The following is a 226091-nucleotide window of genomic DNA, read 5'->3' on the forward strand; positions in this document are numbered from 1 at the left end:
TCGAGTTGAAAACGCCGAAAATACTGGATGCATATACAGCCTATTGCGACAACGCCCACCTGACGCATGGCTAAAGGCCTACACGCCGGCACAGCAAAAACCTGCAATCACCCCTCACTCCAGTTGTGCCTGGTACTCCTTTTCGTACTGACCGGCGAGCTGTTCCTTTTGCTTGTCGTCGAGCAACTTGCCGGCCATCTGGAAGAACTTCTGCTCTTCTTCCTTGAGATGGTGATGGACCTTGTCCGAGAGCTTCTTCGCCGTTGCCAGCCACGCCGGGCTGGACATCTCGGTTTCGTCCAGTTCTTCCATCATCTCGTCCATTTCATGGTGCTCGGAGATGGCATGGCGACTGAGGTCGACACCATTGTCGAACTCCATCAGCGGGATGTAGAAGTGGCGCTCTTCAGCGGTTTCGTGGGCCTGCAGCTCGGCTTTCAGCTGTTTGTAGGCCTCAACCCGCTCCGGGGTGTCGCCGCTGGTTTCAACCAGGGCTTTGGCGTAATTGCGCTGGCGGTCGTGGCTTTCGCGAAGGGCTTCGAAAATATTCATGGGGGATCCTCATCAACCGCGTTCGGAATGACGCTGTAAAAGCTAGACCCCGGCGCGACAGCGGCGGTTCCGAAGGGATGAGGAAGGACTTGGAAGACGCTCCCCGCGCAGGATAGGCTGGCGGTTCATCTCACAAGGAAGTTGCACATGACGTTGCGAATCGAGCTGTCGCAGAACCCTACGGAAGAACAGCGCAAAGCCATTCTCGAGCCTTTGATTGCGTATAACGACGCCCGGACCGGTGGTTCCACATCTGAACCTTTCGCCCTGCTGGTACGCGATGAACACGACGCGATTCTCGGCGGTTTGTACGGCCGGGTGATCTTCCAGTGGATGTACATCGAGTTGCTGTGCGTCCCGGAACAGGGTCGCGGGCAACGCATCGGCTCGGAACTGATGGCCATGGCGGAAAATCTGGCCAAGGAGAAGAACTGCCTGGGCATCTGGCTGGACACCTTCGATTTTCAGGCGCCAGCGTTCTACAAGAAGCTGGGATTCAGCCAGTTTGGCGAGATCGTTGATTACCCGCCGGGGCATAGCCGGCATTATTTCCAGAAGCGCTTGAAGGGTTGAACCTCAAGGGCCCTTCGCGCGCAGGCTCGCTCCCACAATGGAATGCATATCAAAAGTGGGAGCGAGCCTGCTCGCGAAGACGGCAGCCGCCTCAACGCATGATCAGAGACAGGTCGCCAACGCCGCCAATCGGCGCTTGGCGACAAAATCATCCTTCTGCGCGTAGTAGTTGAGCACGGTTCCCGAAGCATCGCTGGTCACGTCGACAAACGACTCTGCGGAACGGGTGTACACCGTCGAGCCGCCCTTCTTGCCCGGTTGCAGATACGCGCCGGCGTCCACGCCAAACACTGCTTCGTCCTGCCAGCCGAACTGTACGCACTGAGCGACAACTTTCTCCGGCTTGTCCGAGGTCAGAACCTTGTACGGGGCTTTGGTGCGAGAATCGTCCATCACCGAACCCGCGCAGCCAGCCAACACCGTCGCGGCCAGCACTACCATCAGAATTCGCATTGCATTCGCTCATTCAGAAAAAAGCGGACTGTATCACCGCAACAGGCAAAATCGTTCTGCTTTACTGCATTTATAGCGCGACATGCGGCAGCCGCTCCGGCACCCTAGGGTCATCAGCCTCACAAGGAACACACATGGCGCCCACCGACCAGCGACATGAACAAGCCCTGAAACTGTTTCTCGACGCGCGCCCCGAACTGCGCGAATCCCTCGATCATCTCAATCCTCTGCTGGCCCAGGCCAAAGGCGAAACCCCGGCGCAGTATCGTGAAGAACGCCTGCACGAAGCCTTCGAGGCCGAGGCGGAAAATCAGGGGCTGTTCGCCTGGGAGTTGACCTTGCTGCTGACGGCGGCAACGCCCGAGGACTATCAGGCCCAGCGCATGGAGGTGCATCGCGAGGTAGCGGAAATGGCCCACATGAGCTGGAAGGATTACTGCGATCTGTATGGGCTGGAACCGTAAACGCCGCTGAAGGATATCGTCGCCGATGCTGCCGTCCACTTCGACTCACCGCGCCACCTCCGGGCATCTGCACCGGCAGAAATGGCGTGGCCGCATCGGTCTGGCGCTGGTGGCCAGCCTGTCAGTGCTGGCGGGCATGACCGACGCGATCGGCTTCATGGCCAGCGGCGATTTCGTTTCGTTCATGAGCGGCAACACCACGCGGCTGGCAGTGGCGATCAGTGACGGCGACCTCGGACTGACCTTGCGCCTGATCATCCTCGTCGTCACCTTCGTGATCGGTAATGCCTTGGGGATCGTGATCGGGCGCCTCGGCGGCCGACGCACGCTGCCCTTGTTGCTGTGCATCGCCACTCTGCTCTGCCTGGCGGCGGCCTGGCCGTATGACACGCAACTGCCGGCGCTGCTGGCGGCGATCATCGCGATGGGCATGCTCAACGCGGCGGTCGAGGAAGTGAACGGTCTGCCGGTGGGCCTGACTTACGTGACCGGAGCGCTGTCGCGGTTCGGCCGTGGACTGGGGCGCTGGATGCTCGGCGAACGCCGTAACGGCTGGCGGGTGCAACTGGTGCCGTGGAGCGGGATGTTCATTGGCGCGATTCTCGGCGCGGTGCTGGAACAGCATTTCGGGCTTCGCGCATTGTTCGCCAGCGGCTTGCTGGCGGCGGCGCTGGGCGTGCTGTCCTTGAGCATTCCGCGGCGCTGGCAACTCGGCTATATGCCCCGTTGATCGAAACCTCAGTCAAATCCCCTGTAGGAGCTGTCGAGTGAAACGAGGCTGCGATCTCTTGATCTTGCTTGTAAAGATCAAGAGATCGCAGCGTGCCGCAGCTCCTACATGGATTCGCAGCATGACCGATAGCAGCAGAAATCGGTGTGTGCAACTTGGGTTTCGCGGCAGCCTCGATAAAGCTTTATCATGGCCGCAGTTTTGCTGATCGAGTTCGTCATGAAGTTCGCCATCGCGCTGTTTTCCGCCGCCCATGCGCCCTCCTCGCGCCGTGCCCTGCTGTTTGCGCAGGCTGCGCTGGCCGGCGGGCATGAGATTGTCCGGCTGTTTTTTTATCAGGACGGCGTCTACAACGCCTCCGACGCGGTGGTCACCCCGCAGGACGAGCTGGACCTGCCCAAACAGTGGCGCGCGTTCATCAGCGAACAGCAACTGGACGGTGTGGTGTGTATCGCCGCCGCTCTGCGCCGTGGCGTGCTGAATGACGAAGAAGCCAAACGCTACCAGCGTGATGCCGTCGCGGTCAGCGCGCCGTGGGAATTGTCCGGCCTCGGCCAGTTGCACGACGCGGTGCAGGACGCCGATCGACTGATCTGTTTCGGAGGTGCGTGAGATGGCCAAATCCCTGTTGATCATCAGCCGCCAGTCGCCATGGTCCGGCCCCGGCGCCCGCGAAGCGCTGGACATCGTCCTGGCCGGCGGCGCGTTCGATCTGCCGATCGGCCTGCTGTTTCTCGACGATGGCGTGTTGCAACTGGCCGCCGGGCAGAACGCCAAGGCCCTGCAACAGAAAGATCTCAGCGCCAATCTGCAGGCGCTGCCGATGTTCGGTGTAGAAGAACTGTTCTACTGCACCGACAGCGCCAGCGCCCGTGGCCTGAGCACGCTGTCGCTGGACGAAGCACAGCCGCTCGGCGCCAGCGAAATCACCGCCCTTATTGACCGTTACGACCAGGTGATCACCCTCTGATGTCGACTTTGCATGTGTTGTCTCATTCCCCCTTCGGCGATGATCGCCTGAGCAGTTGCCTGCGCGTGATTGGCGCTGCCGACGCCTTGCTGCTATCCGGCGATGCCGTTTACGCGCTGCAATCTGGCACCGCGCAGTTCAACACGTTGAACGAGCGCCGGGTCAAGCTGTTCGCCCTCGCCGAAGACCTGCAGGCCCGTGCCATCGTTGCTCCCGACTGGGCCGAGGCCATCGACTATCCGGCGTTCGTCGAACTGTCGATCCACCACGACAAGGTCAACAGTTGGCTATGAACTCGATGACTGTCGGCGCCCGCGCCATCGAACTGGACAAGGACGGCTTTCTGGTCGACCTCGACGACTGGTCCCATGACGTTGCCGGCGCCCTCGCCGCCGCTGAAGACATCGAACTGACTCCCGAACACTGGGAAGTCCTCGAACTGCTGCGCAGCTTCTATGCAGAATTCCAGCTGTCGCCGGCTACTCGCCCGCTGATCAAGTACACCGCACTCAAACTCGGCCCGGACAAAGGCAACAGCCTGCACCTGAACCGACTGTTCAAAGGCACCCCTGCCAAACTCGCCGCGAAACTGGCGGGCCTGCCCAAACCGACGAATTGCTTATGACCGACTTTCCAGCGCTGACCCTCGAAACGCCCGCCGAGCACCCGTTCGCACAATTCGTGCGGATCCTCGGCAAAGGCAAACGCGGCGCCCGCGACCTGACCCGTGAAGAAGCGCGGGAAGCCATGGGCATGGTGCTCGATGACAAAGTCGAAGACACCCAACTCGGGGCCTTTCTGATGCTGCTGCGGCACAAGGAAGAAAGCGCCGAGGAAATGGCCGGCTTCACCGAAGCCTTGCGCGAGCGCTTGCAGGCACCGGTGCTGAACGTCGATCTGGACTGGCCGACCTACGCCGGCAAGAAACGCCATCTGCCGTGGTACCTGCTGTCGGCCAAGTGCCTGGCGCAAAACGGCGTGCGGATTTTCATGCACGGCGGCGGCGCGCATACCGCCGGACGCCTGTACACCGAACAATTGCTTGGCGAGCTGAACATCCCGCTGTGCCGAACCTGGCAGCAGGTCGGCAGCGCGCTGGACCAAGGCGGTCTGGCGTTCATGCCGCTGATCGACTGGGCGCCGCAGTTGCAGAAGATGATCGACCTGCGCAACACCATGGGCCTGCGCTCGCCGATTCACTCGCTGGCACGCATCCTCAATCCACTGCGCGCCCGTTGTGGTCTGCAAAGTATTTTCCACCCGGGCTATCAAGCGGTGCATCGCGAGGCCAGCGGTTTGCTCGGCGACACGGCGATCGTGGTCAAGGGCGACGGCGGCGAGATCGAGATCAACCCGGATGCCGACAGCCATCTCTATGGCACACGCGGTGGGGAGAGCTGGGACGAGGAATGGCCGCAACTGTCCAGTCAGCGCCACGTCAAACCGGCCTCGCTGGACGTCGAACATCTCAAGGCTGTGTGGCGCGGCGAGGTGGCCGACAGCTATCCGCAAATGGCCCTGATCTCGACCATGGCCTTGGCCCTGCGTGGCCTCGGGCAAAGCCGCGAGCAAGCGTTCGCAACCGCCGAGCAATACTGGGCGGCGCGCGACAAATCGATTTAACCGATCATAGGCGCCCGATCTTTGCGCTTTTTGTTCGAACTCATCGGAATAGACTCGGCTCCAACGCTTATTGGAATCAGGAGTCTTGATCATGGGTTTACTCGTCGATGGCCACTGGCAGGACAAGTGGTACGAAAGCAGCAAAGACGGCGCGTTCCAGCGCGAACAGGCGCAACGGCGCAATTGGGTCACCACTGACGGCCAGCCCGGGCCGAGCGGTGAAGGCGGTTTCGCCGCCGAAGCCGGGCGCTATCACCTGTATGTGTCCCTCGCCTGCCCGTGGGCACACCGCACGCTGATCCTGCGCAAGCTCAAAGGCCTGGAAAACCTGATCGACGTGTCCGTGGTCAGCTGGCTGATGCTGGAAAACGGCTGGACCTTCGACAAGGCGCTTGGCTCGACCGGCGACAAGCTCGACCACTTCGACTTCATGCACCAGCGCTACACCGCCGACACGCCGGACTACACCGGCCGCGTCACTGTGCCGGTACTCTGGGACAAAAAGCTCAAGCGCATCGTCAGCAATGAATCGGCGGAAATCATCCGTATGTTCAACAGCGCCTTCGATGGCCTGACCGGTAACGAACTGGACTTCTACCCAGCGCCATTACACGGCGAGATCGATGCACTGAACGAACGGATCTATCCGGCGGTGAACAACGGCGTGTATCGCGCCGGGTTCGCCACCTCGCAACACGCCTATGAAGAGGCGTTCGATGAAGTGTTTGCCGAGCTGGATCATCTGGAGCGAGTACTGGGCGCCAACCGCTATCTGACGGGCGAATACCTGACTGAAGCAGACGTGCGTTTGTTCACCACGCTGATTCGTTTCGATGCGGTGTACCACGGGCACTTCAAGTGTAATTTGCGGAGAATTGCCGATTATCCGAACCTGTCGAACTGGCTGCGTGAGTTGTATCAGTGGCCGGGGATTGGCGAGACGGTGGATTTTCAGCACATCAAGCATCACTACTACGGTAGCCACAAGACCATTAATCCGACGGGGATTGTACCGAAGGGGCCGGCGCAAGATTTCAGTGTGGCGCATGATCGGGCACGGCTGAACGGCAAAGGGGTTTGGTTGAAGGGCTAACAGCAAAAGCAAAAGCAAAAGCAAAAGCAAAAGCAAAAGATCGCAGCCTGCGGCAGCTCCTACAGGGAACGCATTCACATGTAGGAGCTGCCGCAGGCTGCGATCTTTTTGTTTGGATTCAGACCTGCGCCTGAGCCCCTTCGAACCACGCCAGTTTCTCGCGCAGCTGCACCACTTCCCCCACGATCACCAGCGTCGGCGCATGCACTTCATGCTCCGCTACCAGACGTGGCAGGTCGGCCAGCGTGCCAGTAAAGACCCGCTGATTGACCGTGGTGCCCTGCTGGATCAACGCCGCCGGGGTATCGGCCGAGCGACCGTGCTTGATCAATTGCTCGCAGATCACCGGCAAGCCCACCAGGCCCATGTAGAACACCAGCGTCTGCGCCGGGGCGACGAGGTCGGCCCACGGCAGATCGGTGGAACCGTCCTTCAGGTGACCGGTGACGAAGCGCACCGACTGCGCATAATCGCGATGGGTCAGCGGAATCCCGGCATACGCCGCGCAACCGCTGGCCGCCGTGATCCCCGGCACCACCTGGAACGGAATCCCGTGGGCCGCCAGCTCTTCGATCTCTTCACCGCCGCGACCGAAGATGAACGGGTCGCCGCCCTTCAAGCGCACCACGCGTTTGCCGGCCTTGGCCAGATCCACCAGTTGCTGGTTGATCTGATCCTGCGGCACAGCGTGATCAGAGCGACGCTTGCCGACGTAGACACGCTCGGCATCGCGACGGCACAGCTCAAGAATCGCCGGAGCGACCAAACGGTCGTACAGCACCACGTCGGCTTGCTGCATCAGACGCAAGGCGCGGAAAGTCAGCAGATCCGGATCACCCGGCCCTGCCCCCACCAGATACACCTCACCGGTGGTAACGGTCGCTTCGCCATCGATCTTGGCCTGCAACAGCCGCTCGGCTTCAGTACCCTGCCCGGCCAGTTGCCGGTCGGCAATCGGGCCTTGAAACACGTCTTCCCAGAAACCACGACGCTGCTGCACATCCGGAAACAGGTTTTTTACCTGATTGCGGAAACGCGCGGCAAGGCCGGCCAGTTGGCCATAGGTGGAGGGAATCCAGGTTTCGATCTTGGCGCGAATCAGCCGCGCCAGCACTGGCGCATCGCCGCCGCTGGACACCGCGATGATCAGTGGCGAGCGATCGACGATCGCCGGGAAGATCACGCTGCACAGCTGCGGCGCGTCGACCACGTTGACCGGCACGCAACGCCGATGCGCATCGCTGGAGACCTGCGCATTCAGCGTTTCATCGTCGGTGGCGGCAATGATCAGCACGCAACCGTCCAGATCCGCTTCCAGGTAACCACGCAGCAGACATTCGCCACCGCTGGCGCTGACCAGTTCGCGCAATTGCGCTTCGATTTCAGGTGCGACCACCCGCAGCAGCGCACCGGCATCGGCCAGCAGGCGGGATTTGCGCAAGGCAATTTCCCCCCCACCGACCACCAACACACGACTGCCGCGCAGGTTGTGAAACAGCGGCAGATATTTCATTTAGCCGATGACCTCAAGGCCACCCATGTACGGCTTCAGTACGTCCGGCACGCGGATCGAACCGTCGGCCTGCTGGTAGTTTTCCAGCACGGCAACCAAGGTACGACCGACCGCCAGGCCGGAACCGTTGAGGGTGTGCACCAGCTCAGGCTTACCGGTTTCCGGGTTGCGGAAACGCGCCTGCATACGGCGAGCCTGGAAGTCGCCGCAGTTGGAGCACGAGGAAATTTCGCGGTACTTGTCCTGGCTCGGAATCCACACTTCGAGGTCGTAGGTCTTCACGGCGCTGAAGCCCATGTCGCCGGTGCACAGCGCCAGGGTGCGGTAAGGCAGACCCAGCAGTTGCAGGACTTTTTCGGCGTTGGCGGTCAGGCCTTCCAGCGCCTCCATCGAAGTCGACGGCTCGACGATCTGGACCATTTCAACCTTGTCGAACTGGTGCTGGCGGATCATGCCGCGGGTGTCGCGACCCGACGCACCGGCTTCGCTGCGGAAGCACGGAGTGTGGGCGACGAACTTGATCGGCAGTTGTTTCGAGTCGACAATTTCACCGGCGACGATGTTGGTCAGCGACACTTCGGCAGTCGGGATCAGGTACAAATCGGCTTCGCCTTCGCGAGCGATCTTGAACAGGTCTTCTTCGAACTTCGGCAACTGGCCGGTGCCTTGCAGCGCCGGGGCCTGAACCAGGTAAGGCGTGTAGGCCTCTTCGTAGCCGTGCTCGTTGACGTGCAGGTTGATCATGAACTGCGCCAGGGCGCGGTGCAGACGGGCGATCGGGCCGCGCAGCAGAGCGAAACGGGCGCCGGACAGCTTGGCCGCGGTTTCAAAGTCCAGCCAGCCGAACTTCTCGCCCAGTGCAACGTGGTCTTTCACTTCGAAATCGAACTGCGTCGGCGTGCCCCAGCGGCGCACTTCGACGTTGTCGTCTTCGTCTTTGCCGACCGGTACCGATTCGTGCGGCAGGTTGGGGATACCCAGCAGGATCGAGTCCAGCTCGGTCTGGATCGCGTCCAGCTCGACTTTACCGGCACTCAGCTCGCCCGCCATGCGCTCGACATCCGCCATCAGCGGCGCGATGTCTTCGCCGCGCTGCTTGGCCTGACCGATGGATTTGGAACGCGCGTTACGCTCAGCCTGCAGTGCTTCGGTGCGGGTCTGGACGGTCTTGCGCTGTTCTTCCAGCGCTTCGATGCGCGCAACATCCAGGGCAAAGCCACGGGAAGCCAGGCGGTCCGCTACGTCCTGAAGGTTGCTACGTAACAGTTTGGAATCGAGCATGTCGGTTTCTCGTTATCAAAGTTTGGTCAGGGACAGGCCGGCCCACGTCGCGAGCAGCCCGCCGAATACGCTGATCGCCGCATAGCCCAAGGCCAGCGGCACTTGCCCGCTTTCCAGCAAGCGCACCGTATCCAGTGAAAAGGATGAAAAAGTCGTCAGCCCCCCGAGGAAGCCGACCATCAACCCGGCGCGCACCTCGATCGGCACCTCCGGGCGTATCAAAAACAGGCCGTACAACACGCCAATCAGCAGACAGCCCACGATATTAACGGCCAGCGTCGCGGTATAGAAGTGCCGCGGCCAATTGGCGTTGACCCAATTGCCGGTGGCGAAGCGCAACAGCGTGCCGGCAATCCCGCCGACGGAGACCGCAACGATCAATGGAAGCACTATTTCCTCCGCTGTCTTGGGCTTAAACGGTCGAGCTGGGCGAGGTGGTTGAGCTTCTCGCCGATCTTCAATTCCAGGCCACGAGGCACCGGTTGATAGAACGGAATCGGCTCAAGCTCTTCCGGGAAATAATCTTCGCCGGCGGCATAAGCGTCCGGTTCGTCGTGGGCGTAACGGTATTCGTCGCCATAGCCCAGTTGCTTCATCAGCTTGGTCGGCGCATTGCGCAAGTGCAGCGGCACTTCCAGCGAACCATACTCGGCAGCGGCGCGCAGCGCGGTCTTGAAGCCCATGTACACCGCGTTGCTTTTCGGCGCACAGGCGAGATAAGTGATGGCCTGGGCCACCGCCAGCTCGCCTTCGGGGCTGCCAAGGCGCTCCTGCACTTCCCACGCCGCCAGGCACAGGCTCAGGGCGCGCGGGTCGGCGTTGCCAATGTCTTCGCTGGCCATGCGCACCACGCGCCGCGCCAGGTACAACGGATCGCAGCCGCCATCGATCATCCGAGCAAACCAGTACAGCGCGCCATCGGGGTTGGAACCGCGTACCGATTTGTGCAGCGCGGAGATCTGGTCGTAGAACGCTTCGCCGCCCTTGTCGAAGCGCCGTCGGGTATCGCCGAGCAGGCTTTGCAGCAACTCGGTGCCCATCTCGCTGTTGTCTTCGGCCAGATCCGAGGCGTTCTCCAGCAGATTGAGCAGGCGCCGGCCATCGCCATCGGCGGCCGACAACAGCATCTGGAAGCCTTCATCGCTGAGGGTCAGGTTGCGCTTGCCCAACCCGCGTTCCTCGGTAAGCGCGCGATGCACCAGTTTGCGCAGCGCCGTCTCGTCGAGGCTTTTCAGCACATAGACGCGGGCCCGCGACAACAGCGCGTTGTTCAATTCAAACGAAGGGTTTTCGGTGGTGGCGCCGATGAAAATCAGCGTGCCGTCCTCGACGTACGGCAGGAACGCATCCTGCTGCGATTTGTTGAAGCGGTGCACTTCATCGACGAACAGGATCGTGCGCTTGCCGTACTGGCCGGCCTGCTGTTTGGCGATTTCAACGGCCTGACGGATCTCCTTGACCCCGGCGAGTACCGCCGAGACCGTTTCGAAGTGCGCATCCGAGACCTCCGCGAGCAGCCGCGCCAGGGTGGTCTTGCCCACGCCCGGCGGCCCCCAGAAGATCATCGAATGCAGGGCACCCTGCTCCAGCGCCTCACGCAGAGGCTTGCCGCGAGCGAGCACGTGCTCCTGACCGACGTACTCATCCAGATTGGTCGCACGCAAACGCGCGGCCAGTGGCTGGGCAATCGGTGCACTGCGAAACAGATCCATCACGTAGCGTTGAAACCTCTATTTGATCAGGTCGATCACTTGCCCTTGTGGGAGCGAGCCTGCTCGCGAATGCGGTGCACCAGTCACCGTCAATGTTGTGTGAACCATTGCATTCGCGAGCAGGCTCGCTCCCACAGGGTTTTGGGTTTATTCCTGGATGACGTCAGCACCCTTCGGGATGTCGAACTTGAACTTCGACGCCGACACCGCTTCGTTGGCTTTGACCCCGGTGAACAGGATGTTGGTGCGCTGACCAACGCTGTCGATCAGTTGCATGTCATTGACCAGGCCGTTGCGGAACGACAGGCGCAGGCTGTCGAACAGGGTGTCCTTGGTCTTCGGCTTGAGAGTGAAGTCGATCACGCCGCCCGCCTCTTTCGCGCTGATCTCAAAGCTCTGGCTGATCTTCGACACGTCACCGGACAGCAGCAGCGCCGGGGTCTGGGTCAGACGCTCGTCGAGCTTCTTGATGGTGGCTTGTTCCAGGTCCGGGTCCCACAGGGTGACTTTCTTGCCGTCGGAGACCATGGTCTGCTCGTTTGGCGCTTCGGTGTGCCAGTAGAACAGGCCCGGGCGCTGCAGGACCATATCACCGCGAGTTTCCTGCAACTGCGTGCCGCTGCCGTCGAGGGTCAGCTGCGAGAAGTTTGCGGTCAGGGTTTTCGATGTTTCCAGCAATTGGGTCAGACGCGCCACATCCTTGTCATCGGCGTGGGCCGTGAACGTGGTCAGCGCCAGTACTGGCAACAGCATGCGGATAAGACGCATGGGAGTCCTCTTGAATACTCGTTGGGAGAGCGGCGGCACATCATTGTCCCGCCTTTTGCTTTTGCAGTCAGTCGCGAACCGGGCCCGGGGCCAGAACTTCACGCGAACCGTTGGTGTTCATCGAGGTGACGACCCCGGCCATTTCCATGGCTTCGATCATGCGCGCAGCGCGGTTGTAACCGATCTTCAGCTTGCGCTGTACCGCGGAAATCGACGCCCGGCGGCTTTCCAGGACGAACTGTACGGCTTCGTCATACAGCGCGTCGGTCTCCGGATCATCGCCGTCGCCGCCACCGCTGCTGCCTTCAAAACCGCTGCCCGCCTCTTCGACACCATTAAGGATGTCATCGTTGTATTCCGGTGCACCACGCAGCTTCCAGGCTTCCACCACGCGGTGTACTTCATCGTCGGAAACGAACGCGCCGTGAACCCGGATCGGCAGGCTGGTGCCCGGCGGCATGTAGAGCATGTCACCGTGACCGAGCAGTTGCTCGGCACCACCCTGATCGATGATGGTCCGCGAGTCGATCTTGCTCGATACCTGGAACGCCATACGCGTCGGAATGTTGGCCTTGATCAGACCGGTGATCACGTCCACCGATGGCCGCTGGGTCGCGAGGATCAGGTGAATACCGGCGGCACGCGCCTTCTGCGCGATACGGGCGATCAGTTCTTCAACTTTCTTGCCGACGATCATCATCATGTCGGCGAATTCGTCGACCACCACGACGATGGTCGGCAGCTTCTGCAGCAGCGGCGCTTCGTCGTGAATGCTTTCGCGCTTGTACAGCGGATCGCTCAACGGCTCGCCAGCGTCCTGGGCTTCCTTGACCTTGGCGTTGAAGCCGGACAGGTTACGCACGCCCATCTTCGCCATCAGCTTGTAGCGGCGTTCCATCTCGGCAACGCTCCAGCGCAGGGCGTTGGCCGCGTCCTTCATGTCAGTCACGACCGGGCACAGCAGGTGCGGAATGCCTTCATAGATCGACAGCTCGAGCATTTTCGGGTCGATCATGATCAGTTTGGCGTCGTCCGGGCCGGATTTGAACAGGATCGACAGGATCATCGCGTTCACGCCCACCGATTTACCGGAACCGGTGGTACCGGCAACCAGCAGGTGCGGCATCTTCGCCAGGTCGGTGATGACCGGTTTGCCACCAATGTCGTGACCCAGGGCCAGGGTGACCGGCGATTTGAAGTTGTCGTACTCGGGAGTCGACAGCACTTCGGAGAAACGCACGATCTGCCGGTCTTCGTTGGGGATCTCGATACCGACCGTGGTCTTGCCCGGAATCACCTCGACCACCCGCACACTGGTCACGGCCAGCGAACGTGCAAGGTCTTTCGCCAGGTTGGCGATGCGGCTGACTTTGACGCCGGCGGCAGGCTGGATTTCGTAACGGGTAATCACCGGGCCCGGGTGGATCGAGTCCACGGTGACTTCGACGCCGAATTCCTTGAGTTTGATCTCCAGCAAGTGGCCGACCGCAGCCAGGGATTCCGGCGAATAATTGAGTTGTTTCTTTTCCGCAGGATCGAGGATCGAGATCGGCGGCAAGGTGCCTTCCACAGCGCTGTCGACGAACAACGGCGCCTGCTTCTCTTTCTGCACGCGCTTGCTTGGTTCGGGCGCCTTGGCCGGGGCCGGGGCGATAACCGGCGGCACCTGCTTCTCGCGATCGGACATGTGCTTGCTCAGGGCCTGCTCACGCTCGATCAGGCGCTCCTTGACCTTGGCCTGTTCACGCTTGTCGGTGACGGTCGGCGCGACCACGTCGTGGACGCGGTCATCAACTTCACGCAGTTGCGCAACCAGTTGCTTGCGCTCGGTACGCGCCGACCACCAGCGGTTGACCGCGCCCTGGAACAATTCGAACAGGTCCAGGGTGATCTTGCCGGTGACGTCCATCACCTTGAACCACGACAGGTCGGTGAACACGGTCAGGCCGAACAGGAACAGCGCAATGAACAACAGCGTGCTGCCCTGGATATTCAGCGCGTTGCGCGCCAGATCGCCGAGACTTTCGCCCAGCGCCCCACCCGCACCCGCCGGCAACCCGGTGGCCGCATGGAAATGGATATGTGCCAGCGCGGCGCCCGACAGCACCAGGAACACCAGACCGATCAGACGCCAGGAGAACAGCCAGCCGCTCCACTGCCACGGCTCGTGACGTTGCCGGAAGATCTGATACGCCTTGACCGCCAGCAGCAACGGGAAGATGTACGCGAAGTAACCCAGCACCATGAACAGGATGTCGGCGCTGTAGGAACCGGCCGGGCCGCCGAAGTTCTGCACGTCGTCGATCTTGCTGTTGTGGCTCCAGCCCGGATCGTCCTTGCCGTAGGTCAGCAAGGCCATCATCAGGAACAGGCACAAGGCACCGATGGCGATCAATGCACCTTCCTTGAGCCGGTAGTGCAATTGCTGGCGCCAGAGCGGAACGACTGTTTTTGGTGCTGCGGTGGATTTCTTCAAAACGCTTCTTTTCCTGCGCCCGGGGCGCGTCCATCTATTGAATGACGATAAAAACTGCCCAATCCAGGCAGGTAAAAAAGTGAACCGGCGCAACTGAGACTACTTTTAACACTGTGCCGCAGCTTTTATAAACACAGCTATAAACACAGCGCTCTACAAATATTCTGTAACAGCCCGGCATTGTACGGGTTTGTGCGGCTGATGCCATGCCTCAGAACCCATAGCAGAGCATAGCCATTGCCACAAATCCTGCGGTTCAATTTGAGCATGCATTGTCTTTGGTGACAAAGGCTTATGAGGTGTATTTGATGAACGCAGCGAAGCATTCACGCCTGATCATTCTCGGCTCCGGCCCTGCCGGTTACAGCGCCGCCGTGTACGCCGCCCGTGCCAACCTCAAACCGGTGGTGATTACCGGGCTGCAGGCCGGTGGTCAGCTCACCACCACCGTCGAAGTCGACAACTGGCCCGGCGACGTCGAAGGCCTGACCGGCCCGGTACTGATGGAGCGCATGCAAAAACACGCCGAGCGCTTTGCCACAGAGATCGTTTACGACCACATCCACACCGCCAAGTTGCAGCAGCGCCCGTTCGAGCTCATCGGCGACAGCGGCATTTATACCTGCGACGCACTGATCATCGCCACCGGCGCTTCGGCGCAGTATCTGGGCCTGCCCTCGGAAGAAGTCTTCGCCGGCAAAGGGGTTTCGGCCTGCGCGACCTGTGACGGCTTCTTCTATCGCAATCAGGTAGTCGCCGTGGTGGGCGGCGGAAATACCGCTGTCGAGGAGGCGCTGTACCTGTCGAACATCGCCAAAGAGGTGCATTTGATCCATCGCCGCGACAAATTACGCTCGGAGAAAATCCTTCAGGACAAACTGTTCGAAAAAGCCGCCAATGGCAACGTTCGCCTGCACTGGAACCAGAATCTGGACGAAGTGCTGGGCGACGCCAGCGGTGTGACCGGCGCGCGCCTGCGTGACAGCCACACTGGGCAGACCCGCGAACTGACACTGGCCGGCGTATTCATCGCCATCGGCCACAAACCCAACACCGACCTGTTTCAGGGCCAATTGCCAATGCGCGATGGCTACCTGCTGATCAAGGGCGGCAGCGACGGCGACGCCACCTCCACCGAGATCCCCGGCGTCTTCGCTGCCGGCGATGTAGCCGACCATGTCTACCGCCAGGCCGTGACCTCGGCTGGCGCCGGCTGCATGGCGGCACTGGACGCGGAGAAGTATCTGGACGACATTCCTGTCATTTAACGGCACACTTTAGTGCGGGCCTCGCGCCCGCACCGCCCTCCCCTTCTGCAAGCCTGGACGCCATGCTGACTTGGTTACAACGCAATTCCCTGACTTTCCCGCCCCTGGAAAAGGCCATGCGCGATCCCAATGGATTGCTGGCTGCCGGTGGCGATCTGTCCGCCGATCGCCTGGTGCAGGCTTACCGGCACGGCTGTTTTCCGTGGTTTTCCGAAGGTCAACCGATCCTCTGGTGGTCGCCGGACCCGCGCACCGTGCTGTTTCCCGACGAACTGCATGTCTCGCGCAGCCTCGGCAAACTGCTGCGCAAGCAACGCTACCAGGTGACCTTCGATCAGGATTTCGACGCTGTCATTCGTGCCTGCGCCGCGCCACGGGACTACGCCGACGGCACGTGGATCACCGAAGCCATGCAGGACGCCTACCTCGAACTGCACCGCCGCGGCTTCGCCCACTCGGTCGAGGTCTGGGATCAGGGCCAACTGGTCGGCGGCCTGTATGGCTTGGCAATGGGTCAGCTGTTTTTCGGCGAATCGATGTTCAGCCGCGCCGACAATGCTTCCAAATTTGGCTTTGCCACACTGGTGCAGCATTTGAAAGACGCCGGATTCGTCCTGATTGACTGCCAGATGCCGACCGATCATCTGCACAGCCTCGGCGCCCGGGCGATCCCCCGCCAGGAATTCGCCGACTATCTGACTCGCCATCTGGATCAACCCAGTCGTGCCACTTGGGTTTGCTGAGCGACTTTTGCGCGCGTGGCTTACACTTAATTCACCAGCTTATCCCGAGGGTTGATCATGACCGAGTTGGCGCGCTTGAAGTTCTATGCCACTCAGCCTCATTCCTGCAGTTATCTGCCCGAGGAGCAGGCGACGACGCTGTTTCTCGACCCGAGTCAGCCCATGGATGTGCACGTCTACGCAGACCTGTCGGAAATGGGTTTCCGTCGCAGCGGCGATCATCTGTATCGGCCCCATTGCCAGAATTGCAATGCCTGCGTGCCTGCGCGCATCCCGGTGTCGCAGTTCAACCCCAATCGCCAGCAGAAACGCATTTTCAAACGCAATGCCGATCTGCAGGTGCGCCCGGTAAAACCGCACTTCAGCGAAGAATATTTCGATCTGTACCAGCGCTATATCGAGCAGCGCCATGCCGACGGCGACATGTACCCGCCGAGCCGCGATCAGTTCTCGACCTTTCTGGTACGTGACCTGCCCTTTTCGCGCTTCTATGAATTTCGTCTCGACGAACGGTTACTCGCCGTCGCCGTGACCGATCTGCTGCCCAACGGCTTGTCGGCGGTCTATACCTTCTACGAACCTGACGAAGAGCGCCGCAGCCTGGGGCGTTTCGCAATCTTGTGGCAAATCACCGAAAGCCAGCGCCTGGGGCTAGAGGCGGTGTATCTCGGTTACTGGATCAAGAACTGCAAAAAGATGAACTACAAGACCCAGTATCGCCCCATCGAATTGCTGATTAATCAGCGCTGGGTGATTCTTAACTGATCGCAAGCCGTAAACCCCTTGGCTTAAACCCCCTTTTTCGGGCACAATGCACGCCGCTTTTGCCTGGCGCAGTTGCACCGGGCCATTCATTGGATACCGAGGGCTTTACTGCATGTCGAAAGAAGACAGCTTCGAAATGGAAGGCACTGTCGTCGACACCCTGCCCAACACCATGTTTCGTGTGGAGTTGGAAAATGGGCACGTCGTAACCGCGCATATTTCCGGCAAGATGCGCAAGAACTACATTCGTATTCTTACCGGTGACAAAGTGCGCGTCGAGCTGACGCCCTATGACTTGAGCAAAGGGCGCATTACTTACCGCGCTCGTTAATCAAGTCAATACAAGACGCCCGGTTTATGCCGGGCGTTTTTGTTTGTCTGCGATTTGGGTTTGGTTTGGGTTTGGGCCTGGGTTTTGGGTGTATATCCGTTGCCGCGGTAACGGCCTCCTATGGTTTCGCTCTTACAGCGAGTCACCTTTTCCAAACGCCGAAAAGGTAACCCAAAAGGCTTTGCCCCGGCGTACGGCACTTCGCTGAGGCTCAGTGTTCCCTCGCTACGGTGCCCATCAGGGGGCATCGCCTCCGGTTTGCTTCGCTGCACCTCCTCTCGATGTATGCGGCTTCGCCGCATGGCGCTGCGCGCCTACCCCCCTGATGGACACCTACGCTCGGCCTGCCGAAGGGGCTGCAGATCAAAAGCCACATCAAGAGCCAGAGCCAAAGCCAAAGCCAAAGCAGATCAAAAGATCACAGCCTTCGGCAGTTCCTACAGGGGATTGGGTTTATTCAGTTTGGGATTTGGTCGGCTGTCAGGCCGCCTTCGCGAGCAAGCTCGCTCCCACAGAGGGATGGGGTGTGGTCAGTTAGAGACTGGTCGGCTCGTAGGCCGCCATCGCCAGCAGGCTGGCTCCTACAATTTAGAGAGCGTGCACCCCATGCGGCGAAGCCGCCCCACTCAACACGATGAGCGTTAGCTCGAGTAAAGCTTTTGATCTCAGGGCCCGTCGGCAGGCTGAGTGGAGGGATTGATCCGGGGGTGGGAGCGCAGCGACCGTTTGGCGCAGCCAAACACAGCGAGAGGAGGTGCAGCGAAGCAAACCGTAGGCGCTGCCCCCCGGATGAATCCCGGAGCGAAGGAACCCGAGCCTAAGCGAGGGCCGAACGTCAGGGTAAAGCCTTTTTGGTTACTTTTGGGGCGTTTGCCAAAAGTGACCCGCCGTAAGGGCGGAACCTTAGCCAGCCATCACCCAAAAAATGGATATACACCCAAAAGCAAAAAGGCGCCCGAAGGCGCCTTCCCAATCAACATCAAGCCGTCAGGCCATCTCCGCCGTAGTCTCGAAGTCAAACGTCAACTCACCATCCTTGATGTCGATGTGCACCACACCGCCATGCTCGGCCAGCTCGCCAAACAGAATCTCCTCCGCCAGCGGACGTTTGATCTTGTCCTGGATCAGACGCGCCATCGGCCGTGCGCCCATCGCCGAGTCATACCCACCGGCCGCCAGCCAACTGCGCGCCGCATCGGTAACCTCCAGCAACACACGCTTGTCTTCCAGCTGCGCCTGCAGTTCGGTAAGGAACTTGTCCACCACGCTTTTGATGACCTCATGACTGAGGCGACCAAACTGGATAATGGTGTCCAGACGGTTACGGAACTCCGGCGTGAAGCTCTTCTTGATCACTTCCATCGCATCAGACGAGTGGTCCTGATGGGTGAAACCGATCGAAGCACGCGCCGCGGTTTCGGCACCGGCGTTGGTAGTCATGATCACGATGACGTTGCGGAAGTCCGCCTTGCGCCCGTTGTTGTCGGTGAGCGTGCCGTGGTCCATCACCTGCAGCAGCAGGTTGAAGACTTCCGGATGCGCCTTCTCGATTTCATCGAGCAGCAATACGCAGTGCGGTTGCTTGGTGATCGCTTCGGTCAACAGACCGCCCTGATCAAAGCCGACATAGCCCGGAGGCGCACCGATCAGACGCGATACGGTGTGGCGCTCCATGTACTCGGACATGTCGAAGCGCACCAGCTCGATGCCCAACGCCTTGGCCAGTTGCCGCGCGGCCTCGGTTTTACCGACACCGGTTGGACCTGCGAACAGGAACGAACCGACTGGCTTGTCAGGCGACTTGAGCCCGGCGCGGGACAGCTTGATCGCGGTCGACAGCGAATCGATCGCCGCATCCTGACCAAACACCGTCAGCTTCAGGTCGCGCTCCAGGTTACGCAGCAGTTCCTTGTCGGAGCTGGTGACGTGTTTCGGCGGAATCCGCGCGATCTTCGCCACAATGTCTTCAACCTGCGGCACTTCGATGCGTTTGACGCGCATCTCGACCGGCTGCAGGCGCTGATAGGCACCTGCCTCGTCGATCACGTCGATGGCCTTGTCCGGCATATGCCGGTCATTGATGTAGCGCGATGCCAGCTCGGCAGCGGCGCGCAACGACTCATCGCTGTATTCGATGTTGTGATGCTGTTCGAAACGCCCTTTCAGGCCGCGCAGGATACCGATGGTGTCTTCCACCGACGGTTCGACGACATCGACCTTCTGGAAGCGACGCGCCAGCGCACGATCCTTCTCGAAGATGCCACGGAATTCCTGGAACGTGGTCGAGCCGATGCAGCGAATGTCGCCAGACGACAGCAGCGGCTTGAGCAGGTTCGAGGCATCCATCACGCCACCGGACGCAGCGCCCGCCCCGATGATGGTGTGGATCTCGTCGATGAACAGGATCGCCTGCGGACGTTTTTTCAGTTCATTGAGCAGCGCCTTGAAGCGCTTCTCGAAATCACCGCGATACTTGGTGCCTGCGAGCAGCGCACCGAGATCGAGCGAATAGACGACGCTGTTGGCCAGCAGATCCGGCACCTGGTTGTCGACAATCCGCTTGGCCAGACCTTCGGCAATCGCGGTTTTACCCACACCAGCCTCGCCGACCAGCAACGGATTGTTTTTGCGCCGACGCGCGAGAATCTGCGCGACACGCTCGACTTCCGATTCGCGGCCGACCAGCGGATCAATGCGACCCTGGCGCGCGAGTTCGTTGAGATTGCTGGCATAAGCATCCAGCGGATTGCCTGAAGAAGAAGACTCACCGCCCTCGTCGTCCTGCATATCTTGTTCACCTTCAGAGTGATCGCCGTGCCCTGGCACTTTGGAAATGCCGTGGGCGATGTAGTTGACGACATCAATGCGCGCAACGCTCTGCTGTTTCAGCAGGAATACGGCCTGACTCTCTTGCTCACTGAAGATTGCAACCAGCACGTTGGCGCCGGTTACTTCGCGTTTGCCCGAGCTCTGCACATGAAAGACAGCACGTTGCAGTACACGCTGGAAGCCCAGAGTTGGCTGGGTCTCGCGATCTTCGTCATGGACGGGGATCAGTGGCGTGGTGGAGTCGATGAACTCCTGCAGGTCGTGCTTGAGTTTGTCGAGGTTTGCGCCGCAGGCACGCAATACGGTGGCGGCAGCCTCATTGTCCAATAGGGCCAGCAGCAGGTGTTCGACGGTCATGAATTCATGACGCTTCGAACGAGCCTCCTTGAAGGCAAGATTGAGGGTGACTTCGAGCTCGCGGTTTAACATAGCTTCACCTCATACCCAAGTGGTCGGCGATTAACCGTCCTTCTCGATTTCACAGAGTAGCGGATGCTGGCTTTCCCTGGCGTACTGGTTGACCTGCATGGCCTTTGTCTCGGCGATGTCGCGGGTAAACACTCCACATACTGCCCGTCCTTCTGTGTGAACGGCCAGCATGACCTTGGTCGCCAGCTCGCGATTCAGGTTAAAAAACACCTCGAGCACTTCGACGACGAAATCCATCGGTGTGTAGTCATCGTTGAACAAAACCACCTTGTACATCGGCGGCGCCTGTAACGCAGGCTTTGCTTCCTGAACAGCAACGCCTGCCGAATCGTCGTCGTGCTCCTCTGGATGATCCTTTTGGAGAAGCGGGCGATCCTGATTGAATGTTAGTCGAATCTGGCTGATTGCATGCATGGAAAGAAAGGTTCGTCAGTTGTGCAAATACAGTGGTGGGGGCGGCTGTACACCTTTTCAACTCCGACTGCCCGGTCACCTTGACTATCGGGAAAACGGTGTTACAACCAATAGAGCCCACAGTGGGTAAAAAAGATCCGCGGAGTCAATCCTTTTAACGGATTAGATTGCGGATGTCCTGGATGATACTCCAGCGATGGAGTCTGTTGCAGAGGGATTTGAGCATGGCTGTCGGCAAGGTCAAGTGGTTCAACAATGCCAAGGGATTCGGCTTCATCAACACCGACGCCCGGGAAGGACGTGACGAGGACGGCAAAGAGGTCGATTTCTTTGCCCACTACTCGGCCATTGAGATGGACGGGTATAAAACTCTCAAGGCCGGGCAGATCGTCAGTTTCGACATCGTCCAGGGGCCCAAAGGCCTGCACGCGGTAAAGATCAAAGCGGCAACCGTGGCAGGCGAAGCGGCTACGCATGCCCCTCATACAGAAACGGTGTCGGGCTGACACAACCGTCACCCAGTCATGAAAAAACCGCCCGAAGGCGGTTTTTTTGTACCTGCACGATTTACATGTGCTTGATGATCGCCTCACCGAAGCCCGAAGAAGACACCAGCGTGGCGCCTTCCATCAGACGTTCGAAGTCATAGGTCACAGTCTTGGCCTTGATGGCGCCGTTAGTGCCCTTGATGATCAGGTCAGCCGCTTCGGTCCAGCCCAGATGACGCAACATCATCTCGGCCGACAGAATTACCGAACCCGGGTTGACCTGGTCCTTGCCGGCGTACTTCGGCGCGGTACCGTGGGTCGCCTCGAACATGGCCACGGTGTCGGACAGGTTGGCGCCCGGCGCGATACCGATACCGCCCACTTCCGCCGCCAGGGCGTCGGAGAGGTAGTCACCGTTAAGGTTCAGCGTGGCGATCACGTCGTACTCGGCCGGACGCAGCAGTATCTGCTGGAGCATGGCGTCGGCGATGGCATCCTTGACGATGACTTCACGGCCGGTTTTCGGGTTCTTGAATTTCATCCATGGTCCGCCATCGAGCAGCTCGGCGCCGAACTCTTCCTTCGCCACCTCGTAGCCCCAGTCCTTGAAGGCACCTTCGGTGAATTTCATGATATTGCCCTTGTGCACGATGGTCAGCGACTTGCGGTCGTTGTCCACCACGTATTGCAAGGCCTTGCGCACCAGACGCTTGGTGCCCTCCTTGGAAACAGGCTTGATGCCGATACCGCAATCCTGGTCGAAACGGATCTTGGTGACGCCCATTTCTTCTTTCAGAAACTTGATGACCTTGGTGGCCTCAGGGGAGCCGGCCTTCCATTCGATACCGGCATAAATGTCTTCGGAGTTCTCGCGGAAGATCACCATGTCGACGTCGCCAGGCTTTTTCACCGGGCTCGGCACACCTTCGAACCACACCACGGGGCGCAGGCAGACATAAAGATCGAGTTGTTGGCGCAGGGCAACGTTGAGGGAGCGGATGCCACCACCGACCGGGGTGGTCAGCGGGCCTTTGATAGAAACCACGTAATCTTTGACGGCGTCCAGGGTTTCCTGGGGCAGCCAGGTGTCCTGGTCATAGACCTGAGTCGCTTTTTCGCCAGCGTAAACCTCCATCCAGGAAATCTTGCGCTTGCCCCCGTAGGCCTTGGCCACGGCAGCATCAACCACTTTGATCATCACCGGGCTGACGTCGACGCCAATGCCGTCACCTTCGATGAAGGGGATGATCGGGTTATCAGGAACATTGAGAGAATGGTCTGCATTGACGGTGATTTTGTCGCCGACGGCTGGAACCTGAATCTTCTTGTAACCCATGCTGAACTCCATTGTTTGGATTGAACATCTGGCTTGGTTCGAGCGTAACCCAGTTAAATCAACACGCAAACCCTCTGTTCACGGCGCGGGCACATCTGGTTTCGTACAAGCCTGAAAGCAAAGGGAAAAGCGCCAAACTCAAGCATTCGCAGCGACTCTACGCCCCACCCGCCCCTGCGACCTTTAGACCAATGGACGAGACTGGTTGCATATGAACCATCGGCAGATTGCCAGCTACCTATGTATAATGCCGCCCGCTGACCAAAGGGTCACGACGGCTGGCCTCTCTAGAACGAGACTTTCCGCCTGATTGGTCGGGTTGTTACCGCAGCCTGACTGCTTGACGCTCTACTGATGCACCCAACATCACCGCGAAGAATCTCGACATTCGGTTCATGGATGACTTTGAACGAACGCGCTTACCCGGCGCCCCTCGAGTTTCTGCGCACGCTTTAGCAAAGAAGAGAGAGTTAATCCGAATATGCCCACCCGCTCGAAGATCATCTATACCTTCACCGACGAAGCTCCAGCCCTCGCCACCTATTCCCTGCTGCCGATCATCGAGGCTTACACCGCCTCGGCCGATATCGCCGTGGAAACCCGCGATATCTCTCTTGCAGCGCGCATTCTGGCCAGCTTCCCCGAGCAACTGGGCGACAAAGCCGTAGCCGACCACCTCGCCGAACTGGGCGACCTGGCCGTTACGCCTGAAGCCAACATCATCAAGCTGCCGAACATCAGTGCTTCGGTGCCTCAGCTGCAAGCGGCGATCAAAGAGCTGCAAGCCCAGGGTTACAACCTGCCGGACTACCCGGAAACCGTGACCAACGACGCCGAAAAAGAAGCCAAGGCGCGTTACGACAAGGTCAAGGGCAGCGCCGTGAACCCGGTTCTGCGTGAAGGCAACTCCGACCGCCGCGCTCCGCTGTCGGTAAAAAACTACGCTCGCAAGCACCCGCACAAAATGGGCGCCTGGGCCAAAGATTCCAAATCCCACGTCGCTCACATGAGCACCGGCGATTTCTACGGCAGCGAAAAAGCTGCCCTGATCGACGCCGCTGACGCTGTGAAAATCGAGCTGATCGCCAAAGACGGCACCGCGACCGTCCTGAAAGAAAAAACCAGCGTTCAGGCTGGCGAGATCCTCGACTGCGCCGTGATGAGCAAAAACGCCCTGCGCGCGTTCATCGCCGCTGAAATCGAAAGCGCCAAGGCCCAGGGCGTGCTGCTTTCGGTTCACCTGAAAGCAACCATGATGAAGGTCTCCGACCCGATCATGTTCGGCCAGATCGTTGCCGAGTTCTATAAAGATGCCCTGACCAAGCACGCTGACGTGCTGGCCCAGATCGGCTTCAACCTGAACAACGGCATCGGCGACCTGTACGCGCGCATCAAGGCCCTGCCGGCCGAGCAGCAAGCACAGATCGAAGCTGACATCGCAGCGGTCTACGCCGCGCGTCCGTCGCTGGCGATGGTCAACTCCGACAAGGGCATCACCAACCTGCACGTGCCGAGCGACGTCATTGTCGACGCCTCGATGCCAGCGATGATCCGTGACTCCGGCAAGATGTGGGGCACCGACGGTCAGCTGCACGACACCAAGGCGGTGATCCCGGATCGTTGCTACGCGACCATCTACCAGGCCGTGATCGAAGATTGCAAAGCCAATGGCGCGTTTGATCCGACCACCATGGGCAGCGTGCCGAACGTTGGCCTGATGGCGAAGAAAGCCGAAGAGTACGGCTCGCACGACAAGACTTTCCAGATCAAGGCTGACGGCGTGGTTCGCGTTACCGACAGCAAGGGCAAGCTGCTGATGGAACAGGCTGTTGAAGCCGGCGACATCTTCCGCATGTGCCAGACCAAAGACGCGCCAATCCAGGACTGGGTCAAACTGGCCGTCAACCGTGCTCGCGCCAGCAGCACTCCGGCGATCTTCTGGCTGGACCCGATGCGCGCCCACGACGGCGTAGTGATCGAGAAGGTTCAGGCTTACCTGAAGGATCACGACACCAGCGGTCTGGACATCCAGATCATGGCGCCGGTCGATGCCATGAAGTACACCCTGCAGCGCACCCGCGAAGGCAAGGACACCATTTCGGTGACCGGCAACGTACTGCGCGACTACCTGACCGACCTGTTCCCGATCATGGAACTGGGCACCAGCGCCAAGATGCTGTCGATCGTGCCGCTGATGAACGGCGGTGGTCTGTTCGAAACCGGCGCCGGCGGTTCGGCGCCGAAACACGTGCAGCAACTGGTTGAAGAGAACTTCCTGCGTTGGGATTCGCTGGGCGAATTCCTCGCGCTGGCAGCGTCCCTCGAACATTTGGGTGTGAACTACAACAACCCGAAAGCGCTGGTTCTGTCGAAAACCCTGGACCAGGCCACCGGTCAGTTCCTCGACAACAACAAGTCGCCATCGCGCAAAGTCGGCAACATCGACAACCGCGGCAGCCACTTCTACCTGGCGCTGTACTGGGCTCAGGCCCTGGCCGCCCAGACCGAAGACGCTGCACTGCAAGCGCAGTTCGCGACCCTGGCCAAAACCCTGACCGAGAACGAGGCGACCATCGTTGCCGAGCTCAACGCCGTGCAGGGCAAGCCAGTCGACATCGGCGGTTACTACCACGCCGACGCCGAGCTGATCAGCAAGGCCATGCGCCCAAGCGCAACCTTCAACGCGGCGATTGCTGCGCTGGTTTAAGGTTGTAAAGGGAACATCACAAACCCCGGCCGTGTGCCGGGGTTTGTGTTTCGGAATTCACATAAATCCCATGTGGGAGCGAGCCTGCTCGCGAATGCGGTTTATCATTCACCACCTTCGTTGACTGACCCACCGCTTTCGCGAGCAGGCTCGCTCCCACAGTTGACTGCGCTACCGTCGAGGAAACCTTATGGAATGGCTCCCCCACATCACCGTCGCCACCATCGTCGAAGACAACGGCCGTTTCCTGATGGTCGAAGAGCACAAGGCCGGGCGTAATGTGCTCAACCAGCCCGCCGGTCACCTGGATCCGGACGAAACCCTGATCGAAGCCGCCATCCGCGAAACCCTCGAAGAAACCGGCTGGGACGTCGAACCCACCGGGGTGGTCGGAATTTACCTGTACACCGCGCCGAGCAACGGTGTGACTTATCAACGCGTGTGCTTCAGCGCCAAAGCGGTGAAACACCATCCGGACTATCAACTCGACGACGGCATCGTCGGCGCCAAGTGGTTGACCCGTAGCGAATTAATCGCTCAGCGCGACAACTGGCGCAGCGAGCTGATCATCCGCTGCATCGACGACTATCTGGCCGGTCATCACTTCAGTCTCGAACTGATCCGCCCTTCTCTTTAGCCTTGAGGCCGTGAGCCTGCTAGAATCGCGTCCTTTTTCAAGACACTCATTGAATCCCTATGCGTGATCCAGCCCCTTCTGACACATCCAAGAAGCGCGTCATTGTCGGCATGTCCGGCGGCGTGGACTCTTCCGTTTCCGCTCTCCTGCTGATCGAGCAGGGCTTTGAAGTGGAAGGCCTGTTCATGAAGAACTGGGAAGAAGACGACGGAACGGAATACTGCACCGCCATGGACGACCTGGCGGATGCCCAGGCCGTGTGCGACAAGATCGGTATCAAGCTGCACACCGCCAACTTCGCCGCCGAGTACTGGGACAACGTGTTCGAGCACTTCCTCGCCGAATACAAGGCCGGTCGCACGCCGAACCCGGACATCCTGTGCAACCGCGAGATCAAGTTCAAGGCGTTCCTCGACTACGCCATGATGCTTGGCGCCGACCTGATCGCCACCGGCCACTATGTGCGCCGTCGCGACATCGATGGTCGCACCGAACTGCTCAAGGGCCTCGATCCGAACAAGGATCAGAGCTACTTCCTGCACGCCGTTGGCGGCGAACAGATCGCCAAGACCTTGTTCCCGGTCGGTGAACTGGAAAAGCCGGAAGTTCGCGCCATTGCCGAGAAATACGAGCTGGCGACCGCCAAGAAGAAGGATTCCACCGGGATCTGCTTCATCGGCGAGCGACGTTTCAGTGACTTCCTCAAGCAATACCTGCCGGCGCAACCGGGCGAAATCAAAACCACCGAAGACGAAGTCATCGGCCGTCACCACGGCTTGATGTACCACACCATCGGTCAGCGTCAGGGCCTGGGCATCGGCGGCCTGAAAGATGCGGGCGACGAGCCGTGGTACGTGCTGCGCAAGGATCTGGACACCAACGAGCTGATCGTCGGTCAGGGCAACAACCATCCGTGGCTGTTCTCCAGTGCCCTGCTCGCTTCGGAAATCTACTGGGTCAATCCGATCGACCTGAGCCAGCCGCTGCGCCTCACCGCCAAAGTGCGTTATCGCCAGAGCGATCAGGCCTGCACCCTGGAAAAAACCGCCAGCGGCTACCGCGCCGTGTTCGACGAACCGCAGCGCGCGGTGACCCCGGGCCAGTCCGTGGTGTTCTACGACGGTGAAATCTGCCTCGGTGGCGGCGTGATCGAAGTGGCCGAGCCGTGGAGCGGCCAGGCATGAGCCCGACTCAGGAGCAACTGACGGCGCTGGGCGGCGTGTTTCTCGCCGCCGTGCTGGTCGACCGGATCGCCAAGACCGGGCAGACCAGCGAGGCCGGCCTGAGCTGCATGCTCGGCAGCCTGCTGGTACGCGACCCGAAGGACACACTGGATGTGTACGGCGGCGACGACCTCAATCTGCGCGAGGGTTATCGCGCATTGATCGGCGCTCTGGAGCGCGACCCGAGCACCCTGCAGCGCGAGCCGCTGCGCTACGCCCTGTCGATGCTCGGTCTCGAACGGCAACTGGCCAAACGTGACGACATGCTCGACACCATTGGCAAGCGCCTGCCGCAGATCCAGTCGCAGGTCGAACACTTCGGCCCGGCTCACGAAAACGTGATCGCCGCCTGCGGTGCGCTGTATCAGGACACCCTGAGCACCCTGCGCCAGCGGATTCAGGTGCATGGCGACATGCGCAACCTGCAGCAGCCGAGCAACGCCTCGAAGATTCGCGCTCTGCTGCTGGCCGGCATCCGTTCGGCACGCCTGTGGCGACAGCTCGGCGGCCACCGCTGGCAGTTGGTGATCAGCCGGCGCAAGCTGCTCAAAGAGCTGTATCCATTGATGCGCAGCGAGTAAATCGTCGCGCAATAAAAGCTTTGTAGTCTGTAGCGCGTAATACGCCGGTCAGTTGGCAACGGACCGGCGGATTTTTTCATGTATGATACGCGCCCCATTTCGTTGCCCGACTGTCCGAGAACACCCCATGCAGCTCTCTTCGCTCACTGCGGTTTCCCCTGTTGACGGCCGCTACGCCGGCAAAACCCAGGCCCTGCGCCCGATTTTCAGCGAGTACGGCCTGATCCGTGCCCGCGTCCTGGTTGAAGTGCGCTGGCTCCAGCGCCTGGCCGCCCACGCCGGCATCCCGGAAGTGCCCGCCTTCTCCGCCGAGGCCAACGCCGTTCTCAATGAACTGGCTGAAAACTTCTCGCTGGAGCACGCTGAGCGCGTCAAAGAGATCGAGCGCACCACCAACCACGACGTCAAGGCGATCGAATACCTGCTCAAGGAGCAGGCGGCCAAGCTGCCGGAGCTGGCCAAGGTCAGCGAGTTCATCCACTTTGCCTGTACCAGTGAAGACATCAACAACCTGTCCCACGCCCTGATGCTGCGCGAAGGCCGTGACGACGTGATGTTGCCGCTGATGCGCCAGACCGCCAACGCCATCCGCGAACTGGCGATCCGTTTCGCCGACGTGCCGATGCTGTCGCGCACCCACGGCCAACCGGCCTCCCCGACTACTTTGGGTAAAGAGCTGGCGAACGTGGTTTACCGTCTCGAGCGCCAGATCGCTCAGGTCGCTGCCGTGCCGCTGCTGGGCAAGATCAACGGCGCCGTGGGCAACTACAATGCGCACCTGTCGGCCTACCCACAGATCGACTGGGAAGCCAACGCCCGCGCCTTCATCGAAGACGAGCTGGGTCTGGGCTTCAACCCGTACACCACGCAGATCGAACCGCACGACTACATCGCCGAGCTGTTCGACGCAATCGCACGCTTCAACACCATCCTGATCGACTTCGACCGTGACATCTGGGGCTACATCTCCCTGGGTTATTTCAAACAGCGCACCATCGCCGGCGAAATCGGTTCGTCGACCATGCCGCACAAGGTCAACCCGATCGACTTCGAAAACTCCGAAGGCAACCTGGGCATCGCCAACGCACTGTTCCAGCACCTGGCGAGCAAGCTGCCGATCTCCCGCTGGCAGCGCGACCTGACCGACTCCACCGTACTGCGCAACCTCGGCGTGGGCTTCGCTCACAGCGTGATCGCCTACGAAGCCAGCCTCAAAGGCATCAGCAAACTGGAGCTCAACGAGCAGAAGATTGCCGCTGACCTCGACGCTTGCTGGGAAGTGCTGGCCGAGCCGATCCAGACCGTGATGCGCCGCTACAACATCGAAAACCCGTACGAAAAGCTCAAAGAACTGACTCGCGGCAAGGGCATCAGCCCGGAAGCGCTGCAGACTTTCATCGACGGCCTGGACATGCCAGCCGAAGCGAAAGCCGAGCTGAAACAGCTGACCCCGGCCAACTACATCGGCAACGCTGTAGCGCAAGCCAGACGCATCTGATTCACCGCTTGACCCGTTTGAGACGCCCGGCCGCGCCGGGCGTTTTTATTCCCGTCTGAAAAATGCTTTTTTTCAATAGGTTACACATGAATCCTGATACTCCTCTTCAACTTCTGGGCGGTCTCACGGCGCGCGAATTCATGCGCGATTACTGGCAGAAAAAGCCGCTGCTGATCCGTCAGGCCATCCCTGACTTCGAAAGCCCGATCGACGCCGACGAGCTGGCCGGCCTGGCCCTGGAAGAAGAGGTCGAGTCGCGCCTGGTGATCGAGCACGGCGAGCGTCCGTGGGAGCTGCGTCGCGGCCCGTTCGCCGAAGACGAATTCAGCAAACTGCCGGAAAAAGAGTGGACTTTGCTCGTTCAGGCCGTTGACCAATTTGTCCCGGAAGTCAGCGAGCTGCTGGAAAACTTCCGCTTCCTGCCGAGCTGGCGCGTCGATGATGTGATGATCAGCTTCGCCGCCCCGGGTGGCAGCGTCGGTCCGCACTTCGACAACTATGACGTGTTCCTGCTGCAAGGCCACGGCCAGCGCAACTGGAAAATCGGCCAGATGTGCGACTCCGAAAGCCCGCTGCTGCAGCACGCGGATCTGCGCATCCTCGCCGAATTCCACGAGACCGAAGAATGGGTGCTGGAACCGGGCGACATGCTCTACCTGCCACCGCGCCTGGCCCACTGCGGTGTCGCCGTCGACAATTGCATGACCTACTCGGTCGGTTTCCGCGCCCCAAGCGCCTCGGAAGTGCTGACCCACTTCACCGACTTCCTCAGCCAGTTCCTGACTGATGAAGAACGCTACACCGACGCCGATGCGAAACCGGTCAGCGATGATCCGCATCAGATCCAGCACGACGCGCTCGGCCGCCTGAAAAGCCTGCTCGCCGAGCACATGAGCGACGAGCGCCTGCTGCTGACCTGGTTCGGCCAGTACATGACCGAACCGCGCTACCCGGAACTGGTGGTCGGCCCGGAAGACGTTGAAGAAGACGACTTCCTCAACGCTCTGCAGGACGGCGCCGTGCTGATCCGCAACCCGAGCGCGCGCCTGGCCTGGTCGGAAGTCGATGACGACCTGCTGCTGTTCGCCAGCGGCCAGAGCCGTTACCTGCCGGGCAAGCTGCGCGAGCTGCTGAAGATGATCTGCGCCGCCGATGCGCTGCACGTCGACAATCTCGGCGAGTGGCTGAACGACGAAGACGGTCGCGGCCTGCTGTGCGAACTGGTCAAACAGGGCAGCCTGGGATTTGCCGATGAATAAGATTCGCGTACGTGTCGCAGACTGGCAAAAGGACAACGCCGAGATCCGGCGCATTCGTGAAACGGTGTTCATCGCCGAACAATCGGTGCCACCCGAGCTTGAATGGGACGCCGATGACGCGACCGCCGTGCATTTTCTGGCGTTCGAAGGCGACTTTCCGATCGGCACCGCCCGCCTGCTGCCCGACGGGCACATTGGCCGGGTTTCGGTACTGAAGGACTGGCGCGGGATGAAGGTGGGCGACGCGCTGATGCAAGCGGTCATCGCCGAAGCCGAAGCCCGCGGCCTGCAGCAGCAGATGCTCAGCGCCCAGGTACAGGCCACAGCGTTCTATGAGCGCCTGGGCTTCAGCCTGGTCAGCGAGGAATTCCTCGAAGCCGGGATTCCGCATGTCGATATGGTTCGGCATTCGGCTTGATCAGTAGAGATCCCATACCTGTGAAACCCTGTGGCGAGGGAGCTTGCTCCCGCTGGGGCGCGAAGCGGCCCTGAAAATCCGGGGTCTGCTACGCAGCCCAGCGGGAGCAAGCTCCCTCGCCACAAAAAGCGGTATGTGAGCACCCTAAAAACGCCCCGCCATTTTCGGATGCCGGGGCGTTTTGCTGTCTACGATTCAACTTGCCCCACCCCGGGCCGACAAACTGGCAATATCAAGCCTTTCGAAAGCGGAGATAACGGACATGTCCCTACGCACCCTGCTCACCACCCTGCTGCTCGCTTGCAGTTTTTCGGTGATGGCAGCCACAGAAATCGTGCCCCTCAAGTACCGCACCAGCGCCGACATGCTGCCGATGGCGCAAGACTTCATCGGCAAGGATGGCCAGGTCAGCGCTTATGGCAATCAACTGATCATCAAGGCCGAGCCGGACAAGATTCAGGAAGTCAAAGCACTGATCACCCAGCTCGATACTGCGCCCAAGCGCCTGCTGATCACCGTCGACACCAACGAAAACAACCAGCAGAACACCGGCGACCAACAAACCCGGATCATCAATTACAGCACCGCCAGCCGTGACGGCGGCACCCAGCAGATTCAGGCCAGTGAAGGCGCGCCGGCGCTGATCCAGGTCGGCCAGAGCGTGCCGATCACCAGCAGCCAGACCAACTCCTACGGCGACTACAGTAGCCAGACCCAATACCGCAACGTCACTCAAGGCTTCTACGTCACCGCCAGCGTCACCGGCGACATCGTTCACCTGGCAATCAGTACCAACCGTGACCGCATGAGCCAGGAACGCCCAGATGTAGTGAACGTGCAAAGTACCGACACAACAGTCAGCGGACGCCTCGGTGAATGGATCACCCTTGCCGGCGTAAACCGTGAAACCCAGGCCGACAAACAGAGCCAGAGCCGCAGCTACTCGACTCAAGGCCGGGATGACATGACTTTACGGGTGAAAGTCGACGCCCTGGACTAAAGCACCGAAAACTGACTGATTAGTCGTATTAGACGAAAGATGTAGTGCTTGAAAAAAAGCACTACAAAACGTTTGACGAGCCAAAAAAGCGAAGGCATGATGGCCTCGCTCCCGCTAATCAGAGGCCCTGGCAAGGGCCTTCGAAGCGACGTTCGCACCTACCCCGCGAACCGCTTCGTGTCTGTACCGCCCACAAGGTGTGTTTGACGAGGTTGCCGACTGGAACGAAGTTGTCCCGAGGGACGGAAGCGTAATTAGGTAACCCGGCTTCACGCTGTAGTTCGTATAAAGGCCCACGACGCCCGCATGCGCCCGCAGTCCGCCACTACCTGCTCACTTCCCCTCGAGCCCATCGTTCATCCCGTCGCCTCCCCCGCCGAACCCGACTTGACCACCTAAGCTTCTGGTCAGCGAGCGCAGGAATTTTCCACCGCAGAACAACTTTTCATAAAGACGCGACGAGGTTTATCTCCATGGCACTGACACGCGAACAGCAAATTGCAGCCCTTGAAAAAGACTGGGCTGAAAACCCGCGCTGGAAAGGCGTGACTCGCACTTACTCCGCTGCTGACGTCGTCCGTCTGCGTGGCTCGGTTCAACCTGAGCACACCTTTGCGAAAATGGGCGCCGAGAAGCTGTGGAACCTGGTGACCCAGGGTGCCAAGCCGTCCTTCCGCCCAGAGAAAGATTTCGTCAACTGCATGGGTGCCCTGACCGGCGGCCAGGCTGTTCAGCAGGTCAAGGCCGGTATCCAGGCGATCTACCTGTCGGGCTGGCAAGTGGCTGCGGACAACAACTCCGCCGAATCGATGTACCCGGACCAGTCGCTGTACCCGGTGGACTCGGTGCCAACCGTGGTCAAGCGCATCAACAACTCGTTCCGTCGTGCTGACCAGATCCAGTGGAAAGCCGGCAAGAACCCGGGCGACGAAGGCTACATCGACTACTTCGCGCCAATCGTGGCTGACGCTGAAGCCGGTTTCGGCGGCGTGCTGAACGCCTACGAGCTGATGAAGAGCATGATCGAAGCAGGCGCCGCCGGCGTGCACTTCGAAGACCAACTGGCTTCCGTGAAGAAATGCGGTCACATGGGCGGCAAGGTACTGGTTCCAACTCAGGAAGCGGTACAGAAGCTGACCGCTGCTCGCTTGGCTGCAGACGTTGCCGGTACGCCGACCATCATCCTGGCCCGCACCGACGCCAACGCCGCTGACCTGCTGACTTCGGACTGCGACCCGTACGACCAGCCGTTCGTGACTGGCGAACGTACTCAGGAAGGTTTCTACAAAGTACGTGCCGGTCTGGACCAGGCGATTGCCCGTGGCCTGGCTTACGCGCCTTACGCTGACCTGATCTGGTGCGAAACCGCCAAGCCGGATCTGGAAGAAGCCCGTCGCTTCGCCGAAGCGATCAAGAAGGAATACCCGGACCAACTGCTGTCGTACAACTGCTCGCCTTCCTTCAACTGGAAGAAAAACCTGGACGACGCGACCATCGCCAAGTTCCAGCGCGAACTGTCCGCCATGGGCTACAAGCACCAGTTCATCACCTTGGCTGGCATTCACAACATGTGGCACAGCATGTTCAACCTGGCGCACGACTACGCCCGCAACGACATGACTGCCTACGTGAAGCTGCAGGAGCAGGAATTCGCTGACGCCGCCAAGGGTTACACCTTCGTGGCTCACCAGCAGGAAGTGGGCACCGGCTACTTCGACGACATGACCACCGTGATCCAGGGCGGCTCGTCGTCGGTAACCGCGCTGACCGGTTCGACCGAAGAAGAACAGTTCCACTGATTCGGCTTCGCTGAGCAAACGGCCTTTGCGGATCGGATGAAAAGCTAACCGCAAAGCCGCAAGACTGACGCCCCGACTGGTTCGGGGCGTTTTTTTTGCCCGCCGAATTCCCCAAACACCACAAAACCCCTGTAGGAGCTGCCGAAGGCTGCGATCTTTTGATCTTGTTTTTAAAAAAGCAAAATCAAAAGATCGCAGCCTTCGGCAGCTCCTACAGCGGGCATGTGTTGGGCTATAGAACTCCCAAGCGCCACGAAACCTTGCGGGAGCGAGCCTGCTCGCGAAGGCGCTTTGTCAGCTTGCACATGCGGCGACTGACTCACCGCATTCGCGAGCAGGCTCGCTCCCACAGGTTTCGTCTTCAGCCTGCGAGACAAAACATTGATCCAGAGCGGTACACACGTCAGAAAAATCAGCTAAAACTGGCGCCACCGCTACTTGCAGTAACGGGCATATAAGACAACTTCCTGATTACTGCACCGCCAAACAGTTACAAAACCACTCCAAACGATATCAATTATCATTTAGCAGCAACTATGTTCGTTACATTTCCTACAAAACATAATTCACCGAAACCCGGCTAATGCCCGCCACGCACGGGCTACAGGGCATTGGAGGTGTGCTATGTCCTTATTCCAATAAATAATTTCGCTATAGGAATTTTACTTGCCGGGTGTTTAGCCATAAAATCAGCGCGATTGATTGCTGCGACATATCGTCACTGCCTATTTCTTTATCAAGCTCAGAGACCTTTGCTCTCTGTTAAGGATTACCAGCATGCCCGAAGCGACAGGACTCATGGCCCACAACTGGGGCTTTGCCATTTTCCTTCTGGGTGTCGTCGGCCTGTGTGCCTTCATGCTTGGCGTCTCCAGCCTCCTCGGGTCAAAAGCCTGGGGCCGCAGCAAAAACGAACCGTTCGAGTCCGGCATGTTACCTACAGGTGGCGCCCGCTTGCGGCTCTCAGCCAAATTCTATCTGGTCGCGATGCTGTTCGTGATCTTCGATATCGAAGCCCTCTTTCTCTTTGCATGGTCTGTGTCCGTCCGCGAAAGCGGCTGGACCGGATTCGTCGAAGCTCTCGTTTTCATAGCAATTCTGTTGGCAGGTCTTGTCTACCTGTTCCGAGTGGGCGCCCTTGACTGGGCTCCGGAAGCTCGTCGCAAGCGGCAGGCGAAGCTGAAACAATGAGGCTTTGGCAATGCAATACAATCTCACCAGAATCGACCCCGATGCTCCTAACGAGCAGTATCCGATCGGCGAACGGGAAACCGTTTCCGATCCGTTAGAGGATCAAGTCCACAAAAACATTTTCATGGGCAAGCTCGAAGACGTGCTGAGTGGCGCGGTCAACTGGGGGCGTAAAAACTCCCTGTGGCCGTACAACTTCGGCCTTTCGTGCTGCTATGTGGAAATGACCACCGCCTTCACGGCGCCCCACGACATCGCGCGCTTTGGCGCCGAAGTTATCCGGGCATCACCGCGTCAGGCCGACTTCATGGTTATCGCCGGTACCTGCTTCATCAAGATGGCGCCGATCATTCAGCGTCTCTACGAGCAGATGCTCGAGCCGAAGTGGGTTATCTCCATGGGTTCGTGCGCCAACTCCGGTGGCATGTACGACATCTACTCCGTGGTTCAAGGGGTGGACAAGTTCCTGCCCGTGGACGTCTACGTACCTGGCTGCCCGCCTCGTCCGGAAGCATTCCTGCAAGGCTTGATGCTGTTGCAGGAATCGATCGGACAGGAGCGTCGTCCGCTTTCCTGGGTCGTTGGCGACCAAGGCGTTTATCGCGCCGACATGCCTTCGCAAAAGGAACAGCGCCGCGAACAGCGAATCGCAGTCACCAACCTGCGCAGCCCTGACGAAGTCTGATCCAGTCTGTTTCAAAGAAACGAGAAGCTGGCTTCATTCTTTACGTTGACCGAAAGCGAAAAAATAACCATGACTACAGGCAGCGCTCTGTACATCCCGCCTTATAAGGCAGACGACCAGGATGTGGTCGTCGAATTGAACAACCGTTTTGGCGCCGAAGCGTTCACCGCTCAGTCGACCCGCACCGGCATGCCGGTGCTGTGGGTGGCCCGCGCCAGACTCGTCGAAGTCCTGACCTTCCTGCGTAACCTGCCCAAGCCGTACGTCATGCTCTATGACCTGCACGGCGTGGACGAGCGTCTGCGCACCAAGCGCCAAGGGCTGCCATCGGGCGCCGACTTCACCGTGTTCTATCACCTCATGTCGCTTGAGCGTAATAGTGACGTGATGATCAAAGTCGCCTTGTCCGAAAGCGACCTGAGCTTGCCGACCGTCACCAGCATCTGGCCGAACGCCAACTGGTACGAGCGTGAAGTCTGGGACATGTTCGGCATCGACTTCAAAGGCCACCCGCACCTGTCGCGCATCATGATGCCGCCGACCTGGGAAGGTCACCCGCTGCGCAAGGACTTCCCGGCGCGCGCCACCGAATTCGATCCGTTCAGCCTCAACCTCGCCAAGCAGCAGCTTGAGGAAGAAGCTGCGCGCTTCCGTCCTGAAGACTGGGGCATGAAGCGTTCCGGTGCCAACGAGGACTACATGTTCCTCAACCTGGGCCCGAACCACCCTTCGGCGCACGGTGCGTTCCGCATCATTCTGCAGCTGGACGGTGAAGAGATCGTCGACTGCGTTCCGGACATCGGTTACCACCACCGTGGTGCCGAAAAAATGGCCGAGCGTCAGTCCTGGCACAGTTTCATCCCGTACACCGACCGTATCGACTACCTCGGCGGCGTGATGAACAACCTGCCGTACGTGCTCTCGGTCGAGAAGCTGGCCGGCATCAAGGTACCCGAGAAGGTCGACGTCATCCGCATCATGATGGCCGAGTTCTTCCGGATCACCAGCCACCTGCTGTTCCTGGGGACCTACATCCAGGACGTCGGCGCCATGACCCCGGTGTTCTTCACCTTCACCGACCGCCAGAAGGCGTACACGGTGATCGAAGCCATCACCGGTTTCCGCCTGCACCCGGCCTGGTACCGCATCGGTGGCGTTGCCCACGACTTGCCGCGCGGCTGGGACAAACTGGTGAAAGACTTCGTTGAGTGGCTGCCGAAGCGCCTCGACGAGTACACCAAGGCTGCCCTGCAGAACAGCATCCTCAAGGGTCGGACCATCGGCGTTGCCCAGTACAACACCAAAGAAGCCCTGGAATGGGGCGTCACCGGTGCCGGCCTGCGTTCGACCGGTTGCGACTTCGACCTGCGTAAAGCGCGTCCATACTCCGGCTACGAGAACTTCGAATTCGAAGTACCGCTGGCCGCCAATGGCGATGCCTACGATCGCTGCATGGTCCGCGTCGAAGAGATGCGCCAGAGCATCAAGATCATCGACCAGTGCATGCGCAACATGCCGGAAGGCCCGTACAAGGCGGATCACCCGCTGACCACGCCGCCGCCGAAAGAGCGCACGCTGCAGCACATCGAAACCCTGATCACGCACTTCCTGCAAGTTTCGTGGGGCCCTGTCATGCCGGCCAACGAATCCTTCCAGATGATCGAAGCGACCAAGGGCATCAACAGTTATTACCTGACGAGCGACGGCGGCACCATGAGCTACCGTACCCGGATCCGTACTCCGAGCTTCCCGCACCTGCAACAGATCCCTTCGGTGATCAAAGGCAGCATGGTCGCGGACTTGATTGCGTACCTGGGTAGTATCGACTTCGTTATGGCCGACGTGGACCGCTAAGCATGAACAGCACGCTTATCCAGACAGACCGTTTCACTTTGAGTGAAACCGAGCGCTCGGCCATCGAGCACGAGCTGCATCACTACGAAGACCCGCGCGCGGCGTCGATCGAAGCCCTGAAGATCGTTCAGAAGGAACGCGGCTGGGTGCCGGATGGCGCCCTGTACGCGATCGGCGAGATCCTCGGCATCCCGGCCAGCGACGTTGAAGGCGTGGCGACGTTCTATAGCCAGATCTTCCGTCAGCCGGTCGGCCGTCACATCATCCGCGTCTGCGACAGCATGGTCTGCTACATCGGCGGCCACGAGTCGGTGGTCAGCGAAATCCAGAACAATCTGGGCATCGGCCTGGGTCAGACCACCGCCGACGGTCGTTTCACCCTGCTGCCTGTCTGCTGCCTCGGCAACTGCGACAAGGCACCGGCGCTGATGATCGACGACGACACCTTTGGCGACGTGCAGCCTGCCGGCGTGGCCAAACTGCTCGAGGGCTACGTATGACCCTGACATCTTTCGGTCCTGCCAACCGCATCAAGCGTTCGGCCGAGACTCACCCGCTGACCTGGCGTCTGCGTGACGACGGCGAAGCCGTGTGGCTCGACGAATACCAGGCCAAGAACGGTTACGCCGCTGCGCGCAAAGCCTTCGCCGACATGGCTCAGGACGACATCGTCCAGACCGTGAAAGACGCCGGCCTCAAAGGTCGCGGCGGTGCAGGCTTCCCCACTGGCGTGAAGTGGGGCCTGATGCCCAAGGACGAATCCATCAACATCCGCTACCTGCTGTGCAACGCGGATGAAATGGAGCCGAACACCTGGAAAGACCGCATGCTGATGGAGCAACTGCCCCATCTGCTGATCGAAGGCATGCTGATCAGTGCCCGCGCACTGAAAACCTACCGTGGCTACATCTTCCTGCGTGGCGAGTACACCACCGCCGCCAAGCACCTCAACCGTGCCGTGGAAGAAGCCAAGGCGGCAGGTCTGCTGGGCAAGAACATTCTGGGCAGCGGCTTCGATTTCGAGCTGTTCGTCCACACCGGCGCCGGGCGTTACATCTGCGGTGAAGAAACCGCGCTGATCAACTCCCTCGAAGGCCGCCGCGCCAACCCGCGCTCCAAGCCGCCCTTCCCTGCCGCCGTTGGCGTGTGGGGCAAGCCGACCTGCGTGAACAACGTCGAAACCCTGTGCAACGTGCCGGCGATCATTGCCGACGGCGTTGACTGGTACAAATCGTTGGCCCGCGAAGGCAGCGAAGACATGGGCACCAAGCTCATGGGCTTCTCCGGCAAGGTCAAGAACCCTGGCCTGTGGGAGCTGCCATTCGGCGTCACCGGTCGCGAACTGTTCGAAGACTACGCCGGCGGCATGCGCGACGGTTACAAGCTCAAGGCCTGGCAGCCAGGTGGCGCCGGTACCGGTTTCCTGTTGCCGGAACACCTCGACGCACAGATGTATGCCGGCGGCATCGCCAAAGTGGGCACCCGGATGGGTACCGGCCTGGCGATGGCAGTGGACGACAGCGTCAACATGGTCTCCTTGCTGCGCAACATGGAGCAGTTCTTCGCTCGCGAATCCTGCGGCTTCTGCACCCCGTGCCGTGATGGCCTGCCATGGAGCGTCAAGCTCTTGATGGCCATCGAAGAAGGCCGCGGTCAGCCAGGCGACATCGAGACCCTGCTGGGTCTGGTCGGTTTCCTCGGCCCAGGCAAGACCTTCTGTGCTCACGCACCGGGTGCCGTGGAGCCGTTGGGCAGCGCCATCAAATACTTCCGTCCAGAGTTCGAAGCCGGTATCGCGCCTGCAAGCGCCGCCGTCCCGCCTCTGGCAAGGCCGATCGTAATCGGCGCGTAAACGCTTAAAAAGGCGAAGGGTCCGTGCCCTTCGCCTTTCGTCCGATGACGCCTTTCGGGGCTGACTGGATTCGGACGGATAACAAGATTCCATTAGCCACGCCCGCTGACACCGGGCCAACGAAGACCTTTGAACCATGGCCACTATCCACGTAGACGGCAAAGCGCTCGAAGTCGACGGGGCAGACAACCTGTTACAGGCATGTCTGTCGCTGGGCCTCGACATCCCTTATTTCTGCTGGCACCCCGCGCTTGGTAGCGTCGGGGCCTGCCGCCAGTGCGCGGTCAAGCAGTACACCGACGAGAACGACACCCGTGGTCGCATCGTCATGTCCTGCATGACCCCTGCCACCGACAACACCTGGATCTCCATCGACGATGAAGAATCCAAGGCGTTCCGCGCCAGTGTTGTCGAATGGCTGATGACCAACCACCCGCACGACTGCCCGGTGTGCGAAGAAGGCGGTCACTGCCACCTGCAAGACATGACGGTGATGACCGGCCACAACGAGCGCCGTTATCGCTTCACCAAACGCACCCACCAGAACCAGCAACTCGGCCCGTTCATTTCCCACGAAATGAACCGCTGCATCGCCTGCTACCGTTGCGTGCGTTTCTACAAGGATTATGCCGGCGGCACCGACCTCGGTGTGTTCGGCGCCCACGACAACGTGTACTTCGGTCGCGTTGAAGACGGCACCCTCGAAAGCGAGTTCTCCGGCAACCTCACCGAGGTCTGCCCGACCGGTGTGTTCACCGACAAGACTCACTCCGAGCGCTACAACCGCAAATGGGACATGCAGTTCTCGCCGAGCATCTGCCATGGCTGCTCCAGCGGTTGCAACATCTCCCCGGGCGAACGTTACGGCGAACTGCGTCGCATCGAAAACCGTTTCAACGGTTCGGTGAACCAGTACTTCCTGTGCGACCGTGGCCGTTTCGGTTATGGCTACGTCAACCGCACCGACCGTCCACGTCAGCCACTGCTGGCCGACGGCAGCAAGCTGAGCGTCGACGCTGCGCTGGATAAAGCCGCTGATCTGCTGCGCGGTCGCAACATCGTCGGCATCGGTTCGCCACGCGCCAGCCTCGAAAGCAACTACGCGTTGCGCGAACTGGTCGGCGCCGAGCACTTCTACTCCGGTATCGAAGCCTCCGAACTGGAGCGCATCCGTCTGGTCCTGCAAGTGCTCAAAGACAGCCCGTTGCCCGTGCCGAACATGCGCGACATCGAAGACCACGACGCGATCTTCGTCCTCGGTGAAGACCTGACCCAGACCGCCGCCCGTATGGCGCTGTCCCTGCGTCAGTCGGTCAAAGGCAAAGCTGAAGACATGGCCGAAGCCATGCGCGTTCAGCCGTGGCTCGACGCTGCGGTGAAGAACATCGGTCAGCACGAACTGAACCCGCTGTTCATCGCCAGCCTGGCCGAAACCAAGCTCGACGACATCGCCGAAGAGTGCGTACACGCAGCCCCGGACGATCTGGCGCGCATCGGTTTCGCCGTGGCTCACGCGCTGGACGCCAGCGCCCCTGCCGTTGAAGGTCTGGACGCGGAAGCTCTGGAACTGGCCAAGCGCATCGCCGACGCCCTGCTCGCGGCCAAACGTCCGCTGATCATCGCCGGTACTTCGCTGGGTTCCAAAGCCTTGATCGAAGCGGCGGCGAACATCGCCAAAGCCCTGAAGCTGCGCGAGAAGAACGGTTCGATCAGCCTGATCGTGCCGGAAGCCAACAGCCTTGGCCTGGCCATGCTCGGGGGCGAATCGGTCGACGCGGCGCTGCAAGCCGTGATCGACGGCAAGGCCGACGCCATCGTCGTGCTGGAAAACGATCTGTACACCCGTACTTCGAAAGCCAAGGTCGATGCCGCGCTGAACGCTGCGAAAGTAGTGATCGTTGCCGACCACCAGAAGACCGCCACCACCGACCGCGCGCAACTGGTGCTGCCAGCGGCGAGCTTCGCTGAAGGCGACGGTACGCTGGTCAGCCAGGAAGGTCGCGCCCAGCGCTTCTTCCAGGTTTTCGATCCGCAATACATGGATGCGAGCATCCTGGTTCATGAAGGCTGGCGCTGGCTGCACGCCCTGCGCTCGACCCTGCTGAACCAGCCGATCGACTGGACGCAACTCGACCACGTCACCGCTGCTGTGGCATCGAGCACCGAGCAACTGGCGCGTATCGTTGATGCCGCGCCGTCTGCCGCGTTCCGCATCAAGGGTCTGAAACTGGCGCGTGAGCCGCTGCGTTATTCCGGTCGCACCGCGATGCGCGCCGACATCAGCGTTCACGAACCGCGTACCCCGCAAGACAAAGACACCGCGTTCGCCTTCTCCATGGAAGGTTACTCGGGTTCGGCCGAACCGCGTCAGCAAGTGCCGTTCGCCTGGTCGCCGGGCTGGAACTCGCCGCAAGCCTGGAACAAGTTCCAGGACGAAGTCGGTGGTCACCTGCGTGCTGGCGACCCGGGAACCCGCCTGATCGAAAGCACCGGTGATTCGCTGAACTGGTTCGCTGCTGCTCCGCGTGCGTTCAACCCGGCACCGGGTACCTGGCAGGCCGTGCCGTTCTACCACCTGTTCGGCAGCGACGAAAACTCGTCGAAAGCCGCACCGGTACAGGAACGCATCCCGGCTCCGTACGTGGCGCTGGCCAAATCCGAAGCGGATCGCCTGGGCGTCAACGACGGTGCTCTGCTGAGCCTGAACGTGGCCGGCCAGACCCTGCGTCTGCCGCTGCGCATCAATGAAGAACTGGGCGCTGGTCTGGTGGCCTTGCCTGCGGGCATCGCCGGCATTCCACCGGCATTCGCCGGCCTGTCCGTCGACGGTCTGCAGGAGGCAGCGCAATGACCTGGTTCACCCCTGAAGTGATCGATGTGATCCTGACGGTCATCAAAGCCATCGTGATCCTGCTGGCCGTTGTGGTCGCAGGCGCGTTGCTCAGCTTTGTCGAACGTCGCCTGCTGGGCTGGTGGCAGGACCGTTACGGTCCGAACCGCGTTGGCCCGTTCGGCATGTTCCAGATCGCCGCCGACATGCTGAAGATGTTCTTCAAGGAAGACTGGACCCCGCCGTTTGCCGACAAGGTGATCTTCACCCTGGCACCGGTGGTCGCCATGTCCGCCCTGCTGATCGCCTTCGCGATCATCCCGATCACCCCGACCTGGGGCGTGGCGGATCTGAACATCGGCCTGCTGTTCTTCTTCGCCATGGCCGGTCTGTCGGTCTACGCGGTGCTGTTCGCCGGCTGGTCGAGCAACAACAAGTTCGCTCTGCTCGGCAGCTTGCGTGCTTCGGCGCAGACCGTGTCCTACGAAGTGTTCATGGGCCTGGCCCTGATGGGCATCGTGGTGCAGGTCGGCTCGTTCAACATGCGCGACATCGTCGAGTACCAGGCGCAGAACCTGTGGTTCATCATTCCGCAGTTCTTCGGCTTCTGTACCTTCTTCATCGCTGGCGTCGCCGTGACTCACCGTCACCCGTTCGACCAGCCGGAAGCGGAACAGGAACTGGCCGACGGTTACCACATTGAATACGCCGGTATGAAATGGGGCATGTTCTTCGTCGGTGAATACATCGGCATCATCCTGATCTCGGCGCTGCTGGTCACCCTGTTCTTCGGTGGCTGGCACGGTCCGTTCGGCATCCTGCCGCAACTGTCCTTCGTCTGGTTCGCACTGAAGACCGCGTTCTTCATCATGCTGTTCATCCTGCTGCGCGCTTCCATCCCGCGTCCGCGTTATGACCAGGTGATGGATTTCAGCTGGAAATTCTGCCTGCCACTGACCCTGATCAATTTGCTGATAACCGCTGCGGTTGTGTTGTGGAACACACCTGCGGTTGCGGTTCAGTGAGGATTTGACCCATGTTCAAATATATTGGCGACATCGTTAAGGGTACCGGTACCCAGTTGCGCAGCCTGGTCATGGTCTTCGGCCATGGCTTCCGCAAGCGCGACACCCTGCAATACCCGGAAGAGCCAGTCTACCTGCCGCCACGCTACCGTGGTCGCATCGTCCTGACCCGTGACCCCGATGGCGAAGAGCGTTGCGTAGCCTGCAACCTGTGCGCCGTGGCTTGCCCGGTAGGTTGCATCTCGCTGCAGAAAGCTGAAACCGAAGACGGTCGCTGGTACCCGGACTTCTTCCGTATCAACTTCTCGCGCTGCATTTTCTGCGGTCTCTGCGAGGAAGCCTGTCCGACCACCGCAATCCAGCTGACTCCGGATTTCGAGATGGCCGAGTTCAAACGTCAGGACCTGGTGTACGAGAAAGAAGATCTTTTGATCTCCGGCCCCGGCAAAAACCCTGATTACAACTTCTATCGTGTTGCGGGTATGGCAATCGCTGGCAAGCCGAAAGGCTCTGCGCAGAACGAAGCCGAACCGATCAACGTGAAGAGCTTGCTGCCTTAAGGAAGAACGATGGAATTCGCTTTCTATTTCGCATCGGGTATCGCGGTTGTGTCCACGCTACGTGTGGTCACCAACACCAACCCTGTGCACGCCCTGCTCTACCTGATCATCTCGTTGATCGCCGTGGCCATGACCTTCTTCGCACTCGGCGCGCCGTTCGCCGGTGTGCTGGAAGTGATCGCCTACGCCGGCGCCATCATGGTGCTGTTCGTGTTCGTGGTGATGATGCTGAACCTGGGCCCGGCCTCGGTTCAACAGGAACGCACCTGGCTCAAGCCCGGCATCTGGGCAGGGCCGGTGATTCTCGCCGCCCTGCTGCTGGCCGAACTGCTGTATGTGCTGTTCGCTCACCAGAGCGGTCAGGCCATCGGCCACACCACCGTCGATGCAAAAGCCGTGGGCGTCAGCCTGTTCGGTCCGTATCTGCTGGTGGTCGAACTCGCCTCGATGCTGCTGCTCGCCGCAGCCGTCACGGCGTTCCATTTGGGCCGTAACGAGGCGAAGGAGTAAGACATGCCTGCTATCCCTCTCGAGCATGGATTGGCCGTTGCCGGCATCCTGTTCTGCCTTGGTCTGGTCGGCCTGATGGTCCGCCGCAACATTTTGTTCGTGTTGATGAGTCTGGAAGTGATGATGAACGCCTCTGCCCTGGCCTTCATCGTTGCGGGCGCCCGCTGGGCGCAACCGGATGGACAGATCATGTTCATCCTGGTGATCAGCCTGGCAGCCGCCGAGGCCAGTATTGGCCTGGCGATCCTGCTGCAACTGTATCGCCGCTTCCACACGCTCGATATCGACGCTGCCAGTGAGATGCGCGGATGAACCTAATCTTTCTGACTTTTGTATTCCCTCTGATCGGTTTCCTGCTGCTGTCGTTCTCCCGTGGACGCTGGTCGGAAAACCTCTCGGCGCTGATCGGCGTGGGTTCCATTGGCTTGTCGGCGATTGTCGCCGCCTACGTCATCTGGCAATTCAACGTCGCGCCTCCCGAGGGCGGTCACTACACCCTGGTGCTGTGGAAGTGGATGGCGGTCGAAGGCTTCAAGCCTGACTTCGCCCTCTACATCGATGGCCTGTCGATCACCATGCTTGGCGTGGTGGTGGGTGTCGGTTTCCTGATCCACCTGTTCGCGTCCTGGTACATGCGCGGCGAAGCGGGTTACTCGCGCTTCTTCTCGTACACCAACCTGTTTATCGCCAGCATGCTGTTCCTGGTACTCGGCGATAACCTGTTGTTCCTGTACTTCGGCTGGGAAGGCGTGGGCCTGTGCTCGTACCTGTTGATCGGTTTCTACTACAGCAACCGCAACAACGGTAACGCCGCACTCAAGGCCTTCATCGTGACCCGGATCGGCGACGTGTTCATGGCCATCGGCCTGTTCATTCTGTTCCAGCAAGTGGGCACGCTGAACATCCAGGAACTGCTGGTGCTGGCACCGCAGAAATTCCAGGTCGGCGACTTCTGGATCACCCTGGCGACCCTGATGCTGCTGGGTGGTGCGGTCGGTAAATCGGCGCAACTGCCGCTGCAAACCTGGCTCGCGGACGCGATGGCTGGCCCGACCCCGGTGTCGGCACTGATCCACGCTGCAACCATGGTAACTGCCGGTGTCTACCTGATCGCCCGTACCCACGGTCTGTTCACCCTGGCGCCGGAAATCCTGCACCTGGTCGGCATCGTCGGTGGTGTGACGCTGGTTCTCGCAGGTTTCGCCGCACTGGTGCAGACCGACATCAAACGTATCCTCGCCTACTCGACCATGAGCCAGATCGGCTACATGTTCCTGGCGCTGGGCGTTGGTGCCTGGGATGGCGCGATTTTCCACCTGATGACCCACGCCTTCTTCAAGGCCCTGCTGTTCCTTGCTTCCGGTGCGGTGATCGTTGCCTGCCACCACGAGCAGAACATCTTCAAGATGGGCGGTCTGTGGAAAAAGCTGCCACTGGCCTACGCCAGCTTCATCGTCGGTGGTGCTGCACTGGCCGCCCTGCCATTGGTCACCGCAGGCTTCTACTCCAAGGACGAAATCCTTTGGGAAGCGTTCGCCAGCGGCAACCACGGTCTGCTTTACGCCGGTCTGGTCGGCGCGTTCATGACTTCGCTGTACACCTTCCGCCTGATCTTCATCACGTTCCACGGTGAAGCCAAGACCGAAGCCCACGCCGGCCACGGCATCTCGCACTGGCTGCCTCTGTCGGTACTGATCGTGCTGTCGACTTTCGTCGGCGCCATGATCGTGCCGCCACTGCATGGCGTACTGCCTGAAAGCGTTGGCCATGCCGGTGGCGAAGCCAAGCACAGTCTGGAAATCGCCTCGGGCGCCATCGCTCTGGCCGGTATCCTGCTGGCGGCCCTGCTGTTCCTCGGCAAGCGTCGCTTCGTGACGGCGATCGCCAACAGCGGCATCGGCCGTTTCCTTTCGGCCTGGTGGTTCGCTGCCTGGGGCTTCGACTGGATCTACGACAAACTGTTCGTCAAGCCGTACCTTGCGATCAGCCATGTACTGCGCAGAGACCCGCTCGACCAGACCATCGGTCTGATCCCGCGTATGGCCAAAGGCGGTCACACCGCCCTGAGCCGCACCGAGACCGGTCAACTGCGTTGGTATGCCGCCTCGATGGCTGCTGGTGCCGTGCTGGTAATCGGCGCCATCGTGCTGGTAGCGGTCTGATATGAACCTTGCGAATTTGCGAAAGGAAACGAGCCCGTCATGATTCTGCCTTGGCTAATCCTGATCCCCTTCATCGGCGGCCTGCTGTGCTGGATGGGTGAGCGCTTCGGCGCTACCCTCCCCCGCTGGATTGCGCTGTTGACCATGACCCTGGAACTCGCCCTCGGCCTCTGGCTGTGGGCCCACGGTGACTATTCATTTGCTCCGGCGCCTGGCGCCGATCCGACTTGGGCGCTTGAGTTCAAGCACGTCTGGATCCAGCGCTTCGGCATCAACGTGCACCTGGCCCTCGACGGCCTGTCGCTGTTGATGATCCTGCTGACCGGCCTGCTGGGTATCCTCTCGGTACTCTGCTCGTGGAAAGAGATTCAACGTCACGTTGGCTTCTTCCACCTGAACCTGATGTGGATCCTGGGCGGCGTTGTCGGCGTGTTCCTCGCCCTCGACCTGTTCATGTTCTTCTTCTTCTGGGAAATGATGCTGGTGCCGATGTACTTCCTCATCGCGCTCTGGGGTCACAGTTCTTCGGACGGCAAGAAAACCCGGATCTACGCGGCGACCAAGTTCTTCATCTTCACTCAGGCTTCCGGCCTGATCATGCTGGTGGCGATCCTCGGTCTGGTGCTGGTCAACTTCAACAACACCGGCGTGATTACCTTCAACTACGCCGACCTGTTGAAGACCAAGATGTCGATGACCACCGAGTACATTCTGATGCTCGGCTTCTTCATCGCCTTCGCGGTCAAGCTGCCCGTGGTGCCGTTCCACTCGTGGCTGCCTGATGCCCACGCCCAGGCGCCGACTGCCGGTTCCGTCGACCTCGCCGGTATCCTGCTGAAAACCGCGGCCTACGGTCTGCTGCGTTTCGCCCTGCCGCTGTTCCCGAATGCTTCGGCCGAGTTCGCGCCGATCGCCATGACCCTCGGTCTGATCGGGATCTTCTACGGTGCGTTCCTCGCGTTCGCGCAAACCGACATCAAGCGTCTGATCGCCTTCTCGTCCGTTTCCCACATGGGCTTCGTGTTGATCGGCATCTACTCCGGCAGCCAACTGGCGCTGCAAGGTGCAGTGATCCAGATGCTGGCGCACGGTCTGTCGGCCGCGGCACTGTTTATCCTCAGCGGTCAGCTGTACGAGCGTCTGCACACCCGTGACATGCGTGAGATGGGCGGTCTGTGGTCGCGTATCGCTTACCTGCCGGCGATCAGCCTGTTCTTCGCCGCCGCTTCGCTGGGTCTGCCGGGTACCGGTAACTTCGTCGGCGAGTTCCTGATCCTGATCGGTACGTTCGCCAGTGCGCCATGGATCACCGCGATTGCCACTTCCGGTCTGGTGTTCGGTTCGGTCTACTCGCTGATCATGATCCACCGTGCCTACTTCGGTCCGTCGAAATCGGATTCGATCCTGCACGGCATGGACGGTCGCGAACTGACCATGGTGCTGGGCCTTGCGGCGCTGCTGATTTACCTCGGCGTCTACCCGCAACCGTTCCTCGACACTTCCGCCGCCACGATGCATGGCGTGCAGCAGTGGCTCGGCACCGCCTTCACTCAACTCGCTTCGGCCCGGTAAGAGCGCTATGGAATTCACGATTCAACACTTTATTGCGCTTGCGCCACTGTTGATCACCAGCCTCACCATTATCGTGGTGATGCTGGCAATCGCCTGGCGCCGCAACCACTCGCAGACCTTCCTGATCTCGGTCGCCGGTCTGAACCTGGCCTTGCTGTCGATCCTGCCAGCCCTGAAAGTCGCGCCTCTGGCCGTGACCCCGTTGCTGCAAGTCGACACCTTCGCCTGCCTGTACATGGCGCTGATCCTGGTCGCCACCCTCGCCTGTGTGACCCTCGCCCACGCCTACCTCGGCGATGGCGGTTCGGGTTACCCGGGCAACCGTGAAGAACTGTACCTGCTGATCCTGATGGCCGCCGCCGGCGGTCTGGTTCTGGTCAGCGCGCAGCACCTGGCCGGCTTGTTCATCGGTCTGGAACTGCTATCGGTGCCGGTCTACGGTCTGGTGGCTTATGCCTTTTTCAACAAGCGTTCGCTGGAAGCCGGTATCAAGTACATGGTGCTGTCGGCCGCCGGTTCCGCGTTCCTGTTGTTCGGTATGGCCCTGCTCTACGCTGACGCCGGCACCCTGAGCTTCAACGGTATCGGTCAGGCACTGGCTACCACCAACCTGCCGAGCTCGCTGGCTCAATTGGGTCTGGGCATGATGCTGATCGGTCTGGCATTCAAGCTGTCGCTGGTACCGTTCCACCTGTGGACGCCGGACGTGTACGAAGGTGCTCCGGCGCCGGTCGCCGCGTTCCTCGCCACGGCGTCGAAGGTTGCGGTGTTCGCGGTGATGGTGCGTCTGTTCCAGATCTCCCCTGCCGCGAGCAGTGGCGTGCTGAGCGACGTACTGAGCGTGATCGCCGTCGCCTCGATCCTGTTCGGTAACCTGCTGGCCCTGACCCAGAGCAACCTCAAGCGTCTGCTCGGTTACTCGTCCATCGCGCACTTCGGCTACCTGCTGATCGCTTTGGTGGCGAGCAAGGGTCTGGCGGTGGAAGCCATCGGCGTGTACCTGGTCACCTACGTGATCACCAGCCTTGGCGCCTTCGGCGTGATCACCCTGATGTCCTCGCCGTACAACGGCCGTGACGCCGACGCGCTGTACGAGTACCGCGGCCTGTTCTGGCGCCGTCCGTACCTGACCGCGGTACTGACCGTGATGATGCTGTCCCTGGCCGGTATCCCGCTGACTGCCGGCTTCATCGGCAAGTTCTACATCATCGCCACCGGTGTCGAGTCGCACCAATGGTGGTTGGTCGGTTCGCTGGTACTGGGTAGCGCCATCGGCGTCTTCTACTACCTGCGCGTGATGGTCACCCTGTACCTGATCGAACCGAACCTGCGTCGCCACGACGCCCAGCTGCACTGGGAACAGAAGGCAGGCGGCGTGATGCTGCTGGCCATCGCCGTGGTCGCGTTCTTCCTCGGTGTGTACCCGCAGCCACTGCTGACGCTGGTTCAGCAGGCGGGTCTGGCGGGCTGATTGCTTCGGCTGGCTGGAAACGGAAACGGCACCTTCGGGTGCCGTTTTTGTTTTTGTGGGAATTAACGTCAAAAGATCGCAGCCTGCGGCAGCTCCTACAGGGGAATTGTGTAGGAGCTGCCGAAGGCTGCGATCTTTTGATCTTTACAACCTCTTCACCATCGGCACGCACGCCAGTTGCAGACCCGAAGGTGATTGATAAACCGCACTCCCCTCCCCGACATAACCACAGCGCCGATAAAAGTCGACCGCATTCAACGTCGCGTCCAGACACACCTCGGTCAGCCCGAGATCGCGCGCCAAATCTTCGAGAAAGAACAGAACACGCTTGCCCAGCCCACGCAGCATGAAGTCCGGGCGAATGAAGATCGCGCCGATTTCACGGTAATCCAGATCAAGCATGCCGGTCGCTACAGCCTCACCCTCAATGCAGCCCAGATAAAAGTGTTTTGCCATCAGCGTGTCGTAGCCGTCTTCGGCCGCGCCTTTGGTCCAGTCGAGCATTTGCTGCTGGCTGTAAGCACCGACGCATTGATGCCGGATGGCCAATCGCCGAATGTCGAACGCGATCTGCGCATCGTCCGGGGTGGCTCTTCTGATGTCGAACATTTCTCTCTCCATGAGGTATGTGCGGACGGAGCATGAAAAAGCCCCGTCCATGGCTGGCGGGGCTTGGGGTAACACGTCAAATGACAAACACGTATGACCTCATGGCCCGCCGGAAACGGTCATGGAGGAGCACATCATGGTCATTCGAAGTCGGGCATTCATGGGGGGATAGTGCTGTGGATTGTTCCGACACGTCAATTGTGAAGTCTCCTCTCTACTCAATCGAACGTTCTCACCACACTCGCCGATTCGTCCTACAGGTGTTTTTACGACCGGAGTCTACCGTTCAAAAAGGGACGAAAAGGAGGGCTTGGAGGCCTTGACCGATTCGATTATCGAGACAACACTATACGTAGGTAACGTACAGAACATGGATGCTCTTTTTGTCGAATTACGTATGTTTCAGAAATACCGAGACGATTATCTGGACGACGATCTATTTCGGAGCTTTCAACTGGAGTTGCTGAAAAACCCCGAAGCGGGCGATCTGATCGAGGGTACAGGTGGGCTGCGCAAGATTCGCTTCTGTGATCAGCGACGAGGCAAGGGCAAGCGAAGCGGATTACGGGTGATTTACTACGGGTGGTCAGGTTTCAACCAATTCTGGCTGTTCACTGTGTACGGCAAAGACGAGTACACCGATCTCTCGCCGGCTCAGAAAAAGCTGTTCAAACAAACTCTGGATAAAGAAATCAACACGAGATCCCACTATGAACGTGACATTTTTTCCGAATTGATGGATGGCCTCGAAGCTCTGGCAGAAGAGCGCCAAGGCAAAATCACGCTGCGCACACACAAGGTTCAGTTACCGAAACTGATGCCCATCACAGCCGAGGAAGTGGTAGCCATCCGCCAACAGCTCAACCTCTCGAGGTCAGTGTTCGCCATGTACCTGCGCACCAACACGCGAACGCTCGAAAACTGGGAGCAAGGACGAGCAATGCCCAATGCTCAGGCCACGACCCTGATCCGTCTGGTCGAGCGATTTCCACAAACCATCGAACAACTCGCAGCCTTGAACTGAACCCACTTGGCACAAACCATTACATGACGAAATTGTAATTCCCCCATCACCTTGGCGTTATCCGCAGCTTGCAACGATGTGACCCGGCGACCAATGCCGACGGGCCCTGCCCCGCCGAACAATAAAACCAAGCCGACGCACGTTCCCGTTCTGCCGAACCCAAGGAGTGTTTGATGGTTAACAATACAAAAATGTCGATGGCCGCTTTAGCGGTGGTGGTCGGCTCAGGGCCGTCCATGGTGTTTGCAGAAGACAAGCCTGAGGGCTTTGTCGAAGGCAGTAGCCTGACGGTGCTCAACCGCAACTTCTACTTCAATCGTGATCATCGCAACGGCCAGTCCAGCCCCACCGGCAACGGTTATTCCGAAGCCTGGGCGCATGCAGTGATCAGCAAGTTCGAATCCGGTTTCACTCAAGGCACCGTTGGGGTCGGTGTCGATGCGTTTGCCCTGCTCGGCTTGAAACTCGACACCGGTGACGGACGCAACGGCGGGCGCAGTTCGTTCGATGTGCTGCCGGTCAACCGTGACGGCCAGGCGCGGGATGAATACACCAAGATCGGTGGCGCCGCAAAAGTGCAGGCCTTCGATACGGTGGTCAAGGTCGGTGATGTGTTCCCGGCCAACCCGGTGGTGGCGGCCGGTGATTCGCGCTTGTTGCCGGAGAGCTTTCGCGGCGTGACGGCGACCAACACCAGCATCGACGGCCTGTCGATTCAGGGCGGACGCCTGCATGCGATGAGCCAGCCGGTGTCCAGCGACATGCGCGAAAATTTCGCCACGTTCTACGCAGGTCCAGTCTATTCGCCGTGGATCGCTTATGGCGGCGGCGATTATGTGCTGAATAAAAACCTCAGTTTCAGCCTGTATTCCAGTCGCCTCAAGGACGCCTGGAACCAGTATTACGCCGGCACCGCCTGGACCTATCCACTGTCGGACGAGCTGTCGCTGTTCGGGGGTCTGAACTATTACAAGGCCGTCGACGAAGGCAAACAACTGCTTGGCCAATTCGACAACAATATCTGGAGCGGCCGCGTCGGCGTGAAGCTCGGCGCGCACTCCGTTGCCCTCTCCCACCAGCGCAACAACGGCAACGACGACTTCGATTACCTGCGCCAGTCGGACTCGATCTTCCTCGACAACTCGATCCAGTACAGCGACTTCAACTCGCCGAAAGAACGTTCGTGGATGGTGCGTTACGACCTCGACATGACCCCTTACGGTGTGCCGGGCCTGTCATTCATGACCCGTTACGCGCGCGGCACTGACGCCGACTATTCCAACGCCAACGCCGTGTATATGCGCCGCGATGCCGAGGGCAATCCACTGACCGACCAGAAGCGCTGGGAGCGTGACATCGAAGCCAAATACGTGGTGCAGAGCGGCTCGATGAAAGACCTGTCGCTGCGCTTGCGCCAGGCCACCACCCGCGCCACGGCGTTCGAGTCCGACCTGGATGAAGTGCGGGTGATCGTCGAATACCCGCTGGCGATTCTCTGAGTTTCCCGAGCAATACCGTTCACCTTTAGAAGCTCCTTGCTCCTTTGGTCAGAGGTGAATTTTTTGGCGTCCCCCGGGACGCCTTTTTTATTTCTGCCGATATCACGCCGTTGCCACAGGTTTGATCAACGTTTCGAGAATGGTGGGCAAAAAAAAACCGGAGCCAAGGCTCCGGTTTTTCAGGTCAGTGGGTCCTCATTCCCGCTGCATACATCGCCAGTTTCAGCACACTCGCCACCACTCCGAGCGATACCACGCTGCCGAACCAGATCAGCAACAACCAGCCCAGACGCTTGTACCAGCAGGAGGATTTGACCTCACGCGAATCAATGGTAGCCATCGCCAATCCTCACTTTTCCGCGGAATACGTAGTAGCTCCAAAAGGTGTACATCAGGATCACCGGCAGGATGAACAGTGCGCCGATCAAAGCGAACAACTGGCTCGAGGGCGGGGACGCCGCCGCCCACAGGCTCACCGATGGCGGGATGATGTTTGGCCAGATGCTCAGCGCCAGACCGATGTAACCGAGCAGCATCAACACCAGAGTGAACACGAACGGCCAGTGGGTATGACGCTGACGCAAGGTGCGCAACAGCCCGAACAACGCCAGCAGCGCCAGCGCCATCAACCCGACAAATACCATCAGGTGTCCGCTGGTCGACCAGCGAGTGCCCAATTCGGGGTGCAACTTCAGTGTCCACGTGCCAATCACCACCACCATCGCCGTCAGCAACCACGCCAGCGGCCGGGTGAACAGACGCATCCGCGACTCGAGCATGCCTTCGGTCTTGACCAGCAGCCAGGTGCTGCCCAGCAGCGCATACGCCACCACCAGACCGACGCCACACACCAGCGGGAACGGCGCCAGCCAGTCCAGGCCGCCACCGGCAAACTGCCGATTCACCACGGGAATTCCTGACACATACGCGCCAATCACCACACCCTGGGAAAACGTCGCCAGCAGCGAACCACCGATAAACGCCTTGTCCCACCAATGACGCTTTTGCGGCGACGACTTGAAGCGAAACTCGAACGCCACGCCACGGAAAATCAGCCCGCAGAGCATCAGGATCAGCGGCAGGTACAACGCCTCCAGGATCACCCCGTAGGCCAGTGGAAACGCGCCATACAACGCCGCACCACCGAGCACCAGCCAGGTTTCGTTGCCGTCCCACACCGGGGCGACAGTATTCATCATCACGTCGCGCTCCTGCTCATCGGGGATCAGCGGAAACAGGATCCCCAGGCCCAGATCGAAGCCGTCCATGATCACGTACATCATCACTCCGAAGGCGATGATCACACCCCAGATCAACGAGAGATCGATACCTTGAATTCCCATGACTCAATGCTCCTTCATCGGGGCGGTAGCCGCCGAAATGGGCCGGCGCGGGGTCTGCAACTGATCGCCCTCCGGCGGATGTTCGTGATGCGGCTGCGGGCCCTTGCGCACCAGTTTCATCATGTAGCCGATGCCCACGGTGAACACCGAGCAGTAGATCACCACGAACAGCAGCAGCGAGGTGCTCATCTGCGCCACCGAGTGGTGCGACGCGGCGTCATGGGTGCGCATCAAACCGTAAACCACCCACGGCTGACGCCCGACTTCGGTGGTGATCCAGCCGGCCAGTAACGCGATCAACCCGCTCGGCCCCATCAGCAACACCAGACGCTGGAAGCCGCGATGCTGATAGAGCTTGCCGCCACGGCGCAGGGCCAGACCGAGCACACCGACGAGGATCATCAACATGCCCAGCCCGGCCATCACGCGGAAGCTCCAGAAGATGATGGTCGAGTTCGGCCGGTCCTCTTTCGGGAAGCTCTTGAGCGCCGGGATCTGCTTGTCGAGGCTGTGGGTCAGGATCAGGCTGCCGAGGTACGGGATTTCCAGCGCGTACTTGGTCTTCTCCGCCTGCATGTCGGGGATGCCGAACAGCACCAGCGGCGTCGGGCCGTTGTCGGCGTTTTCCCAGTGGCCTTCGATGGCGGCGATTTTTGCCGGTTGATGCTCCAGGGTGTTCAAGCCATGGGCGTCACCGACCACCGCCTGAATCGGCGCCACGATCAGCGCCATCCACAACGCCATGGAAAACATCCTGCGCACCGGCGCGGTATTGTTGCCGCGCAGCAAATGCCACGCCGCCGACGAGCCAACGAAGAAGGCCGTGGCGACGAACGCGGCGATCGCCATGTGCGCCAGACGGAACGGGAACGACGGGTTGAACACGATCGCCAGCCAGTCCAGCGGCATCACCCGCCCGTCGACGATTTCAAAGCCCTGCGGCGTCTGCATCCAGCTGTTGGACGCGAGAATCCAGAACGTTGAAATCAACGTGCCGATGGCAACCATCACCGTGGCAAAGAAGTGCAAGCCACGGCCGACGCGGTTCCAGCCGAACAGCATGACCCCGAGGAAACCCGCCTCAAGGAAGAACGCCGTCAGCACCTCATAGGTCAGCAACGGCCCGGTGATGCTCCCGGCGAAGTCGGAAAACCCGCTCCAGTTAGTGCCGAACTGGTACGCCATGACCAGCCCCGAGACCACGCCCATGCCGAAATTGACAGCAAAGATCTTCGACCAGAAGTGGTAGAGATCGCGGTAAGTGTCGTCACGGGTTTTCAGCCACAGGCCTTCGAGTACCGCGAGGAAACTCGCCAGGCCGATGGTGATCGCCGGGAAGATAATGTGGAACGAAACCGTGAACGCGAATTGAATTCGCGCCAGGTCCAGTGCCTCCAGGTTGAGCATGATGATGTCCTCATCCAGGCTGAACAGCGGCAGCACGTCGCCGGGCCACCGCCAGGCGCGAACGCCTGCAGCCAGTCAAATTGCCAGTATTTTTATAAGTAGCGGGTCAGGCCACCGACGACGGGATCAGGTTGCTGACCTTGGCCGCTTCGAGGCGGATCGCGACGAATTTCGAGGTCGGCGTGTAGGTCCGGTCGCCGTAGCTTTCCAGCGGTACCAGCGGGTTGGTTTCCGGGTAGTACGCCGCTGCCTGACCGGGCGGAATGTCGTAGGCGATCAGGGTGAAACCGCTGACCCGACGTTCGCGCTCGTCATCCCACAGCGCCACCAGATCGACCTTCTGCCCCGGTTCGAAACCAAGTCGCTGGATGTCCTGTTCGTTGGCGAAGATCACGTCACGCATGCCGTAGACCCCGCGATAACGGTCGTCGAGGCCGTACAGCGTGGTGTTGTACTGATCGTGGGAACGCATGGTCTGCAGGATCAGATCCGGCTTGACCGGCAAGTTGCGCACACCTTCGCTGATCAGGTGTTCCGGCAGCACGCACGGGGTGAACTGGGCTTTGCCCGACTCAGTGTTCCAGACCCGGTCCGAGGCGTCGTTGCCGAGGTGGAAGCCACCCGGGGTCAGCAGTTTTTCGTTGAAGTTCTCGAAGCCCGGAATCACGTCGCCGATCAGGTTGCGAATGCGCCCGTAGTCGCCCACCGCCCACTCCCAATCGATTGGATGTTTGCCTAACGTGGCGGCGGCGATTCCGGCAATGATTGCCGGCTCGGATTTCAAGTGCGCCGACTTCGGCTTCAGTTGACCGAACGACAAATGCACCATGCTGAAGGTGTCTTCCACGGTCACGCCTTGCGGGCCTTCGGCCTGGATGTCGATGTCGGTGCGACCGAGGCACGGCAGGATCAATGCGTCGCGTCCGGTGACCAGATGGCTGCGGTTGAGCTTGGTCGAAATGTGCACGGTCAGGTCGAGTTTGCGCATCGCTTCGTGGGTGCGCGGGGTGTCCGGCGTGGCTTGGGCAAAGTTGCCGCCCAGACCGATAAACACCTTGGCCTCGCCCCGCTCCATCGCGCCGATCGCCATCACCGTGTTGTGCCCGTGCATACGCGGCACTTTGAAGTTGAAGCGTTTTTCCAGCGCATCCATCAACTCCTTCGGCGCCAGTTCATTGATGCCCATGGTGCGGTCGCCCTGCACGTTGCTGTGACCGCGCACCGGCGACAGGCCGGCGCCCGGCCGGCCAACGTTGCCGCGCAGCAGTTGCAGGTTGATGACTTCCTGCAGGGTCGGCACCGAGTGCACGTGTTGGGTCAGGCCCATGGCCCAGCACATGATCACGCTTTTGGCGCGGCCATACATGCGCGCGGCCAGTTCGATGTCGTGCAGCGGCACGCCGGATTGCTCGAGAATGTGCTCCCAAGTCGTGGCGTCGACTTCTGCCAGGTAACTGTCCAGACCCGAGGTGTGCTCGGCGATAAACGCATGGTCGAACACCGGTTCGCCACCGCTGGCCTGGGCTTCACGCTCCCACTGCAGAAGGAATTTGACCATGCCGCGGATCATCGCCATGTCGCCACCCAGCGCCGGGCGGAAGTACGCGGTGTTGGTCGCTTCCCAGCCGTTGCTGAGCATTTCGATCGGGTTCTGCGGGTTCTGGAAACGTTCCAGGCCACGCTCTTTCAGCGGGTTGATGCACACCACTTTCGCGCCGCGTTTCACCGCTTCGCGCAGTGGTTCGAGCATGCGTGGATGGTTGGTGCCGGGGTTCTGGCCGATGACGAAAATCGCGTCGGCGTGGTGCAGATCCTCATAAACCACGGTGCCTTTGCCCACGCCCAGTGTCTCGCCCATGCTCACCGCACTGGCTTCGTGGCACATGTTTGAGCAGTCGGGGAAGTTGTTGGTGCCGAAGGCCCGGACGAACAACTGATAGAGAAACGCCGCTTCGTTGCTGGCCCGGCCCGAGGTATAGAACTCGGCCTCGTGCGGCGATTTCAGGCCCTTGAGGTGTTCGGCGATCAGCGCGAACGCGTCTTCCCAGGTGGTTTCCACATAGCGGTCGACCCGCGCGTCGTAACGCATCGGGTGGGTCAGGCGACCCTGATATTCCAGCCAGTAGTCGCTCTGTTCGGCCAGGCTCGACACCGTGTACTTGTTGAAGAACGCCGGATCGACCAAGCGCCCGGTAGCCTCCCAGTTCACCGCTTTGGCGCCGTTCTCGCAGAACTTGAGCATGCTCGCACCGGGCGCTTCACCCCACGCACAGCCCGGGCAGTCGAAGCCGCCGTTCTGGTTGGTCTTGAGCATGGCGCGGATGTTTTTCAGGGCGTTTTCACTGCCCAGCCAGCTTTTGGTCAGGCTGATCACAGCCCCCCAACCGGCAGCGGCTCCCTTGTAAGGTTTGTAACGGTCGACTTGTGACATGGGACATCTCCATGACGATGCACACAGGCATGAACCTGATCTTGGTTAAACAGCGACGGCCGACTTTGCACAGCAATAAAGTGGTCGTTTCAGTTACCGGAGCAAGGATATGAACCGTTACAAAACATTGTCTAATCGCTATTTATGACCACATTATCGAAACCCTCTATCACGGCGAAAAACCCTTTATTTACGAGGCGTTGCGAAACTAAAACGGTAACTTCCGAGAGAAAATAATTGATCATCGACGCGCTCAATCAAGCGGTCATAAACAGTGATTGGACGAGATCTGAAGTTGCCCATAATCTGCGCTAACCAGTTCCGTCACTGCGGACTTCCCACTTCTGCGAGGCTGTCATGTCAGAGCGTGTCCTGATCGATGGTTACAACCGCCGCGTCGACTATCTGCGCATGTCGGTCACCGACCGCTGCGACTTCCGCTGCGTGTATTGCATGGCCGAGGACATGCAGTTCCTGCCGCGCCAGCAAGTGCTGACGCTGGAGGAGATCTATCAACTGGCGCAGAGCTTTGTGGCACTGGGCACGCGCAAGATTCGCCTGACCGGCGGCGAGCCGCTGATTCGTCCGGGCGTGGTCAAGCTGTGCGAGCAGATCGCCGCCCTGCCCGGCCTGCGTGAATTGTGCATGACCACCAATGGCTCGCAGCTGGGCAAACTCGCCGCGCCGCTGTTCGACGCCGGGGTCAAGCGCCTGAACATCAGCCTCGACAGCCTCGACCCGGAGCGCTTCAGGCAAATGACCCGCACCGGTGATCTGGCGCAGGTGATCAACGGCATCGATGCGGCGCGCAAGGCCGGTTTCACCCGAACCAAACTCAACGTGGTGGTGATGCAGGGGCGCAACGACCAGGAGATCAACGATCTGGTGAGCTTCGCCATCGACCGCCAGCTCGACGTCTCCTTCATCGAGGAAATGCCGCTGGGGATCATCAGCGAACACAGCCGCGCCGAGTCGTTTTTCTCCAGTGCCCAGGTGCGCGAAAAAATCGCCGAGCGCTACACCCTGATCGATTCCGCCGAATCGACCCAAGGCCCGTCGCGCTACTGGCGGCTGGCCGAGGCGCCGGACATTCGTCTGGGCTTTATCTCGCCGCACAGCCACAATTTCTGCGGTACTTGCAACCGGGTGCGGCTGACTGTCGAGGGGCGCCTGCTACTGTGTCTGGGTAACGAGCATTCGGTGGATCTCAAAGCCGTGCTGCGCGCTCATCCGGGGCAACCAGAGCGGCTTGAGAAGGCCATTATCGAGGCGATGAAGCTCAAGCCGTATCGACACAATTTCGAAGTGAACGACGACGTTCAGGTCGTGCGCTTCATGAACATGACCGGCGGCTGAGCCGCCCTCACCCTGCGTAACCGGGATCGCCCAGCATGATCATCAGACCCAAGGTCAACCAATTCGCCATCCTCTTCACCCTCAAGGGGTCGATTGCCAAACGCATCGCCCTGCGCACCCTGATGGTCACCCTGCTGGCTTCTGCCATCGTGCTGATTGAAATGCTCCATCCGAGCAACTTCACCAAGGTCAACGCCACGCCGTTCACTCTGCTTGGGCTGTCACTGTCGATCTTCATGAATTTTCGCAACAACGCCTGCTACGACCGCTGGTACGAAGCGCGCAAGGCCTGGGGGGATGTGCTGGTGCACATTCGTTCGGTGATTCGCGAAACCCATGTCATCCGCGAATCGGCGCAGCGCAAGCCGTTACTGCTCAACCTCTGCGGGTTTGCTCATGCGCTGAATGCGCGGTTGCGCCGGGAAAGCGAAGCGGCGGCCAGCAGCAAGTGGATTACCCCGCAACACGATGCGCAGGTGCCGGACTACAGCGGAAGGATTCTGCAGCAGGTCGGCCAGCAGTGTTCCGACCTGCACCAGAATGGCGAACTGAGCGAGTGGCGCTACATGCTACTGGCCAATCACCTGACCAGCCTGACTCAGGCACAAGCGGTGTGCGAACGGATCAAGAACACCCCGCTGCCCTTCCCCTACACCTTGCTGCTGCACCGCACGATCTACCTGTTCTGCATCCTGCTGCCGTTCGCCATGGCCGAACCGCTGGGCTGGCTGACCCCGCTGTTCACGGCGATTGTCAGCTACACGTTCTTTGGTCTGGATGCGATTGCCGACGAACTGGAAGACCCGTTCGGCCGCGACGAAAACGATTTGGCGACTGACTCGCTGGTGCGCACCATCGAGCGCGACATCCTCTCCGAGCTGGGGGAGACAGACCTGCCGCCGATGCTGCTGCCGGTGGACTATGTGCTGAGCTGATACTACGTTTTCCAGCTCCCACAGGGTTGCATTACAAAAAAGATCGCAGCCTTCGGCAGCTCCTACAGTGGAATGCGTTTCCTGTAGGAGCTGCCGAAGGCTGCGATCTTTTGATCTTCGCTTTAAAACAGTTCGCTGAAGGGAATGAAACGCAGCGGATCGCCAATGCCGTGGGTGCTGTTTTCCGGCACCTCCACCAGCCCATCGGCCCAGGTCGCTCCGAGCAAAACGCCGGAACTCTGGTTCGGATACAACACCGCGCGCCCCGCGTCCAGCCGCACCCGCAGATACTCTCGACGGCTGCCAGCCTTGTTCCAGGCGAACCCGGCATTCACAGTGAAGCTCAACGGCATGACCTCCTCCACGCCTTGAATGCGCAGCAGATACGGCCGCGCCAGCAGACCGAAGGTCACCAGCGCCGAGGTCGGATTGCCCGGCAGGCCAATCACCGGCACCGTGCCGAAATGGCCCACGGTCAGCGGTTTGCCAGGCTTGATCGCCAGCTTCCACAGCAGCGGTTTGCCGTCCTCGCGCAGCACCTGCCCGAGGCAATCGGCATCGCCGGCAGACACACCGCCGGTGGTGAGAATCAAATCAGCCGCCACTTGCAATTGCTCAAGTTTGAGCCGCGTCTGTGCCGGGCGATCCGGGAGGATCCCGGCGTCGATCACCTCGCAGCCCAGTTCCTTCAACCAGTGGCCGAGCAGCACACGATTGCTGTTGTAGATGCTGCCGGGACGCAGCGGCAGGCCCGGCTCGACCAGTTCGTCACCGGTGGACAGCAGCGCCACACGCGGGCGACGCACCACGTGCAACTGCGCCAGCCCCTGCCCGGCGGCAACCGCCAGTTCGAACGGCCCGAGGCGTTTGCCGGCGCGCAGCAGGATGTCGCCGATGCGGTTTTCCTGCCCCTGCGCACGAATGTTCTGCCCCGCTTTCAGCGGCTGCAAAAAACGCACGCGACCGTCCTCCAGCACTTCGACGTTCTCCTGCATCTCGACGCAGGTGCCGCCCGGCGGCAGTGGCGCGCCGGTAAAGATCCGCGCACAGGTACCGGGCAATAGCGCGTCCGGCGCCTGGCCGGCGTAGACCTTCTGCGACACCTTCAACGGCTGGCGATGCAGATCGGCCAGGTTCAAGGCATAACCGTCCATGGCACTGTTCGGCCATGGCGGCAGGTCGAGCGAGGCGACCAGATCACTGGCCAGCACCCGCCCACGTGCCTGGTCGAGCGGCAGTATTTCGCTGTCGGCCAGACGTTGCTCATTGGCCATGCCAAGCAACTGGTCGAGGGCGTCCTCGACCGGCATCAACCCTGCCTTGCTCATCCGCGCGGCCCACAGGCGGCGACTGATTTGAGGTGCGGCACAAAGTTGCACGGGCGATGGCGGTTATCCAGTTGCTCGGCCAGGATGCCTTCCCACGCGGTGCGGCAGGCACCGGTCGAACCCGGCAGGCAGCACACCAGCGTGCCGTTGGACAGCCCGGCCAGCGCGCGGCTTTGAACGGTCGAGGTGCCGATGTCGAGAATCGAAATGGCGCGGAACAACTCGCCAAACCCGTCGATCTGCTTGTCGAGCAGACAGGCCACCGCTTCCGGCGTGCTGTCGCGGCCGGTGAAGCCGGTGCCGCCGGTGATCAGTACCACCTGAATGCTGTCGTCGGCAATCCAGTGCGCGACCTGGGCGCGAATCTTGTACAGGTCATCCTTGAGCAGGTTGCGCTCGCTCAGGGTATGACCGGCCTCCAGCAAGCGGCTGACCAGCAATTGGCCGGACGTGTCGCTCGCGTAATCGCGAGTATCGCTGACGGTCAGTACGGCAATGTTCAGGGGAACAAACAGGGCATCCGCTTTCGCACTCATGAGAATCTCCGGCAGTAGTCGATCAGATTGCCGAGCAGCCTAAGTGCCACTTATGAGTACTGTCTAATCACTCTGGCCAACCACATTATCGACCTGCTCTATCGGTGCCGTTGACCTTGGCCAAAGCCTTTGAAACCATGGGCGATAGAGCCGATCGATAGACTTTTCAACTCTTCCGATTGGACGCAAACACGGTCAGATGAGATCGTCGCACCTCGCGTTTTTCGTGCGCTGTGCGCTTCTGCGTCAATACTCAATCCAATTTCTCAACGAACAGGTGCCTGCGTGGACATCAAACAACTCAAGTTCCTGATCGCACTGGACGAAACCCGACACTTCGGCCAGGCTGCCGCACGCTGCCACATCACCCAGCCGACCCTGTCGATGCGCCTGCGCAATCTGGAAGATGAGCTGGATCTGGTGCTGGTCAATCGCGGTCAGCGCTTTGAAGGTTTCACTCAGGCCGGCGAACGGGTACTGGCCTGGGCGCGCACGCTGCTGGCCGCGCATGACGGTCTGTTCGCCGAAGCGGCGGCGTGCCGCGGGCAACTGGTCGGTAGCTTGCGCCTGGGTCTGGTGCCGCTGAGCAATTTCAACCCGGTCAATTACATTCAGAGTTTGTCCGGGACCTATCCCGAGCTGAAATTCAGTCTGTCGTCGGGGAGTTCCGACGAGATCATCGCCGGCCTTGGCAACAACCAACTGGACCTGGGCGTGTGCTACCTGGACCACGTCAACTCGAACTATTTCGATTTTTTCGAGATCGGCGAAACCCGCGTCGGGCTGCTTTATGACAACCGCCACTTCCATTTCGAAGGCTCGGAAATGAGCTGGGAAGACGCCGCCGAACTGCCGCTGGGGATGATCACCACCGGCATGCATTACCGCAAATCCATCGACCTGAGCTTCCGCAGTCGCGGGCTCAATCCGCAGCCGATCATGGAAAGTGATTCGACCTATCAGCTGCTACAGGCGATCCACCAGGGTTTCTGCTGCTCGATCATGCCGCTGGACAGCGGGCTGGAAGAGCCGATCGAACACCTGTCGTTCATGCAACTGCCGGACGCCAGCGTGCTCGCGCCACTGGGGCTGATCATGCGCAAGACCGAACCGCGCTCGGCGATTGCCGAGAAGTGTTTTGCCGAGGCGCGGAAGATGTTTGGAGTCGAGGCAATTTAATCCGGACACAAACCCATGTAGGAGCTGCCGAAGGCTGCGATCTCTTGATCTTGATCTTGATCTTGATCTTGAAAACAAAAATCAAGATCAAAAGATCGCAGCCTTCGGCAGCTCCTACACGGGAGGCTGTGGTGATAGATCCGCCCGATCACCGCATCAGAACAAGCGATTGGACGCACTTTTGACTCCCCCGTAGCCTGAACTCACTTCAGCGCTTCGGGACTTTTCAAGATGCTCTGCCACGTCGAAACCACCACCGAACCCAACACCGAACCCAACGCCCCCGCGCCCCCACCATCACAGGTGGCGTTTCGCGAATACCTGCCGCACGCCCCGCTCTCGCACGCTGCCCTGGCTGCGGAAATTGCCCTGGCGATCACCTTCAATGGCCTGAGCCAGGCGGTGATGATGGTCTCGCCCGGCAACCTCGAAGACTTCATCCGGGGCTTCGCCCTGAGCAACGCGATCATCGACAGCGTCGACGAGATTTACGACATTCGCCTGAGCCATTTCGATCAGGCCTGTCAGGCTGACGTGCAGATTTCCAGCCGCGCGTTCTGGGCACTGAAAGATCATCGCCGACAAATGGCCGGCACCAGCGGTTGCGGCATTTGCGGCGTCGAAGCGCTGGAGCAGGCGTTGCCGCAACTGGACATTCTGCAACCCTGCGCCCTGCCACCGGCCGCGCATTTCGACGGTATCCGCCAACGCATCGAACAGGCTCAGCAACTGGCCCGCAGCAGCGGCGCCCTGCACGCGGCGCTGTACTTCGCTGCCAGTGGTGAGGCGCTGCTGTGCCGCGAAGACATTGGCCGGCACAACGCCCTCGACAAGCTGATCGGTGCGATGCACAGCGCAGACGTCGATGTGCGCCAGGGCTTCGTGGTGGTCACCAGCCGTTGCAGCCTGGAGCTGATCCACAAAGCCGTGCGCGCCCGTCTCGGCACCCTCGTCAGCCTGTCCGCCCCCACCGCGTTGACCGTGCGCTGGGCGCTCAAACATCACCTGAATCTGATCCACGTGCCGCACCGCAACGCCCCCCGAATCTACAGCCCGATCCAGGAGCTTTCCCCATGAGCAACACCCTCACCCACCTCGACGATCAGGGCCGCGCCAACATGGTCGATGTCAGCGACAAAGCCGCGAGCCGCCGCGAAGCCACGGCGCAAGCCTGGGTGCAGATGCAACCGCAAACGCTGCAGATGATCCAGGCCAACGGTCACCCCAAGGGCGACGTTTTCGCCGTGGCGCGCATCGCCGGGATTCAGGCGGCCAAGCGCACCCACGAATTGATCCCGCTGTGCCATGCGCTGCTGCTCAGCTCGATTCACGTTGAAATCACGGCCTGCGAACCGGACCGCGTGCAGATCACCAGCACCTGCCGCTTAACCGGCCAGACCGGCGTCGAACTCGAAGCCCTGACTGCCGCCAGCGTCGCGGCGCTGACCATTTACGACATGTGCAAAGCCGTGGACCGGGCCATGGTCATCAGCGACATCCGCCTGCTCAGCAAACAGGGCGGCCGCTCCGGACACTTTCAATGGGAGGACGCGCAATGATCCTGATCAACTACTTCGCCAGCTACCGTGATCGCCTCAATCTGGGCGGGGAAAAAATCCCCCTGAGCGACAACCTGACCTGCATCGAGGACGTGCGGCAGATGCTCATGGCGCGTGGTGAGGAATGGCGCGAAGTGCTCGGCGCCGGCAACTTGATGTGCGCGTTGAATCAGGAGCTGTGCCAACCGAGCGCGGCGATCGAAGACTTCGACGAGATCGCGTTTTTCCCACCGGTCACCGGGGGCTAAGCATGACGGTTCGAGTCCAGTACAAAAGCTTCGACGTCGGCCAGTTGACCGCCGACCTGCATGCGCGCAATCCACGGGTCGGCGCGGTGGTGAATTTCATCGGCTATGTGCGCGATCTGAACATTGGCCAGAGCGTGAATGAGCTGTTCCTCGAACACTATCCGGGCATGACGGAAAAGGCTCTCGAACAGATCGCCGACGAGGCGCGCGAGCGCTGGCCGCTGCTGGGAGTGGAGATTGTGCATCGGGTCGGCGCATTGTCGGTGTGCGAGCCGATCGTGTTCGTCGGTGTCAGCAGCAAGCACCGGCACATGGCGTTCGAAGCCTGCGCATTCATCATGGATGTGCTCAAGACCCGTGCGCCGTTCTGGAAGCGCGAGAGCACGGCGCAAGGTTCGCATTGGGTCGAGGCGCGGGAGAGCGACCAGAATGCGACGCTGCGCTGGAGTCTGGCGCATACCTGAAGAGCAAAAGCCCCTCACCCTAGCCCTCTCCCCGAGGGAGAGGGGACTGGTTGGGGGATATTGAAGAAATTCACCGAATTGAAAGATTGGCTCTGAATCCATAATCGACTCGATCTTTCAGGTCGATGGATAACGCCAGACACCTCGGTCGGCCCCCTCTCCCTCTGGGAGAGGGCTGGGGTGAGGGTTGAAAGTCTGATTAGATAGCCACTCCGCCAGAATTAAACTCCGGAGTCTCGTTTGAGCACAGCGCCCAACAACCTGCCCCGCCCCGCTCCCGTCACGCTGCGCCAGGCCTGGCGCTTCTGGCTGAAACTCGGCTGCATCGGTTTCGGTGGCCCGGCCGGGCAGATCGCGATCATGCATCAGGAACTGGTCGAGCGCCGGCGCTGGATCTCCGAGCGGCGCTTTCTGCACGCCCTCAATTACTGCATGTTGCTGCCCGGCCCCGAAGCCCAGCAACTGGCGACGTACATTGGCTGGCTGTTGCATCGCACCTGGGGCGGGGTGATTGCCGGGGCGCTGTTCGTGCTGCCGTCGCTGGTCATCCTGATTGCGCTGTCGTGGGTGTACATCGCGTTTGGCGATATGCCGGTGGTGGCCGGGATCTTCTACGGGATCAAACCGGCGGTGACCGCGATTGTCTTGCACGCGGCACATCGCATCGGTTCTCGAGCGCTGAAAAACGGTTGGCTGTGGGCGATCGCCGGGGCGTCATTCGTGGCGATTTTTGCCTTCAATCTACCGTTCCCGCTGATTGTGCTCGGTGCCGCGTTGATCGGCTATGCCGGCGGGCGACTGGCACCGCAGCGCTTCGACAATCGCGGGCAGCGCGGCAGCGGCAAATCCTTCGGCCCGGCGCTGATCGATGACGACACACCAACACCTGAACATGCGCGCTTCAGCCTGCCGAAACTGTGGCGTCTGCTGCTGGTTGGCGTGGCACTGTGGTGTTTACCGATGGCGCTGCTGACCGCGCTGTTCGGCTGGGACGGTACGTTGACGCAAATGGGCTGGTTCTTCACCAAGGCTGCGCTGCTGACCTTCGGTGGCGCTTACGCGGTGTTGCCCTATGTCTATCAGGGCGCGGTCGGGCATTACGGCTGGCTGACGCCGACGCAGATGATCGACGGCCTCGCCCTCGGCGAAACCACGCCCGGGCCGCTGATCATGGTGGTGGCGTTTGTCGGTTTCATCGGCGGTTACGTGCAACCGGCATTCGGCGCGCAACATGCGTTCGCCGCCGGCGCACTGGCGGCGACGCTGGTGACCTGGTTCACCTTCCTGCCCTCGTTCCTGTTCATCCTCGCCGGCGGGCCACTGGTGGAATCAACGCACAACGAATTGAAATTCACTGCACCGCTGACCGCGATCACCGCTGCGGTGGTCGGGGTGATTCTCAACCTGGCGTGTTTCTTCGCTTACCACGTGTTCTGGCCGAGCGGTTTTGCCGGGCATGCGGATCTGTTTTCGATCGGGCTGGCGCTGCTGGCGGCACTGGCGCTGTTCATTTTCAAGCGCGGGGTGATCGAAGTGTTGATCGTTTGCGCCCTCGCCGGGCTGGGTTTTCATCTGATGCGCTGAACCCTGGCCTGCGAATCTCCCGTTTACACGCGCGCGAATTCCCCCTTACTATCCGGGCACACCGGTGGACGGGGCCAGCCCGCCACCGACGTTTTCCGCCAACGGAAACACGCGTTATGAGCACGTCACCACAACAACCAGAAAGGTTGAACGTCTCCGCTGTGTGCGCCCTCTGTCACAGGGGCCGCGCATGAATCGCATCGTCAATCTCCCCATGGCCCTGCGCCGTTCCAAGCTGCGTCACTCCGCACGCCCGCCGGATATCGCCTGCTGACTCCGACAGTCAGAAAAGATCCATTTGTGGCGAGGGAGCTTGCTCCCGCTGGACTGCGTAGCAGTCCCCCTGCCTCTGAATCAAAAAGCGAGAGCCGCTTCGCGACTCAGCGGGAGCAAGCTCCCTCGCCACAGGTTCTGTGTCACGTCTGACTGATCTCCATTTTATTCCTGCCAGGACGCCCATAGCTGCGTCCGGCCCGATTCTGCGCGCCCATGCGGCGCCATCGTGAGTGATTGACCATGAAATTCGCAGCCATCGAAGACGCCCGCCTGTTCCTTGAACAGAACCCCGATATCGACATGATCGAGCTGTTCATCCTCGACGCCAACGGCGTGCCGCGCGGCAAGTTGTTGCACCGCGAAGAACTGCTCGCTGTCTATGAAAGCGGTCGTCCGCTGCCCAGCACCATCCTCGGTCTGACCGTGCAGGGCGAAGACGTGGAAAACTCCGGGCTGGTGTGGGACGTCGGCGACATCGACTGCCGCGCCTACCCGCTCGAAGGCAGTCTGGTGCGCCTGCCGTGGCGGCAGATTCCGACCGCTGCAGTGCAGGTCAGCATGCACCCGACCGAGGGAATGCCGGCGAGCATCGCCGACCCGCGTCATCTGCTGATCAAGGTGATCGACGGTCTCAAAGCCGAGGGTTATCACCCGGTGATGGCCTGCGAACTGGAGTTCTATCTGCTCGACGCCAGACGCGACCACAACGGTCGTCCGCAACCGGCGCTGGATGCCGACGGAGGCCGACCGCGACACACGCAGGTCTACGGTTTGCGCGAACTGGAGCAGATCGAACCGTTCCTCGCCGACCTCTACAGCGCCTGCAAACTGCACGGCATTCCAGCGCGCACGGCGATCTCGGAATACGCCCCGGGCCAGGTGGAAATCACCCTCGAACACGGCGACGCATTGCTCGCGATGGATCAGGCGGTGCGCTACAAACGCCTGGTCAAAGCCGTGGCACACAAGCACGGCATGCAGGCGACATTCATGGCCAAACCGTTCGATGATCTGGCTGGCACCGGGATGCACATGCACGTCAGCCTTGCTGATGGCGAGGGGCGCAATCTGTTCGCCGCCGAGGATCCGGCCGGCACTCCGCTGCTGCGTACGGCGATTGGCGGCATGCTCGCCTCGCTGCTCGATACGCTGCTGCTGTTCTGCCCCAACGCCAACTCCTACCGCCGCTTTCAGGCCAACAGCTACGCGCCATTGGCGCCGACCTGGGGTGTCGACAACCGTACCGTCAGCCTGCGCGTACCGGGCGGCCCGGCCAACACCCGGCACATCGAACACCGCATCTGCGGCGCCGATGCCAACCCGTATCTCGCAGCAGCCGCGATCCTCGCCGGCATCCATCGTGGCATCCGCGAGAACCTGGATCCGGGTGCACCGGTCGAGGGCAACGGCTATGCGCAAGCCAAGGAATTGCTGCCGACCGACTGGCTGACGTCGCTGCAAGCACTGGAAAATTCGGTGTGGGCACGGGATGCCCTGGGGCAGGAATTTCTCGGGGTGTACCTGGCGGTGAAGCGTGCCGAGTACCGGCAGTTCATGGCCGAGGTGGGTGAGCAGGATTGGCGTTGGTATCTGACCGAAGCCTGAAGCCTCACCCCTAATCTCCTGTAGGAGCGAGCCTGCTCGCGAAAGCGGTGTGTCAGTCACTTAATAGGTTGAATGTGACGACGCCTTCGCGAGCAGGCTCGCTCCCACAAGTGACAGCGTAAAACCTAAGAATTTGTGTGGACACCGACATGACCCAACGCTGCAATTCCTACTACACCGCCACCCTCAACCAGGACACCGACTACCCGACCCTGCAAGGCCGACATCAAGTCGATGTGGTGATCATCGGCGGCGGTTTCACTGGCGTCGCCACCGCCGTCGAACTCGCCGAAAAAGGCCTGAAAGTCGCCATCGTCGAAAGCCACAAGATCGGCTGGGGCGCCACCGGACGCAATGGCGGACAAGTCACCGGCAGCCTCTCCGGCGACGGTGCGATGCGTAAACAGATGCGCCCGAAACTCGGTGATGAAGTCGACGATTTCATCTGGCACCTGCGCTGGCGCGGGCATCAAATCATCCAGCAGCGGGTCGAGAAGTACGGCATCCAGTGCGACCTCAAACACGGCCATCTGCACGCCGCCTACAAGCCGAGCCATATGGACGGTTTGCGCCAGGATTACGACGAAGCCGTGCGCCGGGGCATGGCCGACGAGGTCAGCCTGCTCGACCGCAGTCAGGTGCGCGACCTGCTGCAAAGCGACCTCTACCACGGCGCGATCAAGAACACCCGCAACATGCACCTGCACCCGCTCAACCTGTGCATCGGCGAAGCGCGGGCGGCGGAAAGTCTCGGCGCCTTGATCTTCGAGAACAGTGAAGTGCTGGAAATCATTCACGGCAAGAGCCCGGGCGTGCGCACCGCCCACGGCCAGATCGATGCCAATCAGGTAATGCTCGCCGGCGACGTCTATCACAAGCTCGAACCGGGCCAGCTCAAGGGCAAGATTTTCCCCGCCATGGGTGGCATCGTCACCACCGCGCCGCTGGGTGATCTGGCGCGGCAGATCAACCCCGAAGACCTCGCGGTGTACGACTGTCGTTTCGTCCTCGACTACTATCGCCTCACGGCCGACGGGCGCCTGCTGTTCGGCGGCGGCGCCAACTACAGCGGCAAGGATTCGCGAGACATCGCCGCCGAGCTGCGCCCGTGCATCGAGCAGACCTTCCCCGCGCTCAAAGGGGTGCAGATCGACTACCAGTGGAGCTGCGCGATGGGCATCGTGATCAACCGCATCCCGCAACTGGGCAAGCTTTCGGATAACGTCTGGTATTGCCAGGGCTACTCGGGACACGGCATCGCGACGACGCACATCATGGGCGAAATCATGAGCCGCGCGATTACCGGGCAGATGGAACAGTTCGACACCTTTGCGCAGTGCCAGCACATTCGCGTGCCGATGGGGGATCTGCTGGGCAATCCGTTGCTGGCGGCGGGGATGTGGTATTACCAGATGCTCGAACGCCTTCGCTGACACCCCCGATCCCTGTAGGAGCTGCCGAAGGCTGCGATCTTTTGATCTTGTTGTTTAAAGGCAAAATCAAAAGATCGCAGTCTTCGGCAGCTCCTACAGAGGGGATTAATCCGCAAGTTGCTCCACCACAATCCCCAACCGCCGATAATCCTCGGCACTCCCCGACGCCAGATGCCGCTCGGTAATCAGCGTATGCAGGCGCGTGCACGAGGCCACCACGAACGGCTCCACTGCCCCCAGCTTGTCCGCCGTGGTCACCGCAATCACTCGCGCCGCGCTGTCGAGCAGCGCCTGTTTCACCGGCACTTCATCGAAATGCAGCGAAGTGACACCCACCTCCGGGTGAATCGCACAGACCCCGGTAAACGCCAGATCCGCCTTGATCCCGGCCAGCATGCGCACCGCCTCGTGCCCACTGGCCGACATCGTGCGCGGGTTCAGTTGCCCCCCGGCCAGAATCACTTTCACGCCCTTGTACTCGGACAAAGCGATGGCCGTCATCGGCGCGGCGGTCACCGCGGTGATCTGGATGTCCGCACGCAACGAGCGCGCCACCTGCAACGCGGTCGAGCCGGAGTCGAACAGCACAATCTGCCCGTCCTCGACCTTTTGCGCCGCCAACTGCGCCAGACGCACCTTCACCTCATCAGTCTCTTCCAGCCGGGTGAAGTAATCCTTGCCGCTGTCCTTGGGCCTTGGCAGTGCCCCGCCATGCACGCGCTGCACCAGCCCGGCGTGGTCCAGTTCAGCGAGGTCGCGGCGGATGGTGTCTTCGGACACAGCGAAATGCTGGCTCAACTCGGAGGCCATGACCTTGCCGTCGCGTTCGAGGATCAGGAGGATTTTCTGCCGGCGCAGAGACGGCAGTTCGGTGAGCGAATGATCGTGCATGTTTTTGCCTGTTTGTGCTTGTAGTTGCAGGTTTCGCAGAGACTAGCGAAAGCCTTGAACAAACACAAACCGGTCGGTATCAATTGTTTCGATCATTGGAATCAACAAGCCGAATTTTTTCTTTGCATTCAGCCTGTTCAGAATGGCCTCACTTTAAAAAGGCTCAGGATGAACAGCTGATGAATCTCAATTTCGCGTTTGCGTGCATGATCGTGGTGTCTTTTGCGATTGCCCTGGGCCACGCCTGATACGTCACACCGACGCCGCCAGATGCTCACGCAACCATTTGTGCGCGGGGTCGCGATGCGCTCGCTCGCCCCAGAACATCGCCATTTTGTAGCCCGGCACCGGCAACGGCGCATCGACTACCTGCAACGCCGGGTTGTCGCGCACCAAGCGTGACGGCAGCATCGCCACCAGATCGGTACTCGCCAGCACCGACATCACCATCAGAAAATGCGGCACCGACAGCACCACTTTGCGCGCCAGGCCGACCTCGGCCAGCGCCTTGTCGGTCACCCCGAAAAAGCCCCCGCCCTCACGCGACACCATCACGTGTTCCAGCGCGCAGAACTGTTCGCGGGTCGGTTTTCGCTTCAACCCCGGATGCCCGACACGCCCGGCCAACACGTAATGCTCGGTGAACAGCACCCGTTGATGCAGATCCAGCGGCGCCTCTTCGGTGATGTGCAGCGCCAGGTCAAACACGCCCTGCTCCGCCTGCCTGGCCAACTGCGCCGGCATCAGATCGAGCACCGCCAGCCGCGTGCCCGGCGCCTGAAGGCGCAAACCGCTGAGCGCTGGCAGCACCACCGTCGATTCACCGTAATCCGTCGCCGCGACTTTCCAGACATGGCGGGCCTGCGCCGGATCGAACGCGCTGGCCGGCGCCACCGCGCGTTCCAGTGCTTCCAGTGCCTCGCGCAACGGCTCGCGCAATTCATCGGCCCGCGCGGTCGGGCGCATGCCCCGTGGCCCGGGCAGCAACAGCGGATCACCGAAGATCTCACGCAGCTTGGCCAGGTGCACGCTCACCGACGGTTGCGACAGGCTCAAGCGCTCTGCGGCGCGGGTTACGTTGTGTTCTGCCAACAACACGTCTAGGGTCAATAGCAAGTTGATATCCAGACGTCGTAAATTATTCATGGCTATACCTGACATATCAGACATTCATTTCCAATATACCGATCAAGGATTGATCCTGCCTGCATTCAACCAAGGAGAGTTGCAACATGAATGTGCTACTGGTCTACGCCCACCCCGAACCCACTTCGCTCAACGGCTCGCTCAGGGACTTCACCGTCCAGCGACTGCAAGCCGCCGGTCACACCGTGCAGGTCTCCGACCTGTATGCGATGAACTGGAAAACCACGATCGACGCCGATGACGCCCCCGGTCGCGATGAAAGCCGGCCATTCCACGCCTCGATCGATTCAAAGCTGGCTTACCAACAGGGCCGGCAGTCCGCCGACATCGCCCGCGAGCAGGAAAAACTGTTGTGGGCCGACGCGCTGATCCTGCAGTTCCCGCTGTGGTGGTTCACCATGCCGGCCATCCTCAAAGGCTGGGTCGAGCGCGTGTACGCCTACGGATTTGCCTACGGTGTCGGCGAACACTCCGATGCGCGCTGGGGTGAGCGTTACGGCGAGGGCAAGATGAAGGGTAAACGCGCGATGCTGCTGGTCACCACCGGGGGCTGGGATTCGCATTACAGCCCGCGGGGGATCAACGGGCCGATTGATGATTTGCTGTTTCCGATTCAGCACGGCGTGCTGTTCTACCCCGGTTTCGACGTGGTGCCGCCCTTCCTGGTGTACCGCGCCAGCCGCATGGATCAAGCGCGGTTTGCCGAGACCTGCGAGGCGCTGGGCACGCGTCTGGATGAATTGTGGAGCACGCGGCCGATAGCGTATCGGCAACAGAATGCCGGCGATTATGAGATTCCGGCGTTGACGCTCAAGGATGATATCGCCCCCGGTGAGGAAGGCTTCGCCGCGCATTTGCGTTGATGCCCGGAAAAGATCGCAGCCTTCGGCAGCTCCTACAGGGAAAACGTAATTCCTGTGTAGGAGCTGCCGAAGGCTGCGATCTTTTGCTTTTAATATGCCGGTCGCGCACCGGCCCGGGGGATCAAGGCGTGATCAGCTTTGCTCCCGCGCCCGCCGCACCTGCACCAGCAACGCCGGTGCAAAGTGCAGCAGCACCATCCGCGCCAGGTGGTGCGTAAGAATAAACACCACATTCAGCCCGCCGGCAAACGCGACAATCGCAATCGTCTCAATCGCCCCCGGCATGTACGCCAGCCACAGCGACAGCGGATCACTGCCCAGCCAGCGCGCCGCCATTTCGGCAAATGCCGCCGCCACCACGATCATCAAGCCAACCGATACCAACGCCGTGCGACCATGCCGCCCCAGCTCCGCAAGGCCAAGCCCCTGAAAGCGCGAGCCAATCCGCACGCCAAGAATCAGCGCCGCCAGATTCAGGCTCCAGTCCGGCATGTGAAAGCCATGCAGCCATCCCGATTTCACAAACACTGCAGTCAGCAGAATCGCCGTCAACATGAACGGCGCCGGCACGCCGACCACCAACAGCAAGCGCCCGATGACGATGCTCGCGCCGATCAGCGCCAGCACGGTCAACGCCATGCCCGTGCTCAACGGAGCGCTTTCAACCACTGCCACCGAGGCCTGTCCGGGAATCAAAAAGCTCACCAGCACCGTGATCAACAGCAAACGCATCAGGTGCACGATGATGACTTTGCTCGAAGCCTTTTCCGACTCCAGCAAATCGAACACCGCCGCCAGTGCGCCGGGGTACACCGCCAACAGCGCATCGGTACGGTTCCAGCCAGCGCCGCGGGTCAGCCACCATCCGGCGAGGGCGATCTGTACCGTCAGGCATATCAGCAGAACGCCGAGGCTTGGCAACATCGCCGAAGCCGTCGCACTGTCCCACGCCTCGAACATCAACCCGGTGGCGATGCCCAGCGTGACCTGGATGTAGCCCAGACCATAAGGGGTTGCGGGGGCGAAACCGCTGCGCGTGGCGACCAGCGCGGTGACGAGGATCGCCCCCAGCAACAGACCATGAGGAACACCGCTGACCTGCAATGCAGCGCCAACAGCGGCCGCGATCAACAAACACAGAATCGATTTCATATTCTTCGCCTTCCTGGCTATTCAACTGACCCGACATCAATCCCCTGTAGGAGCTGCCGAACGCTCGGGCCGCGATCGGACGATCTTTTGATCTTGCCTTTAGAAAATCAAAGTCAAAAGATCGCAGCCTGCGGCAGCTCCTACAGGGGGGTATTCGTTCTTACGTGCGCAAGCGCCCGATCGCGCGGCGGTATTTCTCGACCCGCTCCAGATCCTCCCAACTTGGCGAGGCAATCCGCGACAGGTCGCTGTTCTCTTCCAGATCCGCCAGTTTCACCACCCGGCCAATCGGGTTCTGCGCCGCGCGCTCGACGAAATCCTCGTAGGATTCGCCGGGCATTTTGGTCACTGATTCAATCGCGCTCAGCACGTCTTCGCTGAAGCCTTCCTTGCGCAGGTCATCAAGGCTGATGCCGCAATCCTCAACCACATCGTGCAGCACGGCGACGATGCGTTCTTCCAGCGAATTCATACGCAACATGACTTTCAGCGGATGCAGAATGTACGGCGCACCGCCCTTGTCCACCTGCCCGGTGTGGGCGGTGGCGGCGATGGCGATAGCGCGTTCGAGGGTTTGAGTCATGCGAGTCTCCGTGGTTTAAACGCCGTAACGGCCGCCGACATGAATGTTGCGTTTGAGCCAGTTGCCGATTGTTTTCAAGCGCCCCACAGGCTGGGAATGCTGTTCAAGAATCACGGAAACCAATATCGCCTGATCCGCCCCCGGATGCGCATCGATAACCTGCGCCACCCACGCACAATCGGCTTTCTGCAGATGTTCACGCCACTCGCCGGGCCACGCGTCCAGCGCATCCAGCGCCAGCCACCGCGCCCCGCCCTGATTGGCATGCCCGCCGCCAATCGATTGCTCGAAACAGAACGGCGTCGCCGGTCGGGACAAGTCGATGCTGAAGATGTAGATGTCTTGAGTGAGGTGCTGCGGCGTGGGGGCGTTGTTGCAGCTGCCGATTTCGATCATGCGCGGTTCCGTCCGTGGGTGAGGCGTTACAACTTGTTTCGCAGTCTACGACGTGGTGCCGATGCGTGGAACCATTGGCGATGAGATGTAGACGGACAACTGAAATGGTTCAACCCACCCTCTTTTGTGTAACATTTCCAAACCAACGTATTTACAAGGATGTTCACCGTGTCAGGAAAACCTGCTGCTCGAGTTACTGATCCAACCTCCTGTCCGCTCCCTGGGCATGGAGTCAATCCAATTGCCGTCGGCTCACCCGACGTTTTTATGGATGGCTTACCTGCAGCCCGCCAGAACGATAAGAGCGCTTGTGGCAGCCCAATCGTAGGAGACGTTGCTTCCACCGTGCTAATCAACGGCATGCCTGCTGCAACCGTGGGAAGTGTCGGAGGTCACGGCAATAAGGTAATCGCCGGCTCATCAACTGTAATTATCGGAAATTCGCACACGCCAGCGGAATTCGTCCCTCCATCAGCCATGCCTCTCTGGGCCATGAAATTTGACGAAAAATTTCGCATCGTCGGAAGTGATGGCCAGCCCCTCGCCAATGTGCCATACCACATCAAGGACGAAGCAGGCAGGGTCTATACAGGCTTCTCTGATGAATCTGGTCACACGCCTCGTATTTCAACTAGCAAGCAAGAAACTCTTGAAGTTACAACCGGTGTAGCCGCGCTGGAAAAATGGGAGGAAGCATGACGGAGTTCTCTTGCAAAGTGCCAACAAACAAGCAGGCAAATTCCGTTAGCAACGTACCCGGCTATTTGATGCCGGCGAATATTCATTTATTTGTTGTAGTAGATGAAATCGGCAAGGACGGTTTTTTAGTCAGAAAAATTTATTCTTCGCCCGACAACCCTCATCTGATCGCCAAGAACCTTTCTGAACTTCAGATCAAAAACGAAATCTGGCCAGAAAAGTATGGGATGCGTTCTGTTGCGCCGGATTCTGGCGCCACAGTGGCCCAACATGTTTACAGTAGTCGAAAGTACCCATCAGGCTATATTTCCACGAGCTCTGAATTCCCGAATGGATCACCAAGATTCGAAGGAAAAACTGTTTATATTGATATTGAAAAAGCCAAAGCTGCAGGCGCCAAGCTGGTAACAACTGAAGAAATCCTAAAAGCACTAGAAGACTACAAAAAGCACGCACCAAAAAATGTAGCAAAAATCGATGAAATTGCCGGCTGGGTAAAGAACATCGACAAAGAAGTATTGGTTCAAGCAGATAAAGTACCAGCAAGAGCGATCTTTACACCAACCTCACACCAAGTCACAAGTGCCTTTATAAAAGGAGCAAGAATTGTGCGGGTGTTCGGGATTGCATTTACTGCATACGATCTCAAAGTCGCGACTGAAGAATCAATTAAACAAAACAGTATCAAGCCTATTTCCGTTGAGGTCGTCAAACAGGCGGGAGGCTGGGGCGCGGCGATAGCTGGCGCCAGGATTGGCGTGGTGGCCGGAGCAGCAGTAGGAATCGAGACAGGCCCCGGTGCAATTGTCAGCGGCGCTATCGGAGGCATTATATTTGGCACTGCCGGGTATTTAGGTGCTACTTGGTTAACTGAATATATGCAAGAGTGAGAGCCGCATGAGATTCATCAAAAAAATAATGGCACTGATAAAGCCAGAACCTAGGAAAGAGCAAATAGCCGGATACAGCAAACAGGAGCTTAAAAGCTTGTTTGCTCGACCTCTAGCTCAGACCAACCTACCGGTTCAGCCTCCCACTACTTCATTGGAAAGCGCTGATATCTGCGCATTTTTTTCGCAGTTCCTAATCGACCCTAAAGATTTGGTTGAATTTGAATCACTCGTCGAATCTCACTTCAGAAAAAACACTGAAAGAACCTTCAATGATCTTCCGGTATTTGAATACGAAAGCGCATTGAGCGGAGACCGACTGATATTCTTCGCATCTACTAGAGAATTCAACTCCGTCACGATTCGTTTGATAACTAACAACTTTGAATTTTTAACGATGCTTAGCCGCAAAAAATTTGCGGTTCCTCCACCATGGGTTGCTTTTGAAGGCTACGAGCCTTCTTGGTGGGGGGGGAGCATGCAAGGTGCTCAAGAGTATTACGACAACAATTACTTTTTCAGTTTTTTCACTCAATTGAGTGACATTGAAAAGCAATCTTATTATTCGAGGTTTGGCGCAACTGATGAGTGGATCGAAAGGTTAGAATTAATGTACGACACAGAGTGATTTGAACAGGAGCACCTTCGCGTACTCTCACCGGAATGGTTGATGGAACCTTCCGAGACGAACCTATCTCGAAACCATAAGCGCCCCGCTCACGATCAAACACGGGGCCATGGGAGAGTTCCGCGATGAACATCCGAATGTTGCTCCTGATCGCCACCTTCGCCGTCATCCCCACCTGCGTCATGGCCGAAGGCTGCGATGTCCAGACCCAATCCTCCAGCGCCTCGGTGCCCGCCGTGGAAACCCACAGCTGCTACGAATACGAAGGCATGCCCGTCAGTTCCATCGACTGGTCGTGCAGCAATGAAAGCAAAGACATGCTCAACAGTAAGAAAACCAAGGTCGACCACTGTGCCGACCACTATCAGGCCACGTGTATCGCCACGATCACCCAGGAATCCCTGGCCAACCCGCACTCCACCAGCAAAGACAAAAACGCCAAGGCGCTGAACATCCCCGACAACGCCCAAGTGACCACGTATTACTACGACGCGGAGCATTTGGCCCAGGCGCGAATTGATTGTGAGAATGGTGGCGGGCATTGGAAGGCGAAGTAAGCGTTTGATATCCGTGTTTGCGACAGGCAAAGAAAAGCCCGGCTCTAAAGACCGGGCTTTTTAGTGCGCGATATCCGTTAACCACCGCCGTTACCCCCACTGCTGCTACCGGTCGGTTGACCCGCAGGGCTGGGCTTGGAGGCAGAAGGCACCGGCCCATTGTCGGTCTTGCCGCCATCACCACCCTTGGGCAGCGAATTGGCATCCGGATCGGCATTGGTGGCTGGAGACGCCGGGTCGCGAGTCTGGCTGTTGCCGTCGTTCGCCGTTGGGGTCGGCGTCTCACCGGCCGCGATCGCATACAGCGAACTGCCGGACAGCAACGCCGCGAGGGTAAACACCGCGATTTTATGGTTCAGCATGGTGGCTCTTCCTTTGCGTGGTGAGTTACAGCATTGGAAGAAGGCCTGTGCCGAAGGTGCAGTGTGTCGGACGAATGGTTATCCCCTGAAAGACTCGTGCAGTTTCAATATCTGAAAACATCGTAGGAAAACACTTCATGTGGCGAGGAAGCTTGCTCCCGCTGGGCTGCGAAGCGGCCCCAAAACCGGATAGTCCGTTTCTTCCAGACATACCGCACGCCGCGAATTACGCCGACTGCGTCGCCGAGCGGGAGCAAGCTCCCTCGCCACAGGGTGCAGTTCACGGCCTACAGCTCATCTAGTGGATGGCACTTCAGAGGAATCACTTCATAACTTCCACGCCCCTTGTAAGACACGTCCGAATATCACCAACAGTAAGCGAGTGCCTCACTGCTCCGGCTCTAGTTGACGATTACTCTTAAAACAAGAGTTCTCCATTCGTTAAAACAGAGTTTTTATGGCCAACCACAGTTACATGACTATTACCGGAAACCGACAGGGACTGATCTCCGCTGGTTGCTCCGACACCCATTCAATCGGCAATAAATGCCAACTGGGTCACCTCGACGAAATCATGGTCCTGGCCTACTCCCACAACATGACCACCGGCAATGACGGCGGCGTTACCGCCGACCGGGGCAAACACTTGCCCATCATGATCACCAAGCACATCGACAAATCCTCACCCCTGCTGTCCGCCGCACTTCACGAACGCGAAGTGTTGGAGTGCACAATCTTCTTCTACCGCACCTCCGCCGCTGGCACTCAAGACAAATACTTCAAAATCCACATTACCGGCGCAAAAATAGCCCACATCAATCTCCAGGTCCCCCACGCCATCCATTTGAACGACGCCCAGCCTCAGGAGCTGGTGTCATTCACTTACCGCGAAATCAGCTGGACTCATATTCAGGCGGGCACGTGCGGCTGCAGCACTTGGGGAAATGACGATGAATGAGGATTCGTGTGACATCAACGATGTCACCCGCGCTGCTTCCGATCTGGTCGCATTCGGGTGCCAGATCGGCACGATTCAACTGTATGACAGTTTCAATCAACTTCGATTTGGTGAGATCGTTTCGTCCTATGCGAATGAGGTTATTCGGGCGGTGGATGCAGGTTTCATTAGTGCCAGGCAAGGGCTGCAGGAGCTCAGGGAGGAACACTCTGGCTTATTGAACAAAGTATCGTTCTATGCTCAAAACGGTGTAGGTGTTGCCGCGGGGATGATGCAAATCCAAATCGCCTCAGTACATTTCGCTTCCAGAACACCAAAAAACGCAGTGGCCGGCACCGCCTATTCATTACATGGAGCTAACAATATCTATGAAGGACTAGCAAACATTTACTACGGCCCTGAAAACCCAGCAGTAGTTGGTCCAACCCGCAAACTCTATCAATTCTTAGCGAGTGACTCCTCCCGTGGAAATATTGCCTATTATGGCGTTGACATAGGGCTCTCTACACTCAGCATACTTCAACCAGTTCGAAAACCCGACTCAGTGGAGCTATTCATTCGTGACCCTATGAATTATGAGCGGGCCTATAAGAGAATGGGTAAAATATCGCTTGCTTTTGAGACTTTGATTGACGGCATCACTATTAGAAACCTTGACAACGAAGTCGCACAACAAACCAACAACAAAAATCACCGCTCACCTTTAAATTCTTCCCCAGACATAAAATATCCGTAAAAAGCGAGGAACACCGAGAAACTCAGTAACCTATACAGTATTTCCGAAAAACTCCAAGTATCGCTAATAAAGTAATAAGCGATCTCTTCAAATATAAGTGCGCAACTGCCAGCGATGAAATGCCTTACCCAGGCAGGATAGCGTCTAGACCCGACATACCGACCTCGCAACTCAGTTACCTGATCGGGAAAGCAGTAGAAGAAATTTACATACAGATAAATCAGAAGCATGAAGCCCTCAGCAAATTTCCTGATCAGTCCTTCCAGCGGTAAAATCTGACTCATAAAATTTATTAGAACCATCGCGAAAATATAACTAAATGCGACAGTTAAAAAGAACAGAAGGACAACCTGACACAGAAATCGAATACTCAACTTCACGACACCACCCGCATTAAACCATTAAAAAACAATTAATTGAGCTCAAAAAAAAGTCCTGTTCAACAAAGAAAGAAGCGGACAAATATCAACACCAATGTAAACATGCACGAAAAGTCATAACACCATAAACCTTGTATCATCACGCATTAATTCAGAGCTGTCCTACAAATGAAAACCATCAAACCTACAAACCTTTCCTCGACTCGAAAAAAATCCGACGCCCTTCAACAAGGCGTCGGATTTACTTACAGCGTATGGTTTTTACCTAAAGCATCAATCAGAAGTTAGCCGGCGTATTCGCACTAATAATCTCAGCCTCATCCGCCCCGATATTTCGGAACTTATGTGGCAACGTCGTCGGAAAATAATACCCATCCCCCGCACTCAACACGCTCACCTGTCCATCCACGGTCAACTCCACCGTGCCACGGGTTACCAACCCACACTCCTCGCCCTCAGCGTGAACAATCGGCTCTTCCCCCGAACTCGCGCCCGGGGCGTATTGCTCGCGCAGCAAGCGCATCTGACGGCTCGGAACCGAAGCACCGATCAGCAGCAGGCGCAGGCCGTGGCGACCCAGATCGGGTTGTTCGTTGGCGCGGAAGACGTATTGGTGTTCGCGCGGGGGCTGGTCGAAGGTGAAGAAGTCGGCCAGGGACATCGGGATGCCTTCGAGCAGCTTTTTCAGCGAGCTGACGGAAGGACTGACGCGATTCTGTTCGATCAGGGAGATGGTGGCATTGGTCACGCCGCTACGCCGGGCCAGCTCGCGCTGGGAGAGTTTGTAGCTTTCGCGTACTAGTTTGAGTCGAGAACCCGTATCCATGACAGCCTTATGTGAGAACGACTTAAGGGCGATGGGGGTGGGTGGCGGGTGACGCGCCGAGGGCGCGGATCACGTTGCTCCCGTGTCCCGGAACCGTGAAAGGCGGCTATTAAATCACGTTTGCAGATGTTGCTCAGCAGGTTCGATGGACGGTGGGGCAAAAGTCCCTCTTGCCTTGTTAATACAGTCACTGTGGGAGCGAGCCTGCTCGCGAAAGCGGTGTGTCAGTCGACATGGAGGTTGGCTGATATGGCCTCTTCGCGAGCTGGCTCGCTCCCACAGTTGGATCACTTTTGTGTCAGTTGGCTTTGTGGCGGTTGTCAGGGAGTCATCGCTGGCAAGCCAGCTCCCACAGGTTTTGTGTTGTCTTTGGGATTGAGGGTGCCAGCTCCCACAGTTGGACATTTGCGGTATTGCTCGGAATAAAAACCGGCGGGGTCTTGGGGGCCGCCGCCGGGGAGGTAACCTAGATGCCGAAGCGGTCGCGCAGCGAGTAGTAGACGGCGCCGAGGGCGGTCAATGGGGCGGAGAAGGTGCGGCCGCCGATCATTGGCATGTGCGGCAGCGAGGCGAACGCGTCGAAGCGTTCGGCGTCGCCGCGGATCATTTCCGAGATCAGTTTGCCGGCCAGGTGCGAGCAGGTGACGCCGTGGCCGCTGTAGCCTTGCATGTAGTAGGCGTTTTTCTCGATGCGGCCGAATTGCGGCATGCGTGACATGGTCAGCAGGAAGTTGCCGGTCCAGCGGTAGTCGATTTTCACGTCCTTGAGCTGCGGGAAAGTCTTGAGGATCTTCGGCCGGATCAGTTGTTCGATGTCGTCCGGTTCCCGCGCGCCGTAAACCACGCCGCCGCCGTACAGCAGACGGTTGTCGGCCGTCAGGCGGTAGTAATCCAGCAGGTAGTTGCAGTCTTCGACGCAGTAGTTGTTGGTGATCAGGCTGCGCGCCTGCTTCTCGGTCAGCGGTTCGGTGACGACGATCTGCGAGCCGCAGGGCATGCTTTTCGCGGTCACGCGGTTGTCCAGACCTTGTGGCAGGTAGGCGTTGCCGGCGATCAGCAGGTACTTGGCGCGCACCTGGCCTTTGGCGGTACGCACCACGTTCGGCTCGCCGTACTTGATTTCCACGGCAGCCGATTGCTCGTAGATCTTGCCGCCCAGGCGCACGATGGCCGCGGCTTCACCGAGGGCCAGGTTCAGCGGATGCACGTGGCCGCCCTGCAGGTCCAGCAGGCCGCCAACGTAGGCGTCGGAGCCGATTTCGCGACGGATGTCGGCAGCGTCGAGCATCTTCAGGTTCTTGTTGCCGTAACGTTCCCAACTGCGCTTCTGCTCGGCCAGGCCGTTGAGTTGTTTCTTGTTCATCGCAGCGAAAATGCCGCCCGGGCGGTAGTCGCATTTGATGTCGTATTCCTTGATCCGCGAACGGATGATGTCGGCGCCTTCGAAGATCATGCTGCCGAGGATTTCCGCCGTCTTGTCGCCGTAGCGTTCTTCGATCACATCGACGTCGCGACTGTAGGAGTTGACCAGTTGCCCGCCGTTGCGACCGCTGGCGCCGTAGCCGACTTTCGCCGCTTCCAGCACCGTGACTTTGTAGCCGGCCTCGGTGAGGAACAGCGCCGAGGACAGGCCGGTGTAGCCGGCGCCAATGATGCAGACATCACACTCGACCGACTCTTCAAGGGTCGGGAAGTCGATGACTTCGTTGCGCGTGGCGGCGTAGTAGCTGTTGACGTGTTGTTGCTTCATTTTATTGTTCTCCGAGGGTCGCTCATCAGAAGCGACCACCGCTGTAGAAAATCAGAGCTTGATCCAGGTCGCTTTCAGCTCGGTGTACTTGTCGAACGCGTGCAGCGATTTGTCGCGACCGTTGCCCGACTGTTTGAAGCCGCCAAACGGTGCGGTCATGTCGCCGCCGTCGTACTGGTTGACCCACACGCTACCGGCCCGCAGGCCACGGGCGAAGGTGTGCGCCTTGCTCAGGTTGCTGGTCCACACACCGGCGGCGAGACCGAAGATGCTGTCGTTGGCGATCTGCAGCGCTTCTTCAACGGTGTCGAAGGTGATCAGCGACAGCACCGGGCCGAAAATTTCTTCGCGGGCGATGGTCATCGCATTGGTCACGCCATCGAAGATCGCCGGTTGCACATAGAGGCCACCGGTTTCTTCGAGGGTGCGCTGGCCGCCGGCAATCAGCTCGGCGCCCTGCTCGCGACCAATGCTGATATAGCGCAGCACGTTGTCCAGTTGACGCTGATCGACCACCGCACCGACGGTGGTCGCCGGGTCAAGCGCGTGCCCCGGTTTCCACGCTTGCAGCGCTTCTACCAGCAGCGGAATGAATTGCTCGCGAATCGAACGTTCCACCAGCAGACGCGAACCGGCGGTGCACACTTCGCCCTGGTTGAAGGCGATCGCGCCGGCTGCTGCCTGAGCTGCCGCGCGCAAGTCCGGAGCGTCGGCAAACACCACGTTCGGACTCTTGCCGCCGGCTTCGAGCCAGACGCGCTTCATGTTGCTTTGCCCGGCATAAATCATCAGCTGTTTGGCAATCGCCGTGGAGCCGGTGAAGGCCAGCACGTCGACGTCCATGTGCAGCGCCAGCGCCTTGCCGACGGTGTGGCCGAAGCCCGGCAGGACGTTGAACACCCCTTTCGGAATGCCCGCGTCCAACGCCAGTTGAGCGATGCGGATCGCGGTCAGTGGCGACTTTTCCGAAGGCTTGAGAATGAACGAGTTACCCGCCGCCAGCGCCGGGGCGAACTTCCAACTGGCCATGATCAGCGGGAAGTTCCACGGCACGATCGCGGCGACTACGCCGGATGGCTCGCGGGTCACCAGACCGAGTTGATCGTGCGGGGTGGCGGCGACTTCGTCGTAGATCTTGTCGATTGCTTCGGCGCTCCAGCGGATCGCGTTGGCGGTCGCCGGGATATCGATGCTCATCGAGTCGCTGATCGGTTTACCCATGTCGAGGGTTTCCAGCAGCGCCAGTTCTTCCTGGTGTTGCAGGATCAGATCGGCGAAGCGGATCAGGATGCGTTTGCGCTCAGCCGGGGCCTTGTGCGCCCACACGCCGGAGTTGAACGACTGGCGTGCGACTTCGACGGCGAGGTTGGCGTCGGCTTCATCGGTGCTGGCCACGGAGGCGAGAAAACGGCCGTCGACGGGGCTCAGGCATTCAAAGGTGGCGCCGCCGATTGCCGGGCGATATTCACCGTTGATGAACGCGCGGGATTCGATGGTCAGGGACTGGAAGCGTTGTTCCCAGTCGTTGCGTGTGGTGGTCATGGTTGTGGCTCGACAAGGGGATTGGGGAGAGATCTGGTAATCCGATCCCTGTAGGAGCTGCCGCAGGCTGCGATCTTTTGATCTTGCTTCTAAAAATCAAAGTCAAAAGATCGCAGCCTTCGGCAGCTCCTACAGGGAATGGTGGTGAGTCAGTCACCACCCATTACACCGGATGGTCGTTACACCGTATGCAGATACCAGTTGTACTCAAGGTCGGAGATCGAGTTCTCGAACTCGGCCAGCTCGCTTTCCTTGCAGGCGACGAACACGTCGATGTACATCGGGTCGATGTACCTGGCCATGACTTCGCTGTCGTCCAGCTCACGCAATGCGTCGCGCAGGTTGTTCGGCAGGCTCTGTTCGTTCTGCTCGTAGCTGTTGCCTTCAACCGGCGCGCCCGGCTCGATCTGGTTGGTCAGGCCGTGGTGAATGCCTGCCAGTACCGAAGCCATCAGCAGGTAAGGGTTGGCGTCGGCGCCGGCCACGCGATGCTCGATACGCACGGCGTCAGCCGAACCGGTCGGCACACGGACCGCAACGGTACGGTTGTCTATGCCCCAGCTCGGCGAGTTCGGCACGTAGAACTGCGCGCCGAAGCGGCGGTACGAGTTTACGTTCGGGCAGAGGAACGCCATTTGCGCAGGCAGGGTCTCCAGCACACCGCCGATCGCGTGTCGCAGCGCGGCGTTCTGCTCGGGATCCTCGCTGGCGAAGATGTTGTTGCCTTCTTTGTCCAGAATCGAAATGTGCACGTGCAGACCGTTGCCCGCCTGGCCCGGATACGGCTTGGCCATGAAGGTGGTGTCCATCTCGTGGTCGTAGGCGATGTTCTTCACCAGACGCTTGAGCAGGACCGCGTAGTCGCAAGCCTTGATCGGGTCGGAGACGTGATGCAGGTTGACTTCGAACTGCGCCGGGGCGCTTTCCTTGACGATCGCGTCAGCCGGGATGCCCTGCTCTTTCGCGCCTTCGAGGATGTCTTGCAGGCAGTCGACGTATTCGTCGAGGTCGTCGATCAGGTACACCTGAGTCGACACCGGGCGCTTGCCGGAGACCGGCGAACGTGGCGACTGCGGACGGCCGTTCACGTTGTCCTGGTCGATCAGGTAAAACTCGAGTTCGAACGCGGCGCAGATGGTCAGGCCCAGTTCATCGAACTTGCGCACCACGTTGGCCAGCACTTCACGCGGATCGGCGAAGAACGGCTCGCCTTCGATCTCGTGCATGGTCATCAGCAGTTGTGCGGTTGGGCGCTTCTGCCACGGCTCGATGCTCAGGGTGCCAGGGATCGGGTAGCAGATGCGGTCAGCGTCGCCGATGTCCAGGCCCAGACCGGTGCTTTCCACCGTGGAGCCATTGATGTCGAGGGCGAAGAGCGAGGCCGGCAGGTTGATGCCTTTCTCGTAAACCTTGTGAAGACTGGTGCGCTCGATGCGCTTGCCGCGCACCACACCGTTCATGTCTGCAATCAGAAGGTCGACGTACAAAACCTCAGGATGTTTCTTAAGGAATGCGTTTGCTTCGTTGAGTTGAACGGCACGCAGAGGGACCGACATGATGCACCTATTTAGCTGTTAATTATTATGTTCACCGCTGTTTCGCCGAGCCAGTCAATCCGAAAGGCAAAGTGAAGTCAATAGCGAACACCTGGCCGCTCAGCGTTTATTTTTCAGGCTTTTTTTAACACTCACGTGCCAATGCAGGCGCCGCAAGGCCTGGAATCATGAAGATTGGATGAACGGCGTTTAGAATTTTTTACATGGCAGTTGTTAATTAAAATCAACGAGGCTAAGCTCCGGAAAAGCTCGTTCAAGTGTCAAACTTCGAGGTGAATAAAAATGGCATTCAAGCCATTGATCGGCGTTACTGCGTGCGTCAAACAGATTGGCCTGCACCCCTATCACATCAGCGGCGACAAGTACGTACGTGCTGTCAGCGTTGGCGCTCAGGGTCTTCCAGTGGTCATTCCTTCCCTTGGCAAACTGACTGAAATCGAAGACCTGCTCGGTCAACTCGACGGTCTGTTGCTGACCGGCTCGCCCTCGAACGTGGAGCCCTTCCACTATCAAGGTCCGGCCAGCGAACCCGGTACGGATCACGATCCGGCGCGGGACGCCACCACCCTTCCTTTATTGCGTGCAGCCATTGCGGCGGGCGTTCCGGTGCTCGGCATCTGCCGTGGCTTCCAGGAAATGAACGTGGCGTTCGGTGGCAGCCTGCACCAGAAGGTGCACGAGCTGCCGGGCATGCTTGATCACCGTGAAGCCGACAGCCCGGACGTGGCCGTGCAATACGCACCGGCGCATGCCGTGAGCGTGCTGGCGGGCGGTGTGTTCGAAGCGCTGGCGTTGCCGGGCGAGTTCCAGGTCAACTCGATTCACAGCCAGGGCATCGACCGCCTCGCGCCCGGCCTGCGTGCCGAAGCGGTGGCGCCGGATGGCCTGATCGAGGCGATCTCGGTCGAGCACAGCCCGACTTTCGCCCTCGGCGTGCAATGGCACCCGGAATGGCAGGTGCTGGACAACCCGAACTACCTGAAGATTTTCCAGGCATTCGGCGAGGCTTGCCGGCAACGGGCAGCGCGACGCAACCAGCGCTGACTCATCCCAGGATTTCAAAACTGTTTACTGCCCCCACGGGGTCGGCGGCGGCGCGTGTGCGCATCCGTCATCCGTGAAAACAACAAACCGTAATAACAACAAGTACGACCCAGGCAGCCAGGACGGCGGCGCCGACCAGGTCAGGGTAACCCGCAGCCAATGCGACCCCCTGTAGGAGCTGCCGAAGGCTGCGATCTTTTGATTTTGTTTTTCAGAATCAGGATCAAAAGATCGCAGCCTTCGGCAGCTCCTACAGGGGCCATGTGTGGCGAGGACAGTTTTCCCTGGCTTGCAATCCACTTAAGCCCGGCCACGTTGGCCGAGCGAACGAAACCTGTTGGGAGTTTCACATGGCAAACGCCTCCAGCACTTACCGGAAGGCACTTGAAGGCCACCAGCAACCGAAAAAGGTTCTGGTGAAAGTCGATCGTGTCACCAAGAAGTTCGACGAAACCACGGCCGTGGACGATGTGTCCCTGGAGATCCATCAGGGCGAAATCTTTGCCCTGCTCGGCGGCTCCGGTTCGGGCAAATCGACCCTGCTGCGCATGCTCGCCGGTTTCGAGCGGCCAACTGAAGGGCGGATTCTGCTCGACGGCGTGGACATCACCGACATGCCGCCGTACGAGCGGCCGATCAACATGATGTTCCAGTCCTACGCGCTGTTCCCGCACATGACTGTGGCGCAGAACATTGCCTTTGGCCTCAAGCAGGACCGTTTGCCGGCCAGCGAAATCGACGCCCGCGTCGAAGAGATGCTGCGCCTGGTGCACATGACCCAATACGCCAAACGCAAACCCCATCAGTTGTCCGGCGGTCAGCGCCAGCGCGTCGCCCTCGCCCGCTCCCTGGCGAAACGTCCGAAGCTGTTGCTGCTCGACGAACCGATGGGCGCGCTGGATAAAAAACTGCGTTCGCAGATGCAGCTGGAACTGGTCGAGATCATCGAACGTGTCGGCGTGACCTGCGTGATGGTGACCCACGACCAGGAAGAGGCCATGACCATGGCCGAGCGCATCGCGATCATGCACCTCGGCTGGATCGCCCAGATCGGCAGCCCGGTGGACATCTATGAAGCGCCGGTCAGCCGCATGGTCTGCGAATTCATCGGTAACGTTAACGCCTTCGACGGCACCGTGGTGGAAGACCTTGAAGGTCACGCGATCATCCACAGCCCGGACCTGCAGCAGAAGATCTACGTCGGTCACGGCGTCAGCACGTCGGTGCAGGACAAGTCGATCACCTACGCGATCCGCCCGGAAAAAATGCTCGTCAGCACCATCAAACCCGAAGTCCGCTACAACTGGTCCGAAGGCAAGGTGCATGACATCGCCTACCTCGGCGGCCACTCGGTGTTCTACGTCGAGCTGCCGGGCGGCAAGATCGTCCAGTCGTTCATGGCCAACGCCGAACGCCGTGGCGCGCGGCCGACCTGGGACGACAAGGTCTACGTCTGGTGGGAAGACGACAGCGGCGTGGTGCTGCGCTCATGAGAACCTTCAATCAGCAATTCCTGCGCCTGGTGCCCAGCGGGCGAAAGTTCGTCATCGGCATCCCGTTCATCTGGCTGTTCCTGTTCTTCATGTTGCCGTTCTTCCTGGTGATGAAGATCAGCTTCTCGGAAGCCGCGCTGTCGATCCCGCCGTACTCGGAGATCTACACCTACGCCGAACAGAAATTCCAGCTGATGCTCAACATCGGCAACTACACCATGCTCGGCGAAGACGAGCTGTACCTGTCGGCCTACCTCGGTTCGCTGAAGGTCGCGGCGCTGAGCACGCTGATGTGCCTGGTGATCGGTTTCCCGATGGCCTATGCGATCACCAAGGCGAGCAAGGAAGCGCAAAACGTCCTGCTGCTGTTGATCATGATGCCGACCTGGACCGCGATCCTGATCCGCGTTTACGCGTGGATGGGCATCCTCAGCAACAACGGTCTGCTCAATGCGTTTCTGATGTGGACCGGGCTGACCGATCACCCGATCGAGATCCTCAACACCAACACCGCGGTGTATATCGGCGTGGTCTATGCCTACCTGCCATTCATGGTGTTGCCGCTGTACGCCAACCTGGTCAAGCACGATGGCAGCCTGCTGGAAGCAGCGTCCGATCTAGGTTCGAGCAACTTCAACAACTTCTGGAAAATCACTGTGCCGCTGGCCAAGAACGGCATCATCGCCGGCTGCATGCTGGTGTTCATTCCGGTGGTTGGCGAGTTCGTGATTCCGGAACTGCTGGGTGGCCCGGAGACGCTGATGATCGGTCGCGTGCTGTGGCAAGAGTTCTTCAATAACCGCGACTGGCCGGTGGCGTCAGCGCTGGCGGTGGTGATGCTGTTGATCCTGATTGTGCCGATTCTGCTGTTCAATCGCAGTCAGGCCAAAGAGATGGAGGCACGGGGATGAAACGCTTCGGTTTTTCCAAGTTCATGTTGATCTTCGGCTTGATGTTCATCTATCTGCCGATGCTGATTCTGGTGATCTACTCGTTCAACGCCTCGAAACTGGTGACGGTGTGGGGCGGCTGGTCGGTGAAGTGGTACGTCGGCCTGCTCGACAACACGCAACTGATGGGCTCGGTGGTGCGCTCGCTGGAAATCGCCTGCTACACCGCGATTGCCGCGGTGGCGTTGGGCACCCTCGCCGCCTTCGTCCTGACTCGGGTCACGCGCTTCAAGGGTCGCACGCTGTTTGGTGGTCTGGTGACGGCACCGCTGGTGATGCCTGAGGTGATCACCGGTCTGTCGCTGTTGCTGCTGTTCGTGGCGATGGCGCAGTTGATCGGCTGGCCGCAGGAGCGTGGCATTGTCACCATCTGGATCGCCCACACCACGTTTTGTGCCGCCTATGTGGCGGTGGTAGTCTCCGCCCGCCTGCGTGAACTGGATCTGTCGATCGAAGAAGCCGCGATGGATCTGGGGGCCAAGCCGTTCAAGGTGTTTTTCCTGATCACCATTCCGATGATCGCGCCGTCGCTGGCGGCGGGCGGGATGATGTCGTTCGCTCTGTCGCTGGATGATCTGGTGCTGGCAAGCTTCGTTTCCGGCCCGGGTTCGACCACGCTGCCGATGGAGGTGTTCTCGGCGGTGCGCCTGGGCGTGAAGCCTGAGATCAACGCGGTGGCCAGCCTGATTCTGCTGGCGGTGTCGCTGGTGACCTTCTTCGTCTGGTACTTCGGCCGCAAGGCAGAAGCCAACCGCAAGAAGGCAATTCAGGAAGCGATGGATCAGACAGCGAATGAGGCGTGGCAGCAGCCGCAACGCGCCGCCACTGCCTAAGCAGCACCGATGAACAACTGTGGCGAGGGAGCTTGCTCCCGCTGGGCTGCGCAGCAGACCCAAAAGCTTGTGAGCGCTGCGCACTCAAGCGGGAGCAAGCTCCCTCGCCACAGGTTTTACGTACACCCGGTTTGTGTTTTTGAATAAAAAGAATGGAGTTTCACCGATGAAAATGTTTGGCAGGACTCTGCTGACACTGTCCTTAATGGGCGCAATCGCCACGGGCGTCCAGGCCAACGACAAGGTGCTGCGTGTTTACAACTGGTCCGATTACATCGCGCCGGACACCGTCAAGAAGTTCGAAGACGAGACCGGCATCCAGGTGACCTACGATGTGTTCGACAGCAACGAGACCCTCGAGGCGCGGTTGCTGGCGGGCAAATCCGGTTACGACATTGTCGTGCCGTCCAACAGTTTTCTGGCCAAGCAAATCAAGGCTGGGGTCTATCAGCCGCTGGACAAATCGAAACTGTCGAACTGGAAAAATCTCAACCCGGTGCTGCTGAAAAACGCCTCCGCCAGCGATCCGGACAACGCTCACGCGTTCCCGTACATGTGGGGTTCGATCGGCATCGGCTACAACCCGGACAAGGTCAAGGAAGTGCTCGGCGCCAAGGCCCCGACCAACTCCTGGGACCTGCTGTTCAAGCCGGAAAACGCCGAGAAGCTGAAGGCGTGCGGCATCAGTTTCCTCGACTCGCCGACCGAAATGATCCCGGCCGCCCTGCACTATCTGGGCTATCCGGTGAACGACAAGGACAAGGCGCACATCCTCGAAGCCGAAGCGCTGTTCATGAAGATCCGCCCGTACGTGGCGTACTTCCATTCCTCGAAGTACATCTCGGACCTGGCCAACGGCAACATCTGCGTGGCGGTCGGTTACTCCGGTGACGTGCTGCAGGCCAAGGCCCGTGCGGTGGAAGCCGGTAACAAGGTGCAGATCGATTACAGCATTCCGAAGGAAGGCGCCGGCAGCTTCTACGACATGGTCGCCATCCCGCGCGATGCGGCGAACGTCGAGAACGCCTACCTGTTCATGAACTTCCTGATGCGCCCGGACATCATCGCCGAGATCACCAACAGCAACGGCTACAGCAACGCCAACGCGGCCGCCACGCCGCTGGTGGACGAAGCGATCCGCAACGATCCGGGTTCGTATCCGTCGCAGGCGGTAATGGCGACGTTGTATGCGGTGCCGGATCAGCCGATTGCCACCCAGCGGATCATGACCCGCGGCTGGACCCGGGTGAAGCTCGGTAAATAACTGACACCGCCCCCTGTAGGAGCTGCCGAAGGCTGCGATATTTTGATCTTGCGTCTAAAAAACAAAGTCAAAAGATCGCAGCCTGCGGCAGCTCCTACACAGGGATGTGGCGTAGCTTTTCCGTTCACGCAGCGCCTTACCACCGCTGCACCCTGCAATGAACGGCCTCACCTGGCTCCCTCGGCTCAGGTGAATTTCAGGCGCCCTCGGGCGCCTTTTTTTCTGCGCTCAATTCAATCGCCAATCCTGCAGAATCCGGTAGCGGCCCTTGTGTGATTCAAACAGGGCAAAACGCTCGGCGCGCAGGAAAAACTCCGGCGGCGTGGCGGCTTCCGGCTCCGTTGCACGGTAGTCTCGGGCGAGGGTCAGGTGCGGGCGAAACTCGCGTGGTGATTCTTCGAAACCGAACGGCAGCATCGCCTGCTCCAGCGCATACACTAGGCGCAACAAGGCCGGCGGGGCCTGCTCCGGCGCCAGAGATAGAATCCCGGCCCGATGCCAGACCTGCAGCCGATCCAACGCAATCCGCAACGGCTCACCCGGCGTGCGCACCTTGCCGGCGGCCTCGCAAACTTCATGGATCTGCGCCAGCGGTACGGCACCGAGGAACAGCAGCGTCAGGTGAAAGTTATCCGCCGGCACCGCTTTGCCGGTGCGCAACCCCAAGTCGCCGCGCCACTGGGCAATGGCCTTGCGCTGCGCCGGTGGGCAGTCGAGGGCAAAAAACAGTCGCTTGAACGGTTCATCCCTGCGCGCATCATCGGTCATGGGCCAGCTCCTTCGCTCGTCGATCGGCCGATTCTACACAGCCTCCACTGACGACTGGCGACACCCGGCTATAGTTCAAGGATTGCCATCTAACCGGAGGTCGCCATGCGCGAGATCCTCAGCAAAGAACCGTGGTGGGCCCGGCCACCCAGCCCCGGGCAGGATGAGACCGAGCTGGAATGGGGCTGGCTGGTGCATTACAGCGAAGGTGAACCGCGTTTCGAATTCGTCCGCGAACGGCCCACGGACGAGCAGATTCGCAACCGCAAAGGCTGCCGGATCACCCCCTCTCCAGAGTGACCACCACCCCATATGGGAGCGAGCCTGCTCGCGAAAGCGGTGGGCCAGCAATGGAGATATTGGCTGTGCTGACGCCCTCGCGAGCAAGTTCACTCCTACACGGATCTGGTGAGTTTCAGGATTCAAGAATGTTCTTGAAGCCCCCAAAGATCATCCGCTGTCCATCAAACCCCATGGGATTGACGTCCGGTTGCATGCGCGGGTCTTCCATCATTTTCGCCATGCCGGCATCGCGGGTGGCCTTGTCGGGCCAGATCAGCCAGCCGGACGACACCGTCTCGCCTTCCTTGAGTTTTACCGCCATCGGGAATGACGTGACTTTGCCGTCCGGCACGTCATCCCCCCAGCACTGAACCACTTCCTTCGCTCCGTATTCCTTGAACAGTTTCTCAGCGATCTCACAATGTTTTTTGTACTGCTCACGATTGGCATTCGGCACGGGTGCTACAAAAATATCGATGTAAGCCATGATCACTCTCCTTGCACGTTGGGTTCGATCTGCCGGGTAGTCGATTGCGGCGGCTGCCATTCGACACGATTCACGCCCTGCCCGACCGACGGTTGTTCGCCCCCGCCAAGGCTGCCCTCGACCTTCCCGGCGATATGCAGGGTTCCGGCCATGACCCCGGTGGTCGGGTTCTGCAGCAGTTTCGCCCAGGCCTTGTCGAACGTGCTGCCCAGGCTGCTGCGAATCAGCGCTTCGCTGTCGGGCCGGTCGTTGGCCTGGATGATCGCGCGGATGCCCGCCACGCCGATCGAGATCACCCCGCCGACCAACTTGCCCGCCGCAGCCGCCACCGCACTGGCCGCTCCGCGCGGAGCCATTTCCGCCTCCATCCGCTGGCTGGCGCGTTTGGCCACGGGGGCCATGCCGGCGTCGGTCGAAGCGATGCCCTTGCTGCCGCCTTCGGTGTGGATCTTGTCGATCAACGCGGCATACGCCGGCAAGGTGTTCAGCGGCTCGGTGCTGATGATTTGATAGAGCGACGCATCCCGCGCCGGCGGCGGCCCGAGGGCAATCGCCGGGACCTTTTGCAGACGCCCGTTGAGCTGGGCCACCGGCACACCGTAACGCTGGGCGATGAGCGGCATCTGCTGGGCCATCAGTTGCGCGTAGAACGCCGTGGCCTGCCCGAGGATCGCATCAGGATCGATCTCCACCGCCACCGGTGCCAGCACCCTTTCCTGATATTGCTCAAGCAGATAGCTCGCCAGGCGCTTGGCCGAAGCATCCTGTTCGCCGCCGGCACTGATGGTGTACCAACTGACCTTCATCGACAGCCATTCCTGGGTCCAGTAGCTGCTGAACCACGGAATGAAATTTTCTTCAGTTTGCTGATAGACGCGAGTGCGCCAATGTTCCATCGAGCCACGGGCAAATACTTTGACTTGCTTGGTGGATTGCTGCGAGGCGCTGACGATGTCGCGGTCGATCTGCTGCCAGGTGGCGGGCGACACCAACACCGCTCGCGGCGCCACCGGGGCCCGCGCCGAAGAGGCGCAGCCAGCCAGCAGACACAGTGCGGCGAGGCTCAGCGCACGCAGGTTCACGGTGGTGGAGTCCTTGAATGGAGGAAAACAGATTTGAGTATAGGTGCGGGTATTGGGCCATTTGTCGGTTTTGGCCAGGCTGGCCCCATCGCGAGCAGGCTCGCTCCCACAGGGGAACGCATTTCAAGGTGGGAGCAAGCTCACTCCTACTGGGGAGAACATCAACCATCAACGCCGTCGATATTCACCATCGCCACGATTGCCTTCCGCCCGCCGCCCGGCAAAGGCACGATTCACCCATCCGAGACGCAACGAGGAGTACCCATCATGATTCGCACCATCACCCTCTCCGTGAGCTTCCCGGTGTTCGGCAGCAACTACTACGACCAGCAAGTCGTTTCGCGCAAGACCCAGGCGCTGCTGTTCAACGAAGATTTCGACGATGTGCTGATGCCCGCCGCGAGCAATCATTTCAGCAATGAAGTGGTCGGCATCAACGATCAGTTCCGCTTTCTGAGCGACATACTCGCCACCCATCTGCTGGATCTCGAGGCCACCGCGCCTGCGCATTCCAGCGTCCGGGCGAGCGCTCATTTTTAATCGGCGAGGGCGTTCCCGTTGCGGGAACGCCCTTTTGATTTCTACTCAGTCATCGTCGCGATCACGATCGTAACGACGCCCGTCGCGACGACCATCGTCGCGGTCATCCCAACGCCGGTCATGGTCGTAATAGCGACCGTGATCACGGTCGTAATGTCGTCCGTGGCGATGATCATCATCAAAGTCCGCCACACAGCCAGCCAGCAAAACAGCGGCGGATATCGTCAACAGCAAGGTTGTTGCACGCTTCATTCAAACTTCCCTAACACCAAGGTCTTGACCACGGAACGGCTGTCACTGCCCGCGCCTTCAGGACGCAGTGCGCGCAGCCGCTGATACGACCGGACAAAAGGACTTTGATTCACTGCCCGACCACGACCGTTGATCGGCCCGCCGCCGGCATCCGGGCGGCGGCGAAATGCCACCTATACTGCTGCATAGCGACTCCCACGCAACGGATCTGCGCCTCGATAACAACACGCAGAGGTGGATCATGGTCTGGCAGCAAATCTACGACCCGTTCGGCAACCCGTTGATCTCCACGCTCATGGCTGCAGTGCCGGTGGTGGTGATGCTCGCGGCGCTGGCGTTCTTTCACGTCAAGGCGCATCTGGCCGCTCTGTTGGCGTTGGCGTCGGCCCTGCTCATCTCGATCTTCGCCTTCGGCATGCCGGCGAGCATGGCCGGTTCAGCGGCGCTGTTCGGCGCGGCCAATGGTTTGCTGCCGATCGGATGGATCGTGCTCAACATCATCTTTCTGCACCGCCTGACCACCGAGAACGGCTCATTCAAAGTGCTGCAGGATTCCCTGGCGCGGATCACCGATGACCGGCGTTTGCAGTTGCTGCTGATCGCGTTCTGCTTCGGCGCGTTTTTCGAAGGCGCGGCCGGGTTCGGTACGCCGGTGGCAGTGACCGGAGCTATTCTGATCGGCCTCGGTTTTTCGCCCTTGGCCGCATCGGGTCTGGCATTGATTGCCAACACCGCCCCGGTGGCGTTCGGCGCACTCGGCACGCCGATCATCACCCTGGCCAAGGTCACCGGACTGGACGAAATGGAGCTGTCGATGATGGTCGGTCGGCAGCTGCCGTTTTTCTCGGTGCTGGTACCATTCTGGTTGATCTGGGCGTTTGCCGGGTGGCGCAAGATGCTGGAGATCTGGCCGGCAATTCTGGTGGCCGGGGTCAGCTTCGCGGTGCCGCAATTCCTCGTGTCGAACTTCCACGGGCCGATGCTGGTGGACGTGATCGCCGCGCTGATTTCCATGGCCTGCCTGACCCTGTTTCTGCGGGTCTGGAAACCGGCGACGGTGTACACCTCGGCCGCCCTGTCCGGGCGGGTCGACAACTCCAGGGTCGAGGAAGAAAAAGTCACCGCCAGCGCCGCCTTCAGCGATCAGGCGCGCCCGGCAGTGATGCGTGCGTGGATGCCGTGGATCATCCTCACCGTGTTCGTGTTTGCCTGGGGCACCCAGGGCTTCAAGAACATCTTCGATGTGCGCCCGGCGCTGGACCCGATAACCCATTCGGTGAAACTCGATGCGCAAGGCAAACCGCTGAATGAGGCCAATCCGATTTTCTCGCCAGCGCTGACCTTCACCACCCTGCACCTGCAAGTGCAGAAAGTCCCACCGGTGGTGCCGGCGCCGAAAGCCGAGGAAGCGATCTACAAGTTCACCTGGTTCACTGCCACCGGCAGCGGCATCCTGCTGGCGGCGATTGTCGGCGGACTGCTGATGGGCTATTCGATTCCGCAACTGATCAAGCAATACCTGCGCACGTTGTGGGTGGTGCGGTTTTCGCTGATCACCATTGCCGCGATGCTGGCGCTAGGATTTCTCACGCGTTATTCCGGACTGGACGCCACCATGGGTCTGGCGTTTGCCGCGACCGGGGTGTTCTACCCGATGTTCGGCACCCTGCTCGGCTGGCTCGGCGTGGCGTTGACCGGTTCGGACACGGCCTCGAACGTGCTGTTCGGCGGACTGCAACGGGTGACCTCGGAACAGCTGGGCATCAGCCCGGTGCTGATGGCAGCGGCCAACAGCTCCGGCGGGGTGATGGGCAAGATGGTCGATGCGCAATCGATTGTGGTCGCCTCCACCGCGACCCGCTGGTATGGGCATGAGGGCGAGATTCTGCGCTACGTGTTCTTCCACTCGATTGTGCTGGCGGTGCTCGTCGGCGGGCTCGTGACATTGCAGGCGTATGTGGCGCCGTTCACGCATATGGTGGTCGGCGGGCATTAATCACAATCCCTGTGGGAGCGGGCTTGCCCGCGATGGCGGTGAGTCATTTAAGCGAAAGGCTGACTGACACGACCTCATCGCTGGCAAGCCAGCTCCCACAACGTCAAGTGTCGCCCAGCGTATTAATGAATCCTGCGCATAACTCTATAGCGTAAATCCGCAAAAACCTTTTCCCCTTCGCGCAGGTCATTCCAAGAACGAGACCGGTAAACATGCCGGCGCGCCCGTTTGGGCCCTTCAATCCCTGCCGTCCTGATTAAGCCAGAGAGGAATCGAAGCATGACGATTTCCCGACGAAGATTCCTGATCCTCGGCGCGGTGACCGCCACCGCGTTTGCAATGCCCCCCTTCATCAGCCTCAAGGCCTACGCGGCCAGTCTGGAGCAACCCGCCATGGCCAAACTGACGATCAACGTCAACGGTAAACCCCAAGCCCTTGAGGTCGACAACCGCACCACCCTGCTCGACGCCCTGCGCGAGCACCTGCACCTGACCGGCAGCAAAAAAGGCTGCGACCACGGCCAGTGCGGCGCCTGCACCGTCATCGCCGACGGCCGCCGAATCAATGCTTGCCTGACGCTGGCGGTGATGCACGAAGGCAGTGAAATCACCACCATCGAAGGCCTCGGCATGCCCGACAACCTGCACCCAATGCAGGCCGCGTTCATCAAGCACGATGGTTACCAGTGCGGCTATTGCACGCCGGGGCAGATCTGCTCGGCAGTGGCAGTGCTCAAGGAAATTCGCGAGGGCATTCCCAGCCACGTCAGCCCGAGCCTGACCGAAGCCCCGCAACTGATTGCCAGTGAATTCCAGGAACGCATGAGCGGCAACATCTGCCGCTGCGGCGCCTACTCGAACATCATCGAAGCCATCACTGAAGTCGCGCAGGTGCCAGCATGAGAGCGTTCAATTACAGCCGCGCCGACTCCCCCGCCGCAGCCGCAGCGCTGGCGGCACAGGTCGAAGGCGCGAAGTTCATCGCCGGTGGCACCAACCTGCTGGACCTGATGAAACTCGACATCGAAACCCCGCTGCACCTGATCGACGTCAACCACTTGGGCCTCGATCAGATCGAAGCCACGCCTGAAGGCGGATTGCGCATCGGCGCACTGGTGCGCAACACCGATCTGGCCGCCGACAGCCGCGTGCGCAAGGATTACGCTTTGCTCTCCCGCGCCCTGCTCGCCGGGGCCTCGGGCCAGTTGCGCAACATGGCGAGCACCGCCGGCAACCTGCTGCAACGCACCCGCTGCCCGTACTTCTATGACGTCAATCAGGCCTGCAACAAACGCCATCCCGGCAGTGGCTGCGCGGCGATTGGTGGGGTCAGTCGGCAATTGGGGCTGATCGGCGTCAGCGACGCCTGCATCGCCACCCACCCCAGTGACATGGCAATTGCCATGCGCGCCCTCGACGCGCAGGTTGAAACGGTGAAGCCGGACGGCAGCACGCGCAGCATCGCCATCGCCGATTTCCATCAGTTGCCGGGCAACACACCGAACATCGAAACCAGCCTCACGCCCGGCGAGTTCATCACTTCGGTAACCCTGCCCGCCCCGGTTGGCGGCACGCACATTTACCACAAGGTGCGCGATCGCTCGTCGTATGCCTTCGCGCTGGTGTCGGTCGGTCTGATCCTGCAAAAGGACGGCAGCGGCCGTGTGGCGGTCGGCGGTATTGCGCCGAAACCGTGGCGGGTCGAAGACGCCGACGCGTTGCTGCCCAAAGGCGCAAAAGCCGTCAGCGAACGCTTGCTCGACGGCGCCACGCCGACCCACGACAACCAATTCAAACTGACCCTGGTCGAGCGCACGCTCGGCTCGATGTTGGCGCAAGCGAGGGATGAAGCATGAAGTTCGACACGCCCGCCACCACCAACCCGATTGACCAGCTCAAGGTCGTCGGCAAACCCACCGACCGCATCGAAGGCCCGCTGAAAACCAGCGGTCAGGCGCCATATGCCTATGAGCAGCACGAGGCCGTGGCGAATCAGGCTTACGGTTTCATGGTCGGCTCGGCCATCGCCAAGGGCCGCATCAGCCACATCGATCTCGACGCTGCACAAGCGGCGCCCGGCGTGCTGGCGATTGTCACCGCCGCCAATGCCGGCAAGCTCGGCAAGGGCCAATACAACTCGGCACCGCTGCTGGCCGGGCCCGAGGTGCAGCACTATCACCAGGCCGTGGCGCTGGTGGTCGCCGAAACCTTCGAACAGGCCCGCGCCGCAGCGCAACTGGTCAAGGTCGACTACGTCGCGGCCAAAGGCGAGTTCGAACTGGCCAACGTGCTTGACCAAGGCGTCGAAGACGACGAGTTGCCCGATGTGACCCACGGCGATTTCGACAAGGCCTTCGCCGCTGCTCCGGTGCAGTTCGACCAGACCTACACCACTCCCGATCAGTCCCACGCGATGATGGAGCCGCACGCGACCCTGGCCGCGTGGAAAGGTGATCATCTGACCTTGTGGACCTCCAATCAGATGATCGCCTGGAGTGTCGGCGACGTCGCCACGACGCTTGGCCTGCCCAAGGAAAACGTGCGCCTGATCTCGCCGTACATTGGCGGTGGCTTCGGCGGCAAACTGTTCATTCGTGCCGACGCGATCCTCGCCGCCCTCGGTGCGCGCCTGGCCAATCGCCCGGTGAAAGTCGCCCTCGCCCGCCCGCAAATGGCCAACAACACCACCCACCGCCCGGCCACGATCCAGCGCATTCGGATGGGCGCCACGGCGGACGGCAAGCTCAGCGCCATCGCCCACGAAGGCTGGTCGGGTAACCTCAAGGACGGCAAGGTCGAAGTCGCCGCGCAGCCGAGCCAGTTGCTTTATGCCGGGGAAAACCGCCGGGTGACCATGCGCCGGGCGCCGCTGGATCTGCCCGAAGGCAATTCCATGCGCGCGCCGGGTGAAGCGCCGGGGCTGATGGCGCTGGAGATCGCCATGGACGAAATGGCCGAGCAGCTCAAGCTCGACCCGGTGCAGTTCCGCATCCTTAATGACACCCAGGTTGATCCGGTAAAAACCGAGCGTCCGTTTTCCCAGCGACGCCTGATCGAATGCCTGCAGACCGGGGCCGAGAAATTCGGCTGGAACCAGCGCAATGCTACTCCCGGCAGCCGTCGCGAAGGTCGCTGGCTGATCGGCATGGGCGTCGCCGCCGCGTTTCGCAACAACCTGCTGCTGAAGTCCGGCGCCCGGGTGCGGCTGGAGCGCGACGGCAAGGTCACGGTGGAAACCGACATGACCGACATCGGCACAGGCAGCTACACCATCATCGCCCAGACTGCGGCCGAGATGATGGGCGTGGAACTGGCGGACGTCAGCGTGCATCTGGGGGATTCGACCTTCCCGGTGTCGTCTGGCTCGGGTGGCCAGTTCGGCGGCAATTGCTCGACTGCCGGGGTGTATGCCGCGTGCATGAAACTGCGTGAAGCGGTGGCGACGAAGCTGGGCATGAGCGGTAGTGACGTCGAGTTCGCCGACGGTCAGGTGCGCGCCGGCGGCAAGACCCTGCCGCTGCGTGATGCGGCAAAAGATGGCGTGATCGAGGCCGAGGGCAGCATCGAGTTCGCCGACCTCGCCAAGCAGTATCAGCAATCGACTTTCGGCGCGCATTTCGTGGAGGTTGCGGTGGATGCAGCGACCGGCGAAGTCCGCGTGCGGCGCATGCTCGCCGTCTGCGCGGCGGGACGGATTCTCAACCCGAAAGCCGCGCGTAGCCAGGTGATCGGCGCGATGACCATGGGCGTCGGTGCGGCGTTGATGGAAGAGCTGGCGGTGGACAAACGGCTGGGCTTTTTCGTCAATCATGACCTCGCCGGATACGAGGTGCCAGTGCACGCCGACATTCCGCATCAGGAGGTGATTTTCCTCGACGAAACTGATCCGATTTCATCACCAATGAAAGCCAAGGGTGTGGGTGAACTGGGAATTTGCGGCGTGAGTGCGGCGGTGGCGAATGCGATCTACAACGCCACCGGGGCGCGGGTGCGCGAGTATCCGATCACGCTGGACAAGATCCTCTCCTCCCTGCCGCCGATGATCTGACTTGTCCACCCCTGTAGGAGCTGCCGCAGGCTGCGATCTTTTGCTTGAGAAGCTAAAGTCAAAAGATCGCAGCCTTCGGCAGCTCCTACAGAAGTCAGTGTGGATATTGCTCAGCACTCACCTGCTCCATCCACTCCACCACTTCACCCTCCAGCATCTCGGCAATCGCGATGTGCGTCATCGCCGTGGTCGGCGCGGCGCCATGCCAGTGCTTCACCTGCGGTGCGATCCACACGGTATCGCCGGAGCGGATCTCGCGAACCGGTTGCCCCCACTCCTGCACAAAACCTGAACCGGCGGTGACGATCAGCGTCTGACCCAACGGATGGGTATGCCACGCCGTACGTGCGCCGGGCTCGAAGGTCACCGTGGCGCCACTGACACGCGCGGCATCGCTGCCCTTGAACGGCGCGTCAACGCGCACGGTGCCGGTGAACCAGTCTGCCGGGCCTTGGGCCGAGGGCTGCGAACCATTTGTGGTAACAGTTACCCCCGGGGCGTGCTCAGTATCAGCAATCGAATTCATCGCAAAACTCCAGATTTATACAGAATCTCCCTGTAGGAGCTGCCGCAGGCTGCGATCTTTTGATCTTGATCCTGAAAAACAAAATCAAAAGATCGCAGCCTGCGGCAGCTCCTACAGGGAACTTGCGTCACTTTAGCGAGCCGTACTCTGTAGATAATCGACTAGAATTCGAAAAAACTTATGCAGGACACTCATCAATGCTTCGAGAAAACGCCAGTGACCTGCTCGCCTTCCTCGCTGTGGCCCGCGAGCGCAGCTTCACCAAAGCCGCAGCCAAACTCGGCGTCTCGCAATCGGCGCTCAGCCACACCATCCGCGCCCTCGAAACGCGCCTTGGCCTGCGCCTGCTGACCCGCACCACCCGCAGCGTTTCTCCCACCGAAGCCGGCGAACATCTGCTGCAGACCATCGGCCCGCGTTTCGAAGAGATCGAATTTGAACTGGCGGCCCTGAGCAACCTGCGCGAAACCCCGGCGGGAAAGATCCGCATCAGTGCCACCGACCATTCACTGAACTGGCTGCTGCGCCCGGTGCTCAAAGAGTTCCTGCCCCAATACCCGGACATCGCCGTCGAGGTGATCTGCGATTACGGCTTCGTCGACATCGCCGGACAAGGCTTCGACGCCGGCATTCGGCTGGGCGAAGACGTGGCCCAAGGCATGATCGCCACCCGCATCGGCCCGGACATGCGCATGGCGGTAGTCGGCTCCCCGGCCTATTTCGCCAACCGTACACACCCGCAAACGCCAAGAGATTTGACTGACCACGCCTGCAACAACCTGCGCCTGCCCACCAACGGCGGGCTGTACACCTGGGAATTCGAGAAGGGCGACGAAAGCCTCAAAGTGCGAGTGTCCGGGCAAATCACGCTGAATGGCGTCTACCCACTGCTCGACGCTGCAGTCGACGGTTTCGGCCTCAGCTACATTCCGGAAAATATCGTCGCGCCGTATCTGGCCGACGGGCGTCTGGTGCAAGTGCTGGCAGACTGGTGCCCGACGTTTGCCGGTTACCACCTGTACTACCCGAGCCGACGCCAGGCAGCGCCGGCGTTTGCGCTGTTGGTGGAGGCGTTGCGGTATCGCGGCTGACCACCTACCCCAACAGCGCAATCAACTGATGCCGCTGCGCATCGGTGAGCATCGGCCCTAATCCGGCGCCAGCGTTGTCGGCCATGTAGCGTGGATTGCCGGTGCCGGGAATCACGCAGGTCACCGCCGGGTGCGACAGCAGGAACTTCAGCGCCAGTTGCGGCCAGCTGTTGACCTGAACGTCCGAGACCCAGGCTGGCAACGGCTTGCCCTTGATCCGCGCGAGCAACCCGCCGCCGCCAAAAGGCCGATTGCAGATCACCGCCACCCCGCGTTCACGGCACAGCGGCAGAATGCGTTTCTCCACACCGCGATCATCGAGGGCATAGTTGATTTGCAGGAAGTCGAGTTGTTCGGCCTTGAGCAGCGCTTCGACTTCATCGTAGGCCGAGGGCGTGTAATGGGTGATGCCGATGTAGCGTATGCGCCCCTCGGTTTTCCATTCGCGCAGGGTCGGCAGATGGGTTTGCCAGTCCAGCAGGTTATGGATCTGCATCAGGTCGATGCGTTCTGTGCGCAGCAGACGGAAGGATTGCTCCATCTGCGCGATACCCTCCTTGCGCCCGCGGGTCCAGACCTTGGTCGCCAGAAACGCGGGTGAACGCGGTTCGTGGATCGATAGCAGCTCGCCGGTGGTTTGCTCGGCGCGGCCATACATCGGCGAGCTGTCGATCAGCGTGCCGCCCTTTTTGAACAGCTCGTCGAGCACGGCTGGCAATGACTTGTAAGCCGGATCGCCGGGGGTAACGTCGAAGCCGCGATACGTGCCCAGGCCCACCATTGGCAGAGGCTCGGAGCTGGAAGGGATGGCGCGGGTCTGCATGGTCTGGTCTCCTGCCGTGCTGGGCGAAGTGGCAGTCGGCGTGGTGGCAGTGGCCCACGCCCGGTCAAAGGTCAGGACCGCCGAAACCCCGGCAGCCAGCGTGAGCAAGCGGCGACGGGAGCAACCCTCAGTGTGGCTCATGCGGGTTCCCCTGCTGCGTGAATCTGTTGCACCTTGTGTGCAACGGCGGCCGGCCGGATTCGCTGGACTACACTGCGACTGCGAACACCCGCGCCCCGTTAAAGTTAGCCGAATGTCCAGAAAACTGATGTCACTCGTCGCCTTGCTCATCGCCCTCTACCTGTTGCTGTGTGCAGCGCTGTTCATTTTTCAGCGCTCGCTGATCTACTTTCCCCAATCCGGCAGCGCCGTTACCGCGCCGGAGTCCCGGATGAAACTGGCGATGCCGGATGCTGATGTCTGGGTGACCGTTCGCGAGCATGCCGGGCCGAAAGCGCTGATCTATTTCGGCGGCAATGCCGAAGACGTGTCGCGCAACCTGCCGTCGTTCAGTGAAGCCTTTCCCGATTACGCGGTGTTTTTGCTCAACTACCGGGGGTTCGGCGGCAGCGGTGGCTCCCCCTCCGAAGAAGCGATTGCCGAAGATGCCCTAGCGTTGTTCGATCAGGTGTACGCCAGCCATCCGCAGATCGCCGTGATCGGACGCAGCCTGGGATCGGGGGTGGCGGTGCGATTGGCCAGTCAGCGCCCGGCAACACAGTTGATTCTGGTGACGCCATACAACAGCCTCGAAGAAATCGCCGTCCGCCAATATCCGTGGCTGCCGGTGAAATGGCTGCTCCGGGATCGTTTCGAATCGGGCCGCTATGCCGCGCACATTCGTGTGCCGACGTTGCTGCTGGCCGCCAGCGATGATGAGGTGATCCCTCGGGCCAGCACACAGCGGCTGCTGGAGAGTTTCCCCAAAGGCGTGGCGACCCTGCGGGTGGTGCCGGATTCGGGGCACAACTCGATTTCCGAGCGGGCGCAGTATCTGCGGTGGATGGGGGATGTGCTCAATCGCTGATAGCCGATTATTGCGCTGGCTGAACTGGCCCCTTCGCGAGCAGGCTCGCTCCCACCTTGGCAATGCGTTACCTCTGTGGGAGCGAGCCTGCTCGCGAAGACGCCAGTACGGGCAACACTAAAGCCAGGATTGCCCTCCCCTGAATAAACCCACCAAAAAAGCCAGGTGGCCAGCATGAACCAAGTCTCAAAAGCCCAGTCCTAGTGGCGCCGCATTCCGCGGCTGTCCACTTCAGCACTGTCTTTTTCCCTGAGTCTGCCGTCCCATGCGCCATGTCGTTCGCTCATCACGCTTCGTTTCGCTGTGCCTGCTGATCCTTGCCCCACTGTTCACCGAGACCACCCACGCCAGCGAAGAGCGGCAACTGGTGGCCGCCATCAACGACTACCGCGCCCACCCGCAACGCTGCGACCGCCGACCGGCCCAGCGCCTGGCGCCACTGGCGCTGAAATCGAACCTGGCGTTGCCGATCGGCTATGGCTACGGCGGTGGTTTGCGCGAGACGTTGAAGTCCTCGGGTTATTCGGCTGTGGCGGTGCGCAGTATCCGCATTGTCGGTGCCGGAGATGCCGAGGAAGCCTTTGAGCAGCTGCAAGACAGCCATTGCAGCGCACTGCTCGACGCTCAGTACGCCGACATCGGCGTCAGCCGCTCCCGTGGTGAATGGCAAGTGGTGCTCGACAGTCGTGTCGGCGACAACCGCAGCGTCGGCAAGGCGCTGCTCGCTGAGGTCAATGCTGCCCGGGCACGCCCACGGATGTGCGGGCGCCAGCGCTTCGCCGCCGCCCGCCCCCTGAGCTGGAACCCGGCGCTGGGCGCCGCCGCACAAGGCCACAGCAAAGCCATGGCCTACGGCAACTATTTCGCCCACCGCGACCCGGACGGCGACCTGCCGGCGGATCGCGCCCGGGCGGCGGGTTATCGAGGTCGGCAGGTCGGCGAAAATATCGCCGCCGGCCAGAGTTCACCGGGCAAGGCGATGGCCGGGTGGCTGGCCAGTCCCGGGCATTGCGCCAACCTGATGAACCCGATGTTCACTCAGGTCGGTGCCGGGTTTGCCAGTGAGGCGCGCAGTGATGAGGGGGTTTACTGGACGATTGTGTTTGGCGCGCCTTGATTCGCTTGAGAGATTTCAGTGACGCTACTGGCCTCTTCGCGAGCAAGCCCGCTCCCACACTGGATTTGTGAACAACCCAGATCCAGTGTGGGAGCGAGCTTGCTCGCGAAGAGGCCGGTACAGACACCCTCAATCACTTGCGCCGCCTGCCCGGTTCACTCCAGTTCGGTGTGATACGAGAAATTACAGCATGGTAGAAACAGTTGCACCCTTCGACAAAAAAGGGCGCTGGAGTCTGGAGTAAAACGACCGGGGTTCAGACCGGAGAAATCGTCGCAAGCATTCCGATCAGAATGGTCAATGTCAGAAACCCACCCAGGAAAATCGCCATCTTGTTCATGCTGCTCTCCTCAATACTGAGCTTGCGGTGCACCGGGCGCTTCGGGATGAAGGGCTGCCGCGCGTGACCGGACTGCAGGGCCATTTTGATCGCCTGACTGAACCGGAAACAGAGGCAGATCCAACAGAAAAATACGGATCAGCTGCCAATCTGATCCGCTCCGGCCATGCTCTGGTATTCAGATCGGCACACAACGATTCGTGATCCACCGCTTTGAACTAGAGTGATTGCCGTCGCGCGAAGAACAACAACAATTCCAGGAGTGGTCAATGTCCGAACTGAACCTGCACCCCAACGCCGCCGAATCCCTGAGGCGCTGGCACGAGATGATCCGCACCGGCAACCTCAAGGCCTTGCCTGAACTGCTCGACCCTAACGCGGTATTCCGCTCGCCGATGGCCCACTCGCCCTACCCCGGCGCGCCAGTGGTGACGATGATCCTCAACACCGTGTTCGACGTGTTTGAAGATTTCAAATACCACCGTGAACTGGCGACTGCCGATGGTTTGAATGTGGTTTTGGAGTTCAGCGCCAAGGTCGGGACCAAGGAGTTGAAGGGGATCGACATGATTCGCTTTGATGAGAGCGGGAAGATTGTCGAGTTTGAAGTGATGGTGCGGCCGTTGAGCGGGTTGCAGGCTCTCGGAGAGGAAATGGGACGGCGGCTTGGTGCCTATCTGGCAAACGCAAAACCTGTGTAGGAGCTGCCGCAGGTTCGGGCCGCGATCGGACGATCTTTTGATCTTTTTTTTGAAAATCAAAGTCAAAAGATCGTCCGATCGCGGCCCGAACCTGCGGCAGCTCCTACAGGATTTGGGGCATGAAAAAGCCCACTGACCGTTACCGGCTCAGTGGGCTTTTGTGCGAATGGCGTCTAGTTACAGAGCCATGTCACGTGCAGCATTTTCCTTCGGTGCTTCAGCTTTTTCAGCTGCTGGTGCAGCCGGAGCAGCCTGACCGATGACCGGCGGCGTTGGCAGTTCGAGGATCTTGGCGGTGTACGCCCACTCTTGTGCCACTTTGGCCGGATCGTTGTTCAGCTGAGTGCCGTAGCTTGGCACGATCTGGTGCAGCTTGGCTTGCCATTCAGGGGTGGCGACTTTGTCTTTGAAGACTTTCTGCAGCACGCTCAGCATGATCGGTGCAGCGGTCGACGCGCCTGGCGATGCGCCCAGCAGGCCGGCGATAGAGCCGTCTTGTGCAGCAACGATTTCGGTGCCCAGTTTCAGCACGCCGCCAGCGGCTTCATCACGCTTGATGATTTGCACGCGCTGGCCGGCTTGCCACAGGCGCCAGTCTTCGGCTTTGGCGTTCGGGAAGTATTCCTTCAGCGCGTTCAGACGGTCTTCATCCGACAGCATCAGTTGACCGGCCAGGTACTCGACCAGCGGGTATTCCTTGATGCCGACCTTGGTCATCGGCCAGATGTTGTGGGTGGTGGTGCTGGTCAGCAGGTCCAGGTACGAGCCTTCTTTGAGGAACTTGGTGCTGAAGGTCGCGAATGGGCCAAACAGGATGACGCGCTTGCCGTCCAGAACACGGGTGTCCAGGTGCGGAACCGACATCGGCGGTGCACCAACCGAAGCTTTACCGTAGGCCTTGGCCAGGTGCTGCTCGGCGATGGCCGGGTTATCGGTCACCAGGAACGAGCCGCCGACCGGGAAGCCAGCGTATTCCTTGGCTTCAGGAATGCCCGACTTCTGCAGCAGGTGCAGAGCGCCGCCACCAGCGCCGATGAACACGAACTTGGCGTCGGTTTCGGTCTTGGTGCCGTCTTTCAGGTTTTTGTAGCTGACGCGCCAGGTGCCGTCGGCGTTCTTGGTGATGTCTTCGACTTCACTCGACAGTTTCAGGTCGAAGTTAGGCTTGGTCTGCAGGTAACCGGCGAACTGGCGGGTGATTTCGCCGAAGTTCATGTCGGTACCCAGCGGGCTCCAGGTGGCCGCGATTTTCTGGTTCGGGTCACGCCCTTCCATCATCAGCGGGACCCACTTCTTGATCACAGCCGGGTCTTCGGAGTACTGCATGCCGGCGAACAGCGGGCTCGCTTGCAGGGCTTCGTAGCGCTTTTTCAGGAACTTGATGTTGTCATCGCCCCACACGAAGCTCATGTGCGGCGTGGTGTTGATGAACGAGCGAGGGTTCTTCAGAACGCCTTGCTGAACTTGCCAGGCCCAGAACTGACGGGAGACCTGGAACGCTTCGTTGATCTCGACGGCTTTCGGGATCGTCACGTTGCCCTTGTCGTCTTCCGGGGTGTAGTTCAGCTCAGCCAGGGCAGAGTGACCAGTACCGGCGTTGTTCCAGCCGTTGGAGCTTTCCAGGGCGACGCCATCGAGACGCTCGACCATTTCCATCGACCAGCTCGGTTCCAGCTCATTGATCCACACACCCAGGGTGGTGCTCATGATGCCGCCGCCGATCAGCAGAACGTCGACTTTCTTTGCTTCTGCAGCATTGGCGGACGACATCCCCATCGCCAAAGCCAGCCCGAGCAAGGCTGTGTTCACTTTCTTAAACATCCGTTGCACCTATGATAAAACGCCTTCCGCCCGCCGCTGTTATCAGTATGCGATCCGCTTTGATGACGCTCAGGCTCGCGTCGCAGATTCCGGCACACTTCAATTTTGACGGGTGGGCACACAAGGCCGACGTACCGCATCGACCTCAGTTAATGTCCCTTCTGAACTGACTTCTTATCATTATTGGCTTCAGCTACTTGAGCGACAGGGATTCCGTCAGCCCGCCCAAAAGGCAGGCAAACCGAATAAGGTCAAACCAAGTTGGCGCGAAGAATATCACGTCAGGGCAAACCCGCGCGTCTGTTCCCGACTTGAGAGTCTTTTTCCGCTGTGGGCGTTATCGGCCGGCCTCGGCTGAACATGACCTCAATGAACCTGCTACCTGAAGCCTTTCAACAATCTTGCGTTGTGTCGCGGCCGGATACGGTGTCTGGTATGCCGTTCGCGAGCAGGCTCGCCCCCACCTTGTGAATGTCTTTTCTTCTTTGGGAGCGAGCCTGCTCGCGAAGAGGCCGGATCTGTCCCAACCACGCCCTCACAACCGAAACCGATCCACCGACAACGCCAACGCCCCCGCCAGACTCGACAGTTCATCGGTGGTATTGGCCGTCTGCCCGATCACTTTGCTGTTGCCTTCGGACATCCCGGCGATCATTTCCACCTGATGGGCGATTTCGTTGCTGGCCTGGCTTTGCTCGCCGATGGTGCGGGTGATGTCGTTGACCAGTTGCGTGGTGCTGAGGGTGGCGTCGAGGATTTCGCGTATCGCTCGTTCGACTTCAGCCGTGACCGCCATGCCCTTGTCGACCTGGGCGACGCCGGCCTCCATGCTGCTGACCGCCTCGCGGGTGCTGTTTTGGATGCGTGCGACCATCGCAGCGATTTCCTGGGTTGAGGCGCTGGTGCGCGCCGCCAGGCTGCGCACTTCGTCGGCAACCACGGCAAAGCCCCTGCCCTGCTCGCCGGCCCGCGCCGCCTCGATGGCGGCGTTGAGTGCCAGCAGGTTGGTCTGGTCGGCGATGCTCTTGATCACCTGAATGATGTTGAAGATGCCTTCGGATTCCTGATCCAGCGTACGGATCACCTGCGCCGACTGTTGCGCGGAGCGGGCGATGTCGTCCATGTCGCTGACCACCTGATGGATCACCTGCCCGCCGCTCTTGGCCAGCGATTCGGCCTGATTGGCCATGCCCAGCGCACGTTCGGCGTGACGGGTGATCTCCTCGATGCTGGCGGTCATCTGGCTGGCAGCAGCAGCCATGGTACCGGCGGCGGCGCTTTGCTGCTGACTGCTGTCGGCGACCTGATGGCAGCCGTGGCTCAGTTGCTCACTCATGCCGCTGACCCCATGGGCATTGCGCCGAACGATGTCGATCATGTTGCGCAGGTCGCGCTGCATGGTCGCCAGACTGCGGATCAGCGTGCTGGCCTCGTCCTTGCCGGGCGGTTCGCTGATCGGCTCGCTGAGATTGCCGTGGGCGATGCTCTGCGCGATCTGGTTGGCGGATTTCAGCGGGCCCATGATGCTGCGGGTCACCCAGCGCCCTTGCGCCAACAACAGCAATAGACTGGCCAGTAATACTGCGCCGAGGGCGATGTTGGCGTTGCGAATAGCGCTTTCGGTAGCCTGGCTGGTGTCACGGGTGTTGCTTTCGATCAGTTCGCTGAGGTCCGCCATCTGCTCTTCGAGCTGACTGAAGGCCGCATTGAACGTGCCCAGCTCCCGTTGCGCGCTGTCCGGGTTGTCCAATGCCAGGCCGACAATGCGCTCGGCCGCTGCAATGTAGGTGTCCAGGCTGGGTTTTATGTGTTCCAGCGCAGACTTGATCGTCGGGTTGACCGGCAATTTGAGGTTTTCTTCCAGCACTTCGCGAAAATGCGTGGCGTGCTCGTTGATCGAGTCCTGCACCTCTGCGGCCGTGCCGGTGCTTTTGCCCAAGCCGACCAGCATTGCCGAATACACGTCGGCCCGCAGCGCATCGTGCATCATGTCGGCTTCCATGTGATTGCGCAGCGCGGTCATGCTCACCGCGTTGTCGTTCACCGCTGCGGACATGCGCGTATTCCCCACATAGCTGACCAGACTCACGATCAGCGCCGTCAACAGACTGGTGGCAATCAGCAGCAGCAAACGCAATTTGATCGACACGGTGGGTTCCTCCCCTGAGGCGCGCCGGAATGCGCCCTTCAGGATTTCAGTTAAGCTTATTTGTGCAGATGTGCCGCTTCAGAGCGTTTCAGCAAGTATCGGCGTGTTCGAACGGAACTCCGGCAAAGGTCGCACCTCTGAGATTATGTAGTCCTTCCTTTTTGCTTCGCGCTTGTGGAGGAACATCGTCATGCGCAAGTTAGTGCTCATTTCTTCTCTCCTGCTCTGCCTCCCTGTCGGCTCGGCTCTGGCCCGTGTCGACGCCGGCGATGTCGCCACCTCGGCGGGCGTTTCCGCTTCGCTGTACTCGACCTTCAAGGATCACAAAATGGTGATCCCGGCGCGCGACGACCTGTCAGCGTTCGTCGCCAGCGGCGGGGCCATCCGTGGGGTTTATCTTGAGTCGGTACTGCAACAGGTGCGGCACGACAACCCCGGCCTCAATGCCAGCGATGAAGACCTCGCCAACGCGATTCTGGTGCATTACGAAGGCCTGAATCAGTAGTTGCCAGGGATGCAGCGGCCGATGGACGGCAGCTGAGGGCGCATAGGCAAAACCGTCTGACGGCCTCTATGATGGAGGCCATGACGACTCTTGCGCCTCCTGCGCCTTTGCGCTCACCCTGCCCGCCCGGCGCCTGCGATTGCGGGCGCGACGCGTTGCTGGAAACGCCGGGCACGGATCTGCGCATTCTGCGCCTGACCCGCGAGCAGGAAAAAATCCTCCTCACCCGCCTGGAACAACTCAAAGACCTTGCGGACTTGCGGCATCTGCAACAGCGCATGCACGAGCAGTTGGGCCTGCGCGTGGAAGTCGCTCCGGGGTTTCATGAGGTGCGCAGCATGCTCGGCATCGAGATTCAGATCGAGGCGCTGCCGGGACTGTGCCGCAAGACCCGCAAGTCAATCCCGGCGGCCATTCGTCGGGGCCTGAACAACCACCCCGAAATCGCTTTCGAACTGCTCAACGCCCACGACTTGCTGCGCGACACCTGATCATTTTTTCATGCCAACCCGCTTGCGCATCTCCGCAGTGATGCTCTGGCGGGTTTTCTTCAGGTCGGCCCACGGCTCGTCGCCGACCTCGTTCAGACGCTCATGGACATTGCGGATGTTCCACTGATTGCCGCCCTTGATCTCGGCGACCTCTTCGCGAAACAGCGGTACTGACACTGGCAGTCCCTCACGAGTGCGCGCCGCGTAGGCACAAATGGTGGTGGCGCCCAGGCCGTTGCGCAGGTAGTCGATGAAGATCCGCCCGACACGATTTTTCGGCCCGGACACTGCGGAGAAGCGTTCCGGCAACAGCTTGGCCATGTGACTGACGATCGCATGGCTGAAGTCTTTGACCTCATCCCAACCGTGCTTGCGGGTCAACGGCACCACCAGGTGAATGCCTTTGCCGCCGCTGGTCTTGAGAAAGGCCTTGAGCCCCAGTTCATCCAGTACGGTCAGGGTCAACGCGGTGGCTTCGACCATGCTTTTCCAGGGCAGCGCAGGGTCCGGGTCGAGATCGAGGACGAAGCGGTCCGGTTTTTCCAGATCGACCGTGGTGGCGTTCCAGGTGTGCAGCTCCACGGTGCTCATTTGCACCGCGCCAATCAGCGCTTCGGCGTTGTTGATCAACATCACCGGTTGCCCGGTGACGTCCTTGTCCAGCGTCGTGATGCCGGGAATCGCCAGGCGCTCGGCGTTTTTCTGGAAGAACAGTTCGCCGGCAATGCCGTCCGGCGCCCGTACCAGGGCCACCGGGCGATCCTTGAGTTGCGGCAGAATCCATTCGGCGACACTGGCGTAATACTCGGCCAGTTGCATCTTGGTGGTGCCGCTGACCGCATCGATCACCCGATCGGGGTGGGTGATGCGCACCTTGCCGCTGGCCAGCCCCAGCTGGGACGGCGCCGGTTCAGCTTTCTTCGGCTCAGCAGCTTTCTTTGATTCTGCAGCTTTCTTCGACGAAGCAGTTTTCTTCGACGGGGTGGCTTTCGCTGAAGTCTTCACGGGTTTCGCGCGCTCCTCGGTAATCGCCTTGGCGGGTTTGTCATTGCGTAAACCATGAAACACGGCGTGACGCACTGAGCCGTCCTTGGTCATTTCGGCGAACGCCACTTCCGCCAACAAGCTCGGTTTGAGCCAGTGCACGCCTTTGGCTTCGAAGCCGCTGGGCGGATTGACCACGGCGGACTTCTTCACCTGCAACGGCTTGAGCTGGGCCAGGATGCTTTTCAGTGTGGTTTCGTTGAAACCGGTGCCGACCTTGCCGGCATAGCGCAACTCGCCACTGTCGCGATCGTGCAGGCCCAACAACAACGCGCCGAAGGCACTGCGCGCGCCTTTCGGATCGGTATAGCCGACGACCACGAATTCCTGCCGATGCTTGCACTTGAGCTTGATCCAGTCACTGCTGCGCCGCGACACGTAGGGCGAGCCGAGGCGTTTGCCGATCAGCCCCTCCATCTGCATCTGACAGGCGCTGTTGAGCAGTGCGTCCGCCGTTTCATCGAAGGCTTCGGAGAAGCGCAGCAACGGCTGCTCATGCCCACCGAGTACCGTGGACAGCGCAGCGCGGCGCTCCTCGACCGGCACTTCGCGCAGGTCGACACCGTTGAGGTACGGCATGTCGAACAGGTAGTACATGATGCTGCCGCTGCGCCCGGCTTCGAAGGCGTTTTGCAACGCCTGAAAATCCGGCACACCCTGCTCGTTGGTGACCACCACTTCGCCGTCCAGCCATGCCGATTCAAGCCCCAGCTCAGCGAGGGCTTGCGCCTGTTGCGGCAGTTTGTGCGTCCAGTCGTGACCGTTGCGGGTGAACAGTTGCACCTGATCGTGATCGATGCGCGCCATGATCCGGTAACCGTCGAACTTGATCTCGTAGCTCCACTGCCCTTCGGGTGCGCTGTCGACCAGCGTCGCCAGTTCCGGCTTGAGCTGCGCCGGCAGCTTGGCCTTGCGCGCACCGGTAAGCGTCCCGGATGCCGCTTTGCGCGGTTTCGCCGGGGCCTTTTTCACCGGCTTGACTTGCTCGGCGGCGAGCTTGGGTTTGCTGATCAGGGTGCGTTCGCTGAGCACGCTGTCCGGCTCCGCACTGAGCACATCGTAATCGTCTTGCGGGCGCGCGGCGCTGTCCTGATGTTTGATCAGAAACCAGTTTTCCTTCTTGCCCGGCATGTGCGTGCGCACCAGATTCCATATCCCGGAGAGCTTTTCGCCCTGCAGCTCGAACTTGAGTTTGCCCTTGGCGTAAGCCTTGGCCGGATCCTCCTGCGGAATCCACACGCCACGATCCCAGACGATCACATCGCCGGCGCCGTAATGCCCTTCGGGAATGCTGCCCTCGAACGTCGCGTAATCCAGCGGATGGTCTTCGACGTGCACTGCCAAACGCTTGACCTTGGGATCGAGCGACGGTCCCTTGGGCACCGCCCAGCTCTTCAGCGCACCATCGAGTTCGAGGCGAAAGTCGTAATGCAGGTGCGAAGCGTCGTGCTTCTGGATGCAGAACTGCAGCGCATGCTCAGTGGCCTTGCTGCGGCCACGGCGTTTGACCGCGGCGGGTTCCGACGTCGCGGAAAAGTCGCGCATGCGGTTGTAGTCGTCGAGGTTCCTGGTCATGGCGCACCTGCCTTGTGTCAGCCAATGCGGGTCACGGTCAGCGCGACCACGGCGATCCGGTCCACTCGCTGGTAACCGGGGTTCAACAATTCTTCACCGAACACGTCGGGATCCAGTTCGCGATAGGTCCAGCCGAATCGCGTCGAATCCAGGCGCGGCACCACCGTATCGAAAAACGGATCGCGGCCATCGACCATCGCCACGCCGGTGTAGAGCAGCAATGAACCACCGGGGGCCAGCCGATTGAGCGCCTGCTCAACGATGCGCAGCGACAATCCAGCGCCGAGCGAGCCACCGCCATGCCGATAGGCACGACCGGCCGGATCGGCCATGTACGGCGGGTTGGCGACGATCAGGTCGAAGTTGCCGTCGGTGCCCTGCAGCACGTCACTGGCCAGCACTTCAACATTAGCGACCTCGGCCAATGCCGCATTGATCGCGGTCAGGCGCAGCGCGGCGGGATTGATGTCCACCGCCAGCACTTCGGCTTCACGCCGTGCGCGGGCAATCAGAATCGCGCCGACGCCGGCACCGCAACCGATGTCCACCGCGCGCTGAATCGGCGCAAAGCTTTGTTGCAGATGCGCGTGAATCAGCTGTGCAAACCGGTAAGTGTCCGGGCCGAAAAACACCGAGTCGGCGGCAGCGGTTGGGAAGCCAGAATGCACGAACAGCAAGTCATCCAGGCTCGACCAGCGCACCCGGCTTTTCAGGCGGCCGTCGTAGACGTCAATCACTTGGGCCTCCTGCAATTGCCGCTGTTCATCGGCGGACAGCAACCCCGGTTCAAACGGGCGCGACCAGCCGAACACGTCGCGCAAGGTATCAGCCACCTGCCCTTCGTCACGCTGGTTGACCCTCTGATGGGTCAATGGCGTCGGCGTGATGAACTGGTAGCCGTCGGCCTGCAAGCGCCGGCCGAGTTGCAGCAGCGTGAGGTCATTGGCGGACAGTTGTTCTTCCTGATTCATGGGATTTCCTTAGCGCAGACTGGATTTGAGTTCGATGAAGCGACGTGTCGCCAGCAGTCCCGCCGGGTGGGCATGGCGGGCCGGTGACAACCATGGGATCAGCGTGGCCATTTGCGCGTGTCCGTCCTGACCTTGCAGGGCAGACATCAGGCGCTGCACATCGGGATCGTGTTCGGGCACGGCGGCGTCCGGGGTGGCGACCTGACGACTGCGCCGTGGTGCTTTGCGTTGGTCGAATGGCGTCCAGTCGCCGGCAATCCAGTCGTGCAGCAGCTGCTTTTCATACGGACTGAATACGCCGAACATCGCCGCCCCGTCGCCATCGATCAACTGCCAGAAACGGCTGGCTTGCGGATCTTCATTGCGTTTGATCCAGCCTTTGTCCTGCATTGCCTGCAGGAAACCAGGTAGCTGTTCGGGAGTGGCCAGCCACTGATTGACGGTTTTGCCTTCGAAACGGCAGTAGTCGGAATGCATGTGCTGACCAAACGGGCGCTTGCGTTCGAGCATCGCCAGCACTTCCTGCTCCAGGTCAAAACCCTCGATGATCGCGCGACTGCCCTGCCCCAGGTCGTTGAGTCGATAGCCCAGCGATACCCGGCGCAGGAATTCGCCGCGATCGGCTTCCAGCGGCAACAGGTCGAGCACCGACTGCACGGCTTTTTGCGCATGGCCGGTGCTGGCGTTATCGATGGTCACATGCAGGGTGAAGTAGTACGGATCGATGCCCAGCTCACTGAGTTCATAGGCACTGATCAGCAAGTGCAGCGGCAGTTGTTCGTAGCCGAGGTTGTAGCCGATTACCTCCGGCAGCACGCTTTCGCCGCAGGCACCGAGTGCCAGTTGCAGCGCACCTTGCAGGTAGCGTTCATCGGCAATCGCGCTGGCGTCCTGCAAACCGTGTTCGGCGAGCAGTTTGCGGTAGATCACCACATGGTTTTGCGCAGGATTGCCGTCGCCGAGTTCTTCCAGATAGGTACACAGCAACCCGTCGAAACGCGGGTCGCGCCACTGCGCCAACAAACCGTACAGCCACGCGCCATCCACCAGTTTGGTCGGCGCCACCGCTTGCAGAAAGTACAGCGCGTGAGCCTTGTTGCTGAAGAACTGACGCGGTCCGCCGGCCTGGCGCTGTTGCAGGTAATCGGCGTACTGCCGGGCAACTTCTGTGCAATGTTCGGCGACCCAGCCTTGCCACGCCGACGGATCCTGCGGAAGTTCTTCGGGCAACAGCGCGGCACGCTGCAACTGCTCGGCGAGAAAATCCTGCGCGAGGGTTTCAGGCGCATCCTCAAGCAGCAGTGCCTCATAAATACGCCGCAGATCGCCGTCGGCAGTGATGGGCTGTTGCTGCGCACTCGGCGCCTGCAGAGGGGTCAGGGCAGTCATGTCAGTGTTCTCGTTCGGTTGGCCGGTCAGGGCGTTGTTTCACGCCTCTACATCAGCAGAGCAACCACTACGGAGAAAAATTCAATCGACATGAAAATTGCCCTGACGGACGGCCTGATTAGCGCCAATTCTCTTTCACTTGGCCTCTTGATCACTGGCCTCTTGTCCTCTTGGCTTCTTGATCACTTGATCACTTGATCACTTGATCACTTGATCACTTGATCACTTGATCACTGTAGGAGCTGCCGAAGGCTGCGATCTTTTGATTTTGTCTTTTACGATCAAGATCAAAAGATCGCAGCCTTCGGCAGCTCCTACATTTACATCGTGAAATGGCTTGGGTTCGTGAACTGTCATAGGGCAGCTAGTGTTGAAGGACGATGGTTACGGAGGGCAATGGAATGCCTGAAGCTGCAAAAGCCTGCGGTTTACGCAGGGGACGCTATTCGGAGGTTGAGCGGGTTTATTTGCTGACGGCGGTGGTTAAGGAACGTCGACCGGTGTTTAGCGACTGGAGAATCGGACGACTGTTGGTTGAACAGATGCGCGCGACAGATGAGGCAGGATTGGTCGTGTCTTTGGCTTGGGTGGTCATGCCTGATCACTTGCATTGGCTGATCGAGCTCAAGCGAGGCTCTCTGGCGCAATTAATGTGCCGCGTCAAATCGCGCAGTAGTCGCTCGGTCAACCTGCTGCGAGGCAATTCGGAGCCGCTGTGGCAGCGCGGTTATCACGACCGGGCCTTGCGTCGCGATGAAAATTTGAAAGCGGCCGCCCGCTACATTGTCATGAATCCATTGCGGGCCGGTCTGGTACAGCGCTTGGGTGATTACCCGTTGTGGGACGCAATCTGGCTCTGAAGATCAAAAGATCGCAGCCTTCGGCAGCTCCTACATTGGAATTCGCCTCTGTAGGAGCTGCCGAAGGCTGCGATCTTTTGATTTTGCTTTAAACCGTCCCCTTGGCCTGCTGCTCCAGATGCACCTGCAATTGCGGATCGATCCGCAGCGCCGCCGCCAGTTCATCCAGGTAGTCGCGTTCGGCGCCCTGTTGGTCGCCGACCAGGATCACGCTGACCAGGTACATTTCGGCGGCCGTCGCCGGGTCGCCGTTGGCCGCCTCGGCTACTTCGTTCGCATCCAGCGGTTTGGCAACTTCAGCGTCAAACCATTGCTGCAATTGTGGATCGTCGGTGTGTTTGCCAATCTCTTCATCGATCATCTGCCGTTCCCGGGGGTCGATCTCACCATCCGCCTTGGCCGCCGCGATCAGCGCCCGCAGCACAGCATGCCCGTGTTCCTCGACTTCGGGCCCGGCCAGCAGATTCGCCGTTTGCGGAATCTGTTGTGGCGCCGCCGAAGCCTGACTGCGTTGCCAGGCCTGATACGCCTGGAACGCCATCATCCCCAGCGAGGCCAGCGCTGCATAATTGGTGCCGCTGGAACGGCTTTGCGCCCCGCCGCCGAGCGCGCCACCCAATCCACCGCTGCCGCCACCGCCAAGCAAGCCCCCCAGCAATCCACCCAAACCGCCCAGCCCACCAGACTGCGCGCCACTGGCGCCGGTACTCGCACCGCCGCCCAACAGACCGCCAAGCAAGCCGCCCAACCCACCCAGCCCACCGCCGGCCGATCCAGCACCTTGTTGTCCCGCCGAGGCCTGGCCCCGTAGCAGTTGTTCGAGCAAATCACTGGTGTTCATGATCTCGTCCTCAGCCATTGGCAATAAATGCGTCAGGCAACAATAGACCGCCGATGCCAGCGCGCCAGCACCGTCTGGCTGACGCCGGCTGCCGCTGGCAGATTTCGCCGAGGTATTTTTTGTGCGGGCAGCTAAGATTCAAAGGTGGTGAACCTTATCCCGGCCAAACCGGTCGATAGCTGCAACCCCGACCCGGTTTGCCGGCGCCCTTTGCTCAAGGGTGATACCCGGCATGCTTCATTTTTCTGGAGAACGCCCCTGTGATATCGACCGTACACATCGCCAGGCTCAAAGCATGGGGCGCCCATGGTTTTACCGCGACCGGCGTGGTCACAGCCTTTCTGGCGACCCTCGCCCTGCTGGAGAACCAGCCGACTCACTGCCTGATGTGGCTGGGCGTGGCATTGATTGTCGACGGTCTCGACGGGGCGTTGGCGCGTAAGGTCAATGTGCAATCGGTGCTGCCGAGTTTCGACGGCTCGATCCTCGATCTGGTGATCGATTATCTGACCTACGTGTTCATTCCGGCCCTGTTCATCTATCGCTACATTCCCCTGCCCGACTACACCCTGCTGCTGAGCGTGTCGCTGATTCTGGTGTCGTCGCTGTTCTGTTTCTGCAACGTCAACATGAAGAGCAAGGACAACTACTTCGTCGGTTTCCCCGCCGCATGGAACGTGGTCGCGCTGTGCCTGTACATCATCAATCCGGGGCCGTGGATCACCTTTCTGACCATCATCGGTCTGGCGCTGCTGACCGTGACCCGCATGAAGTTCCTGCACCCGTTCCGCGTACGCAGGTTCATGCCGATCAACATCGCAGTGACGGCGATCTGGCTGTTGTGCAGCCTGTCGCTGGTGCTCAATCACCCGGTGATCAATCCGCTGGTGATGGGTTTGTGGCTGCTGGCGTCGGCGTACTTTCTGGGGATCTGCATCTGGCGTACGGCGCTGGAGTGGTTTGATCGGCCGCCTCTGAAGTAAATCCACCCTATACCCTGTAGGAGCTGCCGCAGGCTCGGGCCGCGTTCGGACGATCTTTTGATCTTCTTTTTAAAACCAAAATCAAAAGATCGCAGCCTGCGGCAGCTCCTACACGGGGTTTTAATTGATGTTTCAGCGTTTGGTGATGACCACCTCCAGATACTCGCTCGGCACCACCAGCGACTTCTCTCCCACCCGGTTCGAGCGGGTCAGCAGATCCGCCAGATCACTCTCCAGCGCTTGCCCGCTTTCCGGAGGCAATGCCGCAAAGGCCTTGTGCACCGGCCCGTACCAGTGGCGGAAAATGTCGATGAAATGCGCCGGCGAGCGATAGCGGAAGTTGAAGGTGCGGCGGGTGACCTGCAGCAGAAACTCGCGCTCATTGAAGTGGCTGTGCAACCACGCTTCAGTGCCCCAGTTCGACGGTGGCTGGGCTATGGGGGGTGGTGGGACGTGGCGACCAAGCACCTTGAACATCTGGCCGACGAAACCTTCCGGCGTCCAGTTTGCCAGACCGATGCGCCCGCCCCTTCGGCAGACCCGCGCCAGTTCCGCCGCCGCAGTCGCCTGATCCGGGGCAAACATCACGCCGAAGGTCGACAGCACCGCGTCGTAACTCTCGTCGGCGAACGGCAACGCTTCGGCATCGGCGACCTGAAAAATCACCTCCAGATGTTCAGCCCGTGCCCGATCCTGTCCCCGCTCCAGCAGCGCCGCGACATAGTCGGTCGAGGTCACCTGACATCCACGCCGCGCCGCTGCCAGAGTGGCGTTGCCGTTGCCGGCGGCGACATCCAGCACCTCTTCATCGCAGTGCAGGTCGCAGGCCTCGGCGAGGTTTTCGCCGACGATCTGCAAGGTGGTACCGATCACCGCGTAATCGCCGCTGGCCCAGGCGACTTTCTGGCGTTCTTTCAGGCCCGTCAGGTCAATGGGAGTACTCATCAATCGTGCTCCGCAGCAGGTTGAAGAACTTCATTCGGCCGTGGTCGGGTCAATGACCGTCATCACCCGCGCCACGCTGTTGGCCGGGAACCCGCCCAGCCTGGCGTGCTCGCGCACCTGTTCTTCGTCAGGGGCGATGTAGACGCAATAGATTTTGTCGGCAGTGACGTAACTCTGCAGCCACTGCACCTGTGGCCCGAGTTCACGCAACACCTGGCAGGAGGTTTGCGATACGGCTTGAAGTTCTTGCGGCGACAGCTTTCCGGCCCCTGGAATCTCGCGTTCAATCACGAATTTCGGCATGGCAACCTCGCGTTCTTTTTATCAGTGACAGGGTCGGCAGTGGCCCTGCTCATCCACTATCGCGCCGAGGGTCGATGGCGTCCCTGCCAATCGTCAGAAGAGCCCGGAAAACCGCGGCCTGGCCGATGAATGGCGGCTTTTTGTAAAGGCCTCGAGACACTTCGAGATTGCCATTGCATGGGGCAATCGGCTTTTATGCCTTCCCGTGTTCCGTGAATGGATTCCATCATGTCCCTGCGTCTTGAATGGCTCGTCGATCACCCGCTGCACAGCGACACTTACGCCGCGTGGATCCACCGCCAGTTCGCCTACGAATATGCCGAGCAACCCTTGACCGATTGGCAACGCGAGTTCGCTGCCGGCCAGAACAATGGCGACTGGTCGTGCCTGATTGCGCTGGACGGCGAGCGCCTGCTCGGCGGTGCGGCGCTGGCCCGGGCGGACCTGGCCCTGCGTCCGGATCTCGGCCCGTGGCTGGCGTGCGTGTTTGTCAGCCCGCAAGCTCGTGGCCAGGGGCTGGCAGAGCGGTTGATCGATGGCGTCAGCCGGGCGGCGAAACAGCGCGGCTTCGCGCGTTTCTATCTGCACACACAGAACAAGCAGGACTATTACGCCAAGCGCGGCTGGACAGTGCTGGAGCGCTTTCGCGCCTGGGACAACGAGCAATGGCTCATGGTGCGCGACCTGTGAGCCAATGATGTGTGCGGCGGTGACTGTCGATGCATCTGAGCACTCAGTTCTGGTTGTTGCAGCCATCGGCGAATTTGCGGTAATCCAGCACCTTGGTTTTTCCGGCCGAATCCAGATACGTCATGCGCGCATCGATAATGCCGCAGGTCACCGCGTTGTCTTCGGTCATCGATAGCACTTTCTGGATGTCCAGGTGCGTGCCGTAGGTGTAGGTGTGCGGGCTGACATCGGCTTCGGCCCGGGCCGACAGGGTGCAGATGTTCAGGGCGGCGAACAGGCAGGCGGCGACAACGGTTTTGTGCGTCATGGTGGTTTCCTCAAGGCTTGTATGGGTTGAGCCGAGGCAAACTGTGTGGGCCTCGATGGAGCCTATTTGAGGCGCGTGAGGTATCGCGTCTGTGTCAGGAAACGGCCGCTATCAATCACTGTGTATCCCCGCCGCCCGGAGATACACAGCGATACAAAACCCTGAAAAAATCGCGTTTTTGCATGTGTGTGTATCCGCCATTACGCCAGATACACTGCAATACAAACCCGGGCAGGCAAGCCGGCGCAGGCTCGATAGACTGCATGGCATTGCCCTTTGATAGAGGTTCTGCACCGATGGAACATGTCGATCACATCCTCATCGTCGACGACGATCGCGAGATCCGCGAGCTGGTCGGCAATTACCTGAAGAAGAACGGCCTGCGCACCACCGTGGTCGCCGATGGCCGGCAGATGCGCAGTTTTCTCGAAGCCAACACCGTCGACCTGATTGTGCTCGATATCATGATGCCCGGCGACGATGGCCTGCAGCTGTGCCGCGAATTGCGCGTGGGCAAACACAAGGCCACGCCGGTGCTGATGCTCACGGCGCGCAACGATGAAACGGACCGCATCATCGGCCTGGAAATGGGCGCCGACGATTACCTGACCAAGCCGTTCGCCGCCCGCGAACTGCTGGCGCGGATCAACGCGGTGCTGCGGCGCACTCGCATGCTGCCACCGAATCTGGTGGTCACCGAAAGCGGTCGCCTGCTGGCCTTCGGCCGTTGGCAACTGGACACCTCGGCCCGGCATCTGCTGGACAATGACGGCACACTGGTCGCCCTCAGTGGCGCCGAATACCGTTTGCTGCGGGTGTTTCTCGATCATCCGCAACGGGTACTCAGCCGTGATCAGTTGCTCAACCTGACCCAGGGCCGCGAGGCCGATCTGTTCGACCGTTCGATTGATCTGCTGGTCAGCCGTTTGCGCCAGCGCCTGCTCGATGATGCGCGTGAACCGGCCTACATCAAGACCGTGCGCAGCGAGGGTTATGTGTTTTCGCTGCCGGTGGAGATCCTCGGAGCCTCGGCATGAGTCTCAAGCTGCATTGGCCACGCACCCTGGCTTCGCGGTTGTCGCTGATCTTTCTGGTCGGGCTGATCCTGGCCCAGACCCTGTCGTTTGGCGCGCAGTATTACGAACGTTTCCAAAGCGCCAGAAGCACCATGCTCAGCAATATGCAAAACGACGTTTCGACGTCGATTGCGATCCTCGACCGCTTGCCCGCGCAGGAACGACCCGCCTGGCTGCCACGACTGGCTCGCACCAATTACGATTATCGGTTGGACAACGGCGACCCCGGCGCCCCGCTCGACGCCGAGGAGGTACCGGTGGCCGCGACCTCGATCAGCAGTGCAATTGGCGGCGCCCATCCGCTGTCCTTCAGCCGTTTTCCCGCGGAGAAAAAACACTTCCAGGCCCATTTGCGCCTCAGCGACGGCAGCCCGTTGACCATCGATGTGCGTCCGGCCATGCCGCCGCTGTCGCCGTGGCTGCCGGGGGTATTGCTCGGCCAACTGGCGCTGCTGATCGCCTGCACCTGGCTGGCGGTGCGCATTGCCATACGCCCCCTCGCCCGCCTCGCCAATGCCGTGGAATCCCTCGACCCCAACGCGCACCCGGTGATGCTCGACGAACACGGCCCGACCGAAGTGGCCTACGCCGCGCGGGCCTTCAACGCGATGCAGGCGCGCATCGCTGCGTATCTGAAGGAGCGCATGCAACTGCTGGCGGCGATTTCCCATGACCTGCAAACCCCGATCACCCGCATGAAGTTGCGCGCAGAGTTCATGGACGACTCGGTCGAGAAAGACAAACTGTGGAATGACCTCGGCGAGATGGAACATCTGGTGCGCGAGGGCGTGGCGTATGCCCGCAGTATCCACGGCTCGACCGAGGAAAGCCGGCGCATCGACCTCGACTCGTTTCTCGACAGCCTGGTGTTCGACTATCAGGACATGGGCCAGGACGTGCAACTGAGCGGCAAGAGCGCGGCGGTGATCGATACCCGTCCCCAGGCCCTGCGCCGGGTGCTGGTGAACCTGACCGACAACGCACTGAAATTCGCCGGTGCCGCGCAGTTGCAGGTGGATATTGGCGACGGTCTTTGCATCCAGATCCTTGATCGCGGACCGGGCATTGCCGAGACGGAGTTGCAGCAGGTCATGCAGCCGTTCTACCGGGTGGAAAACTCGCGCAACCGCAGCACCGGCGGCACAGGCCTGGGCCTGGCGATCGCCCAGCAACTGGCCATGGCCCTCGGTGGCTCGCTGACCCTGAGCAACCGCGAGGGTGGCGGACTGTGCGCGGAGTTGAAACTGCCACTGCGCTGATCCCCACACTGGAATCTGCATGGGACACAAACGCTGCATCTTGTCCCAGCCAGACTAGACTGATTCAGTACCCGGTCGAGGGGAATGCAGGACGACGTCAGCTGTGCCCTGCCCACTTTTGTGACCACCGCCCTGCGGCCCATGCCTCGACAACGTTTTGCCACCGGACGGTGATCCTGTATCAGGAGCACTCGTGATGGACGAAACACGACTCAACGCATTCATGGGCAAACTGGTCAACGACATGGGCGGCGCCGCGATGCTGGCGAACGTCATCGTTGGCGAAGAGCTCGGGCTGTACCGGGCGATGGCCGACAGTCAGCCGATCACCCCGCAAGCCCTCGCCGAAAAAACCACCTGCAACCCGCGTCTGGTGCGCGAATGGCTCAGCGCGCATGTCGCGTCCGGCTACATGGAGCATCACGATGGCCAGTTTCGGTTGCCGGAGGAGCAGGCACTGGCGCTGGCGGTCGAGGATTCGCCGGTGTACGTCGCCGGCGGACTTGGCGTGGTGGCCTCGTTTTTCCATGACAAGGACAAACTGGTCAAAGCCATGCGCGGCAACGGCGCCCTGCCCTGGGGCGATCACCATCCGTGCATGTTCAGCGGTACCGAACGCTTCTTTCGCCCCGGCTATAAAGGTCACTTGATCGCGGAATGGCTGCCGGCGCTGGAAGGTGTGGTCGCCAAACTCGAAGCAGGCGCCAAAGTCGCCGACATCGGCTGCGGCCACGGCGCCTCGACGGTGATCATGGCCCAGGCATTTCCCAACTCGCGCTTCGTCGGTTTCGATTATCACGCGCCGTCAATCACCGTCGCCACCCAGCGCGCAGAAGAAGGCGGCGTCAGCAGCCGGGCAAAATTCTTCCAGAACAACGCCAAAAGCTACCCCGGCGACGACTATGACCTGATCTGCTATTTCGACTGCCTGCACGACATGGGCGACCCGGTCGGCGCGGCCCGGCATGCGTTCGAATCATTGAAGAAGGACGGCACGGTGCTGCTGGTCGAGCCGTTTGCCAACGATAAGCTGGACGACAACATCAACCCGGTCGGACGCCTGTTCTATGCGGCCTCGACCTTTATCTGCACGCCGAATTCGCTGTCCCAGGAAGTTGGCCTGGGGCTGGGTGCGCAGGCCGGTGAAATGCGCTTGCGCAAGGTATTTGTCGAGGCCGGGTTCAAGCACTTTCGCCGGGCGACGCAGACGCCGTTCAATCTGATTCTGGAGGCGCGCAAGTAAATCACCGCTATCACCTGTGGCGAAGGAGCTTGCTCCCGTCGGATTGCGAAACGACCCTGAAAACAGGTCTGCTGCGCAGTCCAGCGGGAGCAAGCTCCCTCGCCACACGGTTAATGCTAACCTGCGGGCATCGTCCTCCCCGGAGTGCTGACCATGCTCGACAGCCCGACCCGCGAACACCTCGACACCTTGCACCAAGCCATGGTCGATGGCGATTTCCTGGTGCTGACCGGCGCGGGCATCAGCACGCCGTCGGGCATCCCGGATTACCGCGACAGTGAGGGCGTACGGCGGGGTCGGCAGCCGATGATGTATCAGGAATTTCTCGCCGCCCCGGAATCCCGTCGCCGCTACTGGGCACGGGCAATGCTCGGCTGGCCACGGGTGCGCCAGGCGCGGCCGAATGCAGCGCATCAAGCACTGGCCGATTTACAGCGCCGGGGTCTGATCAGCGCCTTGATCACGCAGAACGTCGACACCCTGCACGATCAGGCCGGCAGTCACGATGTGATCGAACTGCATGGCAGCCTGCACCGGGTGCTGTGCCTGGATTGCGGCCAGCGCAGCGCGCGTGACGACATTCAGCAGCGGATGGTCGAGCAGAATCCGTATCTGGCCGGGGTCGATGCGGTGCAGGCGCCGGACGGCGATACCCTGCTCGATCCGGCCTTCGAAGCGCGCTTTCAGACTCCACAATGCCCGTATTGCGCGGGCGAACGAATGAAACCGGACGTGGTGTTCTTCGGTGAGAACGTGGCGCAGGCGACGGCAGCACGGGCCATGGCGGCGGCAGAAAATGCTGCGGGGTTGCTGGTGGTGGGCTCGTCGCTGATGGCGTATTCGGCGTTTCGTCTGTGCCGGGTCATCGCCGATCGCGGCAAGCCGTTGCTGGCGATCAATCTGGGCAAGACCCGCGCCGATGATCTGCTGGATCTGAAGATCGAGGCGTCATGTGAACAACTGCTGCCGTTGTTGGTGCAACGCTTGTCTACCTGAATGCCGAAAATCCCTGTAGGAGCTGCCGCAGGCTGCGATCTTTTGACTTTGTTTTTTAGAAGCAAGATCAAAAGATCGCAGCCTTCGGCAGCTCCTACAGGGATGGGATCTCAGTTCAGGGTTCAGGGTTCAGGGTTCAGGGTTCAGGGTTCAGGGTTCAGTGTTCGGCTTTGAGGATGTCGAACAGTGCCTGCGCCGCCGCAGACAGCTCATTGCCCGGTTCCGTCAGCACACCAATCGCCCGCTCCACCGAATCATTCAAGGTCAGGCAATGCGCGCCCAGTTCCAGCATCTGCTCGGCGCACAACGCCGGCACCGCACTCACCCCCAATCCGCTGGCGACCATGCGCCCGACGGTTGCCAGTTGATGACTTTCGAATTCCACCGGCAGTTTCATGCCCCGGGCCTGCAAGTGTTCTTCGAGCATCACCCGCACTGTCGACGGCCGTTGCAGGGTAATGAACGGTTCCTGCAGCAGGGTCTGCCAGTCGATCTCCGTGCGCTCGGCCAACGTGGAATCCTGCGGTACCACCGCGACGAAGCGATCGATGTACAGCGGGGTGAACGTCAGCGAGGTGTTCTGCATCGGTTCGAACGCCACACCCAGCTCAACGTGCCGGTCGCGAACCATTTCCAGCACTTGCTCGTTGATCACGTCGTTAACGGTGACATTGACGTTCGGATAGCGCGCGCGAAAGGTCTTGAGGATCGGCGGCAGCAGGTTGCCGGCAAACGACGGCATCGCCGCCAGCGTCACCCGCCCGCGTTGCAGGCTGAAGCGCTGACGCATTTCGTCCTCGGCGTTGTCCCAGTCGGCGATCAGACGCCGGGCCAGCGGCAGCAACGATTCGCCCTCGGCGGTCAGTGCCACGTTGCGCGTATTGCGACTGAACAGCCGCCCGCCCAGGCCCTCCTCCAACGCTTTGATGGTCAGGCTCAACGCCGATTGCGACAAGTGCAGACGCTCGCAGGCCACGGCGAAGCTCAGGCTCTGGGCCACAGCGAGGAAAGCGCGGATCTGTTTGATGGTCATACTGGATAACGCTCTGTTCGCAATTTGCCGGATAAATGCCGTACCCACTGTAGGAGTTGCCGAGGGCTCGGGCCGCGTTCGGACGATCTTTTGATCTTGAAAAACAACATCAAAAGATCGCAGCCTTCGGCAGCTCCTACAGGGTAACAACCAACACTATTGAGTTTTATCTATCAATCAACCTTAAAAATCAACTTAACAAATATATTCTCCAGCGCGACACTCCAGTCATTCGGCTAGCCAGCCGCCCGACCAACAATAAAAGAGGTGCATATGGCAGGTTTCGACAAGCGCGTGAGTTCCTACGAGGAAGCTCTGGCCGGTCTTGAAGACGGCATGACCGTGATCGCCGGCGGCTTCGGCCTGTGCGGCATCCCGGAAAACCTGATCGCCGAGATCAAGCGCAAGGGCACCCGCGACCTCACCGTGGTCTCCAACAACTGCGGCGTCGACGGTTTCGGCCTCGGTGTGCTGCTGACCGACCGCCAGATCAGCAAGGTGATCGCCTCTTACGTCGGCGAAAACAAACTGTTCGAAGAGCAACTGCTCAAGGGCGACATCGAAGTCATCCTGACCCCGCAAGGCACCCTCGCCGAGAAAATGCGCGCAGGCGGCGCCGGCATCCCGGCCTTCTTCACCGCCACCGGCGTCGGCACCCCGGTCGCCGAAGGCAAGGAAGTGCGCGAATTCAACGGGCGCAAGTACCTGATGGAAGAGTCCATCACCGGCGACTTCGCCATCGTCAAAGGCTGGAAAGCCGACCATTTCGGCAACGTCATCTACCGTCACACTGCGCAGAACTTCAACCCGCTGGCGGCCACCGCCGGCAAGATCACCGTGGTCGAAGTCGAAGAAATCGTCGAACCCGGCGAGCTGGATCCGTCGCAGATCCACACCCCCGGCATCTACGTCGACCGGGTCATTTGCGGCACGTTCGAAAAGCGCATCGAACAGCGCACCATCCGCAAATAATTCAGGCTGACGGAGAATAAAAACATGGCACTTACCCGCGAACAAATGGCTCAGCGCGTCGCCCGCGAAATGCAGGACGGCTACTACGTGAACCTCGGCATCGGCATTCCGACCCTGGTCGCCAACTACATTCCCGAAGGCATGGAAGTCATGCTGCAATCGGAAAACGGCCTGCTCGGCATGGGCCCGTTTCCGACTGAAGACACCATCGATGCCGACATGATCAACGCCGGCAAACAGACCGTGACCGCGCGCATCGGCGCATCGATCTTCAACTCCGCCGAATCCTTCGCAATGATTCGCGGCGGGCATGTCGACCTGACCGTGCTCGGCGCGTTCGAAGTCGACGTCGAAGGCAACATCGCCTCGTGGATGATTCCCGGCAAGCTGGTCAAGGGCATGGGCGGCGCGATGGATCTGGTGGCTGGCGCCGACAACATCATCGTGATCATGACCCACGCCTCCAAGGACGGTGAGTCCAAACTGTTGGCCAAGTGCAGCCTGCCGCTGACCGGCGCCGGCTGCATCAAGCGCGTGCTGACCGACCTCGCCTACCTGGAAATCGAAAATGGCGCTTTTGTCCTCAAGGAACGCGCACCTGGCGTCAGCGTCGAGGAAATCGTCGCCAAAACCGCTGGTAAACTGATCGTCCCGGATCACGTACCGGAAATGCAGTTCGCTGCCCAGTGAGGAATTCGAAAATGCAAGACGTCGTAATTGTTGCCGCCACCCGTACCGCGATCGGCAGTTTCCAGGGTTCGCTGGCCAGCGTGTCCGCGGTGGATCTGGGCGCTGCGGTGATTCGCCAGCTGCTCGAACAGACCGGTCTGGACGGTGCGCAGGTCGATGAAGTGATCATGGGCCAGGTGCTGACCGCCGGCGCCGGCCAGAACCCGGCGCGTCAGGCGGCGATCAAGGCCGGCCTGCCCCACGCCGTGCCGGCCATGACCCTGAACAAGGTCTGCGGCTCGGGCCTGAAAGCCCTGCACCTGGGCGCGCAAGCGATTCGTTGCGGCGATGCCGAGGTGATCATCGCCGGCGGTCAGGAGAACATGAGCCTGTCCAACTATGTGATGCCGGGCGCACGCACCGGCCTGCGCATGGGTCACGCGCAAATCGTCGACACCATGATCAGCGATGGCCTGTGGGATGCGTTCAACGATTACCACATGGGCATCACTGCCGAGAATCTGGTCGATAAATATGAGATCAGCCGCGAACAGCAGGACGCCTTCGCCGCCTCCTCGCAGCGCAAAGCCGCTGCGGCCATTGAGGCCGGACGCTTTGTCGATGAGATCACCCCGATCCTGATCCCGCAGCGCAAAGGCGATCCGGTAGCGTTCAAGGTCGACGAACAACCACGCGGCGACACCACCGCCGAATCGCTGGCGAAACTGCGTCCGGCGTTCAAGAAGGACGGCAGCGTCACCGCCGGTAATGCTTCGTCGCTGAACGATGGCGCCGCTGCTGTGATCCTGATGAGCGCCGAAAAGGCCAAGGCCCTGGGCCTGCCAGTGCTGGCAAAAATCGCCGCGTACGCCAACGCCGGCGTTGACCCGGCGATCATGGGCATCGGCCCGGTCTCGGCCACCCGTCGCTGCCTGGAAAAGGCTGGCTGGAACATCGGCCAACTGGACCTGATCGAGGCCAACGAAGCGTTCGCCGCGCAATCGCTGGCAGTGGCCAAGGACCTGCAATGGGATCTGGACAAGGTCAACGTCAACGGCGGCGCCATCGCCCTCGGTCACCCGATCGGTGCATCGGGCTGCCGCGTGCTGGTGACGCTGCTGCACGAAATGATCAAGCGTGATGCGAAGAAAGGTCTGGCGACCCTGTGCATCGGCGGCGGTCAGGGTGTGGCGCTGGCGCTGGAACGCGCTTAACCCAAAGGAGCAATACAGGCGGCGGACGGATCCACGACATCCGCTCGCTGTCTGGTTTCATCGCTTTTGTGGCGAGGGGATTTATCCCCGATGGGATGCGCAGCAGCCCCAGTTTTTATTGCCTCGACACACATCTTTGCCAGCGCTTCGCACTGGATCGGGGATAAATCCCCTCGCCACAGGGTGCTTTGAAAATCACACCACCATCTGCAAAATCAACCACGCATTCGCCCCACTGATCACCGCAAACAGTCCCCACGCCAGCACCCGGGTCGGCAGCCTGTTCACAAACGGCCCCATCAGTTGCTTGTCGCTGGTCATGCGGATCAGCGGGTACAGCGCAAACGGCAATTGCAGGCTCAACACCACCTGACTCAACACCAGCAACTTGCCCACCGCGTTATCGCCCATCAGCCACACGCCAATGAACGCCGGGATCAGCGCCAGCCCACGGGTGATCAAGCGCCGCTGCCAGCAGGGAATCCGCAGGTTCAGGTAACCCTCCATGATCACCTGCCCGGCGATGGTCCCGGTGAAGGTCGAGCTCTGCCCCGACGCCAGTAACGCGACGCCGAACAGCACACTGGCCAGCGCGCCACCGACCAGCGGGTCGAGCAGGTGGTAGGCGTCCTGAATATCGACCACATCGGTATGCCCGGACTGGTGAAACGCAGCCGCCGCCAGAATCAGGATCGCCGCGTTGACCAGCAGCGCCAGGGCCAGCGAACCGATGGTGTCGATGCGTGCCAGGTTGACCGCGTCCTGCTTGCTCGCCAGGTCCTTGCCGATCATCCGCGTCTGCACGATCGAAGTATGCAGGTAGAGGTTATGCGGCATCACCGTGGCGCCAAGAATACCGATCGCCAAATACAACGGCGCGGCATCGCTGATCGCCGAGAGCGACGGTTTGAACCCGGCGAACACGTCTGGCCAGTACGGTTTGATCAGCACCAGTTCGACGAAGAAACACACGCCGATGGTCGCCACCAGCACCAGCATGATCGCTTCGAGTCGGCGAAAGCCACGGTTCTGCAGGGCCAGCACCAGCAGCGTGTCGAAGGCGGTCAGGGCAATGCCGAAGGTCAGCGAACAGCCAAGCAATAAATGGAAGGCCAGGGCACAGCCGAGCACTTCGGCCAGATCGGTGGCGATGATCGAGATTTCCGCCAGCACCCATTGCAGGCGAGCGGTCGGGGTGCTGTAGCGCTCGCGGGACAATTGCGCGAGATCGCGGCCGGTGGCGATGCCCAGCCGCGAGCACAGGCATTGCACGACCATCCCCGCCAGACTTGCGAGCAACACCACAAACAGCAGGCTGTAACCAAAACGCGAACCGGCCTCGATCGCGGTCGCCCAGTTGCCCGGATCCATGTAGCCGATCGACACCAGCAAGCCCGGACCGGCAAAACGCAGCACGCGTTTGAAGAACGAAGCATTCGGATCCACCGCGACACTGCCGGCCACTTCCGGCGGGCAGAACGGCGCGGTGGCGATTTTGGGTAAGCTGAATTTCACGCACACATCCAGAAACAAGTGGGAAAGACGCAGCTTAGACGTTTCAGTTGAACCCTTGAAGAGCAAAAGATCGCAGCCTTCGGCAGCTCCTACATTGGAATGCGTTGCACTGTAGGAGCTGCCGAAGGCTGCGATCTTTTGATCTCAACGACTCACACCCAGTAACTGCTGACGCAACTCGGGATTACGCGTACGCGGATCCAGCCAGATATCGAAAAACGCCCGGGCAAATTGCGGATCATCGATTTCATGCTGCAACTGCTGACCGATAAAAAACCGCGCACCCTGCCCCGGCAGATACACGCCCGTAATCCGCGTGCCGGCCTGCACATCGACGAACGATTGCTGCATTTGCTCTTGCCACCTGGACAGTTGTGCGGGACTGACGCTCGAGCCTGCCAGCCGTTTGATTTCATCGACACTGGCCTGCACCAGATCGTCACGGGAGATCTTGCGCCGATAGATCAGCTCCAGAGCGAAGGGCTGTTCGGTCGACAACGGACGCGCCGCGCTCCACAACCGGGCGTTGTAAACGTCGAAGCCGAACACACTGAAATCACCGGTGCCGATGATTTGCGCGCCGGGCACGGCGTCCTGCCAATTGGCCCAGGTCGGCGTGAGTAACAACGCCCACAAGCCGATGCCACAGCACCCACGCAGCAACTTAGATGGTTTGCTCATCGCGGCATCGACTCCGGTAAATCCTGATCTTCAGAGCATAGCGAATATCACTCGCGCACTTTGTATACAAAAATTGTCGATCAATGCAGCAATCGGTTACCTTGGCCGTTCCATCCCCGGAGGCCTCCCGCGTGCTGATCCTCAAATTATTGCTGATCCCCGCTTTTCTGCTGCTCATTTCTCTCGCCGGCAAGCGCTGGGGACCAAGCGTCGCCGGTTGGCTGTCGGGGCTGCCGGTGGTGGTCGGGCCGATTCTGTTTTTCCTCGCCATCGAACAGGGGCCGCAGTTTGCTGCGCAATCGGCGGTGGCGGCGCTGTCAGCGATGTTCGCCATGATCGCCTTCTGCATCACCTACGCGCAGGTGGCGCAGCGGGCGAACTGGCCGGTGGCGCTGACAGCGTCACTGGCGGTGTGGGCGGTACTGGCGCTGTTGTTGTCGCTGATTCCGTCGTCACTGACGTTCTCGGTCGCTGCGGCGGCGATTGCCCTGCTCGCCGCGCCGTACCTGTTTCCCGACGCGCAGCCGGTGCTGAACGGCCCGGCACCGAAGTCGGACAAACTGCTCTGGCGGATGACAGCCGGCGCGGCGCTGACGCTGCTGGTGACCATGCTTGCGAGTACCGTCGGCGAGCGCTGGAGCGGCTTGCTCGCGGTGTTCCCGGTGCTTGGCAGTGTGATGGCGGTGTTCTCTCAGCAGACCCGTGGCCCGGCGTTTACCGCGGCATTGCTGCGGGCGACGGCGACCGGCATGTACTCGTTTTCGGCGTTTTGCCTGGTGTCGGCGCTGACCCTGCCAACCCTGGGCCTCAGCGGATTCATCGCTGGTGTCGCGGTGTCAGTGGCCATGCTCGGGGTCACCCGCAAACTGCTGGCCCGACCGACTCCCGCCAAAAGCCCACAACCTCAAGGCTGACGCAAACGCCTGACAAACCGCGCTGGAATGCCAGGCATGCTCCGTGGGATCATCGCCGCCCTGGCGCGACCATCCCTCGGAGATTCACATGTCATTGCTCAGCAAGAAAGCCGTCGTCCTGTTGCTGGCGGCGGTCGCCGGTCTCGGCGCCCTCAACGCCCAGGCAGCCAAGCCCAAGGAAAAGGCCTCGACCAACAACGTGTCGATGCTCGACGGCAAGTTCACCTTCGTCCTGCCCAAAGGCTTTACCGCCGACCCGCTGCCGGCCGGGCCGACCGGTGCAAAGGGCACGATGTACACCAATCAGGCGACCAAAACCGTGGTCATCGCCGCCGAAAACCAGATTGCCGGTGGCGCCAGCGTCAAGGACAACGACAACGAATTTCTCGATGGCAGCCTGGCGAGTTTCATCGATGACCAGCGCAAGGCTTTGCCTGACTTCAACAAACTCAGCGAAAAAAGCCTGACCCAGAAAAGCAGCGGCCTCGGTGTGCGTCAGGTCGACAGCACCGCCACTCAGGGCGGCGGCCAGACACTCAACACCACCCTGCTCGCCGCCTCCGGCAAGCGCATGGCGCTGGTTCAAGTGATTTCCCGGGCCAGCGACAAGAGCGGTCACGATGCGCTAGTGAAAACCATCCTCAAGAACAAGTGATCCCTACGGATTGAGCTGCTGCAGCCAGGCGTTCAAGTCGCGCAGTTCGGCGGAACTGATGCTGTGGCCGACACCGGGATAAGCGTGAAACTCGGGGCTGTAGCCGAGTTTCTGCAGCAGCGCATTGGCTTCGGTGCCGTCGCGGTACGGCACTCGATCATCGGCGGTGCCGTGGCCGATGAAGATGTGCAGCGGCAACGGTGGCTGCTCGATCTTTAGCTCGGTTTTCAACACCGGCAACAGCCGTCCGCTCAACGCTGCAATGCCGCCGACCGCCACGGGCGGACGCAGGCCCACTTCGTAGGTCATCATCGCGCCCTGGCTGAAACCGATCAGGTACACCTTGTCCGGGCTGGCGTGATATTTCTGCGCCGCCTGCGCGACAAACTCCCGCAACTTCTTTCCGCTGGCCTGCAGATCATCGGTCTCGCCGTTGTAGGCCCCTTCACCTTTCTTGCGAAACCACTGGAAACGCCCTTCGCCCAACGCCAGCGGCGCCTGCACCGAGAGGTAGTTGTACTGCGCCGGCAGCTGAAATTTCATACCGATCAGATCGGCTTCGTTACTGCCGTAGCCGTGCAGAAAAATCACCAGCGGCCGAGTGTTCGCGTCCGGGTGAACCTGTTCGATGTATTTCAGTGGCAAGTCGCTTTGCAGCGTGGTTTGCGCGTGGACGGCGCTGGACACCAGGAGGGTTAACAGGGCAAATGCCTTCAACATAGAGCCGTCCTTCGCGGAGTGTCGGGTTCTGGGAGAGCCTAACAGCCTTGATCCACCACACCCAACCCTGTAGGAGCTGCCGAAGGCTGCGATCTTTTGATCTTGCTCTTAAAAGTCAAAGTCAAAAGATCGCAGCCTGCGGCAGCTCCTACATTGGACGGCGTCGGTCTGGATTCAGTCGTTGATCAGCTTGCCCACCCGGATCGGCTCGCGCCCCGCCACCTTGGCCTGCCAGATCCCCGGCTGGGTGTAGCGCCCACGATCAATCGCGAACAGCACGCCGCTGGTGCCGGCGCGGACGGTGGTCAGCCGGTCATTCAACGGGTCCACCACCTCGAACAGCGCATCGCCCTTCTCCACCCATTCCCCCGCATTGCGCAGGAAACTGACCACACCATGGTGCGGGGCGAACAGGTATTCGGTGCCTTCGAACGGCATGCCTTCGCAGCACTCGCTCGGCGCTGCCGGCCATTCGCCGCTGATGAAACCCTGCTCGGCGAGAAAGCCGAGAATCGCTTCACAATTGGCCTGCGCCTGATCGACCCGCGTGTCGCCCATGCTGCCCAGTTCCAGGGTGGTGGCGAGGTTCGCCGGGGGAATCGCCGCACTCGGAAACGCTCGGGCCAGACGCAGCCACGGCGATGAGCACGATTCATCGAACGAACTGCCACCGGAGTCTTCGCACAACAAGGCCACGCCGGCCTTCAGTCGCGCCGCCAGCGATTGCCAGCGCGGCCAGTGTTGCGGCAATGCGTAAATGTGAATCGCCGCGTCGAAATCGCAATGCAGGTCGAGGGTGATGTCGGCGTCGCAGGCATGGCGCAGCAGCAAGCGGTGCAGTGCTTCCAGTTGCGAAGCCGGGGCTGGCAACTCATCGAGCACCTCGCCCATGGTCTGGCGGATCAGCGCGATGTTGGCCTCGGCATCGCTGCCCAGTTGCTCGCCGATTCGCGCCGCCACCGGCGCGCTGAGTTCGACAAACGAGCGGTTGAAATTCTTGCCGCTGCCCAGCTCGAAGCGGCCCATGTGGCTGCCTTGCAGATGCTGGTCGAGGCCAATCGGGTTGGCCACCGGCACGAGCTCGATCACACCTTGCAGACGGCCCTGCTGTTCCAACGCGTTGAGGCGTTGTTTGAGTTCCCACGCGGTGCGCATGCCCGGCAGTTCGTCGGCGTGCAGACTGGCCTGGATGTACACCTTGCGAGTGCCCGCGCCGTAACGGAAGACGCTGAGGGAACGTTCGCTACCCAGATGGCTCCAGGGCAGGACATGGTCGATGCGTTGCATGGGAAAACTCCTGCAGTCTGGTAGATCTGGATTGATGAGATCCCTGTGGGAGCGAGCTTGCTCGCGAATGCAATCTGACAGTCAATAAAGATGTTGAATGTTAAACCGCATTCGCGAGCAAGCTCGCTCCCACAGTGAATCTCCATCAGTAGAATGAGAGCACAAAAAAAGTGGCCACCGTCTGCACGGGGCCACTTTTTTACGGCGTATTAATGACCGTATACGTCAAAGTCGAAGTACTTGTCCTGGACTTTCTTGTACTCGCCATTGGCGCGGATTTCGGTGATGGCCTTATTGAATTTCTCGGCCAGTTCGGTATCGCCCTTGCGCACCGCGATGCCCGCGCCGCCGCCGAAGTACTTGGCGTCTTCATAGGTCGGGCCGACGAATTCGAAACCTTTGCCGGCGTCGGTCTTCAGGAAACCGTCGCTGAGGTTGACCGAGTCGGCCAGCATCGCGTCGAGACGACCGGATTTCATATCCAGGTTGGCTTCCTGTTGCGAGCCGTAGCGCACCACTTCAAACCCGGCGTCCTTGGCCATGTCGGTGGCGTAGCGGTCGTGGGTACTGGCGCGCAGCACGCCGACTTTCTTGCCCTTGAGCTCGGTCAGCGGGTCTTTGACACCGGAGCCTTCTTTCATCACGAAGCGCGCCGGGGTGTGGTAGTACTTGATGGTGAAATCGACGTTTTTCTTGCGGTCGTCAGTGATGGTCATCGAGGACAGGATCGCGTCGATCTTCTTCACTTTGAGTGCCGGGATCAGGCCGTCGAACTCCTGCTCGACCCACACGCATTTGACGTCCATCTGTTTGCACAGGGCGTCGCCGATATCGACGTCGAACCCGGTGAGTTTGCCATCAGCGGTTTTCATCGAGAATGGCGGGTAAGCGGCTTCGATTCCCAGACGAATCGGTTTGGCGTCTTCGGCCACTGCAGTCAGGCACAACATCGACAGTGCCAAGGCACCGAACATCACTAGCTTCTTCATTTATTACTCCTGTGTGCGGAGGCTTTTATTGGCAGCTTTCGATTGGGCGTTCGGTCATGGCCATTTAGCGGCAAAAAACCGACGTGGCCGGCAGTCTATGGCGGCGCGCACAGGGTAAATTGTGTTTAGGCGACAAATACTTACAGAAAATCGGCGCACGCGTTGACCGGGATCAACGGTGCGCCGACATGGTGCAAAGGCTGTAGGACAAATCTTTGAAAACGACAAAAATTGCCTTTGTAGGAGCTGCCGCAGGCTGCGATCTTTTGCTCTTTAAAAGTCAAAAGATCGCAGCCTGCGGCAGCTCCTACAAAAGCATTCAGCATTCACATCCAATAGGCGCTTTGGCGGCTTGAGTAGCACTCAAGCTGAAGCCTTCATCCAGCCAGCCGGTCACGCCGCCAATCATCTCCTTGACCGGGTAACCCAACGCCGCCAGTTTCACCGCAGCCTTGTTGGCGCCGTTGCAGTGCGGGCCGGCGCAATAGACCACGAACAACGTGCTCGTCGAATACTCCGCCAGGCCTTCGGCGGTCAGCAAGCGGGTCGGAATGTTGATCGCACCCGGCACATGACCGCGCTCGAACGCCAAAGGCCCGCGCACGTCGACCAGGACAAAATCGACTTCAGCGGCCTCCTGGCTGCCGTACACGTCAGAACAATCGGTTTCAAACGTCAGACGGTTGCTGAAATGCATCAGGGCAATCGCCGACGGTGCGGCAGGAATATCGCGAACCAGGCTGGTCATGTTGTGTGGCTCCTACGTCAGTTGGGGTGTGAGCAGACTTTATCGGGCCAGCACTTGGCGCTACAGTGGCGCGCAAGACACTCACCGGGAATTTTCCGCCAAATGCCTGACTCACCTGGATTGGTTGCGATTCTGGCCTACGATGGCCTCTGTACCTTCGAGTTCGGCATTGCCGTGGAGATTTTCGGCCTGCCCCGGCCGGAGTTCGATTTCCCGTGGTACGAGCACCGCATCGTCGCCGTCGATCAAGGGCCGATGCGCGCCATGGGCGGGATTCACGTATTGGCCGACGGCGGCCTGGAGCTGCTGGCGCGGGCGCGCACCATCATCATTCCCGGTTGGCGCGACCGCGAGGCCCCGGTGCCGCCGGAATTGGTCGAGGCATTGCGTCAGGCTCATGCTCAAGGTGCGCGGCTGCTGTCGATCTGCTCCGGGGTATTTGTGCTGGCCGCCAGCGGCTTGCTCGATGGCCACGGCGCAACCACCCACTGGCGCTACACCGATGAACTGGCGCGACGCTACCCCTCGATTGCGGTGGATCCGGAGGTGCTTTACGTCGACTCGGGTCAGTTGATCACCTCGGCGGGAAGTGCTGCCGGGATCGACGCCTGCCTGCATCTGCTAGCGCGGGACTTCGGTACTCAGGTCGCCAATTCAGTGGCCCGGCGTCTGGTGATGTCGCCGCAACGCACTGGCGGTCAGGCGCAGTTCATCCCCACGCCGGTCAGCGCGACACCCCGCAACGACTTGTCGCGGGTGATGCAGTGGGCCCGCGAGCGCCTGCACCAACCGCTGGAAGTGCGCGATCTGGCCAGCGAAGCGGCGATGAGCGAGCGCACCTTTCTGCGACGTTTCACCGAGGCCAGCGGGCAATCGCCCAAAGCGTGGCTGCAACACGAGCGACTGGCCCGGGCGCGGGAGTTACTGGAGAGCAGCGTGCACAACACCGAGCAGATTGCCCTGCGCTGCGGTTATCGCTCGGTGGAAAGTTTTCGTGTGGCGTTTCGCAGCGTGGTCGGGGTGCCGCCGTCGGTGTATCGGGAGCGGTTTGGGCGGGGGGTCAAAGCGATTTCTTGAGTTGACTGTGATGACCCCTTCGCGAGCAGGCTCGCTCCCACATTTGAAATGGGCGCCCCTGTGGGAGCGAGCTTGCTCGCGAAGAGGCCAGTCCAGCCACAAAAAACCTACGGTTTGCGCAACAGATAGGTATCCATGATCCACCCATGCTCGGCCCGCGCCGCTTTGCGCGTGCGCTCGATCTCAGCTGCCACATCATTGAGCTTGCCGCTGATCAGAATCTCATCCGGGGTGCCCAGGTAGGCACCCCAGTAAATCTCTGTCTGCTGATCCGCCACATGGCGGTAGGAATCTTCAGCGTCGAGCATCACCACCAGGCTGTCCGTGTCACTCACCTGCCCCGCCGCCAGACGCCGGCCAGTGGTGATTTCGATTGACCGGCCAATGCTGTTCAACGGCACTTTATGCTGCGCAGCCAACGCCTGAACGCTGGTAATCCCGGGGATCACTTCAAACTCGAAAGCACAGCGGCCTGACGCCAGAATCGCCTGCAGAATACGAATAGTGCTGTCGTACAGCGCCGGGTCGCCCCACACGAGGAAACCACCGCATTCGTTGTCACCCAGTTCTTCATTGATCAGCCGCTCGAAGGTTTCTTGCTTGGCGCGGTTCAGATCATCGACCGCACGGGTGTAGTCCACGTCGCCGCGCTCGCGCTCCGGGCTGTGGGCTTCGACGAATCGATAGCCAGGATTGGTGATGTAGCGTTCACAGATGTCACGACGCAGGTCGAGCAGCTTGTCCTTGCTCTGGCCTTTGTCCATCAGGAAGAACACGTCCACGCGGTTAAGCGCTTTCACCGCCTGCATCGTGATGTAGTCGGGATTTCCGGCGCCGATGCCGATGACCAGCAGTCGTTTCATCACTGTGCTCCCGCAAGATCGATACCCGCCAAGCGTAGCCGCCAGATGCCGTTGAACCGCAGCTCAACCACGGACAGCGGTTCAACATCAATGGCGTTGAACGCCGCGCCCTGTAACACCTGCATCAGTGCCGCACGTATCACAAACGGATGGGTGACGGCGACGATGTGCCCCGGTACGCCTTGCAGACTGGTCAGCCATGCCGCCACGCGTTCGCTCAACTGCATTACCGACTCGCCACCATGGGGTGCCGCCTGCGGATCATCGATCCACGCCTGCAAGGCATCGGCCTCGCGCACTTGCAGATCCTTGATCGCTTGCCCGTGCCAGCGCCCCAAATCGCAATCGCGCAACGCTTCGTCCACTTGCGACGCCGCACCAAACCACTCGGCGGTCTGACGGGTACGCAGTTCCGGCCCGCACAACAAACGGTTGACGCTGGCGAATTTCGCGGCGAACGCGCCGAGCGCCAATGGCGGATTTTCAACAGGCTCGTTCGTAGGAAAACGCGACAATTTCTGTGCGACGGTTCGAGCGTGGCAAATCAAAGTCAAACGGGTGGATTGCACTGTTTTGCACTCGATGGACATCCGGTAAATCGGCGGCAAATGGCCGTTCCTGGGGTAATTGTGCCGTAAACCGGGAGCCAGAGGGGATCCTGCTACCTTCTCGCCCGAAATCCTGAAGGTAAAAAAACGTCAATGTCTGACACGTCAGTGGGCAATGGACTACAAGGAGCGGCGACATCTGTGTAGGCCTTGTTACACGGGGTTATCACGTTATTTAAACGCTTAATCGCTACCACTAAAAATTCACTAGACATGTAACCTGAGTTACATAAATACTGTTTTAACGGATTGTGAAACGAATTCAACACCCCCCCCCTTCATCCAGCAGGAGCCCGGATGCCCCCTCTCAGAGACTTGATCACCGACCCCGGTTTGGAGCTGACGCCGTCGGAGCGCAAAGTGATTCGCGCCCTGCTCGACCAGTATCCACGCAACGGCCTGGGCCCGATGGCGCGTCTGGCCGAACACGCCGGCGTCAGCGATCCGACCATCGTGCGGCTGGTGAAGAAGCTCGGATTCGGCGGTTATGCCGAGTTTCAGGACGCCCTGCTCAGCGACATGGATCACCGCCTGCGTTCGCCGCGCACCCTGTTGCAGCCGCGTTCGCACCTGAACAAGGATGATGCCTGGGGCCATTATCTGGCCGACAGCCAACGCCTGATGGTGGAAACCCAGGCCCTGACGCAACCTGAAGACGTGCGCATTCTGCTTGACTGGCTGCTCGACACCCGGCACCAGATCTACTGCTTCGGCGGGCGCTTCAGCAGCCTGATGGCCAACTACCTGCTCAATCACTTGCGCCTGCTGCGACCCGGCTGCCTTGCCCTGGAAGACAACGCGCAACTGCCCGACCGCCTGTTCGATCTGCAACGTCAGGACGTGGTGCTGCTGTTTGACTATCGGCGCTACCAGTCCCAGGCCCTGCGGGTTGCCTCGGCGGCGAAGAACAACAACGCGCGGGTGGTGTTGTTCACTGACATCTATGCCTCGCCGCTGCGCGAACTGGCGGACCTGATCATCAGTGCCCCGGTGGAATCGGCCTCGCCGTTCGACACCATGGTGCCGGCGCTGGCCCAGGTCGAGGCGCTGATTGCCTGCCTGACCCTGCGCAGCCCCGATCTGGCCGATCGCCTGGAAGGCATCGACGCCCTGCGCAACGACTTCAACACCCATCTGCTGGAGGATAAATAAGGATGTTCAGTCTTCCCCACCGCTCGCCGCGGGACTTGCCGTTCGTCACCGGTCACACCGCGTTGCTGCTGGTGGACATGCAGCGTGCCTGGCTCGAACCGCAGTTCGACCCGCACCTGAACGGCCCGGACGCCGAGTATTTCCTGACCCGCGCGCACATGCAGGTGGTGCCCAACCAGCGCCGTTTGCTCAGTGCCTTTCGCGAAGCGCGGCAGAACGTGCTGCACACGATTATCGAAAGCCTGACCGCCGACGGTCGCGACCGCTCGCTGGATCACAAACTGTCGGACATGCACCTGCCCAAGGGCAGCACCCAGGCGCGGATCATCGACGACCTGACCCCGGTGGAAAACGAAATCGTGTTGCCGAAAACCTCGTCCGGGGTGTTCAACTCGACGAACATCGATTACGTGCTGCGCAACCTCGAAACCCGCCACCTGATCATCGCCGGTATCGTCACCGACCAGTGCGTCGACATGGCGGTGCGGGATGCCGCCGACCGTGGCTATCTGGTGACGCTGGTCGAAGACGCCTGCGCCACTTACACCCCGGCGCGGCATGACGCCTGCCTCAACGCGATCAAGGGCTACTGCTGGATCAGCGACACGCAAACCGTGCTCGGCCGCTTGCAGGAGATGCGTCCATGAGCGAGCGCCTGACGCCGTTGCCGATGACCACCATCGTCACCACCGACCTGATCGGCATCACCCGTGGCCGCTCGTTTCCCACCGATCAGCTGGAGCATTATCAAGCGGCCGGGTGCGGCTGGGTGCCGGCCAACAGCGCACTGACGCCTCAGGACATCATCGCCTCGACCAACCCGTGGGGCGCCTACGGTGATTTGCGGTTGATTCCCGATCTGGCCAGTCGCGTGACGGTCGGTAATGGCCCGGACGCCGCAGCACCGGCGCTGGACTTCATCCACGGCGACATCCGCGAGACCGATGGCCGGCCGTGGAGCGCTTGCCCGCGCACGTTGTTGCGCGATGAAATCGAGCGCTATCGCGACGACCTCGGCTTGCAGGTCAACGCGGCGTTCGAACACGAATTCAACCTGCATGCCGGCTTCGCCGAACACCTGGCGTTTTCCCTTGAAGCCCAGCGTCAGGGTGCCGAATTCGGTGGCTGGCTGCTCAGCGCCCTGCGCGCCGGCGGTGTCGAGCCGGAAATGTTCCTGCCCGAATACGGCAAGCACCAATACGAAATCACCTGCCGGCCGACCCTCGGCGTGGCGGCGGCGGATCGTGCGGTCAACGTGCGCGAGATCACCCGCGAAATCGCCCGACAAATGGGCGTCGACGTCAGCTTCGCGCCGAAAACCAAGGCCGACGCGGTGTGCAACGGCGTGCACCTGCACGTCAGCCTGCTCGACCTGCAAGGTCTGCCGCTGCTCTACGACGCCGGCACCAGCAACGGTCTGTCGACCCTCGGCCAGCATTGGGCTGCGGGGATCCTGCATTACCTGCCGGCGCTGTGTGCGTTCACCGCACCGACGCCGGTGTCGTACGAGCGTTTGCAGCCGCACCACTGGAGCGCGTCCTATGCGTGTCTGGGGCAGCAGAACCGTGAAGCGGCGCTGCGTATTTGTCCGACCGTGAGCCTGGGCGGCAAATCCGTGGCGGCGCAGTACAACCTCGAATTCCGCGCCATGGACGCGACCGCCTCGCCGCACCTGGCGATGGCCGCACTGCTGATCGCCGGACGGCTGGGCATTGAACAGCGCTTGGCGCTGAACGCGATCACCGATGAAATTCCCGATTCACTCAACGACGAGCAACGCAAGGCCCGGGGCATTGTGGCCCTGCCCGCCTCGCTGGCCCAGGCGCTGGATTGCCTGCGTGACAGTGCAGCCTTCAATCAATGGCTGCCCAAGCCGTTGCTCGACACTTACCACGCCCTTAAAACCGAGGAACTGGCGCTGACGGAACAGCTCTCGCCCGCTGACCTGTGTGAGCACTATGCACGCCTGTACTGAATCCGCCGAGCTGGGGTTGTATACCCGCCCGGTCTACAACCTGAGCCGCGAAGATTCATCGCATCCGTTGATCCTGGTGTGCGAGCACGCCAGCCGCTACATCCCCGAAGCCCTGAACAATCTGGGCCTGGACGATGCAGCCGCGCACGAGCACATCGCCTGGGACATCGGCGCACTGCAACTGGCTGAAAAGCTTTCGGAGATACTCGGCGCGACACTGTTGAGCGCAAACTATTCACGGCTGCTGATCGACCTCAATCGGCCCCGGCATGCCCCCGACAGCATTCCGGCGCAGAGCGAGATTTATCAGGTGCCCGGTAACCGCGAGCTGGACGAAGCCACTCGCGAATACCGGCGCCAGACCCTGTTCAAACCGTTTCACGCCCGGCTGCAGACCCTGATCGACCAGCGCGTCGCACAAGGCCAGGCGGTGCGGGTGGTCGGGATTCACAGTTTTACTCCGGTGTATTACGGCCAGCCGCGCCCACTGGAAGTCGGCGTGCTGTTCGGACAGGCCGGCGCCTATGCGCAGCGGGTGATCGACGGCCTCGGCCAGCACCCGCTGAAAGTCGCGGGCAACCAGCCGTACCGGGTTGATCCGCTGGGCGACATGACCGTGCCGGTGCACGGCGACGCCCGGGGGCTGGAATCGGTGTTGATCGAGGTGCGCAACGATCTGCTGCGCACCCCAGAGGCGGTATCACTGTGGGCCGAGCGCCTGGCGCCACTGCTGTAAAGAATGCTGCAAGACTGCTGACGCTGTAACGATGGACCGACATAACAACTAAAAACGCTGGATAGGCTGACAAGGAGTTGCGCTTCATGGAAATAGAAGAGTTCGGCTACAAACAGGAGTTGAAACGTAGCCTGACACTGACCGACCTGGTGGTGTACGGGATGATCTTCATGATCCCCATCGCCCCCTTCGGCGTGTATGGCTACGTGAATGCCGAGGCGCCCGGGATGGTGCCGCTGGCCTACATCATCGGCATGGTCGCGATGCTGTTCACCGCGCTGAGCTATGGCAGCATGGCCAAGGCGTTTCCGATCGCAGGCTCGGTGTATTCCTACGCACAACGCGGCCTCAATCAACACGTCGGCTTCATCGCCGGCTGGCTGATGCTGCTCGACTACCTGCTGATTCCACCGCTGCTGTACGTCTACGCGGCGATGGCCCTGAACCATCTGTACCCGGACATTCCGAAGGTCGGCTTCATTCTGGCGTTCCTGGTCAGCGCAACGTTCGTCAACCTGCGCGGGATCACCTTCACCGCACGGATGAACATCATCTTCCTGCTGGCACAACTGGTGGTGCTGGGAATCTTCCTGTTCTACGCCTGGAACGCCCTGCACAACGGCGGCGGCAACGGCGAGCTGACCCTGGCGCCGCTGTATCACCCGGAAACGTTCAACTTCGCCCTGCTGATGCAAGCGGTGTCGATTGCGGTGCTGTCGTTCCTTGGCTTCGATGCGATCTCGACCCTCGCCGAAGAAATCAAGGGTGATCCGGGCAAAAGCGTCGGCCGCGCAGCGCTGATCACGCTGGTGGTGATGGGTTTGATTTTCGTCGTGCAGACCTGGATCGCCACCGATCTGGCCGCCGGTATGGGCTTCAAGTCCGCCGACACCGCGTTCTATGAAATCGCCGAAATCGCCGCTGGCAGCTGGCTGGCCACCCTGACCGGTGTGGCGACCGCGCTGGCCTGGGGTGTCGCGGTAGCGATCACCTCGCAAGCCGCGGTGTCGCGCCTGCTGTTCGGCATGGCCCGCGATGGCAAGTTGCCGAAAGTGCTGGCCAAGGTGCACCCGAAGCACAACACCCCGTACCTGAGCATTTATCTGGTGGCAGTGCTGTCGCTGGTGATCTGCTACCTGTTCATCAATTCGGTCGACACCCTGACCTCGCTGGTCAATTTCGGTGCCCTCAGCGGTTTCATGCTGCTGCACCTGACAGTGATCAACTACTACTGGCGTCGGCAGAAGTCCGGTCAGGTCGTGCGCCATCTGATCTGCCCGGTGATCGGCTTCATCATCGTCGCCGCCATCATGTACAACATGGGCGTCGATGCGCAGAAACTCGGACTGATCTGGATCGCGCTGGGCCTGGTGTACCTGTTCTTCCTGAACAAGCTCGGCGCCAGCACCGCGCTGCCTGACCCGAGCAATGGCTGACAAGAAAAAGAGCGGCGTCTGACAACAAATCAGGCGACCGCCGCTTTAAAGCGTGGCAACCGACAGTGATAGTCAGGTTCGGTGGGGATCACCGGACCCTTTGATACAGGAGTGCATCCATGCTGGTCTTACGCCCAGTCGAGACAACCGACCTGCCGCAATTGCAGCAGCTGGCCCGCGACAGCCTGGTCGGCGTCACGTCGCTGCCGGACGACAGCGAATGCCTGCGCGAAAAAATCGCCGGCTCCTGTGCCTCGTTCGACAACGACATTCAGGCGCAAGGCCCGGAGAACTACTTCTTTGTGCTGGAAGACCTCGACACTCAACGGCTGGTCGGCTGCTCGGAGATCCTCGCCACGGCCGGTTTCAACGAGCCGTTCTACAGCCTGCGCAACCGCCACTTCACCAGTGCCTCGCGAGAACTGAACATTGAACACGGGGTGCCGGCGCTGTCGCTGTGCCACGACCTCAGCGGGCACACCCTGCTGCGCGGTTTTCACATCGACAACGCGCTGGTGCGCAGCGCCTTTTCCGAATTGCTGTCGCGGGCACGGCTGCTGTTCATCGCCGCTCACGCACAACGTTTCGCCGATGCGGTGATCACCGAGATCGTCGGCTACAGCGATGAGAACGGTCATTCGCCGTTCTGGGACGCACTGGGCAAGCACTTCTTCGACCTGCCCTACGTCGAGGCCGAGCGCCTGTGCGGCCTGCAAAGCCGCACGTTTCTCGCCGAACTGATGCCGCAATACCCGATTTACGTGCCGATGCTGCCCCCGGCAGCACAGGAATGCATTGGCCGGATTCACCCGGACGGCCAGGAAGCGTTCGACATCCTCGAACGCGAAGGCTTTGAAACCAACAGCTACATCGATTTGTTCGACGCCGGCCCGACCCTGTATGCGCGCACCGCGAACATCCGTTCGATCGTCCGCAGCCAGACCGCTAGCGTGCGCGAGCAGGCGCAGATCGACGCCCGTGGCCATTACCTGCTGAGTAACGACGCGCTGCACGGTTTCCGGGCCATCGTCGCCGAACTGGATTACCAGCCCGATCAACCGCTGTCACTGACGCCAGCCCTGTGCGCGGCGCTGAAGGTCACCGCTGGCAGCACGATCAGGCTTACAGCGCTGTGAACCGCGCCCGGTTGCACACCCAACGACAGTGCCCGAACAGGCGCGTACAAGGAGTTACCGCATGATCGTTCGTCCGGTCAAAGTCAGCGACCTGCCAGCGCTGATGACCCTGGTGCAACAGGCCGGGCCGGGGTTCACCACCCTGCCGGCCAATGAGGATCGCCTCGCCCACCGGGTGCGCTGGGCTCAGCGCGCGTTCGCCGAACAGGTTGAACGGGCCGACGCCGACTATCTGTTCGTGCTCGAAGACGACGACCTGCGGGTGGTCGGCGTCAGTGCCCTGACCGGCGCGGTAGGCCTGCGCGAGCCGTGGTACAACTATCGGGTCGGTCTGACTGTGAGTTCGGCACCGGATCTCGGGATTTCGCGGCAGATCCCCACGCTGTTTCTCAATAATGAGCTGACCGGCCAGTCGGAGCTGTGTTCGCTGTTCCTGCATCCGCAGCATCGCCATGGCAGCAATGGTCGGTTGCTGTCGTTGGGGCGCCTGCTGTTCGTGGCTGAATTCCCGCAGTTGTTTGGCGAAAAGATGATCGCCGAACTGCGTGGCAGTGCCGATGAACGCGGCTGCTCGCCGTTCTGGGACAGCCTGGGCCGACATTTTTTCAAGATGGACTTCAGCCATGCCGACCACCTGTCGGGGCTGGGCAACAAGTCATTCATCGCCGAACTGATGCCGCGCCAGCCGTTGTACACCTGCATGCTCACCGAGCAGGCACAAGCCGTCATCGGCCAGCCGCACCCCAACACCGAACCGGCGCTGAAGATCCTGCGCGCAGAAGGCTTCACGCATAAGGGCTACATCGACATCTTCGACGGTGGCCCGGTGATCGAAGCGCCGATCGGCAACATCCGCACCGTGCGCGACAGCCTGGCGCTGACCCTGAGCCTCGGCACCCCGGACGAACAGGCCCCCTTGTGGCTGATCCATAACCGTCGCCTGGAGAACTGCCGCATCACCGTGGCCGCCGGTCGTCTGGTCGGCAATAGCCTGGTGGTCGATCGCCTCACCGCCAAGCGCTTGCAGTTGCAACCGGGCAATTCGGTACGTGCGGTGCTGCTGCCCAGGCAACAGCAACAGGCGGTAGCCGCCTGATCCGCGGTTTTGCCAGTGAAAATCCGCTGACTGCCGATGAAACCTTTCAGCTGCTGGATCCTCTATCAACGCCTCACTCGCAAATTCGTCATGAACCTTGACCCATTCGCGTGATAGCCTTTTCATTCTTCGGCGTTGACACCTTTGCTCAAGCCGTTCCATTCCTTTGTATTGGTGGAACTCGTATGACCAGGCTTTCCCATCAAGATTTGCGCCGTAACTTCCGTCAATTGCTGGCTTCCGACACCTGCTACCACACCGCCTCGGTGTTCGACCCGATGTCCGCGCGCATTGCCGCCGACCTGGGTTTTGAAGTGGGGATCCTCGGCGGCTCCGTGGCCTCATTGCAGGTGCTGGGCGCCCCCGACTTTGCCCTGATCACCCTCAGCGAGTTCGCCGAACAGGCCACCCGCATCGGCCGCGTCGCCCAATTGCCGGTGATCGCCGACGCCGACCACGGCTATGGCAACGCCCTCAACGTGATGCGCACCATCGTTGAACTGGAACGCGCCGGCGTCGCCGCCCTGACCATCGAAGACACCCTGCTGCCGGCGCAATTCGGCCGTAAATCCACCGACCTGATCTCGGTCGCCGAAGGCGTCGGCAAGATCCGCGCGGCGCTGGAAGCCCGGGTCGATTCGGAAATGGCAATCATCGCCCGTACCAACGCCGGGATCCTGCCGAATCAGGAAATCATCAGCCGCACCAAGCAATATCAGGCCGCTGGTGCCGACGGCATCTGCATGGTCGGGGTGCAGGACTTCGATCAGCTTGAGCAAATCGCCGAACACCTGACGGTGCCGCTGATGCTGGTCACCTACGGCAACCCTGCGCTGCGCGACGACAAGCGACTGGCCGAACTCGGTGTGCGCGTGACCATCGACGGCCACGGCGCGTACTTCGCGGCGATCAAGGCGACTTACGACAGCCTGCGCGAACAACGCCAGATCTTCACCCAGGCCTCGGACCTGAGCGCCACCGAGCTGACGCACACCTATACCCAGCCTGAGGCTTACATTCTGTGGGCCAAGGAATACATGAGCGTCAAGGAATAAGCTGCGGTCAGGACTGGCCTCTTCGCGAGCAGGCTCGCTCCCACAGTGGATCTTCAGTGAACACAGCATTGGTGTTCGGCACAGATCCATTGTGGGAGCGGGCTTGCTCGCGAAAGCGTCAGTTGCAGCACCGCCAATCCGAGGGAGTCAGCGCTTGGCCAATTCCATGATCATCCGCGACAACAGATAAATCCGCGGCGTCACGCTCGCCACTTCGGCGTATTCCTCAGGCGTGTGGATATTGCCGCCGACAATTCCGAAACCGTCCAGCGTCGGCGTACCTACCCCGGCGGACAGGCTGGCATCCGCCGCGCCACCACTGCCCTCTTCGGTCAGCTTGCGGCCGATCTCGCCGTAAATCCCTTGCGCCATGGCCATCAAGCGATCCGACTCTGCCGTCTGCGGCATCGGCGGCAACCCGCGTTTGAGGCTGGTGGTGACTTCGGTTTCAGCGATCAGCTTGTCCTGCGACACTCGCGCCAGGTCTTTCTCGATCCGGTCGAACTCTTCCGGCACCGCCGCACGCACGTCAGCCTTGGCAGTGGCGTGATCCGGGATCACGTTGGTGCGATCACCGGCCTGGAGCACGGTGAAGTTGATCGTGGTTTTCTTCGCTTCGTCGCCGAGTTTGCCCAGTTGCAGAATCTGGTGCGCCGCTTCCATCGCCGCGTTCCGCCCCAGTTCCGGCGCGACTCCAGCGTGCGCCGCCTTGCCTTGGACCTCGACCAGCGCCGTCGCGCTGCCTTTGCGCCACACCACCAGTCCATCGGCCGGACGCCCCGGTTCAAGGTTGAGGGTCACGTCATGAGCCTTGGCGGTGTTCTTGATCAGGTCGGTGGCGACGTCGGAGCCGGTTTCCTCGCTGGCGTCGAGCAGGAAGGTGATTTGCGCGTAGTCCTTGAAGTCGAGGTTCTTCAATATCTTCAGCGCGTAGATCCCGGCGACGATGCCGCCCTTGTCGTCCATCACCCCCGGCCCGTAGGCGCGACCGTCCTTGATGCGGAACGGGCGCTCGGCCGCGGAGCCTTCCTTGAACACCGTGTCCATGTGCGCCATCAGGAGGATTTTTGCCTTGCCGGTGCCTTTGAAGGTCGCCAGCACGTGGTTGGATTTTTCCGGGGTGTTGGGCACCAGTTCGATGGTGGCGCCAAGCTTTTTCAGCTCATCGATGGCGATCTCGCTGACTTGTTTCAAGCCCGGTTCATAACCGGAACCTGAGTCGATGTTCACCAGCCGTTCCAGTAGTTTGAGGGCTTCGGGTTGATATTGCTCGGCATCCGTCAGCACTTGCTTGTGCGGTTCGGCGAAGGCGCCGGCAGCACTGAAGGCGAGTGACAGGCCGAGGCCGGCGGCCAGCAGCGAGCGGGGAAATGAGAACGTCATGAATCGATCCTTGTTTCGCGTCGGGGGGGATTGAACCGTACCTGACATCGACGCAAGGCTCTATACCGGATGCGACATCGCTGCGGCCGACACCGAACACCTGTAGGAGGAAATTGTGCCGGGCAGTCAGACCGAATCGAGCAGTTCCTGCTTCGGCAGATCATCACTGTTGCAGATCACCCGATTGCGCCCGCTCGCTTTGGCCTCATACAGCGCCTGATCCGCATCATTAAGCCAACGGGTCGCGTCGCCATGCGCCGGATCGTACGCCGCCAGACCAATGCTCAGACTGACCTTGAGCGCCGGGTTCTGCTCGTAACCCAGGGTGGCGAAACGCTCGCGCAAGGCTTCCATGGCCTGCGCGGCATTGAACAGCGGCAGGTCGGGCAGGATCACGCAAAACTCGTCGCCGCCATAGCGCCCGGCGATGTCCGCAGCGCGCAGGTTCTGCTTGAGCATTTTGCTCAACTGGCGCAGCACGATGTCACCCGCCACATGCCCGTAGGTGTCGTTGATCGCCTTGAAGTGGTCGATGTCGATCAACGCGATCGCTGCGCCCTGCTTCTGCCGGCGGCAACGTTGAAAGGCGATTTCCAGTTGATCCTTCCACGCGCCGTGATTGAGCAACCCGGTGAGGCTGTCGGTGCGGCTCAGCGCCAGCAGCTCACGCTTGTGCAGACCCAGCGTGTAGGCCTGGCGAAAGCAGATCCAGCCCAGCGCCAGCGGGTACAGCATCAGCAACGGCAGGCACGCGTACAGCTGCAAGGGCGAGGTTTGCGGGATGAACGCCGGGGCGAAAACCACCAGGCCGACGCCGATACCGAGGATCTGCGCCGCCAGGCCTGCGGCGAGAAAACGTAATCCGCCGATGGCGACGTTATTCATCGCCATCATCGAAACGGTGGTGGCACTGGGCAGTGGATTGAAGTGCATGGCGGCGACCCAGAAGCCGCCCATAAAGGCGTCAATCAACAGATTGCGGTGTTCCGCATGGTAAGGAACGCTGGCACGACGAGCCCATTGAAACGCCAGGTGCGGCCAGAGCAGGCCATTGAACAGCATCAACGCCCAGACCCACAGCGGCGGGTCGAGCGGGTACATCGCCGCGCTCACGCACAACAGCCCCAGCACCAGCCCGAGGGTTCGCGATGTATAAAGCCTCCTGGCCAATGAAAGTCCCTTTCCCCCCTTGTTTCGCATAAGGGCCTCGACCACTCAACGGAACCTGCGCACACCGTCAGACCGATGTGCTGGAAGTCTAACAGGCAGTCGTTAAATAGCTATCACCGGCCAGCCGCTGAATACCGCGCCATCGCCGTCGCGCACAGGGCAAATTTTTGGCTATACCTGAAAGGACGAAAACGGAAAAACGACTATAAGAAGGAGGCCCATGCAGACCTACCGAGTGTTGATCATCGGCAGCGGATTTGGCGGCCAATGTGCGGCGGTCAACTTGCTCAAGGCCGGAATCGACGATTTTCGCTTGCTGGAAAGAAGGGACTTCTTCGGCGGCACCTGGTGCCAGAACACCTACCCCGGTGCGGCGGTGGATGTGCCGTCGCCGCTTTATTCGTTGTCGTTTGCGCCATTTCCCTGGACACAGATGTTCGCCGCCCAGGCCGAATTGCATCACTACACCGAACACGTCATCGAGCGCTTCGGCCTGCGCGAGCGCGTGGCGCTGCAAACCAACGTCGAACGCATCGAATGGGACGACGCCGAACAGCGCTGGACGGTGCATACCAGCAAGGGGATTTTTTACGCGCAGTTCGTGATCAACGCCTCCGGGCCGTTGAGCCAACCGTTGATCCCACCCTTCCCCGGCCTGGATCGCTTTGAAGGCAAGACTTTTCATACCAACAATTGGGATCACAGCTACGACTACCGTGGTAAACGCGTGGCCATCGTCGGCAGCGGCGCCAGTGCCGCGCAGGTGATTCCGGCGATTGCCGCCGAGGTCGAGCAATTGCACGTGTTCCAGCGCACGCCACATTGGGTGCTGCCGCGCGCCGATCGCACGTTCGGGCCTTTCCAGCGCTGGCTGCTGGGGGTGAAACCGGCTTACAAGCTGCTGCGCTGGCTGCTCTACTGGCAATTCGAAACACGGGTCATCGCCTTCAAATATTCGAAACCGGCGATTCACCTGGTTCAGCGCCAGGCCCTGCGCTTTCTCAAGCAACAGGTGCCGGATCCGCTGTTGCGCGCAAAACTCACCCCGGACTTCACCATCGGCTGCAAGCGCATCCTGCTCTCCAGCACCTATTACCCGGCGCTGACCCGGCCCAATGTCACGCTGCACAGCCGTGAACAAGGCATCGCCGAAATCGATGAAACCGGGATCACCACCACGGACGGCCAGCACATCGACGTCGATTTGATTGTCTGGTCGACCGGCTACGACGCCACCGACGGCGTGGTCTCTTACCCGGTCACCGGCAAGCACGGCGTGCAACTCAAGGACGTCTGGGCGCAGTACCCGCGCGCCTACCTGGGCACCAGCCTGCCGGACTTTCCCAACTTGTTTATCGTCACCGGCCCGAACACCGGCATCGGCCATACCTCGGCGCTGTTCATCATCGAAGCGCAGATGAACTACATCCTCGACTGCATCCATACCCTGCAGTCAAAAGGGCTGCGCAGCATCGAAGTGCGCCCCGAAGCGGAACGTACCTACACTGCAATGATCCACCGTGAGATGGAACGCACGGTGTGGAAGTCCGGCGGCTGTCACAGTTGGTATCAGAGCAAAAGCGGTCATGTGATCGCGATTTTTCCGGGCTTCAGTTTCAGCTACTACCGGTTGACCCGGGCGCTGAAACCGGCTGACCACATTCTGTCCTGAACACGTAAAAGGAAGACGTCGATGCTTGTGCTGTTTGTCGCTCTCGCGGTTTTCGTGGCCTGGAGCTGGTTGAGTTACCCGGCGGTCGGGCATTGGCTGTATGACCTGAGCACAGCGCTCGAGGCCAGGTTATACAAGCTGCATAAAATCGAAGTGCCGATTGCCGAAATGACGGTGTCGACCTGGCAGGGTGGCCCCTATGAAGCGGCCAGCGCGATCCTGATGCTGCACGGCTACAGTGCCGAGAAAAATCTGTGGCTGCGCTTCGCCAGGCATTTTGTCCGCCAGTACCGGGTGATCATTCCGGACATCGCCGGTCATGGGGAAACCGGGTTCAAGGCCGGCGGCGGCTACGACATTGCGCTGCAGGCCAAGCGCATGATCCAGTTGCTCGACGTCTGCGGCGTGGAGAAAGTCCACGTGATCGGCAACTCGATGGGTGGCTACATCGCAGCGTGGCTTGCAGCAACTTACCCGGAGCGGATTGCCTCGGTGGCACTGATCGACCCGGCCGGCGTCACCGCGCCGCAGGCCAGCGACATGGAGCGTCATCTGGCCCGTGGGCATAACCCGTTCCTGATCAACTCCCGGGAAGAGTTTCGCCAGTTTTATGCGATGACCATGGCCTCGCCACCCTGGGTGCCCGGACTGGTGCTGGATGCCATCGCCCAGCGATACGAACGCCAGCGCGATGAACTGGAAGAGATCTTCCGCGACTTCCGCGCCAGCCCGCCGATGGAGCCGAAACTGGCCGATATCAAATGCCCGGCGCTGCTGCTGTGGGGGCGCAAGGATCGCTTGATCGACGTCAGCAGCGTGCCGGTGTGGAGCAAGGGCATCGCCAATCTGCGGGTCGAAGTGTGGGACGGTGTCGGGCACATGCCGATGGTCGAACAACCGGGGAATACCGCGCGGTTGTATCGGGAGTTTCTGGGAAACCAGCGATGAAACCTACCGCTGGCATTGTGGCGAGGGAGCTTGCTCCCGCTGGGGCGCGAAGCGGCCCTGATCCAGCGCATGCGACTAGCCTGCCTCGCCACGGTATCGATCTCAGGTCTGCTGCGCAGCCCGGCGGGAGCAAGCTCCCTCGCCACAAAAAACCCTCCCGGCGACAAAAAATCGGAAGGTCGAAATGAACATTCTCTACGACGAACGCCTCGATGGCCCGCTACCGGAGGTGAACAAGGCCGAGTTGCTGAAAACCCTGCAGCGCGCCCTCCCGGATCTCGACCTGCTCTGGCGTGAAGACGAACTCAAGCCTTACGAATGCGACGGCCTCTCGGCCTATCGCACCACACCGATGCTGGTCGCCCTGCCCCGACGGCTCGATCAGGTGCAGACCCTGCTCAAGCTCTGCCATCAACACAACGTGCCGGTGGTTGCCCGGGGTGCTGGCACCGGGTTGTCGGGCGGTGCGCTGCCGCTGGAAAAAGGCCTGCTGCTGGTGATGGCGCGTTTCAACAATATTCTGCACATCGACCCGGCGGCCCGTACCGCGCGGGTTCAGCCCGGGGTGCGCAATCTGGCGATTTCCCAGGCGGCCGCGCCGTTCGGCCTGTATTACGCGCCGGATCCGTCGTCGCAGATTGCCTGCTCGATCGGCGGCAACGTCGCGGAAAACGCCGGTGGCGTGCATTGCCTCAAGTACGGCCTGACCGTGCATAACCTGCTGAAAATCGAAGTGCTGAGTATCGAAGGCGAGCGCCTGACACTGGGCAGCGAAGCCCTCGACGCGCCGGGTTTCGATTTGCTGGCGCTGTTCACCGGTTCCGAAGGGTTGCTGGGGATCATCACCGAAGTCACGGTCAAACTGCTGCCCAAACCGCAGGTCGCCAAAGTCTTGCTGGCCAGTTTCGACTCGGTGGAAAAGGCTGGCCGCGCCGTGGCCGACATCATCGCTGCGGGGATCATTCCCGGCGGCCTGGAGATGATGGACAACCTGGCGATCCGCGCCGCCGAAGACTTCATTCACGCCGGTTACCCAGTCGATGCCGAGGCAATCCTGTTGTGCGAACTCGATGGCGTCGAAGCCGATGTCCACGACGATTGCCTGCGGGTGCGCGAGGTCATGCTTCAGGCCGGCGCCAGCGACGTGCGGCAGGCCCGCGATGAAGCCGAGCGCGTGCGCTTCTGGGCCGGGCGCAAAAACGCCTTTCCGGCGATCGGCCGCTTGTCGCCGGACTACTACTGCATGGACGGTACCATCCCGCGCCGCGAATTGCCCGGCGTGTTGCAAGGCATCGCCCGCCTCGGCGCCGAATACGGCTTGCGCGTGGCCAACGTGTTTCATGCCGGCGACGGCAACATGCACCCGCTGATTCTGTTCGACGCCAACCAGCCCGGCGAACTGCATCGCGCCGAAGCGTTGGGCGGGAAGATTCTGGAATTGTGCGTGCAGGTTGGCGGCAGCATCACCGGTGAACACGGGGTCGGCCGCGAGAAAATCAATCAGATGTGCGCGCAGTTCAACAGCGCTGAACTGACCCTGTTCCACGCGGTAAAAGCCGCGTTCGACCCGCAAGGCCTGCTCAACCCCGGCAAGAACATCCCGACTCTGCATCGCTGTGCGGAATTTGGCGCCATGCACATTCATGCCGGGCAACTGCCATTTCCCGAACTGGAGCGTTTCTGATGGCTGATTTCGACGCCAGCAGCGCGCTGCTCGAGCAGGTCAACCAGGCCCGGGCCAACGCCACGCCGCTGAAGATACAGGGCGGTAACAGCAAGGCGTTTCTCGGCCGCGAGGTGGCCGGTGAAGTGCTCGATGTCCGCGCGCATCGCGGCATCGTGCGCTATGAACCGACCGAGTTGGTGGTCAGCGTGCGCGCCGGTACGCCATTGCGCGAGCTGCTCGCGGCGCTCGACGCGGCCGGGCAGATGCTGCCCTGCGAGCCGCCGGCTTTCGGCGAAAACGCCACGGTGGGCGGGATGATCGCCTGCGGACTGTCCGGGCCACGGCGGCCCTGGTCAGGTTCGGTGCGCGATTTTGTCCTCGGCACCCGAGTCATCACCGGTCTCGGCGAGCACCTGCGGTTCGGTGGCGAGGTGATGAAAAACGTTGCCGGCTACGACCTCTCGCGCCTGTTGACCGGCAGTTTTGGTTGTCTCGGGGTGCTGACCGAAGTCTCGCTGAAAGTCCTGCCGAAACCGCGTCAATGCCTGAGCATCCGTCTCGATATCGACTGCGCGCGGGCGCTGGCCAGGTTGGCCGAGTGGGGACAGCAACCGTTGCCGATCAGCGGCGCCTGTCATGACGGGCAAAGCCTGTATCTGCGCCTTGAGGGCGGCGAAGGCTCGGTCACCGCCGCGCATCAACGGCTCGGCGGCGAACCACTGGATTCGACGTTCTGGCGTGACTTGAACGAGCAACGCCTGAGCTTTTTCGATGAGGGCCTGCCGCTGTGGCGCCTGTCGCTGCCGAACAATCTCGGACCGCAGGACTTGCCCGGCCAGCAACTGATCGAGTGGGCCGGTGCGCAACGCTGGCTGAAGTCCGATCACGAGCACATCCAGATTCTTGCTCAGGAACTCGGCGGGCACGCCACCTGCTTTACCCATGGCGCCAGCGACACGCCGTTCCAGCCGCTAGCCCCGACGCTCATGCGTTATCACCGGCAACTCAAGGCGCAACTCGACCCGCAAGGGCTGCTCAACCCCGGCCGGATGTACGCGGAGTTCTAGCCATGCAAACCACCCTCAGCGAAGAGTCCCGACAACTGCCGCGCGCTGCCGAGGCGGAAAAAATCCTCCGCACCTGCGTGCATTGCGGGTTTTGCAACGCCACTTGCCCGACCTATCAGTTGCTCGGTGATGAACTCGACGGGCCGCGCGGGCGCATTTATCTGATCAAGCAAGTGCTCGAAGGCGCGCCGGCCACCGCACAGACTCAGTTGCATCTGGATCGCTGCCTGTCCTGTCGCAACTGTGAAACCACCTGCCCGTCCGGTGTCGACTATCACAACCTGCTCGACATTGGCCGAGCGGTGGTCGATCAGGCCGTGCCGCGCCCCGCCGCCCAGCGCTTGTTGCGCGAGGGTCTGCGCGCACTGGCGCCGAACCCCGGGGTGTTCAAGGGCTTGTTGCGGGTCGGCACGACGTTCCGGCCTTTGCTGCCGCGCCTGTTCGAAAGCAAATTGCCGCAGCGCTCGCCAGCGTCCGGTACACGCCCTGCCCCGCGCCATGCACGGCGGGTGCTGCTGCTCGAGGGGTGCGTGCAACCGGGCCTGTCGCCTAACACCAACGATGCGACGGCGCGGGTGCTGGATCGGTTGGGGATCAGCGTCACCCCGGTGGCCGAGGCCGGTTGTTGCGGAGCCTTGGACTATCACCTCGATGCCCAGGCCAAAGGCCTCGACCGTGCCCGGCAGAACATCGACGCGTGGTGGCCGCACCTGGAAAACGGCGCCGAAGCCATCGTGCAGACGGCCAGCGGTTGCGGCGCGTTCATCAAGGATTACGGGCATTTGCTGGCGCAGGATCCGCGCTACGCCGACAAGGCGCGGCGGATCAGCGAACGTACGCTGGATCTGGTGCAGATTCTCGCGCAGGAACCCCTGCAGACAATATGTGCCGCCAGCCAACGGCGGATCGCCGTGCATTGTCCCTGCACCTTGCAACATGCGCTGAAACTCGGCGGCGCGGTGGAAGCGCTGCTGACCCGGCTGGGCTTTAACCTCACAGTGGTGCCGGACGGGCACCTGTGTTGCGGTTCTGCGGGCACCTATTCGTTGACGCAACCGGCCCTCGCCCGGCAACTGCGCGACAACCGCCTCAACGCCTTGGAGAGTGATCGCCCGGACTTGATCGTCACCTCCAACATCGGTTGCCAGAATCATCTGGCCGGCGCCGGGCGCACGCAGGTTGTGCACTGGATCGAACTGGTGGATCAGTCGTTGGCAGAATGAAGTTCGTAGGATTCTTCGTTTGCCGCCGTCGGCGAAGGCTGCGATCTTTTCCTCCATCCAACCCGTGACCGTGGCAGGAATTTTTTTCATGACCGTGCAGCCTTTCGTCAGCCCCGACCTGATCCGCCAACGCTTCTCCAAAGCGATGTCCGACATGTACCGCGAAGAAGTGCCGTTGTACGGCGCGCTGATGGAGCTGGTGGAGCAGACCAACCGCGAAGTGTTGGCCGCTCAGCCGGACATCGCACGGCAGCTCGACAGCACCGGTGAAATCGAACGGCTGGACATGGAGCGCCACGGCGCCATCCGCGTCGGTACGGCCAAGGAGCTGGCGACCCTCACCCGTTTGTTCGCGGTGATGGGCATGCAACCGGTGGGTTATTACGACCTGACCCCGGCGGGTGTGCCGGTGCACTCCACGGCGTTTCGCGCGGTGCATGAAGCGGCGCTGCAGGTCAGTCCGTTTCGAGTGTTCACCTCGTTGCTGCGCCTGGAACTGATCGAAGATCCCGAGCTGCGGGCGTTTGCCGAATCGGTGCTGAATCAGCGTTCGATCTTTACCCCTGCGGCATTGCGCCTGATCGAGCGGGCTGAGTCAGCGGGAGGGCTGAATGAGCCTGAAGCGGAGGAATTTGTCCTGCAGGCCCTGGAGACCTTTCGCTGGCATCACAGCGCAACCGTCACCGCCGCGCAGTACCAGACCCTCAGCGCTCAGCATCGTCTGATCGCCGATGTGGTGGCGTTCAAAGGCCCGCACATCAATCACCTGACCCCGCGCACGCTGGACATCGACAGCGTGCAGGCGCAAATGCCGGTGCACGGCATCACCCCGAAAGCGGTGATCGAAGGCCCACCGCGCCGGCAATGTCCGATCCTGCTGCGCCAGACCAGTTTCAAGGCGCTCGACGAGCCGATTGCCTTCACCGACCAGCACTACACCCGTGGCAGTCACAGCGCACGCTTCGGCGAGATCGAACAACGCGGCGCGGCGCTGACGCCCAGAGGCCGGGCGCTGTATGACCGCTTGCTGAATGCCGCGCGCGATGAACTCGGTGATTTCCCCAACGAAGGTAACGCCGCACGCTACAACGAGCTGATGACCCAGCACTTTGGCGAGTTTCCTGACAGCGTCGACGGCATGCGCGAACAGGAGCTGGCGTATTTTCGCTACTTCCCTACCGAAAAAGGCCTGACAGCGGGTAGCCTCACGTCGGCATCGCTGGAGGATTTGCTCCGTGAGGGCCATGTGAAAGCGGAACCGTTGGTGTACGAAGATTTCCTGCCGGTGAGTGCGGCGGGGATTTTTCAGTCGAACCTTGGGGATGCCGCGCAGACGCACTATGGCGAACACTCGAACCGCCAGGCATTCGAACAAGCGCTGGGGCGTGCGACCATTGATGAGTTGGAGTTGTATGCCGAGACGCAGCGGCGTTCGATTGAGGAGTGTCTGGCAGCGCTTTCGCGCTGAAAGATCAAAAGATCGCAGCCTGCGGCAGCTCCTACAGATGGAATGTGTTTCCCCCTGTAGGAGCTGCCGCAGGCTGCGATCTTTTGCTTTTGCTTCTAGCGCAAGCGTGACAACAACGCGAACGCCGTCTCCTCCGACGACGCCGGATTCTGCCCCGTCAACAACAATCCATCTTCACGGGTGTAGCTCGACCAGTCCGCGCCCTTGGAGAAAATCCCACCCTTGGCCTTGAGCTCATCCTCCACCAGAAACGGCACCACATCGGTCAGCCCTACCGCCCCCTCTTCACTGTTGGTAAACCCTGTCACCTGCTTACCCTTGACCAGCGGCTGACCGTCCGCACCTTTGGCATGGCGCAACACACCGGGCGCATGGCACACCGCTGCGACTGGCTTGCCACCGTTGTAAAACGCTTCGATCAGCGCAATCGAATGACGGTCTTCAGCCAGATCCCACAGCGGGCCGTGTCCGCCGGGATAGAACACGGCACCGAAATCCGCAGCCTTCACCGTGTCCAGCTTGACCGTGGAGGACAGCGCCGACTGCGCGGCGGAATCCTTGCGAAAGCGCTCGGTGGCGGCGGTCTGCGCGTCCGGTTCGTCACTCTTCGGGTCCAGCGGTGGCTGGCCACCCTTGGGCGAGGCCAGCGTCAGTTGCGCGCCGGCATCCTTGAACACGTAATACGGCGCGGCAAATTCTTCCAGCCAGAAACCGGTTTTCTTGCCGGTATCACCCAATTGATCGTGGGACGTTAAAACCATCAGGATTTTCATGTCGATCTCACTCGCTGTGGGGTAGGGTGCGGACGCCGTTGGCGCGGTCGTGAGTGATTGACCGTCGCGCAGGGCGAATCGTTTCAAGCGCTCGACGCTGGCACTTGGCCTTACTGCGCAACTTCTTGCGCACTTGTCCGGCCCAAAAACCCTGGTCATCGCGTTGCAGGCCTTGAGGCACGTGGCCCGCAGCCGAGTGCGCAACTTCTTGCGCAGTACTGCGCAAGAAGTTGCGCACTTTCCACTTCGATTCAGCAAAAAACATCGGTCATAACGCAGGCTAGAGCTGCTTCACCCCCGGCTGCCGGGACCTTCGATAAACCTGGCACGCTCCTTGATAACAGTCAGGCACCCACCGGGCGATTTCGCCTCCCGGGCACCCTAAATTTATCCGCAAGGAGAGCACCCCATGGCAACACCAGCGTACATGTCGGTTACCGGCGAAAAACAAGGCCTGATCACTGCCGGCGCCTTCACCGCCGACTCCGTTGGCAACACCTACCAGGAAGGCCACGAAGACCAGGTCATGGTTCAGGCTTTCAGCCACGACGTGATCATCCCGCGTGACCCACAATCCGGTCAGCCAACCGGTCAGCGCGTTCACAAGCCAGTGATCATCACCAAGGTCTACGACAAGGCTTCGCCTCTGCTGCAAGCTGCTCTGACCTCCGGCGAGCGCATGAGCGAAATCGTTATCCAGTGGTACCGTACTTCTGCTCAAGGTACTCAAGAGCACTACTACACCACCAAACTGGAAGACGCGATCATCGTCGCCATCAACAACAAAATGCACAACTGCCAGGATCCAGGCAACTCGCACTTCACCCACCTGGAAGAAGTGCAGTTCACCTACCGTAAAATCACCTGGACCCACGAAGTATCCGGTACTTCGGGTTCCGATGACTGGCGTGCTCCAGTCGTTTAATTACGGCTGATCGTTACAAGCATCGACCAGCCCTGCTGGTCGATGTTGTTTACGCCCCTCCAGAATTTCGCGTACGTTGAGCCGCTTTTTTGCGGCCGTCGACGAACGCCGCTGTACAGCACGAGGAACAAGGGATGTTCGCGCCGGCCAATGAAACCCACTTTGCCCTGACCATCGAAGGGCTCTCCGCCGATTTTCAGGTATTTACCCTGACCGGCCGGGAAGCCATCAGCCAGCCTTTTGTCTTTGAGGTGGAGCTGGTCAGTGAGCAGCCGTCGCTGGACCTCGAAACCCTGCTGCACAAACCGGCCTTTCTGCAGCTGTCGCCCGATGGCAGCGGCATCCACGGCCAGATCTACCGCGCCGCGCAAGGCGATTCCGGCAAGCGCCTGACCCGTTATTCGGTAACCCTGCGCCCGCAACTGTCGTACCTGGCGCATCGCGTCAATCAACGCATCTTCCAGAACCTCACGGTGCCGAAAATCATCGGCATGGTCCTCGAAGAACACGGTATCCAGAGCAACGCCTACGAATTCAAGACCGGTTCGATCTATCCCGAGCGCATCTACTGCGTGCAATACGATGAATCGGACCTGCATTTCATCCAGCGCCTGTGCGAGGAAGAAGGTATTCACTACCACTTCCAGCACAGCGCCACGGCGCACAAGCTGGTGTTCGGCGATGACCAGACGGTGTTCCCGAAACTCCAGCCAGTGGCCTACCAGCAAGACTCCGGCATGGTCGCCAGCAACCCGGTGATCAAGCGCTTCGACCTGCGCCTGGAAACCCGCACCAGCCGCACCACCCGCCGCGACTACGACTTCGAAAAACCGCGTCTGACGCTGGAAAGCGAAAACCGTGGCGACGCCCTGCCCGACCTCGAAGACTACGACTACCCGGGCCGCTTCATCGACCGCGAGCGCGGCAAACACCTGGCCAAACGCGCCCTCGAACGCCACCGCAGCGACTTCCAGCTCGCCGAAGGCAAGAGCGATCAGCCGCTGCTGGTCAGCGGCCATTTCCTCGCCCTGACCGAACACCCGAAGGCCAAGTGGAACGACCTGTGGCTGCTCACCGAAGTCCTGCATGAAGGCAAGCAGCCGCAGGTGCTCGAAGAGTCGGTGACCAGCGACACCACCGCGCTGAAGGACGATTTCCATCAGGGCTATCGCAACCGTTTCCAGGCGACCCCTTGGGACGTGCCCAACCGCCCACCGCTGCGCCACCCGAAACCGCGCATCCTCGGCAGCCAGAGCGCCGTGGTCACCGGCCCCAAAGGTGAAGAGATTCACTGCGACGAGTACGGCCGGGTCAAAGTCCAGTTCCACTGGGACCGCGAAGGCCAGGCCGACGACAAGACCAGTTGCTGGCTGCGCGTCTCCAGCGCCTGGGCCGGCGCCCAGTACGGCGGCATCGCCATCCCGCGCATCGGCATGGAAGTGCTGGTGACCTTCCTTGAAGGCGACCCCGATCAACCGCTGATCAGCGGCTGCCTGTACCACAAGGAAAACACCGTCCCGTATGAGCTGCCGGCAAACAAGACCCGCAGCACCTTCAAGACCCTGAGTTCCATGGGCGGTGGCGGCTACAACGAGCTGCGCATCGAAGACAAGAAAGGTCAGGAGCAGATCTTCCTCCACGCCCAGCGTGACTGGGACGAAAACATCGAGCACGACCAGAAGATCCGCGTCGGTAACGAACGCCACGACACCGTCGAGCAAAACAGCTACACCGAATTCAAGGCCGAAGAACACCACACTGTCTACGCCGACCGCAAAGTCGAAGCCCGCGCCAACGACCACCTGACCGTGGGCGTCAACCAGCACATCAAGATCGGCACCGGCCAGTTCATCGACGCCGGCCAGGAAATCCACCTCAGCAGCGGCATGAAAGTGGTGATGGAGGCCGGCGCAGAACTGACCCTGGTCGGCGGCGGCAGCTTCATCAAGATCGACGCCGGCGGCGTGACCCTGAGCGGCCCGGTGATCAACATGAACTCCGGCGGCAGCCCCGGCAGCGGCACCGGCGCCGCCCCGCTTATGCCCGGCGTGCTGAAACAGGCCGACGCCGACAAGGCCGGTCAGGTCCTGACCCCGGCCCAGATCAACACCCTCAAACGTAACGCGCCGTTCTGCGAAGAATGCGAAAAATGCAAGGCAGGTGCCTGTGCCATCTGATCGACTGACACCCAAGGACTGGCTGGCACAACAGCCGCTGCAGACTGGCGAGCGCCTGTACCTGATCGTCAGCGCAGCGAGCGATGCCGAGCCGCTCAAGCCCTTCTATCAGCAAGATGCCGCACCACAACTGCAGCCTATTTGGAGTGGAACGCCTTACGCCGATTGGCTTCCCGTAATGCCGTATCTCGCCGAGATCAGCCCCAATGCCAGTTTTCTGCAATGGATTACTGAAACCGATGCCTTGGATTGGGGTTGGCTAGCGGTATCTACCTGCGCGCCGGAAACGGTGCTGGAGCATTTGCGCAGCCTGACTCAGGTAAAAATGCCGGACGCTACTGAAGTGTTTTTCAGGTTCTGGGATGGTCGACATTTTCATCCGATCATCGAAGGTTTAGGTGCTACCGCAGGTGAGTTGCTGCCCGTGTTCCAACGTTACCTGATTAACGGACAGACTCTCGAAGTCGGCCGAAGAGCGGTACCTCCCGCAAAAGAGTGGCCCTGGTGGGAGATTCCCCAAACGCTATTGGATGCCCTCGCTAAAAAGGATCACACCACTGTCGTCGAGAACCTGATGCAGTGGCTATCAGAGGATTGTCCGGAGTTGTACTTCGAATTCCCCGAAGCCAACCTGCGTAGAAAGGTCGAGCGCTTCGTACGCCAAAACCCAAATACAGAAGAAATGGCAGAGCGTCTTGCCGCTGAGCTGACAAAGGAAGTCACGTCATGAATACCCCGATTGGTACATTGGTCCTGCGCGTGCTGGATGCCAAAACACCTGACGTGAGCCTGATTCTCAAAGACTTCAAAAACTGCCTGAGCGATTACAAGGATTGGGCTGACGGTTTCTGGACAGGCTGGGCGCTAGATGTCGACCAGACTTTCAAGGTCGGCAATGAAGTCAGCGTGACTAAGCGCAAGACTAAAACCGGCGCCGTGGAAACCTATGCGACCTGCCCACTGGTGGGTGATTTCACACTGATCCATATGTTTGAGTCTGCGCGATTTGTCCCTATCGGCAATACTCCGGTGAAACTCGAGCCTGTGACCAAGGGCACCTTCTACGACGACGTTACCGGACCGGTTATCGAAACCATGATCGGTCCAAGCGGCATCAAGGTGGTTGAAGGCTGCAAGAAGGGTCAGACCTATCGCATCACATTCTTTCCCAATGTCTCGCAGAACGACGTCAAAGCACTCTATGACTCCTATCAAGGCGTTATCGGCAAACTTGACAGCTGGCTGCAAAGCGAATGGTCGAGCAAGTTTCAGCCGCAATGGGCCAGCTACTCGGCGGCAGACCGCGCCGGGCGTTCGGTCATTTTGCTCAAACGGGCACTGGATGGTTTTGAGAAAGCTCTGCTTCGTCTGTGGGACGACATCAAAAGCCTGTTCGAGCTGCTCGCTAATCCGCAAAAAAACTACGCGAAACTCAAAAAATATCTCTCGGACATCGAAATCGACAAGCTCTATGCTGCGTCGAAAGAGTCCATCGCTTCAGGGTTGCTGATCCTAAGCGACGAGCCGCTGATGTTCATCTACGTCTCGGCGATTGTGGCGTGGGTCGGCATGCTCCCGCCGCAGGTAATCGTCGACGTAATGACGGCAATTGCTTCGGAGTTTCTGATCAACGTACTGGTGGGCATCTGCCTAACGGGTGGTGCCGGACTGGCTGTAAGAGCAGGGACAAAAGTCCTATCCACGGTCAAGTCGGGAGAAGCGGTCAAGTACCTGGAAGATCTTGCCTCCACTCTAATGACGCTCAGCAATAAACACGCCCTGCCCGCCCATGCTGAAGTGTCGAAGCCAATCATCGCCAGCGCCAAAAATGTACCGATGAAGCCTGCCAAAACGGCAGCATTGAAGATCGATGAGGCAGCCACTGAAGCGCCCAAGCCCAAACCCCAACCAACCAAGGCCGCACCGAAAAGCCAGGTAGCGGAGCAACCAGCAAAAGGCCCGCTGCCGAAAACTTCAGATACACCGAAACAAGAGGTCAAGGACGCCTCCTCGTTTCCTCGGGACAAAAAGCAGAAACAAACTTCGCTTGAGCCAAAGGAAAAGATCGACGACGCACCTGATCAATCCAAGACACCCGACGACAAAAGTGCTTCGTGTGCAAAAAAGACATGCACCAATGGCTGTCCGGTTTCGATGGTCACCGGCGAAGAATTGTTGACACTTACCGACGGCGAACTCGGCGGTTTGCTGCCCTTCACCTGGACGCGTCTCTATCGCACCAGTGCGGCGGAAATGGATTGCGGCCTCGGCTTTGGCTGGAGCCATGCCCTCGCCCAACGGGTCGACATCAATGGCGATGAAGTCGTCTGGACCGACCACGAAAATCGTGTCACGACTTTTCCTATGCCGAGCGAGCAGCGTCCGGCCATCACCAACAGCCTTTCGGAAGCCGCGATTTTCATCGGCAACGATCCTTCTGAACTAATCCTCACACAGGCTGTTGAACGTAAGCAGTTCTATCACTTCCGCTTCAACAGCAAAGGCGCGACGCTGATCGCCATCAGCGACAAATACGACAATCGCCTGCACATCACCCGTGACATCCACGGCCGAATCAAGCGAGTGGATAACGGGGCCGGTCGAGCCCTTTTGGTTCGGTATGACCGCAAGCACATCGTCGCCATCGACCATCAGCAATTCGTCCCGGCAGACAATCTGGAAGATGCATGGAGCACCGTCCAGACGCTTATCACCTACACGTACGATGCTCAACAACGCCTGATCAAAGCCACAAACGCTGCCGGTGAGTCGGAGCGTTACACTTACAACGAACAGAATGTCATTCTCCAGCGACAACTCGCCGGTGGCGCCAGCTTCTACTGGGAATGGGAAAAGGAAGGCAAGTCAGCGCGTTGCATCCATCACTGGGCCAGCTTCTCGCAGATGGACGCGCACTACGCCTGGGATGACAAAGGTAGTGTTACGGTTACCAACGCCGATGGCAGCGAAGAGGTCTACACCCACGACGACAAGGCTCGGCTCGTAGCCAAGGTCGATCCGGATGGCGCGGAACACCTCAAGGCTTACGACGATCAAGGCCGGTTGATCGCCGAAAAGGATCCGCTGGGGGCGGTTACTGAATACCAGTACAACGAAGCGGGTCGACTGGTCGCGGTCATCCCGCCGGAAGACATGCCGACCTCCTACGAGTACTACCACGGCTACGTCCGTGTGGTTAACCGTGGCCCGGCCAAATGGATTTACTGGCGCAATGAACAGGGCGATATCACCGAACAAATTGATCCGGATGGCAACTCAACGCACTACAGCTACGATCGCCAGGGACGCTTGCTGGAAATCAGACACCCTGATGGCAGCCGTCATCAACTCGGCTGGAATAACCTCGGCCAGTTGCTGGAGGAGCGCCTGCCCGACGGCGGTCAACGCAAATATCGCTATGACGCACTCGGTCGGCAGATCACACGTCAAGCTGAAACCGGTGCAATCACCCACTACCAATGGGACGCTGCAAATCGACTGGCACAGGTCATCCTGCCCGGTGGTGCCACCCGCGCGTTTACCTACAACCCGTACGGTCGCGTCACGGCTGAACGCGACGAACTGGGCCGTGTAACCCGTTACGAGTATGCCGATAACCTGCACCTGGTCAGCCGTCGTATCAACCCGGACGGCAGTCAACTGCGTTATCGCTACGACAATGCGCGCCTTCTGCTCACCGACATCGAAAACGAACGCGGCGAACACTATCAGCTGGATTACTACTCGAACGGGCTGATCCAGCAAGAAACCGGTTTCGACGGACGCCGCACTGCCTACGAGTACGACCTCAACGGCCAGTTGTTGAAGAAAACCGAATTCGGCGATGACGGCAGCGAACTGGTCACCGAGTACCAACGCGACGCTGCCGGCCGACTGCTGGTGAAGACCCTGCCCAACGGCGAGGAAATTCACTATAGCTACGATGTACTTGGCCGTCTGGTCAACGTGGACGATGGTCATTGGCCGCTTGCTTATGAATATGATGTGCAGGATCGGCTGATCACCGAGCATCAGGGCTGGGGCACCACGCGTTACGAATACGACAGCATCGGACAGCTCAATCACTGCCGCCTGCCGGATGGCAGCACACTCGATTATCGCCACCAACCTGGTGGGCACTTGAGCAGCATCGACCTCAACGGCACACGCCTGACTTCCCACCAGTTCAGCGCCGGTCGCGAACAGCAACGCCAGCAAGGTCTGCTGCTCAGCCAATACCAATACGATGAACAAGGTCGCCTGCAAGCCCACAGCGTCAGTCAACGCGACAAAAACCTGTTCCAGCGTCGCTACAACTACGACGCCAACGGCAACCTCGCCGGCATCGACGACAGCCGTAAAGGCAACCGCAGCTACCATTACGATCCGCTTGATCGCTTGATCAACGTACGTGGCGCAACACCCGAAAGCTTCGCCCATGACCCGGCAGGTAACCTGCTCGGTCAGACTGACATGCCGGTTGCCACCCTGGCCAACGTCAAAGGCAACCGCCTTTTGATGCAGGGCGACCGCCACTACGACTACGACGCCTACGGCAACCTGATCCGCGAGCGGCGCGGCGCTAAACAGAAACTCGTTACTGAATACCGGTATGACTGCCAACATCGTCTGATTGGCGTAAGTCTGCCGGGGGGCAGTACGGCGTCATACAAATACGACGCCTTTGGCCGCCGTATCGAAAAAACCGTCGACAGCCATACAACCGAATTCCTGTGGCAAGGCGAACGTCTGATCGCCGAAAGCGCCGACAACCGCTATCGCACCTATATCTACGAACCCGGCAGCTTCCGCCCCTTGGCGATGCTCGACGGCGAGGGCCCACTAAAGGCCACGCCGTTCTACTATCAACTCGACCACCTCGGCACACCGCAGGAACTTACCGACTACAGCGGCGAGATCATGTGGTCGGCGAAATACCGCGCCTATGGCAACCTTGCGGCACTGGATGTCATCGAAATCGACAACCCCCTGCGCTTCCAGGGTCAGTACTTCGATGCAGAGACGGGGTTACATTACAACCGGCACCGCTACTACAATCCGAACACAGCGCGGTATCTGACGCCGGATCCGATCAAGCTTGCGGGTGGGTTGAATAACTACCAGTACGTGCCAAATCCTACGGGGTGGGTGGATCCGTTGGGTTTAAGCTCAACTTGCCCAGGACCTGATTGCGAATTACCGACGAACTCTGCGAATGCTATAAAACCTGACCACTTACCTATGAGTCAGGAAAAATTCGATGAAATTATTGATATGAACAAGGCAGATCGCCCCCCAAGCCCCAATGAGTACCTGCCGGACAGTTATGTAAATGCGCACCGAGAGCTCTTTGCAAAAGAAGGAGGGTCGTTCGTAGTTATCGAAAGCTGGATCACGGATTCAAGATATCCTAGCTTTCCACAACGAAAATTTGTAGGACTATCCTCAGAAATGGACGAAGTTGTTGCAAAATACAGAGCAGCAGGAAATGACTGGAATGTTCTCAACAAAGAACTCAATCTAGGTGCAAAATCCCTAGAAGGTGAAGGCATCTACATCGTTAAAATAAAGCCCAATGATCCGAGGTTCAGCTACGAGATGCCAAACGGTCGTGAAAATGGGGCTTACCCTAACGAATGGGTTCCAGGAGGAGCTACCAAAAGCGGAACCAAGGAAGCAGCTCTAATCGGCTCAGAAAATGTCACTCACAACAGTGATATTGGAACACTGTTGAAAAACTTCGATGACTGGGAAAAGCTTCAATGAAGACCACTTTTGAAACTGCATTAGATCTTCACGAGATTTCTGACTTCTTTAAAGGAAATGGACAATATTTCGCTCGAGGCTCGGACTGGGGAGACCATCTTTTTATTAGCAACTGGCAGGAAATGTGCAGCGTTTTAAAGAACCAGAAAGCCGCACAAAACTTACTTACATCGGTATTTGAAGATTATGCAAAATATTTAAAGGAAGATTATTCAGATGCCGAAGGATTATTCTCCAACATAAGCGCCTACTACACACTCAAAAACAAAATAGCCTTTTTATCAAGCAATAGTTACGACCTAATCGAAAGTCTTGACGAGAGAAGCAAGAAAAATATAGGAAAACTATTTCGTCTGCTTAGGCAGCAATATGATTTAAAAAACAAGGATCTGCCAAAGTACACATTTGATGAGGAAATTAAACGATTAAGACTCAAGGGATGCACTCTTAATCTTGAACAGCTTTGAGAAACCTGCAGATCACGACTTCGGCATAGCTGAGGATAGATATTTAAAACAATTCAAAATCTAAAACTCTTCTATTTCCCTAAATACCGCATTAAATTAGTGGATTAAGGGGACAGATTTATTTTCCAGCCTGCCACTTTTCAATCAAATAGAGATTGAAACCCCTCCATTTGCGAAACGTCGACGACGGCCATTGGCCGCTCGCCTACAAGTACGACCTGCAAGACCGCCTCATTGAGGAACACCAAGGCTGGGGCACCACGCGTTACGAATACGACAGCGTTGGCCAACTGAGTCACTGCCGTCTCCCTGACGGCAGCACACTCGACTACCGCCACCTGTCCGGCGGACGCCTGAGCAGCATCGACCTCAACGGTTCACGCCTGACCAGCCATCAGTTCAGAGCCGGTCGTGAACAACAGCGCCAGCAAGGCCTGTTGCTCAGCCAGTACCAGTACGACGAACAAGGCCGACTGCAAGCCCACACCGTCGGCCAGCGTGATAAAAACCTGTTCCAGCGTCGCTACAACTACGACGCCAACGGCAACCTCATCGGCATCGATGACAGCCGCAAGGGCAATCGCAGCTATCACTACGACCCGCTCGACCGGCTCATCAGCGTACGCGGTGCTACGCCGGAAAGCTTCGCCCACGATCCGGCGGGTAACCTGCTTGGACAGAACAACGAAGGCACCGCCAACCTCGCCAACGTCAAAGGCAACCGCCTGCTAATGCAGGGCGACCGCCATTACGACTATGACGCCTACGGTAACCTCGTCCGCGAACGTCGCGGCGCCGGGCAGAAACTTGTCACTGAATACCGCTACGACTGCCAGCACCGTCTCATAGGCGTCAGCCTGCCGAGCGGCAAAACCGCGTCCTACAAATACGACGCCTTCGGCCGACGCATCGAAAAAACCGTCGAAGGCCAGACAACCGAATTCCTGTGGCAAGGTGAACGACTGATCGCCGAAAGCGCGGAAAACCGCTACCGCAGTTACATTTATGAACCGGGAAGCTTCCGTCCATTGGCGATGCTCGACGGCGAAGGCCCGCGCAAAGCCACGCCGTTTTACTACCAACTCGATCATCTGGGCACACCGCAGGAACTCACCGACTACAGTGGCGAGATCATGTGGTCCGCGAAGTACCGCGCCTACGGTAACCTCGCTGCGCTGGACGTCAGCGAGATCGATAACCCGCTGCGCTTCCAGGGTCAGTATTTCGATACCGAGACAGGGTTACATTACAACCGGCACCGCTACTACAATCCGGGGACTGGGCGGTTTTTGACACCGGACCCGATCAAGCTTGCGGGTGGGTTGAACAACTACCAATACGTGCCTAACCCGACGGGATGGGTGGATCCGTTGGGGTTAAGCGGATGCCCAGGAGGCAAAGATGGCTCCTCCGGGGTAAGCGCCGAAAAGCCTGCAAGCAAGGCAATTGTAAAGGAAGGTTCGCCGCCACCTCCTGAGCCACCAAAACACGATAAATGGAGCCGTCAACCTAAAAGCATTCAGGATCAGATGACTTTACAAGCGGCAAAAGAAGGACATGGTGTCAGGATCATCCAAAGCTTGAATGATCCAAACTTTAAAGGAATGGACAAATGGGAACTTAAAGTGAAATCCAAAAATGGTAACGACTCGGTCGTCCATTATGTTCGAGATCCCAATACCGGAGAGCTAATGGATTTCAAATTTAAAAAACACAGCACTGATGATATAAAACCATGGGGTAACGACCCATCCGTGCCACCTGGGGACTATGAAGAAAAATGAAAGTCAGATGCAAAACAAACAAAATAGACAACAGCTTTACGCAAGATACTGCAACAAGACTGGAGCGTTACATCTCGATCAGCGACAGTGAGCTTGACATAAAAATTGGAAAAGAATATACGGTTTACGGTATAGAATTCTGGGATAATTGCCCATGGATTTATATATGCGCAGACTCTTACGATGAATACCCCAAACCGTTCGCACTAGATTTTTTTGAAATCACCGAACAAAAACTTTCTTCTTATTGGGTCCTAAACTCAAAAGACACATACAATAAAAAAGTCAAGACACAGCTCGTTTTTTGCGAATGGGCTGATGACGACAGCTTTTATGAAAAGTTAATCGATGAAGATGAAGCATGCGTTATCACATTCGAAAAATATAGAAAAGCTATGGACATCGAATAAATGAAGAAGAATCAAGAGACGAAGGGGACAAATTTATATTCCACAGACACCTCAAAAGACATTAAAAACAAATACTTCCCTTTTGCAAAACTTGAATCTACGACTAATTTAAAACTTAGCAAAGGCAAAGAATCTAGTAGAAACCACTAAGCATTTTGAACAACCTAACATGTGGACATCATCAATATCGAACAAAAAGCAGTGGACGTCGATTTTCGGAGAAACATATTCCCCCTCAAGCATGCGTACGTCATACGTAATGCTGGACGGAAACTCTATATGCATAAAATTATCCAGCAAAATAGAGCAAGCAGCCCCTAAAAAGTGGCTGACAAAGAATTACAACGAGTATGAGTTTCAGCTCTACATAGTAGACATAGAAAATTTTAATGTAGAGAATTTCAACTTCAGCGGCACCACCACCTTAACAATCGAGGGAAAATCCTCAGACTACAAAGTCACAATTAAATTTGAAAATAACTGCGTAGCCACATGCCAAGCAAAAAATATTAGTATAGCCAATATTAAGGCATACAACAATGACGGCGCAGTGTAGTGCAATGCGATCACTGACACTTTTTTAGACAGTAGTGCATTCAGGCATTACCGACAATGTCGGGTACAGATCACAGTTTCTTTTTACATAGACGCGATTATCTTACAATCTAATCGCCTTCATAAACATGACTCTTTGGCTCTCTATTTTCAGGCAGAAACTATACCCATTACTTTGCGGCCCTTCGGTTTACATGAGCACCCATGAATAAACATCAAATCACACTCACCAATAACTGGACCGCCACCTTCGAAAACAACGGTGAGTTCCGCATGGGAGCCGAAGGCTGGAGCTTGCTCCTGCAAGGACCTGACGGCAGAAATATCAATTATTTCGCGGACAAGATCATTTTGGTCAACGATGACGACGGCACCCAGGCTAATTCGTGCATTCGTCTATCCAGCGACGGTGTCTACGGTTATTTGAGCACAGCCGTTGACAGCTGCTGGGTGATCGATTTCTCGCGGTGCATGATCGCCCCGCACCGAGTGAGCATCCATCACTACCATGAAGCCTATGACGAAAGCGTGGCAGCTTACGAACAACCCGCCTTCAAGCGTGTGAGGCAATACATCAGTGTGGTTGGAAGGTACATCTATCTGACCTTCCCGCTGACCAAAGATGAAGACTTCCCCACAGTATGGGAAGAGTATCTATCCATACGCAAACGCCAACTGGATGAACTCTATTTCAGAAACTGATCAGTGGGCGCCAATATCATCGTAGCTATTTGTGCGCCCTACCCGATCAACTCATCCATGACCTCATACTTAACCACCACCCGATTCCGATACAATCTCCCCCTCTCCACCAACTCCCCCACCTGCCCCTTCTCCCGCACTTCCCGCCAGATTTCATTCTCCCGATACACCCATTCTCCCTCCCGCACAAACCGGTGCCCTTCCTGAAACACGTGATACCGATACTCCCGCACCCGATGGCACAACAATTCCCCCTCCAACTGCGTTTCCCCCACATTCAACTTCAACTGAAAACTCCGATCCGTCGGGTTGTGCAGTACCAGGTCAACGTAGTTATAGAAAATCGCCGCGCCGGAACCGAATGGCAGCACCCGCCCCTCATCCGGGAATGGATCGAAGCTGTGGTTGGAGCGCTCGACAACGATCAGTGGTGAGTGGATCGCCATCCAGTGGATCAGGTTGCTCAGTTGGCAGATCCCGCCGCCGACACCCCGTCGTGCTTCGCCGAAGGACAGTTCCATGCCTTCGACGTAGCCGCGTTTGCGGGTTGGGCGGCCGACGAGGCGGCAGAAGGAGAAGTGTTCGCCGGGGGCGATGATGAGGCCGTCGATGGCGGCGACGGCGAGTTTGAGGTTGATGACTTTGTTGTGTTGCAGGGCGAGGTCGGAGTCGCCGAGTTTGCGGATGAGTTTCGAGGTGTGTTTGAGGTAGCGAAATGGCAGACGGTCAGCGCCGGCCACAAGGCGTGCGTAGTGTTTGCTGGAGCAGTACCAGGCGATCTGGCGGAACAGTCTTTTTTGCCACACGCGCAGCCAGTACAGGGCCGGGTGGTAGAGGGAAAGTGTTTTCATCCGTGGGGCGACGGCAGGTGCCGTTTCTTCCTTGAAGCATCTGAGGGGCGAGCAGTTTAGCCTGTGGGACGGCTTGCGTCGTGCGCGAGATGCCGTGGCTCGACACACTTCGAATGGCTTGCTGAACGTCAAATTAAGCTTCAACTAAGCTTGCGTCGCTAGCATCCCGGCCCGAGAGACACCTGTCGCCGATCAACCGCGGATGAGCTTCCCGAATGAGCCAGTTTGATTTACCAGCCGTTACGCAGCCGAATTTCAGTCTTGTATTGGTAAATTACAAAACCCCGGACATCACCCGGATGTGCCTGGAGTTGTTGCGCCAGCATGTCCAGGCGCAGCGCATTCCGGTTTGGGTGGTGGACAATGATTCGGCGGACGCCAGCCTGGATTACTTGCGCTCGCTGGACTGGATCAATCTGATCGAGCGCCCCTCCCCCGGCAAAGAAGCGGGACATATTGCGCATGGCAAGGCGCTGGATCTGGCGCTGGAAAAAGTTGAAACCGACTATCTGTTTCTGCTGCACACCGACACCTTTGTCTACGACAAGGAAGTCTTCGCGATGATGCTGCGTGAGTGCACAACGTCTGCGGACATCGCCGCAGTCGGGTGTGTCGAGCAAATAAATCGAGGGATTGTCAGAGATACCTGGCGACTTACTTCGCGGTTTTGCAAACACTATATTCGCCGGGTGAAAACTGCGTTGGGTCTGCGCAGTAAAGAGCCAAAACCTTATCGGGAAACTCACCTGAAGAGTTTCTGCACATTGTGGAACGCCAAGTTGATGAAGTCCCTGGATCTGAACTTTTGCATGGATGACCGAGTGCCCGGTTACACCCTGCAGGATCGAATGGTCGCTCTGGGCTACGGCATCAAGCTGCTGTCGCCGCGCAAGGTTTTCCGCTATCTGGATCACATCCAGGCAGGAACCGTCGCAGCCGCTGGCACCTACGGCAAAAACCACCGCAGAACCAGAATGTACGAAGCCACCCTCAAACGCTTTGAGGGGCAGGCATCGGTATAATCGCGAACACAAAAAAGGGCGACTTTATAGTCGCCCTTTTTTTATCTGAAATTGTATACATCCGCTCCGAAGAGGTGTTCGCCCAGTGTAATGGCCTGGCAATCCATGCACCGGTAAAGAGCCCTGACACTGGGCGAACGGGAAGGATTTTAATAGAAGTTGGCACATATGTCGTCATGCATAAAGGTAAATTTTATGTACGAAGAAGTTAATAGATATTTATCGACGAATGCTTTCGCGAAACTTTCAAGCTGCTGCATCACTCGTTTCAGATGATTGTTCTCATACAACAATCTGTACAAGAACAATCATATTGTAGAGTTAATGCTCAGCTTTCGTGCTGACTGGTCACTTTTAATACATCGGTATAAGTGACAACTACGCTCTGCCCTACTTTCAAATCTTTCAGCTTGGCTTGGATTTCAGGCTTTTTCACGTCGAGGGTTTTCGACTGGCCCGCCGGGTTTTCCAGCGTCACTTCGTTTTTCTTCAAATCAATTTTGGTGATTTTCAGTTGCACCTGAATCTGGCGATAGGCCTCGCCACCCGGATTATCCGTGCCGGGAGCCTTGCGCAGCTCGCCGCTGCGCTCGACGGTGCCAGGCAGACCTTTATCCACATCTGTATCGAGGTAAGCCGCCACCGAGCGCTGCACTTCGACTTTTACCAGATCGCCGACCTGAAGGTTGGCGAGGTTTTTCGCCTTTTCGCTGAGCTGTACGTGAACCTGACGACCTTCAGCACCTTCGAGCACAACCTGATGGTTGGCCGCATCGACGGCCAGCACTTTGGTGGTGACCTGATCGGCCTCGACGGTGGCAGACAGCGGTATATCGGCCGCCATCACGCCGAAGCTGGTGGCGGACAGAACGGTTGCGAGGGTGATGGCCTTGGCCAGAGCGTGGAGCTTCATAAGCGGTACTTTCCCTGTAATGAATGGCAGAATCCGGCGCCAACGCAGGATCGGCGCCGAATGTGCCATTGAGCATAGACGCTGTTCAGGGCTTGGCTTTCGTTTCTGCCGCGGCGGTCTCCTGCGCGGTGGATTCGCCACTGGCGGTGCCCTTGTCGCTGTCCTTGCGTTGCTTGGGGTCGGTCGGGCGCAGGGCGTCGTTGTCGCGTTCGGTTTCTCCCGGTGGCCGGGGTTCGTCGGGGTGCTCGCTGGGGGATACGGGTTTCATGGCGGGTCTCCTCAGGCTTCAGGGTCATCCAGTTCATTAGTGACATTCACGGCAGGCGAATCCTTGTGCAGGTCGTCGGCCTTGGCACGCAGGATCTGCCACTGCTCCAGATCGATCGCACCTTGACCGAGCAGGTCGTCGGCGATGCGTTGCAGGTCAAAATAGTGAGCATCGGGGGATTGCTGCCAGTAGGTCTGATCGTCGAACAGACGCTGCCAGGTGTTGAGGTCTGGGGGTTGCAGGTCGTCGCTCATGGCTAATCCTCCGCGGGTATTACGTTGTAGAGGCTGCGCGACGAAACGGAGTTCAACCCAATCCCTGTAGGAGCTGCCGCAGGCTGCGATCTTTTGATCCTGTTTTTAAAAATCAAAGTCAAAAGATCGCAGCCTTCGGCAGCTCCTACATTAGTTGCAGTGCACCCGTCAGTACCCGGTCATCTCCAGATAGCCACGCCCGTTATGGCTGCCGCTGATCCGCACCGGCCCTTCCCAGTAAGGGATGCGCAGGTTCATCCAGGCGTCGGGATTGAGCGCGTCGAGGCTGATGTCGAGGTGTTTGTCGGGAATGCTGATCGACCAGCGCACCGGCATCTGGCGGCCGGCGACTTTGGCGGTGTCCTGAGGGGTGAGTCTGATCTGCTCGCCGCCCAGGGTTTCGGCCCGGCCGTCGGTGCTGATCCAGGTGCCGGTCAGAAACGGCGCACCATCGGTTTGCCGGGTGCGAAACAGCATCAGCGATTCCCCGCTGTCCAGGTGCAGGGAAAACCAGTCCCACCCGGTCTGATTGGCTGCCAGTGGCTGACTGCTCCATTCACGATCCAGCCACGCCGGGCCGCTGACGGTGTAGGTCTGGCCGTCGATATGCAGGGTGCCGCTGGCCTGAAAGAACGGCTGACTGTAGTAGTACGAGGCCTGGCCTTGTTCGGATTTGCGGCTGAAACCGTTGTCACCCTGCAACACCAGCGGCCGACTGGAGGTGAGGTGCAATTGATAGCTGAAAGCTTTGTCGCTGGCGCTGAGTTGCAGATCGGTCAGCGGATCCTGCGCCTGACTGGCGAAGCGCCAATCATCGATCCACGCCTCGAACGGCGCGACGTTCACCCCGGCCTGCCCCACTCCGCCCCGGGCATAGCGCTCGGCGGCATGGTGCGCGATGGCCGATGTCACCGCGGCATGTCCGAGCCAGATCGTCTGATTGGCCCAGCCCGGTTGTTCTGCCGCAGGCTTTAAGGCGCTGCGAAACAGCGTCCACTGCACGCCGAAATCGTGACCCTGCTGATCCTTGAGATTGGCGGTGACATACCACCACTCGATGCGAAAACCATCATGCGCGCCATGATCCGCCGGGAAGCTGAACACCCGCCCCGGCACCACGGCGGTGAACTGCGCAGCCTGATCGCCAAGCCCGGCAAAACCCTTCTGCTCAGGCGCAGGCTGATCGCAACCGGCCAACAGCAGCAGTGCTAACAGTAGCGCAACCCGGTTAATCCTCATGAGCAAACGTCCTCAGCAGATCCGCCGGTTGCGTGCGGTACAACGAATACAGCGGCCACGCCGAGGCCAACAGCGTCGCCAGCAACGCCAGACCGAGCAACTGCAGCAGTTGCAGCGGAAAAACCCGCAACGGCAGACGCCAGCCGAACGCCTGCACGTTGATCACCGCGTCCAGACACCACGCCAACGCGATCCCCAACGGCAACGCCAGCACCAGCGTCAGCACCGCCAACAGCCAGGTCTGACCGAGATTGAGCAGCATCAACTGGCGGCGCGTCACACCCAAGGCCCACAGCGGCGCCAGTTGCCCGAGACGGCTCTGGCTCTGGGTCAGCAAACTGATGAACAGCGCCACACCAGCCACCGCCAAAGTGAGGCTGTTGAGCGCGGCGGTGGCGGCGAAAGTGCGTTCGAAAACCTGCACCGACCACCCCTTGAGCCGCGCCTGATCGACGATGCGGCTGTCATCGATCTGAAAGCGCGTCTGCAGCGTGGTCAAAAACGGCGGGATATCGGGCGGTGCGATGCGCAGGTTGAAACGGTTCGGCGTCAGTGACGGCCACAACCGCAGCAAATGATTGCTGTTGACCAACACGTGCCCCTTGGGATTGCCGTAGTCGGCGTAGATCCCGACGATCCGCGGTGACCACGCCCCGCCCGGCGTCGGCACGCTCAGATGATCCCCCGCGCGCACCTTCAGCCGTCGCGCCAGTTGTTCGCTGAGCATCACCGCGTCGTCCGTTGCCAGATGCGCCCACGGATCACCGGCAATCGCCTCGAGCAACGGCCAGTGCTGGCGATAGTGCGGATGATCGATCACCCCGAACACATCCGCCGGCCAGCCCTGCAGGGTCACTGCCACCTGCCAGTTGGGCAGCACCGCGCTGACGTTCGGTTGTTGCTTGAGCCAAACGTACATTTCACGGGATTGCGCCGGATTGACCGGGTTGAGGTACAGCTCGGCACTGAGGCGTTGTTCGAGCCAGTCGTCGAAGGTCTGGCGAAACCCGGCGGTCATGCTGCCGGCGCCGATGTTGGCCGCCAGTGCCAGCAGCAACGCCATCAGTGCCAGACTCAGCGCCGGCAGTTGCTGGCGGCAGTCGGCGAGAAACCACTGGCCGAGTACCGAACGACTGCGCCCGAGCAAAGGAGTAAGCACTGCGCTGAGCACCACCGGCAACGCCAGCGCAGCGCCGAGCAGCAACCCGGCCATCAACACAAAACCACTGCTCAGGCTGTCACCGAACAGCAACGCCAGCAGCGCGATCAAGCCCAGCCCTGCCGCCAGCCAACCCTGACGGCGCAACCAGCGCGCATGTTGCTGATGCCAGGCTTGCGGATCCGCCACCGCCAACAGCGGCAAACGTGCCGCACGCAGCAGACTGTTGGCACCGGCCAGCAACGCGCCGAACAGGCTCAAACCGATACCGCTGAACCACCACCACGGACTCAGGCGCAACTGCCCCGCCACTTCCGCGCCATACAGACCGCGCAGACTGGCGGCGACATCCGGCAGCAACACGCTCGCCAGCCAGTAACCACTGATGACCCCGAACACGCCGCCAACCAGAGCCAGCACACCCAGTTCGACGATCAGACTGCCGATCAGCATCCGTGCACTGACCCCACAGGCACGCAAGGTGCGCAGCAGGCCACGACGCTGCTCCAGCGCCAGACCGATGGCCGCGTGCACGATGAACAGCCCGACCAGAAACGAGAGAAAGCCCAAGGCATCGAGGTTGAGGTGAAAGCTCTCGGTCAGGCGCGCCAGATTGTTTTCCTCGGCGCTGCTTTTGAGCTGCAGCCGGCCATTGAACGCGGCCGGCAACTCGGCGTGAAAATCCTTAGGCAGTAACAAGCGCGACAGTTGCCCGGGCTGTTCGAGCAGTGTTTGCGCGACACCGATGTCCACCAGCAACACGCCCGGTGCCATGTATTTTTGCGCATGCAGCGGCGGCAGCGTCTGGCCGTTGGCGGTTTGCGGCGTGGCGCCTTCGGTCAAGCCAAGGGCGTGCAGGGTTTCCGGTGAAATCCAGGTGCTGCCCGGCGGCGAGAAGAACGCGACGATGCGCTCGATCGGCATCGCCTGCCCGGCCACCGCGACGTCCGTCGGCAGCGACACCGGTTCGATGCCCATCAGTTGCAGGCGCTGATCCGGGTGATCCTTGAGCATCAGCCGGCCTTGCAGCAGCGGCGACACCGGCCAGCCTGCGCGGCGCAGATCGATGAACCACTGCTGGGTGAACGTCGCACCGCTCGGTGTGGCCAGACTGGCCTGGGGTTCGCCGCCGATCATCTGACTGGCCCGGGCGTAACTGTCGCGGGCCTGACTGTTCAGCGCCTCGACCCCGGTCAGCAGACTGGTCGCCAGCCACAACCCGGTCAGCACACTGAAAAACTGCACCGGGTGCCGCCGCCAGTGGCTGAGCAGCGCACGCAGGGTTTGCCAGAATACGTTCACGTCAGACGGCCGCTGGACAACACCACCCGCTGCGCCAGTCGCGCCGCCACGCGTGGGCTGTGCGTGACCATCAACAGAGTGGTCGGCGTGTCGTCGAGCAGTTCCAGCAACAGGCGCAGTACTTCGTCGCTGGTGGCTTCGTCGAGGCTGCCGGTGGGTTCGTCGGCCAGCAGCAGTTTCGGCCGCGACGCCAAGGCCCGGGCCAGCGCGACCCGCTGCTGCTGGCCGCCCGACAGTTGTTCGGGATAACGCTTGAGCAACTCGCCCAGCCCCAGACGCTGCACCAAATGCGCCTGCCAGCGCGGCTCATGACGCCCGGCCAGGCGCGCCTGAAACGCCAGATTGTCCTCGACCCGCAGGCTACCGATCAGGTTGAACTGCTGGAACACCAGACCGATTTCAGTGCGACGCCAGTCGGCCAGTTGCGCTTCGTTCATCTGCTCCAGGCGATGCTCGCCGCTGTGGATGCTGCCGCGATCGACCTTGTCGAGACCGGCGATCAGGTGCAGCAAAGTGCTTTTGCCGCTGCCGGATTCGCCCATCAGCGCCAGACTGCTGCCGGCTTCGAGCGTCAGGTCGACGCCTTGCAGCACCGGGAGCGGGCCTTGGGGGGTGAGGTAACTTTTGAACACGCCTTGAACCTGAAGCATGCCGCCATCCGTTGGGTCAATGTGGGGCAAGGATAGCGGATTGCGGTCTCATCAGATCAGTGGTGTTTGCACTGGCCTCATCGCTTGCAGGCAAGCTCCCACAGGGATTGCGGTGGTTCACAAATATTGGTTTCACCCATCAAACGCTGTGGGAGGCATCTTCAGATCAGTGGTGCTTGAACTGGCCCCATCGCTTGCGGGCAAGCTCCCACAGGGATTGCGGTGGTTCACAAATATTGGTTTCACCATCAAACACTGTGGGAGGCATCTTCAGATCAGTGGTGCTTGAACTGGCCCCATCGCTGGCAGGCCAGCTCCCACAGGGGCTGAGTTATCCACAAATACCGGGTTCACCCTGAACACTGTGGGAGCTTGCCTGCAAGCGATGAGGCCAGAGAACCCGACACAAACCTCACTCCCCCGCCGCCACACTCGTGGCCGCCTGCCCCGGCGTGACGATCGTCTTCAGATCAATGTGCTTCCACTCAGGCTTGGCCCCCAGCCGTGCATTGAAGCGATAGTTGAAGGTGAAGTCGTCCGCCGTCGGCAGCGTCAACGGTTTGCCGTACAACGCCTCGATGCCCGCCAGGTCATAACCCATCACCTGCAGCAGCGTCGGAAAAATGTTGTAGTGGCTGGAGCGGTCCTTGTTCGTCGACAACGCTTGCGCCCAGTCCGGGCCGTGCAGTTGATCGCCCTGAATCACCACCAGCGGCACCAGCCCTTCTTCCTCCACCGGATCGCCGCCGCAGTGGGTATTGAGCCCGGGGTTGCCGCGTTCATGCAGGTCCTGGCCGTGATCGGAGGTGTAGATCAGCAGCGCGTTGTGCAAATTGGCTTGGGCAAACACCCGGGCGAAGAACTCGCCGACGTTCCACAACACCGTGTTCTTGTAGGCGTTGCGGTACAGCACCCAGTCATCCGGCTGGCCGTTGAAACCGTCACGTTTGCCGGTATCCGCCACTTCGGTGAATTGTCCGCGCGGCAAGGTAGGACGGTAGGCCATGAAGGCGTCGGGGTATTTGTCGTGCACCGGGAAATGCGCGCCGACCTTGTTGATCACTACCAACTCCGGCTGATCGTCGTTGAGCAGTTCGATCAGCTTGGCGGCGGCGGCCATGTCGCGGTCACGCACGCTGGTCTGGTCAAACTGCACGAACTCGTCGATGTCCTTTTTCTCGCTGTCGGTCATCAGGTTCTGCAGATTGCCGGCAGTGCGCTGGGCGTCGATGTACACCGTGCGCAAACCGGCCTTTTTCGCGTACTGCCAGATCGACGGCAGCGTGCTGTTGATCCGCATGTAATCGGCACGGGTGCCGCCGTAGCGCAGTGTAACGTTGGTGTCGGCGCTGCAATTGGCAATCGACGCGGCGTAGCCGTAATTGAAGATGTCGACGCCCGGATGCGCCTGATTAAGGTTGCTGTGCACGCCGAACGGCGCGTTGATATCCAGATAATTGCCGGAGATGCTTTCGTCGATGATCAACACGATGTCGTGATTGACCGCCACTGTGTGGCGCGCCAGCGTCACCGGCTCGCGCGGGCCGACCGTATTGTGCAGCGCTTCATAGGCGAACAGGTTCAGATAGGCCAGCGGCGTGTACATGATCGGCAAACCGCGCGCGCCCTCGCCCGCCCGCAGGAACAATACCGCGCTCAACAGCAGCACACCACACACCGGCGCCGCCACACGCAACGCGTTGGGCACCACCAGTGCATGGCGCGGTTTCAGACCGATGCCGAACAGCAACAGCAGGCCGCTGAGCGCGCCATGAATGATCGCGTCGCGATACTGGTAGGCGGCCTCCTGAATGAAGCCGCCGGAGTACACCAGCGAGACAAAGCTGCTGTAGCTCAGGTAATCCGCGGTGACCCGGGTATAGACATCGAAAAACACCGCCGAGACAAACAGTGTTATTGCGAATAAGTGGCGAATGAGAGCCTGACGAATATAAGCCGTTAGATATAACGCTAAAGTAAGCGCCAAAAACATCGCGCCAAAAAGAAGTACAGCAACACCGACGCCGATAGCATTTAACCGGTCAATGTAATATTCGGAATAAAGCAGCAAATAAACAATTAAAAGTACTTCTTTGGCATATCTGAACATGGCGAGACCGCTCGTGCAAAACGGCAGGGAGTCAAAGGTTTGTCGGTCAGAACCTGACACTAGCACCCAGCCATCAAAGCGCAAGAATTGACTGTTTTCTTTAGAAAGCGTCAAAAAACCGGTGACTCAAATCTGACACACACCAAACGCTGCAAGCCTTTAAATTAGCGACTTACAACCGTTTATCGCTTATTTTAAATCTGAACAAATCTGCAAAAAAACAACAAATCCAATCGCAGCAATGACTTGATGGCCAATCGCCAAAAAGCACTCAAGTGTTATACAGGTGCAACATGTCATTTTGCTGACACGCTTTCCAAACCCTGCGCTATACCCCTTTTACAGTCTTCTTCCGAACTTCTTCTTTTCGCTCTATCGAGGGTGCGCAGATGGACGTGAGCGTATTTGGCACCGGCTATGTCGGATTAATTCAAGCCGCCGCACTTGCAGATGTAGGGCATCGGGTTTTATGTGTCGATATTGACCCCAACAAGATCAAGCAACTGCAACAAGCTGTGCCACCTATTAGTGAGCCAGGTCTTTCCAGCACCCTTGAAGAAAACATCAAGGCCGGGCGTCTGCTGTTTAGCACCCAGGCCAGCGACGCGGTGGAGCATGCCGAGCTGATTTTCATCGCCGTGGGCACGCCGGCCGATGAGGACGGTTCCGCCGACCTCACCCACGTGCTTAATGTCGCCCGGGAGATTGCCTCGCACATGGAGGCCGATCGCACCCTGATCATCAAGTCCACGGTGCCGGTCGGCACGGCAGACCAGGTGGCCGCCAAGGCCAACGAAGAGTTGCAGCGCCGTGGCCGCAGCAGCCTCAAGGTTCGCGTGGTGTCCAACCCCGAATTCCTCAAGGAAGGCAGCGCCCTCGCCGATTGCATGCGCCCGGACCGGATCATCGTCGGCACCCGCGATGACGCGGCCCGCGAGCAGATGAGCGAGCTGTACGCACCGTTCTGCCGCAACCACGAAAAACTGATGTTCATGGACAACCGCAGCGCCGAACTGACCAAGTACGCGGCCAACGCGATGCTCGCCACGCGTATCAGCTTCATGAACGAACTGGCCAACCTCACCGAACTGCTCGGCGCTGACATCGAAGCGGTGCGCAAAGGCATCGGCTCCGATCCGCGCATCGGCTACCACTTTATCTATCCCGGTTGCGGCTTCGGCGGTTCGTGCTTCCCCAAGGATCTGCGCGCTCTGCTGCACACCGCCGAACACAACGGCATGCCGCTGAAGCTGCTGCGCAGCGTCACTGACGTCAACGACAGCCAGCGGCACATCCTCTTCGGCAAACTCAAGGCGCAGTTTCCGCAAGGTCTGGCCGGCAAGTCGATCGCGGTCTGGGGGCTGGCGTTCAAACCCAATACCGATGACATGCGCGAAGCCCCCAGCCGCTACCTGATGGACGCGCTGTGGGCCGAAGGCGCCAGCGTGCAGGCCTACGATCCGGAAGCCATGTCCGAATGCCGGCGCCTGTACGGCTATCGCAACGACCTGCACCTGTGCGCCACCCGCGACGACACCCTGGAAGATGCCGATGCGCTGGTGATCTGCACCGAGTGGAAGAACTTTCGCGTAGTGGATTTCGAGCTGCTGGCGAGCAAGCTGCGCTCGAAGGTGATTGTCGACGGTCGCAACCTCTACAACCCGGAACACGTGGCCGCCGCCGGTCTGCATTACAGCGGCATCGGCCTGCGCCACATCGCTCCGGAAGGACTGCGCCCATGAAAATCCTGGTCACCGGCGCAGCCGGCTTCATTGGCGCCCATTGCGTGTTGCGGCTGATGCGCGACGGGCATGCGGTGGTCGGCCTGGATAACTTCAACGGCTATTACGACCCGCAGCTGAAACACGATCGGGTGCAATGGGTGCGCGATCAGGTCGGGCATTTCCCGCTGGCGCGCATTGATCTGGCCGATGCCGCGGCGATTGAGGCGCTGTTTGTCCGCGAGCAACCGCAGGTGGTGATCCACCTCGCGGCGCAGGCCGGGGTGCGCTATTCGCTGGAAAACCCGAAGGCCTACCTCGACAGTAACCTCTGCGGTTTCCTGAACATTCTCGAAGGCTGCCGGCATCATCCGGTCGAGCATCTGATCTACGCCTCGTCGAGCTCGGTGTATGGCGCCAACCAGCACACGCCGTATTCGGTGCATGACGGGGTGAATCATCCGCTGTCGCTGTACGCCGCGACCAAAAAAGCCAACGAGCTGATGGCCCACAGTTATAGCCACCTGTTCGGCATTCCCAGCACCGGCCTGCGCTTTTTCACCGTTTACGGGCCATGGGGCCGGCCAGACATGTCGCCGATCCAGTTCGCTCGGGCGATCACCGAAGGCACGCCGCTGAAGCTGTTCAACTACGGCGAGCACCAGCGCGACTTCACCTACATCGATGACATCGTCGAAAGCATCGCGCGCCTCACCGACCATCCGCCGCACAACCACCCGGAGTGGGATCGTGAACATCCCGACGCGGGCAGCAGCATGGCGCCGTGGTGCCTGTTCAACATCGGCGGCCACCACCCGGTGGAGCTGAAAACCTATCTGGCGCTGATGGAAAAACACCTCGGCCAGAAAGCCATTGTCGAGCTCTTGCCCCTGCAACCGGGCGATGTGCTCAACACCTGTGCCGAGACCGATGATCTGGCCCAGGCCACCGGGTTCCAGCCCCGGATCGAGCTGGATGAAGGACTGGGGCGTTTCATCGCCTGGTTTCGCGACTACTACCCCACTGCCTATCGCCCACGCGCCGCTCGCGGCTGAACATCAGCGGAGGACCCCATGACTGGACATGAACAAGGTGTACCGATCAATCAGATGCGCCGCGACAAGCGCATGGATCCCGAGCACCGAATGCGCCTCGATAGCGCCATCCACCGGCAGGGCCGGGGCTGGCTGACCGGCCGCGACGGTGGCCGGCCATGGACGTTGTCACGCACCAACCGGGTATTGGCCTGCTTCGGTGCGCTGCTGATTCTGGTGGTGTTTTCGCCGCTGCTGCTGGGCCTGGCGCTGGCCATCAAATCCACCAGCCCGGGACCGGTGATGTTCGTGCAGAAACGCACCGGTTATCGCGGCCGCACCTTCGGCATGTACAAGTTCCGCACCATGGTCTGCAACGCCGAAGAACTCAAGGAATCGCTGCGTCACCTCAACAAACACGGGGTCGACGCCATCGATTTCAAGATCGACAAGGACCCACGCATCACCGGCATCGGCGGTTTCCTGCGGCGTACCAGCCTCGACGAACTGCCCAACCTGTTCAACGTGGTCAGCGGTGACATGCGCCTGGTCGGCCCGCGGCCGACTTCGTTCAACGCCTACCGCTACAAGGACAGCCACCTCGCGCGCCTGAGCATCTACCCCGGCATGACCGGCCTGTGGCAGATCTCCGGGCGCAGCAACATCGACTTCGACCAGCGCGTTGAGTTGGACCTCAGCTATATCGCCGAGCAAAGCCTTTTGCTTGATCTGAAGATCTTGTTGAAAACCCCCTTCAAAGTATTCAGCGGCCACGGAGCAAGCTAATGGACGGTTCAACCAACAAAAGCCTGAGCATTGCCAACCCCAGCGAATCGAACCTGATTTCGACCGTGCTGGACCTGGATCTGCGGATCCTGTTCCTGACCGCCGCCAACCCCGGCGCGGGCACCACCACCAGCGCGCTGGCACTGGCCAGCCAACTGGCGCAGATGAGCAGCGGCCAGGTGTTGCTGGTCGATGCCAGCCAGTCGGCAGGCAACCTCACGCAGCAATTGAACCTGGGCAAGGAGCGCGGCCTGCGCGACCTGCTGTTCAACCCGGACAACCCGCCGCTGTTGCAGGACTGCGTGGTGCAGGTCTCGAGCCTGCCTTTTCATGTGCTGCCCAATGGCCGGCCGATCCGCACCCTGGAACACCTGACCGCCGAGCGCCTGAGCCCGCTGCTCGACCGCCTGGGCACTCAGTACCGCTTCGTGGTGATCGACGGCGACGCGGTGTATTCCGCCGCCGACACGCTGGTGCTCGCCACTCAGGTCGATGGCGTGGTGTTCGTGGTACGTGCCGAGGACACCCGCTGGGAAGTCGCCCAGGCCGCCGTGCAACGCCTGACCCAGGCCGGCGCGAAGGTGGTCGGCAGCGTGTTCAACCGGCGCAAGTACTACATGCCCAAGTGGCTCTACAAAAACCTGTAAGCAAACGCGAAGGATGACGCCATGAACGCCAAGATACTTGTTCTGCTGATGCTGCCGCTTGCAGGCTGCTCCAGCAACTCCGAAACCCAGAACATGCCGGTGAACATTCTCACCGCCACCCCGGCCAACGCCCAGGCCACCGATATGCCCAAGGTCGAACAGACCCTGCGCCCGCAGGACGTGCTGGATGTGATCTTCCACATCAGCACCAGCGGTTCGGACGCCTACCGCGTGCAGTCGGGTGACCAGATCGGCCTGAACTTCACCGCCGCCAGCCAGCTCAACGGCAACCAGTTGGTGCTGCCTGACGGCACCATCAATCTGCCAGGCGCCAACACCTCGGTGAAAATCGCCGGCCTGACTGCTGACGAGGCGCGCGATGAAATCCAGCGTGCCTACCAGCGCAAACAACTGTTTCAGCCCAACCGTAATCAGCTGACGGTGCAGGTCATCAGCCCGCTGACCAATGAGCAAAACCTGAAAAGCGCGCTGAATCACCCGGCCACCGGCATGAGCCGCGAGATCACCGTGGGCAATGACGGTTATGCAAGCTTTCCGGAAATCGGCGCAGTGCCGCTGCAAGGCATGACCATCAATCAACTGGAAACCTTCCTCAACCAGAAATACGCGCAATTGCCGGGGCGGATGAGCGTCGATGTGATGCTCAAGTCCACCGCCGGCAATGAGATCTACGTACTCGGCGAAGTCGGCCAACCGGGTTCCTACCCGATCCGCCGTCCGGTCTCGGTGCTTGAAGCGCTGACCCTGGCGCGCGGCACCAACGTCAAGGCGCGGCTGGACTCGGTGGTGATCATGCGGCGCAACGGCAACCAGGTGCAGGCCGTGCACTACGACGTGGAAAAAGCCCTGTCGGGCGATGCGTCGCAGATCGCGTACCTGCAACCGGACGACATGCTGTTCGTGCCGAAAACCAAACTGGCGAGTGCCGGCGATCTGGCCCGGCAACTGGCTGACGTGGTGCTGTTCCAGGGCGTGGGCTTCAGCTTCGGCTACCGCGTCGACAACAAAGGCAGTAACAACAACTGACTCTCAGGTGACCGATCATGAATCCAAAGGAAAACTACCTGCATGAGTTCTTCAGGATCTTCTTCGCCAACAAGCAATTGGTGAAACGGGTCTTCCTGATCTTTGCAGTCATCGCGTTGCTGCTGCCGCTGGTGCTCAAACAGAGCTTCGATATCACCGCTCAGGTGATCGTGCAGTCGAAAAAACTCTCCCAGGGTGACGCCACCACGTCACTGACGGTCGATAACGCCACCTTCATTCCGCCGTCGCTGGCGGACATGGAAACCGAAAGCAACATCCTGCGGTCCCCGGCGCTGATCCGCCAGACCATCAGCGAGCTGCGCGACAAGGGCGAGTACAACCCGCCGGTGGGCGTGTTCGCCAAACTGGTGAGCGAACCGTTCCGCCGCTATGTCACGTCGCCGCTGCGGCAGTACCTGATCAACCCGCTGCGCAACATGCTCGGGCTGCAAACCGATCCGGTGCGTGACACCGTGCTCGACGGTCTGACGCAAGATGCGATCAACAGCCTGAAGATCGAGACCCTGCCCGGCTCCAACGTGATCTCGATCGTCTACAGCTTCCCCGATCCGCATCAGGGCACGACGTTCGTCGCCACCCTGCTGCAAAACTATCTGGGCAGCCGTCAGGCGCTGCAATCGATCGACCTGCCGCAATCCTTCTACGAAACCAAGAAACATCTGTATCAGGTGCGTCTCGACGGGCTGGAAGGTAATCGGCAAGCGCTGCTGGAAAGTGTTGCATCGTCCGATCCGAAGGAAGAAATCACCTTCCGCCTGAACGCGATCAACACTGAAGAGCAAGCCCTGAACCTGTACCAGGATCGTCTGCTACAGAGCCAGCGCTGGCTCGAATACCTGAAAACCGCGCTGACGGCCGCCAGCAGCAACAAGCTCAACGACTACACCTTCCCCTTCACCTTCACCACCACCGTCGATAACGTGGCGTTCGAGGATCGGGAAATCAAACAGTTAGGCGAGCAACTGACCACCCAGGTCAGCCGCTACATGAATGATCTCGCGGTGTTCCAGCCCGGCAGCGAGCCGATGCTGCTGACCCGCGAGCAGATCGCCCGCACCCGTCAGCAGTTCCTCAAAGTGGTGAGCAACCGCATTCAGGAACGCACCAACGACCTGGCCGTGGTGCAACAGGTGATCAATCAGAAAACCGCGCGCATCGCCGAGTTCAAGAACCGCATCCACACCTTGCAGCAGACCCAGAGCAAGCTGCGGCAGATGGACACGGAAATCGACGCGCTGCACACGGCGTTCTCGACCTACGCGCAACGCTTTGCCGAAAGCAGTACCGCCGGTTCGCTCAACGACGACCTGTCGAACGCCAAGGTGCTCAGCCCGCCGTTCGAGCCGACCGAGCCGGCGTTCCCCAAACCGCTGCTGATCATTCCGTTCGGGCTGTTCACCGGTCTGCTGCTGGCGATTGCCCTGGTCTATGTGCGTGAGTTCTTCGATCACCGTTTCAAACACCCTGCGCAAATCACCCACGAACTGGGCCTGCCGGTGTTGCTGGTGATCAACGACGAAAACGTGCTGCCGAGCAATCCGCACAAGAACTGGACCGTGCCAAGCTTCGTGCACTGGGTGCGCAATTGAACACGCTGTCCACCCCGAACGCCGCGCTGCCGATCATTCATTTGCTCAGCAGCGGCGGCTTCTATGGGGCCGAGCGCATGTTGCTCGATCACTGCCTGGCGACACCGGGGCAGCACCAGGTGCTGTTCCTCGATGCGCCACCGGCGTTGATCGCGCGCTTTCGCGAGGCCGGGGTGGACTGTCGTGGTTGCACCGGGCTGGGTGAGCTGTTGCGTCACCTGCGGGCCCGGCGCAGCGAACGGCCGCTGATCAACACCCACAACTTCAAAGGGCTGTTGTTCGGTTGGGTCGCGGCGACGCTGTTGCGTTTGCCGCTGGTCATTACCCAACACGGCTTCACCCCGCGCAGCCGCAAGCAGAAGTTCTACACCTGGCTGAGCCTGCAGTTGTGCCGCACCGCGTCGGTGGATCGGGTGGTGTGTGTGGCCGAGAGCATCGCCGTGCTGCATCGTCAGGCCAGCGTGCAAGCGGACAAACTCCAGGTGATCCCCAACGGATTGCCCGCCGCCGACGCGCTGGTCAGCACCGTTGACCGCCAGCGCTGGCTCGCCGGTTACGTCGGGCGCCTGAGCAGCGAGAAAGGCCCGGACCTGTTTCTCGATGCGCTGATTCCGCTGTGTCACCAACATCCGCAACTGGACGCGGTGATGCTCGGCGACGGCCCGGAACGCGAGGCGCTGCAGGCGCGGATCGACGCCGCAGGTTTGCAGCAACGGATTCGTCTGCCCGGCTACCAGACCGCCATGCAGCCGTGGTGGCAGCGCCTGGATGCGCTGGTGATCAGCTCGCGCACCGAGGGCACGCCGATGATTCTGCTCGAAGCGATGCAGAGCGGCGTGCCGGTGGTGGCGTTCGCCGTCGGCGGCATACCCGACGTGCTCGAGCACCGGCATAACGGTCTGCTGGCGACACCCGCCGACAGCGCCGACCTCGCCCGTCAGCTCGACAACCTGCTGAGCGAGCCGAAGCTGGCCCGGCATTTGTGCGACAACGCAAAGCGCACGCAACAGGATCGCTACGACCTCAAGGCTTTGGCCGAACGCTGGTCGCAGCTGTACATCCGCACGGCACGGGAGGCACGCGCATGATTTTCCCGCTCTCGATCGTCACCCTGCTCGGTCTGGTATGCATCGGACTGCTCGCCAGCCCTTATCCGTTTCTCGCACCCGGCGCGGTCATTGGCCTGGTGGGTTTTACGGTGTTGTACCGCAAGCCGACCTGGGGGCTGCTGGGCATTGCCGCGCTGGTGCCGTTCGAAGGTTTCTTCAAGGACAGTGCGCTGTCCGGAAGCAAACTGATCGGCGCCTCGCTGGCGGTGATCCTGATGCTGCAACTGGCCATGCACCAGATTCCTTCCGAGCGCCTGCGCAGCAATATCTGGCGGTTTCTGCTGTGGTTTCTGGTGCTGTATTTCCTCAGCCTGTTCAACACCGATGATCTGGGCATGTCGCTGGGGCATCTGCGAGAACTCAGCGTCGGGCTGATCCTGTTTGTCATCACCCTGCTGATCGGTCGCGAACTGAACCTCGACCTGTTCGCCCGCCTGGTGACCCTGAGTGTCAGCGCCACCTGCGCCATGGCGATGTTTTCGGTCAAATTCCAGGATCAGGGGCGCGCCGCCGGGCTGCTGGAAGACCCCAACGCCTTCGCCCTGCTGATCGCCTTCGCCATTCCGCTGGCGTTACTGTTGGTGATTCGCGGGCCGAATCTGCTGCACCGCTTGTTCTGGGGCGCCTGCTGTTTGTTGCTGCTGGGCGGCATGACCAAGACCGAATCGCGCTCCGGGCTGGTGGTGGTGGCCTTGAGTCTGTTGATCGGCTGCTGGCACTACCGCACGCAACTGACCCGCATTCGTCCGCGGCACCTGGGCTTTGCCATGCTCGGCGCGGCCATCGTGATTCCGCTGGCGATCTACGCGATGCCCGCCGGTTACCTTGCGCGCATTCAGTCCCTGAGCGTATTGAGCGCCGGGGCCAAGGGCCACGATGACGAATCCCTCGGCCGCCGCGCCTCGTACATCGTGGTCGGCGGGCAGATGATCCGCGAGAACCCGCTGCTCGGTTCCGGCCCCGGCACCTTCCCGCTGCACTACGCGACCACCGGCTACGCCAAGGCGTTTTCCGCCAACCGCAAGATCGGCGACCTGTACCGCCGCGCCCACAACACCTACCTGGAAATCTTCAGTGAACTGGGGATTCCCGCCGGCCTGTTGTTTGTCGGCATGCTCGGCCTGGGCCTGTACAACCTGATCCGCGCCCGCGCTGCATGGATGCTGCGACGCGACTGGCAGCAGGCGGACCTGATGACCCACCTCGGGGTGAGCTTCCTGTCGCTGACCCTGTTCCTGATGTTCCTCAGCGCACCGAACCAGAAATACCTGTGGATCATGCTCGCGCTGACCAGTGTGCTGCGCCTCAAGGCCGAGCAAGCGCCATCGACGGAGGCCCGGGCATGAGCCGGATCAGCATCATCATCCCGATGTACAACGAGGCCCGGCACATCGGCCGCACGCTGCTGGCAGCGCAAAAAGCCGCACATGCGGCCGATGTCGACTGCGAGTTGATTGTGGTCGACAACGGTTCGAGCGACGACGGCCCGCACATCGCCCGTCAGTTCGGTGCGCAGGTGCTGGTGCTGCCGGGCCTGCTGATCGGTGCGCTGCGCAATCGCGGTGCCCTGCTGGCAAGCGGCGAGTGGATCGCGTTTATCGATGCCGACGTCGAAATGCCCGAAGACTGGCTCAAGCCCTTGTTCGAACTGCAAGCCGAGGGTCAAGCCGACGTGTTCGGTCTCGACCTGCACACCCCCGCTGCCGCGCCGTGGTACGCCGCTGCCTGGCAGCGGCGCACGCTGCGCCCGTCCAGCCAGAGCTCGCACCCGGTGGACTGGCTGCCCAGCTCCAACCTGCTGATGCACCGGCGCTGGTTCGACAAGGTCGGTGGTTTCAACGAACACCTGCGCACCGGCGAAGACAAGGAATTCACTCTGCGCCTGCGCGACAACGGCGCCGTATTGCTCTCGATCAACAACAACGTCGCCCTGCACTGGGGCTACGAAATGAACTGGCGCGAGTGGATGGGCAAGGAAATGTGGCGTCAAGGCAGTCATCTGCAACTGCTGCGCACTCACGGTTTCAGCCTGCGCCTGCTGCGCTTTCCGCTGCTGTCGATTGCGGTGTGGATCCTCGATTTTCTGGCGATTTCAGCGTTGCTCGACGGCTTCCCGCATCACGCCGCGTTCATGGTCGCGTTGACCCTCCTGCCGGGGCTGGTGCTGAGCGTGCGGCAGAGCATCAAACACCACGACATCGGCCTGACCCTGCAACTGTGGGGCCTGCACTGGGTGCGCCTGCATCTGGCCGGGGCGGCATTCATTCTCAGTCTGTGTCATTGGAACGCCAGGAGGCCTGCCCGTGGCTGAATTCATTTTCTGGCTGTGTCTGTTGCTGCCGGTGTACGCCTACCTTGGCTACCCGCTGCTGCTGACCGTGCTGGCGCCGCTTTTCCCGTCCTGGCGCCACAGCCCGGCGCCGCCGCTGAACATCAGCATCGTGATCGCCGCGCACAACGAGGCGCGGCACATCGAGCACAAATTGCGCACGCTGCTGGCGCAGGATTATCAGCCGGCGACGCTGCAGATCATTCTCGCCAGCGACGGCTCCACTGATGACACCGTGGCCTGCGCGCACAAGGTGGTTGATTCGCGCATCACCGTGCTCGACCTGCCGCGCCAGGGCAAAGCCGCGACGCTGAATGCCGGCGTGGCGCTGGCGACTGGCGATATTCTGGTGTTCACCGATGCCGATAACCAATGGTCGCGAGAAACCCTCGGCTACCTGCTCGCCCCGCTGAGTGACCCGAATGTCGGCGCCTGCGCCGGGCACATGGTGATTCCGGTGACCGGCGGTGGCTTGAGCGTCGGCGACAGCCTGTACCGGCATTACGAAGGCTGGCTGCGTCGGGTGGAGAACCGCACCGGTTGCATGGTCTCGGCCGACGGCGCCCTGCTCGCCCTGCGCCGCGAGCTGTTCCAGAGCGTGCCGGCGGAGGTCAACGACGACTTCTTTCTCAGCACCTGTGCACCGGTGGCCTTCAAGCGCATTGTGTACGTGCCCGAGGCGCAAGTGATCGACCACGGTGTCGACGAAGCGGACAAACAGTTCCGCCGCCGTCAACGCGTCACCGTCGGTGGCCTGCAAAGCCTCGCCCAGCGCAGTGAGCTGCTCAACCCACTCAAACATGGCCTGTATTCGCTGGCGCTGATCAGCCACAAACTGATCCGGCGCCTGGCACCGATCCTCCTGCTGCCGCTGCTGCTGAGCAACTTCTGGCTGTGGGACGACCACGGCTTCTATCGACTGGCCCTGATCGCCCAACTGTTCGGCTACGCCATTGCGCTGGCCGGACTGCTGGACTCGCAACATCGCTTGCCCAAACCGTTTCGTCTGGCCGCGTTCCTGCTGGTCACCCTCGCCGGGATGAGTCTCGGCCTGTGGCAGTTCCTGCGCGGCCACCGATATGCCCAGTGGAACCCTGAACAAAACCGTTGAGAGGACCGAAGCCATGGCGATCAAACAATTAATAAAACGCACCAGTGGCTGGCTTTACCTCAACTCGCCCGTGGGACGAAACCAGCTGCACGGCGCCGGGGTGATTCTGATGCTGCACCGGGTGTTGGCCAACGACCGCGCCGCCGACCTGCCACACCGCAATGAGCTGTGTGTCGGGCCGAAAGCCTTTGAACACCTGCTGGTGTGGCTGCGCCGGCACTTCGATTGCGTACCGCTGATGGACATCCTCACGCCCACCGCACTGCGCAGCGAACGCCCACGGGTGGCGCTGACCTTCGACGATGGCTGGCGCGACAACGCGGTCAATGCGTTCCCGTTGCTGCAAAAACACCAGGTGCCGGCGAGCATCTTTCTCTCCACCGACTTCATCGGCAGTCGTCAGCGCTTCTGGTGGGAAAGCCTTGGCGAAACCCTGTGGGGCAGCCACGGCGAAAAGGCCCGCATGCACTTGATCGAATGCCTGCACATGATCCACCACCCGGTGCCGGTGCTGGTGGATGATATCGACGTCGATCGCCGCAGCCTGTCGCTGCTGCATTACCTGCAAGGCCTGAAAAACCTTGAGCCGGCGATGCTCGAACGCCTCACCGACGAATGTCCGCCCGAAGCGCAGCCGCAAGCGCTGGACTGGCATCAGGTGCGCGCGCTGGAGGCTTCGGGGCTGGTGCGTTTCGGCCCGCATGGCGCCAGCCACGCGATCCTCACCGAACTGGACGATGTGCGCCTGAGCGAAGAAATCAGCCGCAGCCGCGACGCCTTGAACAACGGCTGCAACCGGCCGTTGCCGGTGTATTGCTACCCCAACGGCAACAACGACGAGCGGGTGCGCAAGCAGATTGCCGAACACGCTTACCCGTTCGCCCTGGGCACCGGCACCGGGATCTATCGCGGCGAAGGCGATCCGCTGAACCTGCCGCGTTTCGGCGTCAGCCAGCGTACTGCGCGCAACCCGGAGTTACTGTCGTGGCGCATCTTTCGTGGCAACCGCCCATGAGTCGCAGCCACTATCTCAAACACTTGGCGCTGAGCATGGGCACCAAGCTGGCGATGATCGCCCTGCGCTTGCTGCGCAACGTGTTGCTGGCGCGGATCCTCGGGCCGAGTGAGCGCGGGTTGTTCGCGCTGCTCAGCACCTTGCCCGACCTGATCAGCGCCGCCACCAGTGGCGGGTTGAATTCGGCCGTCGGTTATCAAGCCGCCAAACAACGGCCGATGGGCCTGCTGCTGAGTCAGGTGCTGGTGTTCGGGTGCTTGCTCGCGGGTCTGCTGACTCTGCTGGTGGTAGCGCTGGTGCGTGAGTTCGGCAGTGAGCTGGATGTCACCGTGCAGCTCGGTCTGCTGGCCTGGCTGTTGCTGCTGGCGGTGCCGCTGACCGTGCTGAAAAGTGGCCTGCTGACCCTGCACAACGCCTCCGGCGGCGTGGTCGCCTTCAACGCCTTGCGCCTGACCGAATCACTGGCGCCACTGCTGCTGTTTCTCGCGCTGTTCTGGATGTGGAAAAGCGCGGCATTGGAGGCGGCGCTTATCAGTTGGCTGGCCGGGATCAGCCTGGTGGTGCTGGCCGGTTGGGTCTGGCTGAAACGGGCGCAACCACTGCAACTGCAATGGGATCGCGCCAGCCAGAACGAACTGCTGCGCTACAGCGCCCGCAGCCATCCGGACCTGCTGTTCCAGCAAGTGATTCTGCGCTCGGACTACCTGTTCATCGGCGCCCTGCTCGGCAGCACCGCGCTGGGTCATTACGCGATGGCCAGCGCCGCCGCCGAACTGCTGCTGATCGTGCCGGAAGCGGTGACCACGCCGCTGATGAAACGCCTGTTGCAACAGGACGAAGGCATGGACAAGGTCACTCCGCTGGCCCTGCGCCTGACCGCCACGGTGATGCTCGGCGCGTGCCTGTGCATGGCAGTAATCGGCAACTGGCTGATCGTCACCCTGTTCGGCATCGCCTACCAACCGGCGTATCCGGCGCTGCTCGCCTTGCTGCCGGGGCTGCTCGGCCTGTGCTACGCGAGCATCCTGCGTCTGGACCTGCTGGGGAAAAACCGCCCCGGCACGGTGTCGCTGCTGATGGGCCTAGGCGCCCTGCTCAATCTGGCGCTGAACCTGGTGTTGATTCCGGCCTACGGCATCGTCGGCGCAGCAGCGGCTTCGTCGATCGCCTATCTAGCCGTCACCGTGGCGATGCTGGTGTTGTACTGCCGTTTGAGCGGCGTGGCGTTCTGGCAAACCCTGATCATCCTGCCCAGCGACATCGCGCCGATGTGGCAGATGCTGCAACGGAAGGCCGCATGAAAGGCCTGATCCTGCTGCTCGGTCTCGGCCTGTCGCTGGACGCCTTTGCCGCGTCAATGCGCTGGGGCGAGATCCGCGACGGCAGCCTGTACCTGCAAACCGACCGTCCGGACACCGTGACCGTGCGTTGGACCCCAGCGTGGCAGGCCGACGCCAACGAAGAGCATCTGTACCTGCTCGACGGCCAGGGCAAATTGCAGGGCGAGCGCTTGATCAAGGCCAGCGAAACCCGCGGCAACCAGAGCTGGCCATTACTGCCCGGCGCTGCCAGTTATCGCCTGGAAATTCCCGGCTACAGCTTCCGCAATTACCGGGTCGAACACGACGAGCACACCGTGGCGCTGTTCGAGCCGGCCAAGGTGCATTTCAGCGCGCAGACGCAGAACGGCGACGAGTTGTATTTCAAGGTCGCGCCGGGGGAACACGCGGTACTCGCCGGCAAGTTCCATGGCGGAGTGAATGCTCTGCAAGCGCAACGGGTCCGCGACGATAAGCCACTGACGCTGACACTGAAACCCTATCGCGCCTATTGGCAGTTCGATCAACTGGCGTTGCCGGTCAGCGAGCGCGAACAGGTCTGGCGCCTGCGCCTGCAAGGCAGCGGCAAAGCGGCGTTCTGGCTCGACGGCACGGCCAATCGGTTTGCGCAGACTCCGCAGCAACTCAAACCCGTGCGCGAAGAGACCGGCCAGATCCATCTGACCCTGCACGACAAAATCCTCGGCCGCACGCCGGATCTGGGCATCGCCCTGCCCTACGTGATGCCGCCCGCCAGTAGTCACGCGGTGCTGGATGCGCTGAAAGCGACCGCCGCCAGTTACTACAGTTTTGTCGATGTCACGGCGAAGAATCCGCACTTCGAAGACGCGTTCCGCCAGGCTTATCAGGAGCGCTTCGGCATCCGTCAGGACATCACCCTGCTCGCCGGCAGCCAGCGTCAGGCCGATCTGCGCGCCGACGTGCAAAGCAATGGCGGCCTCGATGCATGGCTGGCCGGCACCCGCGCCTTGGGCGGCAAAGGCACGCACTACATCGGTTTTGCCGATGAGCCGAACCTCAACTATTCGAGCTTCGAGCAATACCGGGCGATTTTCGCCAGCATGGCCAAACAGGTGCGCAGTGATCCGGCGAATGCCAGGGCCGGGGTGCGCATCGCCATGCCGGCCAGTTCACGGCTGGTCAACGGGCCGTTCGCCGACAACGCGGCAGGCAAGCGCGGCATCGACTGGGCGCGGCGCCTGCTCGGTGAATCCGCCGAACAGATCGACGCGCTGGCGTGGCACGAATGGATGATCCGCGACCTGCTCGCCACCCGGGTCTACCGCGACAGCGTGCGCCGCGCTGCCGAACTGGTCGGCCTCGACGCCCACGGTCAACCGCGCAAGGCCTTGCTGCTGGACCAGACCAATATGTCCAGCGGCTCCAGCCTCAGCCCCTACGATCAGGAAACCCACTACGCCTCGCTGTGGTGGGCCTCGGTGGTGATCAACGCCTCGCAGGACGGCTTGCTGACGATGCTCAATTGGTTTCAGGCCGCCGACGAGCCGCAGTACCCCAAGGGCATGATCCGGGTTTTGGGCGCTGAGCGCTTTGAGCTGAAACCGGTGGGTCTGGCCCAGCAGTTCATCGCGCAGCATTGGCTGCACAAAGTGCTGAGGCTGGAGAACGATGGCTTTGAAGTCGATGTGCTGGCAATGGCCGGCGACGAGCAGCGAGGTCTGCTCGGTGTGAACAAGGGCACGCGTTTGCAGCGTGTTGACCTGAGTGGCGCCAAGTGCCCGCTGAACAACGGTGCGTTGCGTTACTTCGGCGCGGACAATCGCAGCCGCGATGCGCCATTCGCCTGCCGCGAAGGACGCGTCAGCTTCGACTTGCCAGGGGAAACCCTGTTCGCCCTGAGCTGGAGCGCGTCATGAACCCGAATTTCAGACAATGCATGGCGAAAACAAAATTGTGGCGAGGGAGCTTGCTCCCGCCGGGCTGCGAAGCGGCCCCGATACTTGCGCCCCCATTGGCGACTGCTGCGCAGCCGAGCGGGAGCAAGCTCCCTCGCCACAGTCGTTCGCCCTGCGATATCGCCGGAGTACAGAACATGGGTACCGTCAGCAAACTCAGCCAGCACATCAAACAAAAAGGCCTGCGCGCCACTCTCGCCAAGGCGTGGAAGCATTACGTGTTTTTTCATCAGGAATTGCTGTGGATGGAGCGCGATCTGGTCAGTCCGGTGCCACCGCACAGCCTCAAACCGTATCCGCCACTGCGGGTGGTGAAGATCACCGCCGACAACGCCAGCGCCTTTGCCCGCTACTTCGGCGACCGCGTCGGGACCATGGCCGAGCTGGCCAATGAAGGCCACACCGGACACATGCACCTGGACGATCAGGGCGACGCCGTGGCGTTTATCTGGGGCAGCGCACGGGACTACTTCGACCGGCATTACTACGGCTGCCTGTTCCCGGTGAAACCCGGCGAGTTCTTCGAATTCGGTGGCGAGCTGACCCGTGCCTACTGGGGCAGCGAACTCTCGGTGGACCTGCAACTGGAACTGTGGAAAGCCATGGCGGCCCAGGGCTGCGACAAGGTGGTGGACGTCTGCGAGTTCCACAACGTCCCGGCGCTGAAACTGCACCTGCGCATGGGTTACACCGAGCAAGGCCGGATCATGAATGTCTACACCCTGTTCGGTCGCTGGCGCTTCTACCGCGAAACCCGCTACAGCGGTTCGCGCCTGGATGCCCTGCGCAAACCGTCCCGTCCACCTGTCACAGCCACGGCGGCCTGAGCCCATGACGGCGCGATTCGAATGGCGCACTTCACTGTGCGCCGCCGACTTCCCGGCAGACGCCTATGAAGCGCTGCGTCTGCAGGTAACGGATCACACGCCGTTCAACCACCTGGGCTGGTTGTGCGCGGCGGAGCAGGCACTGGGCGCGGGTGAGCGCCTGCACATCCTGCTCGGTTGGGAAGCGGACGAATTGCGCCTGTGCCTGCCGCTGGTAGCGGGCCGTGAGCGCTTTGCCGGCGTGCCGTTTCGTGTACTGCACCACTTGGGCTATCCGCTGGCGGACCGGCTGGCGCTGCTGTCATTGCTCAAGGGCGAAGACATGCGCGAAGCCTTGCGCCTGATCCGCCGACAGCTGCCGCACGCGCTGCTGCAGCTCAACGAATTGTCCGAGCCGGCGGGTGAGGAAAGCGCCCTGACCGAATGGATGGCTCACAGTTCTGCTGGCGAACGCCGTCTCAGTTGCCGGGTGCCGGTGCATCTGATCAGCGACGCCGATCATCAAGAGGTCTCCGGCGACCCGCGCTACAAGCTGCGGCGGGCGCGCAAACGGATTGCCGCGTGTGGCGCCCAGGTGCGGCGCATCTGCCCCGACGCGCTGAGCATGGGTCCGCTGTTGCGGGCGATCAGCGAAGTCGAAGCGGTAAGCTGGAAAGGTGACGAAGGCGTGGGGATCTTTGCCAGCGAGCGCAGTCGGCAATGGATCGAACGCGCCTTCACCGCCCTCGCCGGCCAGGGCCTGGTGCGGGTGGTGACGCTGGAACTCAACGGGCGTTGCATCAGCTATCGCCTCGGCTTGCTGGAGCAGGGCCGACTCTACGATTACAACCTCGCGTTCCTGCCGCAATACGCCGATCTAGGCAGCGGCCGGGTGCTGCTGGAGGAATGGATTCGCTGGGGGCTGGACGAGCATTGGCGCTGGATCGATGCCTCGCGGGTCAGTCTGGAGAATTCCAGCCATCAGCTGCACGAACGCATGACCGGCCAACTGGAACACTGGCGCTGGAGTTTCTATTCCTGGCGCCCCAGCGGGATCCTGTTGGGGCTTGGCTTGCGCCTCTGGCAGCGCTTGAAACCGACGGTGCAGCAATGGCGCGCGCGACGCGCGGCCAAACCTGCCCCTGTGCCCACACCTGTCGTCATCACCACGGAGGGCGATCATGCCTCGCCAAGTCATAGTCAACGCTGACGATTTCGGTTTGAGCCCGAACGAAAACGCGGTGATCTTCGCCGCGTTTCAGGCCGGGGTCATCAGCTCGGCCACGGCCATGGCCAACATGCCGGCGTTCGAAGCAGCCTGCGCGATGGCCCGACATGCTTCGCTGCAAGGTCGGGTCGGGTTGCATTTCAACCTGACCTACGGGCGGCCGCTGAGCAGCTCGATCCTGCGCAGTCGCACCTTCTGCGATGGCCTCGGCGTGTTCGATCTGAGCCTGCCACGGCACAGCCTGTGGCTCGGACGTGAGGATCGCGACGCGGTGCGTGAAGAGTTGCAGGCGCAGTGGCAGCGCTGCGTCGAACATGGCGTGCGGCCGAGCCATATCGACTCGCATCAGCACGTGCACAACATCTGGCCGATCGGCGAAATCGTCGCGCGGTTTGCCGCTCAGCAAGGCGTGCCGATTCGTCTGGCGCGCAACCTGGGGCAGAACCTCAGTCTGCCGAAACGCATATTCAAAGGTTTGCTCAACTGGCGCTTACAGAGTCTGGCCGGAGCCACGGCGGACTATGTGTGCACGCCGGTAGATCTGCGTAACGCCCCCGCGCCGACCGACGGCGTGCTGGAAATCGTTGCCCACCCGAATCAGCTCGGGAGCGATTTCGGGGATGCCTACCTCAATCCCGGAGAATCCCTGAGCCGCGTGCTAGAGCAGCGGCTGCCGGGCGTTCCACGGGTTTCCTATGCCGATCTGAACAAGGATTTTCTACGTGGTGCCGCGGCACTCGATCGACCTACATAACTTGCAATACTTTCGAAGATGGCGCTTCGAAACGGCGTTGCAGGTGTGATCTATACCCACAAAAGCAACATCCACCACACCGGGCTTCGGCCACGGAGGGCAACATGAGTGTTATCGAAAAACTGCGCGAACGCATTCGTCAAAAGGGCCTCGGCCGTCTCTTCGCCACCCTGTGGAAACGTTACGTGTTCTTCCACTGGGAGCTGCTGTGGATGGAGCGCGATCTGGTCTCGCCGGTGCCACCGCACAAGCTGCGCCCGTACGAAGGGTTGCGCAAAGTCGATATCACCCAGCTCAACACCGGGGCCTTCGCCAAACACTTCGGCGACCGCGTCGAGACCATGGCCGAACTCGCCGCCGAAGGCCACACCGGACACATGTATCTCGATGCCGACGGCCACGCGGTGGCATTCATCTGGGGCAGCATTCGCGACTACCACGACCGCCACTATTACGGCTGCTGGTTCCCGGTCAAACCGGGCGAGTTCTTCGAGTTCGGCGGCGAGATGGCCCGGCCGTATTTCGGCACCAGCCTGTCGGTGGACGTGCAAGTCGCGCTGTGGGAAGCGATGGCCGCCCAAGGCTGCGACAAAGTCGTCGACGTCTGCGAAACCCACAACATCCCGGCGCTGAAACTGCACATCCGCATGGGCTACCACGAACAGGGCCGCGTCACCCACGTCTACGGCCTGTTCGGCCGCTGGCGCTTCTACCGCGAAACCCGCTATCAAGGCTCACGCCTGGAACCCCTGCGCAAACCTGGGCGGCCGGTGGTGAGTGCGACGGCGCAGGCTTGATCAATCGTTAGAGTGTGGCGGCCATTTGGCCGCCATCGCGAGCAGGCTCGCTCCTGCAGTGGATCGCGTAACACAGGACTTTGCCCACACCCGAAAAAGAATCGCCCTCCTTCCCTGAAGGCCAGGCCTGACTGCTCCCAATGGCGTGATCAAGTAAATTGGTGAAAAAACACAAGGGAGCAGAACGTTGAGCTACAAACTCACCCGCCTGGAGTTGCCGTCATTGCTCGTTGATGTCGCGGCAATTCGTGAATATCTGAAACAAGTGCTAAATGATGACGACGATGAAGAGTTGCTTCGAGCCATCGGCTATGTGGCGCAGGCTTGCTCGAACATTCAGAAGGACCAAACGGGCGAAGTTGGTTCCGATTCTTTCAGCCAGACTTGAGGCCCTGCTGACGCCTTCGCTGGCAAGCCAGCTCCCACAAGATTTCAAGTTGTGCGCAGATTTTTTGCCCATCCACAAGAATCTGTGGGAGCTAGCCTGCTAGCGATGGCGCCGGCACAACCAACATCGTCAGTGCCTGAACCACCGCTTTCGCGAGCAGGCTCACTCCTACACGGGTTATGCGGGCAGTTCGACGTTATCCAGCGCCTTGTTCACCGTATGTGCAATGCCAACCCGAATTGAAATACACCCGTGTAGGAGCTGCCGCAGGCTGCGATCTTTTGATCTTGCTTTAAAAAAACAAAGTCAAAAGATCGCAGCCTGCGGCAGCTCCTACAGGGAGTGGGTGGTTGTTGGGTTCAGGCGTTCACGCAGGAATTCGACCAGTGCCTGCACCGGGCGCGAAGCCTGGCGATGTTGCGGATACACCGCCGACAGGGTCAGCGGTTCGGGGCGGTAGTCGTCGAGCACTGGCACCAGCCGCCCGTCCTTCAGCGCCGCGCCAACGATGAACGTCGGCAGATAGGTAATCCCCATCCCCTGCACCGCCGCATCGCGCAGCAACTCGCCATTGTTCACCCGCATGCGTCCGGTGACGTTGACCAGCAGCGGCTTGCCCTGCCCCGCGTTGAAGCGCCACTGCACCGAACGCCCGTGGCCGTACGGCAGGCAGTCGTGGCTGTGCAGGTCTTCAGGGTTGAGCGGTGTGCCGCGTTCGGCCAGATACGCCGGGCTGGCGCAGTACACCCGTTCGATGGCGGCGATGCGTCGGGCGATCAATGTTGAGTCTTCCAGTACACCAATGCGCAGTGCCAGGTCATAACCTTCGCCAAGCAGATCCACCGGGCGGTCGCTCAAATCCACCTCCACGGTGACATCGCGATAGCGCTGCAGGAACAGTGGAAGCAGACAGCCCAGATGCGCCACGGCGAACGACAGCGGTGCACTGACGCGAATGGTCCCGCGCGGCTCGGCGGTCTGCCCGGCGATGCCCTGCTCGACCTGTTCCACTTCGCCCAGCAGACGCAGCGCCGACTCGTAGTAGCTCTGGCCCAGTGGCGTGACGTCGAGGCGTCGGGTGGAACGGTTCAACAAGCGCACACCGAGGCGCTCTTCGAGCTGCATCAAACGACGGCTGACGAACTGCTTGGACAGGCCCAACTGATCGGCCGCGGCGGTGAAGCTGCCGGAGTCCATGACCTGGCAAAAAATACGCATGTCTTCGAACGGGTTCATTGTCACTCTCTGGTAGACAGTCAAACGCTTTATAGCCTCTTTTTCACTTTTCGACAGCTCATTAATCTGTGCCCACGGTGTTGAAACCAACCCTCAAACCTGTAGGAGCTGCCGCAGGCTGCGATCTTTTAAAGATCAAAAGATCGCAGCCTGCGGCAGCTCCTACAGGGCACTCAAACAATCGAAAATGGAATTGAGCATGAACATCAAAAAAACCCTGACCGCATCCCTCCTCGCCCTGTCCATCGGCAACGCATTCGCCGCTGGCAGCCCGGGTGTCGAACACAACACCCAGGCGTTCCTCGAAGCCCTCGCCGCCGGCGGTGGCAAACCGCTGGAGCAACTCAGCCCAAAGGATGCTCGTGCAGTGCTGACCGGTGCGCAAGCGTCGGTGAAGGTTGACCTGTCCGGGGTTGAAGTCAGCGACAAGGCAATCAAGGTCGATGGCCAGACGATTAATCTCAAAGTGGTGCGGCCGGCCAAGGTCAAAGGTGAATTGCCGGTGTTCATGTTCTTCCACGGCGGCGGTTGGGTGTTGGGCGATTACCCGACGCACCAGCGCCTGATTCGCGATCTGGTGGTCGGCTCTGGAGCGGTCGCGGTGTACGTCGATTACACGCCGTCGCCGGAAGCGCAGTATCCGGCAGCGATCAATCAGGCTTACGCCGCGACCCGATGGGTCGCGGAGAACGGCAAGCAGATCGGGGTCGACGGCAAGCGTCTGGCGGTGGCCGGCAACAGTGTCGGCGGCAACATGGCGGCGGTCGTGGCGCTGATGGCCAAAGAAAAGCAGAGCCCGGCCCTGCGCTTCCAGCTGCTGATGTGGCCGGTGACCAACGCGCAGTTCGACGACGGTTCGTACCAGCAATTCGCCGAGGGCCACTTCCTCACCAAGGGCATGATGCAATGGTTCTGGGACAACTACACCACCAACCCGGCCGAGCGCGCACAGATCCACGCCTCGCCACTGAACGCCAGCGCCGAACAGCTCAAGGGCCTGCCCGCCGCGCTGATACAGACCGCCGAATTCGACGTGTTGCGTGATGAAGGTGAAGGCTACGCTCGGCATCTGGATGCGGCCGGTGTACCAGTGACCTCGGTGCGTTACAACGGGATGATTCATGACTTTGGTTTGCTCAACCCACTGAGCCAGATTCCCGAAGTGAAAGCGGCCGTGCGCCAGGCGGCGGCTGAGCTGAAGACGCATTTGAATCAATAAAAGCAAAAGATCGCAGCCTGCGGCAGCTCCTACTTTGGAATGCATTTCCCTGTAGGAGCTGCCGCAGGCTGCGATCTTTTTTTTCAGCCGCATCGCGGAGTCTCGATCATGACCCTTTTCTATGCCCACCCACTGTCCTGGAGCGCCGCCCTGTTACTGCTCGACGCGCTGCTCTGGCACCTCGCCCCGTTCAAGCATCGCGCCCCGAGAGTCGGCATTCGCCTGGCGCTGTTTCTGGCGTTCAGCGCACTGATCATCAACGCCGAGATCAGCCCGCTGCAGGCGCCGCTGTTCGTCGACGACCGGGTGATGCAACTGGGCGCGACCGCGCTGGCAATTGTCTGGTGGCTGTACGCTGCGCGGGTGCTCACCGAGGTGATCGGTCTGGCGCTGATGCGGCGCATCGGCCACAGCGGTCGGCTGTTGCAGGACGTGATCGGCGCACTGGTGTTTCTGGCGGCGATCGTCGCGGCCGCCGGCTATGTGCTGGAACTGCCAGTCAAGGGCTTGCTGGCGACCTCCGGCGTAGTGGCAATCGTCGTTGGTCTGGCGTTGCAAAGCACCTTGAGCGACGTGTTCTCGGGGATCGTGCTCAACACCACCAAGCCGTATCAGGTCGACGATTTCGTGGTGATCGACGGTGTCGAGGGCAAGGTCATCGACATCGACTGGCGCGCCACGCATCTGTTGACCAGCAGCGGCACCCTGGCGGTGGTGCCGAACTCGGTGGCGGCCAAGGCGAAGATCGTCAATCTCAGTCGCCCGACCAACCTGCACGGGGTCTCGATCAGCATCAAGGTGCCGAATCACATCCGCCCGCGGCGGGTGCTCGACGCCCTCGATCGCACCCTGCAAGGCAGCAGCAGTCTGCTGCTCAATCCGCCGCCCAAAGCCGTGTTGAAAGAGGCCGGTGAGGAGATGTCGGAGTATGTTGCCAGCGGCTTCATCAGTGAGCTGAGCAAGAAAGGCGAAGTGCGCAATCAACTGTTCGACCTCGCCCACCGGCATCTCGAAGCCGCAGGAATTTCCCGGCATCCGGATGGCGTGATCGAGCCCTCGACCCGCGCCCGGGCCTTGCTCGATGAAGTGAAAATCTTCCGCTCGTTGAGCCATGAGGAACGTGATCGCCTCGCCGAATCGATGGTCGCGCAGCAATACGCGGCCGGTCAGGTGGTGCTGGATCTGGATGAAGTGCCCGACAGTCTGTTTGTCATCGCCACTGGCGTGGTCAGTGCGACCGTGCCCGATGGCAACGGCCAGACCGAGGCCGGACGCATGGGGCCGAGCGAGGTCATGGGCGAACAGAGCATCCTCGCCGATACCCCCTCGCAAGCGACGTTCACCGCACTGACGTCGAGCATCATCTATCGCCTCGACAAAGCCCTGACCCGCCAATGCATGGAGCAGCGCAGCGAAGTCGGCCAGGCGCTGAACAAATTGCAGGCGGTGCGACAGCAGAACAGCCGGCTGGCGTTGATGGCCAAACCAGTGGCAGTGCGCAAGGGTGGTTTTCTGGGTTGGTTGCAGAAACGTTAAAAGCAAAAGATCGCAGCCTGCGGCAGCTCCTACATTGGAACGCGTTCCTCTGTAGGAGCTGCCGCAGGCTGCGATCTTTTGACCTTCTTACTTGGCAGTGAACTTGGTGTAGCTGTTGATCAGATTGCGGTAGTTCGGCAGGCGTTCGGACAGCAGATGCGCCAGGCCTTCCATGTCGTTGCGCCAGTCACCTTGCAGCTCGCACGCCACCGAGAACCAGTTCAGCAGGTGTGCACCGGCAGCCGACATGCGCGCCCACGCCGCTTGTTGCACGGTGGTGTTGAAGGTGCCGGAAGAATCGGTCACCACGAACACTTCATAACCCTCGGCAATGGCCGACAGGGTCGGGAACGCCACGCAGACGTCCGTCACCACACCGGCGATGATCAGTTGCTTGCGGCCGGTGGCCTTGATCGCTTTGACGAAGTCTTCGTTGTCCCAGGCATTGATCTGCCCAGGGCGCTGAATGAACGGTGCATCGGGGAATTGCTCGCGCAGCTCAGGCACGATCGGGCCGTTCGGGCCGGCATCGAAACTGGTGGTGAGGATGGTCGGCAGCTTGAAGAACTTGGCGATGTCGCCCAGCGCCAGCACGTTGTTCTTGAACTCGTTAGGGGTGAAATCCTGTACCAGCGAGATCAGACCGGTCTGGTGGTCGACCAGCAGCACGACCGCATCATCTTTGTTCAGACGCTTGTAGGGAACGCTCATGGGAAACTCCTCGGTGGATGGTTGTTGCGTGAGGCGCCGACCGGATGGCCGGCGCTTTTTTGTAGTGATCAGAAAGCGAAGCAAGAACAGCCGAACGCGCCCCAGAAACCGGCGAAGTCGCTGACCGGTGCGTTCGACAGTCGGGCTTTTTCATGGCTGTGCGCGTGTACTGCGCAAGCACCGACGCACTGGTGCACTTGCGCCTGCAAAGGCGAGTTCGGGCGCCAGTGGCCCGGCACCTTGACCACCGGCGACCAGTCCGGCAGCACGGGGATCGAGCGTGGGCCGAGGTCTTCGAAGTCGCCGGCGGCGTAAACGATCTGGCCGCCGACCACGGTCAGCACCGACTCGATCCACTTGATCGCTTCTTCTTCGACGTGGAAGAAGTCCGCGCTCAGCGCCGCCAGATCCGCCAGTTGCCCGACCTTGATCTGGCCCTTCTTGCCCTGCTCCGACGAGAACCAGGCGCTGCCGTGGGTGAACAGTTCCAGTGCGGTAGTGCGCGGCAGACCTTCTTCGTACAAAGCCAGACCGCCGACGGTGCGTCCGCTGACCATCCAGTACAGAGATGTCCATGGGTTGTAGCTGGATACCCGGGTGGCATCGGTGCCGGCGCCGACCGGTACGCCTTCGGCAAGCATGCGTTTGATCGGCGGCGTGGCTTCGGCGGCTTTCGCGCCGTAACGGTCGACGAAGTATTCACCCTGGAACGCCATGCGATCCTGAATCGCGATGCCGCCGCCCAGCGCCCTCACCCGCTCGATGTTCTGCGGGGTGATGGTTTCCGCGTGGTCGAAGAACCACGGCAGACCGTTGAACGGAATGTCACGATTGACCTTCTCGAACACGTCTAGCATGCGGCTGATCGATTCGTTGTACGTGGCGTGCAAACGGAACGGCCAGCGCTGCTCGACCAGATGGCGCACCACCGGTTCCAGCTCCTGTTCCATGGTCTGCGGCAGGTCCGGACGCGGTTCGAGGAAGTCTTCGAAGTCGGCGGCGGAGAACACCAGCATCTCGCCAGCGCCGTTGTGCCGCAGGTAATCGTCGCCCTGATGCAACTTGACGCTGCCGGTCCAGTTCTGGAAATCAGTCAGTTCTTCTTTGGGCTTCTGGGTGAACAGGTTGTAGGCGATGCGCACGGTCAACTGATCATCCTTGGCCAGTTGCTCGATCACTTGATAGTCATCTGGATAGTTCTGGAAACCACCGCCGGCATCGATCGCGCTGGTCAGGCCGAGGCGATTGAGTTCGCGCATGAACTGCCGGGTCGAGTTGACCTGATATTCCAGCGGCAGCTTCGGCCCCTTGGCCAGCGTCGAGTACAGAATCATCGCGTTGGGTTTTGCCACCAGCATCCCGGTCGGATTGCCGTTGGCATCACGCACGATCTCGCCGCCCGGAGGGTTCGGCGTGTCGCGGGTGTAACCGGCGACGCGCAGGGCGGCACGGTTGAGCAGCGCGCGGTCGTACAGGTGCAGGACGAACACCGGGGTGTCTGGCGCGGCCTGATTGAGTTCTTCGAGGGTCGGCATGCGTTTTTCAGCGAACTGGAATTCGTTCCAGCCACCGACCACACGCACCCATTGCGGAGTCGGCGTACGGTCGGCCTGCTCCTTGAGCATGCGCAGTGCATCGGCCAGCGACGGTACGCCTTCCCAACGCAGTTCGAGGTTGTAGTTGAGGCCGCCACGGATCAGGTGCAAGTGCGAGTCGTTGAGGCCGGGGATCACGCAGCGTCCGTGCATGTCGATCACTTGCGTGGCCGAACCACGCAGGGCCATGGCCTGGGTGTCGTTACCGACGACCACAAAACGCCCGTCCTTGATCGCCACCGCACTGGCCAGCGGCTTGCTGCGGTCTACGGTATGAAATTGGCCATTGAACAGAATCAGATCGGCGTTCATCGCAGTTCCTTTCGAGTAGATGAATGGGTGTCAGCGTGACGGCTGTTTCGCCGGTTCGACGTGAGCATGGGCCTGACCGGCTTCCAGCCACGGCGCGAACAACCGGGTTACGCGGGGCATGAACACGTACACCACCGACAGGACGATGGTCAGGGTGATCAGGAATGTGGCGACCACGTAATTGGAAAGCAGTGGATGCAGCTTGAGCAGCGGCCCCCAGATCAGCGGCACCAGCAGCGTGTGCGGCAGGATCACCAGCAGGGTGATGACCGCTTGCTTCCAGCGCGGCGGCGGCTTCGCGGCATCGGCCAGCGGCGCAAACCAGAATTCGTTGACCGGCGCGACTTCGGTCTGGTCGCCATCAGCGAGCATCGGCGCCGCTTCATCCACCAGCGCCTGGCGCTGCGGCGACTCCAGCCACAGCTGCATGGCCTCGGTGGAGCAGAAGCGCAGGACGCAGGTGTAGGTGTCGAGGCCGGCCAGCTTGCCGCGCACCACGTCGACCCCGAGGTGACCGTCGCGCTGCCCGGCGACCCTGACGATGTTGCGCAGCCACGCCTCGTAAGGCTGTTCAAACCCGGCCTTGACCCGGTGCTTGACGATCAGGGTCACGGTTTCACCGACCCCCGGTGCTTTTGGACTCAGGGCTTCAGGCATGACGCAGCACTCCGGGCAGACGAACATTGAGCGCCAGGCGTCCCGGCCCGGCGATAAACACAGTGGCGAACAGGATCAACAGCAACCAGTCGAATTGCCCCTCGGCCGCACTCCATTGCGGATGCACGACCAGCAGCGCCACCAGCAGAACAAAAAGAATAGGCAAGCAGGCCAATCGCGCCAGCACCCCGGCGACGATCAGTAGAGGGCAAAGAACTTCAGCGAAAATCGCCAGGCATAAGGTCAGGTGCGCGCCGAGGTGGAACGGGTCCTCGATCTGCTGCAATTGCGCGTTGAAGTCCAGCAGCTTGGGCAAACCGTGGATCCACAGCAGGAACAGTCCACCGCTGACCCGCAGAAACAGCAGACCGATATCCTGTGCCTGTCCATCGTGTTGTGATGCGCTCATGACCCTACCCTTTAATCCTTATCGGGTTGAATCATGCTCCTTGCAGGCGCAGGAAAATTGGATGGATGTGCTGTAGGAGCTGCCGAAGGCTGCGATCTTTTGATCTTCAACAACAAAATCAAAAGATCGCAGCCTTCGGCAGCTCCTACGCAGAGAGGATGTCAGGCGGGCGGGATATCCAGCGGCGCCGCCATGAACTGGCTGATCCGCGAGCGCAGCCAGCGCTCGGCCGGGTCGTTGTCGTGCACCCCGCTCCAGGCCATCGACAGCTGTGCGGCGTCGATCGGGAACGGTGGATCTTCAGCGCGCAAGGCGCAGCCTTCGACCAGCGCACACGCGGCATAGTCCGGCACGGTGGCAATCATTTCAGTGCCGGCGAGCAACGCACGCAAACCGCTGAACTGCGGCACGCCGAGCACCACGCGCCGACGCCGGCCAACCTTGGCCAGGTCCAGGTCGATGTTGCCGCTCAGGTCACCGGAGAACGACACCATTGCGTGCGGGCGCTCGCAGTATTCGTCCAGCGTCAGCGGCCCCGGGCGATCATCGCCGCGTAGCACTTTGCAGGGAATGTCGCGCAGTTTCTTGCGCTTGGCGTTGGCCGGCAGATCGGTGGTGTAACTGACCCCGACCGAGATTTCCCCGGACGCCAGCAGCGCCGGCATCAACAGATAATTGGCACGGCGCACCACCACGACAATCCCCGGTGCTTCCTGCTGAAGCTGTCGCAGCAGCGGCGGAAACAGACCGAACTCGGCGTCGTCCGACAGGCCGATGCGGAACACGTCGCAACTGCTGGCCGGGTCGAACTCCTTGGCCCGGCTGACCGCGCCGGAGATCACGTCCATCGCCGGTTGCAGCTCCTGCAGAATCGCCAGCGCGCGGGCGGTCGGCTCCATGCTGCGGCCGTTGCGCAGCAGCAACGGATCATCGAACAGGTCGCGCAACCGCCCCAGCGCCGCACTGACCGCCGGTTGGCCCATGAACAGTTTTTCGGCGACGCGGGTCAGGTTCTTTTCGAACATCAGCGCTTCGAAAATCACCAGCAGGTTCATGTCGACGCGACGCAGATCGTTACGGTTCATGGGCTCGTATTCCTTGCTTGGAAGTCTTGTTCAGTCAGGTGCGAGAGCGTCGTACTTTACTCGATCAACGGTACGTTGGCCGCGCGTTTGTATGGGCCGTATTCCACCGCCACCCATTGGAAGTGTTTGTCGAGGGCAACGACTTGCAGCGATGTGCTGAGTTCAACGTTTTGCGGCGCAATTAACAACGTTTAACTCGTCAGTCTTCCGGCACCGTCCAACAATGAAACCCTCTGCGAAACATTGTTTTTTTGACCAGAGGGAAACGTGCCGAGCGTGCGTTGCCCCCCGACACGGACATTGGCCATGGCTCACTTACAACAAACAGTCGCCCTCGCCCCCTCCAGCGAATCTTGCACACCGCGCATCGGCGGCCTCAGTCCGCAGCGCGAACGGCGGGCCAAACAGTTGATCCTCGACCGCCTGGGTGAAAGCCTGGAAGTCACCGAACTGGCAGAGGCCTGTTCGTTGTCACGCAGTCATTTTTCCCGGGCGTTCAAATGCAGTACCGGACTCTCGCCACAGGACTGGATCCGCACCCAGCGCATCGCTCGCGCCAAGCAGTTGATCCGGCTCACCCACTTGAGCCTGACGCAGATCAGCCTGGAGTGTGGCTTCTGTGATCAGGCACACTTCTGCCATATCTTCACCCGCAGCGAGGGGATCAGTCCGTTCGCCTGGCGGTGTCGTGAGGTGCCGGGCATGAAGCCCGAAAGACCGCAGTCAGCGGCCGCGCCTGTCGGCATACGCCTGGCGGTCTAGACGCTGTCGCGCGCCAAGCTCATTTCCCTTCGCGTCATTGCTGCCTCAAGCGCTGCGCCACTTGCGCCACCCGCTCGCCCAGATGTGCCGCCGTGCGCCGGTCTTCGAGCGGCGGCGCCTGCTCGGGGGGCTGTTCGACATTGGATTGGGACATGGCCCCGAGCGCGCTGCCCAGACGATTCAACTGACCATCGAAGCAGCCCGCCACCGAGCGCGCCGGGAGCAGGTCGAGACCCACCCAGATCATCGAATGCTGCGCGGCGAACACCGCCATTTGCAGCAATGTATTGAGCTTGTCGCCACACAGACTTCCGGAATTGGTGAACCCGGCGGCAACCTTGTTGCGCCACGGTTTTGCCAGATAGAACGCCGCGCTGGCCTCCATGAAATGCTTGAAGCCCGCCGACGCGCTGCCCATGTAAGTCGGCGCACCGAAAATGATCGCGTCGGCGCGGTGCAACTCATCCCAATAGAACTCGACTTCTTCTACCGCCACCAACCGACAGGTACTGCCCAAGTGCCGTTCGACGCCCTGCGCCACGGCTTCTGCCATGACGCGAGTGTGGCCATAGCCGCTGTGATAGACCACCACCACGTTGCTCATTGCGCCGTCCTCCGCTCGGGTGCACTCCATTGCAGCCCTCAGGTCCTGGCCTGAGGGCAGGCTTGATTCAGCGGATTTTTGGGGTTGAAGCGGACTCAGACGAGTTAATCGTTGTTAATTGTCCGCGAGACAAAGCGCTGGTCTGAACATTGCAGCGGGCAAAAATGCCGATCGCTGCATCACTTTCGAGCATGGCCGGCAATCTGCACGTTGCACTGACGCCAGAACCTGCGGAATATGTCCGCAAAACTGCGGATTAGAAGGCTTGCGTGCCGCTGACGCTGATCCGCGCTGCCCTTCACGGAGGCTTCACACGCCGTGGGCAGGATTATAAAAATTTCGCAGGAGTGAGCTGTTGAGTCTTCCCCCGAATCAGGCCCTCGGTTTCGGCCCCTATCGGATTCAGCCCGGCAAACGGCTGCTGCTTGAGGGCGAGCAGCCGTTACGCCTGGGCCGACGGGCCATGGATATTCTGCTGATCCTGCTGGCGCATGCCGGCGATGTCGTGAGCAAGCAGCAACTGATTGCCGGCGTGTGGCCGGACAGCGTCGTGGAAGACATCAATCTGCGGGTGCACATGGCGGCGTTGCGCAAAGCCCTGGGCGACGGTCAGGGCGGGCAGCGATACATTGTCACGGTGGCGCAGCGCGGCTACAGTTTTGTCGCACCGATCAGGCTGCAATCGATCGAACAGCAAACCTGCGCCGAGACCGGCACCCGGCATAACCTGCCACTGCGCCGCACGCGAATGATCGGCCGCCAGCCGCTGGTCGACAGCCTGATCAGGCAGTTGCCGCGCCAGCGCTGCATCACACTGGTCGGCCCCGGCGGCATCGGCAAAACCACCGTGGCCCTGCGCGTTGCCGAACAGATGATCGGCCACTACCGGGACGGTATCCGGCTGCTGGATCTTTCGCCGATCAACGACGCACGAATGATCTGCTCGCACCTGGCGGCCCTGCTGGATGTGGTGCCGCATGACAACGATCCGCTGACCCACCTCGTCAATGCGCTGCGCGAGCGCCAGATGCTGCTGGTAATCGACAATTGCGAACACCTGATCGACGCCATGGCACTGCTCAGCGAGAGCATTTTGCGCGGTGCGCCGCAGATCCACATTCTGGCCACCAGCCGCGAGAGCCTGCGTGCCGAAGGCGAGTATGTGCAACGCCTTGAGTCGCTTGATTACCCGCCACCGATTGCCGTGCTTGATCGTGTGCAGGCGTTGAGTTTTTCGGCACTGCAACTGTTTGCCGAACGCGCCCTGGCCGCGCACGAGGGGTTCGAATTGAGCGACGCCGAGTTGCCCGATGCGCTTGAAATCTGTCGGCGCCTGGACGGCATTCCGCTGGCGCTGGAGCTGGCGGCGGCGCAGGTTGGAGAACTCGGCCTGCAGGGTTTGCTCAGCCAGCTGCAAGGGCGTCTGCCGGTATCGGCTGCCGGCAATCAGAGCAGCGTGGAACGCCACCAGACGCTGCGTGCCACGCTGGACTGGAGCTTCAACCTGCTGACCGATTGCGAACAGACCTGCCTGCGCCGGCTCGGCGTGTTTCGGGGTGGCTTCACGCTGGAGTCCGCCGCTGCGGTGATCGGTGGACAGTACCTCCAGCCCGGCGAGGTGTTCGGTTCGATCACACAACTGGTCGCCAAATCGTTGCTCAACGTCGAAGTCGGTGACGAAGAAGTGTTCTATCGGTTGCTCGACACCACGCGCCGCTATGCCCTGGAAAAACTCGAGCAAGGCGCCGAACTCGCCGACACCCGCGAACGCCACGCTGAACGTTGCCTGGCGCTGATGTATCAGGCGCAGACCGATTGGGAAACTACCTCAACCGCCCTGTGGATCGAACGCTACGCACGCGGTCTGGAAGACCTGCGCGCGGCGCTCGACTGGAGCCTGAACGGTGCAGGCCCCAACGATGTGGGGATTTATCTGGCCGCGACCTCGGCGCCCCTGTGGCAAGAGTTGTCGCTGCTCAAGGAATACGGCGGTTACGTGCGTCGGGCGCTGGCCCTGTTGGAAAACGCTGCCGAACCTTGCCCTCGGGTGAAGATCGCGCTGAAGCTGGCGCTTGGCAGCGCCTGCTACCACACCTGGGGTGGCACCCCGGAAACCATCGCCGCATTCGTCGATGCCCATGCGCTGGCGCAAGCGTACGACGACGTGGCTGGCCAACTGCGTGCGGTGTCCGGGCACATGGCGGTCAACCTCAGCTGTGGCCATTATCAGTCGGCGCTGGAACAGAGCGAGCAGTTCGATCGACTCGGCCTGCACGGCGACCCGCAGTTGTCGCTGAGTACACATCGCCTGCGGGTGTTAGCACTGCATTACGCCGGCGACCAGCAGCAGGCACGCCTGCATGCCGAGCAAGTGATTCAACGCATGGCGCAAAACGGCAATCCCAACCGTTTCACTCATGGGTTCGGCGTGCAGTACGACCAGAGCGTCGCCTCGCTGACGGTGCTTGCCCGGGTGTTGTGGCTGCAAGGTTTCCCTGAACAGGCCTGGCGAACGGCCAGGCAGGCACTGGACATCGCCGTGCAAATCAACCACGGCACCTCGATCTGCTACACCCTGGCGCTGGCCAGTTGCCTGATTGCTCATTACAACGGTGACCCGCAAAACGCCCGGGCTTTGCTGCAGCTGTTGCTGGAGCAGGCGCAGAAGCATTCCGTATTGCTGTTCTATCGCTGGGCACGGCAATACGCGCAGGTCCTCGACGCCGATGCCGCCGTGCCAATAGCGACCGATGAAAGCGGTCTGATCAGGGAAATCATGGTGACCCTGGACAGCCGCTTTGTTGATGATGCGTTGCTTGAGCGGGCACACAGCGGAGCTGCAGGCTGGAGCACGGCGGAGATTCTGCGGGCTCGGGCCGATCGCATGTTGATTGAGCAATCGGCTTGCCCCGACAGCAGCACCCGGCAAGCCGAAAAGGTCTTGCTCCAGGCACTGTCGATCGCGCAAACCCAGGGCGCCCTGGCCTGGGAACTGCGCAGTGCTACTTCGCTGGCGCAGTTGTGGCAACGGCAGAACCGCTACCGCGAAGCACTGGCGTTATTGAACCCGATCTATCAACGCTTCACCGAGGGCTACGCCACCCCGGACTTGCGCAAGGTGCGCTGGTTACTCGACGAGTTGAGCAGCCAACTGCGAGCCTGACACTCAACGACTGCGGCTGACGAAGCGCGCATGCCGGCGCTCGTACTCGTTGGATTCACCACTGCGTTCCAGTTGTTCGCGGGCGTATCGACGGGTGGTGTTGAGCATGCGATAGCGCAACCCGGCACTGCCCCGCTCCACCGCCAGCAAAGACTTCTGCGCCAACCGATCAATCATCAGAGCCAACGTCGACGGAGGTAATTGCGCGCAACTGATGACACCCATCGCCGCATCAATGGCAAACGCCGTTTTGAAGACCGACAGGCGTTGCAGCACCCGCTGTTCCTGCTCATTCAGGTGTTGATAGCTCCAGTCCAGCGCGGCTTTCAGGGTTTGATGGCGTGGCACGGCAGTACGCCGACCATGGCTGAGCAGCTGTAAACAATTGTCGAGTTGTGACTGCAAGCCCACCATCGCCAGCGCATCAATGTGCGCCGCCGCCAGTTCAATCGCCAGTGGCAGCCCATCGAGCCGCCGACAGATGTCGCGCACAGCATTGAGATCCTGTTCACGCAGGGTAAAACCCTGCTGCCGGGCTCGGGCACGACTGACAAACAATTGCACGGCCGAATAGCTCATGGTCTCTTCGACACTGCCCAACGCTGAGGACTTGGGAATGGCCAGTGGCGGCAATATCTGCACGGTCTCCTGACTGGCCTGCAATGCTTCGCGACTGGTAGCGAGAATCGACAGCCGTGGCGCGGCCTCCAATAAACGTTCAACCAGAGCCTTGCAGGCTTCGCGCAGATGCTCGCAGTTATCCAGCACCAGCAAGCTGTGACGCGCCGACAGCGTGACGAGATCGGTATCGAAGGTGTGCAGCAGATAATCGAGCAGTGGCGTGGCGTCGTTGACTACCGCCAGGTCCACCAGCCAGACCCCGTCGCGAAAATGCTGTAACAGCAACTCTGCAGCACGCAACGCCACCGTGGTTTTGCCGACACCCGCAGGCCCCGTCACGGTCATCAATCGGCACAGTGGCAATTGCCGCACCATCGAGCCCACCACTGAATCGCGACCGGTCACCGGCGTCAGCCGCACAGGCAAGTTGTGTTGTGGCGCTTGCAGGTGTTCCAGGGCCACGTGCTCGAAATTGTCGCCGTGCACCGGAGCAACGAAGCTGTAGCCACATTGCGGCACATTGACGATGTAGCGTTGGCCGTTCTCACCGTCACCGAGCGCCCGGCGCAGGGCGGCAATATGGACGCGAAGATTGATCTCTTCGACCACCGAAGTGGGCCAGACCCGTGCAATCAACTCCTCCTTTCTGACCACTCGGCCTGCACGCTCGACCAGCACCTGCAGAATGTCCAGCGCACGCCCGCCCATGCGCAGTTGCCGATCCCCGTCGAGGATCAGCCGTTGGCGCAAATGAAAGGCGTAAGGGCCGAAATACAGGACTGACGCCGGGTGCAAATCGTTGAGGCTGTTCATGCCAACAATCTTGGCAGCCTGCGATGACGGCACAACCTTCACACAGGGCGCAGCACGGACATCCGGGTGCGCACAACGGACAGAACCGCTCTAGCTGAACTGTTCGCGGTATTGCACAGGCGTAAGGCCGAGTTTTTCCGCGAACAACAGACGCATGTGCCGAACACTGCCAAAACCACTCTTATAGGCCACGGTTTTCAAAGGCAGGTCAGTGGTTTCCAAAAGATTTCGTGCGCAGTCGATACGCGCACTTTGCAGGAACTCCATCGGCGTCATATTGATGTCGCGGACAAACGTCCGCGCGAAGTGCCGTGCACTCATGTTGGCCAATCCAGCCATGCGCTCGACACTGAACGCTTCGTCAAGATGATCCAGGACGTAATTCTGTACTCGGGTGATCGGGGTTTCCTGAGGCGCCACTGCCGCCATCAAGGGGCTGAATTGCGCCTGTCCACCTTGACGCTTCATCACCACCAGCAGCACTTTGGCGACGTCCTGGGCCAACTTCTTGCCGTGATCCTGCGCCACCAGCGCTAGCGCCAGGTCGATGCCGGCCGTGACCCCGCCAGAGGTGATCAGATTGCGATCCTCAATGAAAATCTGGTCGGTGGCGACGCTCGCCTTTGGAAATGCCTTGATCAGGCGTTCGGTGTAGTTCCAGTGAGTGGTCACCCGATAGCCATCGAGCAACCCGGCATGGCCGAGCACGAAGGCGCCGGTGCAGATCGAACCATATCGCTCGGCACAGGGCACGGCCGCTTTCAGCCAGGCCAGCAACGCCGGGTGTTTTTCGTTGTAAGCCCCCGGCCCTCCTGGCACCAGCAGCAAATCGTAGCGCTCAAGGGCCTGTTCGATATGCCGGTCGGTGTGTACCAGCACACCGTTGGACGCACGCAACGGCCCGCGCTCGGTGCCAAGGGTCGTCAGCTGATAGTGCGACTCCGGTTTCAAATAGCGATTGGCCACCGAAAACACTTCCAGCGGCCCGGCCATGTCGAGCAGCAGAAAGTCGGGGAACAACACCATGGCCACGGTTTTCATGGGGTACACATCACTGATAATGAAAAATGGACGGACAAGACTGGCTGAGCATTATGGCCAACTGCGACACAGTCGTCGGAAAAAAATACGTGATCAAGCGCACACAACTGTCAACCAGAAACGGACAGTATTTCAATTTCCATCTACTTATTACCCCGAAGAGTAAACAGTAACCTTCTCCTCACTCGGACGAATTCACGTCCCCCAAGGAGATTTCATCATGCTGACCCTTCGCAAAGCCTCCGATCGTGGCCTCGCCAATCATGGCTGGTTGAAGTCGTTCCACACCTTTTCCTTTGCCAGCTACCGCGACCCGCGTGAACAAGGTTTTTCCGACCTGCTGGTGATCAATGATGACCGCGTTGCCGCCGGCAAAGGTTTCGGCCAGCACCCGCATCGCGACATGGAAATCTTTTCCTACGTGCTCGAAGGCGCACTGGAACATAAAGACACGTTGGGCACCGGCTCGGTGATCCGCCCTGGCGACGTACAACTGATGAGCGCAGGCAGCGGCGTGGCGCACAGCGAGTTCAACCATTCGGCCACCAAGCCCGTGCACTTTTTGCAAATCTGGATTGTGCCGGAGATCAGCGGCGCCAAACCGCGCTATCAACAGGAGCACTTCAGTGCGCAGAAAAAACGCGGTCGCCTGCAACTGATCATCTCGCCGGACGGCAGCGATGGTTCGCTGACAGTGCGCCAGGATGCGCGGGTTTACGCCGGGTTGTTCGACGGCAAGGAAAGCGCCACCCTGAAACTTTCGGCCAACCGTTACGCCTACGTACATGTGGCTCGCGGCAGTGTTGAACTCAATGGCCAGTTGCTGCAGGAAGGTGACGGCGTGCGGGTTCGTGAAGAACAGGCACTGACCCTGAGCAATGGCGTGGATGCCGAAGTGCTGGTGTTTGACTTGCGTCCGCAAGAGCTGCCGCAAATGCCATGAGGCAGGGTTTCCAAAGCCAACAAAAACGGCCTTCGATTGAAGGCCGTTTTTTTATTTTGGCAACACCGGTGATGGCTGCTCGGCAGGCTTGGCTGCGCCGACTTCTTTGCCCGCCTGAACCGCCGCCAAGGTTGTTTGTATCGCTGCATACAGGTTGGCCTGACTGGCGAAATAGCCGCCCACGACAATACTGACCACACCAAACAGATGCACAGCCGTTGCCATCCAGACGTTGGCATTCACGGTACCCGCCTTCTTGAGCGCTTCTCTGGACTCGATGGCAATGCCTTGAATAGTTGAGTCGTAGCGTTTATCCCGCTCGAACTGAATGCGCTCGTTCGCCTTGTCTCGCTCTGCCTGGGAGCAAAGGAACTCTCGGATATCGGCGTGCACTCGCTCTACCCGAGCATCCATCCTTGCCTCGATGGTCTCGATCCTGGCGTTGAATTCTTCACGGCTGATAGCGTTCATGGTTTGTGTGTTAGGACCTTTGCTCAATGTGTCGGTGCATTGATATTGCTCGAATTCCCTGGCGTTCAATCCGATCCCCTTCCCTGGGTTAGCGATACCTTCTCTGGCGCTGCGAGTTGCATCAACAATAGGACTGGCGCTCCAAGCCCACAAGCCGGCAGATTCTGCTGTGGATGTAGGGCGTTTCGTAAGACGCTGTAGCTTGTCCAAAACGCTTTGAGCCGTCACTCATTCTCCAGTGCAAACGCCTCGACAATCTGCTCAATCACCGCCCTGACCCGTGCGGTGTGGCGCAAGTCCGCGTGGGTCACCAGCCAGACCTCATACGGTTGCGGGCGATTGCGCTCCGGCCAAAGCCTGATCAGGCCATCGCGCTCGCCCATGTACACCGGAATTTCTCCTACGCCCAGGCCAGCCGCAATCGAGCGGCGTACCAGCAGACTGGAGCTCAGGCTGGCGACAATCCGCCCGCGATGCAGCGGTTCGCAAACCAGCGTCATGTCCTTGTGCGTCTGCAAATACGGTTGGTAGACCACCAGATCATGGCCTTCGAACGCCGTACCCTGCGGCGGGATGCCATGGGCGTCGATATACGCCTGTGAAGCAAACAATCCCACGGGCCAGCGCGCAATCCGCCGCGCGATCAGATCAGGATTGTCAGGCCGGGTATTGCGCACAGCGATGTCCGCCTCGCGCTTGGCCAGGCTAAGAATCTGCGTGGAGGCGTCCAGTTGCACACGCACGTCCGGGTGCAGCGCGTGCAGGCGACTAATGGCCGGAATCAGAAAGTCGATGGCCAGTGAGTCGGTGGTGCTGACGCGTACGGTGCCGGTCAGACGATCATCCAGGCCCTGAATCTGCCGCTCAAGTTCCAGCGCCGAATGCTCCATTTTTTCCACGCTTTTGAGCGCGGCCTCGCCGACTGCGGTCAATGCGTAGCCGTCGGAGGTGCGCAGGAACAAGGTCGCGCTCAGGGACTTTTCCAGCGCCGTGATCCGTCGCCCGACAGTCGCCTGATCCACCCCCAGAACCCGCGCTGCGCCGCGTAAGGTCGACTCTCTGCATACCGCGAGAAATACCCGCGCATCATCCCAGTTCATGCTGCCCCCAACCGATGCGAATTTGCATCACTATAAAGCCAAATCGCTGCATTACCGCAGTAAAGATAGCCGATATCCTGAGCGCCATAGACCTTCCTCAGGATTGCTGTCATGCGTACATCAACCTCAGCGTTACCGATTTTCTCGGGACTCTGCGCCAGCCTGGTCGGCATTGGTCTGGCGCGTTTTGCCTACACACCGCTTATTCCGTCGCTGATTCAGGCGCAGTGGTTTTCTGCCAACGACGTGGTCTACCTCGGCGCAGCCAATCTGGTCGGCTATCTGATCGGCGCCCTGCTCGGCCGGCCGATCGCGCGGCAACTGGGCAATAAAAACGCCCTGCGACTGATGATGCTGCTGGTCACCGCAGCGTTTTTTGCCTGTGCATTTCCGTTGTCGGTGAGCTGGTTCTTCGGCTGGCGGCTGCTGTCGGGAATTACCGGCGGCGCGATTATGGTGCTGGTGGCGGCGACTGTACTGCCCCACGTGCCGGCATCCCGCAAAGGGCTGGCCAGCGGTGCGATTTTTCTCGGCATCGGCCTGGGCATCGCCGCCTCCGGAACCCTTGTCCCGCCCTTGTTGAATATGGGCCTGCACGCCACCTGGTTGGGTTTGGGCGGATTGTCGTTGTTGCTGACCGCAATAAGCTGGTTTGGCTGGCCTGCAGATCTACCGCACCCGACCGCCATTCACGCAGGCGCAACGATTGAGCCAACGCCCTCCGCCGTCTATTTGCTGTTCGGCCAATACGCATTCATGGCCGCAGGTCTGGTGCCGGCCATGGTGTTTCTGGTGGATTACGTGGCTCGCGGGCTCGGTGCCGGGGCGCAGATTGGTGCACTGGTTTGGGTGATGTATGGCTTGGGCGCAATTGTCGGACCGGTAAGTTATGGCTTTCTCGGGGATCGGCTTGGCGCGCGGATGGGCATTCGGCTGGTATTGGTGGTGCAGGCGATTGCGCTGGGACTGCTAGCGGTTTCCCACTCTTTCATCGCGTTAGCCGTGCTGGCAGTGATCGTCGGTTCATTCCCGCCCGGCATCGTCCCGCTGGCCTTGGCCCGCGTGCATGAACTGGTGCCGGATCACCATCGCCAGCAAATCGCCTGGAGCCGCGCCACCGTATCGTTTGCCACATTTCAGGCGCTGGCCGGATTTGCCTATTCGGCGCTGTTCAATGCCACGGGCGGCCAGCACGCAATACTCTTCGTGATCGCCGCAGGGGCGATTGCCGTGGCGGTCCTTCTGGAGCACGCCCTGAAATGGCTGCCCTCAGCGACTGAACCACGCGTCTGTGAAAATTGAAGGGAATCATTGCCTGCGGGCTGCGCTCCCATCTTCAGAACCTCAAGCAACAGGAATCGACATGACTTTGCCCAACGAAATGACCCGGATCGAAATCACTCAACCCGGTGGCCCCGATGTTCTGCAAGCCAAACGCGTGCCGTTGCCGGTCACTGCAGCCGGCGAAGTGCTGATCCGCGTGCATGCCGCCGGGATCAACCGTCCGGATGCACTGCAACGCGCCGGCAAATACCCGATGAAGCCGGGCATGAACCCGATCCCCGGTCTGGAAGTGGCCGGCGAAGTGGTGGCGCTGGGTGCCGGAGTCAGTCAGTTTGCCGTCGGGGACAAGGTCTGCGCGCTGACCAACGGTGGCGGTTATGCCGAATACTGCAACGTCCCGGCCGGGCAAACCCTGCCGATCCCCGAAGGACTGGATTGGGTGCAGGCCGCCGCTATCCCGGAAACCTTCTTTACCGTGTGGGCTAACCTGTTCGGCCTGGGCGACGCTCAGCGCGGTCAGCGCGTGCTGATTCACGGCGGCACCAGCGGCATCGGTACCACCGCGCTGATGCTGTGCCGCGAGTTCGGCATCGAAGCCTTCGCCACCGCCGGCAGTGCCGATAAATGCGCGGCAATCAGCAAACTGGGTGGGCAGCCGATCAATTATCGCGAGCAGGATTTCGCCACAGTCATCGCCGAAAAAACCGCAGGCCAAGGGGTGAACGCGATTCTCGACATCATGGGCGCCTCGTACCTCAACGGAAATGTCAGCGCGCTGGCGATGGATGGCCGGCTGGTGATGCTGGGCTTTCTTGGTGGCGGCAAGGCCAACGACATCGACCTGCTGGCGATCATGGCCAAGCGTGCGGTGATCACTGGCTCGTTGCTGCGAGCGCGCACCGCAGAGGAAAAGGCCGAAATTGCCGAGCAATTGCGCGAACACGTGTGGCCGGCGCTGACCGCCGGACGCTGCCTGCCGATCATCGACAAGGTCTATTCGCTGAACGACGCGGCCCAGGCGCATGCGCGCATGGAAGGTGGCGACCACATCGGCAAAATCGTCCTGCGGGTGGATTGAGCTGCAGCATTTTGTAATCGTTGCGAGTAGACGGTGGTCGAAAAACTCACGCGCGGACCGAGCCTTCTGGTAAAAAGCCTTCTTTGTCTGAGCTGTGGTGAACCGTTTAATGTTCCTGTCCTTCATGACCCGTTTGCGTCGTCGCCGTCTGGCGTTCGCCTGCATGGCTGCGCTGATCATTGGCGTGCCGACGAGTTGTGCGGTGCTCGAACACACCGAGCGCAAACTGCTGTTTCGCATCGAACCGGGCACGGCCGGCTGGTATCACGGTTTGCCGGGCAGCGTGCAGGAACTCGACTTGCAGCCCAAGAGCTTCAAGGCCGGGCAGAATATTCATGCCTGGTGGTGGCCCGCAGAACGACCGAACGCTCCGGCAATCCTCTATCTGCATGGCGTGCGCTGGAACCTTACCGGGCAACTGTTCCGCATCGAGCAACTGCGCGCGGCAGGTTATTCGGTACTGGCGATCGACTACCGTGGTTTCGGCCAGAGCAAGGGCGATCTGCCTTCGGAAAGCAGCGTGTATGAAGACGCCCGTGTGGCATGGGAACGCTTCAAGTTGCTGCAGCCCGACCCGAGCAAGCGCCTGATCTACGGTCACTCCCTGGGCGGCGCCGTGGCGATTGATCTGGCCGCCGAACTCGGCCAGGACGCTGCACGGGACAAGACACCGCTGCCGGTCAAAGGCTTGGTGATCGAATCGACGTTCACCTCTCTCGCCGACGTGGCTGCGGCCGTGGCCAACACCTCGCTGCCGGTGCGCTGGCTGCTGTCACAGAAATTCGACTCCATCGACAAGATCGCCGAAATCCACATGCCATTGCTGGTGGTACACGGCATGGCTGACGCGTTCGTGCCGCCGCGCTTCAGCGAACAGTTGTTCAACGCCGCCCAACAACCGAAACGACTGCTGCTGGTGCCGGGCGCCACCCATAACAACAGCATGGCGCTGGGCGGGCAGAATTATCGCAAGGCAATAGATGCGCTGATGCAATCCAAACCCGCGCCGCGCGTGGCCGGCCCCGCACTGGTGCGCAGCGCGCAGGACTCCTAGCGATAGCCGCGAGCCTGCAGATCAAACAGCTTGGCATAGTGTCCTTCGGCGGCGATCAGGCTGTCGTGATCGCCTTGCTCCAGTATCCGTCCGGCCTCCAGCACCATGATCTGATCGGCGTTGCGCACACTGGAGAAGCGATGGGAGATCAGCAAGGTCATGCGACCTTCGGAGTGCTGGCTGAAATGCTCGAACACTGCCGCTTCCGCCGCCGGATCCAGCGCCGAGGTCGGTTCGTCAAGGATCAGGATGTCGGCATCGCGGCGCATATAGGCCCGGGACAAGGCAATCTTCTGCCATTGCCCACCCGACAACTCCTGACCGCCGGCAAACCAGCGGCCCAACTGCGTGGCATAGCCACGGTCGAGGCCTTCAATGAACGGCGCGGCCATGCCTTCGGCCGCTGCGGCCTGCCAGCGCGATTCATCGTTGAACGCCGAGGTATCCCCCACGCCGATGTTTTCGCCCACGGTGAACTGGTAGCGAATGTAGTCCTGAAAAATTACGCCGATACGCCGCCGCAACGTGTTCTCTTCCCAATCCTGCAAATCGCTGCCATCAAGCAGAATCCGACCCTGATCGGGCCGATACAGGCGCGTCAGCAATTTGATCAGCGTGGTTTTACCTGAGCCGTTCTCCCCCACCAGCGCCACGCTCTTGCCCGGCACCAGGTGCAGGTCGATGCCTTCCAGTGCTGCACGGCTGGCCCCCGGATAGCGGAAACCGACGTTTTCAAAACGCAGGCCATCACCCGGTTGTGCGCCAACGGTGAGATGACCGCAATCGGCCAACACCGGTTCGGCCAGATACTCATACAGGCTCGACAGGTACAGACCGTCCTCGTACAAACCACTGATCGCACTCAGGCTGCTGCTGACCGCACTCTGGCCCTGCTTGAACAACACCAGGTACATGGTCATCTGACCGAGACTGATATTGCCGTGCACCGCATCGATGACCACCCAGGCATAAGCCAGATAGAACGCCCCGGTGCCGAGCAAGCCGAGACCGAAACCCCAGCCATCACGCCGCAATGTCAGGCGCCGATCCTCGGCGTAGAGCTTGGCGAAGGTGTCCCGATAGCGCTGCAACAGCAACGGCGCAAAGCCGAACAGCTTGACCTCTTTGATATAGGCTTCATGGGACAGCAAGGTTTCGATGTAATTTTGCTGCCGACTCTCGGGGGCGCGGCGGGTAAACAAGCGGAAAGCGTCTCCGGAGAAATGCGCCTCGGCAAAGAACACCGGCAACGCGCCGATCACCAGCAACAACAGCGCCCACGGCGAAAAATGCACCAGCAGCACACCGAAGCTGATCAGCATGATCAGGTTCTGGATCAGCCCCAGCGACTTCATCACCAACGCCAGCGGCCGGGTCGAGGCTTCGCGGCGCACGCGCACCAGCTTGTCGTAGAACTCGGAATTCTCGAACTGCACCAGCGACAGGGTCTGCGCCTTCTCCAGAATCAGCGTGTTGACCTTCTGCCCCAACTGCACCCGCAACAACGACTGCTGCACCGAGAGCGCCCGTTGCGTACCGGACAACAACGCCAACACCCCCGCCTCCATCAGTACATAACGCAACACTGGCCACAGCGGCGCATCGCCTTGCTGCGCGTGCAACTGCATCGCTGTCACCACTGCATCGACAATGCGCTGGCCCAGCCATGCGGCCAGCGCTGGCAGCACACCCGCTATCAGGGTCGCCAGCACCAGGCCCAGAAACAACCCGCGTGAGGTCGCCCAGACCAAAAGCAAGGCGCGCCGGGCCTGATCGAACAGGGCGTTGAAGCGGGAAATCAAAGGCATGGCAGAAC

212 protein-coding genes and 3 pseudogenes are annotated in these 226091 nt (G+C 60.3%); 137 read left to right on the top strand and 78 right to left on the bottom strand.

All coding sequences use genetic code 11. The annotated features are described in order from the left end of the window. Window positions 1–114: 114 nt before the first annotated feature. Entirely contained in the window at window positions 115–552 is a 438-nt protein-coding gene (locus tag LOY52_RS16130; RefSeq protein WP_041074240.1) for a hemerythrin domain-containing protein, read from the bottom strand. Between the two features lie 147 nt (window positions 553–699). Here LOY52_RS16130 and LOY52_RS16135 point away from each other — a divergent pair, with 147 nt between their 5' ends. Beyond that, complete coding sequence (locus LOY52_RS16135) at window positions 700–1125, top strand: N-acetyltransferase (protein WP_115990172.1); 426 nt, start codon at window positions 700–702, stop codon at window positions 1123–1125. A 102-nt stretch (window positions 1126–1227) separates the two neighbouring features. Here LOY52_RS16135 and LOY52_RS16140 read toward each other — a convergent pair whose 3' ends face one another. Beyond that, entirely contained in the window at window positions 1228–1578 is a 351-nt protein-coding gene (locus LOY52_RS16140; protein WP_258675014.1) for a hypothetical protein, read from the bottom strand. A 134-nt stretch (window positions 1579–1712) separates the two neighbouring features. On the opposite strand from LOY52_RS16140, the gene LOY52_RS16145 reads away from it, so the two are divergent. From LOY52_RS16145 to LOY52_RS16180, 8 genes are all read left to right on the top strand, one after another. Beyond that, the gene (locus LOY52_RS16145) at window positions 1713–2042 is read left to right on the top strand and encodes a DUF6388 family protein (RefSeq protein WP_258675016.1); all 330 of its coding nucleotides are present in this window, start codon (window positions 1713–1715) and stop codon (window positions 2040–2042) included. Window positions 2043–2067: 25 nt separating this feature from the next. Then, a complete protein-coding gene (locus tag LOY52_RS16150; protein WP_258675018.1) occupies window positions 2068–2772 on the top strand; it encodes a YoaK family protein in 705 nt (234 codons plus the stop codon). A gap of 219 nt (window positions 2773–2991) precedes the next feature. Further along, complete coding sequence (gene tusD / locus LOY52_RS16155) at window positions 2992–3384, top strand: sulfurtransferase complex subunit TusD (protein WP_027614682.1); 393 nt, start codon at window positions 2992–2994, stop codon at window positions 3382–3384. Window position 3385: 1 nt separating this feature from the next. Continuing rightward, window positions 3386–3742, top strand: coding sequence for a sulfurtransferase complex subunit TusC (gene tusC / locus LOY52_RS16160; RefSeq protein ID WP_047295096.1), 357 nt, complete (start codon window positions 3386–3388; stop codon window positions 3740–3742). Further along, the gene (gene tusB, locus LOY52_RS16165; RefSeq protein ID WP_258675019.1) at window positions 3742–4035 is read left to right on the top strand and encodes a sulfurtransferase complex subunit TusB; all 294 of its coding nucleotides are present in this window, start codon (window positions 3742–3744) and stop codon (window positions 4033–4035) included. The genes tusC and tusB overlap by 1 nt, the downstream gene beginning before the upstream one ends. After that, the gene (locus tag LOY52_RS16170; RefSeq protein WP_258675020.1) at window positions 4032–4367 is read left to right on the top strand and encodes a TusE/DsrC/DsvC family sulfur relay protein; all 336 of its coding nucleotides are present in this window, start codon (window positions 4032–4034) and stop codon (window positions 4365–4367) included. The genes tusB and LOY52_RS16170 overlap by 4 nt, the downstream gene beginning before the upstream one ends. Further along, window positions 4364–5365 (top strand): glycosyl transferase family protein, encoded by a 1002-nt coding sequence (locus tag LOY52_RS16175; RefSeq protein WP_258675021.1) that lies wholly within the window; start codon window positions 4364–4366, stop codon window positions 5363–5365. The genes LOY52_RS16170 and LOY52_RS16175 overlap by 4 nt, the downstream gene beginning before the upstream one ends. A gap of 91 nt (window positions 5366–5456) precedes the next feature. Continuing rightward, window positions 5457–6458 carry a glutathione S-transferase family protein gene (locus tag LOY52_RS16180; RefSeq protein WP_258675022.1) on the top strand — a complete coding sequence of 334 codons (1002 nt, stop codon included), beginning with the start codon at window positions 5457–5459 and terminating at the stop codon, window positions 6456–6458. Between the two features lie 118 nt (window positions 6459–6576). Here LOY52_RS16180 and cysG read toward each other — a convergent pair whose 3' ends face one another. From cysG to LOY52_RS16210, 6 genes are all read right to left on the bottom strand, one after another. Further along, window positions 6577–7971: a siroheme synthase CysG gene (cysG, locus tag LOY52_RS16185; RefSeq protein WP_258675023.1), complete on the bottom strand. Its 1395-nt coding sequence runs from the start codon at window positions 7969–7971 to the stop codon at window positions 6577–6579. Beyond that, complete coding sequence (gene serS, locus LOY52_RS16190; RefSeq protein ID WP_258675024.1) at window positions 7972–9252, bottom strand: serine--tRNA ligase; 1281 nt, start codon at window positions 9250–9252, stop codon at window positions 7972–7974. A gap of 15 nt (window positions 9253–9267) precedes the next feature. After that, the gene (crcB, locus tag LOY52_RS16195) at window positions 9268–9642 is read right to left on the bottom strand and encodes a fluoride efflux transporter CrcB (protein ID WP_027614675.1); all 375 of its coding nucleotides are present in this window, start codon (window positions 9640–9642) and stop codon (window positions 9268–9270) included. Next, complete coding sequence (locus LOY52_RS16200) at window positions 9642–10964, bottom strand: replication-associated recombination protein A (RefSeq protein ID WP_003223849.1); 1323 nt, start codon at window positions 10962–10964, stop codon at window positions 9642–9644. The genes crcB and LOY52_RS16200 overlap by 1 nt, the downstream gene beginning before the upstream one ends. Window positions 10965–11111: 147 nt before the next feature. After that, complete coding sequence (gene lolA / locus LOY52_RS16205) at window positions 11112–11732, bottom strand: outer membrane lipoprotein chaperone LolA (protein WP_007966612.1); 621 nt, start codon at window positions 11730–11732, stop codon at window positions 11112–11114. A gap of 67 nt (window positions 11733–11799) precedes the next feature. Beyond that, window positions 11800–14208 carry a DNA translocase FtsK gene (locus LOY52_RS16210; protein WP_258675025.1) on the bottom strand — a complete coding sequence of 803 codons (2409 nt, stop codon included), beginning with the start codon at window positions 14206–14208 and terminating at the stop codon, window positions 11800–11802. Between the two features lie 308 nt (window positions 14209–14516). Between LOY52_RS16210 and trxB the strand changes: the two genes are divergently transcribed. From trxB to infA, 4 genes are all read left to right on the top strand, one after another. After that, complete coding sequence (gene trxB, locus LOY52_RS16215) at window positions 14517–15476, top strand: thioredoxin-disulfide reductase (RefSeq protein WP_258675026.1); 960 nt, start codon at window positions 14517–14519, stop codon at window positions 15474–15476. A 62-nt stretch (window positions 15477–15538) separates the two neighbouring features. After that, complete coding sequence (aat, locus tag LOY52_RS16220) at window positions 15539–16219, top strand: leucyl/phenylalanyl-tRNA--protein transferase (protein WP_258675028.1); 681 nt, start codon at window positions 15539–15541, stop codon at window positions 16217–16219. Between the two features lie 57 nt (window positions 16220–16276). After that, complete coding sequence (locus tag LOY52_RS16225; protein ID WP_258675029.1) at window positions 16277–16984, top strand: arginyltransferase; 708 nt, start codon at window positions 16277–16279, stop codon at window positions 16982–16984. A 112-nt stretch (window positions 16985–17096) separates the two neighbouring features. Continuing rightward, on the top strand, window positions 17097–17315 hold the full coding sequence (gene infA / locus LOY52_RS16230; RefSeq protein WP_002553999.1) for a translation initiation factor IF-1: 219 nt from the start codon (window positions 17097–17099) through the stop codon (window positions 17313–17315). 987 nt (window positions 17316–18302) lie between these two features. On the opposite strand, the gene clpA is transcribed toward infA, so the two are convergent. Together clpA and clpS are read right to left on the bottom strand one after the other, a co-directional pair. Further along, window positions 18303–20573 (bottom strand): ATP-dependent Clp protease ATP-binding subunit ClpA, encoded by a 2271-nt coding sequence (gene clpA, locus LOY52_RS16235; protein ID WP_007964841.1) that lies wholly within the window; start codon window positions 20571–20573, stop codon window positions 18303–18305. A 30-nt stretch (window positions 20574–20603) separates the two neighbouring features. Then, entirely contained in the window at window positions 20604–20987 is a 384-nt protein-coding gene (clpS, locus tag LOY52_RS16240) for an ATP-dependent Clp protease adapter ClpS (protein WP_027614670.1), read from the bottom strand. 224 nt (window positions 20988–21211) lie between these two features. Here clpS and LOY52_RS16245 point away from each other — a divergent pair, with 224 nt between their 5' ends. Then, window positions 21212–21493, top strand: a complete 282-nt coding sequence (locus tag LOY52_RS16245) for a cold shock domain-containing protein (protein WP_258675032.1) — start codon at window positions 21212–21214, stop codon at window positions 21491–21493. 61 nt (window positions 21494–21554) lie between these two features. Here the strand turns inward: LOY52_RS16245 and icd are convergent, their stop codons facing one another. Beyond that, window positions 21555–22811 (bottom strand): NADP-dependent isocitrate dehydrogenase, encoded by a 1257-nt coding sequence (gene icd / locus LOY52_RS16250; protein WP_003223831.1) that lies wholly within the window; start codon window positions 22809–22811, stop codon window positions 21555–21557. 481 nt (window positions 22812–23292) lie between these two features. Between icd and LOY52_RS16255 the strand changes: the two genes are divergently transcribed. From LOY52_RS16255 to nuoN, 22 genes are all read left to right on the top strand, one after another. Further along, window positions 23293–25518, top strand: a complete 2226-nt coding sequence (locus LOY52_RS16255; RefSeq protein ID WP_103369315.1) for an NADP-dependent isocitrate dehydrogenase — start codon at window positions 23293–23295, stop codon at window positions 25516–25518. Window positions 25519–25708: 190 nt separating this feature from the next. Then, window positions 25709–26155 (top strand): NUDIX hydrolase, encoded by a 447-nt coding sequence (locus tag LOY52_RS16260; RefSeq protein ID WP_103486069.1) that lies wholly within the window; start codon window positions 25709–25711, stop codon window positions 26153–26155. A gap of 59 nt (window positions 26156–26214) precedes the next feature. Further along, complete coding sequence (gene mnmA, locus LOY52_RS16265; RefSeq protein ID WP_258675034.1) at window positions 26215–27339, top strand: tRNA 2-thiouridine(34) synthase MnmA; 1125 nt, start codon at window positions 26215–26217, stop codon at window positions 27337–27339. After that, window positions 27336–27959: a high frequency lysogenization protein HflD gene (gene hflD / locus LOY52_RS16270; RefSeq protein WP_003223824.1), complete on the top strand. Its 624-nt coding sequence runs from the start codon at window positions 27336–27338 to the stop codon at window positions 27957–27959. The genes mnmA and hflD overlap by 4 nt, the downstream gene beginning before the upstream one ends. Window positions 27960–28086: 127 nt before the next feature. Further along, window positions 28087–29457, top strand: a complete 1371-nt coding sequence (gene purB / locus LOY52_RS16275) for an adenylosuccinate lyase (protein WP_047601685.1) — start codon at window positions 28087–28089, stop codon at window positions 29455–29457. 86 nt (window positions 29458–29543) lie between these two features. Then, window positions 29544–30716: a cupin domain-containing protein gene (locus LOY52_RS16280; protein ID WP_003223820.1), complete on the top strand. Its 1173-nt coding sequence runs from the start codon at window positions 29544–29546 to the stop codon at window positions 30714–30716. Then, on the top strand, window positions 30709–31134 hold the full coding sequence (locus LOY52_RS16285) for a GNAT family N-acetyltransferase (protein WP_003223818.1): 426 nt from the start codon (window positions 30709–30711) through the stop codon (window positions 31132–31134). The genes LOY52_RS16280 and LOY52_RS16285 overlap by 8 nt, the downstream gene beginning before the upstream one ends. 262 nt (window positions 31135–31396) lie before the next feature. Beyond that, window positions 31397–32134 carry a secretin N-terminal domain-containing protein gene (locus LOY52_RS16290; RefSeq protein WP_258675035.1) on the top strand — a complete coding sequence of 246 codons (738 nt, stop codon included), beginning with the start codon at window positions 31397–31399 and terminating at the stop codon, window positions 32132–32134. Between the two features lie 473 nt (window positions 32135–32607). After that, window positions 32608–33933, top strand: coding sequence for an isocitrate lyase (gene aceA / locus LOY52_RS16295; RefSeq protein WP_003223815.1), 1326 nt, complete (start codon window positions 32608–32610; stop codon window positions 33931–33933). A 777-nt stretch (window positions 33934–34710) separates the two neighbouring features. Then, window positions 34711–35124, top strand: a complete 414-nt coding sequence (locus tag LOY52_RS16300; protein ID WP_003223812.1) for an NADH-quinone oxidoreductase subunit A — start codon at window positions 34711–34713, stop codon at window positions 35122–35124. A 10-nt stretch (window positions 35125–35134) separates the two neighbouring features. Continuing rightward, complete coding sequence (locus LOY52_RS16305; RefSeq protein WP_003223809.1) at window positions 35135–35809, top strand: NADH-quinone oxidoreductase subunit B family protein; 675 nt, start codon at window positions 35135–35137, stop codon at window positions 35807–35809. 69 nt (window positions 35810–35878) lie between these two features. Further along, complete coding sequence (gene nuoC, locus LOY52_RS16310) at window positions 35879–37663, top strand: NADH-quinone oxidoreductase subunit C/D (RefSeq protein ID WP_003223807.1); 1785 nt, start codon at window positions 35879–35881, stop codon at window positions 37661–37663. 2 nt (window positions 37664–37665) lie between these two features. Next, window positions 37666–38163 (top strand): NADH-quinone oxidoreductase subunit NuoE, encoded by a 498-nt coding sequence (nuoE, locus tag LOY52_RS16315; protein WP_003223804.1) that lies wholly within the window; start codon window positions 37666–37668, stop codon window positions 38161–38163. Beyond that, a complete protein-coding gene (gene nuoF / locus LOY52_RS16320; protein ID WP_041073222.1) occupies window positions 38160–39515 on the top strand; it encodes an NADH-quinone oxidoreductase subunit NuoF in 1356 nt (451 codons plus the stop codon). Before nuoE ends, nuoF begins: the two co-directional genes overlap by 4 nt. Before the next feature lie 136 nt (window positions 39516–39651). Then, window positions 39652–42366: an NADH-quinone oxidoreductase subunit NuoG gene (nuoG, locus tag LOY52_RS16325; RefSeq protein WP_258675036.1), complete on the top strand. Its 2715-nt coding sequence runs from the start codon at window positions 39652–39654 to the stop codon at window positions 42364–42366. Continuing rightward, window positions 42363–43370: an NADH-quinone oxidoreductase subunit NuoH gene (nuoH, locus tag LOY52_RS16330; RefSeq protein WP_007964859.1), complete on the top strand. Its 1008-nt coding sequence runs from the start codon at window positions 42363–42365 to the stop codon at window positions 43368–43370. The genes nuoG and nuoH overlap by 4 nt, the downstream gene beginning before the upstream one ends. Window positions 43371–43381: 11 nt before the next feature. After that, entirely contained in the window at window positions 43382–43930 is a 549-nt protein-coding gene (gene nuoI, locus LOY52_RS16335; RefSeq protein ID WP_003223795.1) for an NADH-quinone oxidoreductase subunit NuoI, read from the top strand. A gap of 9 nt (window positions 43931–43939) precedes the next feature. Continuing rightward, on the top strand, window positions 43940–44440 hold the full coding sequence (gene nuoJ, locus LOY52_RS16340) for an NADH-quinone oxidoreductase subunit J (RefSeq protein WP_003223793.1): 501 nt from the start codon (window positions 43940–43942) through the stop codon (window positions 44438–44440). 3 nt (window positions 44441–44443) lie between these two features. Continuing rightward, a complete protein-coding gene (nuoK, locus tag LOY52_RS16345; RefSeq protein WP_003180046.1) occupies window positions 44444–44752 on the top strand; it encodes an NADH-quinone oxidoreductase subunit NuoK in 309 nt (102 codons plus the stop codon). Next, window positions 44749–46602, top strand: coding sequence for an NADH-quinone oxidoreductase subunit L (gene nuoL / locus LOY52_RS16350; protein WP_007964862.1), 1854 nt, complete (start codon window positions 44749–44751; stop codon window positions 46600–46602). Before nuoK ends, nuoL begins: the two co-directional genes overlap by 4 nt. Before the next feature lie 39 nt (window positions 46603–46641). Next, entirely contained in the window at window positions 46642–48174 is a 1533-nt protein-coding gene (nuoM, locus tag LOY52_RS16355) for an NADH-quinone oxidoreductase subunit M (protein WP_027614661.1), read from the top strand. A 7-nt stretch (window positions 48175–48181) separates the two neighbouring features. After that, window positions 48182–49645, top strand: a complete 1464-nt coding sequence (gene nuoN / locus LOY52_RS16360; protein WP_258675037.1) for an NADH-quinone oxidoreductase subunit NuoN — start codon at window positions 48182–48184, stop codon at window positions 49643–49645. A 144-nt stretch (window positions 49646–49789) separates the two neighbouring features. Here nuoN and LOY52_RS16365 read toward each other — a convergent pair whose 3' ends face one another. After that, window positions 49790–50254: a GNAT family N-acetyltransferase gene (locus tag LOY52_RS16365; RefSeq protein WP_258675038.1), complete on the bottom strand. Its 465-nt coding sequence runs from the start codon at window positions 50252–50254 to the stop codon at window positions 49790–49792. A 370-nt stretch (window positions 50255–50624) separates the two neighbouring features. Here LOY52_RS16365 and LOY52_RS16370 point away from each other — a divergent pair. The 3 genes and pseudogenes from LOY52_RS16370 to LOY52_RS16380 all read left to right on the top strand — a co-directional run. Then, a pseudogene (locus LOY52_RS16370) lies at window positions 50625–50969 on the top strand (toxin); the annotation flags it as partial. 21 nt (window positions 50970–50990) lie between these two features. Further along, on the top strand, window positions 50991–51278 hold the full coding sequence (locus LOY52_RS16375) for a DNA-binding transcriptional regulator (protein ID WP_258679884.1): 288 nt from the start codon (window positions 50991–50993) through the stop codon (window positions 51276–51278). A gap of 173 nt (window positions 51279–51451) precedes the next feature. Further along, window positions 51452–52777, top strand: coding sequence for an OprD family porin (locus LOY52_RS16380; RefSeq protein WP_258675039.1), 1326 nt, complete (start codon window positions 51452–51454; stop codon window positions 52775–52777). Window positions 52778–52961: 184 nt separating this feature from the next. Here LOY52_RS16380 and LOY52_RS16385 read toward each other — a convergent pair whose 3' ends face one another. From LOY52_RS16385 to LOY52_RS16400, 4 genes are all read right to left on the bottom strand, one after another. Next, on the bottom strand, window positions 52962–53117 hold the full coding sequence (locus LOY52_RS16385; protein ID WP_258675040.1) for a DUF2474 domain-containing protein: 156 nt from the start codon (window positions 53115–53117) through the stop codon (window positions 52962–52964). Beyond that, entirely contained in the window at window positions 53104–54120 is a 1017-nt protein-coding gene (gene cydB, locus LOY52_RS16390) for a cytochrome d ubiquinol oxidase subunit II (protein ID WP_258675041.1), read from the bottom strand. The genes LOY52_RS16385 and cydB overlap by 14 nt, the downstream gene beginning before the upstream one ends. Window positions 54121–54123: 3 nt before the next feature. After that, a complete protein-coding gene (locus tag LOY52_RS16395) occupies window positions 54124–55527 on the bottom strand; it encodes a cytochrome ubiquinol oxidase subunit I (protein WP_258679885.1) in 1404 nt (467 codons plus the stop codon). Between the two features lie 106 nt (window positions 55528–55633). Beyond that, window positions 55634–57958 carry an FdhF/YdeP family oxidoreductase gene (locus LOY52_RS16400; RefSeq protein ID WP_258675042.1) on the bottom strand — a complete coding sequence of 775 codons (2325 nt, stop codon included), beginning with the start codon at window positions 57956–57958 and terminating at the stop codon, window positions 55634–55636. 357 nt (window positions 57959–58315) lie between these two features. On the opposite strand from LOY52_RS16400, the gene moaA reads away from it, so the two are divergent. Next, window positions 58316–59314 (top strand): GTP 3',8-cyclase MoaA, encoded by a 999-nt coding sequence (moaA, locus tag LOY52_RS16405; protein WP_258675044.1) that lies wholly within the window; start codon window positions 58316–58318, stop codon window positions 59312–59314. Between the two features lie 35 nt (window positions 59315–59349). Then, window positions 59350–60249 carry a bestrophin family protein gene (locus LOY52_RS16410; RefSeq protein ID WP_258675045.1) on the top strand — a complete coding sequence of 300 codons (900 nt, stop codon included), beginning with the start codon at window positions 59350–59352 and terminating at the stop codon, window positions 60247–60249. 122 nt (window positions 60250–60371) lie between these two features. On the opposite strand, the gene glp is transcribed toward LOY52_RS16410, so the two are convergent. Together glp and moaB are read right to left on the bottom strand one after the other, a co-directional pair. Continuing rightward, window positions 60372–61577, bottom strand: coding sequence for a gephyrin-like molybdotransferase Glp (gene glp, locus LOY52_RS16415; RefSeq protein ID WP_258675047.1), 1206 nt, complete (start codon window positions 61575–61577; stop codon window positions 60372–60374). Beyond that, window positions 61574–62113, bottom strand: a complete 540-nt coding sequence (gene moaB, locus LOY52_RS16420) for a molybdenum cofactor biosynthesis protein B (protein ID WP_027611709.1) — start codon at window positions 62111–62113, stop codon at window positions 61574–61576. The genes glp and moaB overlap by 4 nt, the downstream gene beginning before the upstream one ends. Window positions 62114–62398: 285 nt before the next feature. On the opposite strand from moaB, the gene LOY52_RS16425 reads away from it, so the two are divergent. The 8 genes from LOY52_RS16425 to LOY52_RS16460 all read left to right on the top strand — a co-directional run bounded on the left by LOY52_RS16425 (window position 62399) and on the right by LOY52_RS16460 (window position 70461). Next, a complete protein-coding gene (locus LOY52_RS16425; protein WP_258675048.1) occupies window positions 62399–63292 on the top strand; it encodes a LysR family transcriptional regulator in 894 nt (297 codons plus the stop codon). Window positions 63293–63523: 231 nt separating this feature from the next. Then, a complete protein-coding gene (fdhD, locus tag LOY52_RS16430) occupies window positions 63524–64369 on the top strand; it encodes a formate dehydrogenase accessory sulfurtransferase FdhD (RefSeq protein ID WP_258675049.1) in 846 nt (281 codons plus the stop codon). Continuing rightward, a complete protein-coding gene (moaC, locus tag LOY52_RS16435; protein ID WP_258675050.1) occupies window positions 64366–64851 on the top strand; it encodes a cyclic pyranopterin monophosphate synthase MoaC in 486 nt (161 codons plus the stop codon). Before fdhD ends, moaC begins: the two co-directional genes overlap by 4 nt. Beyond that, a complete protein-coding gene (locus LOY52_RS16440; RefSeq protein WP_258675051.1) occupies window positions 64848–65099 on the top strand; it encodes a MoaD/ThiS family protein in 252 nt (83 codons plus the stop codon). The genes moaC and LOY52_RS16440 overlap by 4 nt, the downstream gene beginning before the upstream one ends. 2 nt (window positions 65100–65101) lie before the next feature. Continuing rightward, the gene (moaE, locus tag LOY52_RS16445) at window positions 65102–65563 is read left to right on the top strand and encodes a molybdopterin synthase catalytic subunit MoaE (protein WP_258675052.1); all 462 of its coding nucleotides are present in this window, start codon (window positions 65102–65104) and stop codon (window positions 65561–65563) included. A gap of 240 nt (window positions 65564–65803) precedes the next feature. Beyond that, window positions 65804–67147: a chromate efflux transporter gene (gene chrA / locus LOY52_RS16450; RefSeq protein WP_258675053.1), complete on the top strand. Its 1344-nt coding sequence runs from the start codon at window positions 65804–65806 to the stop codon at window positions 67145–67147. Between the two features lie 516 nt (window positions 67148–67663). After that, entirely contained in the window at window positions 67664–69028 is a 1365-nt protein-coding gene (locus tag LOY52_RS16455; protein WP_258675054.1) for a glutamine synthetase family protein, read from the top strand. A 149-nt stretch (window positions 69029–69177) separates the two neighbouring features. After that, a complete protein-coding gene (locus tag LOY52_RS16460) occupies window positions 69178–70461 on the top strand; it encodes an FAD-binding oxidoreductase (protein WP_258675055.1) in 1284 nt (427 codons plus the stop codon). A gap of 105 nt (window positions 70462–70566) precedes the next feature. Here LOY52_RS16460 and LOY52_RS16465 read toward each other — a convergent pair whose 3' ends face one another. Together LOY52_RS16465 and LOY52_RS16470 are read right to left on the bottom strand one after the other, a co-directional pair. Continuing rightward, a complete protein-coding gene (locus LOY52_RS16465; RefSeq protein WP_258675056.1) occupies window positions 70567–71352 on the bottom strand; it encodes a DeoR/GlpR family DNA-binding transcription regulator in 786 nt (261 codons plus the stop codon). A gap of 252 nt (window positions 71353–71604) precedes the next feature. Continuing rightward, the gene (locus LOY52_RS16470) at window positions 71605–72498 is read right to left on the bottom strand and encodes a LysR family transcriptional regulator (protein ID WP_258675057.1); all 894 of its coding nucleotides are present in this window, start codon (window positions 72496–72498) and stop codon (window positions 71605–71607) included. 86 nt (window positions 72499–72584) lie between these two features. Here LOY52_RS16470 and LOY52_RS16475 point away from each other — a divergent pair, with 86 nt between their 5' ends. After that, the gene (locus LOY52_RS16475) at window positions 72585–73361 is read left to right on the top strand and encodes an NAD(P)H-dependent oxidoreductase (protein ID WP_258675059.1); all 777 of its coding nucleotides are present in this window, start codon (window positions 72585–72587) and stop codon (window positions 73359–73361) included. 132 nt (window positions 73362–73493) lie between these two features. Here the strand turns inward: LOY52_RS16475 and LOY52_RS16480 are convergent, their stop codons facing one another. From LOY52_RS16480 to LOY52_RS16490, 3 genes are all read right to left on the bottom strand, one after another. Beyond that, on the bottom strand, window positions 73494–74513 hold the full coding sequence (locus LOY52_RS16480; RefSeq protein ID WP_258675060.1) for an AbrB family transcriptional regulator: 1020 nt from the start codon (window positions 74511–74513) through the stop codon (window positions 73494–73496). Window positions 74514–74673: 160 nt separating this feature from the next. Then, window positions 74674–75096 (bottom strand): HD domain-containing protein, encoded by a 423-nt coding sequence (locus tag LOY52_RS16485; protein ID WP_258675061.1) that lies wholly within the window; start codon window positions 75094–75096, stop codon window positions 74674–74676. Window positions 75097–75111: 15 nt separating this feature from the next. Next, window positions 75112–75492 carry a hypothetical protein gene (locus tag LOY52_RS16490; RefSeq protein ID WP_258675062.1) on the bottom strand — a complete coding sequence of 127 codons (381 nt, stop codon included), beginning with the start codon at window positions 75490–75492 and terminating at the stop codon, window positions 75112–75114. Window positions 75493–75660: 168 nt separating this feature from the next. Between LOY52_RS16490 and LOY52_RS16495 the strand changes: the two genes are divergently transcribed. The 4 genes from LOY52_RS16495 (at window position 75661) to LOY52_RS16510 (ending at window position 78266) form a co-directional block, all read left to right on the top strand. Beyond that, complete coding sequence (locus tag LOY52_RS16495; RefSeq protein WP_123588533.1) at window positions 75661–76191, top strand: PAAR domain-containing protein; 531 nt, start codon at window positions 75661–75663, stop codon at window positions 76189–76191. Beyond that, window positions 76188–77081, top strand: a complete 894-nt coding sequence (locus LOY52_RS16500; RefSeq protein ID WP_185022160.1) for a glycine zipper family protein — start codon at window positions 76188–76190, stop codon at window positions 77079–77081. The genes LOY52_RS16495 and LOY52_RS16500 overlap by 4 nt, the downstream gene beginning before the upstream one ends. A gap of 7 nt (window positions 77082–77088) precedes the next feature. After that, window positions 77089–77709: a hypothetical protein gene (locus LOY52_RS16505; protein ID WP_258675063.1), complete on the top strand. Its 621-nt coding sequence runs from the start codon at window positions 77089–77091 to the stop codon at window positions 77707–77709. Window positions 77710–77834: 125 nt separating this feature from the next. Continuing rightward, the gene (locus tag LOY52_RS16510) at window positions 77835–78266 is read left to right on the top strand and encodes a hypothetical protein (protein ID WP_258675064.1); all 432 of its coding nucleotides are present in this window, start codon (window positions 77835–77837) and stop codon (window positions 78264–78266) included. Between the two features lie 77 nt (window positions 78267–78343). Here the strand turns inward: LOY52_RS16510 and LOY52_RS16515 are convergent, their stop codons facing one another. Further along, a complete protein-coding gene (locus LOY52_RS16515; protein WP_007962462.1) occupies window positions 78344–78628 on the bottom strand; it encodes a hypothetical protein in 285 nt (94 codons plus the stop codon). A gap of 457 nt (window positions 78629–79085) precedes the next feature. On the opposite strand from LOY52_RS16515, the gene LOY52_RS16520 reads away from it, so the two are divergent. Beyond that, window positions 79086–79586, top strand: a complete 501-nt coding sequence (locus LOY52_RS16520) for an Hcp family type VI secretion system effector (protein ID WP_258675065.1) — start codon at window positions 79086–79088, stop codon at window positions 79584–79586. Next, window positions 79579–80322: a DUF4225 domain-containing protein gene (locus tag LOY52_RS16525; RefSeq protein WP_258675066.1), complete on the top strand. Its 744-nt coding sequence runs from the start codon at window positions 79579–79581 to the stop codon at window positions 80320–80322. Before LOY52_RS16520 ends, LOY52_RS16525 begins: the two co-directional genes overlap by 8 nt. A gap of 657 nt (window positions 80323–80979) precedes the next feature. Here the strand turns inward: LOY52_RS16525 and LOY52_RS16530 are convergent. From LOY52_RS16530 to LOY52_RS16545, 4 genes are all read right to left on the bottom strand, one after another. Next, complete coding sequence (locus LOY52_RS16530; RefSeq protein ID WP_011333561.1) at window positions 80980–81528, bottom strand: cupin domain-containing protein; 549 nt, start codon at window positions 81526–81528, stop codon at window positions 80980–80982. A gap of 466 nt (window positions 81529–81994) precedes the next feature. Continuing rightward, on the bottom strand, window positions 81995–83278 hold the full coding sequence (locus tag LOY52_RS16535) for an FAD-binding oxidoreductase (RefSeq protein WP_098964477.1): 1284 nt from the start codon (window positions 83276–83278) through the stop codon (window positions 81995–81997). A 51-nt stretch (window positions 83279–83329) separates the two neighbouring features. Continuing rightward, entirely contained in the window at window positions 83330–84820 is a 1491-nt protein-coding gene (locus LOY52_RS16540) for an aldehyde dehydrogenase (RefSeq protein ID WP_258675067.1), read from the bottom strand. A 179-nt stretch (window positions 84821–84999) separates the two neighbouring features. Next, window positions 85000–86376, bottom strand: coding sequence for a glutamine synthetase family protein (locus LOY52_RS16545; protein ID WP_025111315.1), 1377 nt, complete (start codon window positions 86374–86376; stop codon window positions 85000–85002). A gap of 282 nt (window positions 86377–86658) precedes the next feature. Here LOY52_RS16545 and LOY52_RS16550 point away from each other — a divergent pair, with 282 nt between their 5' ends. From LOY52_RS16550 to LOY52_RS16570, 5 genes are all read left to right on the top strand, one after another. After that, window positions 86659–87420, top strand: coding sequence for a gamma-glutamyl-gamma-aminobutyrate hydrolase family protein (locus LOY52_RS16550; protein WP_027611688.1), 762 nt, complete (start codon window positions 86659–86661; stop codon window positions 87418–87420). 350 nt (window positions 87421–87770) lie between these two features. Next, window positions 87771–88913, top strand: a complete 1143-nt coding sequence (gene potA / locus LOY52_RS16555; RefSeq protein WP_007962457.1) for a polyamine ABC transporter ATP-binding protein — start codon at window positions 87771–87773, stop codon at window positions 88911–88913. A 29-nt stretch (window positions 88914–88942) separates the two neighbouring features. Then, window positions 88943–89824, top strand: a complete 882-nt coding sequence (locus LOY52_RS16560) for an ABC transporter permease subunit (RefSeq protein WP_171061872.1) — start codon at window positions 88943–88945, stop codon at window positions 89822–89824. Then, on the top strand, window positions 89821–90696 hold the full coding sequence (locus LOY52_RS16565; protein WP_258675068.1) for an ABC transporter permease subunit: 876 nt from the start codon (window positions 89821–89823) through the stop codon (window positions 90694–90696). The genes LOY52_RS16560 and LOY52_RS16565 overlap by 4 nt, the downstream gene beginning before the upstream one ends. 166 nt (window positions 90697–90862) lie before the next feature. After that, window positions 90863–91960: a polyamine ABC transporter substrate-binding protein gene (locus LOY52_RS16570; protein WP_258675069.1), complete on the top strand. Its 1098-nt coding sequence runs from the start codon at window positions 90863–90865 to the stop codon at window positions 91958–91960. A 228-nt stretch (window positions 91961–92188) separates the two neighbouring features. Here the strand turns inward: LOY52_RS16570 and thpR are convergent, their stop codons facing one another. Continuing rightward, window positions 92189–92728, bottom strand: coding sequence for an RNA 2',3'-cyclic phosphodiesterase (thpR, locus tag LOY52_RS16575; RefSeq protein ID WP_258675070.1), 540 nt, complete (start codon window positions 92726–92728; stop codon window positions 92189–92191). A gap of 105 nt (window positions 92729–92833) precedes the next feature. On the opposite strand from thpR, the gene LOY52_RS16580 reads away from it, so the two are divergent. Continuing rightward, window positions 92834–93028 (top strand): hypothetical protein, encoded by a 195-nt coding sequence (locus LOY52_RS16580; protein ID WP_247268818.1) that lies wholly within the window; start codon window positions 92834–92836, stop codon window positions 93026–93028. 115 nt (window positions 93029–93143) lie between these two features. Here LOY52_RS16580 and LOY52_RS16585 read toward each other — a convergent pair whose 3' ends face one another. Beyond that, entirely contained in the window at window positions 93144–93497 is a 354-nt protein-coding gene (locus tag LOY52_RS16585) for a DUF1428 domain-containing protein (protein WP_258675072.1), read from the bottom strand. A gap of 2 nt (window positions 93498–93499) precedes the next feature. After that, complete coding sequence (locus LOY52_RS16590; RefSeq protein WP_258675073.1) at window positions 93500–94579, bottom strand: hypothetical protein; 1080 nt, start codon at window positions 94577–94579, stop codon at window positions 93500–93502. A gap of 267 nt (window positions 94580–94846) precedes the next feature. Between LOY52_RS16590 and LOY52_RS16595 the strand changes: the two genes are divergently transcribed. Then, a complete protein-coding gene (locus LOY52_RS16595; protein ID WP_003226119.1) occupies window positions 94847–95119 on the top strand; it encodes a hypothetical protein in 273 nt (90 codons plus the stop codon). Window positions 95120–95164: 45 nt separating this feature from the next. Here LOY52_RS16595 and LOY52_RS16600 read toward each other — a convergent pair whose 3' ends face one another. Then, window positions 95165–95371 (bottom strand): hypothetical protein, encoded by a 207-nt coding sequence (locus LOY52_RS16600; RefSeq protein ID WP_183780693.1) that lies wholly within the window; start codon window positions 95369–95371, stop codon window positions 95165–95167. 241 nt (window positions 95372–95612) lie between these two features. Between LOY52_RS16600 and LOY52_RS16605 the strand changes: the two genes are divergently transcribed. The 4 genes from LOY52_RS16605 to paoC all read left to right on the top strand — a co-directional run bounded on the left by LOY52_RS16605 (window position 95613) and on the right by paoC (window position 101415). Beyond that, window positions 95613–97367, top strand: a complete 1755-nt coding sequence (locus LOY52_RS16605) for an L-lactate permease (protein WP_258675074.1) — start codon at window positions 95613–95615, stop codon at window positions 97365–97367. 279 nt (window positions 97368–97646) lie between these two features. Beyond that, on the top strand, window positions 97647–98270 hold the full coding sequence (gene paoA, locus LOY52_RS16610) for an aldehyde dehydrogenase iron-sulfur subunit PaoA (protein ID WP_095136582.1): 624 nt from the start codon (window positions 97647–97649) through the stop codon (window positions 98268–98270). Continuing rightward, window positions 98267–99223, top strand: a complete 957-nt coding sequence (locus tag LOY52_RS16615) for a xanthine dehydrogenase family protein subunit M (protein ID WP_258675075.1) — start codon at window positions 98267–98269, stop codon at window positions 99221–99223. The genes paoA and LOY52_RS16615 overlap by 4 nt, the downstream gene beginning before the upstream one ends. Beyond that, the gene (paoC, locus tag LOY52_RS16620; RefSeq protein WP_258675076.1) at window positions 99220–101415 is read left to right on the top strand and encodes an aldehyde oxidoreductase molybdenum-binding subunit PaoC; all 2196 of its coding nucleotides are present in this window, start codon (window positions 99220–99222) and stop codon (window positions 101413–101415) included. The genes LOY52_RS16615 and paoC overlap by 4 nt, the downstream gene beginning before the upstream one ends. A gap of 94 nt (window positions 101416–101509) precedes the next feature. Here the strand turns inward: paoC and LOY52_RS16625 are convergent, their stop codons facing one another. Continuing rightward, complete coding sequence (locus LOY52_RS16625) at window positions 101510–101941, bottom strand: cupin domain-containing protein (RefSeq protein ID WP_258675077.1); 432 nt, start codon at window positions 101939–101941, stop codon at window positions 101510–101512. 197 nt (window positions 101942–102138) lie between these two features. Between LOY52_RS16625 and LOY52_RS16630 the strand changes: the two genes are divergently transcribed. Then, window positions 102139–103032 carry a LysR family transcriptional regulator gene (locus LOY52_RS16630; protein ID WP_258675078.1) on the top strand — a complete coding sequence of 298 codons (894 nt, stop codon included), beginning with the start codon at window positions 102139–102141 and terminating at the stop codon, window positions 103030–103032. A gap of 4 nt (window positions 103033–103036) precedes the next feature. Here the strand turns inward: LOY52_RS16630 and LOY52_RS16635 are convergent, their stop codons facing one another. After that, complete coding sequence (locus LOY52_RS16635; RefSeq protein ID WP_258675080.1) at window positions 103037–103996, bottom strand: aldo/keto reductase; 960 nt, start codon at window positions 103994–103996, stop codon at window positions 103037–103039. A 112-nt stretch (window positions 103997–104108) separates the two neighbouring features. Between LOY52_RS16635 and LOY52_RS16640 the strand changes: the two genes are divergently transcribed. Together LOY52_RS16640 and LOY52_RS16645 are read left to right on the top strand one after the other, a co-directional pair. Beyond that, the gene (locus LOY52_RS16640) at window positions 104109–104882 is read left to right on the top strand and encodes an alpha/beta hydrolase (RefSeq protein WP_258675082.1); all 774 of its coding nucleotides are present in this window, start codon (window positions 104109–104111) and stop codon (window positions 104880–104882) included. Between the two features lie 265 nt (window positions 104883–105147). Then, entirely contained in the window at window positions 105148–105999 is an 852-nt protein-coding gene (locus tag LOY52_RS16645) for a CAP domain-containing protein (RefSeq protein ID WP_258675084.1), read from the top strand. A gap of 256 nt (window positions 106000–106255) precedes the next feature. On the opposite strand, the gene LOY52_RS16650 is transcribed toward LOY52_RS16645, so the two are convergent. After that, entirely contained in the window at window positions 106256–106423 is a 168-nt protein-coding gene (locus LOY52_RS16650) for a hypothetical protein (RefSeq protein WP_258675086.1), read from the bottom strand. 185 nt (window positions 106424–106608) lie between these two features. Between LOY52_RS16650 and LOY52_RS16655 the strand changes: the two genes are divergently transcribed. Beyond that, on the top strand, window positions 106609–107040 hold the full coding sequence (locus LOY52_RS16655; RefSeq protein WP_258675087.1) for a nuclear transport factor 2 family protein: 432 nt from the start codon (window positions 106609–106611) through the stop codon (window positions 107038–107040). A gap of 177 nt (window positions 107041–107217) precedes the next feature. Here LOY52_RS16655 and mqo read toward each other — a convergent pair whose 3' ends face one another. From mqo to LOY52_RS27455, 3 genes and pseudogenes are all read right to left on the bottom strand, one after another. Beyond that, window positions 107218–108861: a malate dehydrogenase (quinone) gene (gene mqo, locus LOY52_RS16660; protein WP_041073501.1), complete on the bottom strand. Its 1644-nt coding sequence runs from the start codon at window positions 108859–108861 to the stop codon at window positions 107218–107220. 535 nt (window positions 108862–109396) lie between these two features. Continuing rightward, window positions 109397–110260, bottom strand: coding sequence for a methyl-accepting chemotaxis protein (locus LOY52_RS27450; protein ID WP_408980440.1), 864 nt, complete (start codon window positions 110258–110260; stop codon window positions 109397–109399). A 42-nt stretch (window positions 110261–110302) separates the two neighbouring features. After that, window positions 110303–111010, bottom strand: a pseudogene (locus LOY52_RS27455) (MCP four helix bundle domain-containing protein); the annotation flags it as partial. Between the two features lie 190 nt (window positions 111011–111200). Between LOY52_RS27455 and LOY52_RS16670 the strand changes: the two are divergent. After that, window positions 111201–111515 carry a DUF2388 domain-containing protein gene (locus tag LOY52_RS16670; RefSeq protein ID WP_007962425.1) on the top strand — a complete coding sequence of 105 codons (315 nt, stop codon included), beginning with the start codon at window positions 111201–111203 and terminating at the stop codon, window positions 111513–111515. A 68-nt stretch (window positions 111516–111583) separates the two neighbouring features. Further along, on the top strand, window positions 111584–112006 hold the full coding sequence (locus LOY52_RS16675) for a hypothetical protein (RefSeq protein WP_408980402.1): 423 nt from the start codon (window positions 111584–111586) through the stop codon (window positions 112004–112006). Here the strand turns inward: LOY52_RS16675 and ligD are convergent, their stop codons facing one another. Genes ligD through LOY52_RS16690 form a run of 3 tightly spaced genes read right to left on the bottom strand, consistent with a single transcriptional unit; the run spans window position 112007 to window position 116985 of the window. Further along, entirely contained in the window at window positions 112007–114625 is a 2619-nt protein-coding gene (gene ligD / locus LOY52_RS16680) for a DNA ligase D (protein WP_258675091.1), read from the bottom strand. Window positions 114626–114642: 17 nt separating this feature from the next. Continuing rightward, window positions 114643–115596: a class I SAM-dependent methyltransferase gene (locus LOY52_RS16685; protein WP_258675093.1), complete on the bottom strand. Its 954-nt coding sequence runs from the start codon at window positions 115594–115596 to the stop codon at window positions 114643–114645. Window positions 115597–115605: 9 nt separating this feature from the next. Then, window positions 115606–116985, bottom strand: a complete 1380-nt coding sequence (locus LOY52_RS16690) for an iron-containing redox enzyme family protein (RefSeq protein ID WP_258675094.1) — start codon at window positions 116983–116985, stop codon at window positions 115606–115608. A gap of 401 nt (window positions 116986–117386) precedes the next feature. On the opposite strand from LOY52_RS16690, the gene LOY52_RS16695 reads away from it, so the two are divergent. Next, window positions 117387–117845, top strand: coding sequence for an REP-associated tyrosine transposase (locus LOY52_RS16695; protein ID WP_258675095.1), 459 nt, complete (start codon window positions 117387–117389; stop codon window positions 117843–117845). Between the two features lie 88 nt (window positions 117846–117933). On the opposite strand, the gene LOY52_RS16700 is transcribed toward LOY52_RS16695, so the two are convergent. Then, the gene (locus LOY52_RS16700; protein ID WP_258675096.1) at window positions 117934–118686 is read right to left on the bottom strand and encodes a tellurite resistance TerB family protein; all 753 of its coding nucleotides are present in this window, start codon (window positions 118684–118686) and stop codon (window positions 117934–117936) included. A 260-nt stretch (window positions 118687–118946) separates the two neighbouring features. Here LOY52_RS16700 and pcsA point away from each other — a divergent pair, with 260 nt between their 5' ends. Further along, window positions 118947–119669, top strand: coding sequence for a phosphatidylcholine synthase (gene pcsA, locus LOY52_RS16705; protein ID WP_258675097.1), 723 nt, complete (start codon window positions 118947–118949; stop codon window positions 119667–119669). A gap of 132 nt (window positions 119670–119801) precedes the next feature. Here the strand turns inward: pcsA and LOY52_RS16710 are convergent, their stop codons facing one another. Beyond that, on the bottom strand, window positions 119802–120614 hold the full coding sequence (locus LOY52_RS16710) for a class I SAM-dependent methyltransferase (RefSeq protein WP_258675098.1): 813 nt from the start codon (window positions 120612–120614) through the stop codon (window positions 119802–119804). Between the two features lie 30 nt (window positions 120615–120644). Further along, complete coding sequence (locus tag LOY52_RS16715) at window positions 120645–120917, bottom strand: DUF4242 domain-containing protein (RefSeq protein ID WP_007962415.1); 273 nt, start codon at window positions 120915–120917, stop codon at window positions 120645–120647. Window positions 120918–121145: 228 nt separating this feature from the next. Here LOY52_RS16715 and LOY52_RS16720 point away from each other — a divergent pair, with 228 nt between their 5' ends. After that, on the top strand, window positions 121146–121607 hold the full coding sequence (locus LOY52_RS16720) for a GNAT family N-acetyltransferase (protein ID WP_258675099.1): 462 nt from the start codon (window positions 121146–121148) through the stop codon (window positions 121605–121607). A gap of 43 nt (window positions 121608–121650) precedes the next feature. On the opposite strand, the gene LOY52_RS16725 is transcribed toward LOY52_RS16720, so the two are convergent. Further along, entirely contained in the window at window positions 121651–121914 is a 264-nt protein-coding gene (locus tag LOY52_RS16725) for a DUF2790 domain-containing protein (protein ID WP_258675101.1), read from the bottom strand. Window positions 121915–122210: 296 nt separating this feature from the next. On the opposite strand from LOY52_RS16725, the gene LOY52_RS16730 reads away from it, so the two are divergent. The 4 genes from LOY52_RS16730 to LOY52_RS16745 all read left to right on the top strand — a co-directional run bounded on the left by LOY52_RS16730 (window position 122211) and on the right by LOY52_RS16745 (window position 126488). Beyond that, the gene (locus tag LOY52_RS16730) at window positions 122211–122951 is read left to right on the top strand and encodes a response regulator (RefSeq protein WP_027611658.1); all 741 of its coding nucleotides are present in this window, start codon (window positions 122211–122213) and stop codon (window positions 122949–122951) included. Continuing rightward, window positions 122948–124249, top strand: coding sequence for an ATP-binding protein (locus tag LOY52_RS16735; RefSeq protein WP_258675102.1), 1302 nt, complete (start codon window positions 122948–122950; stop codon window positions 124247–124249). Before LOY52_RS16730 ends, LOY52_RS16735 begins: the two co-directional genes overlap by 4 nt. A gap of 196 nt (window positions 124250–124445) precedes the next feature. Then, window positions 124446–125492, top strand: a complete 1047-nt coding sequence (locus LOY52_RS16740) for a class I SAM-dependent methyltransferase (protein ID WP_258675104.1) — start codon at window positions 124446–124448, stop codon at window positions 125490–125492. Between the two features lie 153 nt (window positions 125493–125645). After that, a complete protein-coding gene (locus LOY52_RS16745; protein ID WP_258675105.1) occupies window positions 125646–126488 on the top strand; it encodes an NAD-dependent protein deacetylase in 843 nt (280 codons plus the stop codon). Window positions 126489–126645: 157 nt separating this feature from the next. Here LOY52_RS16745 and LOY52_RS16750 read toward each other — a convergent pair whose 3' ends face one another. Next, window positions 126646–127521 carry a LysR family transcriptional regulator gene (locus tag LOY52_RS16750; RefSeq protein ID WP_258675107.1) on the bottom strand — a complete coding sequence of 292 codons (876 nt, stop codon included), beginning with the start codon at window positions 127519–127521 and terminating at the stop codon, window positions 126646–126648. 273 nt (window positions 127522–127794) lie between these two features. Here LOY52_RS16750 and LOY52_RS16755 point away from each other — a divergent pair, with 273 nt between their 5' ends. Genes LOY52_RS16755 through LOY52_RS16765 form a run of 3 tightly spaced genes read left to right on the top strand, consistent with a single transcriptional unit; the run spans window position 127795 to window position 130376 of the window. Further along, the gene (locus LOY52_RS16755; RefSeq protein WP_003226174.1) at window positions 127795–128493 is read left to right on the top strand and encodes a CoA transferase subunit A; all 699 of its coding nucleotides are present in this window, start codon (window positions 127795–127797) and stop codon (window positions 128491–128493) included. Between the two features lie 24 nt (window positions 128494–128517). Beyond that, on the top strand, window positions 128518–129183 hold the full coding sequence (locus tag LOY52_RS16760) for a CoA transferase subunit B (RefSeq protein ID WP_003226176.1): 666 nt from the start codon (window positions 128518–128520) through the stop codon (window positions 129181–129183). 11 nt (window positions 129184–129194) lie between these two features. Beyond that, complete coding sequence (locus LOY52_RS16765) at window positions 129195–130376, top strand: acetyl-CoA C-acetyltransferase (RefSeq protein ID WP_258675110.1); 1182 nt, start codon at window positions 129195–129197, stop codon at window positions 130374–130376. A gap of 195 nt (window positions 130377–130571) precedes the next feature. Here the strand turns inward: LOY52_RS16765 and LOY52_RS16770 are convergent, their stop codons facing one another. Together LOY52_RS16770 and LOY52_RS16775 are read right to left on the bottom strand one after the other, a co-directional pair. Continuing rightward, a complete protein-coding gene (locus LOY52_RS16770) occupies window positions 130572–131891 on the bottom strand; it encodes an Nramp family divalent metal transporter (protein WP_047602029.1) in 1320 nt (439 codons plus the stop codon). A 144-nt stretch (window positions 131892–132035) separates the two neighbouring features. Beyond that, window positions 132036–132572 carry a chalcone isomerase family protein gene (locus LOY52_RS16775; RefSeq protein WP_258675112.1) on the bottom strand — a complete coding sequence of 179 codons (537 nt, stop codon included), beginning with the start codon at window positions 132570–132572 and terminating at the stop codon, window positions 132036–132038. A 131-nt stretch (window positions 132573–132703) separates the two neighbouring features. Between LOY52_RS16775 and LOY52_RS16780 the strand changes: the two genes are divergently transcribed. Both LOY52_RS16780 and LOY52_RS16785 read left to right on the top strand, forming a co-directional pair. Next, the gene (locus LOY52_RS16780; RefSeq protein WP_258675113.1) at window positions 132704–133486 is read left to right on the top strand and encodes a hypothetical protein; all 783 of its coding nucleotides are present in this window, start codon (window positions 132704–132706) and stop codon (window positions 133484–133486) included. A gap of 88 nt (window positions 133487–133574) precedes the next feature. After that, the gene (locus LOY52_RS16785; protein ID WP_258675114.1) at window positions 133575–134141 is read left to right on the top strand and encodes a hypothetical protein; all 567 of its coding nucleotides are present in this window, start codon (window positions 133575–133577) and stop codon (window positions 134139–134141) included. Window positions 134142–134144: 3 nt separating this feature from the next. Here LOY52_RS16785 and LOY52_RS16790 read toward each other — a convergent pair whose 3' ends face one another. The 4 genes from LOY52_RS16790 to LOY52_RS16805 all read right to left on the bottom strand — a co-directional run bounded on the left by LOY52_RS16790 (window position 134145) and on the right by LOY52_RS16805 (window position 137885). Next, window positions 134145–134861: an alpha/beta hydrolase gene (locus LOY52_RS16790; RefSeq protein ID WP_258675115.1), complete on the bottom strand. Its 717-nt coding sequence runs from the start codon at window positions 134859–134861 to the stop codon at window positions 134145–134147. 174 nt (window positions 134862–135035) lie between these two features. Beyond that, on the bottom strand, window positions 135036–136148 hold the full coding sequence (locus LOY52_RS16795; protein ID WP_258675116.1) for a succinylglutamate desuccinylase/aspartoacylase family protein: 1113 nt from the start codon (window positions 136146–136148) through the stop codon (window positions 135036–135038). A gap of 209 nt (window positions 136149–136357) precedes the next feature. Continuing rightward, window positions 136358–137137 (bottom strand): ABC transporter substrate-binding protein, encoded by a 780-nt coding sequence (locus LOY52_RS16800; RefSeq protein WP_258675117.1) that lies wholly within the window; start codon window positions 137135–137137, stop codon window positions 136358–136360. Window positions 137138–137456: 319 nt separating this feature from the next. Continuing rightward, window positions 137457–137885 (bottom strand): rhodanese-like domain-containing protein, encoded by a 429-nt coding sequence (locus LOY52_RS16805; RefSeq protein WP_258675119.1) that lies wholly within the window; start codon window positions 137883–137885, stop codon window positions 137457–137459. A 102-nt stretch (window positions 137886–137987) separates the two neighbouring features. On the opposite strand from LOY52_RS16805, the gene ftrA reads away from it, so the two are divergent. Then, window positions 137988–138962, top strand: a complete 975-nt coding sequence (ftrA, locus tag LOY52_RS16810) for a transcriptional regulator FtrA (protein ID WP_258675120.1) — start codon at window positions 137988–137990, stop codon at window positions 138960–138962. A 107-nt stretch (window positions 138963–139069) separates the two neighbouring features. On the opposite strand, the gene cobF is transcribed toward ftrA, so the two are convergent. Next, window positions 139070–139825: a precorrin-6A synthase (deacetylating) gene (gene cobF, locus LOY52_RS16815; protein ID WP_258675121.1), complete on the bottom strand. Its 756-nt coding sequence runs from the start codon at window positions 139823–139825 to the stop codon at window positions 139070–139072. Further along, window positions 139825–140415 carry a histidine phosphatase family protein gene (locus tag LOY52_RS16820; protein ID WP_258679887.1) on the bottom strand — a complete coding sequence of 197 codons (591 nt, stop codon included), beginning with the start codon at window positions 140413–140415 and terminating at the stop codon, window positions 139825–139827. Before LOY52_RS16820 ends, cobF begins: the two co-directional genes overlap by 1 nt. A 315-nt stretch (window positions 140416–140730) precedes the next feature. Between LOY52_RS16820 and LOY52_RS16825 the strand changes: the two genes are divergently transcribed. The 8 genes from LOY52_RS16825 (at window position 140731) to LOY52_RS16860 (ending at window position 149019) form a co-directional block, all read left to right on the top strand. Continuing rightward, window positions 140731–141585 (top strand): MurR/RpiR family transcriptional regulator, encoded by an 855-nt coding sequence (locus LOY52_RS16825; RefSeq protein ID WP_258675122.1) that lies wholly within the window; start codon window positions 140731–140733, stop codon window positions 141583–141585. Window positions 141586–141587: 2 nt separating this feature from the next. After that, window positions 141588–142232, top strand: a complete 645-nt coding sequence (locus LOY52_RS16830) for an isochorismatase family cysteine hydrolase (RefSeq protein ID WP_139054635.1) — start codon at window positions 141588–141590, stop codon at window positions 142230–142232. Continuing rightward, on the top strand, window positions 142229–143560 hold the full coding sequence (locus LOY52_RS16835; RefSeq protein ID WP_123588369.1) for a glutamine synthetase: 1332 nt from the start codon (window positions 142229–142231) through the stop codon (window positions 143558–143560). The genes LOY52_RS16830 and LOY52_RS16835 overlap by 4 nt, the downstream gene beginning before the upstream one ends. Further along, window positions 143544–144296: an N-formylglutamate amidohydrolase gene (locus tag LOY52_RS16840; protein ID WP_258675123.1), complete on the top strand. Its 753-nt coding sequence runs from the start codon at window positions 143544–143546 to the stop codon at window positions 144294–144296. Before LOY52_RS16835 ends, LOY52_RS16840 begins: the two co-directional genes overlap by 17 nt. An 86-nt stretch (window positions 144297–144382) precedes the next feature. Beyond that, window positions 144383–145732, top strand: coding sequence for an APC family permease (locus LOY52_RS16845; protein ID WP_258675124.1), 1350 nt, complete (start codon window positions 144383–144385; stop codon window positions 145730–145732). 119 nt (window positions 145733–145851) lie between these two features. Further along, window positions 145852–146868, top strand: coding sequence for an arginine N-succinyltransferase (locus tag LOY52_RS16850; protein ID WP_258675125.1), 1017 nt, complete (start codon window positions 145852–145854; stop codon window positions 146866–146868). A 61-nt stretch (window positions 146869–146929) separates the two neighbouring features. Further along, a complete protein-coding gene (astA, locus tag LOY52_RS16855; RefSeq protein WP_258675127.1) occupies window positions 146930–147964 on the top strand; it encodes an arginine N-succinyltransferase in 1035 nt (344 codons plus the stop codon). A 185-nt stretch (window positions 147965–148149) separates the two neighbouring features. Continuing rightward, window positions 148150–149019 carry an oxaloacetate decarboxylase gene (locus tag LOY52_RS16860; protein ID WP_258675129.1) on the top strand — a complete coding sequence of 290 codons (870 nt, stop codon included), beginning with the start codon at window positions 148150–148152 and terminating at the stop codon, window positions 149017–149019. A 147-nt stretch (window positions 149020–149166) separates the two neighbouring features. Here the strand turns inward: LOY52_RS16860 and LOY52_RS16865 are convergent, their stop codons facing one another. After that, window positions 149167–150402: a M20/M25/M40 family metallo-hydrolase gene (locus LOY52_RS16865; protein ID WP_258675131.1), complete on the bottom strand. Its 1236-nt coding sequence runs from the start codon at window positions 150400–150402 to the stop codon at window positions 149167–149169. Between the two features lie 126 nt (window positions 150403–150528). Next, window positions 150529–151602 (bottom strand): diguanylate cyclase, encoded by a 1074-nt coding sequence (locus tag LOY52_RS16870; protein ID WP_258675132.1) that lies wholly within the window; start codon window positions 151600–151602, stop codon window positions 150529–150531. A 190-nt stretch (window positions 151603–151792) separates the two neighbouring features. On the opposite strand from LOY52_RS16870, the gene LOY52_RS16875 reads away from it, so the two are divergent. From LOY52_RS16875 to LOY52_RS16900, 6 genes are all read left to right on the top strand, one after another. Beyond that, window positions 151793–153244, top strand: a complete 1452-nt coding sequence (locus LOY52_RS16875; RefSeq protein ID WP_258675133.1) for an NAD(P)/FAD-dependent oxidoreductase — start codon at window positions 151793–151795, stop codon at window positions 153242–153244. Between the two features lie 21 nt (window positions 153245–153265). Beyond that, window positions 153266–154192 carry an alpha/beta fold hydrolase gene (locus tag LOY52_RS16880; RefSeq protein WP_258675134.1) on the top strand — a complete coding sequence of 309 codons (927 nt, stop codon included), beginning with the start codon at window positions 153266–153268 and terminating at the stop codon, window positions 154190–154192. Window positions 154193–154376: 184 nt separating this feature from the next. Continuing rightward, window positions 154377–155876: a glycolate oxidase subunit GlcD gene (gene glcD, locus LOY52_RS16885; protein WP_258675136.1), complete on the top strand. Its 1500-nt coding sequence runs from the start codon at window positions 154377–154379 to the stop codon at window positions 155874–155876. Further along, window positions 155876–156925, top strand: coding sequence for a glycolate oxidase subunit GlcE (gene glcE, locus LOY52_RS16890; RefSeq protein ID WP_258675137.1), 1050 nt, complete (start codon window positions 155876–155878; stop codon window positions 156923–156925). Before glcD ends, glcE begins: the two co-directional genes overlap by 1 nt. A gap of 2 nt (window positions 156926–156927) precedes the next feature. After that, on the top strand, window positions 156928–158148 hold the full coding sequence (gene glcF, locus LOY52_RS16895) for a glycolate oxidase subunit GlcF (RefSeq protein WP_258675138.1): 1221 nt from the start codon (window positions 156928–156930) through the stop codon (window positions 158146–158148). Between the two features lie 88 nt (window positions 158149–158236). Next, window positions 158237–159616 carry a VOC family protein gene (locus LOY52_RS16900; protein WP_258675139.1) on the top strand — a complete coding sequence of 460 codons (1380 nt, stop codon included), beginning with the start codon at window positions 158237–158239 and terminating at the stop codon, window positions 159614–159616. 95 nt (window positions 159617–159711) lie between these two features. On the opposite strand, the gene LOY52_RS16905 is transcribed toward LOY52_RS16900, so the two are convergent. After that, window positions 159712–160389: a type 1 glutamine amidotransferase domain-containing protein gene (locus LOY52_RS16905; protein WP_258675141.1), complete on the bottom strand. Its 678-nt coding sequence runs from the start codon at window positions 160387–160389 to the stop codon at window positions 159712–159714. A 409-nt stretch (window positions 160390–160798) separates the two neighbouring features. Here LOY52_RS16905 and LOY52_RS16910 point away from each other — a divergent pair, with 409 nt between their 5' ends. The 9 genes and pseudogenes from LOY52_RS16910 to LOY52_RS16945 all read left to right on the top strand — a co-directional run bounded on the left by LOY52_RS16910 (window position 160799) and on the right by LOY52_RS16945 (window position 173175). Next, window positions 160799–161314 carry an Hcp family type VI secretion system effector gene (locus LOY52_RS16910; protein WP_003226246.1) on the top strand — a complete coding sequence of 172 codons (516 nt, stop codon included), beginning with the start codon at window positions 160799–160801 and terminating at the stop codon, window positions 161312–161314. A gap of 134 nt (window positions 161315–161448) precedes the next feature. Beyond that, window positions 161449–163491, top strand: a complete 2043-nt coding sequence (gene tssI / locus LOY52_RS16915) for a type VI secretion system tip protein VgrG (RefSeq protein ID WP_258675142.1) — start codon at window positions 161449–161451, stop codon at window positions 163489–163491. Further along, complete coding sequence (locus LOY52_RS16920; RefSeq protein WP_202370296.1) at window positions 163481–164221, top strand: DUF4123 domain-containing protein; 741 nt, start codon at window positions 163481–163483, stop codon at window positions 164219–164221. Before tssI ends, LOY52_RS16920 begins: the two co-directional genes overlap by 11 nt. Further along, window positions 164218–169257, top strand: a complete 5040-nt coding sequence (locus LOY52_RS16925) for an RHS repeat-associated core domain-containing protein (protein ID WP_258675143.1) — start codon at window positions 164218–164220, stop codon at window positions 169255–169257. Before LOY52_RS16920 ends, LOY52_RS16925 begins: the two co-directional genes overlap by 4 nt. Continuing rightward, window positions 169254–169724, top strand: coding sequence for a hypothetical protein (locus LOY52_RS16930; RefSeq protein WP_258675145.1), 471 nt, complete (start codon window positions 169254–169256; stop codon window positions 169722–169724). Before LOY52_RS16925 ends, LOY52_RS16930 begins: the two co-directional genes overlap by 4 nt. A 170-nt stretch (window positions 169725–169894) precedes the next feature. Continuing rightward, window positions 169895–171121 (top strand): annotated as a pseudogene (locus tag LOY52_RS16935) (RHS repeat domain-containing protein); the annotation flags it as partial. Window positions 171122–171504: 383 nt separating this feature from the next. Further along, window positions 171505–171918: a hypothetical protein gene (locus LOY52_RS16940; RefSeq protein WP_258675147.1), complete on the top strand. Its 414-nt coding sequence runs from the start codon at window positions 171505–171507 to the stop codon at window positions 171916–171918. 169 nt (window positions 171919–172087) lie between these two features. Next, a complete protein-coding gene (locus LOY52_RS27460; RefSeq protein WP_408980403.1) occupies window positions 172088–172474 on the top strand; it encodes an Imm50 family immunity protein in 387 nt (128 codons plus the stop codon). Window positions 172475–172677: 203 nt separating this feature from the next. Beyond that, a complete protein-coding gene (locus LOY52_RS16945) occupies window positions 172678–173175 on the top strand; it encodes a hypothetical protein (protein ID WP_258675148.1) in 498 nt (165 codons plus the stop codon). 38 nt (window positions 173176–173213) lie between these two features. On the opposite strand, the gene LOY52_RS16950 is transcribed toward LOY52_RS16945, so the two are convergent. Further along, a complete protein-coding gene (locus tag LOY52_RS16950; protein ID WP_258675149.1) occupies window positions 173214–174026 on the bottom strand; it encodes a VanW family protein in 813 nt (270 codons plus the stop codon). Between the two features lie 215 nt (window positions 174027–174241). Between LOY52_RS16950 and LOY52_RS16955 the strand changes: the two genes are divergently transcribed. Then, complete coding sequence (locus LOY52_RS16955) at window positions 174242–175048, top strand: glycosyltransferase family 2 protein (RefSeq protein WP_258675150.1); 807 nt, start codon at window positions 174242–174244, stop codon at window positions 175046–175048. A 328-nt stretch (window positions 175049–175376) separates the two neighbouring features. Here LOY52_RS16955 and LOY52_RS16960 read toward each other — a convergent pair whose 3' ends face one another. The 7 genes from LOY52_RS16960 to LOY52_RS16990 all read right to left on the bottom strand — a co-directional run bounded on the left by LOY52_RS16960 (window position 175377) and on the right by LOY52_RS16990 (window position 182943). Continuing rightward, window positions 175377–175961: a hypothetical protein gene (locus tag LOY52_RS16960; RefSeq protein ID WP_258675151.1), complete on the bottom strand. Its 585-nt coding sequence runs from the start codon at window positions 175959–175961 to the stop codon at window positions 175377–175379. Between the two features lie 85 nt (window positions 175962–176046). Continuing rightward, complete coding sequence (locus LOY52_RS16965) at window positions 176047–176229, bottom strand: hypothetical protein (RefSeq protein ID WP_258675152.1); 183 nt, start codon at window positions 176227–176229, stop codon at window positions 176047–176049. A gap of 11 nt (window positions 176230–176240) precedes the next feature. Beyond that, on the bottom strand, window positions 176241–176483 hold the full coding sequence (locus tag LOY52_RS16970; protein ID WP_258675153.1) for a hypothetical protein: 243 nt from the start codon (window positions 176481–176483) through the stop codon (window positions 176241–176243). A gap of 168 nt (window positions 176484–176651) precedes the next feature. After that, entirely contained in the window at window positions 176652–177722 is a 1071-nt protein-coding gene (locus tag LOY52_RS16975) for a lipocalin-like domain-containing protein (protein WP_258675154.1), read from the bottom strand. Next, entirely contained in the window at window positions 177712–180183 is a 2472-nt protein-coding gene (locus LOY52_RS16980; protein WP_258675155.1) for an ABC transporter permease, read from the bottom strand. Before LOY52_RS16980 ends, LOY52_RS16975 begins: the two co-directional genes overlap by 11 nt. Then, window positions 180180–180833 carry an ABC transporter ATP-binding protein gene (locus LOY52_RS16985; protein WP_258675156.1) on the bottom strand — a complete coding sequence of 218 codons (654 nt, stop codon included), beginning with the start codon at window positions 180831–180833 and terminating at the stop codon, window positions 180180–180182. The genes LOY52_RS16980 and LOY52_RS16985 overlap by 4 nt, the downstream gene beginning before the upstream one ends. A gap of 412 nt (window positions 180834–181245) precedes the next feature. Beyond that, window positions 181246–182943, bottom strand: coding sequence for a sulfatase-like hydrolase/transferase (locus LOY52_RS16990; protein WP_258675157.1), 1698 nt, complete (start codon window positions 182941–182943; stop codon window positions 181246–181248). 389 nt (window positions 182944–183332) lie between these two features. Between LOY52_RS16990 and LOY52_RS16995 the strand changes: the two genes are divergently transcribed. The 19 genes from LOY52_RS16995 to LOY52_RS17080 all read left to right on the top strand — a co-directional run bounded on the left by LOY52_RS16995 (window position 183333) and on the right by LOY52_RS17080 (window position 202581). Beyond that, entirely contained in the window at window positions 183333–184685 is a 1353-nt protein-coding gene (locus LOY52_RS16995; RefSeq protein WP_258675158.1) for a UDP-glucose/GDP-mannose dehydrogenase family protein, read from the top strand. Next, window positions 184682–185719 carry an NAD-dependent epimerase gene (locus LOY52_RS17000; protein ID WP_083368658.1) on the top strand — a complete coding sequence of 346 codons (1038 nt, stop codon included), beginning with the start codon at window positions 184682–184684 and terminating at the stop codon, window positions 185717–185719. The genes LOY52_RS16995 and LOY52_RS17000 overlap by 4 nt, the downstream gene beginning before the upstream one ends. A gap of 28 nt (window positions 185720–185747) precedes the next feature. Continuing rightward, on the top strand, window positions 185748–185855 hold the full coding sequence (locus LOY52_RS27465) for an ESPR-type extended signal peptide-containing protein (RefSeq protein WP_223849599.1): 108 nt from the start codon (window positions 185748–185750) through the stop codon (window positions 185853–185855). Beyond that, a complete protein-coding gene (locus tag LOY52_RS17005) occupies window positions 185810–186484 on the top strand; it encodes a sugar transferase (RefSeq protein WP_408980404.1) in 675 nt (224 codons plus the stop codon). Before LOY52_RS27465 ends, LOY52_RS17005 begins: the two co-directional genes overlap by 46 nt. Next, window positions 186484–187131 carry a CpsD/CapB family tyrosine-protein kinase gene (locus LOY52_RS17010; RefSeq protein ID WP_007961335.1) on the top strand — a complete coding sequence of 216 codons (648 nt, stop codon included), beginning with the start codon at window positions 186484–186486 and terminating at the stop codon, window positions 187129–187131. Before LOY52_RS17005 ends, LOY52_RS17010 begins: the two co-directional genes overlap by 1 nt. Window positions 187132–187152: 21 nt before the next feature. Beyond that, on the top strand, window positions 187153–188178 hold the full coding sequence (locus LOY52_RS17015) for a polysaccharide biosynthesis/export family protein (protein WP_258675161.1): 1026 nt from the start codon (window positions 187153–187155) through the stop codon (window positions 188176–188178). 17 nt (window positions 188179–188195) lie between these two features. Then, on the top strand, window positions 188196–189788 hold the full coding sequence (locus tag LOY52_RS17020; protein ID WP_097088755.1) for a Wzz/FepE/Etk N-terminal domain-containing protein: 1593 nt from the start codon (window positions 188196–188198) through the stop codon (window positions 189786–189788). Next, window positions 189785–190876 (top strand): glycosyltransferase family 4 protein, encoded by a 1092-nt coding sequence (locus LOY52_RS17025; RefSeq protein WP_258675164.1) that lies wholly within the window; start codon window positions 189785–189787, stop codon window positions 190874–190876. Before LOY52_RS17020 ends, LOY52_RS17025 begins: the two co-directional genes overlap by 4 nt. Then, window positions 190873–192243, top strand: a complete 1371-nt coding sequence (locus tag LOY52_RS17030) for an O-antigen ligase (protein ID WP_258675166.1) — start codon at window positions 190873–190875, stop codon at window positions 192241–192243. Before LOY52_RS17025 ends, LOY52_RS17030 begins: the two co-directional genes overlap by 4 nt. Beyond that, window positions 192240–193208: a glycosyltransferase gene (locus LOY52_RS17035; RefSeq protein ID WP_258675168.1), complete on the top strand. Its 969-nt coding sequence runs from the start codon at window positions 192240–192242 to the stop codon at window positions 193206–193208. The genes LOY52_RS17030 and LOY52_RS17035 overlap by 4 nt, the downstream gene beginning before the upstream one ends. Beyond that, a complete protein-coding gene (locus LOY52_RS17040) occupies window positions 193201–194337 on the top strand; it encodes a glycosyltransferase family 2 protein (RefSeq protein WP_258675169.1) in 1137 nt (378 codons plus the stop codon). Before LOY52_RS17035 ends, LOY52_RS17040 begins: the two co-directional genes overlap by 8 nt. Window positions 194338–194350: 13 nt before the next feature. After that, a complete protein-coding gene (locus tag LOY52_RS17045; protein WP_258675171.1) occupies window positions 194351–195352 on the top strand; it encodes a polysaccharide deacetylase family protein in 1002 nt (333 codons plus the stop codon). Next, a complete protein-coding gene (locus tag LOY52_RS17050; RefSeq protein WP_258675173.1) occupies window positions 195349–196653 on the top strand; it encodes a lipopolysaccharide biosynthesis protein in 1305 nt (434 codons plus the stop codon). The genes LOY52_RS17045 and LOY52_RS17050 overlap by 4 nt, the downstream gene beginning before the upstream one ends. Next, entirely contained in the window at window positions 196650–198569 is a 1920-nt protein-coding gene (locus LOY52_RS17055; RefSeq protein WP_258675174.1) for a hypothetical protein, read from the top strand. The genes LOY52_RS17050 and LOY52_RS17055 overlap by 4 nt, the downstream gene beginning before the upstream one ends. Window positions 198570–198745: 176 nt before the next feature. Continuing rightward, a complete protein-coding gene (locus LOY52_RS17060) occupies window positions 198746–199435 on the top strand; it encodes a GNAT family N-acetyltransferase (RefSeq protein WP_258675175.1) in 690 nt (229 codons plus the stop codon). Between the two features lie 4 nt (window positions 199436–199439). Then, window positions 199440–200624 (top strand): GNAT family N-acetyltransferase, encoded by a 1185-nt coding sequence (locus LOY52_RS17065; RefSeq protein ID WP_258675176.1) that lies wholly within the window; start codon window positions 199440–199442, stop codon window positions 200622–200624. Further along, a complete protein-coding gene (locus LOY52_RS17070) occupies window positions 200596–201396 on the top strand; it encodes a carbohydrate deacetylase (RefSeq protein ID WP_258675178.1) in 801 nt (266 codons plus the stop codon). Before LOY52_RS17065 ends, LOY52_RS17070 begins: the two co-directional genes overlap by 29 nt. A gap of 104 nt (window positions 201397–201500) precedes the next feature. After that, window positions 201501–202193 carry a GNAT family N-acetyltransferase gene (locus tag LOY52_RS17075; protein WP_258675179.1) on the top strand — a complete coding sequence of 231 codons (693 nt, stop codon included), beginning with the start codon at window positions 201501–201503 and terminating at the stop codon, window positions 202191–202193. A gap of 187 nt (window positions 202194–202380) precedes the next feature. Then, the gene (locus LOY52_RS17080) at window positions 202381–202581 is read left to right on the top strand and encodes a transcriptional regulator (protein ID WP_258675180.1); all 201 of its coding nucleotides are present in this window, start codon (window positions 202381–202383) and stop codon (window positions 202579–202581) included. 333 nt (window positions 202582–202914) lie between these two features. Here LOY52_RS17080 and LOY52_RS17085 read toward each other — a convergent pair whose 3' ends face one another. Further along, window positions 202915–203817, bottom strand: a complete 903-nt coding sequence (locus tag LOY52_RS17085; RefSeq protein WP_258675181.1) for a LysR family transcriptional regulator — start codon at window positions 203815–203817, stop codon at window positions 202915–202917. Between the two features lie 199 nt (window positions 203818–204016). Here LOY52_RS17085 and LOY52_RS17090 point away from each other — a divergent pair, with 199 nt between their 5' ends. Continuing rightward, the gene (locus LOY52_RS17090) at window positions 204017–205036 is read left to right on the top strand and encodes an alpha/beta hydrolase (protein ID WP_258675182.1); all 1020 of its coding nucleotides are present in this window, start codon (window positions 204017–204019) and stop codon (window positions 205034–205036) included. A 108-nt stretch (window positions 205037–205144) separates the two neighbouring features. Further along, on the top strand, window positions 205145–206572 hold the full coding sequence (locus tag LOY52_RS17095) for a mechanosensitive ion channel family protein (RefSeq protein ID WP_258675183.1): 1428 nt from the start codon (window positions 205145–205147) through the stop codon (window positions 206570–206572). A gap of 87 nt (window positions 206573–206659) precedes the next feature. Here LOY52_RS17095 and ycaC read toward each other — a convergent pair whose 3' ends face one another. The 6 genes from ycaC to LOY52_RS17125 all read right to left on the bottom strand — a co-directional run bounded on the left by ycaC (window position 206660) and on the right by LOY52_RS17125 (window position 211529). After that, the gene (gene ycaC / locus LOY52_RS17100; protein ID WP_003226320.1) at window positions 206660–207283 is read right to left on the bottom strand and encodes an isochorismate family cysteine hydrolase YcaC; all 624 of its coding nucleotides are present in this window, start codon (window positions 207281–207283) and stop codon (window positions 206660–206662) included. Window positions 207284–207351: 68 nt separating this feature from the next. Then, entirely contained in the window at window positions 207352–209190 is a 1839-nt protein-coding gene (locus LOY52_RS17105; protein WP_258675184.1) for an amidohydrolase, read from the bottom strand. Between the two features lie 30 nt (window positions 209191–209220). Then, window positions 209221–209847, bottom strand: coding sequence for an antibiotic biosynthesis monooxygenase (locus tag LOY52_RS17110; protein WP_123588413.1), 627 nt, complete (start codon window positions 209845–209847; stop codon window positions 209221–209223). Then, window positions 209840–210256: a DoxX family protein gene (locus LOY52_RS17115; RefSeq protein WP_258675186.1), complete on the bottom strand. Its 417-nt coding sequence runs from the start codon at window positions 210254–210256 to the stop codon at window positions 209840–209842. Before LOY52_RS17115 ends, LOY52_RS17110 begins: the two co-directional genes overlap by 8 nt. A gap of 161 nt (window positions 210257–210417) precedes the next feature. Beyond that, window positions 210418–211341 carry a LysR family transcriptional regulator gene (locus LOY52_RS17120; protein ID WP_096796195.1) on the bottom strand — a complete coding sequence of 308 codons (924 nt, stop codon included), beginning with the start codon at window positions 211339–211341 and terminating at the stop codon, window positions 210418–210420. A 56-nt stretch (window positions 211342–211397) separates the two neighbouring features. Continuing rightward, window positions 211398–211529 carry a hypothetical protein gene (locus LOY52_RS17125; RefSeq protein ID WP_258675187.1) on the bottom strand — a complete coding sequence of 44 codons (132 nt, stop codon included), beginning with the start codon at window positions 211527–211529 and terminating at the stop codon, window positions 211398–211400. A 118-nt stretch (window positions 211530–211647) separates the two neighbouring features. Between LOY52_RS17125 and LOY52_RS17130 the strand changes: the two genes are divergently transcribed. After that, on the top strand, window positions 211648–212103 hold the full coding sequence (locus LOY52_RS17130) for a helix-turn-helix domain-containing protein (protein WP_210558979.1): 456 nt from the start codon (window positions 211648–211650) through the stop codon (window positions 212101–212103). A 34-nt stretch (window positions 212104–212137) separates the two neighbouring features. Here LOY52_RS17130 and LOY52_RS17135 read toward each other — a convergent pair whose 3' ends face one another. Further along, complete coding sequence (locus LOY52_RS17135; RefSeq protein WP_027611586.1) at window positions 212138–212707, bottom strand: flavodoxin family protein; 570 nt, start codon at window positions 212705–212707, stop codon at window positions 212138–212140. Between the two features lie 355 nt (window positions 212708–213062). Here LOY52_RS17135 and LOY52_RS17140 point away from each other — a divergent pair, with 355 nt between their 5' ends. After that, entirely contained in the window at window positions 213063–215870 is a 2808-nt protein-coding gene (locus tag LOY52_RS17140; RefSeq protein ID WP_258675192.1) for a helix-turn-helix transcriptional regulator, read from the top strand. A 3-nt stretch (window positions 215871–215873) separates the two neighbouring features. On the opposite strand, the gene LOY52_RS17145 is transcribed toward LOY52_RS17140, so the two are convergent. Further along, window positions 215874–217304, bottom strand: coding sequence for a helix-turn-helix transcriptional regulator (locus LOY52_RS17145; protein ID WP_258675194.1), 1431 nt, complete (start codon window positions 217302–217304; stop codon window positions 215874–215876). A 90-nt stretch (window positions 217305–217394) separates the two neighbouring features. Further along, window positions 217395–218345 (bottom strand): GlxA family transcriptional regulator, encoded by a 951-nt coding sequence (locus tag LOY52_RS17150; protein ID WP_258675195.1) that lies wholly within the window; start codon window positions 218343–218345, stop codon window positions 217395–217397. 220 nt (window positions 218346–218565) lie between these two features. Between LOY52_RS17150 and LOY52_RS17155 the strand changes: the two genes are divergently transcribed. Beyond that, a complete protein-coding gene (locus tag LOY52_RS17155; protein ID WP_095136690.1) occupies window positions 218566–219288 on the top strand; it encodes a pirin family protein in 723 nt (240 codons plus the stop codon). A gap of 51 nt (window positions 219289–219339) precedes the next feature. Here LOY52_RS17155 and LOY52_RS17160 read toward each other — a convergent pair whose 3' ends face one another. Both LOY52_RS17160 and LOY52_RS17165 read right to left on the bottom strand, forming a co-directional pair. After that, window positions 219340–219828 carry a hypothetical protein gene (locus tag LOY52_RS17160; protein ID WP_258675197.1) on the bottom strand — a complete coding sequence of 163 codons (489 nt, stop codon included), beginning with the start codon at window positions 219826–219828 and terminating at the stop codon, window positions 219340–219342. Between the two features lie 155 nt (window positions 219829–219983). Next, window positions 219984–220859, bottom strand: a complete 876-nt coding sequence (locus LOY52_RS17165; RefSeq protein ID WP_258675199.1) for a LysR family transcriptional regulator — start codon at window positions 220857–220859, stop codon at window positions 219984–219986. 111 nt (window positions 220860–220970) lie between these two features. On the opposite strand from LOY52_RS17165, the gene LOY52_RS17170 reads away from it, so the two are divergent. The 3 genes from LOY52_RS17170 to LOY52_RS17180 all read left to right on the top strand — a co-directional run bounded on the left by LOY52_RS17170 (window position 220971) and on the right by LOY52_RS17180 (window position 224275). Further along, window positions 220971–222161 carry an MFS transporter gene (locus LOY52_RS17170; protein ID WP_258675201.1) on the top strand — a complete coding sequence of 397 codons (1191 nt, stop codon included), beginning with the start codon at window positions 220971–220973 and terminating at the stop codon, window positions 222159–222161. A 61-nt stretch (window positions 222162–222222) separates the two neighbouring features. Next, a complete protein-coding gene (locus tag LOY52_RS17175; RefSeq protein ID WP_258675203.1) occupies window positions 222223–223221 on the top strand; it encodes an NAD(P)H-quinone oxidoreductase in 999 nt (332 codons plus the stop codon). Between the two features lie 109 nt (window positions 223222–223330). Beyond that, window positions 223331–224275 carry an alpha/beta hydrolase gene (locus LOY52_RS17180; RefSeq protein ID WP_103367632.1) on the top strand — a complete coding sequence of 315 codons (945 nt, stop codon included), beginning with the start codon at window positions 223331–223333 and terminating at the stop codon, window positions 224273–224275. Here the strand turns inward: LOY52_RS17180 and LOY52_RS17185 are convergent. After that, window positions 224272–226083 (bottom strand): ABC transporter ATP-binding protein, encoded by a 1812-nt coding sequence (locus LOY52_RS17185; protein ID WP_258675206.1) that lies wholly within the window; start codon window positions 226081–226083, stop codon window positions 224272–224274. The genes LOY52_RS17180 and LOY52_RS17185 overlap by 4 nt on opposite strands. Window positions 226084–226091 lie beyond the last annotated feature (8 nt).

The organism is Pseudomonas sp. B21-051, from assembly GCF_024748795.1.
In the GTDB taxonomy this organism is placed as follows: Bacteria; Pseudomonadota; Gammaproteobacteria; order Pseudomonadales; family Pseudomonadaceae; genus Aquipseudomonas; species Aquipseudomonas putida_A.

Excerpts from the sequence above, each read along its gene's own strand:
- LOY52_RS16385 (WP_258675040.1), bottom strand. The coding sequence starts at position 53,117 with ATGGCTACCATTGATTCGCGTGAGGTCAAATCCTCCTGCTGGTACAAG.
- LOY52_RS16520 (WP_258675065.1), top strand. The coding sequence starts at position 79,086 with ATGGCCAACCACAGTTACATGACTATTACCGGAAACCGACAGGGACTG.
- LOY52_RS16480 (WP_258675060.1), bottom strand. The coding sequence starts at position 74,513 with ATGAAATCGATTCTGTGTTTGTTGATCGCGGCCGCTGTTGGCGCTGCA.
- LOY52_RS16725 (WP_258675101.1), bottom strand. The coding sequence starts at position 121,914 with ATGACGCACAAAACCGTTGTCGCCGCCTGCCTGTTCGCCGCCCTGAAC.
- LOY52_RS17120 (WP_096796195.1), bottom strand. The coding sequence starts at position 211,341 with ATGAACCGTAACGATCTGCGTCGCGTCGACATGAACCTGCTGGTGATT.
- LOY52_RS16410 (WP_258675045.1), top strand. The coding sequence starts at position 59,350 with ATGATCATCAGACCCAAGGTCAACCAATTCGCCATCCTCTTCACCCTC.
- LOY52_RS16880 (WP_258675134.1), top strand. The coding sequence starts at position 153,266 with ATGCTTGTGCTGTTTGTCGCTCTCGCGGTTTTCGTGGCCTGGAGCTGG.
- LOY52_RS16580 (WP_247268818.1), top strand. The coding sequence starts at position 92,834 with ATGCGCGAGATCCTCAGCAAAGAACCGTGGTGGGCCCGGCCACCCAGC.
- LOY52_RS16740 (WP_258675104.1), top strand. The coding sequence starts at position 124,446 with ATGGACGAAACACGACTCAACGCATTCATGGGCAAACTGGTCAACGAC.
- nuoM (WP_027614661.1), top strand. The coding sequence starts at position 46,642 with ATGATTCTGCCTTGGCTAATCCTGATCCCCTTCATCGGCGGCCTGCTG.
- LOY52_RS17010 (WP_007961335.1), top strand. The coding sequence starts at position 186,484 with ATGGACGGTTCAACCAACAAAAGCCTGAGCATTGCCAACCCCAGCGAA.
- LOY52_RS27450 (WP_408980440.1), bottom strand. The coding sequence starts at position 110,260 with ATGCAGCGCGACCTGCGCAACATGATCGACATCGTTCGGCGCAATGCC.
- LOY52_RS16570 (WP_258675069.1), top strand. The coding sequence starts at position 90,863 with ATGAAAATGTTTGGCAGGACTCTGCTGACACTGTCCTTAATGGGCGCA.
- LOY52_RS16475 (WP_258675059.1), top strand. The coding sequence starts at position 72,585 with ATGAATGTGCTACTGGTCTACGCCCACCCCGAACCCACTTCGCTCAAC.
- LOY52_RS17005 (WP_408980404.1), top strand. The coding sequence starts at position 185,810 with ATGCGCCTCGATAGCGCCATCCACCGGCAGGGCCGGGGCTGGCTGACC.
- cobF (WP_258675121.1), bottom strand. The coding sequence starts at position 139,825 with ATGAAACGACTGCTGGTCATCGGCATCGGCGCCGGAAATCCCGACTAC.
- LOY52_RS16835 (WP_123588369.1), top strand. The coding sequence starts at position 142,229 with ATGAGCGAGCGCCTGACGCCGTTGCCGATGACCACCATCGTCACCACC.
- LOY52_RS16375 (WP_258679884.1), top strand. The coding sequence starts at position 50,991 with ATGGATGGCCTCGAAGCTCTGGCAGAAGAGCGCCAAGGCAAAATCACG.
- LOY52_RS16305 (WP_003223809.1), top strand. The coding sequence starts at position 35,135 with ATGCAATACAATCTCACCAGAATCGACCCCGATGCTCCTAACGAGCAG.
- LOY52_RS16710 (WP_258675098.1), bottom strand. The coding sequence starts at position 120,614 with ATGAGTACTCCCATTGACCTGACGGGCCTGAAAGAACGCCAGAAAGTC.
- LOY52_RS17090 (WP_258675182.1), top strand. The coding sequence starts at position 204,017 with ATGAACATCAAAAAAACCCTGACCGCATCCCTCCTCGCCCTGTCCATC.
- LOY52_RS16790 (WP_258675115.1), bottom strand. The coding sequence starts at position 134,861 with ATGTTGAAGGCATTTGCCCTGTTAACCCTCCTGGTGTCCAGCGCCGTC.
- clpS (WP_027614670.1), bottom strand. The coding sequence starts at position 20,987 with ATGCATGCAATCAGCCAGATTCGACTAACATTCAATCAGGATCGCCCG.
- LOY52_RS16785 (WP_258675114.1), top strand. The coding sequence starts at position 133,575 with ATGTCATTGCTCAGCAAGAAAGCCGTCGTCCTGTTGCTGGCGGCGGTC.
- serS (WP_258675024.1), bottom strand. The coding sequence starts at position 9,252 with ATGCTCGATTCCAAACTGTTACGTAGCAACCTTCAGGACGTAGCGGAC.
- LOY52_RS17020 (WP_097088755.1), top strand. The coding sequence starts at position 188,196 with ATGAATCCAAAGGAAAACTACCTGCATGAGTTCTTCAGGATCTTCTTC.
- LOY52_RS16975 (WP_258675154.1), bottom strand. The coding sequence starts at position 177,722 with ATGAGGATTAACCGGGTTGCGCTACTGTTAGCACTGCTGCTGTTGGCC.
- LOY52_RS17075 (WP_258675179.1), top strand. The coding sequence starts at position 201,501 with ATGAGTGTTATCGAAAAACTGCGCGAACGCATTCGTCAAAAGGGCCTC.
- LOY52_RS16870 (WP_258675132.1), bottom strand. The coding sequence starts at position 151,602 with ATGCGAAACAAGGGGGGAAAGGGACTTTCATTGGCCAGGAGGCTTTAT.
- LOY52_RS16925 (WP_258675143.1), top strand. The coding sequence starts at position 164,218 with ATGAATACCCCGATTGGTACATTGGTCCTGCGCGTGCTGGATGCCAAA.
- nuoK (WP_003180046.1), top strand. The coding sequence starts at position 44,444 with ATGCCTGCTATCCCTCTCGAGCATGGATTGGCCGTTGCCGGCATCCTG.
- LOY52_RS16765 (WP_258675110.1), top strand. The coding sequence starts at position 129,195 with ATGCAAGACGTCGTAATTGTTGCCGCCACCCGTACCGCGATCGGCAGT.
- LOY52_RS16905 (WP_258675141.1), bottom strand. The coding sequence starts at position 160,389 with ATGAAAATCCTGATGGTTTTAACGTCCCACGATCAATTGGGTGATACC.
- LOY52_RS16605 (WP_258675074.1), top strand. The coding sequence starts at position 95,613 with ATGGTCTGGCAGCAAATCTACGACCCGTTCGGCAACCCGTTGATCTCC.
- LOY52_RS16900 (WP_258675139.1), top strand. The coding sequence starts at position 158,237 with ATGACCGTGCAGCCTTTCGTCAGCCCCGACCTGATCCGCCAACGCTTC.
- ycaC (WP_003226320.1), bottom strand. The coding sequence starts at position 207,283 with ATGAGCGTTCCCTACAAGCGTCTGAACAAAGATGATGCGGTCGTGCTG.
- LOY52_RS16655 (WP_258675087.1), top strand. The coding sequence starts at position 106,609 with ATGTCCGAACTGAACCTGCACCCCAACGCCGCCGAATCCCTGAGGCGC.
- LOY52_RS17000 (WP_083368658.1), top strand. The coding sequence starts at position 184,682 with ATGAAAATCCTGGTCACCGGCGCAGCCGGCTTCATTGGCGCCCATTGC.
- ftrA (WP_258675120.1), top strand. The coding sequence starts at position 137,988 with ATGCCTGACTCACCTGGATTGGTTGCGATTCTGGCCTACGATGGCCTC.
- purB (WP_047601685.1), top strand. The coding sequence starts at position 28,087 with ATGCAGCTCTCTTCGCTCACTGCGGTTTCCCCTGTTGACGGCCGCTAC.
- LOY52_RS27460 (WP_408980403.1), top strand. The coding sequence starts at position 172,088 with ATGTGGACATCATCAATATCGAACAAAAAGCAGTGGACGTCGATTTTC.
- tusD (WP_027614682.1), top strand. The coding sequence starts at position 2,992 with ATGAAGTTCGCCATCGCGCTGTTTTCCGCCGCCCATGCGCCCTCCTCG.
- LOY52_RS27465 (WP_223849599.1), top strand. The coding sequence starts at position 185,748 with ATGAACAAGGTGTACCGATCAATCAGATGCGCCGCGACAAGCGCATGG.
- cydB (WP_258675041.1), bottom strand. The coding sequence starts at position 54,120 with ATGGGAATTCAAGGTATCGATCTCTCGTTGATCTGGGGTGTGATCATC.
- LOY52_RS16865 (WP_258675131.1), bottom strand. The coding sequence starts at position 150,402 with ATGACGTTCTCATTTCCCCGCTCGCTGCTGGCCGCCGGCCTCGGCCTG.
- LOY52_RS16845 (WP_258675124.1), top strand. The coding sequence starts at position 144,383 with ATGGAAATAGAAGAGTTCGGCTACAAACAGGAGTTGAAACGTAGCCTG.
- LOY52_RS16625 (WP_258675077.1), bottom strand. The coding sequence starts at position 101,941 with ATGAATTCGATTGCTGATACTGAGCACGCCCCGGGGGTAACTGTTACC.
- nuoF (WP_041073222.1), top strand. The coding sequence starts at position 38,160 with ATGACCCTGACATCTTTCGGTCCTGCCAACCGCATCAAGCGTTCGGCC.
- LOY52_RS17155 (WP_095136690.1), top strand. The coding sequence starts at position 218,566 with ATGCTGACCCTTCGCAAAGCCTCCGATCGTGGCCTCGCCAATCATGGC.
- LOY52_RS16170 (WP_258675020.1), top strand. The coding sequence starts at position 4,032 with ATGAACTCGATGACTGTCGGCGCCCGCGCCATCGAACTGGACAAGGAC.
- LOY52_RS16150 (WP_258675018.1), top strand. The coding sequence starts at position 2,068 with ATGCTGCCGTCCACTTCGACTCACCGCGCCACCTCCGGGCATCTGCAC.
- LOY52_RS16795 (WP_258675116.1), bottom strand. The coding sequence starts at position 136,148 with ATGCAACGCATCGACCATGTCCTGCCCTGGAGCCATCTGGGTAGCGAA.
- LOY52_RS16200 (WP_003223849.1), bottom strand. The coding sequence starts at position 10,964 with ATGGATCTGTTTCGCAGTGCACCGATTGCCCAGCCACTGGCCGCGCGT.
- LOY52_RS16505 (WP_258675063.1), top strand. The coding sequence starts at position 77,089 with ATGAGATTCATCAAAAAAATAATGGCACTGATAAAGCCAGAACCTAGG.
- glcD (WP_258675136.1), top strand. The coding sequence starts at position 154,377 with ATGAACATTCTCTACGACGAACGCCTCGATGGCCCGCTACCGGAGGTG.
- LOY52_RS16300 (WP_003223812.1), top strand. The coding sequence starts at position 34,711 with ATGCCCGAAGCGACAGGACTCATGGCCCACAACTGGGGCTTTGCCATT.
- LOY52_RS16760 (WP_003226176.1), top strand. The coding sequence starts at position 128,518 with ATGGCACTTACCCGCGAACAAATGGCTCAGCGCGTCGCCCGCGAAATG.
- LOY52_RS16510 (WP_258675064.1), top strand. The coding sequence starts at position 77,835 with ATGAACATCCGAATGTTGCTCCTGATCGCCACCTTCGCCGTCATCCCC.
- LOY52_RS16685 (WP_258675093.1), bottom strand. The coding sequence starts at position 115,596 with ATGAATCAGGAAGAACAACTGTCCGCCAATGACCTCACGCTGCTGCAA.
- LOY52_RS16530 (WP_011333561.1), bottom strand. The coding sequence starts at position 81,528 with ATGGATACGGGTTCTCGACTCAAACTAGTACGCGAAAGCTACAAACTC.
- LOY52_RS16825 (WP_258675122.1), top strand. The coding sequence starts at position 140,731 with ATGCCCCCTCTCAGAGACTTGATCACCGACCCCGGTTTGGAGCTGACG.
- LOY52_RS16960 (WP_258675151.1), bottom strand. The coding sequence starts at position 175,961 with ATGAAGCTCCACGCTCTGGCCAAGGCCATCACCCTCGCAACCGTTCTG.
- LOY52_RS16985 (WP_258675156.1), bottom strand. The coding sequence starts at position 180,833 with ATGCTTCAGGTTCAAGGCGTGTTCAAAAGTTACCTCACCCCCCAAGGC.
- LOY52_RS16365 (WP_258675038.1), bottom strand. The coding sequence starts at position 50,254 with ATGTTCGACATCAGAAGAGCCACCCCGGACGATGCGCAGATCGCGTTC.
- LOY52_RS16585 (WP_258675072.1), bottom strand. The coding sequence starts at position 93,497 with ATGGCTTACATCGATATTTTTGTAGCACCCGTGCCGAATGCCAATCGT.
- LOY52_RS17180 (WP_103367632.1), top strand. The coding sequence starts at position 223,331 with ATGTTCCTGTCCTTCATGACCCGTTTGCGTCGTCGCCGTCTGGCGTTC.
- LOY52_RS16545 (WP_025111315.1), bottom strand. The coding sequence starts at position 86,376 with ATGTCGGTCCCTCTGCGTGCCGTTCAACTCAACGAAGCAAACGCATTC.
- LOY52_RS16715 (WP_007962415.1), bottom strand. The coding sequence starts at position 120,917 with ATGCCGAAATTCGTGATTGAACGCGAGATTCCAGGGGCCGGAAAGCTG.
- LOY52_RS16135 (WP_115990172.1), top strand. The coding sequence starts at position 700 with ATGACGTTGCGAATCGAGCTGTCGCAGAACCCTACGGAAGAACAGCGC.
- nuoE (WP_003223804.1), top strand. The coding sequence starts at position 37,666 with ATGAACAGCACGCTTATCCAGACAGACCGTTTCACTTTGAGTGAAACC.
- LOY52_RS17135 (WP_027611586.1), bottom strand. The coding sequence starts at position 212,707 with ATGAGCAACGTGGTGGTGGTCTATCACAGCGGCTATGGCCACACTCGC.
- moaA (WP_258675044.1), top strand. The coding sequence starts at position 58,316 with ATGTCAGAGCGTGTCCTGATCGATGGTTACAACCGCCGCGTCGACTAT.
- glcF (WP_258675138.1), top strand. The coding sequence starts at position 156,928 with ATGCAAACCACCCTCAGCGAAGAGTCCCGACAACTGCCGCGCGCTGCC.
- paoA (WP_095136582.1), top strand. The coding sequence starts at position 97,647 with ATGACGATTTCCCGACGAAGATTCCTGATCCTCGGCGCGGTGACCGCC.
- icd (WP_003223831.1), bottom strand. The coding sequence starts at position 22,811 with ATGGGTTACAAGAAGATTCAGGTTCCAGCCGTCGGCGACAAAATCACC.
- LOY52_RS16400 (WP_258675042.1), bottom strand. The coding sequence starts at position 57,958 with ATGTCACAAGTCGACCGTTACAAACCTTACAAGGGAGCCGCTGCCGGT.
- nuoN (WP_258675037.1), top strand. The coding sequence starts at position 48,182 with ATGGAATTCACGATTCAACACTTTATTGCGCTTGCGCCACTGTTGATC.
- LOY52_RS16750 (WP_258675107.1), bottom strand. The coding sequence starts at position 127,521 with ATGACCATCAAACAGATCCGCGCTTTCCTCGCTGTGGCCCAGAGCCTG.
- lolA (WP_007966612.1), bottom strand. The coding sequence starts at position 11,732 with ATGCGTCTTATCCGCATGCTGTTGCCAGTACTGGCGCTGACCACGTTC.
- LOY52_RS16630 (WP_258675078.1), top strand. The coding sequence starts at position 102,139 with ATGCTTCGAGAAAACGCCAGTGACCTGCTCGCCTTCCTCGCTGTGGCC.
- paoC (WP_258675076.1), top strand. The coding sequence starts at position 99,220 with ATGAAGTTCGACACGCCCGCCACCACCAACCCGATTGACCAGCTCAAG.
- LOY52_RS16175 (WP_258675021.1), top strand. The coding sequence starts at position 4,364 with ATGACCGACTTTCCAGCGCTGACCCTCGAAACGCCCGCCGAGCACCCG.
- thpR (WP_258675070.1), bottom strand. The coding sequence starts at position 92,728 with ATGACCGATGATGCGCGCAGGGATGAACCGTTCAAGCGACTGTTTTTT.
- LOY52_RS16875 (WP_258675133.1), top strand. The coding sequence starts at position 151,793 with ATGCAGACCTACCGAGTGTTGATCATCGGCAGCGGATTTGGCGGCCAA.
- cysG (WP_258675023.1), bottom strand. The coding sequence starts at position 7,971 with ATGAAATATCTGCCGCTGTTTCACAACCTGCGCGGCAGTCGTGTGTTG.
- LOY52_RS16645 (WP_258675084.1), top strand. The coding sequence starts at position 105,148 with ATGCGCCATGTCGTTCGCTCATCACGCTTCGTTTCGCTGTGCCTGCTG.
- LOY52_RS17035 (WP_258675168.1), top strand. The coding sequence starts at position 192,240 with ATGAGCCGGATCAGCATCATCATCCCGATGTACAACGAGGCCCGGCAC.
- LOY52_RS17085 (WP_258675181.1), bottom strand. The coding sequence starts at position 203,817 with ATGAACCCGTTCGAAGACATGCGTATTTTTTGCCAGGTCATGGACTCC.
- glp (WP_258675047.1), bottom strand. The coding sequence starts at position 61,577 with ATGAGCAAGGCAGGGTTGATGCCGGTCGAGGACGCCCTCGACCAGTTG.
- LOY52_RS16820 (WP_258679887.1), bottom strand. The coding sequence starts at position 140,415 with ATGTCCATCGAGTGCAAAACAGTGCAATCCACCCGTTTGACTTTGATT.
- LOY52_RS16910 (WP_003226246.1), top strand. The coding sequence starts at position 160,799 with ATGGCAACACCAGCGTACATGTCGGTTACCGGCGAAAAACAAGGCCTG.
- LOY52_RS16950 (WP_258675149.1), bottom strand. The coding sequence starts at position 174,026 with ATGAAAACACTTTCCCTCTACCACCCGGCCCTGTACTGGCTGCGCGTG.
- LOY52_RS16990 (WP_258675157.1), bottom strand. The coding sequence starts at position 182,943 with ATGTTCAGATATGCCAAAGAAGTACTTTTAATTGTTTATTTGCTGCTT.
- LOY52_RS16775 (WP_258675112.1), bottom strand. The coding sequence starts at position 132,572 with ATGAGCAAACCATCTAAGTTGCTGCGTGGGTGCTGTGGCATCGGCTTG.
- trxB (WP_258675026.1), top strand. The coding sequence starts at position 14,517 with ATGAACGCAGCGAAGCATTCACGCCTGATCATTCTCGGCTCCGGCCCT.
- LOY52_RS17115 (WP_258675186.1), bottom strand. The coding sequence starts at position 210,256 with ATGAGCGCATCACAACACGATGGACAGGCACAGGATATCGGTCTGCTG.
- hflD (WP_003223824.1), top strand. The coding sequence starts at position 27,336 with ATGAGCCCGACTCAGGAGCAACTGACGGCGCTGGGCGGCGTGTTTCTC.
- tusB (WP_258675019.1), top strand. The coding sequence starts at position 3,742 with ATGTCGACTTTGCATGTGTTGTCTCATTCCCCCTTCGGCGATGATCGC.
- LOY52_RS16260 (WP_103486069.1), top strand. The coding sequence starts at position 25,709 with ATGGAATGGCTCCCCCACATCACCGTCGCCACCATCGTCGAAGACAAC.
- LOY52_RS17165 (WP_258675199.1), bottom strand. The coding sequence starts at position 220,859 with ATGAACTGGGATGATGCGCGGGTATTTCTCGCGGTATGCAGAGAGTCG.
- LOY52_RS16730 (WP_027611658.1), top strand. The coding sequence starts at position 122,211 with ATGGAACATGTCGATCACATCCTCATCGTCGACGACGATCGCGAGATC.
- LOY52_RS16635 (WP_258675080.1), bottom strand. The coding sequence starts at position 103,996 with ATGAGCCACACTGAGGGTTGCTCCCGTCGCCGCTTGCTCACGCTGGCT.
- LOY52_RS16600 (WP_183780693.1), bottom strand. The coding sequence starts at position 95,371 with ATGAAGCGTGCAACAACCTTGCTGTTGACGATATCCGCCGCTGTTTTG.
- potA (WP_007962457.1), top strand. The coding sequence starts at position 87,771 with ATGGCAAACGCCTCCAGCACTTACCGGAAGGCACTTGAAGGCCACCAG.
- LOY52_RS16470 (WP_258675057.1), bottom strand. The coding sequence starts at position 72,498 with ATGAATAATTTACGACGTCTGGATATCAACTTGCTATTGACCCTAGAC.
- LOY52_RS16245 (WP_258675032.1), top strand. The coding sequence starts at position 21,212 with ATGGCTGTCGGCAAGGTCAAGTGGTTCAACAATGCCAAGGGATTCGGC.
- LOY52_RS16745 (WP_258675105.1), top strand. The coding sequence starts at position 125,646 with ATGCTCGACAGCCCGACCCGCGAACACCTCGACACCTTGCACCAAGCC.
- LOY52_RS16860 (WP_258675129.1), top strand. The coding sequence starts at position 148,150 with ATGACCAGGCTTTCCCATCAAGATTTGCGCCGTAACTTCCGTCAATTG.
- LOY52_RS16970 (WP_258675153.1), bottom strand. The coding sequence starts at position 176,483 with ATGAGCGACGACCTGCAACCCCCAGACCTCAACACCTGGCAGCGTCTG.
- LOY52_RS16395 (WP_258679885.1), bottom strand. The coding sequence starts at position 55,527 with ATGCTCAACCTGGAGGCACTGGACCTGGCGCGAATTCAATTCGCGTTC.
- nuoJ (WP_003223793.1), top strand. The coding sequence starts at position 43,940 with ATGGAATTCGCTTTCTATTTCGCATCGGGTATCGCGGTTGTGTCCACG.
- LOY52_RS17130 (WP_210558979.1), top strand. The coding sequence starts at position 211,648 with ATGGCTCACTTACAACAAACAGTCGCCCTCGCCCCCTCCAGCGAATCT.
- LOY52_RS16720 (WP_258675099.1), top strand. The coding sequence starts at position 121,146 with ATGTCCCTGCGTCTTGAATGGCTCGTCGATCACCCGCTGCACAGCGAC.
- LOY52_RS16140 (WP_258675014.1), bottom strand. The coding sequence starts at position 1,578 with ATGCGAATTCTGATGGTAGTGCTGGCCGCGACGGTGTTGGCTGGCTGC.
- astA (WP_258675127.1), top strand. The coding sequence starts at position 146,930 with ATGATCGTTCGTCCGGTCAAAGTCAGCGACCTGCCAGCGCTGATGACC.
- LOY52_RS17045 (WP_258675171.1), top strand. The coding sequence starts at position 194,351 with ATGGCGATCAAACAATTAATAAAACGCACCAGTGGCTGGCTTTACCTC.
- mqo (WP_041073501.1), bottom strand. The coding sequence starts at position 108,861 with ATGTTTAAGAAAGTGAACACAGCCTTGCTCGGGCTGGCTTTGGCGATG.
- tssI (WP_258675142.1), top strand. The coding sequence starts at position 161,449 with ATGTTCGCGCCGGCCAATGAAACCCACTTTGCCCTGACCATCGAAGGG.
- LOY52_RS17110 (WP_123588413.1), bottom strand. The coding sequence starts at position 209,847 with ATGCCTGAAGCCCTGAGTCCAAAAGCACCGGGGGTCGGTGAAACCGTG.
- LOY52_RS16255 (WP_103369315.1), top strand. The coding sequence starts at position 23,293 with ATGCCCACCCGCTCGAAGATCATCTATACCTTCACCGACGAAGCTCCA.
- LOY52_RS16830 (WP_139054635.1), top strand. The coding sequence starts at position 141,588 with ATGTTCAGTCTTCCCCACCGCTCGCCGCGGGACTTGCCGTTCGTCACC.
- LOY52_RS16565 (WP_258675068.1), top strand. The coding sequence starts at position 89,821 with ATGAAACGCTTCGGTTTTTCCAAGTTCATGTTGATCTTCGGCTTGATG.
- LOY52_RS16735 (WP_258675102.1), top strand. The coding sequence starts at position 122,948 with ATGAGTCTCAAGCTGCATTGGCCACGCACCCTGGCTTCGCGGTTGTCG.
- LOY52_RS16280 (WP_003223820.1), top strand. The coding sequence starts at position 29,544 with ATGAATCCTGATACTCCTCTTCAACTTCTGGGCGGTCTCACGGCGCGC.
- LOY52_RS16145 (WP_258675016.1), top strand. The coding sequence starts at position 1,713 with ATGGCGCCCACCGACCAGCGACATGAACAAGCCCTGAAACTGTTTCTC.
- fdhD (WP_258675049.1), top strand. The coding sequence starts at position 63,524 with ATGCTCTGCCACGTCGAAACCACCACCGAACCCAACACCGAACCCAAC.
- LOY52_RS16805 (WP_258675119.1), bottom strand. The coding sequence starts at position 137,885 with ATGACCAGCCTGGTTCGCGATATTCCTGCCGCACCGTCGGCGATTGCC.
- LOY52_RS17095 (WP_258675183.1), top strand. The coding sequence starts at position 205,145 with ATGACCCTTTTCTATGCCCACCCACTGTCCTGGAGCGCCGCCCTGTTA.
- LOY52_RS16675 (WP_408980402.1), top strand. The coding sequence starts at position 111,584 with ATGATGGAGGCCATGACGACTCTTGCGCCTCCTGCGCCTTTGCGCTCA.
- LOY52_RS16290 (WP_258675035.1), top strand. The coding sequence starts at position 31,397 with ATGTCCCTACGCACCCTGCTCACCACCCTGCTGCTCGCTTGCAGTTTT.
- moaE (WP_258675052.1), top strand. The coding sequence starts at position 65,102 with ATGACGGTTCGAGTCCAGTACAAAAGCTTCGACGTCGGCCAGTTGACC.
- LOY52_RS16225 (WP_258675029.1), top strand. The coding sequence starts at position 16,277 with ATGACCGAGTTGGCGCGCTTGAAGTTCTATGCCACTCAGCCTCATTCC.
- LOY52_RS16465 (WP_258675056.1), bottom strand. The coding sequence starts at position 71,352 with ATGCACGATCATTCGCTCACCGAACTGCCGTCTCTGCGCCGGCAGAAA.
- LOY52_RS16700 (WP_258675096.1), bottom strand. The coding sequence starts at position 118,686 with ATGAACACCAGTGATTTGCTCGAACAACTGCTACGGGGCCAGGCCTCG.
- LOY52_RS16540 (WP_258675067.1), bottom strand. The coding sequence starts at position 84,820 with ATGACCACCACACGCAACGACTGGGAACAACGCTTCCAGTCCCTGACC.
- nuoG (WP_258675036.1), top strand. The coding sequence starts at position 39,652 with ATGGCCACTATCCACGTAGACGGCAAAGCGCTCGAAGTCGACGGGGCA.
- LOY52_RS16535 (WP_098964477.1), bottom strand. The coding sequence starts at position 83,278 with ATGAAGCAACAACACGTCAACAGCTACTACGCCGCCACGCGCAACGAA.
- LOY52_RS16690 (WP_258675094.1), bottom strand. The coding sequence starts at position 116,985 with ATGACTGCCCTGACCCCTCTGCAGGCGCCGAGTGCGCAGCAACAGCCC.
- LOY52_RS16285 (WP_003223818.1), top strand. The coding sequence starts at position 30,709 with ATGAATAAGATTCGCGTACGTGTCGCAGACTGGCAAAAGGACAACGCC.
- LOY52_RS17055 (WP_258675174.1), top strand. The coding sequence starts at position 196,650 with ATGAAAGGCCTGATCCTGCTGCTCGGTCTCGGCCTGTCGCTGGACGCC.
- LOY52_RS16940 (WP_258675147.1), top strand. The coding sequence starts at position 171,505 with ATGAAAGTCAGATGCAAAACAAACAAAATAGACAACAGCTTTACGCAA.
- LOY52_RS16955 (WP_258675150.1), top strand. The coding sequence starts at position 174,242 with ATGAGCCAGTTTGATTTACCAGCCGTTACGCAGCCGAATTTCAGTCTT.
- LOY52_RS17175 (WP_258675203.1), top strand. The coding sequence starts at position 222,223 with ATGACTTTGCCCAACGAAATGACCCGGATCGAAATCACTCAACCCGGT.
- nuoL (WP_007964862.1), top strand. The coding sequence starts at position 44,749 with ATGAACCTAATCTTTCTGACTTTTGTATTCCCTCTGATCGGTTTCCTG.
- moaC (WP_258675050.1), top strand. The coding sequence starts at position 64,366 with ATGAGCAACACCCTCACCCACCTCGACGATCAGGGCCGCGCCAACATG.
- aceA (WP_003223815.1), top strand. The coding sequence starts at position 32,608 with ATGGCACTGACACGCGAACAGCAAATTGCAGCCCTTGAAAAAGACTGG.
- mnmA (WP_258675034.1), top strand. The coding sequence starts at position 26,215 with ATGCGTGATCCAGCCCCTTCTGACACATCCAAGAAGCGCGTCATTGTC.
- LOY52_RS17145 (WP_258675194.1), bottom strand. The coding sequence starts at position 217,304 with ATGAACAGCCTCAACGATTTGCACCCGGCGTCAGTCCTGTATTTCGGC.
- infA (WP_002553999.1), top strand. The coding sequence starts at position 17,097 with ATGTCGAAAGAAGACAGCTTCGAAATGGAAGGCACTGTCGTCGACACC.
- LOY52_RS16490 (WP_258675062.1), bottom strand. The coding sequence starts at position 75,492 with ATGATCGAAATCGGCAGCTGCAACAACGCCCCCACGCCGCAGCACCTC.
- LOY52_RS16800 (WP_258675117.1), bottom strand. The coding sequence starts at position 137,137 with ATGAAGAAGCTAGTGATGTTCGGTGCCTTGGCACTGTCGATGTTGTGC.
- LOY52_RS16850 (WP_258675125.1), top strand. The coding sequence starts at position 145,852 with ATGCTGGTCTTACGCCCAGTCGAGACAACCGACCTGCCGCAATTGCAG.
- clpA (WP_007964841.1), bottom strand. The coding sequence starts at position 20,573 with ATGTTAAACCGCGAGCTCGAAGTCACCCTCAATCTTGCCTTCAAGGAG.
- LOY52_RS16650 (WP_258675086.1), bottom strand. The coding sequence starts at position 106,423 with ATGGCCCTGCAGTCCGGTCACGCGCGGCAGCCCTTCATCCCGAAGCGC.
- LOY52_RS17065 (WP_258675176.1), top strand. The coding sequence starts at position 199,440 with ATGACGGCGCGATTCGAATGGCGCACTTCACTGTGCGCCGCCGACTTC.
- LOY52_RS16180 (WP_258675022.1), top strand. The coding sequence starts at position 5,457 with ATGGGTTTACTCGTCGATGGCCACTGGCAGGACAAGTGGTACGAAAGC.
- LOY52_RS16130 (WP_041074240.1), bottom strand. The coding sequence starts at position 552 with ATGAATATTTTCGAAGCCCTTCGCGAAAGCCACGACCGCCAGCGCAAT.
- LOY52_RS16945 (WP_258675148.1), top strand. The coding sequence starts at position 172,678 with ATGAATAAACATCAAATCACACTCACCAATAACTGGACCGCCACCTTC.
- LOY52_RS17015 (WP_258675161.1), top strand. The coding sequence starts at position 187,153 with ATGAACGCCAAGATACTTGTTCTGCTGATGCTGCCGCTTGCAGGCTGC.
- LOY52_RS17050 (WP_258675173.1), top strand. The coding sequence starts at position 195,349 with ATGAGTCGCAGCCACTATCTCAAACACTTGGCGCTGAGCATGGGCACC.
- LOY52_RS17150 (WP_258675195.1), bottom strand. The coding sequence starts at position 218,345 with ATGAAAACCGTGGCCATGGTGTTGTTCCCCGACTTTCTGCTGCTCGAC.
- LOY52_RS16550 (WP_027611688.1), top strand. The coding sequence starts at position 86,659 with ATGGCATTCAAGCCATTGATCGGCGTTACTGCGTGCGTCAAACAGATT.
- LOY52_RS16670 (WP_007962425.1), top strand. The coding sequence starts at position 111,201 with ATGCGCAAGTTAGTGCTCATTTCTTCTCTCCTGCTCTGCCTCCCTGTC.
- LOY52_RS17105 (WP_258675184.1), bottom strand. The coding sequence starts at position 209,190 with ATGAACGCCGATCTGATTCTGTTCAATGGCCAATTTCATACCGTAGAC.
- LOY52_RS17185 (WP_258675206.1), bottom strand. The coding sequence starts at position 226,083 with ATGCCTTTGATTTCCCGCTTCAACGCCCTGTTCGATCAGGCCCGGCGC.
- LOY52_RS16640 (WP_258675082.1), top strand. The coding sequence starts at position 104,109 with ATGTCCAGAAAACTGATGTCACTCGTCGCCTTGCTCATCGCCCTCTAC.
- LOY52_RS16460 (WP_258675055.1), top strand. The coding sequence starts at position 69,178 with ATGACCCAACGCTGCAATTCCTACTACACCGCCACCCTCAACCAGGAC.
- nuoC (WP_003223807.1), top strand. The coding sequence starts at position 35,879 with ATGACTACAGGCAGCGCTCTGTACATCCCGCCTTATAAGGCAGACGAC.
- LOY52_RS17030 (WP_258675166.1), top strand. The coding sequence starts at position 190,873 with ATGATTTTCCCGCTCTCGATCGTCACCCTGCTCGGTCTGGTATGCATC.
- nuoH (WP_007964859.1), top strand. The coding sequence starts at position 42,363 with ATGACCTGGTTCACCCCTGAAGTGATCGATGTGATCCTGACGGTCATC.
- LOY52_RS17060 (WP_258675175.1), top strand. The coding sequence starts at position 198,746 with ATGGGTACCGTCAGCAAACTCAGCCAGCACATCAAACAAAAAGGCCTG.
- LOY52_RS16455 (WP_258675054.1), top strand. The coding sequence starts at position 67,664 with ATGAAATTCGCAGCCATCGAAGACGCCCGCCTGTTCCTTGAACAGAAC.
- LOY52_RS16380 (WP_258675039.1), top strand. The coding sequence starts at position 51,452 with ATGGTTAACAATACAAAAATGTCGATGGCCGCTTTAGCGGTGGTGGTC.
- LOY52_RS16485 (WP_258675061.1), bottom strand. The coding sequence starts at position 75,096 with ATGACTCAAACCCTCGAACGCGCTATCGCCATCGCCGCCACCGCCCAC.
- LOY52_RS16995 (WP_258675158.1), top strand. The coding sequence starts at position 183,333 with ATGGACGTGAGCGTATTTGGCACCGGCTATGTCGGATTAATTCAAGCC.
- aat (WP_258675028.1), top strand. The coding sequence starts at position 15,539 with ATGCTGACTTGGTTACAACGCAATTCCCTGACTTTCCCGCCCCTGGAA.
- LOY52_RS16595 (WP_003226119.1), top strand. The coding sequence starts at position 94,847 with ATGATTCGCACCATCACCCTCTCCGTGAGCTTCCCGGTGTTCGGCAGC.
- LOY52_RS16525 (WP_258675066.1), top strand. The coding sequence starts at position 79,579 with ATGAATGAGGATTCGTGTGACATCAACGATGTCACCCGCGCTGCTTCC.
- LOY52_RS17070 (WP_258675178.1), top strand. The coding sequence starts at position 200,596 with ATGCCTCGCCAAGTCATAGTCAACGCTGACGATTTCGGTTTGAGCCCG.
- glcE (WP_258675137.1), top strand. The coding sequence starts at position 155,876 with ATGGCTGATTTCGACGCCAGCAGCGCGCTGCTCGAGCAGGTCAACCAG.
- ligD (WP_258675091.1), bottom strand. The coding sequence starts at position 114,625 with ATGACCAGGAACCTCGACGACTACAACCGCATGCGCGACTTTTCCGCG.
- LOY52_RS16440 (WP_258675051.1), top strand. The coding sequence starts at position 64,848 with ATGATCCTGATCAACTACTTCGCCAGCTACCGTGATCGCCTCAATCTG.
- moaB (WP_027611709.1), bottom strand. The coding sequence starts at position 62,113 with ATGAGTGCGAAAGCGGATGCCCTGTTTGTTCCCCTGAACATTGCCGTA.
- LOY52_RS16515 (WP_007962462.1), bottom strand. The coding sequence starts at position 78,628 with ATGCTGAACCATAAAATCGCGGTGTTTACCCTCGCGGCGTTGCTGTCC.
- LOY52_RS16840 (WP_258675123.1), top strand. The coding sequence starts at position 143,544 with ATGCACGCCTGTACTGAATCCGCCGAGCTGGGGTTGTATACCCGCCCG.
- nuoI (WP_003223795.1), top strand. The coding sequence starts at position 43,382 with ATGTTCAAATATATTGGCGACATCGTTAAGGGTACCGGTACCCAGTTG.
- LOY52_RS16500 (WP_185022160.1), top strand. The coding sequence starts at position 76,188 with ATGACGGAGTTCTCTTGCAAAGTGCCAACAAACAAGCAGGCAAATTCC.
- LOY52_RS16930 (WP_258675145.1), top strand. The coding sequence starts at position 169,254 with ATGAAGACCACTTTTGAAACTGCATTAGATCTTCACGAGATTTCTGAC.
- tusC (WP_047295096.1), top strand. The coding sequence starts at position 3,386 with ATGGCCAAATCCCTGTTGATCATCAGCCGCCAGTCGCCATGGTCCGGC.
- LOY52_RS17170 (WP_258675201.1), top strand. The coding sequence starts at position 220,971 with ATGCGTACATCAACCTCAGCGTTACCGATTTTCTCGGGACTCTGCGCC.
- LOY52_RS16755 (WP_003226174.1), top strand. The coding sequence starts at position 127,795 with ATGGCAGGTTTCGACAAGCGCGTGAGTTCCTACGAGGAAGCTCTGGCC.
- LOY52_RS16695 (WP_258675095.1), top strand. The coding sequence starts at position 117,387 with ATGCCTGAAGCTGCAAAAGCCTGCGGTTTACGCAGGGGACGCTATTCG.
- LOY52_RS16965 (WP_258675152.1), bottom strand. The coding sequence starts at position 176,229 with ATGAAACCCGTATCCCCCAGCGAGCACCCCGACGAACCCCGGCCACCG.
- LOY52_RS16615 (WP_258675075.1), top strand. The coding sequence starts at position 98,267 with ATGAGAGCGTTCAATTACAGCCGCGCCGACTCCCCCGCCGCAGCCGCA.